This window comes from Halomonas sp. HMF6819 (assembly GCF_044335525.1).
Taxonomy (GTDB): domain Bacteria; phylum Pseudomonadota; class Gammaproteobacteria; order Pseudomonadales; family Halomonadaceae; genus Vreelandella.
Map to the genome: position 1 here is coordinate 111,806 of NZ_JBIQVY010000003.1, position 224,518 is coordinate 336,323.

Below are 224,518 nucleotides of genomic sequence, written 5' to 3' on the forward strand. Positions count from 1 at the left end.
GCGGGTGTTCGAGATGATCGATGCGCCGGTGGTCGAAAAGAACCGCTGTATCGAAGTGGCACCGGAGATCATCGGCGTCTAGGTGAGACGAACACTCAGTGGGTGGGAACTACGCTACACTTGCCTGACGTTTACCGTCCAAGAGAGTCTGCCCCATGCCGCATAGCATGACCGCCTTTGCTCGTACCGAACAGGCAGCCGCTTTTGGCACCCTGCAGATCGAAATCCGCTCCGTGAACCAGCGCTATCTCGACCCGCATTTTCGCCTGCCGGAAGCGCTGCGCGAGCTCGAGCCCGCCCTTCGCGAAGCGCTCCGGCAGCGCCTGGCCCGCGGCAAGATCGAGTGCACCCTGCGCTTTGAAAGCCAGGAAGATACCGAGGCGCCCAGCATCAACGTGGCGCGGCTTGTAGAAATCGCCAACGCGCTGGCGACGATTAACGCCCAAGTGCCCGACGCCCGCGCGCCCACCACGCTCGAGCTCTTGAACCACCCCGGCGTCCTGCAAACCCGCCATCTCGATCAGGAAACGATCAAGGCCCGGGCGCTGACGCTGTTCGACCAGGCTCTTACGGAGCTTATCGATACCCGCGCTCGCGAAGGCGAAAAACTCGGAGAGATGATCGCGTCACGGCTCGACGCGGTCAGCGAACAGGTCAATCAGGTACGCGGCTTTCTTCCGCAGATCCTCGAGCGTCAGCGCGCGCTGCTGCTCGAACGCCTGGAGAGCGCCAAAACCGAGCTCGACCCTCAGCGGCTGGAAGCGGAGCTGGTGATGGTGGCGCAAAAGGCCGACGTCGACGAAGAGCTCGACCGCCTCGATACCCACGTCGACGAGGTGCGCCGCCAGCTCACTCAAAAAGGCCCCCAAGGGCGCCGGCTCGACTTTCTCATGCAGGAACTCAACCGCGAAGCCAACACGCTCTCGTCGAAATCCGTGGTCGCCGATACCACGCGGTGTGCGGTGGAGCTGAAGGTGCTGATCGAGCAGATGCGCGAGCAGATTCAGAATATCGAGTAGCGATAGCTCGTGTGCGATGCCGAACCGTATTCATCGATACACTCAGGGCTAGCCCACCACCACCCGGCGGCTCTCTCACCGCCGGGTGGTGCTTTTCTCTCAATCGCTTTTCACCGTACCGGTACGAATCAGGTGCATCACGTCCGGCGTGATCTGATTGTTGGCGCCCAGCTGTTCGATCAGTTGCGCCGGGCGGCTTCCTCGCAGGCCTGCTAGCGTCATTTGCTTATCGCGAACGTAGACGTAGTGGCCGCTCACGGCAAACGCCGTAGTGTAGGCGATATGCTGCTGGATGCCGTTTTCAAGCCGGGTGAAGGCGTCGGACTCAAAAAAGGCGCGGCGCGTGAGGGGCGACTGAAACGCCAGCTCCAGCACCGCCACTAGTTCACGCTCGGGCGGTACCTGGTGGCCAACATCCGGTGCCGGCGGCGCGGGGTCGTCGTTGTCGTAGCGCTCGGGCGTATGCAGCCGCACCTTGAGCAGGGCCGGGTCCTGCGCCATGGCGGGGGCCAGCTCGTCGGACAGAAACCGGCTGAATGCCGAAGCATCGTCGTGCGCTGCGCCAAAGTGAACGTGCATGCGATCCAGCCCGTCATCGCCATTGGTCGCGGGCTCGGCGATTTTGTCCACCAGCGTGGTCGAGCCGTTGGGTAGCGCGTAGGCAATGGTCTCCGCGAACATGTTCTGTTCGTCCGAAAAGAGCAGGTGGCACGCATCCATGAAGGTTTGCTGGTCATCGGCAGAGGCGAAGCCGATTTCCACCCCGCCATCCAGCGCATAGTTTGGAAACGCCTGAACGCCTTCGATCGCCGGCCAAAGATGGTCATCCTGCTCGCGGTGAAAATGGGTCTGGGTATACCAGGCAAGCCCGGGCAGCCGTGAGCAGAGCGGGCCGTGCACATCTCGCCAGTAGGTGGCGAACAGCTCGTGGGGTACGCGCTGGCGACGCAGCACCGTCGTATAGGTATTGATGGCCACGGGAATATCGCGTTCGGAAAAATCCGGCTGATGGGTGGGCGCCTTCATGTAACGTTCCTTGTGAGAAGAGGTGTTGCTATCGAGTTGCCTTGCCTAGCGGGGCGGCATTGATCGAGGCGGGCTTATATCACCATAGACTCAACGCGGGGGATTGGCTCGAGAAACCCGATCATGAACACGGGGTTCGAACGCTCGCGGCCCGCTTCCCTCATGTTGAAAGGCGAGGCGCCCTTTGCGCTATTCTTCGTCGAGCTGCGCACGCATGACTACCAGAGACACCTGTTTAGTGAGGTGCTGACGGGAGACGAGTTAAAGCGGTTTTGGAGAGGACAAGGGATCTCGTCAACCGCTTAATGTTTCACCCGGGCAGCGGGTTTGTTAAGTCAGGCAAAGGGCACACATCATGGGATACGTTCAATGAGTGTTTCGAGCAAGCCAGCGCGTCGCGATCACGTGGCGTTCTTCCATACGCTTTCGGTATGCCGCTAACGAACGCGCTTTTCCAGCGCATCGCGCTGAAGCTTCAACTCCTCTCGTAGTTCACCACTATAAAGTACGGAGGTTTCCATATTTCTATACGGACCTTGTCGCGCGGCGCAGGCCCAGTTGTAAGAGCCTGCACACATGACATGATCGTCGACCATCACAAGTTTGCTATGAACCCGATTGGCCGGTTTTACCGTCACGTTATCCTCGGCAAGTGCTTCACAACACCGTTCAAAGCGGGCTGTCTTTTGGGCATCCTGCTGATCACCGTTAGCCGTGTTGAAGCGATAGTCCGTATAGATCGTTATGGCGATGCCCCTTGCCGCCGCCTTTTGCAGGGCCGCTAGTAACCCGGTTTCGTCCAGACGCTTGTAGGAGATCCAGGGCGAGACCATATCGAGGCGTGAATTGACGACGTCAAGCAGCTCCTTGAGGCAGTCATCGTGCTCTTCGGCGTCGTTGATCAGCCGCGGCTTGCGGCATAGTTCGAGCAGATCAGGGCGTGCTGCGCTTGCTGTAAAGAGCAGTTCGTTCTCTTCATGGCGGAACAGATACCGTCCCAATAGGTGACGAGGCGTTCCTCGCGCAGCCGTATCGATAACGTCCATATCGCCAAACACGATGAAGCTGTCCTTGGCGCGCGATACCGCAACGTTTAAAAGCGAGGGATCACTATCGATGAAACCGCCGTCGTCATGGCGCGAATATACCCCTGAAAACAGCACGACGGGCCGCTCGGCGCCTTGCAACGCATGCACCGTGCCCACCGTCATTTCCGCCTCGCCACTGCCCACCTTGATGTGTTGCGCTCGGCACTCTTGCTCGATCAGATTGGCCTGGGCCTTGAAGGGTGTCACCACGCCAACGATCTGTTCCAGCGGCTTGCCGTGCGCGGTTTCCAGCCGCTCGCGTTGGGTCGCCAGCCATTCGGCCACGGTGATGGCTTCCAGCCGGTTGATGCGACTTCCCGACGGTGGCGTTTCGGCCCGACCATCCACATGCACATAGCCAAAGGGCGGCAGGTCAGCATCGACGGGTGGTTTATCACGCAGCGGCTGCAACAGCCCCTGGTAGCAGAGGTCGTTACAGTAGGCGATGATGTCGTTGAGGCAGCGCCGGTGCTCGCGCAGAAACATGCCCGGCTCGGCCTGTTCGAGGTAGTGGTAGCGGCTGGCCTGTTGGGCAATCCGCATCACGCTGCCATCCACCACCGAGCGGCCGCCTTCGCGTAGTGCTGCGTAGTCCTCGACTGCTGAGAGCAGTCCCTGATGCGCAAGGTTGCCCACATCGACCGTCGGCGACTGCGTGGCCACCGGCTTGATCTGGTGGACGTCGCCAATCGCCAGTACGCGCTTGGCCAGCGCCATGGAAGCACCCGCCACATCCGGTGCGACCTGGCCGGCTTCGTCGATGATCAGAAGATCGATCTCATTGATCAGGTAATCAGGCCGAAACTGGCCTGGTCCTTCGTAGACTTTGTAGATCATATGGGCGGGCAGTGAGTGCAGCGTCGAGACGATACATGGCGTCAGCATCATGCGGCGTCGCCATCGTGGGCGTACCGCGGCAAGCCCCTGCTTCTCTTGACCCTTGGCTTGTTTTGCCAATTCGTCCGCCCGTTCGGCGCAATCCTCCAGCCAGCGCGCCTCCCAGTAGTGCACTGCCAGTTGAAAGAGCTGAAAACGTAGCGTGGTATCCAGCCCCTGATCGAAGGTGTCGAACGCGGCGGGTAGCGCACGAAAGCCCAGCGCTTGGTACGCCGTTTCAAGTTGTATCGTGGCCTGCTCGATCTCTTGCAGGTTGTGCTGGCACTCGGCGACAAAGGTCTTTTTCTGGGCGATGACGTCGCGCTGCTCGCTCAACCAGGCATTCAGCGTGGCATGAATGGCGCTTCCCGAGTCCGCCTGCTCGATCAGTTGCCGGGCGTTAGCGCTGAAATGCTCATCGATGAACAGCTCGCGCCGCAGTCGGCGCTTTTTGGCCACCGGTGGCAGTACGGCCAAGAGCGACAGCCACATGGGTTCGTCGGCGCAAAAGCGCTGCCATGCTTTCAGATCCGCTTTGATGGCATCGTGTTCTGTTTGCAGGCTGGCAAGTACGTTTTGCTCATGGGCCAGCGCCTCCTCGGGGGGATCACCGAGCTTTTCAGCAAGCTGAGCGATCAGTGTGGCCCGAGCCGCCCAGTGCTGCTGAAGTTTTGAAAGCCTTGCCTGGCGCTCTGTCAGCCGCTGATGAAGCTGCTGGCGAACGGCATGGATGCGCGTGAGCGATTCATCCTCCAGCGCTTGCCGGGCACGCTGAAGAAAAACTACCTCGGCACTATCAAGGTACTCCGGCGATTCGACGTGGCGATAGAAAGACGGAGTCTGGTAGGACTTTGACGCCTCGCCTTCTTTGCTGAAAGCGCAGTAGTAGCCGCCGTAGCTGGTCACCTCTGGCAGCCAGCGTCCGCCGATGGCGTCGGGGGGTTCCTCGAAATCCTTGGCAAAGGCTTCGAGCACGTTGGTGACGGCCTGATTGTTGGTCGAAGCGGCGACGATCAATGGCGGCTCGGCCTCATTGAGCGCTGCGTTCACCCACAGCGAGGCAACGGCCGAGAGCACGAAGGTGGTCTTGCCCGTGCCCGGCGGGCCGTTGACCGCCAGTATTTCGCCTTCCTCCATGGCCATGACCTGCGCCAGCGCGTCGCGCTGGGCAATGGCCAGCGGGTACTGCGAATTGGCGTGGCCCAGCCGATGCGCCATGCCGGGCAACGGCTCGACGCAGGGCCGGTGCGTCTCGACTTTCGCCAGCGCGTAGTTTTCCAGCAGCGGCAGCGTCGGCGCGTTTTTCGAGAGCCAGTCGTAAAGGGCAATGATCTTGTCGGCCGCGCCCAACTGCTCATCGACCTTGGCAATGCGCGCCTCGTCGGCGCTGACGAACACGTCTCGCAAAAGGGCTTTGGGATAAAGCTGATCGAACAAGCGGCGCGACAGGTCGTAGTAGACCTGCCAGCGCTCGTCGTGTGTCTGACGTGTTTCATCTTCAAGCAGCGTCTGGGCTTCGCTCTTTGACCACGTTTGCGGCTCGGTCTTGCTCAGGAAGCGGTCCTGTTCGGCAACGCTTGCCAGCGTGAACCGGTCATCGGCCTGGGGTGCCAGCAGGTCGCGGGGTATCACCGGTGGCTCGGCGGGAATCAAGCGGCCGTCGCGGGCGACCCACAAACCACAGATCAACGGCGTGATGATCTCGGGATAGAGCGCGCTTTTTTTCGCGCCGTGTTCCTGCAGCACCTTGTATACAGCCGGTCGCAGTACCACCTGCACAAGCTGAGTCGACGTCTCCTCATTCTCGAAAAGGCGCTTGAGCACCGGGTGCTCCACCGGTATACGCCCTTCCCGGTATACCGTGCTGTCGAGCCGCTCTGTCTTATCCAGATCCTTGTGGCGCAGCGCGCCTTGCCCGCTCTCGGCATCCGCCAGCGAGTTGCGCCAGTAGCGAAGCCAGTTCTGGGCCGTGGGCGGGGTGGTGGCTGCCTGACTCATGGGGTCGCCTTCTTCCTTGTGCGTTTCTTCGGCGCCTGCGCGGCGCGTTCGGCCTTGATGCGCGCCAGAAGCGCCTCGGCGCTGTTGTCGCCGCTGATCAGGTCAACATTATCGGCCCGCCACTGGGTGGTCAGCTCGCCGCGAAACGCCTTGGCGAGGATCGACTGGGTAAGCTGATTGACGCGGGCAAGGGCGCTATTGACTTGGCGTTCGACGGTGTCGGCGTAGGCGAAGAGCTGATCGACCCGGCGGACGATTTCGGTTTGTTCTCTCTTAGGAGGAATTGGATAATTGATGGAAGCAATAATCCTCTGATTAAGAAAAAGTCTTGTGCTTCCTTTGCATAAATCTGCTATTTGCCTTAGAACTACTGGCGAACCTAAAAATAGCATTACAAAAAATCTTGGACTCAAAGACTTATCTAAAAAAGACAGCCTCATAATATTGGTAGAGAATCTTGCTGGCCCTAGATCGCTTGGTACCACACAGATGTCGCCTACTGTACCGGAGCGAGAAATAACCATATCTTCACTTAGAATATCGTAATCTTTAAGCGCTTCAGCTTTTTCTTCCGTTATAAACACTTTCGACTTTTCTATGAATTTCCCGCTAGAAATGTTTTCTATACCAATCACGGGCACTCCACTATTCCTATGCTCGTGTTTTTTCAGCAAGGAACCAAATGGCCCAGTTTTAATCCCTCGACGGGTTATATCTAAAAACGGGTCAATGTAACTATAACTCCAAGAAGTTGGTAAAGAAGTTAAAGGCAAACTGCTTTCTTGGCGCTTTAAAGAAATATCCTTTTTATTTTTTGATGCGAGAATACTCTCGCGTGTACCTCTTAACGCCTTAAGTTCTTCTAAAGCAGATAGATGCGAATTTTTTATTCTCCACTCCTCCGTTAACCGCCCACTCACCGCCGCCGCGAGCACGGATTGACGAAAGCGCTTGAGAATCTCGGGAATGCGCTCGAGGCGGGCTTTGATGCTGTCCACCTGCGCCAGCAGGGTATCAAGCTTGTCGGCGATGACTTTTTGTTCGGCGAGTGGGGGGAGTGGAAAAGGCATCTTCCGCATGTTTGATTGAGTCAGCTTTAATCGCGTGCCACCATTAACAAAACCGTAGTAATCAAATTGATTTAGATAGTACAGTAAAAATCTATTAATCGTTACTCTCGAATAAGCTCTTAAAACATGCGCATGGTTATTAACCCAGGTTTTACCAGAAAGCATATAAGCTTTAGCCTTCCCAGGATCTAAAAAGGGTACTCCGTCTTCACCAAGGGCAACGAGCTCCTCGTCAAACAGATACCCATCTATTTTTCCCACTTCACCTGTTGCGCCAAAATAAGGATAAAGTTGATCGCTCACCTTGTCTTTAATTCTAGCTTGACGCTCCTTGTTATTTACTGGAATACGCTGTGAGTCGAGAATATCAACGCAATTCTCCAAGCATGTTTCTTGCCAATGACTAGGTAGAGAAGAAGAACTCATTCGCTTCCCCCTCCCATCATTTCCTTCACTAACACCCGCTGCCCTTCGGCTCCGTCCTCAGCGCCCAGCTCACGCATCAGTCCATCCAGTTCGCCCAGCGCCTGCACCAGTTCGCTCATCGCTTCTCCCGCCAGCACTTCGGGGGCAGGCAGGTCAGCCGCATCGACGCTGTCCTTGTCCTTGAGCCAGCTGATGTCCAGCGAATCCCCCTTGGTGTCGCGAATCCACTCGCGGGAGAAGCAGCGCCAGCGGGATTTGGCGAGGCGGTCATCGCTTACGCCCTGGTTTTCCTCCGTGGCATCAAGATCGACGGCGATTTCCTCGGCGTTGAACGACCATTCGCCTTCACGGCGGGGGCTTTGGCCGTTGGGGTCGTCGCCGTACACCGCCTCGAACGGGGTCAGGTGCTGTTTGCCGAACGGCGTGCGCTTGCCGAAGCTCGGCATGTTGGTGCGCAGGTCATACACCCAGACGCTGCCGGTGCAGCCGGTGTCCTGATATTTGTCCGCTGCTGCCCCTTTCGTGAAGAACAGTACGTTGGTCTTCACGCCCTGGGCGTAGAAGATGCCGGTGGGCAGGCGCAGGATGGTGTGCAGGTGGCACTTGTTCATCAAGTCGCGGCGCACGTCCGCGCCTACACCGGCCTCGAACAGCACGTTGTCCGGCAGCACCACCGCGGCGCGGCCGCCGGGCTTGAGGTTTCTGTAGATGTGCTGCAGAAAGGCGAGCTGCTTGTTGCTGGTCTTGAACGTCAGGTCGTCGCGGGTAATGCTGGCGTCACCGCCCTTGCTGGTGCCAAACGGCGGGTTGGCGAGAATCACGTCGGCTTTGGCAAGGCTTGCCCCGGCCTGGCCCAGGGCGTTGCCCAGGTGCACCACGCCTTCGTTGTCGCCCTCCATGCCGTGCAGCAGGCAGTTCATCAGCGCCAGCCGCCGGGTGCCGGGCACCAGCTCGATGCCGGTAAAGGCGCGGTTTTTCTGAAACGCCTGCTGCGTGGCGGTGAGATCGAACAGGTCGTCGGTCTGCGCCTTGATGTAGCGGTCGGCGGCGATCAAGAAGCCCGCCGTCCCCGCGGAAGGGTCCTGTACGGTTTCTCCGGCCTGAGGCTTCACGCAGCGCACCATCGAGTCGATCAACTGGCGCGGCGTAAAGTACTGCCCGGCGCCGGACTTGGTTTCGCTGGCGTTTTTCTCCAGAAGGCCCTCATACAGATCGCCCAGGCCATCTTCCTGGATGCTGAACCAGTCGATGCCGTCGAGCGCCTTGATCATCTGCTCCAGATGGCGCGGCTCGCGCAGCCGAGTCTGGGCGTCGGCGTAAATCGCGCTGATCAGCGGGTCGGCATGCACCACGTGACCGTTGCCATCGCGGCCGCTGGAAAGGCTCAGCAGAATGCGCTTGTAGTCATCCAGCAGATTAAGGCCAGATTTGTTGTTCAGGTCCGTCCAGCGGCAGCCTTCGGGCAGCGGGTGGCGCTGCAAGGTGCCCGCTTCGGTGTTCTCGTGAACCATCTTGATGAACAGCAAAAGCACCAGCTCGGTGACGTAGTCCGAGTAGTTGATGCCGTCGTCGCGCAGCACGTCGCAGAGGTTCCAGAGTTTTTGGACGATGTCGTTGTTGGACACGATAAATTCCTGTTGGGTTATCCACGCTCAAGAAAGAGCGCCATAAGGGCGGCATTGATATAAAAGTTACTGCGGCCCACTTTGATTTTTTCCAGCAAGCCGAGGCTGACCAGTTCATCCAGATACTTGGTCGCGGTAATACGGCTAACGGCCAAGTCTTCCATCACGAACTCGATCTTGGTGTAGGGGTGATTGAACAGGTTATTGAGCAGTTCCTGTCGATAGATCTTGGGGCATTCTTCGCGCATGCGATGCTTGGTATGTTGCATCAGCTCTCGGATCTGGCCTATCAATTCGACGGTTTGCTGCGCGGTATGGCTGATGCCTTCCAACATGTATAAAAGCCATGGTTCCCAGTCACCAGTATCGCGGACGGCCTGTAGTTCCTGGTAATAGCGTGATTTGGTCTGTATTAGATAGCGGCTGAGGTAGAGCACCGGTAGGTCGAGTAAGTCCTTGGCCACGAGATAAAGCATGTTGATAATGCGCCCGGTTCGACCGTTGCCATCGTAGAATGGGTGGATACTCTCGAACTGATGATGAATGATCGCCATCTTGACCAGCGGGTCGGCATCACAAAGCTCATCGTCATTGAGGTAAATCACCAGATTTTCCATCAAGCGCTCGATCTCTGGCGCTGCCTGTGGCGGCTCATAAACGACGTCCCCCGTCGCTTGGTTTCTTAGAGTCGTGCCCGGTAGTTTGCGCAGACCCGCCCGGTTTTTTTCAAGCGTCTCCTGTATCGCAAGAATGTCGTTTAGACGAAGTAGCCGACTTTCCCGAACGCTTCTGAAACCGGCTCGCAAAGCCGTTGCATAATCCTGAACCTCTTTGGTTTGGGGGTCGACGCTAGCCTCATCCGCCACCGCGGCACGATATAGATCGTCCTGCGTGGTGATGATGTTCTCGATCTCAGAGCTGTGCCGCGCTTCCTGAAGCGTGAGCGTATTGATCAGAATTTCTTCATTAGGGATGGTGGCGGCGACACCTTTGAGCTCTGCCAGGTACCGATGGGCCTGGGCCGTCTTTTTCAGCACGGCGCGGGTCTCCCACTGCTCGATGTCGTTCAGCGGTAAGGTCGGCAACATGTGTTGGATTTCCTGATCATGTATATAAAATTTAAAAATCTATACATGTCGTCTGGCACATGCAAAGGAAACCCCCATTTTCTTTACACGTGCTGCGTCACTTATACAGATAAACGTAAAATCCATGTATTTACGCCTGCCGCTTGGGCCACATCGCCTCGCTCAGCTCTGCCAATACGCTGTCCAACTGGTCGTCGAGCACCCTGTCCAGCCGCTTGGCGCCGCCTTCCAATGCCGGTAGCTGGTTGACCGTTTCGCGGTCGAGGATGACCTCGTGGGTCAGTTGGCTGGCCAGGCGCTTGAGCCACTTGCGCTGGTTGGCGTTCCAGGCGTGCTGGGTGAGGATCGTGTCCATTGCCTCGGAAACGCGCTGCTCGAACGGTTTGAGCGGCTCGCCCAGGGCGGCGCGGCGGATGTGGCCGATGATGCTCGCGGCGATGTCCTGGTTGGTCTGGTTGCGCACCGCGCTTTGCAGGTTGGCCTCGGAGTAGCCCTGGCCATCGAGCAGCAGCTTGACCTCCTTGAGCTGTTCGCGGGTCAGGTCGCGGGGCGCGTTCACCGCCACGGCCAGCGCGGCGGAGTGGTTGAGCTGCTCGTTGATGAAGGCGTTGAAGCTGTCCAGATAGTCGTCCGGACGTTTGTGCTCGCCGTAGCTTTGGTGGCGTTCGCGGATTTCGTCTTCGTGCCCGGCAATAATCGGCATGTGTTCGCGGCCCAGCAGGCCTTTTACCTCGATAAGCTGGTTGACCAGATTCCCGTGCTCGCGCAAGAACGCGGCGGCCTGGCGTGGGCCCAGCGTCTGCAGATGTTCGTGCAGCTTGCCGGGTTCGACGCCCCACTGGTCGTGCAGCTCGGCAAGTTTCTTCTTGAGCGCGGGCTGTTGCGCCGCCTTGGCGTCCGCCTTGCGCAGCACGCGCATCAGCTTCTGGCTCAACTGGTCGAGCACCGCCTCGGCCTGGTTGCGCCCGGGGGCATCGCCAGGGCTTTGGAGAGCGGTCTCAAGCGTTTGCGGGTCGCTGAGTTCTTCCATCAACTGGGCAAGGCTGATTTGGGGGTCACGCACCAGCGGCTGCATGGTGTTGACCTCGGCAAGGGCCGCGTAGATATCCACCGGGTCGTAGAGGGTGAACACGGTCTTGCCGATGTCGTCACAGCGGCGGGTGGCGCGGCCGATCATCTGCTCGAACAGAATGCGCGAGCGCACCCGGCGCATGAAGACCAGATGGCAGATGCTGGGCACGTCGATGCCGGTGGTTAACAGATCAACGGTGACGGCGATGTTGGGATGGCGCTCGTTCTTATAGCGACGGATGAGCTGGCTGACCTTGTCGCTCTTGCCGGTAATCTTGGCCACGGCGGCCTGGTGGTAGCTCTTTCCGTAACGCGCTTTGAAGGCCTTATCCAGCTCGTTCTTGACCATGTCGGCGTGGAAATCGGTGGCGCAGAAGATCAGCGTTTTCTCGTCGCCAAACGGGTCCAGCTCCCGAGCGAGCTGCTCGCAGATCACGCGGTTGAAGTCGGGGGCGATCACCTGGCGGTTGAAGGCGTCGACCTCGAAGTCGAGCTCGTCGTCGAGCTCGGTGGTGTCCACTTCGCCGGTGCGCGGGTCGATCACCTCGACCGCGCTTCCCTTGTCGAAATGGATGCCCTGCTGGGTCAACAGCGTTTCGTAGCGGATGGGCGGCTCGTGGTCGATCAGCCAGCCGTCGGCCACCGCTTCCCGGTAGGAGTAGGTGTAGACCGGTTTGCCAAAAATCTCGCTGGTGTGCCGCGCCGGGGTGGCGGTCAGTGCGATCTTCACCGCGTCGAAGTGCTCCAGCACGCGGCGGTAGCTGGACAGGTACTGGGCCGGGTCGCGGGTGGCGAGTTCGCCCTCGGTCATCTCCTGGTCAAGGGTGTAGCCGCGGTGGGCTTCGTCGATGATGATGCAGTCGAACTGGTCGATGGGCGGCGGCGCGTCGCTGGCGAACAGGCGTTTCACCATGGCTTGCACGGTGGCCACCTGCACGCGGGTTTCGGCCTCTGGCACCATGTCGCCGAGCCTTGCGACGTTGTAGATGCTCGAGAGCGTATGGTGCTGCTCCAGCGGCGCTTCGTTGAAGGCGTCCGTCGCCTGGTCGCCAAGGGAGGTACGGTCGACGAGAAACAGAATGCGGTGGAAGCGCTCGGTTTTCAGAAAGCGATACATCAGGCCGATGATGGTGCGGGTCTTGCCCGTGCCGGTGGCCATGGCCAGCAGGGCGGTGCGCTTGTCGCGCGCCAGCGCCTGCTCGGTCGCGGCGATGGCTTTCTGCTGATAGTCGCGCAGGTCCAAATAGCCAAAGGGTTCGCTGTGCAGCAGCTTTTCGGCGTTACGCCGGTCGCGTTCGAGCTTGTTTACCAGCCCACCCGGGGTATGAAAGGTGGGCAGAGCGCGGCGCAGATTGCTTGGCTCGCGCACGTCGCGAAACCAGGTGCCCGACTGCTCCTTGAGCTGCGGCACGTAAGGGCGGCCGTTGCAGGAGTAGACGAAAGGCACCTTGTAGTGGGCTTCGTCATCGGTGGGCCAGGCAATGGTGCGCCCGGCAAGCTCCCAGGCACCAACCAGCGGTGGCGCGATGACCAGCCCTTTGCTGTAGCGTTCGGCCTGTTCGATCTTGCCCGCGACGTTGACGTTCTCTTTTTTGGCCTCGACCACGGCCATCGGCGTCAGCCCCACAAACAGCACGTAGTCGGCCTGGTCCTGCTTGCCGGTAGGTTTGCCACTGCTGGGCAGGCAGGGCCACTCGCTGATGGCGCGGTAGGTGCCTTTTTCGGGCCGCGCGCCCTTGGCGTAGGTGAGTTCCTGGCTATCGACTTCCCAACCGGCTTGCTTGAGCTGCTTGTCGATCAGTAGCCGGGTGAGCTCTTCGCTGAGTTCCAGTGACTGGCTGGCGGCCTGGGTCTGGCTGGCGACTTTCTGGCGCTGCTGGCTCTTTTGCTGCTCACTCTGCGCGTCGAGCTTTTGCTGAAGCGCCTGGATTTTCTGCTCGTAGGCCTGGCGTTGAGCCTTCAGCGCCTGTTCGTTTTGCTGGGCCTGCTGGCTTAGCGTCTGCGCTTCCTGGTCCATGGCGTAGGCCAGTGCTTCAAACTCCTGCTTCTCCTGTTCGACCAGCTGGCTGAGCTGCTGGCTGCTGTCCAGCGCCAGGTTGGCGCTTTTCAGCTCGTGGCGGAGCTTTTCAATATCGGCTTGAAGCTGGCGCGACTGCGCGCTCGGGTCGGCGGGCGGCACGAAGGGTCCAGGCTTGAAAGCGGTGCCTGCCTTGCCAAAGGAGCGGTGGAACCAGATGGCCAGTTCGCGGGCAAGCCGCAGGCCGTCCATTGCTTCCTTGTGGCGGGTGCGGAACTGGTGCGTGGCCTTGTTGCCCTCGATGCGCAGGGTGTGAAACAGCTCCTTGACCTGGGGTTCCAGGCGCAGCTCGCGGTTCAAGCGGTAGAGTAGGTCGGCCTGGCTGGTTTGCCGGTCGAACTCCACGCCGGAGGCTGCCGCCATGTGTTGTGCAAGCGCCTCGCCGAGCTGGCGCAGCTTGATCAGCGTGGTGTTGGGGTCGCCCGCGAAAGCACGCTCGGCGGCGGTGGCCAGATCCGCGAGTAACGCATCGTGCTCGGCCAGAAAGCCAAAGTTGGTGGTGGCGTGTTCGGTCGTCATTCCCAGGGCGCTCCGTTCTTGGCTTTTTATTTCTTGGCTTCTGGTATCCAGGCTCTTCATGGTTTGGCCGTACTATACCGGCATACTAATCAAACCCGCCCAATAGGTTAAGACAACGTTAGCCGGTGGCACTAACGGGACCCGGGCTCTCCAGCGGGCTCATCTTGCAACACGTAGATCCGTGTACATCGATCGGAAAAGTAATTTCAGGCGTGGCTGGTTATATTGGGGCGGTTCAAGCATGCCCAGGAGTAACCCATGAAAGCCGTAGTAATCGAGCACTTTGCCATCCCGCTGTCTATTCAGCAGGTGGCCGACCCGGCGCCGGAACCCCACGGCGTGGTGGTCAAGGTGATGGCCAACGGGGTGTGCCGCAGCGACTGGCACGCCTGGATGGGCCACGACTCGGATGTCGTGCTACCCCACGTGCCCGGTCACGAGCTGGCCGGTACCGTCGAGGCGGTGGGCAAGGATGTGACCCGGTGGCGTGTCGGCGACCGGGTGACGGTGCCGTTCGTCGGCGGGTGTGGCCACTGCCCGGAGTGTCATTCGGGCAATCACCAGGTGTGCGATAGCCAATTTCAGCCAGGCTTTACCCACTGGGGGTCGTTTGCCGAGTATGTAAGCATTCACTACGCCGATGTGAATCTGGTGGCGTTACCCGAAACGCTCGATTTCTCCACCGCGGCGAGTTTGGGGTGTCGGTTCGTGACCTCGTTTCGCGCGGTGGTCGACCAGGGCCGCGCGGCGCCGGGCCAGTGGGTGGCGGTGCACGGCTGCGGCGGCGTGGGGCTCTCGGCGGTGATGATCGCCACTGCGCTCGGCGCCAATGTGGTGGCGGTGGATATCTCCGAGGATGCGCTGACGCTGGCCCACAAACTCGGTGCGGTGGCCACCGTGAACGCGGGCGAGGTGGTCAGTGTCGTCGAGGCGGTCAGGGAGATCACCCGGGGCGGTGCCCACGTCTCGCTGGATGCGCTGGGCCACCCCACCACCTGCTTCAACTCGATTGGCAATCTGCGCAAGCGCGGCCGCCATGTTCAGGTGGGCCTGATGCTCGCCGACCACAGCACTCCGGCGATCCCCATGAGTCAGGTAATTGCCAACGAACTCGAGATCTTCGGTAGCCACGGCATGCAGGCGCACCGCTATGGCGACATGATGGCGATGATCGAATCCGGCAAGCTCACCCCGGAGCGGCTGATCGGCCGACGCATTACCCTTGAGCAATCCATCGAGGCACTGGTCAGCATGGACAAGTTCGAAAGCGCCGGAGTGACGGTGGTCACCCAATTCTGAATCCCGTCCGTTACTAAAAGCCAATAGCCTTGGCCACCCTCAAAAATGATAATAAACAACACACTATCAATCTTCATGAAGGGGCGGGCAATGGCAATCACGAAACGGGCGGGGCTCGCCTCGATGGCGCTGGTGGGGGCGCTGGGCGTGGAGTTCACCGCGCAGGCGAGGGTGACGGGCTTTGAGGTGGTCGATACGGGCGATGCCTATGAAAGCCAAGCGTTCGGCGATGCCGGGCGTTATGAGCGCATCGATGCGGTGGCGCATTTCGCCATCGACCCGCAAAGCCCGCGTGCCCGCGCGGTGGTCGACCTCGACAAGGCGGCTGTCGACGAGCGCGGCGAGGTCACGTTCAGCACCGAGGTGTCGATCCTTCGCCCCGTAGACCAGGATTCGATGACACTCTTGTATGACGTGCCCAACCGGGGTCGGAATCTGGCGCTGCCGCTGTTCAACCTTTCCCAGCCCGCCAGCGGGTTCAGCCTTGACGAGCCCGGCGACGGCTTTTTGATGGAGCAGGGCTACACGCTGGTCTGGAGCGGCTGGCAAGTGGGGCTGGATGACGCGTCGATTCGAATCGATCTGCCCATCGCGCAGGGGGTAACGGGACCTTCGCGGGAGGAGTTCATCTTCGATGATGACGAAGCGGTTAGCGTCGCGGCGCTCAGCTATCCTGCCGTCAGCCAGGACCCCAATGATGCGACGCTGACGGTGCGGCCGAGCGCCGGTGAGCCGCGTCGCGCTGTCGAGCCGTCGTCCTATCGCTATCTGGACGATCAGCACATCGAGATTCAGCGCCCCGCCGATATGGACGGGGGCGCCATCTATGAGTTCATCTATACCGCCCGTGAGTCCCGGCCCAGCGGGCTGGGCATGCTCGCCACGAGCGATCTCGTCTCGTTTCTGCGCGGCGCGCCGGGGCACGATGTCACCTCGCCGCTGGAGGGCGTCCAGCATACGCTGGCGCTCGGGGTGTCCCAGTCCGGGCGCTTCTTGCGCGACTTCATCTATCAGGGCTTCAATGCGGACGCCCAAGGCCAGCGCGTTTTCGACGGCGCCATGGCGCATATCGCCGGGTCACGAAAGACGTTTACCAACGCTCGCTTCGCCCAGCCCGGGCGCTACTCGCGCCAGCACGAGGATCACGACGTCACCGGCGATCAATTTCCGTTTAGCTACGTGGAAACCGAGGACCTGGATGGTGAACGTGACAGCGTATTCGCCGCCTGCCGGGCAACCGATACCTGCCCCCAATTGATGCATACGGATACCTCGACCGAGTTCTGGCAGGCGCGCTCGTCGCTGGTGTCCACCGCGCCAAACGGCGAGGCGCTGCGTATGCCCGACGACGTGCGCCTCTACTTCTTCCCCGGTGCCCAGCATTTCAGCCCTTGGGGCGCCACGCCGAAGGCGGTCGACACCTGCCGCTTTCCGAGCAACCCGCTCAGCGTCGCGCCCAGCATGCGCGCGCTGGTCGTCGCCCTTGACGCGTGGGTGTCCGAAGGCCGCGAGCCCCCGGCTAGCCGCTTCCCGGGCCTGGCCGGTGACGAGCCGCTGATCGATCTTGAGGCGCTGACACTGCCGCCGCTACAGGGTGAAACGCTGACGCCCCCGGTCAACGAGCTGGCGGTGATCGACCACGACGTTCTGCCGCCGGTGGCCGGCGAGCGCTATACGGTCAAGGTACCCGCCGTGGACGCGGACGGCATCGACCAGGGCGGTATCCGCCAGCCCTATGTCGCAGCGCCGCTGGGCACTTATCTGGGGTGGAACCTGCGCGACGAAGGCTTCGCCGAAGGGCAGCTTTGCGGCGTGACCGGAAGCTTCATTGCCTTCGATGACGAAGGCGATACCCGGCCATCAGCGACGGCTCGCTACCCGATGGAGCAGGCGTACCAGAGCGCCTTGAGCACCGCTGTCGACGAGCTGGTGGCGGCCGGGTTCATGCTCGAAAGCGATCGCGAGCTGGTGATGGACAGCGCGCCGGCCAGATAAGTACCGCCTTCCGGCCCTACCTGGCCCATGATCGGGCCAGGCAGGGCCGATCGACTTGGGTCGATTTCCTTCAATCACCCTGTGGAAATTATTCGCTCCTCAATCGCGGTGCCGGGTTTTAAGCTGTGGGCATTCTGCACCAAGGAGCACGACATGCCTGCATCGACTTCCCCCTCCGCGCGCCGCGTGATCCAACAGCACCCGGCGCACCGCGACGATATCGGCGATCTCACCACCCGGCGCCCACTGCCGGGGCCCGGGCTCGATCAGCTCGATCCGTTTCTATTTTTGAACCACCACGGCCCGCAGACCTACCCGGCCAACAACCAGGGGCTGCCGTTCGGGCCGCACCCGCACCGCGGCTTCGAGACGGTGACGTTCATTTTGGAAGGCTCGCTTGCCCATGCCGACAGCACCGACCATCAGAGCGTAATCCATGAAGGCGGCGTGCAGTGGATGACCGCGGGTAGCGGCATCGTGCACGCCGAAGTATCGCCGCCGGAATTCAAGCGCGACGGTGGGCCGCTGGAGATCCTGCAGCTTTGGATCAACCTGCCCTCGAAACTCAAGATGAGCGCGCCGCACTACGTCGGCCTGCAGCAGGGTGATATTCCCCGCGTAGCGCTTGCCGGCGGCGGCGAGCTGAATCTGATCGCCGGCGAGTGGGAAGAAACCCAAGGCCCGGTCGAGACGCTAACCGGCGTGTTCATGTCGACGCTGACGCTTCCCGCCGGCAGTCGCGTAACGCTACCCGTCGTGGCTGGCCGCCAGGTGTTTCTCTACGTGGTGAACGGCGATGTCAGCGTGGGCGGCGAGCCGGCCAAGTCACACCACCTGATCGAAGTCGACCGCGACGGCGAGCACCTCGATATTGAAGCGTCCACGGGGGCGCGGCTGCTGTTTGGTCACGCCGAGGTCATCGACGAGCCGGTCTACTCCCACGGCCCCTTCGTGATGACCACCCGCGAGGAGATCGTTCAGGCGGTGGAGGATTACCAGGCGGGCAAGTTTGGTGGCTTGAACGCCTAAAGCGGCTCGCCGCGGTAGTAGTGCCACAGAAAAAGCGCGCCTACGCTTCGCCAGGGCGCCCAGTGTTCGACCATTTGGCGCGCCTGCCTGGGCGTGGGCTTGTCGTCCAGGCGCTTGAGCCGGCCCAGCGCCACGCGCAGGGCCAAGTCGTCCGCCGGAAACACGTCCACTCGCCCGAGCGAAAACATCAGGTAGATTTCCGCGCTCCAGCGCCCGAAACCTCTAAGGGCGGTGATGGCGCTTATTGCCTCTTCATCGCTTAGCCGTTCGAGGCCGTCGGCGCTGAAGGTGCCGGCAAGCTCCGCCTCGGCCAGGCCCTTGGCGTACTCGATCTTGCGCCAGGAGAGCCCGGCATCGCGCAGTGCCTGGCCTTCTACCTCCATCACCGCCTTGGCGTGAAGCGCCGGGAGCAGCGTGTTGACCCGGTTCATGATCGAGCGCGCCGCTTCGACGGAGAGCTGCTGGCTGACGATGGTGGAGAAGAAGGTGGCAAAGCCGCGCTCGCGCTGGCGCGGCGCGGGGGCGCCGACCTGGGGCAGGGCACGGGCGATGTCCGCATCCATCGCGGCCAGCGCGTTCATTGCTTGGGTAATGGTGTCCGGTGTCATGGGTTCGCGGCCGTCACGCGTTGCGAAGTGAATCTCTAACGTAGCAGCAAATCACGCGTACAAGGGGCGGCGCACGACCAACTTTTTGGCCGTCCGTGTTTCTACTTTCGTCTAATCCTGCGATCATTCGCGCCATTCAAAGCGATCGACAGGCGGGCGCCGAGCGTCCGGGGAGCAAGGTGTGCAAGAGTCTTCTCAAGGCCAGGCGCGGAGTCCGCGGCTGGCCGAGTTTGCGTTAGCGCTGGGCGGTTTCGGGATCGGCACCAGCGAGTTCGTCATCATGGGATTGATGAACCGGGTAGCGGGGGATCTCGCGGTCACCGTGCCCCAGGTGGGCTACGCCATTAGCAGCTACGCCCTGGGCGTGGTCGTGGGGGCACCCATCATCTCGGCGCTGGCGGCGCGCATGCCGCGGCGGCTTTTATTGATTCTGCTGATGCTCGTGTTTGCCGTCGGTAACATCGCCAGCGCCATGGCGCCGGAGTTCTGGTCCTTCGTTGCGCTGCGCTTTTTGGCGGGGCTGCCGCACGGCGCCTACTTCGGTGTGGCCGCGTTGGTCGCCGCAGGAGCGGTGCCGGTAGATCAGCGGGCGCGGGCGGTGTCGCGGGTGATGATGGGGCTGACCGTGGCGATTTTGCTCGGCGCGCCGCTGGGTACCTGGGCGGGTAATCAGTTCGGCTGGCAGATCGCGTTTACCGGGGTGGGCGTCATCGCCGTCGTTACGGCGCTGTTGATTCGCCTGTTCGTGCCCGTACAGCCTGTCGATTCGACGGCGAGCCCGGTGAAAGAACTCTCGGCGCTCTTGAAACAGCGCGTGCTGGTGACCATCGCCATCGCCTGTATTGGCTGCGGCGGCATGTTCTCCATCTTTAGCTACGTGATGCCTACGCTGACCCGCCAGGCCGGCATGAGCGAGGCACTCGGCCCGCTGGTGCTGGTGATTTTCGGTATCGGCTCGATCATCGGTAACCTGGTAGGCGGGCGCATGGCGGACAAGAACCTGATGCGCGCAATCCCACGCATTTTGATCTGGTGCGCGGTGATTCAAGGGCTTTACTACTTTGCGGCCAACAGCGTCTGGAGCGGGCTTCTGTTCGTCGGTTTGGTGGGAACCAGCATGGCACTGGCGCCGTCGCTGCAAACGCGCCTGATGGACGTGGCGGAGGACGCCCAGACCATGGCGGCCTCGCTCAATCACGCCGCCTTCAACGGCGCCAACGCTCTGGGCGCCTGGCTTGCCGGGCTTGCCATCAGCGCCGGTTTCACGCCGTCGAGCACGGGCTTTGTGGGCACTGGGCTGGCGCTATGCGGGCTGGTCATCTTCGTTTTTGGGCGGTGGCTGGAAAAACGCACGTACCCGGCCTCTTCGCTAAGTAATAACATGAGTTAAATCGGCGTTTGCGCAATAAAGCTGGCAAAGGCGTACAAAACTTTCTAGGTTATATAGGTGCACCCCATAAGGAGATGACTCATGCATACCCCGATTTTGAAAACCTCGCGCATCGTGACGCTTTCCGCCATTGCCGCGCTGACTATCGGCCTGGCCGGCTGTGGTTCCACCACCGGTGAGCGTACCGCCAGCGGTGCGGGCGTGGGCGCGGCGGTCGGCGCGGGTACCGCGGCGGCCACCGGCGGCAGCGTCGGCGGCGGCGCGATTCTTGGCGCCGGCGCAGGTGCCGCGGCGGGCGCGCTGACCGACGAAGACGACATCAACCTCGAGTGATCGTCTAACGGCATAGCCCGTAGCCGCGCATGCCCATGTGAAAGTGGTCGGCATGCGCGGCGTTGTATTCCGGCCCCAGTACGTTTCCAAAGCTTTTGCAGGCGCCATCTCGCGCCGCTCTGAAGAACTCTCCTACCGCGCCTTCGTTGTCCCAATTATTGATTAGCGTGATGCGCCGGCCGTTTTCAAAACGAAATCCCGTGACATCCAGCGCTTCTGCCGTGGCATGCTCACTGCGACGCCCGGTTGCTCTTCCGTAAACGTTGCGACAGGCGAAGCTTCCCACGTGATCCACTTGGCTAACGCGGCTGCCCATGATCTCGGCGGCGGCGGGCTGAAGTTCGTGGCGCTCGAACATGACCCAGGCCAGTGCCATGGGGCAGGAAGCGACGAAGCTTCGGTTAAAGCGCACGCTGCTCGAATTCATACGCACGATGTTGGAAAGCGGGCAGCTCGTCGTCGGCGAATAGTCCGCCACCGGCGTGTAGTTGAGCTCGCTCGAGGGCACGGTGTCGAGCGCGGCCAGACACCCCTGGCGGTCGCCTTCCAGGCGCTTGAGCTTGAGTTTAGTGACCGGCGTAATCGGGTCGTCGATATGCAGCGGGGCCCAGGGCGCCCACTGGCGGGGAATCTCGATGATGCCTTTTTGCAGCGCCACACCCAAGGCAATCAGCGCCAGAATGAAAACCGTCCCTCGCATGCCGCTCTCCTTGGGTGATTAACGCTTATTGAGCGCGCCCAGGCTTTTACTACAGCCCGCGCGGCAGGTATGCGATACTGCCCGGCTTTAGCGCCACATGCGAGCGGTAAGCGTGGCACGCCAGGGTCAACGACTGTTTTTGAGGGGAGCGTTTCATGTCCCAGGGTACGCTGTTTATCGTGTCGGCGCCGTCGGGCGCGGGGAAAACCAGCCTGGTTCGCGAGCTGATCGAGAGCCTGGACGGCCTCCAGGTATCGGTGTCGCACACCACGCGGGGCCGGCGCGAAGGCGAAGTGGACGGGGTGAACTACCATTTCTGCCCGGTCGCGACGTTTGAAGCAATGATCAATCGCGGCGATTTTTTCGAATACGCCCGCGTGTTCGATAACTATTATGGCACCTCGCGCCACGCCGTGCAGGATCTGCTCACCGCCGGCCAGGATGTGATTCTCGAGATCGATTGGCAGGGCGCCCAGCAGGTGCGCGAGCAGATGAGTGATGCGGTATCGATCTTCATCCTGCCGCCCTCGAGGGCGGAGCTCGAGCGGCGCCTTTCAAACCGCGGCACCGATGAGCACGCGGTGATCGCGCGGCGCATGCGCGATGCGGTCAATGAGATGACCCATTTCGACGAGTACGACTACCTGGTGATCAACGACGATTTCACCACCGCGCTTGGCGAGCTGCAGGCGCTGATCACCAGTCAGCGGCTGACGCGTGCTGCCATGCAGCATCGCCATGCCCCGCTGCTCAAGGCGCTCTTGTCACAGGCGCCGACGGTCGAGTAATCTATCGGGTCCAGTGACCCATTTTTGCCGAGTCGGCGGTCGTTTCAAGCCCAGCCGGCCCGGCGTCGTTTTTTAAAGGAAAGCTCCCATGGCGCGCGTTACCGTCGAAGATTGTCTCGAAAACGTAGAAAACCGCTTCAAGCTGGTGATGATTTCTACCCAGCGGGCCCGCCAGCTCGCCCGCGGCTCCCGCGATGCCCAGCTTGCCTGGGAGAACGACAAACCCACGGTCATGGCGCTGCGTGAAATCGCCGCAGGCCTGGTCGATCATACCGTGCTCGACGAGCCGGTCGAGGCGCCGGTGCGCCAGCGCCCGGCTGCGCCCAGCATTCAGATCGACGACTGAGTCCGGAACCGAAGGGGCGCGTTCCATGTTCACCATCGATGACCTGGCCGACCGGCTCGGCGGCTATCTACCCTCGGACGAGATCCAGCAGGTCAAACGCGCCTTCTACTACGCCGAACAGGCCCACGACGGCCAGCGGCGCCGCTCCGGCGAGCCCTACGTTACCCACCCGCTCGCCGTCGCCAATATCCTCGCCAATATGCACATGGACCATCAAAGCCTGATGGCAGCCATGCTGCACGATGTTATCGAGGATACCGGCGTATCAAAAAAGGCTCTTGGCGAGCAGTTCGGCCAGCCGGTGGCAGAGCTGGTCGACGGCGTCTCGAAGCTCACCCAGATCACCTTCGAGGACAAGGCCGTCGCTCAGGCGGAGAACTTCCAGAAGATGGTGCTGGCGATGTCGCGGGACATCCGCGTCATCATCGTCAAACTCGCCGACCGGCTGCACAACATGCGCACCCTGGGCGCGCTGCGCCCTGACAAGAAGCGGCGCATCGCCCGCGAAACGCTGGAGATCTACGCCCGCGTGGCCGGGCGGCTCGGGATCAATACCATCCGCATCGAGCTCGAGGATCTTTCGTTCCAAGCGATCCATCCGATGCGCGCCGAGCGGATCAAACGCGCGGTGGCCAGCGCCCGCGGCAACCGGCGAAGCGCGATGCGCCAGATTCAGTCGTCGCTACAGCAAAGCCTGGACGACGAAGCGCTCCAGGGCACGGTGATCGGCCGGCAAAAGCATCTGCTTTCCATCTACAAGAAGATGCGCGACCAGCGAAAGCCCTTCGCCGAGATCATGGACGTGTTCGGTTTTCGCATCATCACCGACGACGTGGCGAGCTGCTACCGGATCCTGGGCGTGGTGCATAACCTCTTCAAGCCGGTGCCCGGGCGCTTCAAGGATTACATCGCCATTCCCAAGGCGAACGGCTACCAGAGCCTGCACACCACGCTCTTTGGCCAGCGCGGCATGCCCATCGAGGTGCAGATTCGCACCCGCGAGATGGAAGCGATGGCCAACAACGGCATTGCCGCCCACTGGCTCTACAAGGCCGGCCAGACCGAGCACCCGATCGCCGAGGGCAGCCACGCCCGGGCGCGGGCCTGGGTCAAGGGCTTACTCGAGATGCAGCGCCACGCCGGCGACTCGCTGGAGTTCATCGAGCACGTCAAAAACGATCTGTTCCCCGACGACATCTACGTGTTCACGCCCAAGGGCGACATCATGGAGCTGCCCCAGGGCGCGACGGTGGTCGACTTCGCCTACAGCGTGCACACCGATATCGGCAACAACTGCATCGCCTGTCGCATCGACCGTCACCTGGCGCCGCTCTCCACGCGGCTGGAAAGCGGCCAGACGCTGGAAATCATCACCGCCCCCGGAGCGCGGCCCAACCTGTCGTGGCTCAATTTCGTCTCTACGGCCAAGGCGCGCTCGGCGATTCGCCACGCCCTCAAGCACCAGCAGCAGTCCGAGGCGATCATGCTCGGGCGGCGGCTGCTCAACAAGGCGCTGGCCTCTTATGAGACGAGCCTCGAGGAGCTCGACGAGCGGGTCTTTGCCAAGGCGCTCAAGGAGCTCGACGTCTCCTCGCTTGATACCTTGCTGGAGTCAGTGGGGCTGGGTAATCGTATGGCCTACGTGGCGGCCCGGCGGCTGGCGGATACCGCCCAGGGCGAGAATCGCGAGATCAACCGGCTGGAGAACAGCGATAACGCGGTGGTGATCAGCGGTAGCGAAGGCATGGTGTTGAGCTTTGCCCGCTGCTGCCACCCGCTGCCCGGCGATGCGGTCGTGGGTCATCTATCGGTGGGCAAGGGCATCGTCGTGCATCGCGACGAGTGCCGAAACCTGGTGGATCTGAAAAGCGATCCAGAGAAGCTTTTCACGCTGCAGTGGTCAGAGGATATCGACGAGGATTTCCCGGTGGCGCTGCGTATCGAGATCGAAAGCCGCCGGGGACTGGTGGCCGAGCTCGCGGGCCTGGTCACCGACGCCGATGCCAATATCGAGCGCATCGGCATCGAAGAGCGCGACGCCAAACTTTCGACGGTGAACCTGACGCTTTCGGTCAAGGGCCGCGTGCACCTGGCGCGTATCATGAAGCGTATCCGCAATCTGCCAAGCGTCAGTAAAATAACCCGAACGGCTAACTAGAACCCGCGCATCAGCAACCTCTGGCAGTGCCAGAGGCGGGCCCGCTTTTTTCGATGGCCGCGTGAGCGACGGTTTTAAAGACGGTTTTTAAAGACAGCTCTTAAAAACAGTTTCGACGACAATTTTAACGACAACTTAAACGACGATTTTCAACCATCCCATTTTCGATGACAGGAGCAGCATGTCCATGAGCAATAAAGCCGTTATCAATACCGAAAAGGCCCCGGCCGCCATCGGCCCGTACTCCCAGGCGATCAAGGCGGGCAACACGGTCTATCTCTCTGGCCAGATTCCGCTCGACCCGAGCTCCATGGAGATCGTCTCCGGTGATATCGAAGCTCAGGCCCGCCAAGTCTTCACCAACCTGCAGGCGGTGTGCGAAGAGGCCGCCGGCTCGCTGACCGATATCGTCAAGCTCAACCTCTATCTCGTGGATCTGGATAACTTCGCCATCGTCAATCGCGTGATGGAAGAGTTCTTTAAAGCACCCTTCCCGGCTCGCGCTGCGGTGGGCGTACGCGCGCTGCCCAAGGGCAGCCAGGTCGAAGCCGAAGCAGTCATGGTAATTGGCGACTAAGCGTCTGAATAGGCATAAAAAAGCGAGCCTGAGGGCTCGCTTTTTTCGTCTCAAGGGAGGCGCGAATCAGGCGCTTTTGGACGTCAAAAAGCCGCCTTCCTTGAGAATCTGGGCGTAGCCTTCGCGAAAGCTCGGATAGCGGAATTCGTAGCCGGTTTCGCGCACGCGGCTGTTGTCGCAGCGTTTGCTGGTGCGCCGTCTCAGCGGCGACTGCATGGTCTCGGTCGAGGTGGCCTTGAGCTCTTTCGCCAGCCAGCTCATGACGTTGTGCATGGTGGCGGGCTCGGAGTCGCTGCCAAGGTAGAGCTCGGCCAAGGGCTTGCCGCTTTCCTGACACTGGATCAGATGGGCGAGAATCCCGGCGCAGTCGTCGCGGTGGATGCGGTTGGAGTAGATCGCTGGCGTGATGGCCGCCATGCGCCCACTCTTGACCTGGTGGATCAGCCGGTCGCGGCCGGGGCCGTAGATGCCGGAAAAGCGCACGACGGTGCCCGGTAGCGGGTGATCCAGCAGCGCCTGCTCGGCCGTGCGCATTAGCGTGCCCGAGAAGCTCGTCGAGTCGGTGGGGCTGACCTCGTTGACCACTTCGCCTTCCTGCTGACCGTAAACGCTGGTCGAGGAGACGAAGAAGATACGCCGCGGCGGTGTTTCGTGCTGTTCGAGCACGCCAAGTACGCGTTTCAAGCCGTCCGGATAGGCGCTTTGATAGGCGCTCTCTTCGAAGCGGTCGGCGCTGACGGTGTAGATGACGTAGTCGGCTTGGGGCAGTGCCGAGGCGCTGGCGTCGTCGAGCGTCGCAAGATCGAGCGCCAGGGGCTCGATGCCAGTCCCCTGTAAGGAATCGGTATGGCGGCGCACGCCGACGACGCGATGGCCTTCGCTAACCAGCTCGCGTCCCAGGGTGGTGCCGATATCGCCACAGCCGATGATCAGTACAGTGAGTTTCACCTGCGCACTCCTCATGATAAATATTCCCTATTAGATACAAAGTCCTCTTGAGATATGCCATCGTCAAGAGAATTTGTTTGTCCTTGCCGTCCCGTTCATCGTCACACTGAGTCACGACCTGCTACGAGAGGATGCCATTCGGCACCGTTATGACTTTAACAGAACTTCGCTACATCGTAACCCTTGCACAAGAGCGCCACTTCGGCCGCGCCGCTGAACGCTGCCACGTTTCCCAGCCCACGCTCTCGGTGGCGGTGAAAAAACTCGAGGACGAACTCGACACGCCCCTGTTCGAGCGCTCCAAGTCCACCGTGCAGGTCACCCCGCTGGGCGAGAAAATCGTCGCTCAGGCGCAGCGCGTGCTGGAGCAGTCCAGCCTGATTTTCGAGATGGCCAGCGCCGGCCGTGATCAGTTGGCCAATCCGCTGCGCATCGGCGCCATTTATACCATCGGGCCGTATCTCTACCCGCACCTGGTGCCGGCGCTGGCCGAGGCGGCGCCGCAGATGCCGCTCTACATCGAGGAGGGGCTGACCGGCACGCTCAGGGGCAAGCTCAAAAGCGGCGAGCTCGACGTCATCATCGTTGCGCTCCCGTTCACCGAAACCGACGTGGTCACCAAGGCGATCTACGACGAGGATTTCGAGGTGCTGATGCCCAGCAGCCACCCCTGGACCGAACGGGAGGCGATCGAGAAGGAGGCGCTGCTCGAGGAGCGCCTGTTGCTGCTGGGCGAAGGGCACTGCTTTCGCGACCAGATTCTCGAGGCCTGCCCGGCGATTACTCACAAGCTCAACAGCCCCAGCAATACGCTGATCGCCGAAGGCGGCTCGCTTGAGACCATCCGCCATATGGTGGCCTCGAAGCTTGGCATCACGGTGCTGCCGCAGTCGGCGCTGGGAACGCAGAAGGATGAACGCTCGCTGCTGGCGAGCCGGCCCTTCGTTTCGCCCTCGCCCTCGCGCACCGTGGCCATCGCTTGGCGGGCGAGCTTTCCCAGACCCAAGGCGATCGACGCGCTGGTGCAGGCGATCAACCAGTGCCGGCAGGCCATGCCATGAGTGCGCTCGACGCGCCGGTCACCGAGCTCAAGGGCGTCGGCGAGGCGCTGGCGGCCAAGCTTGCGCGCCTGGGCGTCGAGCGGGTGAGCGATCTGGTCTTTCATCTGCCGCTTCGCTACCAAGACCGTACGCGCCTAACGCCGATCGGGCTTTTACGCGCGGGCAGCGAAGCGGTAGTCGAAGGCGAAGTGACCGCCTGCGACATCGTCAAGGGGCGAAGGCGAAGCCTTCTGGTACGCCTTCGTGACCAAAGCGGCATCCTGAGCCTGCGCTTTTTCCACTTCTCCCCGGCGCAGAGCCAGCAGCTGCGCCCGGGCGTGACGCTGCGCGCCTTTGGTGAGGCCCGCGCCGGTGCTACCGGGCTCGAAATTTATCATCCCGAGTATCGTCCGGTCAGTGAGGCCGAGGCGCCGGTCGAAGAGCACTACACGCCGATCTACCCGACCACCGAAGGGCTCCATCAGACCCGGCTGCGGGCACTGGCGCTGCAGGCACTCGAGCGTCTGGAAGCCGCCCCGGAAGCGCTGCCGGACATGATCCCCCCGGCGCTGGCCGAGCGCTTTGGCCTGCCCGGGCTTCACGCAAGCCTTATGCTGCTGCACCAGCCGCCGCCGGACGTCGACCTCGACACGCTCGCCCAGGGCCTGCACCCGGCGACCCGGCGGCTGGCGCTCGAGGAGCTTCTGGCCCACCAGTTGAGCCTTCGCGAAGTGCGCCTGCGCATTCAGGCCGACGGCGCCCCGCGCCTGCCGGCAGGGCGCAGCCTGCAAACCCGCTTTCTGGCCCAGCTGCCCTTTGCGCTCACCGGCGCTCAGCGCCGGGTGCTCGAGGAGATCGAGCTCGATCTTGTCGAGCCCGCGCCGATGCTGCGGCTGGTGCAGGGCGATGTCGGTTCCGGCAAGACCGTGGTCGCCGCCATGGCCGCGCTGTCGGCGCTGGCCGGCGACTGCCAGGCGGCGATCATGGCGCCCACGGAAATTCTTGCCGAGCAGCACTACCGCTCCTTCAAGGCCTGGTTCGAGCCGCTGGGTATCGAGGTCGCCTGGCTTGCCGGCAAGCTCAAGGGCAAAAGCCGCCTCGATGCCAAGGCAGCGATCGCCGATGGCCGAGCGCGGATGGTGGTCGGCACCCACGCGCTGTTCCAGGAGGACGTTCACTTCAAGTGTTTGGGGCTTGCGATCATCGACGAGCAGCACCGCTTCGGCGTGCACCAGCGCTTGGCGCTGCGCGAGAAAGGCGAGGCGGGCGGGCTCACCCCGCACCAGTTGATCATGACTGCCACGCCGATTCCCCGAACGCTTGCCATGAGCGCCTACGCGGATCTGGACGTCTCGATCATCGACGAGCTGCCGCCGGGGCGCACGCCGGTCAAAACCGTGGTGGTGTCCGACGAGCGCCGCCCGGAAGTGGTCGAGCGCATCCGCCGCGCCTGCAGCGACGGCCGCCAGGCCTACTGGGTCTGCACGCTGATCGACGAGTCCGAGGTGCTGCAGTGCCAGGCCGCCGAGGTCACCCGCGAGGAGCTGACGACAGCGCTACCGGAGCTTGCCATCGGCTTGATCCACGGACGCATGAAGGCGGCGGAAAAGGCCGAGGTGATGGCGGCGTTCAAGGAAGGCGAGCTGGATTTACTGGTGGCCACCACGGTGATCGAGGTCGGCGTGGACGTGCCCAATGCGAGTCTCATGATCATCGAGAACCCGGAGCGCCTCGGGCTTTCCCAGCTTCACCAGCTGCGCGGACGGGTCGGGCGGGGAAGCACCGAGAGCTTCTGCGTACTGCTGTATCACCCGCCGCTGTCAAAAAGTTCAAAAGAGCGTTTGGGCGTGATGCGCGAAACCACCGACGGCTTTCGCATCGCCGAGAAGGACTTGGAGATTCGCGGCCCCGGCGAGGTGCTCGGCACCCGCCAGACCGGCCTTGCCCAGATGAAGATCGCCGATCTAGAGCGTGACGCCGACCTGCTGGAGCGCGTCACGGCGCTGGCGAAAACGCTTCAAAGCGACCGTGAAGCCACCGCCGTGCTGGTACGCCGCTGGCTGGGCGAAGCCGCCGGGCGCTACGGGCAAGTCTAGCGGTCGGCCGGTTTAGGCCGCTGGGTGAGCCGGGCCGCGCTTTGGGCCAGCGGCGTGAGCTGCTCGGCGATCAGTTTGAGCTGGCTCTGAATCGGGCGGTAAAGCGTTACCGCGGTGGTGCGCTCGTCACTGGCCGGCGGGGTGTCGGCCTTTGGCGCATCGCCAAGGGCGGCGAGCAGCGCCTCGGTCTGCTCATCGAGGGCGGTGACGGGCTGGCGCGCGTGTAGCTCCCGGGTCATCGCTTCGAGCAGCTCGCTGATGCGCCGGGCCTGGGGCATCAGCGCGGCGTCGTCTTCGTCGTCGGTTAGCCGGTGGCGGTGGGCGCCGAGTGCCGACAGGTGGCTCAACAGCGTATTGGAGAGCACCAGAAAGCGCAGCCCGCTGTCCGCGTCCTGCTTGCGGTAGTGGCCGGGCTCGTGAAGCATGTTGGTCAACAGTGTCGAGAACGCTGCATCCGCGTTGTGGGCGTTGCGCCGTGCCAGCCGGTAGGCCAGATCGTCCTGTTTACCGGTTTCGTACTGGTGAGTGATTTCATCGAGGTAGCCGCGGTGGCTGGTCAGCACCCGGGCCGCCTCGCGGTAGAGCCGTCGGCCCTGCCAGTCGGGCAGAATGAAGAACACCGCAAGCCCGGCGATGACCGCGCCGATCAGCGTATCGAACAGCCGCGGCCAGATCAGGTTGAAGCCGTCTCCCACCTGGTTGAAGCTGCACAGCACCAGCAGCGTGATCGAGGCGGTGGCGATGACATAGCGGCGCTCGCGGTTGGCGAAAAAGCAGACCCCCGCGGCCACGGCGATCACGCTTTGAACGCCGGGCTGGGGGAAAAGCGAAATCGATGCCCAGCCCACGATCAGCCCAAGCACCGTGCCGAGAATCCGCTGGGAAAGAAAGCGTCGCGTGGTGGCGAAGTTGGGTCGGCACACGAACAGCGTAGTCAGGAGAATCCAGAACCCTTGCTCCGGATCGATCCACTGCAAAAGCGCATAGCCTGCGACCAGCGCCGTCGATAGACGCACGGCGTGGCGAAAGGTGGGCGAGCCCAGCGTCAGATTCAGCCGTACCCGATTCCAGGCCTCCTTGATGCTCGACGGCGAACGGTCGAACAGGGCGCTGTCGCGTCGATCATCGCTACTATCGGGGTTGTGGACGCTGGCGATCTGGGTCTCCAGCGTGGCCAGGTTATCCGCCAGGGCGTTGAGTGGATGAATCAGCGCGCGCCACTCCGGGCGGTCGCGATCACTCAGATTATCGATCGAGGCGCGCAGATCCATCAGCGCCTGCTCGCTGAGCTCGTGATCGAACGGGCGGTTCAATAGCAGGGACTTCGCCAGCTGGCGACAGGCCCGGCCCTGCTGGTCCAGAAGGCGCTGGCAGCGAAACAGCACGTCATGGTGGAAAAACGCTTCGGTCAGCGCGCTGTAAGGGTAGTGGGTGGAGCTCGCCCGCTCGTGGATGTCCTGAGCGATGAAGTAAATGCGCAGGTAGCGGTTGAGCTTTTTGCTTCCGCGCTGGCCCTCCAGGCGGCGAAAGATCATCTCCTTGGCCTGGTTGAGCGCGGCTACTACCTGGCCGTTCTGGTGCGCCAGCGCCACCCGACGCGCCTCGACGTCCACGCCGCGTACCGGCTCGAACAGCGCCGACTTGAGGATCAAAAACTCCCCCAGCGTCTTGTACACCCGCGCCATGCTCTGCTTGACCGGCTGGCGGGAAAAGAGCGCGCACCAGATCACGGAGATGAGGCCGTACCAGGCCGCTCCCGCCAGCAGCAAAAGCTGGCGCGAAGCGACATCGGCATCGACGCCGCCGTGCTGCTCGATGTTGATCATCGAATAGATCGAGAGAATCAGCGTGCCCGAGGCGATGGTGGCGTAGCGCTGGCCGATGGCGCCGAGCATGATCAGCGTAAAGGCCGACACCCCAAGCCCGAGCGCGAATAGCCAAGGCCAGGCAAACAGCCACTGCACCACGAAGGAGGCCAGCGCAAAGCACAAAAGCGTCACGATCAGCGCTTGAAGCCGCCCCTGCCAGCTATCGTCGGTTTCCGAGAGCGCACAGGCGATGATGCCCAGAAACAGCGGAATGACCAGCGCCACGTCGGCCTGAAACACGCTAAACAAAAGCGCCCCGCTAAAGGCGATGAATACCCGCAGGCTGTAGGCGAATTTATCCAGTGTCCAAAGGCGGCGCAGCGGTAGAGCGATCGGCATGGCGTCTCTTCGATGATTCGTTAGACTTTAGTATAACAATGTCGGTGAGCGCCTGGCCACGGCCTTCGCGCTCCTCACGCCATTTTGACGACGTTAGGTATCGACGCCCTTTTAGACGCTTATCTCAGCAAGCCGGGGTCGGACGGCAAAAGCAGGGGGCTTTTAGTAGGAAAGCGAATCATCCGGTCGGATGTGACGCGAAGGGGTGTAACAAAACGGCCCGCCGTAAAAGGCGGGCCGTTGAGCGCTACAGGTGCTTCAAGAGCTTTTGCAGTTTGGTCAGATCGCTGGAGTCGCCGACCAGGCGAACGTCGCCGTTCATCATGCCGTGCAGAAATGCCTGCTGGGTCGGCTTTTTGAGAATCCTGAGCGCCGCGTCCTGATCGCGAAAGCGCAGCTCTAGATTCAGATCGATTGGTAGGCCCTTACCGGTGTCTATGCCCTTGGGCGTCATCCGGTAATAGCGCGCCGTGTCCAGATCTTCGGTAGCGATGCCCCAGTCCAAACCGCGCATCCGCTCGAGCTGCTCCTTGAAGCGCGGCTTACGCCGCAGCGCTCGCTTGAGCAACAAGCCCAGTAGCCACAGCGCAAGCCGGAGTTTCATTAGGAGACGGCGTCCTTGAGCGCTTTACCGGGCTTGAACGCCACGTTCTTGCTGGCTGGAATGTTCAGCGGCTGGCCGGTTTGCGGGTTTTTGCCGGTGCGGGCGGCGCGCTCGCGTACGGTGAATGTACCAAAGCCGATCAGGGCAACGTCTTCGCCTTTCGCCACGCTGTTGGTGATTTCGTCGAGAATGACGTTCAGCACTTGGCCCGCCTTGTCCTTGGACAGGTCGGCGTTATCGGCGATGGCAGCGGCCAGGTCAGGTTTGCGCATAAAAGGGGTCTCCCTGATAGAAAAAATAAGCGTAACGCTTATGAGTGCGATTGAAAACGAACGAGTGTTTTAATTTCTCGGCTCAAGCCCGGTGCCGGGCTCGAGCGCCACTGCGTTGCGATTTAGCCTAGCAGCGCGGGTACTGCTCTGGAAAGCTCCACTTTCCTTTTGACCGCCCCGCCTGTCAACGCAAACCCGACTAATTGACCATCTTTATCATCGGCCAGCGCCGTCAACGTATCGCCTTCGCCCTCGATGCGCCACTGGGCGACCGGGCCGACCGGTGGGTAGGCCACCACGGGCAAAAGCGGCGTTTTCACCACCACCGGCCAGGCGCCGAGGCGCACACGGGTCGGCTGGCCGGTGAGGGTGGCGGCCAGCGCCTTGATGCTGGCCTGAAGGGGCTGGACGTACATGGCGTTGACGCCGTCTATGCATGCCACATCGCCCAAGGCGTAAATGCCGGCGTGGGAGGTCGCCAGCGTACGGTCGACATGAATGCCGCTCTCGCTGACGTCGAGCCCCGCCTCGCGCGCTAGCGCGCTTCGCGGGGCAAGGCCGGTGGCCATCAGCACCGCATCGACGTGTTGGGTGTCGCCGCTGTCAAGCGTTAAGGCAATGTCGTCGTGCTCGGCGGCGGCGGCGGCGGCGCGGCTCACCGTGCGGCCCAACGCCAGTTTGATACCGCCGGCCTCGAAAGCGCGGCCCAAAGCCTGACTCAGCGGTACCGGCAGAAGGCGCGGCAGCGGCGTGGCCTCCGGGGCGATCAGCGTGACCTGGTGGCCGCCGGCGAGCAGGTCGTTGGCGAATTCGCAGCCCACGAGCCCCGCGCCGACAACGGCTACCCGCGCGGGCCCTGACGCCAGGGCGGCGTGAAAGCGGCGGTAGTCGTCCAGGTCGTTGACGCTGAAAAAGCGCTCGGAAAGCCCAGCGGGAATGTCGAAGGCGTTTCGCGGGCCGGCGCCGGTGGCCAGCACCAGCGCCTCGAAGCCCACATGCTCGCCGTCTTCGAGGGTCGCCCGGCGGCGGCCGCTATCGATAGCGACGGCGTGAGTATTCGATAACAGCGTGGCGTCGAGCTCGTCGGCGACGCTGGCGGCGCTTTTTTTGGCAAGCTTCTCCGGTGTCAGGCGCTTGCCAAAGCCCGTCGAGAGCAGCGGCTTGCTGTACTCATCGCCGCTATCACCGCTTACCAGGGTGATTGAGCGGCTGTCACCCAATCTTCGCAGCTCGCGGGCCAGGCCGATACCGGCCATGCCGGTACCGATGATGAGCAGATCCACCGGCGCATCGGTTTGAGAGAAAGAGTCGGCCATGCCTTCACCAGACGTTGGAATTCGAGGGCTCGAGACGCGGATGTTCTCGAGAAAAGCGCGTTGGGCCATCATGTTACACTAGCTTTTATGACTTGACCGCTCTGGAGGTCGCGTGGCGACACACACTCAGCAGGTAGCGCTTTTTCCGTGCTGGCAACCCGTTTCGGCGCTGCGTCCGGCCATGAGCGCGCCCTGGTGGCGGTGGGTCGCCTCCACCGATTCGCTGACCGCACGGCTGATCGCGGCGGGTGCCCCCGGTGCGTTTCGGGTGCGGCTGCTCCGCCAGGGCGTCGGCGTACCCGAGCGCGACGAAGCGCGGGCGCTCGGCCTTGCTCCGCGCCGGCTTGCCTGGTGTCGTGAGGTGGCGCTGTGCGTGAATGGCGCGCCTTGGGTCGTGGCTCGCTCGGTGGCGCCGCTGTCGCAGCTCCAGGGGCTGCACCTCGAGCGTTTGGGCGAGCGCTCGCTGGGTAGCTGGCTGTTTCGCCAGCCGGGCCTTAAGCGCGGCGCGCTTTATGCCACCGGCCAGCGTCCGGCGTTCGCTCATCGCCAGGCGCCGGAGCTTTCGAGCGTCTGGGCGCGGCGTTCGATCTTCTACCACGGCGGGCTGTCGCTTTTGGTGCAGGAAGCGTTTTTATCGACCATGGCGTATGAACCCGATCTGGCTTCGCGCTAAGCTGGGCGCGCGTTTTATCTTCGAGAGGTAAGCATGGACCGTTCTCTGCTGCGCCCGACCGGCTGGTCCCGGGCGGGTGATTTCATCACGCTGATGCGCCTTGATCGGCCCATCGGGACCTGGCTTTTGATGTGGCCCACGCTTTGGGCGCTGTGGATCGCCGCCGAGGGGGTGCCGGGGCGCGGGGTGCTGTTGATCTTTATCGCCGGCGTCTACTCCATGCGCGCGGCCGGGTGCGTGGTGAACGACTACGCCGATCGCCACTTCGACGGCCACGTCAAACGCACCAAAAACCGGCCGCTGGCCACCGGGCGCATCGGCGAAGCCGAAGCCAAGGTACTGTTCATCGCGCTGGTGGCGGTGTCGTTCATTTTGGTGCTGTTGACCAACTGGTTTACCGTGTTGCTGTCGGTGGGCGGGCTTTTGCTTGCCGCCACGTATCCGTTCATGAAGCGCTATACCCACTTTCCCCAAGTGGTGCTCGGTGCGGCGTTCTCCTGGGCGATCCCCATGGCCTTTGGCGCGGTTCTTGGCCACGTGCCGCTCATGGTGTGGGTGCTTTTTCTGGCCAACGTGCTGTGGACCATCGCCTATGACACCCAGTACGCCATGGTGGACCGCGACGACGACTTGAAGATCGGCATCAAATCCACCGCGGTGCTGTTTGGCCAGGCCGACCGGCTCATTATTGGTCTGCTGCAAGCAGCCACGCTGTTACTGCTGGCCTGGGTAGGGTGGGCCGTCAACCTGGGGGGCTTTTTCTGGCTGGGCCTGGTGGCCATGGCGGCCACCTTCGTGCATCAGCAGCGCCTGATCGTTCACCGCGAGCGCGCGGCGTGCTTCCAGGCGTTTTTGAACAATCACTGGTCGGGGCTTTTGCTCTTCGCCGGGCTCGTCTTGAGCTTTTGGCCGGTCACGGGCTAAGGTGGCGACAGTCGGTGTCATAAAACTGTCACTCGCTCATGGTGTGATTGTCACCGATATGTCATCGACCACTTCGCCTGGACACCGTGAGGCCCGACCATGACCGCCAAAACCGTTTTGATCGTCGACGATGAAGCGCCGATTCGCGAGATGATCGCGGTGGCGCTGGAGATGGCGGACTATCGCGTGCTCGAAGCCGATAACGCCCAGGATGCCCACGCGCTGGTCGTCGACAACCAGCCGGATCTGCTGCTGCTCGACTGGATGATGCCCGGTACCAGCGGCATCGAACTGGCCCGCCGCCTCAAGCGCGAAGAGGCCACCGCCGAGCTTCCGATCATCATGCTCACCGCCAAGGGAGAGGAAGACAACAAAATCCAGGGGCTCGAGGCCGGCGCCGACGACTACATTACCAAGCCGTTCTCTCCCAGGGAGCTGGTCGCGCGCCTTAAAGCGGTACTGCGCCGTACGACACCGCGCGGCATGGAAGATCCTGTGGAGATCAACGGCCTGCTGCTCGACCCGGTAAGCCATCGGGTCAGTGCTCACGGCAAGGCGCTCGACATGGGGCCGACCGAGTACCGCCTACTGCAATTTTTCATGACCCACCAGGAGCGCGCCTATACCCGCAGCCAGCTGCTGGATCAGGTATGGGGCGGCAACGTCTACGTCGAAGAGCGCACCGTGGACGTTCACATTCGCCGCCTGCGCAAGGCTTTGGGCGATGCCCATCAGAACCTGATTCAGACGGTGCGCGGCACGGGCTACCGCTTCTCTGCCCGGGGCTAACGCGTGCACCTGTGGAGCCGGGAACTCTGGCGAATCGCCTGGCTTGCCACGCTCGGTATCATCATGGGCTGGCTGTTTGGCGCGCCGGGGTTTGGCCTCGCCGCCGGGCTCGGGGTGTGTCTTTTCTACCACCTGCGCCAGCTACGCGCGCTTTACCTGTGGCTGACGCTGACGCCAAGTGAAGAGCCGCCTGCCGGCCCCGGGCTCTGGGGCGAGCTTCTGGACCGTCTCTACCGCTACCAGAAAAGTCAGCGCATCACCCAGGGCCGCCTCAGAGCTACCCTTGCGCGTATTCAGGAGTCGTCGGAGGCGATGCGCGACAGCGTGGTCATGCTCGACCGTCACGGTGATTTGGAGTGGTGGAACAGCGCCGCCACGCAGATGATGGGGCTTCAAACCGCCCATGACCGCGGCCAGCACATCACCAATTTGCTGCGCGACCCCGCTTTTGTGCGTTACTTCTCATCCCGCGAATATAGTGAGCCCCTAACGCTCACCTCGCCCATCGACGAACGGCGCATTCTCGAGTATCAGATCACGCTTTACGGCGACGATGAGCGGCTTTTGATGGCGCGTGATATCACTCGGCTACACCGGCTGGAGCAGATGCGCCAGGATTTCGTCGCCAACGTCTCCCACGAGCTGCGCACACCCTTGACCGTACTCTCTGGCTATCTGGAAACCTACAGCGATCTGAGCGATCAGTTGCCGCCAAGGCTTGGCCGCAGCGTCGCTCAGATGCAGGCGCAAACCCTGCGCATGCAGAATCTGGTCGACGACTTGCTGCTGCTTTCGCGCCTCGAGATCGATCAGGGCGGCAAGGATCATCAGCCGCTGGCGCTAGGCCCGCTGCTGGAAAGCGTGTGCCAGGACGCTCGGGCGCTTTCTGGCCAGCAGCATGAAACGCCCCAGCAGATCACGCTCGAGATCGAAAGTGACGCGCGGCTGATCGGCAGCGAGCAGGAGCTGCGAAGTGCGGTGTCCAACCTGGTATTCAACGCCGTGCGCTACGCCCCGGGGGGCAGTACGATTACGCTTCGCTACGCCGAGCTCGCCGAAGGTGGGGCCTGTCTCGAGGTCAGCGACGACGGCCACGGCATCGACCCGGTGCATATTCCACGGCTGACCGAGCGTTTTTATCGCGTCGACAAGGGCCGCAGCACGGCCACTGGCGGTACCGGTCTTGGGCTTGCCATCGTCAAGCACGTGCTGCTTCGCCACGACGGGCGGCTTTCGATCGAAAGCCGCCCGGGCCTGGGCGCGACCTTTTGCTGTATTTTTCCCGCCGCTCGCCTGAGCTGACCCTATCTCAAAATAACGCTTGTACAAGTGTGTCAATATGGCATGAAAGAGTGGTACAGCTTCGCGCATGTGCCATTTTTAGTCACTATAGAGGCGTTAATCAGTCTAAATAAATCCCCTTGTACAGGTCTTGTAATATTTTATGTTATTGATTTTAAATGTTTTTAACTTTTAATTTGATTTATGGCACAGGCTCTGCAAAGCTTTAAGCAAGAAAGACAGCTGCTTCAAAGTAGTCCGCCGTAAGGCACTCTTTCTTACTTTAAGCGGTACCACAGCAATTCAGGAGGTGGAATATGATGTCCAAGGAGCTACTCAAGAAAGCTGGTGTCGTAGGTATTGCGTTTGGTCTGTTGGCAAGCCCGATGGCCTTTGCAGATACTACTGATCACCCGTCTATCGATGAGAACCAGGACAGCATGGTCGAGCAGGATGGTACGCAAGATCATGGCGTCAATATGAACACCAACGAGAGCCCTGACTACACACAGGAAGAGCTCACGACCGATCACCATACTCAAGGCCCGAACGACGAAACGATCGGCGAGCCTGATTCCATGGGTACGGCCCCGGATTCAGTAGGCGAGACCGATGAAGGTGCTGAAATGTCACCGGAAGAAGTCGTCGAGAAAAATTCCGAGTCCTAAGCAAACGCTTTAAGTAACATTTGTTTGCAATTTCGGTACAAAGTATTACGCTTACGGAGTGAGCAAAAGAAGGGGCAAGGATGTCCCATTGCACGGATGCTCACCGATTCAAGGAATGAATCAAGCGAAGATCAAAACGTTTGTCAGGGTAGATTCCAAGGTTGGAGACCCGCACAAGGATTGGAAGCTTACGTTACGTATCGAAATCGCTAAACTAGATCCAGACCCCGCCCTTTGCGGGGTCTAATTTTTTGTGGGTACTTTTTTTGTTGAGGGTAATGGCGGGTTTTCATTTTAGGTAGTAGCAAGGCCCCCAGCGCTTGGGAAACCGCAAGGCGTTTGACCGTAAGCCGCTTTTAACGAGCAGGCAGTCTTTCAAGATCACGGTAGTGCGCGTCCCACATCAACACGGCTCCGGCGACCGCCCCTGGCAGCAGGAAAAGATTGGCCAGCGGTATCCAGGTAATCAGCGTGACCAGGCCCCCGTAACTCATGCTGGGCCACCAGCGCGCGCTCAGCCGTCGGCGCATCTCCTTAAAGCTCACCTTGTTGTTATCCATCGGATAGTCCAGATAGGTGATCGCCATCACCCACGCGGAAAACAGCGCCCATAAAAAGGGGGCCGCCAGGTTGAGCCCGGGAATCCAACTGAATACGAACAAAAGCGCGACCCTGGGCAGGATGTAGCGCAGCTTGACGAGCTCGCGGCCCACCGCGTCGAGCGCCGTTTTACCCAAACCGCGATCATCCAGCGGCTCGACGCCGGTCGCGGTGCGCTCCACGCGCGCGGCGAGAAACCCGTAAAACGGCGCGGCGATAAAATGGGTCACCAGCGTGAAGGTGAAAAAGATCGCCACCAGCAGGCTCAAAACGAACAGCGGCCAAAGCAGCCAGTCGAGCCAATCAAGCCAGGTGGGAATGCTTGCCATGGCATGGTCCAGCCAGCCGGAAAAACGCCGTGCGGTGAAGCTTGCAAGGCCGATGTAGACGATCAGATTGATGAGAATGGGGAGAAAGACGTAGCGCCGTTGCCCCTTTTGATACACCAGGCGCAGCCCCTGGCTCAGTGCGGAAACCGCAGTCAGCATGGTTGATCCTTTCGCAATACGCCCGACGAAAAGCGTGGGTTAAGAAGCCGGGCGTATTGCAGAATCAACGCGCTAAAAGGTCAAGGCTTTTTTAGCATCTGCTGGTCGACGCTGTCCGGCGCGCTGTGGCGAATATCGAGCCCCTTGACGAGGTAAACCACGTACTCGGCCAGGTTGTTGGCGTGATCGCCCACGCGCTCCAGCGCCCGCAGCACCCACATGATGCTGAGTACCGGCGTGATCGAGCGCGAATCCTCCATCATGAAGGTCATCAGCGAGCGCATGGCGCTACCGTACTCGTCGTCAACGGATTCGTCCTCGCGCACTACCTGCATGGCAAGCTCGGTATCGAAGCGGGCAAAGGCGGTGAGCGCATCGCGCAGCATCTTGCGCACGTGCTCGCTGATGTGGCGCACCTCGACCAGGCCCCGCACGGTGCTGGCGTTTTCCGAAAGGAGCAGCGCGTTGCGGGCGATTTTGCTCGCTTCGTCGCCGATACGCTCGAGATCCGAGGTGGCACGAATCACCGCCAGCACCAGGCGCAGATCCGATGCCGCCGGCTGACGCCTGGCCAGCACGCGGGTGCACTCCTCGTCGATCTGCAGCTGCAAATCGTTGACCTGGCGGTCGTTGTCGCGCACTTCTTCGGCCAAGTGGCTGTCGTTTTCCAGCAGCGCGTGTACGGCGTTTTGCACCTGTTTTTCGACCAGTCCGCCCATGGCCATCAGGTGGGTTTTTAGCTCCTCGAGCTCCTGATTGAACTGGCGCGAAATATGCTGGCTATGGGTATCGCTTGTAATATCCATCGAGCCCTCCTGAGGGTCGGGTGGGTCAAATGACCCGGCCGGTAATGTAGTTTTCGGTACGCGGTCGTTGGGGGTTGGTGAACACCTGATCGGTCGGGCCGTACTCGACGAGCTCGCCGCTGTGTAGAAAGGCGGTGTAGTCGGATACCCGCGCGGCCTGCTGCATGTTGTGGGTCACCAGAATCAGCGTTAGCTCGTTTTTGAGATTGCGTATCAGCTCCTCGATCTTGAGCGTGGAGATCGGGTCCAGCGCCGAGGCCGGCTCGTCGAGCAGCAGCACTTCCGGCTTGACCGCCAGCGTGCGCGCGATCACCAGTCGCTGCTGCTGGCCGCCGGAGAGCTGCCACGCCGAGCGGTGCAGCTGATCCTTTACTTCGTCCCACAGCGCGGCGGCGCTCAGCGCCCATTCGATGATGTCGTCGCGCTGGCGCTTTGGCAGGCGCCGCTCTAGGCGCAGGCCGAACGCCACGTTCTCGTAGATCGACATCGGGAAAGGGTTGGGGCTTTGAAACACCATGCCGACCCGGCGGCGAAGCTCGCTGACATTGAGATTCGGCGCGTGAATGTCGTCGCCTTCAAGCTGAATACGGCCCTGGTGCACCGCGTTTTCGTTGAGATCGTGTAGCCGGTTGAACGCGCGCAAAAGCGACGACTTGCCACAGCCCGACGGCCCGATGAACGCGGTCACCCGGTGGCGCGGCACCTCAAGGGTGAGCGCCTTGAGCGCCGGCTTGTGGCCGTAGGCCAAGCTAAACGCTTCGACGTTCAGGCAGCGCTGCTCGGCGGGAAAGGTGACCACCGGCGGCGCGGCATTCAGGGGCGCGTTCATGACTCTCCTCGCTGTCGGCGTAAATAATGACGCAGGAATATGGCAGTTAGGTTAAGCACCAGCACGATCAGCACCAGCAACAGCGCCGTGGCGTAGACCAGCGGGATCGCTGCCTCGACGTCGTCGCCGTGAAAGGCGCTGTCAAATAGATGATAGCCAAGGTGCATGAACTTGCGCTCGAGGTGCAGGTAGGGAAACTCCGCGTCCAGCGGCATTTGCGGGGCGAGCTTGGCCACGCCTACCAGCATCAGCGGCGCTACCTCGCCGGCGGCGCGGGCCACCGCGAGGATCACGCCGGTCAGCATAGCCGGGGTCGCCATGGGCAGCACGATGCGGGTGAGCATCTCCAGCCGCGTAGCGCCCAGCGCCACGGCGCCTTCGCGCTGGGCGTCGGGAATGCGCGCAAGCCCCTCTTCGGTCGCCACGATCACCACCGGCAGGGTCAGAAGCGCCAGCGTCAGCGACGCCCATAAAAGCCCGCCGGTACCGAAGGTAGGCGAGGGCAGGGCGTCGTCGAAAAACCACTGATCAAGCGAGCCGCCCACCCCATAAACGAACACCCCCAAGCCAAACACGCCGTAAACGATCGAGGGGACGCCGGCGAGGTTGCGCACGCCGATGCGCACTAGCCGGGTCAAGCGGTTCTGGTGGGCGATCTCGTTGAGATAAACCGCCGCCAGCACGCCAAAGGGGGTCACGATCACCGACATCAGTATCACCATCAACAGCGTGCCGAAAATCGCCGGCCACACGCCGCCGCCGGTATTCGCCGCCCGCGGGCCTTCGCTGAGAAAGCGCCACACGCCCTGGCCCCAAATCGCGGTTTTTTCCCCTATCGAGAGTGCATTCGGCGCCACGAACGTATTCACCCCGGAAAGCGGCTGAACGAGCCCGCGCCCGCTCGGTGAAAGCAGCACCAGTTCGCCCGGGCGCTCGGAAGGTGGCAACGCAAGCAGCTGGCTAATGCGATCAAAAGCCGCGTCGCCGGTGAGGCGCTCGCCGTCGAGCTCCAGCGCGATCAATCGCCCGATGAAGTCCCCCCAGGGGCTGCGCTCCAGGCGAATCACGTCTGCCGGGGTCGCCGCGCTTACGATCTCGTCAACGCCGACCCAGCGCCAGTCGGCGCCGGTCAGTTCCCGATTGCCGGTGAAGTAGAGCCGCTCGGTGGCGCTGCCGGTGGGCATCGGCGCCTCGCGCAGCGGCTGGCCGATCATTTGCTCGCCGGAGCGCAGCGTCAGCTCATCGAGCGTTGCCGGCCAGAAGTGGCCAAGCCCCTTGACGGTTAAAAGCGTCAGTAGCGTGGCCAGCATGAACAGCGACAGCGCCACGCACCCGGCGCAGAGCCAAGCCCAGAGCGCGTCGCCGGGCCACCGGCGGCGGTGAGACGTGCGCGACATCAGGCGCCTCCCAGCCGCTGATAGCGGCGGCGCAGGCGCTGGCGGACGACCTCGGCCAAGGTGTTGACCAAAAAGGTGAAGAGAAACAGTACCAGCGCCGCGAGGATCAAGAGGTGATAGGTCTGACTGTCCGGCGGCGCCTCGGGAAGCTCGATGGCGATCGCCGCGGAAAACGAGCGTAGACCCTCGAAGGGGCTGGCGCTCATCAGCGCGGTGTTGCTGCTCGCCATCAGCACGATCATGGTCTCGCCCACGGCGCGTCCGGCGCCGATCATTACCGCCGAGAAAATGCCCGGCCCGGCCATTGGCAGCGCCACTTTCCAAAGCGCCTGCCAGCGGCTGGCGCCGAGCGCCTGGGCGCCTTCCATCAGCGGTTTGGGAATATCGTAAAGCGCGTCCTCGGCCAGCGAATAGACGCTCGGGATAATCGCAAAGCCCATCGCCAGCCCGACGATCAGCGTGTTGCGAGTGGTGTAGTCGATGCCAAAGCGCCGATCCAGAAACGTGGCCAGGTCGCTACCCAGCCACTGCTGCTCCAAAATCGGCGCCGCCCAAAGCACCAGCGCCGCCGTGGCGGCAATCCAGGGCAGCAGCCAAAGCCCCGCGCTTTCAAGCGCCAGCGCCCGGCGCAGCGCCTTCGGCGCCAGGTGCCATAGAATGCCAGCAAGGCCCGCCGACAGCGGCAGCCACAGTAACAGCGCAAGGGTGCTTGCGAGATGACGCTCGACCCAGGGCGCCAGCACCAGCCCGGCGACGAACCCGATTACCACGCCGGGCACCGCTTCCATCAGCTCGAGACTCGGTTTGATGCGCGCGCGCAGCCGGTCGGTCATGAACAGCGCAGAAAAAATCGCCGCGCCCAGCGCCACCGGCACCGCCAGTACCAGCGCGGCGATGGCCGCCTTGAGCGTACCCCAGGCCAGGGGCGAAAGCTTCTCAAGCGAAAGCGTGTCGAAATGGGTCAGAAGCGGCAGCGTCTCCCACACCAGAAACACGCCGATGGCAAGAATCGCCAGCAGCACGCCGATGCCCGCTGCGGTGATCAAGCCGGTGGCGATTCGATCCTTGAGCGTTCGAAGCGACGAGGGGTCCGGGGAAGGTGGCGTCATAACGACATCATAAAAGGGAGCAAGAGGGTATCGGTATGCCAACGAGGCATCCGCCATTGACTAGCGTAGGTCATTTTCATGTCAGTTTTGTGACACCTCGAGCGCTTCGTCCGCCAAGGGCACGAACCCCGCCGCGCGCACGATCTGCTGGCCCTCATCGGACAGGATCAGTTCGATGAAGGCGCGCTCGGCGGGCGGCAGCGGCGTGCCCGGCGCTGCGTTTACGTACAGGTATAAATTGCGCGCCAGCGGATACTCGCCGCTTTGAATCGTCTCCGGGGTTGGGTCGATGGCCTCGCCTTCGGCGTTGATCAGGGCCAGCGCGCGAACCATCGGTGTCAGGTGATGATAGCCGCTGTAGCCCATGGCATTCGGCGCGCTGCCCACGGCGGCGATGACCGCCGAGGAGCCAGGGTATTCGCTGATGTCTGCGCGAAAGCGCCCGCCACACAGCGCGCGCTGGCGAAACAGATCGAACGTGCCGGAGGCCTGGTTGCGCCCGTGCAGCGCCACGTGACCAAAGGGCCAGTCGAGCGGCGGGGGGAGGTCGTCCCAGCGGCGAATCGGCGCCTCGCCGCCGCAGGCCAGCGTACTGGAGAAAAGGGCGTCCAGGGTTTGCCGCGTGATCGCGCGCAGCGGATTGTGGCGATGCACCACCACCACCAGCGCGTCCCGGGCGACACGAAGCTCCCGGGGCGGGTAACCGTAGCGCTGCTCGAAGCGTTCGCGCTCGGCGCGGCTCAGCGGGCGCGACATCGGCGCCAGGCGCGTGGTACCCGCCACCAGCGCCGCCGCGGCAATGGAGGAGCCGCCGGCCTGTAGCTGCATGGTGATGCCCGGATGGCGCACGGCCAGCGCCTCCCCCCAGCGCAGCACCAGGCTCGCCATGGTGTCCGAGCCGGTCGCGCCCAGGGTGCCGGTGAGCGGCGCCGCCCCGACAGCGGGCGTGGCGAGCCACAAAAGCCCGCCCATAAGAAGCGCTGCGACGATCCTGGCGGGCCTGCTCCTGGGACTCTTCAAACGCACCACCTCTTGTGATTAACTGACGCCGTTGAGTAACACATCATCGTTACCCTTTCCTGTTACAAACATACGTCACCACGATATGTCACGCGACATTCGACAACAACAAGCCCTCGAAGCGACCCGACTATGACACCCCTTGAACACGATCTGGACGACGTGCCCGCCCCGCTTGGGCAGCTCACGTTGAAGCTACTGGCGTCGCGCCAGGATACCAATCTTTATGGCGATATCCCCGGCGGCTGGCTGGTCAATCAAATGGACCAGGCCGCGGAGCTTGCCGCCGGGCGCGAGGCCGGCGGGCGCACCGCGACGGTGGCGATCGAATCGATGGATTTTTTGAGCCCGGTGCGCGTGGGCGCCACCGTCAGCGTTTACACCCAGGTCAAGGAGATCGGCCACAGCTCGATCAAGATCGACGTCGAGGTGTGGGTGCGTCCGCCCCAGGGGCGTACCCTCGAAGAGCGCCAGAAAGTGACCGAGGCGCGCTTCGTAGTCGTCGCCCTCGATGACAACGGCCGCATTCGCGCGGTGCACGGCGACTCGCACGCTTAACGCTGCGGCCACTTCTGGCGGCAAAAACGATGAAAGGGCGCCTGGGCGCCCTTTCGCTTGCATCATCGATAGTGAGAATGACTTCTTGCGCTACGCGCCGATGCTGTCGCGGCCCTTGAAGTAGGCGTACTCGCCGATGTCGCTGAATGGGCGCATCAGCTGCTGGAACGCGGAGTAGGACTCGTAGACGCGGCGCGACTGTTCGTCGTTTTCGGTCTGAGTCTGAATCACCTCGCGGGTGGCGTCATAAAGCGCCTGCATGACATCGTCCGGGAAGGTGCGAAGCTCGACGCCGTGCTCGTCGACCAGCGTTTCCAGCGCCTGAGCGTTGTGGAAGGCGAACTCGGTGAACATGGCCAGATTCGATGCCCGCGCCGCTTCGCGAATGACCGCCTGCAGATCTTCCGGCAGCTCGTTCCAGGCGTCCAGGTTGATGAAGCTCTCGACCAGCGCGCAGGGCTCGTTCCACACCGTGGTGTAGTAGTAGTCCGCCACCTGGTGTAGGCCGAAGGCCAGGTCGTTGTAGGGGCCGACCCAGTCCGCGGCGTCGAGCACGCCGGTTTGCAGTGATGTGAAGATTTCCGAGCCCGGCAGGGTCACGGTGCTCACGCCGATGGCATTCATCGCTTCACCGGCAAGACCTGGCAGGCGCAGGCGGAGGCCCTGCATGTCGTCGAGCGAGTTGATCTCTTTTTTGAACCAGCCGGCCATCTGCGGGCCGGTGTTGCCCACGGCGAAGGGCTTGAGGTTATGGTTGGCATACACCTCGTCCCACAGCTCCTGGCCGCCGCCGTGGTAGATCCAGGCGTTCATTTCGGTGGTGGTCATGCCAAACGGCACGGCGGTGAAAAACTGCGACGCCGCGACCTTGCCGCGCCAGTAGTAGGGCGTGGAGTGGCCCATTTCGGCGGTACCGGCGGAAACCGCGTCGAACACCTCGAGGGCCGGCACCAGCTCGCCGGCGCCGTGCACGCGAATGCGCATGCGACCGTTGGAAAGCTCCTCCACCCGGCGGGCGAAGTCGTTGGCGCCGGTGCCGAGGGCCGGGAAGTTCTTCGGCCAGGAGGTGACCATGTCCCAGGTATAGGTTTCCTGAGCCTGGGCGGTACTCACAAAGGGAGCGGCGGCGACACCGGCGGCCCCGAAGCCGGCGGTCTTGATAAATTGGCGGCGTTGCATGAAAGAGTTACTCCGACATGAATCGTTTTTATAAGTGCACCTAAGCGCAAGCATCATTAGCGAGTATGCGCCAATCCGCTTTTATTGGGCAAGTTAGCCTAAAGGGGGGTGAGCTTGGCAAAGCCCAGCACCAGCCACTTGTCGCCTTCGCCTTCGAAGCTCACCTGCACCCGCGCCCGCGCGCCCTGGCCTTCGGCGTTAAGAATCATGCCTTCGCCGAACACCGGGTGGCTAACGCGCTGGCCGATGTGTAGCTCCGGAAGCTCGCCTTCGGACTCGATGGAGGTTTGGGCGTAGCTGGGGCGCGCTTGCGCGGTCACCGGGCGTGAGACGTGGCCGCGCAGGCGTACCTCTTCCAATAGGTGCGGTGGCAGCTCGCGCAAAAAGCGCGACGGGCGCGGAAACACTTCCTTGCCGTGCAGCCGCCGCGTTTCGGCGTGCGTCAAATAGAGCTTCTGCATGGCGCGGGTCACGCCCACATAGCAAAGCCTGCGTTCTTCTTCCAGGCGCCCCGGTTCTTCGACGGACATCTTGTGCGGGAAAAGCCCCTCTTCGACGCCGGCGATGAACACCACCGGAAACTCCAACCCCTTGGCGGAGTGCAGCGTCATCAGCTGGACGCTATCCTCGAACTCCTCGGCTTCGTGGTCGCCGGCGTTGAGCGCGGCCTCGGACAGAAACGCCTCCAGCGCGGTCATGCCTTCACCGGCTTCCGGGGTCTCGAAGGCGTCGCCCTGGGTGAAGGCTCGCGCCGCGGTGACCAGCTCCTCGAGGTTTTCCACCCGCGCCTGGCCCTTCTCGCCACGCTCGCTCTTGTGATGCTCGATGAGCCCGGTATGGGCGATCACATGATCGATGATCTCGTAGAGCGTAAGACCCGCGGCGTCGTTGTCGAGCTGCTCGATCAGGTTGGTGAAATTTTGCACCGCGTTGCCCGCGCGACCTTTCAGCGTGCCGTCGCCGAGGGCGTCGTGCAGCGCCTGCCAGAGCGACACGCCTTCAAGGCGCGCGCGGTGGCGCACGATTTCGACGGTGCGCGTGCCGATGCCGCGGGTAGGCACGTTGATCACCCGCTCCAGCGAAGCGTCGTCGTCGCGGTTGAGTAAAAGACGCAGGTAGGCCAGGGCGTTTTTGATCTCGAGGCGCTCGTAGAAGCGGTGGCCGCCGTAGATGCGGTACGGCATGCCCTGGCGGATCAGCGTCTCCTCGATCAGCCGCGACTGGGCATTGGAGCGGTACAAAATCGCCACGTCGCGCCGGTTGACGCCCTCATCGACGTGCTCCTTGATGGTATCGACGATGTAGCGCGCCTCTTCCAGGTCGTTGAAGCCGGCGTAGACCGAAATCGGCTCGCCTTCGACGCCGTCGGTCCAGAGGTTTTTACCCATGCGCTCGCTGTTGTGACTGATCAGGGCGTTGGCCGCATCCAGAATCGCGCTGGTAGAGCGGTAGTTCTGCTCCAGACGCACGGTATGGGTTTGCGGAAACTCGTCCTCGAAGCGACGAATGTTCTCGATCTTCGCCCCGCGCCAGCCGTAGATCGACTGGTCGTCGTCGCCCACCGCGGTCATCGGCGTCTGCATGCCGGTCAGAAGCTTGAGCCAGGCGTACTGCAGCGTGTTGGTATCCTGAAACTCGTCGACCAGCACGTGGCCGAAGCGCTCGCGGTAGTGGTTCAAAAGCGCCGGGTTGTCGCGCAGAAGCTCCAGACTTCGAAGCAGAAGCTCGCCGAAATCGACCAGGCCGCCGCGCTCGCAGGTGAACTGGTAACGCTCGTAGAGCTCGACCATCTGGCCGAGATAGCCGTCGCCATCGACGTTGACCTGATGCGGGCGAAGCCCCTCTTCCTTACAGCCGGAAATGAAGCCCTGCACTTGGCGCGGCGGAAAGCGCTCGTCGTCGACGTTGTAATCTTTCAATAGCCGCTTGACCAGGCGCAGCTGGTCGTCGGAATCGATGATCTGAAAGTTTTGGGGGAGCTTGGCATCCTGCCAGTGGGTGCGCAGAAGCCGGTGGGCGATGGAGTGGAAGGTGCCCACCCAGACATGACGCATCGAGATGCCCAACAGCGCCTCGAGGCGGGTGCGCATCTCGCGCGCGGCCTTGTTGGTAAACGTCACGGCGAGCAGCGCGTAGGGCGAGAGGCCTTCGGCCTGCATCAGCCAGGCGATGCGATGCACCAGCACCCGGGTCTTGCCCGAGCCCGCGCCGGCGAGCACCAGAAGGTTGCCCTGGGGGGCGCTGACCGCCTCGCGCTGAGCAGGGTTGAGCTGATCGAGAATCGCCGTTACGTCATCCATGGTCGCCGCTGCCGGTTTGCAAATGGGCGGCTAGTTTAGCACAGCCCCGCCACTGGACGACCATACAGTGGCGCGGGCAGTTTGCTCAGCCCTCTTCCGGGTAGCGCAGGGTGTTCAGGCTCTTCTTCACCGCCTTCAACTGTTCGGCGAGCTTCGGCCCGCGGGTTTTGGCAACGCCGACGGCCAGCACGTCGATCAGCACCAGATGCGCGATGCGCGAGCTCAAGGGCGTGTAGATCTCGGTGTCCTCGTGAACGTCGATGTAAAGCGGCAGGCTCACCTCGTCTGCCAGCGGCGACTCACTCGGGCAGAGCCCGATCACCGTAGCGCCGGCCTCGCGCGCCAGGCGTACGCTCGCCACCAGCGCCCGGGTGCGCCCGGTCTGCGAGATCGCCACCACTACGTCGCCTTCCTGCAAGGTGACCGCGGACATGTTCTGCATGTGCGGATCGGCGTAGGCCGAGGTCGAGATCTGCAGACGAAAGAACTTGTGCTGGGCATCGAACGCCACCGCCCCGGAAGCGCCGAAGCCGTAGAACTCCACCCGGTTGGCCATCGCGAGTGCATTCACTGCCTTACCCAGCGCGTCGTTGTCGAGCCGGTCGCGCACCGACAGAAGCGTTCCCACGGTGGAGTCGAAAATGCTGTGGGAGAACTCCGCCACCGAGTCGCTATCGTTCATCGAGAACTGGGCGAACTGGCTGCCCGAGGCGAGCATCTGCGCCAGTTGAAGCTTGAAGTCCTGAAAGCCGTTGCAGCCCAGCGCCCGGCAAAAGCGCACCACCGTAGGCTCGCTGACGCCCGCTTCGGTGGCGAGATCCACGATGCGCATGTGGATCACTTCGTCAGGGTTTCGCAGCACGAACCGGGCGACCTTTTGCTCGGAGCGGCGAAAGTGCTCCATGCGGCGTCTCATTTCATCGAACAGGGCGCGACTCACGGTGAGCTCCTTGATAGTCAGGGCACGGCCTGGGGCCGTTGGCGTTTGCGACAGTATGCCTGAACCCGGTGCGCTGCGCGCCCCGGCTCATTAGGCTAATTGATAGCGTTTAAAGGCCGTTGGCCTCTTTCTTCCTGAGCCGTCATCATTTTGTCAAGTAGGTTATAGTAATAAGTGTCGTGCCGCACTGCATCATTGCTTTCGCCGTCACGGATGCAGGTGGACAAGTGCTTATTCACCCAAGGGAGCATCGATGATGAAAAACGTCGAACGACTGACGTCGCTTAAAAACGAGCTGCTCGATATATTCATGGGAATGGAAGTCGACGAACACACCAAACGCCGCCAAAGCGCCGCCCAGCGCAACTTGCGCGCCCGACGCGGCATCGAGCTGCATCGCGAATCACAGAAGCTGTCGCGCGCGATCGCCCCGCTGGCGGACGACGAGGAGTTCCCGCCTAGCGCGCTCCATTGAGCCTCGGCCGATCGAAACATCGCCGCGTTAACGCGCGGCCATAAAAAAGGCCCTGCCATTGGCAGGGCCCTGAGCTGGTCAAAACATCGCCGCGGTTTAAATGAAGCCCGCCACGAAGACCACGATCACGCCAGTGGGCGCGACATATTTGGTCAGCAGATTCCACAGGCTGTAGTCGTACACGTCCATACCGAGTTCGCTACGCGACTCCTCCTTGTCCAGGCAAAGCGAGTAGAACACGATCGCCCCTAGCCCGGTCAGCGGCAGCAGAATTTTGCCTGTGAAGGTGTCGAGCAGATCGAAGATGTTAAGCCCGAACAGCAGCACGCCGTCCCATACGTTGAACGATAAAAGTGCGGCCACGCCGACCAGCCAGACCGCCGCGGCGCTGGCAAGCGTAGCGCCCAGTCGGCCAAGGGCGGTGCGCTCCTCGAGTGTTTCCACCACCGGCTCTAACAGAGAAATCGCCGAAGTGAGGGCAGCAAAGGTCAAAAGCAAAAAGAACCCCAACCCCAGCAGGCTACCGCCAAGGATGTTGCCGAAGGCGATGGGCAGCGTCACGAAGATAAGACCGGGGCCGCTGGAGGCGTCCAGGTCGGTCGCGAACACGATCGGGAAGATGGCAAGCCCGGCCAACAGCGCGATGGCGGTGTCCAGAATGATCACTGTACGGGCGGTGCCGAGCAGGTTGACGTCTTCACCCAGGTAGGAGCCGTAGGCCATCATGATGCCCATACCGAGCGACAGGGTGAAAAACGCCTGCCCCATGGCCGCCAGCATGACGCTGCCGTTGAGCGCACTCCAGTCCGGGCTGAACATAAACGCAAACGCCTCGCCGAAGGCGCCGCTCACCGCGCCGTAGCCCACCAGCACCAGCAGCAGCACGACCAGCGCCGGCATCAGCAAGCGCGCTGCCGCTTCCAGCCCCTTGGTCACGCCGCGAGCTACGATACCCACCACCAGCACCATGAACAGCGTGTGCCAAATGAGTAGCGACCCTGGGTTACCCAGTAGCGCATTAAAAGCCGCTTCGCTCGTTTCCGCGTTTTGACCACTGAAGGCGCCGGTCACCGAGTTCAGCGTGTAGTTGAGCGACCAGCCGCCTATCACGCTGTAAAACGACAGGATCAAAAACGCCGCCAGTACACCGCTGACTCCCACCATGGCCCAGCCGCGCGAGCGGCCGTGACGCTTGGCAAGCTCCGCCATGGTGTTGATCGGATTTTTCTGACCGCGCCGGCCGATCATCCACTCCGCCACCAGAATCGGAAGCCCCACCAGCGCAACGCAGGCCAGATAGACCAGTACGAACGCCGCGCCGCCGCTCTCTCCCGTGAGATACGAAAAGCGCCAGATATTCCCAAGACCTACCGCAGACCCCGCGGCGGCCAACACGAAGCCCATCTTCGAGGACCACTGTGCGTGTGCCAGTTTTGCCATACATCACCCAGGTGTTCAGTTTGTAGTATGCGTTTGCGCGCTTCGTCGAGCTCGGCCCTGCCAGGGGCAGACCGAAAGTACGCGCAATTTATAGGAACGCGGCGCGCCATGCCAGCCGCTGAGGCTCAGTTTGATGAGCAAAACAGCATGAAACAACCCATGCTAGAAAAGCGGTGCCTGGGTTTCGCCGGGAAAGGGCGCAAGAGGCGCCAGAGAAGCGTGTTCGTTCAAGGCGTTATAGAGCCGTCGCGCCATCTGCGGCGAGGCGCGATTATCCGCGGTATGCACAAACAAGAAAGGGGTTTTCCCCTGATTTATCCACAGGTTGATTCGCGATATCCAGGGGTCGAAGTAGCGGCTATTGATCGCTTTGTCAATATGTCCAATGAAGCGAATGACCGGCGCATTTCCCGTGGAAAGCACGTGTAGCGGGAGTTTCGGCTTTTCCTGCTGCGCGTGGGCCAAGCCCTCGTGGCCGTTGGGCGGGGTGGAGAACACCGGGCGAACATCCAGCATCACACGGTTGGCACCAAAAGTTATCAACAATTGGTTGAGTGCCTTTTCCGCCTCACCCTTGTGGAAAAACAAGGGGTGGCGCACCTCGACGGCGCAGGGCAAATGCGCCGGCCACCCGGCGAGCAGCGCCTCCAATCGGGGTAGCTCCTCGGGGCCAAAATCTCGCGGAAGCTGAACCATGGTCGGGCCCAGTCGGTCGTGCAGCGGCGTAAAGGCCTCGAGAAAGCGCCATGCCTCGTCCAGCCGCGTCAGGCGCTGTTCGTGGGTGACGCGGGCGGGAAGCTTCAGGCAGAAGCGAAAATCGCTCGGCGCCTGGCGCGCCCAGGAAGCGATGGTCTCCGCCTTCGGCGCGCCGCTATAAAACGTGGTGTTGCCCTCAACGGTCGAAAACACCGCCGCGTAGTCGCTCAACAGCTCGGTTTTCGCGTGGCGCGCATAGAGGCTGCCCTGCCAATCCTGATTGGCCCACATCGGCAAGCCCAGGTAGAACGGGCGCGACGTTTGCGCTGGCGCTCGTCTAATCGCCAAAGCGTGCAAGCTCGGCACAACGTAACAGAAAAGATGCGGATGGCATGGCGGCGCTTAACTCGCAATCGAGGTGCGTATCTGCGCGGCCTTTTGCTGCAACAGCGGCAGGTACTCTTCGAGCAGCGTCGGCATGTCGATGCGCGCCGCGTTGGTGCTAATATTGATCGCGCCGAGCAGCTGACCGCTGGCGTTGAAGGCGGGCACTGCCAGCGAGCGCAGCCCGGAATCCAGCTCCTGGTCGGCGATGGCGTAGCCCTGCTCACGAACGGAGTCGATACGCTGCTTGAGCGCGTGTTTATCCACAACGGTCTTGTCGGTGTGGCGTGAAAGCTCGATACGCTCGAGATATGCTTCCAGCGCCGGCTCGGATAGCTGCGCCAGCAGCACGTGGCCCATCGAGGTATAGGCGGCGGGCAGGCGGGTACCCACGGAAAGCGTGATCGCCATGAGGCGATGCGGGGCGGCAGAGCGCGCCACGTAGATCACCTCGTCGCCGTCGAGCTGACCCAGCGACGAGGACTCGCCGGTCTGCGCGGTGATATCTTCCAGGAACTGCTGGATGACGCTACGATAATTGTTCGCCGAGAGAAACGCATAGCCCAACTGCAGCACCTTCGGGGCCAGCTCGAAATAGCGCTGATGCTTTCGCACGTAGCCAAGCGCGTGCAGCGTGAGCAGAAAGCGGCGCGCCTTGGCCCGGTTCATGCCGGTACGCGCGGCGACCTCGCTCAAGGTCATGCGCGAATGGGCGTCGTCGAAGGCGAGAATGACGTCCAGCCCGCTGGAGAGGGCGGAGACGAAATCACGGCTATTCGGCGTGAGCGTATCTTCCTGTAAAGCGTCTTTCATAATGAATCATTGACCGGTAGGCGCGCAGTTGAAACCCTGAATCTAACACGATGTTCGAATAGCGAACAATTATTCGTTCGTCCTGGACGCTGCACGCGCCGACCGTATCGTCCTGCTTCACTAATGAGGAGCCCTTTTGATGAAACAGAAAAAAATCACCGTGCTACACGGGCCGAACCTCAATCTTTTGGGCACCCGCCAGCCCGAGATCTACGGCGCCGACACTCTGGACGACGTGAACAACCGGCTGCGCGAAGCGGCGCTGCTGGCCGGCTGGGAGGTCGTCTGCTTTCAAAGCAACCACGAAGGCGCCTTGATCGATGCGATTCACGCCGCCCGTCTTGACGGAACGCACGCGATCATCATCAACCCTGCGGCCTACACCCACACGTCCGTTGCCATTCTCGATGCGCTCAACGCGTTTGAGGGCACCGTGTTCGAGGTGCACATCTCCAACGTTCATAAGCGCGAAAGCTTTCGCCACCACTCCTATGTGTCGCTGCGCGCCGACGGCGTCATCGCCGGACTCGGCACGCACGGGTATCGGGCCGCGCTCGACGCCATTATCAAAAGCGAAGACGCCTCTTAGAGCGCCAGCGACGGGGTATGCAGCAGCAGCGCGATGATCAGGCTCAGGGTGACAAACGATGCTACCGTCGCGGTCAGCATGGCCGCTGCGCTCATATCGCCCACACCATAGCGCTGGCCGAACAGCGGATAAATGCTGATCATCGGCGCCGAGGCGAATAAAACGGCGCCGACGATGTATACCGGGTCGATGCCGGGTATCACTAAAAAGGCCGCGAGTACCGCCAGCGGGTGGATCAGCAGCTTGCCGATCACGATCAGGCTGACGTGTCGGGTCTGCCCCTTGAGCCTCAAGCCGAACAGCGCGCCCCCGATCACGAACAGCGCCGCCGGCCCCGCTGCTTCAGCCAGCATGTCGACCGCCTTGGCCAGCGGCGCCGGCAGCAAAAGGCCGGAGCCTGCAAGGCTCAATGCGATCGCAAGCCCAACCAGTACCGGATTTTTGACCAGGTTGAGCGCGGTTTTCTTGAGCGTCGTGGCCAGTCGCCCGCTGCGCTGGCTCGCCATTTCCGCTAGAACGAGCGCGGTGGGAATGATCAGCAGGTTCTCGACCATCATGTTCAGCGCCAACAGCACCGCCGCTGGCGAGCCGATCACCATCGCCGCCACCGGGTAGCCGATGAAGCCGCTGTTGGCCGCCGCCATGCCAAGCGCCTGCATGGCCCCAGCCGCCAGGTTCTCGCGTTCGCGCCTCAAGCTAATCAGAAGCCCCAAACCGAACACCAGCGCCGACGCCAGCCCGTAAGCCACCAAGTAGTTGAGCTGAAGGATGTCGCCCAGCGGCTGCTGATTGAAAGCGCGTATCACCAGCGCCGGCAGCGCCAAGTAGAGCACGAAAATACTCACGCCCTGCATCTGCTCGGCACTCATCAGCCGGCTACGTCTTGCGACATAGCCGGCACAAATCAGCAGGAAAATGGGCGTGGTAATAGCGAGAATGGAGAGCATGGAGGCCTTTTCGGCGCGTGAATACAGAGCACGCACAATGACGAGTCGTTTGATTCAATACTATCGCAACGCCTCGCAAAGCGAGTCAATTATAGGGCTACTCGAATGCGTGACTGGGCGTTGCCTTCGCCCACCAGACCGAGCTTGATCATGCGTGATGTCCTTTCGTGTCATCCATAGGGGCCGGAGGCTCGATGGCGTCGATCTCGGCGTCCAGACGCTGCTGTGCGGTCACGCGCACGAAGGCGTTCGGCGCCCCGAGTCCCTGATAGCCGTCGCGCTGCACCAGCTCGAAGAAGAACGCCTTGCGCTGCGTCTGGGCGTAGAGCTGATGGAAATCGCCGCCGCTGTCCTGGTCGAACAGCACGTCGTGGTCCTGCATCCACGCAAGCGTCTGCGCCGGCAGTTCAAAACGTGCGTTCAGGTCGCGGTAGTAGTTGCCGGGAATCGGCAGGGTCGGCGTGTTCGCCTCGCGCAGCGTGGCCGCGGTCTCGCGCATCGAGCGGGTACGCAGGGCGACGTGATGAATGCCGGAGCCGCCGTACTGGCGCACGAAGCGGTTGCTGGCGGTATCCGGCGAGGCGCTGGCGTTGAGCGCCAGCCGAAAACGCCCGTCGTGGTTCTGCAGCACCTGGCTCTGGATGAGCCCGCGCGGGTCGGTCACGTCGAACGACGGCGTGATCTCAAGCGCAAAGATGGCGCGATACTGCAGCATCAGCGAGAGGTAGTCGTGATAGGAGAGCGCCACGCTGATGTGGTCGATATCGACCAGCGCGTTTTGCGGCACCGGCGCGACATCGACGGTGAATTCGCGATCCCAGGTGCGGCTGAGCTGGGAGTCGTCGATGATGTAGGAAAGGCTACCGTCGACGTTGCGCAGCGCGCTCATGCGATGGCTCGAGCCCACGTCCTCGGGCTCGACGATGTCATAGCCCAGCTTGTCCGCCCGCTTGAACGCCTCGTAGGCGTTATCCACCTTCAGGCCGATGGCGGTGATCGCGGTGGCGTCGCGCCCGGGGACCCGTCCGGTGAAATTCGACTCGGTATTGAGGACCAGGTTCACCTCCCCCGCGGCCCAGCGTTCGGCGTCCAGGGTATGGTGGCGCCCCACGCAGGCGAGCCCCATCGCGCCGAGTTCGTCACGCAGCGGGGCGAGATCCCCGGGCTCGACGGCGATCTCCAGAAAGGCCACCGACGCGATCGGCTGCGGCGCGGGTATGCCGCTGTCGGTCTGCATGCTGCGCAGCAGGTGGTAGGAGCGCACCCCGTCGCGGGCGGTCTGACTGCTGTGCCCCATGCGAAAGACGTCGTTGAAGATCTCGTGGGAGAGCGGGCCGTCGTAGCGGGTCTCCTCGAGCATGGCCATGAACGCATCCATTTGAAGCTCGCCCTGGCCCGGGAAGCAGCGGTAATGACGACTCCAGGAGAGATGATCCATGGAGAGCCTGGGCGCATCGGCGGTCTGGACGAGAAAGATCCGGTCGCCCGGGATGCGGCCGATGGTGCCAAGCTCGGTCTGGCGCGAGAAGATATGGAAGGTGTCCAGCACCAGCCCCACGCTTGGGTGGGCGGCGCGGCGCACCACTTCCCAACTGTCACGGTAGTCATGGATATGGCGCCCCCAGGCCAGCGCCTCGAAGGCGACGCGCAGGTCGCGTTTGGCGGCGCGCTCGCCAAGCTCACGGTAGTCGTCGGCGGCCCGGCTCAGCCCCGGCAGTGAATCCGCACGGGTGGTGCTGCAGGCCATCAACAGATCGGTGCCCAGCTCCTGCATCAGGTCGAACTTGTGCTCGGCGCGATCGAACGCCTGCTGCCGGGCGCGGCCCTCGAGGCCCTCGAAATCGCGAAACGGCTGGAGCGTGACCAGCCTGAGCCCGCGCGAGCGGATCAGCTCGCCGGCCTCCCGGGGAGAGCCGGTGAAGGCGGTGAGATCGTTCTCGAAGAGTTCGAGGCCCTCGAAGCCGGCCTCGGCGATGGCGTCGACCTTCTCTTCGAGCGAGCCACTCAGGCACACCGTGGCGATGGACGAATACATGACAACACGCTCCTTGCGGTCGGAAACCGGCCGTCTGGAAACGGCCATCGAACGAATCAGTAGTCCGCTAAGCTCGGCACAAGACAGCTTCGCGGAGCGTAAATAAAGAATATTTTTTAAAGTGTTTCTACTTCTGGTATTCGTTACGGCGTCGAAAATATTGAGTTGAAGCGCTATTGAAGCAGCTTAATAAATGATCTCGAGCCGTATTATTACTCGAATAAGGGGAGCCGACTTATGCATTTGCTTTTCGCTCTTCCAACGCCTTCAAGTAAATGTCTTGAGTACGCATGATGTGCGTGTACAACACCTTCTCAAAACATTCGATATTACTTTTTTTGAGATGGTCGATCATGGCCAAGTGCTCTTCGAAACTGATTTCTCTAAGCGCAGGCTGAGGTGACGTGATGGAAGCTCTTAAAGCTGAAATTCGGTTGCTGATCAAATTGAACGCATTGAGAAGGTATTTATTGTCACAATATTCGAAAAACATCTGGTGATAGTCGCTATCGAGATTAGAGTACTCGAGAGCATTGTTTCTGCTAACCGATACCTGCATTTTTTGAGCAATCAGCTGTAGCGACTTTATGAACCGTACAGGGCTATTAGAAAAGCTGCGTTTTGCCGCCTGTAGCTCTACCATGAAGCGGAAATCGCAAATGTCGACGACGTCCGTGCTGGTGGGTTCGAAAACGAAGCTTCCGCGCTTTGGTCTGACAGTCACGAGTCCGATGGTTTGAAGTCGAGCGAGTGCATCTCGAATAGGCGTTCTGCTAACACCGAGCTTTGACGAGAGCACCTCTTCGGGAATTTTTTCCCCCAGCAAGAAATCCCCATTGATGATGGCCGTGCGAAGCCGTTCAGTTGCGATATCCGTCAATGATTGAACAGGGCCAATGTGCGATTTTTTTTTCATTATAAGACCTATCAATCGTCGGTTTTTCTAGTTTTTCGAACAAGCCTTAAAATAACAGGTACAAACCATATACAAAGTGTCAAGACACCCAGCGTTGCGGCGATTGGACGAGAGAAAAAATCGAGCATGTTGCCGTCACTCTTGATGAGAGACGTAATCAAGTTGCTTTCAAGCATGGGGCCCATAACCAACCCCAAAATGACCGGCGCAATGGGTAGACCGTTCTCTTCCATAAAGTAAGCCAACAGACCCAGTACCAGCATGATGACGATACCCGTATAGGTATTGTCGATCGCGTAAGAGCCTGCTATCGCAAAGATCAGAATGAAGGGTGCCAGCAGCGTTTTGTCGACCTGAAGTAGACGTCTCGAGGCGAAGATAGCGATCAATCCAAGCGGAATGATCAATAGATTGGCCACCAAAAAGGTAATGAACACTGCGGTGACTTCGACGCCTTTGGTAATGAACACCAGCGGCCCCGGATTGAGTCCTTTGGCGTAAAGCACGCCGATGACGATCGCGGTGATAGAATCCCCTGGAATGCCGAACACCATGGCAGGTACATAAGCGCCCGATAGCGCGGAGTTATTGGCCGAGCAGGCATCCACCAATCCTTCGTCGTGACCTGTACCGTACTTTTCTGGCTGACGAGAGAACTTCTTGGAGACGGCGTAGGAGATCCAGCTACCGATATCGGAACCCGCGCCAGGTAGAATGCCTACGATATTACCGATCAGCGAGCCACGCAGCGCATTGCCCTTGTATCTGTACAAAGTACTTCCCAACCCCGAAAACAGTGAGCGCACCGAGACGTGAGCAGGCGCTTTTTCGGTCGACTCCTTATGCACGAGGGTACGAATAATTTCGGGTATGGCGAACATGCCGATCAAGGCGGGCACGAAAGCGACGCCGGAGATGACGGCGTCGATACCGAAGACGAAGCGAGGGTAGCCCGCTGTCGAATCAAGACCAACGGTGGCAATCAATAGGCCGAGCCCTAATGAAAGCAGGCTTTTCAGAACGGAGCCGGTGCCTAACATGACGGCCGCCGTCAAACCGAGAAGCGCCAGCCAAAAATATTCAGTGGATGTGAAGTTCAGAGAGACTAGCGCAAGCTTTGGCGCGGCGAAGATAAGCACGAGCGATCCGAATACGCCTCCGAACGCCGCGCAGAAGACCGAAATGCCTAGCGCATGCCCCACCTTTCCTTTGACGGCGAGACCGTTCATGTCGTTAACGTAGGCCGCTGAGGCAGCCGTTCCCGGTATGCGCAGCAAGGCAGTAGGAATGTCGGAGGCAAAAATCGCCATGGCTGCGGTCGTAACGATGGCTGCGATGGCGGGAACCGGATCCATGAAAAAGGTGATCGGTACCAGAATAGCGGTGGCCATGGTCGCGGACAGCCCCGGGATTGCGCCGACGAAGAGTCCAAACAACGCACAGGCTAAAATGACGCCGAGCGTCGTGTAATTGAAAACCAGCGGGAGTGCGCCTGCGATGTTGTCGATCATTGTTTGAGACTCTTGAATGAAACGCTTGAACGGCAAGTTCTTGACTAACAGTGCTTGAGTAATGCCGTTGGAAAAATCGTTAAATAAATAGTCCCGTTGGCAGCGGAACGTTGAGCTGTTGTGACAGCAGGTAATAAACCACGACCACGAACAGCGCTGCGAAACCGAGTATCAGCGGCTTGCGATAATTTTCCAGCCACAAGAGCGCTATCGCGAGTATGGCCCCACCAATGACGAAACCGATCTCCTCGATCCATATAGCGAAAACAAGGCTTCCAACGAATAGAAGGGCAAAACTCAAGACTCTTTTAGTCTTGAACCATCCTGAGTTGGCAATCACTAAAGGCGCCCGCTCGCCGGCTAGTAGCTGTTTCAAGATCAGTACCGCGCCGCCTACCGATAAACCGCTTCCAATGAGTGTGGGAAACGTGGAGGGGCCGACCATTTGGCCCGCCATGGATGGGAAAGTGCGCGCCTGAAAAACAGTCAAGAGGCCAAGGAGGATAAACATAGCGCCGATGACGATATCGTTAGCTTTCATGTGCGGTAACCTAAAATAAAAGGATACATCGCAAACGATGTACCCTTTATTCACTATTCCACGATGCCCAAGGACTTGAGGGTTTCGCCGATTCTTTGATCCGAATTCTGCATGAATTCCATGAACTCATCGCCTTCCAGCCACTGTGTTGCGTAGCCCCGGTTCTCCATGAACTCCAGGTAGGCAGGATCGTTTACGATATCGCTCATATGCGCTTGTAGTGTGGTAATGATTTCTTCATCCACACCGGCCGGTGCAACCAGGCCGCGCCAGGAACCAAATGACCAGTCGTTCCCTGTCTCTTCCTCGAAGGTGGGCACCTCTGGCGACGATGTCGAACGCTCAGTATTGAGCAACACTAGAGGCTTGATCAGTCCAGCGTCCATTAGCGCTCGGCCTTCCGGCATTGAGGCGGTCGCGAAATCCACGCCGCCAGCAGCAAGATCCTGAAGGCCGGGCGCTGCCCCCTCAGAGGGAACCCAAGCCACTTTGTCGGCCGCGATATCGGAGGCCAGCAGCATTCCGGCTTCTGCAATGTGATTCACGCCCCCTTGGGCCGAGCCGCTTGCCTTGAGTTCACGGTGTTCGGAGGAGCGAATCGTGCTCAGTAAATCTTCAACGCTGTCATAATCACTTCGCGAAGAAACGAAAACGGCGACAGGATCGGCGTTATAGAGCCCGATGGGCGAGTAATCTTGATAGGTGATCTCTGTTAGGCCTTGGTAATGCATACCGCCGATTTCCAGCGTGGCCACCCCGATCGTATAACCGTCGGGTGAAGCGTTGGCGATCGCTGAGTGGCCTATGACGCCTGAGCCACCGGTGCGGTTAACCACCGGGAAAGGAACGCCGAAGCTCTCTTCGAGCAATGTTGAAAGCATTCTTGCAGTGGCATCGGTGCCGCCACCGGCCCCCCAAGGAACGATCAGTGTCACTGGTTTCTCGGGCCAACTGTCAGCGTGCAGCGGCGAAGAGGTCAGCATTACCAGCGATGCAGCACCCAAAGCGTAACAGCAGCGGCTTTTTATCGAACGAGTCATGGCGGCGAGTCCTGTTTTATTATCGGAAACTTGTTGTATGTAACATATAACACTTCAATTTAAACGATGTGCCGCGTCAAGGAATATTCCCTTCTTACGTATTAGCAAAAAGTATTAATTTAATGTAAGTGTTTGTTAGATTTATATAAAAACTTGTTTTTAATGCGGGTGGGTAATCGGTTTAGCTTTATTCTGCTGATTTTTAGGTTACATACAACGCGGCATTTATTTCGAATAAAACTTTGATAAAAAGGCGATAAGAGCCTTCCAGCCATCTTTTTAGTATTACTTTAGTCTTAATTGATTGCTTAAAGAGCAAGTTTGTCTTGACGCACTCTGGAATCATCGTTGTATGTTGTATGTAACACGTTACAAGAATCAAGACGTTCGATTGTGAGCCTCGGTTCCAGCTGTGGAGGGACGATGTCCAGGATAATTCGCTTAATTTTTCGTGCAGTCGACATGGCACTCGTTTTTTTGCTGCTCGGCATGACGGCGATGGTGTTCACCAACGTCATACTGCGCTACGGATTTGGCTCGGGCATCGATGTTTCGGATGAACTTTCACGCTTTTTTTTCGTATGGCTGATTTTTCTAGGGGCTATCGCCGCCATGCATCGCAACATGCATATCGGTTTCGATTTGGTGCTGTTGCTGGCACCGCCAGCATTGAGACGAGCCATGCTGGTGATCGCTAATGGTTTAGTGGTCGCGGTTTGTGCTCTGCTTGTGACAGGGGCGGTGCAACAATTCGATATCAACGCAACGAATATCGCCCCGGTAACGCGTTTGCCGATGATTTGGGTGTTCGGCGCGGTGATTCCCATGGCCGGCATCATTGGTCTGATCGCTGCATTGAGGATGCTGGGTTATTTGAGCGGACGCCTGAGTTTCGCGCCGCGTGCCGGTGAGGTGGCGTCATGATTTTAGGTATCTTTGTCGCCACTTTGGCAGCCACTCTTGCTATCGGTGTTCCGGTCGCGTTCGCGCTTCTAATCTGTGCCGCCATGATGGGCTGGGCGCTCGACCTGTTTGATCCGCAAATCATTTCACAGCAGTTGGTACTGGGTGCCAATAACTTTTCCTTACTGGCGATCCCGTTCTTTTTACTCGCTGGCGAGCTCATGAATGCCGGCGGTATGTCCAAGCGAATCATTGCGTTCGCGATCGCCTTCGTGGGTCATCTACGGGGTGGGCTGGGCATTGTGGCGATATTCGCCGCTATCATCCTCGCGTCGCTGTCCGGCTCCGCCGCCGCCGATACCGCGGCGTTAATCGCCATCATGCTGCCCATGATGCGGGGCTCGGGCCACGATGAAGCCCGCTCGGTCGGACTCTTGTCGGCAGGCGGTGTCATTGCGCCGATTATTCCGCCCTCTATCGCCTATATCATCTTCGCAGTTGCCACCAACCTGTCGATCACGAAGCTCTTTCTGGCTGGCATCGTTCCGGGCGTGCTGATGGGGCTTGCCGCGATGGCAGCGTGGCTCGTAGTGGCGCGCCGCGACAACGTGAAACCGCTGCCACGTCAGGGATGGAAGGATCGCCTGCGCGAAACCCGGCGCGCGATCTGGTCGCTGGGCATGCCAGTCATCATTCTCGGCGGTATCAGATTCGGCATCGTTACTCCGACGGAAGCGGCGGTCGTCGCCGCCGTTTACGCCATCTTTATCGGGATGGTGATTCACCGGGAGCTAAGAATCGGTGATCTGTTCGAAGTGTTTCGCAATGCAGCGCTCACCACCGCGGTCGTTATGTTGCTAGCTGCCGCGGCGCTGGCAACCGCCTGGTTCATCACTATTGCCGACTTGTCAGGAATGGTGCTGGAGCTGGTCGGCCCGTTAGTGGAGTCACCGCGTTTGCTGCTGATCGTCATCATGCTGATCGTGCTACTGGTAGGGACCATGCTGGACATGGGTCCAACCATTCTCATTCTCGCACCCGTCTTGTTGCCGGTCGTTGTCGAGGCCGGGATTGATCCGATCTATTTCGGCGTCATTTTTGTGGTCAATACCGCCATAGGTCTGGTAACGCCGCCCGTCGGTATCGTGCTCAGCGTGGCCTCTGGGGTATCCGGCGTATCGCTGCACCGGGTGGCCCGTGGAGCAGCGCCTTTCTTGATCGCGCAGGTCATGGTGCTGGTGTTACTGGTCGCTTTTCCGCAAATCGTACTCTGGCCACTGGAGTGGTTGTCTCGATAATGCTCGACACAACCTGGAAGTGGTAACTATTTAGCGTGTTAAAACAAACAATAAGGAATGATTCATCATGAAAAAAATGACCTTCCTCACTGCTACGGCTCTCACAAGTGTAATAGCGCTGACGCCGGCCATGGCACAAGAGTTTGGTAACCATACGTTCCGAGTATCGAACGGCGCGGCGCAAGATCACCCGGTCGCCACAGGTATCGATGCCATGTCGTCATGCCTGGAGGAGGGCTCGAATGGCGCGATGAAGCTGCGCGCTTTCTATTCTGGCCAGCTCGGTGATGACGCTCAGGCAACACAGTCGGTACGTTCGGGCTCCATCGATATGGTCGTGGCCGGGGCTGATGCGCTGGCGGGTATCGAGCCGGCGATGGGCGTCTTCAGCCTGCCCTTTCTGTTCTCCAACTTCGATGAAGTCGACGAGGTCATGACGGGCCCCTACGCCGACGATCTGGCTGAAAAAATGAAAGGGCATCAACTGGTGATGCTATCGATCTGGGAGAACGGCTTCCGGCACGCTACCAACTCGGTGCATCCCATCGAGAGCGTGGCGGATTTCGAGGGGCTGAACATACGTGTGATTCAAAACCCGATCTACCTCGCCACCTTCCGCGCGCTGGGCGCTAACCCCGTGCCCATGTCCTTTGGCGAAGTCTTCACCGCACTGGAAACCGGTGCCGTCGACGGCATGGAAAACCCGCTGCCGCTGATCCAGTCGCAGCGTTTTTACGAAGTTCAGGATTACGTCACGCTGACGCAGCACGCCTATTCCCCGCTACCGGTCTTGATGTCAGAGCGAAAGTGGAACGGACTTAACGAAGCCGAGCAGAACCTGGTGCGCGAATGTGCCGTCGCGGCTCGCGATCCTCAAGTCACGCGCGCCCGTGAAGCTGTAGACGAGGCGCGCACCGCGCTGGAGTCCGAAGGCATGGAGTTTACTGAACTCCGTGAAGAGGCAATGACAGAGCTTCGCGAAACGGTGGCGCCGGTTTACGAAAGCAGTCGTGACGCGCTTGGCGGTGACAACATCGACCGCATGATGGAGCAGCTCGACAGTATCCGCTCAGACAACTGATAAAGAGAGAATCATGTCTCGACCCACTGTACTGATTACTGGCGCGGCGGCAGGCATTGGCCGGGCCATCGCGGTTCGGCTGGTTCAGAGAGGCACGCGCGTTCTTCTGTGGGATGTCTCGGCGCATGCCTTGGAGCAGACACGCAGCGAGCTCGGCGACCTGGCCCGAACGGACGTCGTCGATATCGCCGACGAAAATGCCATTGCATCGGCGGATCTGACCACGTGGCGTCCGACACATCTAGTTAATAACGCCGGTATTCTTGGTCAAAAGCGCAGCTGGCTCAATCTGGAGGCTACTGAGATCGAGCGCTTGCTACGCATCAACGTGACAGGCCCGATGCTGGTCACCAAAGCCTTTCTGAGCGCGCGCACGCCTGAGGTGCCCGGGGCGATCGTCAACATGGCGTCTATTGCGGGTGAAAACGGCGGCGCGCCGGGGTTTGCTGCTTACGGTGCCTCAAAGGGTGCCTTGTTAGCGCTAACGCGCGCGATGGCTCGCGATCTGGCCCCAGAGCTTCGGGTCAACGCCCTGGCGCCCGGCATCATTCAAACCGCCATGCAGACCGGCGCGCCCGGAGGGGCGGCGAGCGCCGAGGCTATCCCGCTCGGCCGGCCGGGTAGCGCCGAGGAAGTGGCCGGTGCCGCTGAATGGCTGCTGCTGGATGCGCCTTATACCTCTGGCGAAGTGCTACGCGTCGCCGGCGGGCGGCGCTAACACCCTCATAACTTACATTACTCAAAGGTGCTCAATGACTGACACACGGCCCACTACCCAAGCCTCTCTTCTCCGATCCCTAATTTCCAAGGGTGGTATCGTCGCCGCCCCCGGTGCACCCGACTCGCTATCGGCACGGCTGGTAGAGCGTGCCGGCTTTCCCGCTATCTACATGACAGGCTTTGGCGCCACCGCCAGTCGGCTAGGCATGCCGGATATTGGGCTCTTATCTCAGACAGAGATGACCGAGCACGCTCGCAACATGGTACGCGCGGTCAATATCCCGGTCATTGCCGATGCCGATACCGGCTACGGTGGTCCCAACAATATCTATCGTACCGTGCAGGAGTACCTGCAGGCCGGCGTTGCCGCGATTCATCTGGAGGATCAGGAAGCCCCCAAGCGTTGCGGTCAGCGTGCTGGAGTTCGCTTGATTGATGCCGAAGCCAACGCTCGTCGTTTGAAAGGTGCCATTGCTGCTCGAGGCAATCAGGACATGCTGATCATCGGACGCACCGATGCGATGCCCGCTGCTGGCCCTGAAGAGGCGATACGCCGCGCCAAAATGTATCAGGATGCTGGCGTCGATCTGGTATTCGTCGATGGTATCAAGACCATCGCTGAAATCGAGGCGGTGGCCAAAGCGGTCGAAGGCCCCAAGGTAGTATCGATCGTCGATGGCAACGAAACCGTCAAGCTCGACCGATCCACGCTGCAGGAGATGGGCTTTTCGGTCGTGTTCTACGCGGTCACGCTGCTCTTTACCGCTAGCAAGGCCATGGAAAATGCGCTGGTTCGTCTTCGCGATGACGGCACACCTGCCCATGTCGGCGACCAGCATAACTACAGCCAGTTCACCGATATCGTCAATCAGGATTTCTTCAATGAGTTTGACGATCAGTATGGAGCGCGTTCATGAGTCCCAAAATCGTCGTCACCGATTTCGAATTTCCCGATCTGGCACCAGAGCGGGCAGTCATCGAAGCTGCGGGTTTCGAGCTAGTAGAAGCCCAGTGCAAGACCGAAGCCGAGGCTATTGCCGCCTGCGCCGATGCGGACGCCATCATTAACCAGTACTGTCAACTTACGGCGAACGTGATCGATAAGCTGGAGCGCTGCCAGGTAATCTCGCGCTATGGAATCGGGCTCAACACCATTGACGTGCCGCGTGCAACCGAGGCCGGCATTTATGTCGCGAATGTACCTGACGGCTCGCTCGAGGAAGTCTCGGATCATGCCATTGCACTGATGATGGCACTAAAAAGAGGCATTGGGCTTTACGACCGCGCTCTCAGAGCGGGCAGTTGGGACTATACCGCCGCAAAGCCGCTGGCGCGTCTTCGTGGCCAAACCCTGGGGTTTTTGAGTTTTGGCCAAATCGCTCAGCGCATGGCACGAAAGATGGCTGGATTCGGTCTACGTATGATCGCCCATGACCCCTATGCTAATGAAGCTGTGGCGAAAGAGGCCGGCGTCGAGCTCGTGTCCTACGAAGCACTGATCGCCGAGTCGGATATCTTATCCGTACACGTGCCGCTGACGGACGAGACCCGGCATATGGTTTCCCATGAGCAGTTTGCAGCCATGAAGTCCACTGCCTTGATTCTCAACACTGCGCGTGGTCCGGTCATTGACGAAGAGGCGCTGATACGGGCATTGAAAGAGGGTCGGATCGCCGGTGCCGGGCTGGATGTATTCGAAGTTGAGCCCATCGGTGCCGACCACCCCTTGCTATCACTACCTAACGTCATCGCAAGCCCTCACTGCGCCTGGTATTCCGAAGGAAGCGAGTTTGAAATTCGCTCGAAAACCGCTCAGAACGTCGTCGATGTTTTGCAGGGCCGTGAACCCACTTATTTGGCCAATCCAGACGTGCGAGATATCAAACGTTAACGATCGGGCTTTTGATAAACGCCGCCGCTGTCGGGTTCGGATAGGCGTTCCACGGCAACAGCCTGGGTTCGGTGAATGTGCGTTTTTAGCACCTTCTCGAACCGGGCCATGTCGTTTTTTTTCAGCGCATCGATGATCTCGCCGTGTTCGTCATAGCTGGCTTCACGTCGCTCTTTCTTTGCTGCTGTTAGCACGGTGCGAATAGTCGCCAGCCGCGCTTCGACCAGCAGATAGGCATCCTGGACAAGCGCGTTGGAGCAGTGTTCGAAAAAGGCCTTGTGAAAGGCCGTATCGAGGGCGGCATAGCGTCGGGTATCGCCGTTTTTGTGAGCGCTGGCCATTTCATCGAACAGCGCCTTTAGCGCTTCGAGCAGTGCCTCGCGACTGCCTCGCATCGCGAGCGTGCAGGCCTCGCGCTCCAGCATTTCGCGATATTCGCAAAGCTGACCTATGTCCAGAATGGTGGGATTGAAGACGAAGCTTCCGCGCTTGGGACGAATCTCGACCAGGCCGGTGAACTGAAGCGCGTTGAGGGCATCGCGTACCGGGGAGCGGCTCACATCGAAGGTTTCGGCAAGCGACTCCTCGGAGATTTTCTCGCCCAGTGTGAACTCCCCGGAAACGATGGCCTCACGAATCCTCTCGGTGACAAGAGTTGCCAGCGACTGGGGACGTTGAATTTTGATCGACCTGGACGACATGGAGATTCCATACAAGGAAAACGAGTTGGATGCACCGAGTATGTAACGTACCACACACAGCCGACCTGCCTATAGCGGTGTCGCTTTAAACGGGTAAGCGTTCCACATGGATATACCAGGTAAAGAACTAACGAACAGGGTAGCCCTTGTCACAGGTGCCGGAGGCGGTATCGGTGAGGCGCTGGCCTGCGAGCTTGGGCGCTGCGGCGCGCGCATCGTATTGGGCGATCTATCCCCGCCCGAAGCATTGGCTGATCGGCTCGAAAAAGGTGGTGTAACGTGTCGTCCCTACGCACTCGATGTGACAAGCGAAGCCTCCATCGCACAGCTGGTCAAAAGCGAGGAGCGGGTCGATATTCTGATCAACAATGCAGGGATCATGCAGCCGTTAATCGCCAGACATCACGAGCAACAGGCCTGCGTATTGGAGCGAATGCTGGACGTACACGTGGGCGGCGCATCGCGAATGGCCGCCGCTTTCTTACCTCAGATGTGTCAGCGTAGCAGCGGTCGTATCATCAACATCGGTTCTGTCATCGGCCATGTCGGGCTTCAGCGGCGTACGGCTTACTCCGTGGCCAAGTCCGCCATAGGTGGGCTGACGCGCGGTTTGGCGCTGGAGTATGGTCGGCAAGGCATTACCGTCAACACCGTATCACCAGGCTACACGCTGACGTCTCCTTTACGTCAAAAAATGAAGGAGGGCACGCTGGATTACACTCTGTTTGCAGAGCGAAGCGCGGTGGGCCGGTGGGCCGACCCGAATGAAATCGCTCGTGTCGTTAGATTCCTGGCTGAGCCGGGGTCCGGTTTCATTACGGGCGCGGACTGGCTGGTAGACGGCGGATATGCCATCAATGGAAATCCCGGAGAGCCGCTTGGACCGCTGGCAGAGCAGGAAGTCTAACGGTTGTTTCCCTGCCTTCAACGACTGGACATCGACGTCACCAGCCGCTCGATATAGTGCTGGCGCAACGAAATGACGTGCGCATCGATACTATCAGCGCTCAGCCGATCCGCGGTAAAGAAGCGGAACGCGTCCACGCCCTGAAAGACGAACAGCTCGACCCCGGACAGGACGTCGGCGCCTGCTTGGGTGGCGGCGTTTAAAAACTCGGTATGTGCGGGCACGTACACGGCGTCGAACACCCACTGGCCCTCGTGAAGACCGGAGGTGTCGATCGGGCAGCCTGGGTGGTTGATATGGCCGATCGGCGAGCAGTTGACCACGCCTTGAAAGCCAGAAAGCTCACGCTCGGCCTGATCAAACGAGAGGCAATCGGCGTTAATGCCCATGGCGTTGAGATCGCGCGTCAGGCTTTCGCCTCGCTCAGCATCGCGCTCCAGCACGTGAACGCAGGTGGCGCCCACCTCGCCCAGCGCGCAGGCCACCGCGCGGCCCACGCCGCCGGCGCCGATCAACAGCACCTCGCCGGCGGGGCGCTCGCCAAATGAGTGGCGGTAAGCGCTGATGAACCCGGTGTAGTCGGTGTTTTCCGCCCGCAGGCCGCCTTCCTCGAACAGCAATGTGTTGGCTGTGCCCACGCGCTTGACGCCTTCACCACGAATATCGGCCAATTTCGCGGCGCGCTCCTTGAACGGGAAGGTGACGTTGGTGCCGCGGTAGCCTTCGCGGCGCAGCGTTTCGATGGCGCCGGGAAAGTCGAAGTTCTCGACGCCGCGGCTATCCACGAGGTCGTAGCGAACCGCCTCATTGAGCGCCGCGCCCAGGCGAACGTGCAAATCCGGCGACTGCGACTGGGCGATGCCTTCGCCCACCAGACCAAGCTTGATCATGCGTGATGTCCTTTCGTGTCATCCATAGAGTCCGGGGGCTCGATGGCGTCGATCTCGGCGTCCAGACGCTGCTGTGCGGTCACGCGCACGAAGGCGTTCGGCGCCCCAAGTCCCTGATAGCCGTCGCGCTGCACCAGCTCGAAGAAGAACGCCTTGCGCTGCGTCTGGGCGTAGAGCTGATGGAAATCGCCGCCGCTGTCCTGGTCGAACAGCACGTCGTGGTCCTGCATCCACGCAAGCGTCTGCGCCGGCAGTTCAAAACGTGCGTTCAGGTCGCGGTAGTAGTTGCCGGGAATCGGCAGGGTCGGCGTGTTCGCCTCGCGCAGCGTGGCCGCGGTCTCGCGCATCGAGCGGGTACGCAGGGCGACGTGATGAATGCCGGAGCCGCCGTACTGGCGCACGAAGCGGTTGCTGGCGGTATCCGGCGAGGCGCTGGCGTTGAGCGCCAGCCGAAAACGCCCGTCGTGGTTCTGCAGCACCTGGCTCTGGATGAGCCCGCGCGGGTCGGTCACGTCGAACGACGGCGTGATCTCAAGCGCAAAGATGGCGCGATACTGCAGCATCAGCGAGAGGTAGTCGTGATAGGAGAGCGCCACGCTGATGTGGTCGATATCGACCAGCGCGTTTTGCGGCACCGGCGCGACATCGACGGTGAATTCGCGATCCCAGGTGCGGCTGAGCTGGGAGTCGTCGATGATGTAGGAAAGGCTACCGTCGACGTTGCGCAGCGCGCTCATGCGATGGCTCGAGCCCACGTCCTCGGGCTCGACGATGTCATAGCCCAGCTTGTCCGCCCGCTTGAACGCCTCGTAGGCGTTATCCACCTTCAGGCCGATGGCGGTGATCGCGGTGGCGTCGCGCCCGGGGACCCGTCCGGTGAAATTCGACTCGGTATTGAGGACCAGGTTCACCTCCCCCGCGGCCCAGCGTTCGGCGTCCAGGGTATGGTGGCGCCCCACGCAGGCGAGCCCCATCGCGCCGAGTTCGTCACGCAGCGGGGCGAGATCCCCGGGCTCGACGGCGATCTCCAGAAAGGCCACCGACGCGATCGGCTGCGGCGCGGGTATGCCGCTGTCGGTCTGCATGCTGCGCAGCAGGTGGTAGGAGCGCACCCCGTCGCGGGCGGTCTGACTGCTGTGCCCCATGCGAAAGACGTCGTTGAAGATCTCGTGGGAGAGCGGGCCGTCGTAGCGGGTCTCCTCGAGCATGGCCATGAACGCATCCATTTGAAGCTCGCCCTGGCCCGGGAAGCAGCGGTAATGACGACTCCAGGAGAGATGATCCATGGAGAGCCTGGGCGCATCGGCGGTCTGGACGAGAAAGATCCGGTCGCCCGGGATGCGGCCGATGGTGCCAAGCTCGGTCTGGCGCGAGAAGATATGGAAGGTGTCCAGCACCAGCCCCACGCTTGGGTGGGCGGCGCGGCGCACCACTTCCCAACTGTCACGGTAGTCATGGATATGGCGCCCCCAGGCCAGCGCCTCGAAGGCGACGCGCAGGTCGCGTTTGGCGGCGCGCTCGCCAAGCTCACGGTAGTCGTCGGCGGCCCGGCTCAGCCCCGGCAGTGAATCCGCACGGGTGGTGCTGCAGGCCATCAACAGATCGGTGCCCAGCTCCTGCATCAGGTCGAACTTGTGCTCGGCGCGATCGAACGCCTGCTGCCGGGCGCGGCCCTCGAGGCCCTCGAAATCGCGAAACGGCTGGAGCGTGACCAGCCTGAGCCCGCGCGAGCGGATCAGCTCGCCGGCTTCCCGGGGGGAGCCGGTGAAGGCGGTGAGGTCGTTCTCGAAGAGTTCGAGGCCCTCGAAGCCGGCCTCGGCGATGGCGTCGACCTTCTCTTCGAGCGAGCCGCTCAGGCACACCGTGGCGATGGACGAATACATGACAACACGCTCCTTGCAGTCGGAAAAACAGCCGTCGAACACTCAGTGGCTAAAGCTCAGTCGTTAAAACCGGGTCGTTAAAACCCGGTCGTTAAAACTCAGTCTTTAAAACTCAGCTATTACAAACTTGGTCGCTGAAAACCCAGCCGCTCATGGATCAATAGCCAAAGAGCCTCGGCAGGAAAGTGACCAGCGTCGGCACGAAGGTGATCAGCAGCAGAATCAAAAACTGCACGAGCAGCATCGGCAGAATGCGCCGGATGATCGCGCCCATGCCGACGCCGGAAACCGAATCGGCGACGAACAGGCAAAGCCCCATGGGCGGCGTGATCAGCCCCATCATCAGGTTGAAGATCACCACGATGCCGAAGTGCAGCGGGTCAATCCCCAGCGCCATGGCGATCGGGTGAAGGATGGGCACCAGCACCAGAATGGCGGCGATCCCTTCCAGGAACAGCCCGACGACCAGCAGCAGCGCGATCACCGCGAGTAGGAAGGTCCACTGGGTGTCGATGCTCATCAGCGCCCACTCGGTGAGCATGTTCGGCACGCGCTCGAAAGTCAGCACCCAGTTGGCGGCGGCGACGGCTCCCATGATCACCATGATGACGGCGCTATCGCGCATGGCGCGGGCGAAAATCGCTGGCAGGTGGGTGAGCTTGATGTTGCGATACAGCACCACACCTAGAATCAGCGCGTAGACCACGGCAAAGGCCGCGGCCTCGGTTGGGGTGACGATGCCGGCAAGAATCGCGCCGACCACGAACACCGGCATCAGCGCCGGCAGCAGACCGTGCAGCAGGGCGTGGCGGCGCGACTGCTGTTGCGTCTTCGAGGCGCCAAGGTCACCGGCAAAGAAGTAGACGTAGATCGAAAGCCCGAGTGCCAGCAAAAAGCCAGGCACGATGCCGGCCAGAAAGAGCCCGGGTACCGAGACGCCGGAGACCGTCAGCGCGTAGATGATGACCGGAATACTCGGCGGAATGATCGGGCCGATGACCGAGGAGGCCGCGGTGAGCGCGGCGGCGAAATCCCGCGGGTAGCCCTCTTTCTCCATCGACGGAATAAAGACCCGCCCCAGCGCGGAGGTATCGGCGATCGCCGAGCCGGAGAGTCCGGCAAAGATCACCGAGGCCCAGATGTTGACGTGGGCAAGCCCGGCCTTGAGCCGGCCGACGATGGCGCTGGCCAGGTTGATGATGCGGTGGGTGATGCCCGCCTCGTTCATCAGCTCGCCGGCGAGAATGAACAGCGGAATCGCCAGCAGCGGAAAGGACTCCATGCCGCCGAAAAACTGCTGCGAGACGATACGAATGTGATAGGGCAGGTCGCCGGTGCTCATCAGCACCGTTAGCGTGCCCAGAATGGCGAAGGCGAACGGTACACCGATCAGCACCAGCGCCAATAGAAGAACGAAAATCATGGCGCCACCTCCTGGTCGGCGGGCGTGGTTAAACGCAGGGCGCCCATGATCAGGGCTGACAGACTCAAGAGCCCGCCGCCGAGCACCATCGAGGCCTGGTAAAGCCACATCGGCATGCCGGTACTCGCCGAGGTACGGCTCCCCCGAGAGTCGATGAACTCGATGGCTGAAACCACCAGGGCGATGCCCACCGCCATCACCACCAGGTCGATCACGATCGCCTGCCAGCGTAGCCAGCGCGCCGGCAGCAGGCGGCGAATGAGGTCGAAGCCGATATGCTTGTCCTGTAGGTACGCCCAGGCCATGCCGAACATCAGCCCATAGATCATCAGGTAAATGGCAGTATCTTCGCCCCAACTGATGGAGCCGCCGTAGGTGTAGCGCGCGAAAGCGTTACCCGCCACGAGCAGAAAGATCAAAATCATGGCAAGGCCGGCCAGGCCGGCGTTGAACAGGATCAGGCCACGTTGCAGTCGAGCGAGAAGATGGGACATGGGAGCACCTTCAAACGGTGGTCAGGCACACGCAACGACGAGCGGGCCGACCCCGGCCCACTCGCGAAACGTCTTGTTTAGATCGGGTTAAAAGCGTGCGGAAGCTTCGTCCACCGCTGAAGAGAGGCGGTCGATCCACTCGGCGTCGTCGCCCAGCTCCTCGCGCAGGTACGCCTGCACCGGCGGCTGCGCTGCTTCCCTGAAGGCTTCCAACTGCTCGGCGGTGGGCTGGGTGACTTCCATACCCTCTTCTTGCAGCTTGGCGATACCCTCGGCGGAGTTGAACTGCTGGATGACGCGACCGGTGTTGCCCGCCACTACGGCGGCGCGTTTCACGGCGGCCTGCTCTTCCTCGGTCAGCGACTGGAAGATCTCATCGTTGATCAAAAGATGATCGACGCCGTATACGTGGCCATCCAGGGTCAGGTAATCCTGAAACTCGTAGAAGTTGTTGCCGTAGATTACCGAAATGGGGTTTTCCTGGCCGTCGACCACGCCGGTGGCCAGCGCCGTCGGCACCTCGCCCCAGGCAATGCCTTGAGGCTCGGCACCCAGCGCGCTCACCATTTCAAGATAAAGCGGAATGGTCTGCACGCGGAACTTCAGCCCGGCCATATCTTCGGGGGTGCTGATCGTACGCACGGAGTTGGTGAAGTGACGAAAGCCGGTTTCGCCGTAGGCCAGGGTGCGAAGGCCGGTCTGCTCAAGGCAGTGCTCGGCGAGTGCATCGCCGAATTCACCATCCATCACCGACCACGCCACCGGGGCGGACGGGAAGGTGTAGGGAATGTCCGTCACGGCCACCGCCGGGCAGAAGTTGGCGTAGGCACCGGACACCATGGCGATGCTGATGGTGCCGTCCTGGGCGCCTTCGATCAGCTCGGTTTCACCGCCAAGCGCGCCCGCCGGGTAGAGCTCGACGGTTAAGTCCGTCTCGGCTTCCACAAGGTTCTTGAAAACCTGGCCGGCCGCACCTTTCTTGGAGGTGGTCCAGTCGTCTGGGTCGACGTGGGCAAAGCGCAGCGTCTGGGCGCTCGCCTGGGCGGTGGCGGCCAGCACGGCGGTAGCGACGGCGGCGGTCAGTGCGTGTTTGAGCAGGGTGTGGTTCAGGCGTGATGACATTGTTATTGTCCTCTATTTTAAGCGGTGAGCGGCCTCGAAAGCCGCATGGCGTGGCGTTTTTAGGCTTTTTCGTAGTGTCTTTCAAAACAATGTACGAAATGGTACGTTCAGTCAAGCTAGGGCATACTAGACAAAAGAACAATCATGACAACAAAAGGCGCCTCTCATGACCGCTTCCGCGAGCCAGAAACCCCCGGCCGGGCCTCGTCGCCGGCGTAAAAACGACCCCGAATCCGTGCGCGCCGATATTTTGGCAGTAGCGACGCGCGAGTTTTCAAAAAACGGACTTTCCGGGGCACGTATCGACGAGATAGCGGCCAAGACCCGCGCTTCCAAGCGAATGATCTATTACTACTTCACGGACAAGGAGTCGCTCTACCGGCACACGCTGGAAGCGGCCTACCAGAAGGTGCGCCTGCAGGAAGCCGAGCTCGACCTGAACCACTTGGCGCCTGTCGAAGCGTTGACCCGGCTGGTGCGGTTCACCTTTACCCACCATGCCAAAAATCCCGATTTCATTCGCCTGGTCATGATCGAGAACATCCATCACGGCCGCTTCGTCGCGCAGTCGACGCTCATTCAGTCGCTCAACGCCGGGGTGATCGATACGCTGTCCGGCGTCTATGGCCGCGGCGTGGAAACCGGCTGCTTTCGCGAGGGGTTGGACCCGCGCGAGCTACACTGGCTGATCAGCGCGCTGTCGTTTTTCAACGTCTCCAATCAGCACACCTTCTCGCGCATCTTCGATTGGGACCAGCGCGCATCCGAGAATCAGCAGAAGCTCGAAGACCACGTCACCGACATGGTACTTCGCTATGTCCGCCCCGACTGAGCGTAGGCGTTTGGGCGGCAAGTACCGGTTGCAACAGTTGCAAGCACCTCGCCCGCTCTTTAGCGTAGGGTTCGAATAACGAACACATGTTCACATGCGCCCTGGTGGCCGCTGATCAAGGAGAGTGACGTCCATGCCCGCCGAATTTCTAAAACACCCTTTCATGAGCGGCCAGGCGCTTGGCGCCTGCGATGAAAATGCCATGGTCGACGCCATGCTGGCCTTCGAGCTGGCGCTGGCCGAGGTTCAGCAAGAAAGCGGCGCGGTGCCCGGCGGCGCGGCCGAGCGGATGCGTGAGCAGCTTCAAAGCGTGACCTTCGACACGGCGGCGATTGCTCAAGGGATCGCCACCGGCGGCAACGCAGCGATTCCCTTCGTCAAGCAAGGGCGCGGTCTGCTCGACGATGACCTCAAACGCTACTGGCATCAGGGCGCGACCAGCCAGGACGTTATCGATTCGGCCCTGATGCTGCTGCTCAAGGCGCGCCTGAAAGCGCTGGACGAGTGGCTTTTGCGCTGCCGCGCGGCGGCCATCGCGCTGATGCAGGCGCACGCCGAAACGCCCATGGTCGGGCGCACGCTGATGCAGCAGGCGCTGCCGATCACCTTCGGCGTCAAAGTGGCTCACTGGGCGGTGGGACTCGAGCAGGCGCGGCGGCGCTTGATGGAAATCGAGCTTCCCATTCAGTTCGGCGGCGCGGTGGGTGTGCATTCCGGGTGGGACGCAGAGGGCCTCGAGTGGATGGACGCGCTGGCAACGCGACTGGGCCTGGCTTCGCCGGTGCTGCCCTGGCATACCGACCGCTATCCGGTGCATGCGCTCGTCACCGCGCTCGATGCCGTGGCCGCCGCGGCCGACAAGATCGCCCTGGATATTTCCCTGATGACTCAGACCGAAATCGGTGAGGTGGCCGAGCCCGCCGCCCCCGGCATGGGCGAATCCTCGTCAATGCCCCACAAGCGCAATCCGGTGCGCTGCGCGCTGATCAGAAGTGCGGCGCGCCAGGTCCACGGTCACGCCGGCGTCGTCATTAACGCTGCCGCCCAGCCGCTGGAGCGGGGGCTGGGCGAGTGGCACGCGGAGTGGGCGCCGATGACCGAGAGCACGCTGCTGGTGGAGGGGGCGCTTGAGCAGACCGCGACGCTGCTTGAAGGGCTCGAGGTGCATACCGAAAGGATGCGTCGCAATCTCTCGGCCACCGGTGGCGGCATCATGGCCGAGCCGGTGGCCAAGCTGCTGGCGCCAGCGCTGGGCGCCGACAAGGCGAAGGCCGTGAGTAGTGATGCCGCCGAGCAGGCCCGGCGTGCGGCGCGCCCCTACGCCGACGTGCTCTTTGAATACCCCGACGTTGCCGACGCTGTGACGCGCGAGGCGCTCGATCAGGCGTGCGATCCCGCTTTATACCTTGGTAGCAGCATTTTACAGGTGACGCGCACCAAAAAGTGGCTCGAAAATTGGTAAGTTATTGAACAGAAAAAGCTAATTTTCAGGTGGCCGTTTCGATTGTGACGACGTGGTCTGCTTCCGAGCAGGGGCGACATTTGACGCTTGTGCCGTGGCGCAGTAATTTGTTCGTACTAAGAATCTATGTTCGCTTTGCGAACATATAGGCAGATGATCCCCACTGTTCGTCAAGAGGCAATGCTATGGCCGAGTTCCTCAGCTTGCATGACGCGGTCGCCCGTTACGTTGAAGACGGCGCGACCGTGGCCATGGAAGGCTTTACCCATCTCATCCCGTTCGCGGCGGGCCACGAAGTCATTCGTCAGCAAAAGCGCGACCTCACCCTGATTCGCATGACGCCGGACATCATCTACGATCAACTGATCGGCGCCGGCTGCGCGAAAAAGGTGATCTTTTCCTGGGGCGGCAACCCGGGCGTGGGCTCGCTGCACCGCCTGCGCGACGCCGTCGAGAAGAGCTGGCCGCATAAGGTCGAGATTCTCGAGCATAGCCACGCCGCCATGGCCTGCGCGTTCGAAGCGGGGGCGGCGGGCCTGCCGCTGGCGGTACTGCGCGGCTACGTGGGTAGCGAGCTGCCCAGCGTCAACGACCAGATCAAGTTCATCGAGTGCCCGTTCACCGGCGAGCGGCTGGCCGCGGTGCCGTCAGTGCGCCCGGACGTCTCGATCATTCACGCTCAGCGCGCGGATCGCCAGGGCAACGTGCTGGTCGAAGGCATCGTCGGCGTGCAGAAGGAAGCCGTGCTGGCGGCCAAACACAGCATCGTCACGGTCGAGGAGATCGTCGATGATCTCGACACTCACCCCAATGCCTGCGTGATTCCCGGCTGGGCGATCAGTGCCATTGCGGTCGCCGAAAAAGGCGCGCTGCCTTCCTATACCCACGGCTATTACGGGCGCAGCAACCGCTTTTACAAGGAGTGGGATGCCATCGCGCGCGACCGCGATACCTTCACCCAGTGGCTTGACGAAAACGTGCATCAAACAGGGGAGAGCGCCTGATGAGTCTCGAATACACGTCTTCTGAAATGATGACCGTCACCGCCGCCCGGGCGCTCGAGAACGGGTCGACCTGCTTTGTGGGCATTGGTCTGCCCTCGGAAGCCGCTAACCTGGCGCGCCTGACCCACGCCCCCGATGTGGTACTGATCTACGAGTCCGGTACGCTGCAGACCAAGCCCAACGTGCTGCCGCTGTCCATTGGCGACGGCGAGCTTGCCGAAACTGCGCTGACCACCGTTGCGGTGCCGGAGATGTTTCGCTACTGGTTGCAAGGCGGCAAGATCGACGTCGGTTTCCTGGGGACCGCGCAGATCGACAAGTACTGCAACCTCAACACTACGCTGATCGGCGACTACCGTGAGCCAAAAGTGCGCCTGCCGGGCGGCGGCGGCGCGCCCGAGATCGCCACCAACGCCGGCGAGGTGTTCATTACGCTCAAGCACTCCCACCGTGCGTTCGTAGAGAAGGTCGATTTCGTCACCACCCTCGGCTTTGGCCGCGATGGCAAGGGTCGCGATAACGTGCCCAACATCGGCAAGGGCCCGACCCGGGTGATTTCTGATCTGTGCGTCATGAAGCCCGACCCGGAGACCAAAGAGCTGGTCGTGGTGTCGCTGCATCCGGGCGTGACCCGCGAGCAGGTACAGGACGCCACCGGCTGGGAGATTCGCTTCGCCGAGCAGTTGGAAAGCACCCCGGAGCCCGACGAGAACGAACTGACTATTCTTCGCGAGCTGAAAGAGCGCACCGATCGCGCCCACGCCGGCCAGTAAGGAGCTGAACATGAGCGATGTCTATCTATGTCACCCCCGCCGCACGGCGGTCGGCCGCTTCGGCGGAACACTTGCACCGGTACGTCCGGACGATATGGCCGCCACGATTTTCAAGGCCGTTCTTGCCGAGGCGCCACAGCTCGATCCGGCGGCCATCGAGGAAGTCTTCATGGGCTGCGCCAACCAGGCCGGCGAAGACAACCGCAACGTGGCGCGCATGTCGTCGCTTTTAGCGGGCCTTCCCACCAGCGTGCCCGGCACCACCATGAACCGCCTGTGCGGGTCGGGCATGGACGCCGTGGGCACCGCGTTTCGCGCCATCAAGGCGGGCGAAATGGCCCTCGCCTTGGCCGGCGGCGTGGAGTCGATGTCCCGCGCGCCTTACGTGATGGGCAAGGCCGACAGCGCCTACTCGCGTGGCCAAAAAATCGAGGACACCACCATCGGCTGGCGCTTCGTCAATCCGATCATGAAAAAGTCCTTCGGCATCGACTCCATGCCGGAAACGGCGGAAAACGTCGCCGAGCAGTTCAACATTTCTCGGGAAGATCAGGACGCCTTCGCGCTGCGCTCGCAGCAAAAAGCCGCCGCTGCGCAAAAGGCCGGGCGCTTTATTCGCGAGATCACTGCCATCGAGATCCCCCGGCGCAAGCAGGAGCCGCTGGTATTCGACACCGACGAGCATCCGCGGGAAACGACGCTCGAGAAGCTCGCCGGGCTTCCCACGCCGTTTCGTGACGGCGGCAGTGTCACCGCCGGCAACGCCTCCGGTGTCAACGACGGCGCCGCCGCCATGCTGGTGGCAAGCGACGAGGCGGTGAAGCGCCACGGCCTTGAGCCGATGGCGAAGATCATCGGTATGGCCACCGCCGGCGTCGAGCCGCGCATCATGGGCTACGGCCCGGTGCCCGCGGTCAAAAAGCTTCTGGAGCGCACCGGCGTGTCGCTCGACGACATTGATGTCTTTGAGTTCAACGAAGCCTTCGCGGCTCAAGCCCTGGCCTGCATGCGCGACCTGGGGCTTGCGGACGACGACCCGCGGGTCAACCCCAACGGCGGTGCGATTGCGCTCGGCCACCCGCTCGGCATGTCCGGCGCGCGGCTGTTGCTCACCGCCGCCCATGAATTACAGCAAAGCGGCAAGCGCTACGCGCTGTGCACCATGTGCGTCGGTGTTGGCCAGGGCATCGCCACGCTGATCGAACGCGCCTGACGGAGGTTATATGGCATATCTGGAGTTCAACGGTCGCAGCGTCGCCTATAGGCTGCTCGGCGCCCAGACCAACCCGCTGGTGGTGCTGGCGCATCCGCTGGGCATGAGCCAAGCGGTATGGGACGACGTCATTCCGGCGCTGCTGCCGCGCTATCGTGTGCTGACCTGGGACCTGCCCGGCCACGGCGCAAGCCAAGCGGTAAGTGGCGAACGCGTCACGCCCGCTGATCTCGCCGACGAGGCGCTGGCGCTAACGGATATCGCGGGTGCTGCACGTTTTCACTTCGTGGGCACGTCCATCGGCGGAGTGATCGGTCAGCGGCTGATCGAGGCGCACGGCGACCGGCTACTGTCGGCCACGCTGACCAACACTGGCGCGGTCATCGGCAACCCGGAGCTATGGAACACCCGCGCCGCGCGAGTGCGTGATGAAGGCCTGGCGGCCATGTCTCAGGAAATCGTGCCGCGCTGGTTCGGCCCTCAAGCGTTTGAAGCAAGCCCTGCGCTCAAAGCCGGGTGGTGCGTGCAGATGGGCCGCGGCGACGATGAATCCTACGCTCAGCTCTGCGAGATGCTGGGCCGCGATACGTTCACCGGGAAGCTCTCCAGCAAAGGCGTCAAGGTGCAGCTGCTCGGCGGCAGCGACGATCTCGCGACCCCGCCCGCGACCCTTGAAGTGCTTTCCGAGGAGCTTGGCGGCGCGCCGCTCGAGGTGTTCGACGGCGTGGGCCACGTGCCATCGGTCGAGGCACCCGCGCGCTTTGCCGAGACGCTCCTGGGCGCCATGGCCAGAGAGCTTGGCGACGTCGCCAACGACGGGGTGGCCTACGCCACCGGCCTTGAAACGCGCAAAGAGGTGCTGGGCGAGGCCCACGTCGAGCGCTCCACCGCCAACGCCAACAGCCTGGACGCGCCCTTCCAGCAGATGATCACGCGCCTGGCTTGGGGCGAGCTCTGGAGCAACGAGGATCTGACCCGGCGCGAACGCAGCATGATCACCACCGGCATTCTCGCCGCACTTGGCCGTGAAGAGCTGACGCTTCATTTGAAGACGGCTCAACGTATCGGTTTGAGCGAGGCCGAGCTTCGCCAAGTGCTGATGCACGTGGCCATCTACGGCGGCGTCCCTGCCGCCAATCACGCCTTTGCACTGGCCAAGGAGCTGGGCTGGGGGGAATAATCGCCGGGATGACGACGCATCACCAACAACAATTCATGCACCCCGCTCGTGCATTCACCGGAGCCATACCATGATCCCAGTTCAGCTCTTAATCGACGGGCAATCGTGCCCTGCCTCAGAGGGCGCCACCTTTGATCGCTGTAATCCGCTCAGCGGTGAGACGGTTTCTCGAACGGCGGCGGCGTCGCCGACCGACGCCGGGCGCGCCGTGGAAGCGGCAGAGTGCGCGTTCCCGGCCTGGTCACAAACGGGCCCTGGCGAGCGGCGTGCCAAACTCAACAAGGCCGCCGACCTGATGGAGGCGCGTCAGCAAGCGTTTATCGACGCCATGGTGGATGAAACCGGGGCGACGCCAGGCTGGGCCGGATTCAACGTAATGGTAGCGGCCAACGTACTGCGCGAGTCGGCGGCGCTGACGACGCAGATCCAGGGGCATGTGATTCCCTCGAACGTGCCCAACAGCATGGCGATGGGTGTGCGCGTCCCCTGCGGTGTGGTGGTCGGCATCGCGCCTTGGAATGCGCCGATCATCCTCGGCACCCGGGCGCTGGCCGGGCCGCTGGCCTGTGGTAATAGCGTCATCCTGAAAGCCTCGGAGATGTGCCCGAACACCCACGCACTGATTGGGGAGGTGCTGCATGAGGCCGGCTTGGGTGACGGTGTGGTCAACGTCATCCACAACGATCCGACACAGGCGGCGGCCGTGGTCAGCGCACTGATCGAGCATCCAGCGGTGCGGCGAGTCAACTTTACCGGCTCCACCCACGTCGGGCGGATTATCGCCGAGCAGGCCGCCAGACATTTGAAGCCCGTGTTGCTGGAGTTGGGCGGAAAAGCGCCGTTTCTGGTGCTCGACGATGCGGACATCGATGCGGCGGTCGAGGCGGCGGCCTTCGGGGCCTTCTTCAATCAGGGGCAGATTTGCATGTCCACCGAGCGCTTGATCGTTGATGAAACGGTCGCCGACGAATTCGCCGAGAAGCTTGCGGCGAAAGCGAAAACGCTGCTGGCCGGGAACCCGCGCGACGAGGGTAATGTTCTGGGCACGCTCATTTCATCGGCCGCCGGCGACAAGCTCAACGAGCTGATCGACGATGCCACTGGTAAGGGCGCACGGCTCGCCTGTGGTGGCAAGGCCGACGGGGTGGTCATGCAGCCGACGCTGCTTGACAACGTCTCCTCGACGATGCGCCTCTACGCTGAGGAGTCCTTTGGTCCGCTGGTAGCGATGATGCGCGTCAAGGGCGAAGAGGAGGCCATCCGCATCGCCAACGACAGCGAGTACGGCCTATCCGGCGCGGTGTTTACTCGTGATAGCGCCCGCGGGCTGCGTGTGGCCGGCCAGATCGTCACCGGCATCTGTCATATCAATGCGCCCACGGTACATGACGAGCCTCAGATGCCGTTTGGCGGCGTCAAAAACAGCGGCTATGGCCGGTTCGGCGGCAAGGCGGTGATCGAGGAGTTCACCGACCTGCGCTGGATGACGCTTCAGACCGGCCCGCGCCACTATCCCATCTGAGGTCGGCAGCTTGACCCACCTTGATTGATGACCCCGAAAGCGGCGCCTGGTGCGCCGCTTTTTTTGGGCCACACCGCGCCAAGGCTACGCTCTACGCTCGCTGCACGGCGGTGACGGCGTCGATCACGGTCGCGCAGAACCATCGCTGTGGCGCCGCGCTGTGGGGTTGGGCGTGCCAGTGTAGCGCCACGTCGAAGCCTGGCACCGCGAAAGGGAGTTCGTGGACCTTGAGCCTGGCATCCGCGAAACGTGCGGCGATCTGCAGCGGCAGGATCGCGATGAGGTCGCTGCCCTGAAGAACCTGAGGAAGCACCGAGAAGTGCGAAAGCGACAGGCTCACCTTGCGCTCGATGCCACGCTGCGTCAGCACCTCCTCGACCAGGCCGTGGCCCGATGAGGAGGCGATCGATACGTGCCTACCATGAATGAATCGCTCGAGGCTCAAGTCGTCGGCTGAGCTGCCTTGCTGGTCGAGCAGGCAGACATAGCGGTCTTCGAGTAGCACGTGCTTGTCGATGCCAGCGCCGCCGAGCGTCCGGCTACAGATCACCGCGTTGACCTTCCCGGTCGTCAGCCACTCTCGCGCCTTATCGATCTCCAGTGGTACGACCTCGAGCTCAGCCTGGGGTGCCTGAGCGTAGAAGGATTTCAAAATGGCAGGCAGTAGTGACATCTCACCCAGGTCGGTCAGCGCCAAGCGAAAACGGAGCTTACAGCGCTCGGGCGTAAAGTGACGGCTGCCGTCGATGGTGTCGTTGATCTGTCGCAAGGCTTCTTTCAGCGACGGATAGAGCTGACGTGCCACCGTGGTGGGCTCCATTCCCCGGGCGGTGCGCACGAACAGCCGGTCGTCGAACAGGTCGCGGAGCCGATTCAAGGCGTAGCTGATCGACGGCTGGGTAACGTGAAGCTGCTCGGCGGCCTGGGTCACGCTGCCGGTTTCATACAGCATCACTAGGGTGCGCATCAGATTCAAATCGACCTGCGCCATTTTATATAAGCCTCATCTATTTTTATAAGAAATAATATTGATTTGATTGATTATAGATAAGCCCGTTAGCGTGAATGAAACAAATTCAATCAGGAGCAGACAATGCCCAGCGTTCATGCGATTACCTATGAACTCTTGCGTCGCCAAGGGATCACCAACATTTTCGGTAATCCAGGATCCAACGAGCTGCCGTTTCTCAAAGATATGCCGGTGGATTTTGAGTACATCCTGGGGCTGCACGAGGGCGTGGTAGCGGGCATGGCAGATGGCTACGCATTGGCAAGCGGCAAGCCTGCCTTCGTCAATTTGCATGCTGCGGCGGGGACCGGCAACGCCATGGGGGCGCTGACCAACGCCTGGTACTCCCACTCGCCACTGGTGCTCACCGCCGGGCAGCAGGCGCGTTCGATGATCGGCGTGGAGTCGATGCTCGCCAACGTCGACGCGCCGCAACTTCCACGGCCGCTGGTCAAGTGGAGTTATGAACCGGCCTGCGCGGAAGATACTCCTCGAGCGTTGAGCCAAGCGATCCACAGCGCGAATGCCCGGCCCCGGGGGCCGGTTTACGTCTCGATTCCCCACGATGACTGGCAGCGTGAGGCCGGCGATGATGCCCTCCACCTGATGGAGCGTGAGGTGCATCATACCGGCGCGCCGCAGGTGGTGCAGGTCGAGCAGTTGGCCCTGCGCCTTCAGTCAGCGAACAACCCGGTGCTGGTACTTGGCCCCGAGGTGGACGCCGAGCAGGCCAATGCGCTTGCCATCGCGTTTGCCGAGCGCCTGAAAATGCCGGTGTGGGTGGCGCCATCTGCCTCGCGCTGTCCGTTCCCCAATCGTCATCCCTGCTTTCGCGGCGTGCTGCCCGCGGCCATTGCCGGGATCAGTGAGCAGCTCGACGGTCATGATTTGATCGTTGTCGTAGGCGCGCCGGTATTTCGCTATCACAAGTACGCGCCAGGGCATTACCTACCGGATGGGGCCCGCCTTATACACGTTACCTCCGATGCGGACGAAGCCGCCCGAGCGCCAGTGGGGGAGGCCTACGTAGGCGGTGTGCACGCGATGCTCGAGGCACTCTTGCCGCATCTCGAGACAAGCAGCCGCGCGATGCCCGTAGCGCTACCGACACCCGGCGTGGTGCAGGATGAAAAGGACCGCATGGCGCCGGCCAACGTATTCGAGGCCGTGAACGCGCTGGCGCCAAAGGATGCCATCTACGTCAAGGAGGCCACCTCGACGGTGGAAATCTTCTGGGAGCGGGTCGAGATGCGTCATCCCGGCAGCTACTTCTTTCCCGCCGCCGGCGGGCTCGGCTTCGGTTTGCCGGCAGCGGTGGGAGCCCAGCTCGCCTGCCCCGAGCGTCAGGTGATCGGGCTCGTCGGCGACGGCTCGGCCAACTACGCCATCACCGCACTTTGGAGTGCCGCCCAGTACCGCGTTCCGGTGATCTTTATCATCCTCAAGAACGGCACCTATGGTGCCTTGCGAGGGTTTGCCAAGCACATGCAGGTGGAGGATGCGCCGGGACTCGACGTGCCCGACATCGACTTCTGCGCGCTGGCAGAAGGCTACGGCGTGGAAGCCGTGTGCGCCACCAATCGGGAGCGCCTGGAGGCCGCGCTGATAAAGGGCCTTGGGATGGAAGCCCCACTACTGATCGAGGTGCCTACACTTCAGACCTGAATGGGCGTCAATACAGTGTCGCAACACACTCGATAATCACCATTGCTTTACAATGACAATAAGAGGATGACCTCATGAAACGCGCCATCTCACAAGGCCTGATCGTTACGTTGGCCGCCACCGCATCGCTTACCGCTCACGGCGAAACGCTGCGCCTGTCTCACTTCTGGCCGTCGGCCTCCGCCGTTCATAAGGAGATATTCGAGGTCTGGGCCGACAGCGTCGAAGAGGCCTCCCAGGGCGAGCTCGACGTTCAGATATTTCCCTCTGGCACGCTGAGCAAGCCGGACCACGCCTATCAGGGAGCGGTCGACGGCATTTCCGACATCGCCGCCTCACTGCAGGGCTACACCTCCGGGCGCTTTCCCCTCTCCGAGATCGTGCAACTGCCGGGCGTCTCCAGTAGCGCCACTCAGGGTTCCTGTATCCTGCAAACGATGTTTGACGAGGGGCTCATCGACAGTGAGTACGAAGACGTTAAGGTGTTATTCCTGTTTACCACGGGCCCGGCATACCTGCATACGCGCAGCACCGAGATCGAGTCGCCGTCGGATCTGGCGGGGCTACGCATCCGCCGCCCAAGCGACGTCGCCGGAGAAATGCTCTCAAGCCTGGGGGCCGACCCGATCGGCATGCCGGCGCCGGATATCTACACCTCGCTTCAGCGCGGCGTGATGGATGGCTTGAGCTTTCCCTGGGAGGCGATGCGTGTGTTCGGTATCAACGAGCTAGTCGACTATCACTTGGAAGTACCCTACTACTCCGGCGCGGTCATGGCGGTGATGAATCGCGATGCGTTTGAAGCGCTCTCAGATGAGGCGCGTGCGGTGATCGATCAGCATAGCGGCATGGAGTGGTCGCAGGTGGCCGGCGAGGTGTATCACCACTTGGACGCGGTGGGGCGCGACGAGGCGCTGGAACAGGGCGATACGATCCATACCGTCGAGGACCCTCTCAGTGACCCGGCGTGGGCGGGCCCGCTGGAGGAGGGCACCGAGCGCTATCTGGCACGGCTCGAGGAGCGCGGATTGGACAACGCCCGCGAGGTTTATGAGCGCGCGCTGAGCCTGCGTGACGAGTGCGGCGAGTAACGTCACGGTTTTCATGCGCGCTTGAATCGGCGAAGGTAGTGCTTTCGTTTCGCGGATAGAGCGCCATGCTGAACGCCCGTATCAAATTGCGCCACCTGACGGCATTTCTCGAAGTCGCCAAGCGACGCAGTTTCGCCCGCGCCGCCGAGGCGCTTTCGATCAGCCAGCCGGGGATCTCCAAGGCGATCCGCGAGCTCGAGGAGATTTTAGAGACGCCGCTGTTCGAACGGGGCGCCCAAGGGATATCGCTCACCCAGGCGGGGCTCACGCTTTTGCGCCACGCCGGGCCCGCTCTGCGCGCGCTCGATGAAGGCGTGGGGGCGATCGGCAGCGGCCATCGCGGCAAGCGCTGGCTGCGGGTGGGGGCGCTCTCCACCGTCGAAAGCCGTTTGCTGCCGCTGGCGATTCAGCGCTTTCATGCCGCGCCGCCTCTGGGCGTCGGGGAGGTGTGCGTGTCGGTGGTGACCGGGGCCAGCGCCTATCTGCTGTCGCGTTTGCGCTTGGGCGAGCTGGATATGGTGGTGGGGCGAATGACCGAGGCGCGGGAGATCGGCGATCTCTACTTTGAGCATCTTTACTATGAGCCGCTGGTGATCGTCGCCCGCCGCGATCATCCATTGGCCCGGGTAGCGCCGGTCGCCGCCGACCAGCTCGTCGACTACCCTTGGGCGCTGCCGCCGCCGCAGACCACGCTGCGCCAGCAGGTGGACAGCTTCTGCGTGCGCCACGCCATTACCTTGCCACCGCTTTTGCTTGAAACGCTGTCGCTGCCGGTCAGCCATCGCTATACGCTGGAGAGTGACGCGCTGTGGATCGCCCCGCGCGAGGCGGTGGCCGGCGAGCTCGAAAGGGGCGAGCTCGTCGAGGTCGCGCTGCCCTTCGAGTCTCAGGGCGGGTCGGTAGGGGTCTGCACCAACGCGAGCATGGAGGCCTCGATGAGCCGCGACGTATTTTGCGAAACGCTGCGCCAGGTCGCGGCAGAGCGCATTCAACCAAGGTCTTAACGCCCATAACCCATGGGTTATGAGCGGCCATGACTCTTCAATTGGCAAAAGTGCGGCAACCCGCCACACTCGGGGCCTGCCGGCGCTCGCCTGGCCGGTGCTCATAACGCCATCAAGAGCCTCTCCCATGACCCATGACTATAACCGCTTCGTGACCCGTGACCGCAACTGGCATCCCCCGGCCTACGCCCCTGGCTACAAGACATCGGTGGCGCGCTCGCCGCAGCAGGCGCTGATGAGTCTGCAGCAGCCTACCGCCTCCGAGCTGACCGGTCCGGATTTTCGCCACCTGCGCATGGGCCGTTTTGACAACGACCTGCTGATGAACTTCACCCAGGGCGAAGGTCTGCCCCAAGGCGAGCGGATCATCATGTACGGCCGCGTGGTCGATCAGTTCGGCAAGCCAATCCCGCATACGCTGGTCGAAATGTGGCAGGCCAACGCCGGCGGGCGCTACCGCCACAAGAAGGACGCCTACCTGGCGCCGCTGGATCCGAACTTCGGCGGGGTGGGGCGTTGCTTGACCGATGATCAGGGCTTTTATCGCTTCCGTACCATCAGGCCCGGCCCCTACCCCTGGCCCAACGATGTGAACAGCTGGCGCCCGGCACATATCCACGTTTCCGTCATGGGGCCTTCGATCTCAACGCGCCTGATCACCCAAATGTATTTCGAGGGCGATCCGCTGATTCCCCTGTGTCCGATCGTACATACCCTGAAAGACCCGGACGCCGTGGAAACCATGATCGGGCGTCTGGACATGGCCCAGAGCCGGCCGATGGACTGCCTCGCGTATCGTTTCGATATCGTGGTGCGCGGTGAGCTGCAAACCTATTTCGAAAACCAGTAAGGCAGGGGAGAAACACATGAAACAGCCTAACACCCAGCCGACCAGTGAGCTGATGCTGCGCGAGACCGCCTCGCAAACCGCCGGGCCCTACGTGCATATCGGTTTGGCCCCCGCCGCTGCAGGTAACCCGGAGCGTGACGAGGAGGTCTGGAACGAGATGGCGGGCCCCAATGCCAAGGGCGAATCCATCGAGATCATCGGCACCGTCATCGACGGCAACGATGACCTGGTTCGCGACGCGTTTTTGGAAGCCTGGCAGGCCGATGCCGACGGTAATTATCAATCAAATTACGATTTACGTAACGATTTTAATAGCTTTGGCAGAACCGCCACGACGGCGGATCAGGGCAGCGAATGGCGCCTGAAAACCGTCAAGCCCGGCGCGGTACTTCATCCAAACGGTGCGCCGATGGCGCCGCACATCAACCTGTCGATCTTCGCTCGCGGCGTGAACATCCACCTGCAGACAAGGCTCTATTTCGATGATGAGGTTGAGGCCAACGCGGCCTGTCCGGTGCTCTCCCGCGTCGAGTCGGATAGCCGCCGCCAGACGCTGATCGCCAAGCGTGAAGAAGCCGATGGCGTGGTGCGCTACCGTTTCGACATTCGCTTGCAGGGCCCGGGTGAGACGGTCTTTTTCGACTTCTGATCTTGTTGGGCCGAAAAAAAGCGCCGGGGCACTGCCCCGGCGCTTTCGTATCCGGCGGCCCTAAAGGACCGCGTGTCTTTTCAATGTTTATCGCGGGTCAGGCGTCGCTCACCGCGCATTCAGCCTTGAGACTCATGGCCGTGTCGTAAACCTCCTGGGCGTTACCACCGACCTCGCTGATGTAACGATCGATAGTTTCCTGCAACACCGGGCCCCAATCGGGGTCGTTGAGCGCGTCGTCGATTTCGACGAAGGTGTGGCCGGCTTCGACGGCCTCCTGGCGGCCTTCCTTGATCAACGTGTCGTAGACCTCGGCGGCGCGCATCGACCACTCCATGCCGCTGTGCTCGTCGATCACTTGGCGAAGTTCCTCCGGCAAGCCATCGTAGTTACGCTGGTTCATGACCGCGAACAGCGACAGGTCATAAAGCGGGACTTCAGTGTGGTAGTTCGCCAGCTCGCTGAGTCGGAAGGTCTTCATCCCCTCCCAATTGAAGCTCAAGCCATCGACGACGCCGCGCTGCATGGCGGTGAAGACGTCCGGCGCGGGCATGCCAACGGCCTGGGCGCCCAGGCGCTCCATCATGTCGCCGACCACCGACGTGGGCCGGCGCAGTCGCAGCCCGGCCAGGTCCTCGGGTTTTTCGATCTGGCGCTCCTTGGTGTGCAAATAGCCCGGGCCGGTGGTGAAGAAAAACAGCGGCCGGGTATCGGCATACTCGTCGTCCAGGTAGCCCTGGTCATAGAGCGACTGCAGAATGCAGGCGCCTTCGCGGGCGCTCGAGGAGACGCCGGGCAGCTCGACAATTTGCGTCAACGGAAAGCGCCCGGACGTATAGCCTTGGGCTGAGGCGCCGATATCGGCAATGCCCCGGGCGGTGCTGTCGTAGGTCTGCGCTGACTTGGCCAGCGTTTGGCTGGGGAAAACTTCCACGTCGAGCTCGCCGTTGGAGGCCTCGCTGACGCTGTCCGCCCACGCCTGGAAGAGCGCGCTGTCAACCATCGACCCACCGGGCCAGACGTGGGCCAGACGCAGCGTGGTCTGGGCCTGAGCGGCGGCGGGTAATAAAACCAGCGCGCTCATCAGCGCGGCACGTGTCACGGTCGTCGGAATTTTTTTCATTATAGTTATCCTTCTATCTTCTTGAGCAGTATCAGGGGGGAGAACTTAAAGGTCCAATACGAGTACGCTGCTTTTAGCACGGGAACAGCACGGCGTGAACTGATCGTTGGCTGCATGCTCGTGCTCCTCGAGATACAAATCGCGATGGTCCGGCTCGCCTTCGAGCACGCGGGTCAGGCAGGTGCCGCATACGCCCTGTTCGCAGGAGACCATCACCTCGATGCCGTTTTCGGCCAGCACCTGATGAACGGTCTTGTCCGCAGGCACGGTAAAGCTTGCCCCGCTGCTGGCGATGCGTACCTCGAAGCTGCCGTCGTCCTCGCTCGAGGTATCGGCGCCGCTAAAGTACTCGGTATGCACCTGATCCTCCGGCCAGCCGCTGGCCTTGCAGGTGGTCATGACTGCATCGATGAAGCCCTTGGGGCCGCACACGTAAACGTGGGTATCGGCGCTGGGCTCGCCGAGCAGCGCGTCGAGGTTCAGGTGCTGGCTGGCGTCGCCGTCGTCGAAGTGAAAGTGCACGCGTTCGGCGAAGCTCGAGTCCTGCAGGCGCTGATAAAACGCCGTACGCTCCTGGGAGCGGGTGCAGTAGTGCAGCTCGAACCCACCGTCGGTATGCGCCAGGCGTTCGGCCATGCATAGAAGCGGCGTGATACCGATGCCGCCGGCCAGCAGCAGGGTGTGCTCGGCGGGCTTGAGCGGAAAGTGATTTTTCGGCGCACTGATTTGGACCAGATCGCCGACCTGGAGCTCATCGTGCATGGCGTGGGAGCCGCCGCGCGAGTTGGCGTCGCGCAGCACACCGATCAGGTAACGGTCGCGATCGTCTGAATGGTTGCAAAGCGAGTACTGGCGCACCAGCCCTTCCTTGACGCGCACATCAACATGCGCGCCAGCGCTGAAGGCCGGGAGCTCCCGGCCGTGGGGGTCGGCAAGTTCGAAGGTGACGATATCGCGCGCCTCGACGTGGCGCGCCTTGACCTCCACGATCATCGAGGGGGCGGAGTGGGTCATGCGCTCTCCTCCGTGCTTGCGGCCTCGCGCTCCTCAGACAGGATGCGGTCGATGATCCGGCGCGCCTGTACGCCGCCGCCGTCGATGTTGAGTTTCAGAAGCTGGCGGTCCGGGTACTTGAGCAGATTACTCTGCTGCGCCTCTAGCATCTCGAGGTCTTCCTCGAAGATCTTGCCCTGGCCTTCGCGGATCTTGTCGGTCAGCGCCTGATCCTCGGGTTTGAAGTTGCGCGCCATGCCCCAGAAGTACCAGATTGAGGTATCCGATTCCGGCGTGATGAAGTCGACCACGATGCTCGAGGCTTTCTTGTCCGCCGGCGCGTTGGCCCCGCCGTTACCGGCGTGAGCGACGCCCACTTCGATTAGTACGTGGCTTGGCGGCGTGAAGCGGCAGATCTGCCAGCGGTCCACCGGCACGTCGTCGGCCAGGCCATTGCCGCGCAGCGCCGCCTGCCAGAACGGCGGGGCGGGAATGTTTTCCATCTCGCGACTGGTCACGACTTCGTCGCCATTTACCCTGGTGTCGGGGGCGGCTTCCTCGATCTCGGGCTGGCCGATGCTGGAGGCGTGAACGTAGGTCTCGTGGGTCAGGTCCATGAGGTTATCGATCATCAGCCGGTATTCGCAGCCAATATGATAGAGTCCGCCGCCGTAGGCCCACTCCGGGTTCTCTGCCCACTCGAGTACCGGAATGAGGCTTGCGTCCGCCTTGTCGGGGTCGCCGGGCCAGATCCAGATAAAGCCGTAGCGCTCCTCGACCGGGTACGACTGCACGCTGGGAAAGCCGCGTACGCGCTGGCCGGGCATGCTGTCACACTTGCCGCTACAGTTCATTTCCAGGCCGTGGTAGCCGCACACCAGTTTGCCGTCGCGCACGAACCCGAGAGAGAGCGGCGCGCCGCGGTGGGGGCAGAAATCGTCCATGGCGGCGACGCGGCCTTCGTCGCCGCGAAAGAATACGAGCTGCTTGTTGCAGATAGTGCGCCCGAGCGGTTTATCTTCCAGCTCGTCAGGCGTGCAGGCAACGTACCAGGTATTCATCGGGTAGGGAGAGTGGTGTCGAGTCACGGCAGGATCCTCTAGAGTATTTTTTGATTTTTTAGTTATTGGATCCAAAGTAAAGAGGGTGATGGTTTTCTTCGTCAACCTATACTTTTGGTTTACCCGACCTCTTGCATGGCGATAAACAATTGATACAGGAGCAATAATGGGGAGTAACGATAAAAGCGTCGCCAGTCGATTGCGCAAGCTGATCGAGGACGGCTTCTATCCCCAGGGTGAGCGACTGGGCGAAGAGGCGGTTGCCGAGCGGTTGGGCGTCTCCAGAACGCCGGTCAGGCTGGCGTTCAGAAGCCTCGAACAGGAAGGGCTGTTGAAGCGTGCGGGTAAACGTGGGTACATGGTGCGCGAATTCACCGACGCCGATATTCACTGCGCGGTGGAAGTGCGCGGCGCGCTGGAAGGGCTAGCGGCCAGGCGCGTGGCCGAGCGGGGAGTGTCCGACGAGCTTCGCCGGGATCTGCTTTTTTGGATCCAAAAGGGGCGGGGTGTGCTTGAAAAGGGACATTTGGAGGACGATGATGTCGAGCGCTGGATCGAGCTCAACTACCGTTTTCATGATTTGATCGTCAGTTCTGCTGGCAGCGCCGTGATTGGCGACGCCATCGCGCGCAACGACCATCTGCCTTTCGCTGCCGCAGCGTCCATCGTAATCGATGACGAAAATCGAGTCGGCGAGTTCAGAAAGCTGCAGCTGGCTCAGTTGCACCACGAACTCATCTTTCAAGCACTCGATAGGGGCGAAGGCGCGCGAGTTGAAATGTTGATGCGCGAGCACGCCTTGATTGGTATTCGCTACCAGGCATTTTTAGGAAGCCAGCACTAGCAGTCATTCTTTTATGAGCGTCTCGAAAGATGCCCATCAACGTAGATACCCTGGACCAAGGTCGATTGGTGCTCGATAGGCAAGTGGATTATGGTATTTCCATAAAACGAACTTATATTCGTTATGCGAACAAGCGTGTTCTACCAACAGAACGGGAGCTCCTCATGAAAGCAGTTTTCGCTCGGTGTGCGCTCGCCGCCACCATCGCTGGTCTCTCCATTGCTTCCGCCCAGGCGGCCACCACGCTTCGTATGGCGCACTTCTGGCCGGGCGCTTCCGCCGTCAACGAAGATATTCTGCAAGCCTGGGCCGATACCATCGCCGAAGAGTCCAATGGCGATTTGAACGTACAGATGTTCCCGTCGGGTACGCTCGCCAAGCCGGACTCCATCTACGAAGCGGCGGCTAACGGCATTACCGATATCGGCGCGACGGCCCAAGGCTACACCGCCGGACGCTTCCCGCTTTCCCAAATTGTCGAGCTTCCGGGCGTGGCGAATTCGGCGACCCAGGGCGCCTGCGTACTGCAGACCCTGTATGACGAAGGCCATCTCGATAGCGAGTACGAGGACACCCGGCCGTTGTTCATGTTTACCACCGGTCCTGGCGGTATCCATACCATCGATACCGACGTGCAGACCCCGGCGGACCTCGAAGGGCTTCGCATTCGCCGCCCGACCGCCGTAGCGGGTGAAATGCTCGAAAACATGGGGGCAAGCCCGGTGGGTATGCCAGCGCCGGATATCTATACCTCCATGCAGCGCGGCGTCATCGACGGCTTGAGCTTTCCCTGGGAGGGGCTTGGCAGCTTTAGCATCAACGAACTGGTGAGCTACCACACCGAGGTGCCGTTTTACACGCTGGTCTTCGTCGCGACCATGAACCAGCGCGCCTATGAGCGTTTGACGCCGGAGCAGCAGGCGGTGATCGACGACAACTCCGGTATGAAGTGGGCCGAGAAGGCTGGCGAGGTTTTCGATCGTCTGGATGTCGAAGGCAAGCAGGAAGCGGTCGACGCCGGGCACACCATTCGCGAAATCGAAAATCCGCTCGAGGACCCGGACTGGCAGGGCCCGCTGGAGGATGGTATCGAAACCTACCTGAGCCAGCTCGAAGAGCGGGGCCTCGATCAGGCACGCGATGTTTATCAAGCCGCGCTGACGGCCAGCGCAGCTTGCGAAAGCGCCCAGGAGTAACCGATGCAGCGTTCTCTGGAAAAGGCTAGCCACTGGCTGGCCTTTTGTTGTCGCGTGGTCGCCGGTGTAGCGCTGGTAGCGCTGCTGATGGTGACCATCGCCGATGTCAGCACCCGCTATCTCTATCGCTTGACCGACGGCGCCTTCGCGCTACGCGTGAGCGGAAGCGTCGAACTTGTGAGCTATCTCATGCTGTGCTCGCTGCTCGCGGCCATGGCGGCCAACGTCGAGAAAAGCCAAGTGGTGGTCGAGGCGTTTTCGCATCGCCTGCCCCAGTGGATGAAAAACCGCCTTCACGGCGTCTATCTGCTGGGCTTTGCCGCGTTGGGACTGGTGCTGTTTACCGGGCTTCTGGATTCGGCGGCGGCGGCCTCGCGTCACGGTGAGGTGACCCAGGATTTGCGCCTGCCCATGGGGCCCATTTACTACGCGGCGGCGGCCATGAGCCTGCTGCTTGGCATTCGTAGCGCCCTGCACGCGCTGCTCTGTGCGCTCTTTGGTGCTGACGTGGAGGTGGCCGATGGGGAGTGAAATGATTGGAGCGCTGGGGCTTGGCCTGCTCTTGGTACTGATGGTGCTCAGAGTGCCCGTCGCGCTGACCATGCTGATCATCGGTGTGGGTGGTTTTGCACAGATCATCAGTTGGGACGCCGCCATCGCGCAGCTCAAGACCGTGCCCATCGAAGTGCTGTCGAACTACAGCTTCAGCGCCGTGCCCATGTTCATTTTAATGGGCGTGCTGGCGGCGCATTCGGGCATGGCAGGCAAGCTTTTTGACGCCACGCGCACGATCTGCGGCGGCTGGAAAGGGGGGCTTGCCATTGCCGCGGTCGGCTCCTGTGGGGTGTTCTCGGCGATTTCCGGCTCGTCGCTGGCCACAGCCAGTACCATGACCCGCGTGGCGCTGCCGGAAATGGAGCGCTACGGCTACAACCGGGGCCTGGCCACCGGAGCGCTGGCCGCTGGCGGCACGCTCGGTATCATGATTCCGCCGAGTATTGCGCTTTTGATCTACGCCATTTTGACCGAGCAGTCGGTCGGCGACATGTTCATGGCGGGGCTGATTCCGGGCCTGATGGGGCTGGTCATGTACGCGCTGACGGTAACGGTCGTCATGCGCCTGCGCCCAGACCTGGCAGTGGCCGGCGAGCGGACGTCCTGGCGGGCGAAGTTTTCCTCGATATCCGGGCTGATACCGTTCTTCGCCGTTTTCCTGGTGATGATTCTGGGGATCTATTTCGGCCTGTTCACCCCCACGGAAGGCGCCAGCGTTGGGGCGTTCGCCACGCTTCTCTACGCGCTTTACAAGGGCATGCGCGGAGCCGGTCTCTGGCGCAGCCTGCAGGAGACGCTGGCGCTGTCGTCGGTGGTGTTTTTCATGCTGGTCGGCGCCGAGACGCTGGGCTACTTCATCTCGGTCTCGCGGATTTCGTTTTCCATCAGCGACTTTCTCTACGGCATGGACCTGGCGCCCATCGCGGTGGTGCTGTGCATCCTTCTGCTCTACTTCGTGCTCGGCATGTTCATGGACTCGATCGCCATGCTGGTGATCACCGTGCCGGTGGTGTATCCGATCATCCAGGCGCTGGGCATTGATCCGGTCTGGTTCGGGATCATCACGGTGCTGACGGTGGAGCTTGGCCTGATCACCCCGCCTGTGGGCATGAACGTGTTCGTCATCAAGGCCATGGCGCCGCACGTGGGCCTGGGCGAGATCTTCAAGGGCGTGGCGCCGTTCATCGTGTCGGACTTCTTGCGACTGGCGCTGCTGATCATTTTCCCGGTGCTAAGCACGTTCTTTTTGCTCTAGCCTTATCTGCTCTCATCCTGACTGGCTCGGGGCCTCGTTGGCGCTGGAAAAATACGGCGCGAGGTGGTCCTTGAGTCGGGCCCGGTCGGCGGGCTCTTCGATGCGGCTGTTGGTCAGCATGTTGTCGAACAGCGCCTGACGCTTTTCCCGCGACGAGGGCAGCGCCTTCACGTGAGTGTCGATCCAAATCAACTGACCGCTTTCGTCGATCATCAGGTTGTCCAGATGCAGGTCGCGGTGGTAGTAGCCCGCCTCGGCCAGCGCCGCCACCTGGAAGGCCAAGGTATCGATGAAGCGGGCGCGGCTGGTGTCATCAAGGTCGGCATAGTAGTCGCTTCCCGCCTGACACCGGCTCATGTGCTCCATGGCATAGAGCGAGCCCAGCGGGTTCAAGAAGTTGAGCGCTACGCCGTAGCAGCGCACGTTAACCGTGCGCTGGCCCAGCTTTTTCAAAATACGCCGGCTCTGGTACTCCTTGTGAGCGTCATAGGAGCCGGTCAAGCGCTTGGAAATGATGTCGCGTCCCAGCCAGCGCCAGAAATCCTCGCGGGGTGAGTATTTATCGTGCACGAGCTTGAACAGCGTGCCGGTCTTCTCCTGCAGAAAAAAGCGGCTGCTGCTCTTGTCATCCAGGTGGGGCATGGGCGTCAAGCCGTGCAGATTCAGCACCGGGTTCATCGGCGCGCGGTTGAGCAGGTACCAGCCAGGCCGTTTTAAAAAAAAGAATCGCTGTAATTTTTTATACATACGCAAGCCTTAAGCTACCGGGTGAGTACCCATAGGGTATCGTGGGAGATCGCGATCCCTGAATTATGGCACTACTCTGCGCGCTCTGAAAATTGGCGCTGTCGAAACGCGCGCGGGGCCAACGACGTGTTGCGTTTGAAGAACCGGGTGAAGTAGGACGGCTCGGAGAAACCAAGGCCATCGGCGATCTCGGCGATGGTCATGTTGGTATAGGTGAGCTGGCGCTTGGCCTCCAGCAGCACCCGCTCGTGGAGTATCTGCAGGGCGCTCAGGCCCTCCTGCTGGCGGCACAAAAGGTTGAGGTGCGCGCGGCTGAGGCCAAGCTCGCCGGCCAGCGCCTCGATGCCGGGCTGCTCCTTGAAGCGCTGCTCGATTAGCGCGTGGAACTGTTCAAGGTGCTGGCGGCCCTTTTCGCGCGGTTTGGGCGCTAAACGCCGGGGCGCGGGTTTGCGCGGCAGTACCAGGCGCTCGAGCTCGATGGCCAGTGCCTGGGCCAGCACCTCCAAAAGCTGTCGCCGTCCCGGCGCCGGGTGGCGATACTCACGGTCGATCTGCTCGACGAGTGTCACGATCTGCGCTCTATTGGCGGCGGTTTCAAGGGTGTAAAACCCTGGCTGCTTGAGCGCTCGGCCATCGTCCAGCGCGACTCCCAGATGGTCCGCCAGCGGTTGAGCCAGGGTCACGATGTACCCCGCCACGTCCGGCGAAAAACAGAATCCGTGAATCGTCATGGCCGGTACCACGATGACCCCCGCATCCCGCTGATAGTGGTGGGCTCCCTCCAGCTCCAGATCCACGCTGCCCTGCGTGACCAACAGTACGTGAACCAGATCGGTATGGCGGTGCGGGCGAATACGCCAGTCGTGCAGCCGGCTACGCTCAGGAATCGATTCGCAGTGCAAAAGATCCGGCGTGGGCCAGCGACTTGTTTCGCCGTAAAGCTTGAATACAGGAACGATGGAAGGCTGTGACATCGAGTGCTCCTGGCGCATTTGACTAAAGTCGATCATTTATACGCCAAAAATCCAGATAATAGGCGATATCCTGCCTTATCCCAGCGCTTCTTTCGATCAAAAATACAACTTATAGATCGTGTGGAACAGATCGTATAGAACACGCTTGGGGAGAACCTTCGATGAAAACACAGGTGGCGATTATCGGTGCCGGGCCGTCCGGTCTACTGCTGGGGCAGCTGTTGCAGCGCCAGGGAATCGACAACGTGATCCTCGAGCGGCGCAGCGGCGAGTACGTGCTGAGCCGTATCCGCGCCGGGGTGCTGGAGCAGGGCACGGTGGACCTTCTGCGTGAAGCCGGCGTCGACCGGCGCATGGATGAAGAGGGTCTGCCCCACGACGGCTTCGAGTTGGCTTTCGACAACCGCCGCGTGCGCGTGGCGCTGGACGAGTTGACTGGCGGCAGTCGGGTGATGGTTTACGGTCAGACCGAGGTGACGCGCGATTTGATGGCGGCTCGCGACGCCGCCGGGGCTACCACGTTCTATGAGGCGGACAACGTTCAGCTCTTCGATCTGGAAAGCGACGCGCCTTATCTAACCTTCGAGCATAACGGCGACACCCTACGGCTCGACTGTGACTACGTGGCCGGCTGCGACGGCTACCACGGCGTCTCGCGCCAGAGCATTCCCGGTGATCGCCTCACTGAGTTCGAAAAGGTTTATCCCTTTGGCTGGCTGGGGCTTTTATCCGACACGCCGCCGGTGTCCGACGAGCTGATCTACGCCCGCCACGCGCGTGGCTTTAGCCTGTGCAGCATGCGCTCCGCTACCCGCAGCCGCTACTACCTGCAGGTGCCGCTGGATGAAAAAGTGGAGGACTGGTCCGATGAGCGCTTTTGGGAAGAGCTCAAGCGCCGCCTGCCCGATGAGGTGGCCAACCAGCTCGTGACCGGGCCTTCCATCGAGAAGAGTATCGCGCCGCTTCGAAGCTTCGTGGTTGAGCCCATGCAGTTTGGCAAACTTTTTTTGGTCGGCGATGCGGCGCACATCGTTCCGCCCACCGGCGCCAAGGGGCTCAATCTCGCCGCCAGCGATGTGAATACGCTCTACCGGCTGATGGTGAAGGTCTACCAGGAAGGCCGCACGGATCTGATCGAGCGCTACTCACCGACCTGCCTGAAACGGATCTGGAAGGCTGAGCGCTTCTCCTGGTGGATGACAACCATGCTGCACAATTTCAACGACGAAGACAGTTTTGACAGCCGACTACGGCTCGCCGAGCTGGATTACGTCACAAGCTCCGAGGCAGGGCTCAAGACGATCGCCGAGAACTATGTCGGTTTGCCCTACGAGCCGCTCGAGTAGTGTTAGGTCATACATTCAAAGCGGGGCTGTCTTCTTTTTTGAGTAGCTAATGCTTGCCGGAGCCGGGCAGCCTTCTCAGGATGCTTGGCAAGCTGCTACTAAAGTTGTGTTTTTTAGCAGTAGAGTAACGCAGTACCCTATTTGTATGGAATGCGAATATATGTACGAATAGCGAACACCTCGGCAGTTACGCATAGGAAGAAGACCATGATGAAAAAGTTTTTAACCGTCAGTTCCTGGGCTGCCTGCGGCAGTGCCATGCTGATTTCCGCCTCCTTTTCGACCGCTGCTGTCGCTGACTGGCCAACGAAGGATGTTAGGCTCGTCGTACCCTACGCGCCGGGCGGAACCACCGATGTACTGTCCCGCCGTGTCGCTGATCTGCTGAGCGATGAACTGGACGCCAACGTCATCGTCGAGAATCGTCCCGGCGCTGGTTCAACGGTCGGTACTGGCCGCTTGGCGCGCGGCGGCCGTGATGCCGATCATACACTTTTGATGGCCTCTCCGGGGCATACGATTGGTGCCGCCATTTATCCCAATCTGTCTTATGACCCTGTCGAAGACTTCACCTTCATTCAGAACGTTATCGACATTCCCAACGTCATGGTGGTGCCGGCGGACAGTCCCTATCACTCGGTCATCGAGTTCATCGAGGCCGCTCAGGATCAGGACATGGCCTTCAGCCACAGCGGTGTAGGCAGCTCCATCCACATGTCCGGTGAGCTGTTCAAAACGCTGACGGGATCTAAAATGACCGCCGTGCCTTTCGCAGGCAGCGGTGCATCGCTCCCCGCCTTGCTGGGCGGCGATGTCGACGTTTCCTTCGAGAACATGCCGACGGTCTACTCGCATATCAAATCGGGCGATTTGCGCGCGCTTGCCGTTACCTCCGAGGAGCGTTCTCCGTACCTACCGGACGTACCCACGCTTTCTGAAATCGGCGAATACAACCTGGATCAGTTCGTGACGACCGCCTGGTTTGGTTTGATTGCGCATAACTCGTTCCCCGAAGAGGGTTATGACACCTTGAAAGCGGCACTGGACGAGGTCATGGAGCGTCAGGAATTCCTCGACTTTGCCGAGCAACTGGGCGCCCAACCGGGGCAGGTCGAAGGTGAAGAGTTCAAGCAGTTTGTCATCGATGACTTGGCACGCTGGCAGGAGGTTGCCGAGCAGGCAGGCATCAGCCAGTAAACGCTTGTTGGTAGAACAAGGGCGAAGGTCGCAACGGCCTTCGCCTTTCTTGCTTACTTTAACGTGTCTCCCTGGGAGGCAGTTATGTCGTTCTCCGGTCCCAATGTCGTGAAAAAGATCAAAGATTCTCTGGATTTTATCACCGGCGTCATACTGCTGGTGATTTCGCTTGTCCTGGCGCTCTATCTCGTACCTAACTATATCGGTGAGCCTCCCATTCTTCAGAACCCAATGATGTCGCCCAGGTGGCTACCCAACATCGTCAGCTGGTTGATGTTTGCTTTCTCCATTCTGCTGATCCTGCAAGGGGTTCTGGTTCACCAGGATGGCGAAAACGATGAGCGAAAACTGGTGAAAGGGCCTCTGCGTCGTTTCATCATCATGCTGGTCGCCGTATTGATCTACATTCTTTTTTTCGAGTCACTGGGGGCGATCGTGACCGGCATTTTGGCGACCGTTCTCCTGTTTCTGGCTCATCCCGTCAGAACCTGGTGGGCGTATGGCTTTGCCATCGCTTTTCCCGTTGGCGTGACGTTGCTCTTTGTCAACGTGATGAATGTTCCTCTTCCGTTGATGCCCCTCTAAAGACGCGACAGCAACGTACGGCTTAGGTGATTTATGGAAAACTTCTCGGAAGTCTTACAGTTATTTTTGAGCATCGATAATTTCATCGCGATTGCGCTGGGTGTCGTCATCGGTGTCACCGTCGGCTCGATTCCCGGTCTCACGGCTACCATGGCGGTGGCGCTGGCTTTGCCTTTCACCTTTTCGATGCAGCCGGTCGCCGCTATTCTGCTGCTCGTGGGTATCTATAAGGGCGGCATGTACGGCGGGTCGATCACGGCCATATTGATTCGAACACCAGGCTCTCCTGCCTCGGCCTGCACTCTGCTTGATGGCTATCCCATGGCGCAGCAGGGGAATGCCAAAAAGGCGCTGAAAACGGCGCTTTTCTCCTCGGTCATCGCCGACTTTATCTCCAATATCGCCCTGATCTTCTTTGCCGCGTACCTGGCCAAAATAGCGCTCAATTTTGGCGCGCCGGAATTCTTCTGGCTGATCTGCTTCTCTCTGACCATCATCATCTCGCTGGCCAGCGGCTCCATGGTGAAAGGGCTGTTGGCTGCCTTAATGGGCATCCTTTTGTCGCTAGTGGGGCTGGATTCAGTCTTCGGTTCGCAGCGTCTTACCTTTGGCAACTACAACCTGATGGATTCGATCTCCTTCATTCCGCTGTTGATCGGTCTGTTTGCCATACCGGAAATACTGGAATTCTATAGAAAGAAGATCGTGCCTCACATCAAGGCCAAGGCGAGCGGTGCGGGCATGACCATGGCAGAGTTGAAGCGCAGCCTGAAAAGCATCATCCGGGGCAGCTTGATCGGTGTACTGATCGGCGCCATCCCTGGCACCGGTGCAACGGCCGCTGCTTTCATATCCTACAGCGATGCTCGGCGGCGCTCGCCCAACAAGGCCAACTTCGGCAAGGGTGAAGTCGAGGGTGTAGCCGCTGCCGAAGCGGGCAACAACGGGGTTGCGGGCGCCACGCTGATTCCTCTGCTGTCGCTGGGGATTCCCGGCGATGTCATTACCGCCATCATTCTGGGCGCCTTCATGGTGCATGGTTTGACTCCCGGGCCCATCATGTTCCAGGAGAACCTCTCGCTGATCTACGCCTTGTTCCTGGGCATCATGTTCAGCTCGCTCATCCTGCTGGTCGTCGGTAATGCGGCCATCAAGTACTTTTCGCTCATTGCTGATATTCCCAAGTCCATCCTGTTCCCAATCGTGTTGATGTTCTGTGTTTATGGCGCCTACGCGGTCAACAATTCGACCTTCGATATCTGGCTCATGCTGGTATTCGGGTTGGTGGGCTATCTCTTCAATCGTTCGGGCATACCTGCCGCGCCTTTTTTGATCGGCTTTATTCTAGGGCCAATGTTCGAGGATAACCTTCGACGTTCGCTGTTGATCAGTCACGGGGATCTATCGGTTTTCGTACGCGGACCTATCACCTGGTTCTTCATCGCGCTGACATTCGGGTCCATCGCCTATGCGCTGTTCAAGTTCTTTCAGGAGCGGCGCGCGGCTGGCAAGGACAGGCAGCTGGAGTCGTGAGCGTTTCAGGATGGCCTTTGGGCCATGATCATCATCAAGCAGGGGAGCGTCCATGGCTGGGCCTTTGAAAGGAGTGCGGGTACTCGACTTGAGCCGGGTGATGGCCGGCCCCTGGTGTACGCAGATACTGGCGGACATGGGCGCCGAGGTGATCAAGATCGAGCGCCCCGTGCTTGGCGACGATACGCGCCACTGGGGGCCACCCTGGTGGCAGGGTGAGGGGCAGTCGCCGCCCCAGTCGGCTTACTATCTTTCGGCCAATCGTGGCAAGCATTCGGTCACGGTCGATATCGCTAGACCGGAAGGCCAGGCCCTGCTCCATGAACTCGCCGAGCAGTGCGATATCGTCGTGGAGAATTTCAAGACGGGTGGGCTTGCGAGCAAGCGGCTCGACTACGCGAGTCTAGCGGCGATCAATCCGGCCATTATTTACTGCTCGGTCACCGGGTTCGGGCAGACCGGCCCTATGGCCAGCATGGCGGGCTACGACTATCTCATCCAGGCGCAGGCGGGGCTTATGAGTATCACCGGTGTGCCGGACGATGAGCCGGGCGCCGGGCCGCAGCGCGTGGGCATGGCGGTAGCGGACCTGACCACGGGCATGAACGCCGTCATTGCCATACTCGGTGCCTTGCATCACCGCCACCAGACCGGCGAAGGCCAGCATATCGACATGGCGCTGCTCGACGTGCAGGTGAGCTGGCTTGCCAACCAGGCGTTGAATTACTTCTGTAGCGGCACGCCCCCGAAACGTACCGGGGAATACCACCCTAATCTGGTTCCCTATCAGCCGTTCCCTACCTCGGGCGGCGAGAAAGTCATTATCGCAATCGGTAACGATGGCCAGTTCCAGCGTTTCTGCAACGCCGTCGGCCTGGCCGAGGTGGCCCATGATCCACGCTTTGCCACTAACCCCATGCGGGTTCAGCATCGCGAAGCGCTGGTGGCCATCATCCGCCAAGTGACGCAGAGCTTTGATAGCGCGGCGTTGACGGAGCTCTTGCAGTCTATCAGTGTCCCCTGCGGCCCCATTCAAGACATCGCGCAGGTCTTCGAGGACGAGCAGGTAAAAGCCAGGGGAATGAAGGTGGATGTGCCGGGCGCCTTTGGAAGCGTGCCCGGCGTTGCCAACCCCATCAAGTACTCCAAAACGTCGCTGAGCTACACCAAGGCACCGCCGGCGCTTGGTGAAGATACGCGGGACGTGTTGGGCCGCCTGCTGGGCAAGAGCGACGAAGCAATTCGCCGCTTACAGGAGAGTGGCGTCGTGTAGGCGGCTTAGCCGACGGTGACACCGCCGCAGACGAAAAGTGTCTGGCCGGTAATGAAGCCGCTGCGCTGGTCACAGAAGAAGCTGACTGCCTGGGCGACCTCTTCGGGCTGGCCCATACGCCGTAGGGGAATGTTATCGATGATGCGCCGCGCGCGCTCGGAGTCACGCGGGTTGTTCTCCCAGAACGCCGTGGTGGCGATCGGCCCCGGTGCGACGCAGTTCACGGTAATGCCATCCTGGGCAAGCTCCAGCGCCCAAGTGCGTGCCATGGCCTGTACGGCGCCCTTGGTGGCGCTGTAGAGGGTTCTGGCTTCCTTGCCCAGCACCACGCGACTGGCGTTGAAGACGATACGGCCTTCCCCGCTTTCTCGCAGCTTGGGCAAGAGCGCCTTGGTACAGACCAGCGCCGCGCGCACGTTCAAGTGCATCAGCTTGTCGAAATCGTCGATGTCGGTATCGTCCAAAAGCGCCGGTGCCACAATGCCGACGTTGTTCACCAGGCAGGTTACGGGGAGATCCTGAGTCACCTTCAACAAAAGTTCCTGGGTCGCGCTGGCGTCTGAAAGGTCGACCTGGTAGGCGTACTCCTTCAGCGACGGGGCGTCGGGTTCGACGATATCGAGCACGATGACGCGGTAGCCATCCTGCTGAAGACGCAGGGCGATCGCCTGACCGATATTGCGGGCGCCGCCTGTCACGACAGCAAAGGGAGTCGTCATACAGTGCTCCTGATCAGTAAGTGAAAAAACAGACAAGACCGCCGTTTAGCGATCATCTTCCCGGATAGAGGAGGGGTGGCGGCACAGCGGCCTCACCGTGATGGCCATGTAAGGGAAAAGCGGTAGTCCGGACAGCAGCTCGTGCAGTTCTGCGTTGCTTTCCACGTCAAAGATACTGACGTTGGCGTAGCTGCCCGCTATGCGCCACAGGTGGCGCCACTTGCCTTGGGTTTGGAGCTGCTGGGCATACGCCTTCTCCCGAGACTTGATCTCGTCGGCCATGTTGGAAGGCATGTCGTTGGGAAGTTCTACCACCATTTCCACGTGAAATAGCATGGGGGGCTCCGTCTTGGGGCTATACCGGGTTTATAGATGACAAATGCCGTTTAGGTAGGCCTTACGCCAGCGACAGATGACGACGCGCTCGAAAAGGCCTGCCTGGCTAAACGGGTCGTCGTCGATGAGGGCTTGGGCCTGCTCGCGCGTTTCGCAGTCGACCAAGTAAAGCCCGCCATCAGCGTGGGCGCCGTCATCGGATAGCTTGGCACCGCATGCCAGCAGGCGTTCCTTGTGGGTTTCGAGGTAGGCCAAGTGGTCATCACGCACCTCGAGGCGCAGCGCATGCTGGCCGGGCTTGTCGAAAGTTTCGATCATGTAGGGCATCGTCACTGCTCCTGTCGTTCGGTGTTTATCAGGCGCCCAGATAACCCCAGAGCCATACCGCGCCCACGAAGATGATGCCCAGGTACATGAGGATCAATACCATGTAGCCCATCACGTCGCGCAGTTTTAGACCCGAAATGGCCAGGACGGGAAGAATCCAGAATGGCTGAACCATGTTGGTCCACTGGTCACCGATCTGTACCGCCAGCGCCGTTGCGGCATGGGACGCGCCAAGCTCGGTGGCCGCTTCGATCATGACTGGGCCCTGCACCGCCCATTGACCGCCGCCGGAAGGCGCGAGGATATTGATGACGCCGCCGCTGACGAACGACCATATGGGCAGGGTGGTCGCGCTTGAAATATCCACGAAGAGGTTGGCAAAGCTCACCATCAGCCCCGAGCCCACCAGAATACCCATGATGCCAGCGTAGAAGGGGTACTGAATGATGATACCCGATACGATGCGTACGCCATCGTTGAGCGCGGCCAGGTACTGGGCGGGTGATGCGAACAGCAGGATACCGAGAAAGACGAAGGTGAAGTTGACCGTATTGAGATTCAGCGATCCGCCATCCAGGCTGTAGAGCACAACGTAAAGCATACCCAGCAGACCGATGCCGATGCCAACGATCCGGCTATGGTTGAGACGTTCGGCAAGCGTCGCGTCTCGGGTGTCGCCCAGTGTCGGTGCTGCCGGTTTCTCGACGGTACCAAGGTCGATCTCGATGATATCCTCAGGGTGCTTAGGGTGCAGCCAGGCGTTGAACAGCGGCAGCGTCACTATGATGAGCGCGCTGGTAATGAGCAGAATCGGCGAGAAGATGGTTTGCGAAAGCGGCACCAGTCCCATCTCGTCTTGCAGGAAATGCCCCTCGGTGGCGATCAGCAGCGGTACGCTGCCGGAAAGCCCGATGCCATAAAGGGCAAAGCCGGAGTAAGCCGCGGCGATAACCAGAGGGTAATGCAGGCCTCTGACCTTCACCGCCAGTTTTTGAGCCACGATACCCCCGATCACTAAGCCAAACCCCCAGTTGAGCCAGCTGCCGACCCCGCCGACCAGGGTGGCCACGACGATGGCGGCAAAGGGCGTGGTGACAAGGCCCGCGATGTGATCGAGAAGGCGATCGACCAGCGGTGTCTTGGCGAGGATGTAGCCCGCCAGCAGAATGACAGTCATCTGCATGCTGAACGCAAGCAGGCCCCAGAAGCCATCGCCCCAGAAGCGCGTAGCGGCGAATACCGACGTTCCCTCCACGAGCATGGCAAGCACGATGGTCACGGCCGTCAAGAGGACGGCAATCACCAGAGGGTCGGGCATATAGCGGCTGACCAGTCGCGTAAAGAAGTTGGCCATAGCCTGCATGGCGATTCTCCGAGTGTTGAGATACTTTAATTGTGCGTATAGCGTACTTGTGTTCGCATGGTGATGATGATTGAGCTTATTAAGCGGGCTAACAATGCGACGTTAGTCGCAAGCTGCTCGCCAGTCAGGCCGTGAGGTTGATTCGGCGAGTTCATGAAAAGCGGACAAGGGCCGGCATCGACGACGCTGGTCAGGCTTTGCACGACATCGACAATGAGGCAGAAGAAATGACGCAATCGGTTGATCGCGTAGTGATCGTGGGCGCCGGTACCATGGGCGTGACGCTTGCCAAGCTGATGCTGGCACATCGTATATCGGTACGGATGATCGACACTCATCACGCCGCTCTCGAGCGTTGTCGCCAGGCAATCGACCTGGCGTTTTCCGATGCTGCCACGCCAGTAGGCAAGCTCGAGGTACAGACGGGCTGGTCCCGAGAGGGCAATGACACCATTGTAATCGAGAGCGTGACGGAAAATCTGGCGATCAAGCGTGTGGTGATTGCCGAGGCCGAAGCGAACTGTGGTACCGGTACGCTGATCGTCACTAACACCTCGGGGCTTTCGATCGACGCGATTGGCCAGGACATGCGTCACCCCGAGAGGCTGGCCGGGGCGCATTTCTTCAATCCGGCGGATCTGATCCCCGCCGTGGAGGTCATTCCCGGCGCCGCCACTACATCGTCTGCGATCCACCGGACCTGTGATTTTCTGACACGCATCGGTAAGCGCCCGGCGGTGCTCAAGCAAAGCGTTCCCGGCTTTGTGGCCAACCGTATTCAGCACGCCATCATGCGTGAGTGTCTTTCCCTGCTGGAAAAGGGAGTGGTGGACGCGAAGGCGCTGGACGAGATCGTCCAGTTCTCCATCGGCGTTCGTTTGGCGCTCAATGGACCTCTCATGCAGCGTGATCTGAACGGGCTCGATACGCATTTAAATATTGCCCGCTATCTCTACGAAGATCTGGAAGATACCCATACCCCGTCCCGGCTGCTGGAAGAGCACGTAGCGAAGGGATGGCTAGGCATCAAGGCGGGACGTGGTTTTTACGAGTGGGATCAGGCGGGTACCCGGCAAACGACGCGTGAAGCGCTGGAGCGTGTGATCTCATTGGCCATGGAACAGAAAGGGGGCGAAGGCAATGAAAATGTCTGAATCGACGGCGCGCTGGCAACAGCGCCCCGAAGGCTCCAACTGGGGCGATTTCGGGCCTGACGATGAATTGGGCCGGGCCAATCTGCTTACCGCGGAGCAGGTACTGAAGGGCGCCAGGGAGATCGTAACCGGAAACGTGTTCACGCTCTCATTACCGCTGGACCTTCCCGGAGGACGTGCGCTGAATCCTCGTCGCTTCCCGCCTAGGCTGTCACCCACTCGGCTAGGGGAGGATCAGTATCTCAACTTTGCACTTTCCAACCTTCGCCCGGGCCTTGTCGATGTCATCAGCGACGATGCGGTGCTGCTGTCGCTTCAGTACTCCTCCCAGTGGGATTCGCTGGCACACGTAGGGGCCCTATTCGACGCCAACGGCGATGGCAAAGCCGAGCGGTGCTACTACAACGGCTATCGTGCCGAAGAGCATATACAGGGCCCTGGTAACGCCGAGGATATGGAGAGCCCATCCCGAGCCAAGCGCCTCGGGGTGGAAAACATGGCGATGCACGGCATGCAGGGGCGAGGCGTGCTCGTGGACCTGGCGCGTGTATTCGGTCCCGGCCGCACGCTGGTGGGGTATCACGAACTCATGCATGCACTGGAAACGCTGGGCGTGACGGTAGAGGCCGGCGATATGCTGGTGATGCGCACGGGCTTCGCCGAAGAAATCGTCAAAATGAACGGCTCACCAGATCTGGACACGCTCAAGCGTACCGGCGCCGTACTGGACGGCAGAGACAAGGCGCTGCTCGAATGGATCAGCGATAGCCAGATATCCGCGCTGTGCGCCGATAACTATGCGGTCGAAAATGCCGATCATGAACTAACCGAGACTGACTGCTGCAAGCTGCCGCTGCACCACCACTGCCTCTTCAAGTTGGGACTGCCGTTGGCCGAGCTTTGGCACTTGGGGCCGCTGGCCGAGTGGCTGCACGCGCACCGGCGTACACGTTTCTTTCTGACCGCGCCGCCCTTGCGGCTACCGGGGGCCATCGGCTCACCAGTAACGCCGGTGGCGACCGTCTGAGGCTAGCGTTGTGGCAGGCGTCCGCGTATTTCTTCGAGCAGGCTCAAGCACAGTCCTTGGCCTGCTGAAAAGGTGCATGAGCCGATCCAGCACTCAATCGAATTCACCTTGATGCCTTCTTTGGAGTCTCCTTGTACTTGTCGAGTATGTCGCGGTCGTTATCGCGCATGGTTCGTATAGCTTGGGTGCTGAACACTTTCTCACAGGAGCAGCACTTCGATATCCATCTGCAACTGGCCGAACTGGTTTACGTTACAAGCTCCTGGGGAGCTTAAGACCATCGCGAAGACCCATATGGGGTTGCTTTATGAGTCGCTCGAGTAGTGTTAAGTCATGCTTGAGCGTTCGCTTGGGTATGGCATGCTGATTTCACTTGCCAGGAAAACCTATGGTGTTAACCACAAATCAGGCGCGTTTATAGTGATGGTCAACACGACCGTACAAGGCGCTATAGGCGTCTTGAAATCCATTAGTCGTAAATAGTACTTGGCAGCGATTCTTTTGAAACATGTTCTGATGGGGGCATCGTTGCGACAACGCCATGCTCGTTAGCTGTTTTTCTAACTAAACTATGTTTTTAACACGCAAATACTGAGATGTTCATCGTGAACTTGCTCAATCGGGTATATAACACTACCTGATAGGTATTGGTTCTCAAGAAAGCCAAGCGCAACAATTGTGAGTGTGAAAATTATCAGGAACCTCGCATGTCGCACTCTCACGTAACGGCCAACGGTGACTCCAGTACCGATATCTCACCTTTCAGGCCTCTGTCACTTTTGCTGGGTGTTGCGGTGAGTTTAGCCATATTTTTCTTGCTACCAGACACCTTGGCATTCAATGCGCGGTTGGTCGCGGCCATCGCCATGTTGATGGCGGTTTGGTGGATGACAGAAGCTATTCCTATTCCAGCGACATCGCTTTTGCCGCTTGTCCTGTTCCCTTTCTTTGGCATTGCCTCTATTTCGGCGACGGCTTCGCCCTACGCGCATAGCATTGTGTTTCTTGTGTTGGGAGGCGTGCTGCTGGGTCTCGCGACACAGCGCTGGAATCTGCACCGTCGCTTTGCCTTGCTGACGGTGCTCACTGTAGGCACTAAGCCTGCGCAAATTGTCTTTGGACTGATGTTCGCCAGCTGGTTTATCACCATGTGGGTGAGCAACACCGCTACTGCGGTGATCATGGTGCCGATCGGTGGCTCGATCATTGCGCTGGTTAAATCGTTGGGCAATGGCGACGATACGCCTAAATTCTCCGCCGCCGTGTTGTTGGGGATCGCCTACGCCATCACCATTGGATCGATGGCAACATTGATCGGCCAACCGCCCATGGCACTAATGCGTGCCTATATGGAAGATACTCACGGAGTCAGTATTGGATTCGGGCACTGGATGCTGCTGGGTGTGCCTTTCTCGACAGCCATGTTGATCGCCGCCTGGTTTGTACTCACCAAGCTAGTGTTTCGCGCTGAAGTCGAGGACATTCAGGGCGGGCGGGCTATGATCGAGGCCCAGCTTAAGGAGATGGGTCGGCTTTCTGTGGAAGAAAAGCGCGTGCTGATGGTATTCGCCGGGGCGGTGTTTTTCTGGGTTTTTGTTCCACTACTCGGCAAGCTTGCAGTCGTGCAATCAGCGCTGCCGTGGCTTGCCAATATCAATGACACCAGCATTGCCATTCTGGCGGCATTACTGATGTTCATCATCCCGGCCACCAAAGGCCAAGGGGCGCTATTAGAGTGGTCGGCAACGCGCGATGTGCCTTGGGGCGTTCTGATTCTGTTTGGCGGTGGTTTGACGCTTTCTGCTCAATTCACCGCAACGGGGCTAAGCGTTTGGATTGGCGAGAGCGTTTCCGGACTCGCTGGCTTGCCGCCGATTTTAATTCTTTCGATAACGGCTCTGGTCATTATTTTGTTAACCGAGCTGACCAGTAATACCGCTACCGCAGCTGCTTTTTTCCCCATTATGGGTGCGATTGCCACGGGGCTGGGCATTGATCCATTTTTGATGACGATAGTCGTCACCTTTGCAGTGAGCTGTGCTTTTATGCTGCCGGTCGCGACACCCTCTAACGCGGTTGCGTTTGCGACGGGGGATTTGCCGATTAAAAACATGATTCGAGCGGGTGTTTGGTTAAATGTAATTGGCTTACTGTTGATTATTGGGGCACTTTATACGTTGATACCCCTTGTTTTTAGCGTCATATAATAAAAGCTAAAAAATAGAATTGTTTGATAAAAGCATCTTCAGAAAGGTGCATCCAGCTCGCCCATGACTCTATTTGGTGCATCTGATGAGCGAAAAGGGTTAAAAAAACCATTTTTCCAAAAATGAATCTCTTTGCATTTAATAATAAACTTATGATTTATCGATGATTTTTGAATTTGGTCTTGATTTTGCAATAAAACGCTTAGCATTTACTTTATTTTTCATGTGATGTTGAATGTTTTTTTGCTTGATGTTACATGTATATCCAGTAAAAAAATAAAATAGAGGTCGTGACCTATGATAAATAAGCCGCTTCAACTACTCAAAAAAACATATAGCCAGCAGTGGAAGCTACGAGTAGGAGTGGGGTGCGCTGGGCTATTGTTTAGCGCTTGCACTATTGCTGAAGAAATAAACTTAAACTATGCGTTTTTCGCGCCAGCGCAGACATTCCCGGCTGTGCAAATGGAACGTTGGGCCACGCTTCTCAACGAGCGAACCGATGGGCAAGTTTCGGTCAATACGTTTCCGGGTGGGACGCTGCTTAGTGCTTCAAACATGTACGACGGTGTTTTGAATGGTGTCGTCGATATCGGACTTTCAGCGACTTCCTATGAGCCCGGTCGTTTTCCGCTCATTAACCTCGTTGGCAGTATAACGGGTATTGAGGTTAATTCACGCGTGGCGAGCCAAGCACTCTTTGATCTGATCGGTGAATTTCCGGCCGAAGAAACAGGGCTTGAGGGGTTCAAGGTTATAACGGCGTTCACGTCCGAACCTGGCTATTTGCATACTCAGGCACCAGTGACATCGCTTGAACAGTTCGAAGCACAAGAGATACGCGTTCCGGGAGATAGTACAGCAGTTGTTCAAGCACTGGGTGGAATACCCGTGGGGCTGACGCAGTCTGAAACGGGTGAGGCGCTTCAGGCTGGTATCGTGAGCGGCTACGTGGGTTCTCGCGAAACCCTAATGGATCTGCAGTATGCACGTAACGTTAGCTATGTTACCGATTACCCTCTCACCAATGTCGTCTTCGTCGCTGTCATGAATCAACAGCGTTGGGATTCCTTGCCCGATAATGTAAAGCAGGAAATCGATGCTTTGGGGGCGGAAATGGCTTCCTTCGCGGGTGGCTATCTGGATGAGCATATTCAGGAGTCGCTCGCTTGGGCGGCAGACAAATATGATGTCGAGCAACTGACACTCGAGGATAGTGAAGCGCAGCGCTGGTCTGATCTATTGCAGCCTCTGAACGAGGACAAGTTGAACGATGTGGCGTCTAAGGGGCTTCCGGCATTCGAGCTATATGATCGTTACCTTGAGCTAATCAACGAATATCAATAATGGTGCAGCTAATGCATTCCGCGACGGCTCGGCACGTGTTTATTGATTATTCGAGGAGGCTCGCATATGGATAGGGTAAATCGGTTGGTTAGTTTGTTGCTGCTTTATATCGCCGGTGCGGCACTGTTGATGATGGTATTTATCGTTGTAGGCAATATCGTCATGCGCCAAATTAGTGCCTCTTTCGGTGGGACTACAGAGGTAGTGGGATGGTTAACCGCTATCGTCGTCGCACTCTCTTTGGCCTATTCCCAACGTGTGAAAGCGCATGTAGAGCTGGACCTACTTGTTGCTCACTTTCCGCTACGTGTTCAAGCCATTTTAACCGTAGTGGTGGCACTGACTAGCTTTCTTTTCTTTACCGTCGTGGCTTGGAAGTTATGGGAGTATGGAGTTAATGCCATGCAGCGGGGCTCTTTGTCACAAACGCTGCGCGTGGCTATCTATCCCTTTGTATATCTGGTCGCGTTGGGTTTTTCAGCCTTCTGCCTTGTGCTGTTCGCTGACTTTATAAGCAGTTTTAAAAAGGTGATAACGCAATGAGTATGACGATGGTAGCCCTGATAGGAATACTTTGTCTGTTTTTGCTCATTCTTTTAAGAATGCCTATCAGCTTTGCCATGTTCTTAGTGGGCTTTTTTGGCATGCTGTATATGACAAGCCCTATTGCGGCTTATAATGTTATTAGCTCGGGAATATGGGAGCAGCTGTCAAGCTACTCTTTAAGTGTCATTCCCCTGTTTATTTTTATGGGTGAGCTACTATTTCGCTCAGGAATTACGGAGAAAATATTTGCCTCGGCCTATGCCTGGATTGGCCACTTGCGCGGCTCCATGGCAACTACCACGATCTTGAGTAGTGCCGGGTTTGCGGCCGTCAGTGGTTCGAACACGGCAACAGCCGCCACGGTCGGCACCATCGCGCTACCGGAGATGAAAAAGTTCGGTTATAACCGCGCGTTGAGTGCCGGAAGCGTGGCGGCAGGCGGCACACTTGGCGTCATTATCCCGCCGAGCTCAGTACTCATCGTCATTGCCTTGCAGGCTGAGCTTGCTATCCGCGATCTCTTTCTCGCCAGCATCGTACCAGGGCTCATTCTGGTAGTGCTGTTCATTGCCATGATCGTACTAATCTGTCGCTTGAAACCTCACATGGGACCTCAGGGAAGCCGTTCTTCCTGGTCCGTGCGGTGGCGCTCATTAAAGGGGGTCATCGAGGTCGCCGTACTGTTCATGCTGGTGCTGGGCGGGCTCTTTGCTGGATGGTTTACCTCGACGGAGGCGGCGGCGGTTGGCTGCGTCGGTGCCATGCTGATCACCTTAGTGCAGGGTAAACTGAGCTGGACCGTTCTTCAGGAGGCCGTGGCCAACGCATTGAAATCCTCCGCCATGATTTTGATGCTGATCGCGGGTGCGGTGATTTTTGGTCGCTTTTTGACCATCACTCGACTGCCCTACATGGTCGGTGAGTGGGCTGCCGCACTACCTTTACCTGCCATATTAGTTATGGCCTTTATTCTGCTTATCTACATTATCGGCGGCGCTCTGATGGATGCGATGGGATTTTTGATTATATCGATTCCCATCTTTTTTCCAGTGGCGATGGCACTTGGATATGACCCGATCTGGTTCGGCGTTGTGGTGTGCATCGTGACCAGTATGGGAGCGATTACGCCGCCAGTGGGCGTGAATGCCTTTATTGTTAAAAGCTTGGACGACGAGTTACGCATGGGCGAAACCTTCCGCGGTGTCGGGTACTTTCTACCGCCTTATATCCTGTGTATTGCTTTATTGCTGGCCGTTCCTCAGTTGGTACTGTTCATCCTTTAACGTTTATTAAGGGTGAGACTGGCAGTCACTAAAAACGGCTTGGTAAGTCGGTTTAGATACTTGAATTTTCATGTGATATGTCTACAGAGGCGATCTAACATGACAGTAATTACTTCAGCCGTAGATTTGGGGCAAGGCGGTAAACGCGTTGTCGTCAAGGATACGATCGATATTGAGGGATTGCCTACGATGGCTGCTTCGGCGGCGCTGGCCGAGATCGCGCCGGCATCCCGACATGCGGATATCGTTGCACGCACCCTTCAGGCGGGCTACCACATTGTCGGTAAAGCCAATTTGCACGAGCTGGCATTTGGCATGACCGGAGTGAACGCTTGGACAGGCACACCGGAAAACCCCGGTTATCCGGATTTGGTTACCGGTGGTTCTTCCAGTGGCTCGGCGGCCGCCGTTGCGGCAGGACTGGCCGATATCGGTATCGGCACCGACACCGGTGGCTCCATTCGCGTACCCGCGGCCTGCTGCGGCGTTTACGGTCTGAAACCTACTTTCGGTCGTCTGAGTCGGGAAGGCATCATGCCCGCGGTGAGCAGCCTCGACTGTGTTGGCCCCTTGACGGCAAATTTGCAGGATTTGATCGACTTCATGGCGGCGGTAGATCCCACCTTCTCGGTGGCGCCAGCCGGGGAGTTAGGCTCGTTGGGGGTTATAGACGTCGATGCCGAATCGTCCATTCTGAATGGGCTTGGGCAGCAGCTCGACCAAGCCGAGGCCAAGCAAGAGAGCGTGGCCTTACCGCTGATGGCCGAAGCCTTTCATGCGGCCATGACGGTCATCAACCGGGAAACCTATCTTGCCTGTGAAGCGCTGCTGGGCAGCGGCAAAATTGGAGACGATGTTGCCAAGCGTTTGAACGCGGCGGCTTCAACGTCTGATACAGAGCTTGCCGAAGCCGAGCGAGTCCGCCATGCCTTCACCGCCGAAGTCGACCGCTTGTTGATGCGTCATGACTATCTGGTTCTGCCGACCCTACCGCATTTTCCGATGAAAGCAAGCGAGGCGTTGGCAGGTCGTCAGGATTTGAACATCTCGCTTTTCGTGCGTCCTTTCAACCTCTCTGGCCATCCCGCTTTATCCATTCCTTTGCCGCCGTATCAGGGGCTTCCCGTTTCCATGCAGGTGATAGGGCGTGGCGGTGACGATGCGGGTGTATGTCGTGCCGGCTGGCAACTGATGCAACAGGGAATGCCACTGGAGGCAACCTTCAAACAAGGAGACAAGCATGCCGCAGTACGTCGATAAAGAACAGTGGGGAGGCAAGGCCCGTTTTGACGCATTGCTTGGTGATATTCGCGCTCGACGTGAGGAGATCGAGGCGCTACGCCACCTTCCCTCGGATATCATCGACCAATTCAAGGCCATTGGCGTCTACCGTGCGATGGTGCCTGCTCGATTCGGTGGTGATGAAAAGTCCCCGGCGGAATTTCTTCGCATGGTTGAAGCGATTTCAACCGCCGATGGATCGGCTGGCTGGGTAGCCAGTTTCGGCATGAGCCCCGCCTATCTTGCCGCCTTGCCTGAAAGCACGCTAGAGGAAGTTTGGCGGGAGAGCCCGGATGTAGTATTTGCCGGGGGTATCTTTCCACCGCAGCCTGCAGAGCGTACCGAGCGCGGCTTCAAGGTGAGCGGTCGCTGGAAGTTTGCCAGCGGTTGTATGGGCGCATCGCTTTGTGGCGTGGGCATTCTACCCGAGGAGCAGGGCGCGCTGCCGCGGATGGCGGTAATGCCTCGCTCTCAAGTCCAGATCGATCCGACCTGGAACATGATCGGAATGGTGGGCACCGGCAGTCATGATCTTGTGGTCGAGAATGTCGAAGTGCCCGAAGAGTGGACCTTCGTTCGGGGAGGTAAACCCACCATCGACGGCCCTTTCTTTCGCTATCCATCGCTTTCGTTTGCCGCCCAAGTGCTCTCGGTCACCACGCTTGGAATGGCTCGAGAGGCGCTCGATATCGTGCGGAATTCGGTGAAGGGGCGAAAATCGATCACCGGGGCGCCTAACCTTGGCGAGCGCGAGTACGCGCAGATTGCGATTGCCAAGGCGGAAGCCCGGGTGCAGTCGGCTCGCCACTTTTTCTATAAGAGCACGGATGATGCTTGGCAAGCCATCGAGCAAGGCGGTGTTCCAGATCGCGATCAGGTCAACCTTTTGCGGTTATCTACCACCCACCTGACGCACGAATGCGCCGACGCTATCCAATCGCTCTATCGCATCAGCGGAATGAGCGGTGCCGACAACGCTCACCCGTTATCGCGCATCCTGCGTGACTCTCAACTATGCACTCAGCATGCCTTCATGGGCGAGGTGACCTGGAAGAATGCGGGCGCCATTTTCTTCGGACACGATCCGTTACCGGGCTATCTGTAGCCAACTTTTGACCCACTCATTACGGAGAACATCATTATGCAACGCGTACTTTTCTGTATCGGTATCAACCAGAACTTCATGAATGCCACCGCCGACGAAGGTAAGCAGGTCTGGCAGGCCTTCAGTCAGATGATGCAAGGCATCGATAATCTGCCCGGCGTCACTATCCTGGGCATCATGGATGATGACCGCATCATGGTCGGCCCTTCCGCTACGGCTCCTTGGACGGCGTACATCATGGCCGATGTACCGGACTACGATACGGTCGTCGAGGCCTGCAACTTCTTCCGTACCACGCCCGTCGGTGATGGCACCTACAAACTCTGGAAATACGCTCGCGTTGAAGCGCGAATTGGTCGCGAACTGGTCGTTCCCGAATAACTGTCGCTTTCCAACGAGCAGGCTTGGCATATAAGGCCGCCAGTTAACGCTATCAGGAGAAGATCGTGAACCAGCTGATTGATATCAAGAATATTACTTTGGACCCGGAGCGGTTGGTCGAGAGCGACAAGGTGGCATCAACGATGTACACCAGCGAAGTGCTTTTCGAGCAGGAGCAGGAGAAGATCTTTCACAAGACCTGGGTGTGGGTCGCCCACGAGAGCGAAGTACCTGACAAGGGATCGTTCAAGCTCTCTACCGTCGGTCGCGAGCCGGTCATCGTCGTGCGTGATCGTAAGCAGAACATCCATGTAATGCTCAATCGCTGCAGGCATCGAGGCGCCACGGTGTGCGAGATCCACAAAGGAAAGACCTCCTCTTTCCAGTGCCCTTACCATGGCTGGGGATACGGGCTTGATGGCAGTCTGCGGGCCATTCCACACCCCGAACAGTACGGAGAGGCGTTTGACAAGGCTCAGCATAGTCTCTTCTCCCTACGCACCGAGACCTATAACGGCATGATCTTCGCCACCTTCAACGATGATATCGAGCCGCTCGAGGAGTTTCTCGGTGCTGCCAAAAAGTGGATCGATCTTTTCATGAAGCAAGGTGGCGGCTATCCGGTGAAAACCATGGGTGAGCACCAGTTCTCGGTCCCCATGAACTGGAAAGTACAGCTCGAGAACACCACCGATGCCTATCACTTTCCCATCGTACACAAATCCTTTTTGCAGTCGCTCGATGCCGAAGCCGAAGACACATTCACCTTTCTAGACGGTGAGGGGTTTGTGGAAGATTTAGGCAACGGGCACTCCGTGATGGTCATGATCCCCGAACTGGTTGACCTTGAGGCGGATCTGGAGCGCAAGATCCCGGAGCGCTTCGAGGAACTGGCTGACGAGCTGCGCGCCGAGGGCTACCCGGACGACCAGGTCCGCCGCATCGTCAGGGCAGTCGGCGGTTCTGGCTTCAACCTCAATCTCTTTCCCAATGTGGCGTGCTCGATGGCGTTTTTCCGAGTGTTAACGCCGGTTGCCGTGGACAAGACCGATATCCGCCATATTGCCTTGGGTATGGAGGGGGGGCCCGACGCGGCCAACCGTCTACGCCTGCGTTTGCACGAGCACTTCCAGGGGCCCATGGGCTTCGGCTCTCCCGACGATGCGGAGGTTTGGGAGCGCATTCAGCGCGGCGTCGAGGGCGGCACCGAACTGCCGATCCTGGTAAACCGCGGGATTGAGAAAGAAGAGCAGGGTGAGGCCGGACCGCGTGGTCATGTATCGGATGAGACGGGCATGCGCGCCGCTTATGGCATGTGGAAACGGATGATGCAGGAGTAAGACATGAACAATGCCGAACACGACAATTTGCTATGGCGAGTCACGCAGTTTCTGTGGAACGAAGCGGCCATGCTCGATGCAAAAGAGTATGACGCTTGGCTGGCGCTATGGCAGCCCAAGGGGCTCTACATCATTCCTATCGAGGAAGCCGAGAACTACGCCGACGTCCTCAACCTCTGTTACGACGACGATAAAATGCGGCGCGACCGTATCAAGCGGTTCCAGGATGGCTTCTCGATTTCATCGGCACCGCCTGCGGTTACCGTGCGGACGTTGTCGCGCTTTGTAATCGAAGCGGTCGACGGTCAAACGGTTACGGTCTCCTGCGCCCAGCATCTGGTAGAAGACAAATTCGGCCGTCAACGCCTTTGGGCCGCCAACGTGCGTTACACCCTGACCATCACTGACTCAGGCTTCACGCTCGAGGAGAAAGTGGTTCGCTTGCTCAACTCGGACGGAGTGCTGAATTCGTTCAGCTATTTATTCTGATGGCTACACCACTACCCGACAAGCTTCAAACCGCCGTCGTGACAGGGGGCGCTCGCGGTCTCGGCGTTCACATCGTGCGCGAGCTCCATCGCGCCGGGTTTCGCGTCGTGATCACCGATATTGACCCCACTCCTGCTGAAGCGCTCGCCACCGAGCTGGATCTGGCGGGGGAAACCGCCGTGACTGCCACGCTGGATGTCGATAAGCCGGAAGACTTCCAATCGGTGCTGGATAAGGTCGTTGCACGATTCGGTAGCTGCGAAGTGCTGGTTAACAACGCCGCGCGCACGGCCGTGCAAGGGGTACTCGATATCTCCCCGTCAGATTTCAACTCGGTCATGGCGACCAACGCCGGCGGTACTTTTGCGGGGTGTCAGGTCTTCGGGCGCCACTTCAAGAAAAACGGCTACGGTCGCCTTATCAATCTCGCATCGCTCGCGGGTCAGAATGGCGGCACCGCGACCGGTGCACATTACGCCGCATCCAAGGGCGCCATTCTGACGCTCACCAAGATTTTTGCGCGCGATCTCGCCAAGGATGGCGTGACGTGCAACGCCATTGCGCCGGGGCCGCTGGATACGCCCATGGTCCATGACGTGTTGGGTGACAATCTGGACAAGGCGCTTGCCAACATTCCGGTAGGGCAGTTGGGTGCTCCTGAGCTGGTGGCCCAAATGGTCGCTTTTTTGGCGAGCCCCCAAGCGGCCTTTGTTAACGGTGCTTGCTGGGATGCCAACGGCGGCATTTACATGCGCTGAGCAACGGGAGATGAACATGCAAAATGACCTTTTGACACTACGCATCGATCGCCGAGAAATTCAGTCCAGCGACATCGCGGTGATCGACCTTGTCGCCGTGGATGGAAGTGAGCTGCCTCCTTTCGAGGCGGGAGCCCATGTTGATATTCATCTCGGCGAAGGGCTGATTCGCCAGTACTCGTTGAGCAACCACCCTAGCGAGCGGCATCGTTACCGCTTGGGCGTGTTGCTCGACCCTGACTCTCGCGGTGGTTCCCAAGCAGTACACGAGACACTTCACGAGGGCGTCGAACTCAAGGTGAGCGCACCGCGTAACCTGTTCCCGCTGGCGGCCTCGGCCCATACGCTGCTGGCCGGCGGTGGTATTGGGGTGACGCCAATGATTGCCATGGCGTATGAGCTACAGGCGACAGGGCGCTCTTTCGAGCTCCATTACTGCGCCCGGTCGCGAGAAAGAGCCGCTTTCATTGACGAACTTCAGAGTGCATTCGGCGATGCCGTAGTGCTGCACTTTGATGACGGCGATGCCCGTCAGCGCCTGAATATTGACGAGGTCTTGGCCGCTCAGCCCAGCGATACCCATCTTTATGTTTGCGGCCCTACCGGCTTCATGAACTGGGTCATTGAGGCCGCTAAACAGGCAGATTGGCCCAATGCCTGTGTACATTCTGAGTTCTTCACCGCCGAGGTCGACACCACAGGGGGAGCCTTCGAGGTGGAAGCGGCTGCCAGCGGTGTGACCGTTCAGGTAGAAGAAGGCATGTCGATTGCCAACGCCTTGAAGGCTGCTGGTGTGAAGGTCAACGTATCCTGCGAGGAGGGCGTATGCGGTACGTGTATCTGCGACGTGATCGAGGGGACTCCGGACCATCGCGATCAGTTTCTCAGCGATGAAGAAAAGGAGGATAACGACCAGATTGCCGTGTGCTGCTCACGCGCCAAGAGCCCTAGGCTCGTTATCGATATTTGAACTGACTAAGGGAGCGTCGCCATGCAGCCTTTTGGCACACGGCTTTGCGAGCAGATTCTTAACCTCTGCGGTATCGGTTTACTGCTGATCGCCCTGGTCATTGGCCTTGGCGTACTGATGCACTTGATGGGGTGGTCCCAACTGCTTGAGTTTGATGCTTCCTACACGTTGATAGGGCGGAGTATCACGTTCAACACGTTGATGGGGCTCCAAATACTGCTCTTTACCTATGCCATGATGGTGGCGGCCGCTCCCGTTTTATGGCTTGACCGTCACGTCAGAGTCGATGTGTTGCATGCACGTCTTCCCGCTCGCGGCCGGCTCATCATCGACTTGATTGGTCATCTCTTCTTTGGCATTCCCTTCTTGGTACTGCTGCTGCTGCCAGCTTATCGCTTTGCCGAACGGGCGTACATGACGGGCGAGCGCTCAACCGATGGTGGGTTGATCGATATTTATATCATCAAGGCGGCACTCCCCATTGGGATGACGCTGTTCCTGGCCGTGTTGATATTACTGACCGCGCGACATACCTGGTGTTTGATGACCGGTAGGAGGTCGCATGCTGCTTGATATGTGGATGCCGCTGACAATGGTGCTCCTGCTTTTTATCGGTATTTTATCGGGCTATCCGGTAGCGCTGGTACTAGGCGGTGTATCGGCCATTTTTCTTCTATTCTCGGATTTGCCACTGGCCTTCGCCAATCTGATGCTGACCCGAGTTTACGCCAATGCGTTGAATAATTGGCTTTATATCGCGATTCCCATGTTCATTCTAATGGGATTGCTGTTGGAAAGAACCGGGTTGGCGCGGGAGGCCTTCAGGGTCAGTGAGCGCATGCTGCAGCGCCTTCCCGGTCATTTGGCATTAACAGTACTGTTCATTGGCGGGCTCATGGCGGCAACCACGGGAGTCGTCGGCGCATCGGTGGTGTTGCTGGCCGTGCTCGCTTTGCCCCGCATGCTGGATGCCGGTTATTCCGCGCCCTCTGCCTCGGGGTTGATTTCGGCGTCGGGTACGCTGGCCATTTTAATGCCGCCTTCCGTCATGCTGATCATTCTATCTAGTCTGGTAGGTGTTCCTGTCGGTCACCTTTTTCGAGCAGCGCTGGTACCCAGTGCGCTACTGATGCTGCTTTACATGCTCTATTCGCTAGGGCTCGCTTGGTGGGGTAGCGGGCGTAACGCCTTCCCCGCCGAAGAGAGTGAAGCGGTATCGCTCGAACCTCAAGGTATATGGCGCAACGCGCTGGCGCTTTTTCCATTTTTAATACTGATCCCTGCGGTTCTTGGAACCATTGTATTCGGCGTGGCCACCCCTACCGAAGCGAGCGGGGTTGGCGTTTTAGCGGTACTTCTCTTTGCAGGCGTCATGGGCAAGATAGATGGTTCGGCCATCATGACGGCGGCCAGAGAGGCCGTCATCTCTACCGCCATGATCATGATGCTGGTGATTACGGCTACGTGCTTTTCTCTGATTTTCAAAGGTGTCGGGGGAGATAGTTTGATTCGCAGTAGCCTGGAGCTACTGGGAGGTGGAAGCTGGAGCGTACTTTTCTTGATCCTGCTACTGGTCTTCCTGTTGGGATTCTTTTTGGACTGGCTGGAAATCTCTCTAATTTTAATGCCTATCTTCGTTCCCATCGTGACACAGCTTGATCTAGCCAATGGCCTCAACGGCGTGTCGTTATTGGTTTGGTTCGCCATTGTATTTGCCATCAACCTGCAAACCTCCTTTTTGACGCCCCCATTTGGCGTCTCGCTCTTCTATTTGAAAGGAGCTGTGGGTGAGCGTGTTTCTACCCTGGACATCTATAGGGGAGTAATGCCTTTCATCGCTATTCAGCTGTTTGTGTTGCTGATGATCCTGATCTTTCCAGGAATATTGATGCTGTAACGTGCTCAACAAAAACGACAACCTTAAACGGAGTTGAAACCATGACATTTCCTTTAAAGAAAACCCTCATCGGTGCCAGCCTATCGATGCTGGCATCCTCCGCGATGGCCCAAACGCTTACCCTTCAATCGGCTTTTCCATTCAGTCTGGAAGTGATCGATAGCTCGATCCATCGGTTCGTCGAGGATATTGCCACGGCGACCGACGGTGAACTGACATTCACTCCTTACGATGCGGGAGCCTTTTCCCCTCCGTTTGAAATCCTCGAGAACGTAGGTAACGGGAGTCTCGACGCCGGCTGGTCGGCCGCAAGCTACTGGGCGGGGCAGATACCCGCCGCCGCGCTCTTTCAAAGCATCCCCTTCGGCCCCGATGTGCCCAAGTACTTGGCTTGGCTTTATGGCGGAGGTGGTCTGGAGCTTTGGGAAGGGCTTTACGAGCCGCACAACGTTGTGCCTATTCCTTGTGGCAGCATGATTTCCGAGGCGGGCGGCTGGTTCACACAGGAAATCAACAGCGTGGACGATTTACAGGGCATGAGCATGCGCATCAGCGGGCTGGGCGGCCAAGTCGTCAGTCAACTGGGGGTATCGCCCGTCTCCATTCCCGCCGGCGAAACATTCCTGGGGCTGGATACGGGGCGTATTGGGGCTGCGGAACTTAGCTTCCCGGCCATCGATACGAGTGCGGGTTTTTATGAAGTGGCCAAACACTATTACTTTCCCGGCTGGCATCAGCCTGGCAGTTTAAATGAACTACTCATCAACGCGGACGTATGGGCTGGGCTTACCGAAAGCCAACAGGTGTCGGTACGTAATGCCTGTAGTGACCTGAGTATTCATATGTACGCGCACGACATGCAGGCGCAGTCGGCCGTGCTGAATGAGTTTCGTGATGCGGGCGTGTCCGTGGAGCGTTTCCCTGACGATGTCATGAGCGCGCTCCAAGCGGCGTCAGAGACAGTACTGGAAGAGGCCGCTCAGGCAGATGCAGACTTTGCCGAAGTGATCCAGTCGTATAAAGCGTTCAGCGAAAGTTACGACGAGTACCGTGAACTAACGGCTTTCTGATGTTAGCTCCGGGGTACGATTTTAGACCATGGCCCCGGAGTCTTTCATGGTGCAAGACCGATCAGGCGCGTTCGTGCCTGACGCATTACTAACAGGAACTTATAACGAGGATACCAATGCCTACCGTTCACGTTTACATGATGTCGGGTAGAACACAGCAACAAAAAGAGGCGCTCATTAGTGAAGTTACTGATGCCGTCGTTTCTTCCGTGGGCGCTCCCAAAGAGAATGTGCGCGTCATTATCAGCGAAGTTCCTAAAAGCGAGTATGGAATTGGCGGTGTAACAGGCGAAAAGCTGGGGCGCTGACGTTCTATAAATAATAAAAGGTGGATCATGAGTATTGATACAAGAGACTTCAGAAACGCACTGGGCAAGTTTGCTACGGGCGTTACCGTCATCACTACTCAGGATGAGCGGGGCGAGCAGTACGGTGTGACGGCGAGTAGTTTCAATGCCGTTTCCATGACGCCTCCGCTGATTCTCTGGAGTATCGATAAAAGTGCTTACAGTAAGGATATCTACTGTCAGGCCGAGCACTTTGTCGTCAATGTGTTGGCCAGCGATCAGGTGGCGATTTCCAACCGCTTCGCTCAGCGCGGTGAGGATAAGTTCAAGGATATCGAGATTGAAAAAGGGATGGGAGGCAGCGCTCGTATTGTCGGCGCGGCGGCCCATTTCGAATGCAGGACCTGGCAGGTTTACGAGGGAGGGGATCACTTCATCATCGTGGGTGAAGTGCTCGAGTATGACTATCAGGATGGCTGCGGATCGCTGGTATTCCATGGTGGCCGTTACGCGCTGCCGGAGCCGCACCCCATGATGCTGCCCGACATCGATCATTCTACCGGTGACGGTGTGCTGGGCCAGCATTTTCTTTATCTGCTACGCCAATCATTGGCTGCCTATCGCAGGGACTTTTATCCCCGGTTAAGCCATCTGGGCGTGGACGAAAAGGAGTGGCGGATGCTGACACTGCTTCTTGATCGCGGTCCACAGCCGTTCGCTCAGGTTGCCCAAGGCGTCGCTCAACCGCCGGAAGATTGCGAATACACGCTGAACGGTTTAATCCGCCGAGATCTGGTGAACGAGTCTGCGGGCGAGCGCCAACTGGCACTGTCAGCGGCCGGTACTGAGCTTGCGAACAAATTGCTCAAGATGGCGCAAGAGCATGAACAGAAGGTGTTCGATAGCGTCAGCGATGAGGAGCTGAGCCATATGAAGACCGGACTGGTGCATGTCATCGAACAGCTCGGTTCACGTTAAGACAAGAGTGTGAGCAACATTCATCATCACTATAAACCGGGGACGAGAGCGATGAACGAAGTGACTGCCAGCGAATTCAAGGCGCTACTGGAGCGTGTCGATAAACTGGAAGCCGAGGCGGAGATACGCCGCATTCAGGCACGCTATATGTTTCTATGCGATACGCCCCTGCCCGAGTATGGCGTGAGCGGCGATGCCGAACGCATCGATCATATCATGGCGCTCTATTCCGAGGATGCGGTGTGGGAGGGGGTCGGCGAATACTACGATGGGCAGTTTGGGCGTCTCGAAGGGGCGGCCGCCATTCGTGGTCACTTCGAGAAGTTCTGGGGCGAAAAACAGGACCCCGAGTTGCTGCTCAATGTGCACTATCTGACTTCCGAGCAGATTCATGTCGACGGAAACACGGCAACGGGACAGTGGGTGCACTGTCAGCCTTGGATATTTTCGGACGGCAGCTCCCTGCTGCGCTCATCGCGCCTCAACAACGCCTTTGCCAAACAGTCGGATGGGCGCTGGTTGATTACCCGAACACGTACGGAGAACGTGTTCGTGGCGCCGTTGACGGCCGGCTGGGCATCGGATTTCTGCACCACCTCCGTACTACTCAAGCCCTGAGGTTCGTGCCCGATGAACTCTATTGTGTCGCCGCGCATCGCCATCGTCGGCGCAGGTGCCATTGGCATAACATTGGCAGCTCGGTTAGCGAAGGCAGGCCATCGCGTCAGTGTATTGGCAAGGGGAGAGGCGCTTGCGGCCATCGAACATCGGGGTGTCGAGTTAAATGATATGCAGGGCCATCACTCGGCAAGGGTAACGGTGTCCGATCAAAGCGCTGACCTTGGCATTCAGGATATCGTGCTGCTTTGTACCAAGGCGCACGCGGTACCCGAACTCTTACCAGCGCTGTCGCCTCTCTTTGGAGTGCATACCTGGCTTGTCCCGCTGCTGAATGGTACGCCTTGGTGGCTGTTCATGGGGAGTAGCGAAACCGTGGACCATGTTGAGGCGGTCGACCCGGGCGGGCACCTGATCGGGCAACGACCGGCTGAGTGCATTCTGGGATGTGTCGTGTACATCACCGCACGACTCGAAGCGCCGGGACGGGCTGTATCGACGACGCCGCATCGGCTGGTGCTGGGTGAAATCGCATCGCTTTCCCCGGAGCGCCAGCGCCGTCTTGGCGAGGTTGTCGAAGTATTGACATCGTCAGGAGTTGAAACACGCCATACGCCTCGTATTCGCGACGCTGTATGGAGCAAGATCGCAGCGAACCTCAGTTCCAACCCGCTTTCGGTTATCACCCGTACAACGCTTGACACTCTTTATAGCCATCCCTGGTTACAAAAAGTGGTAGAGGCGCTTTACGAAGAGACCCGGCTTACCGCACAGGCCCATGGCAGTCAGTTGGAAATAACCCTGCAAGAACTTCTGGAAATCGGAACCGCCATGCGAGGCGTCAAGACCTCCATGCTTCAGGATTATCAGCGCGAGCGCCCACTTGAGCTCACTGCCATTGTAGAGGGCGTGATCGAGCTGGCAGACAGAAAGGGGATTGCCGTCCCCGTCACCAGGACAATTGTATATCTCACTCACTATTTGGAAAGCGCTGCGCACCGCCAACGCGAACAGACATCCTGACAGGAGAACGTATCAATGAATATTCAGCCCATCGCAATGCCCGCTGGGATCGAAAAACCGAGCCACTGCAGTGATGAAGAGTGGCAGCAGCGGGTCAAACTGGCCTATTGCTATCATCTGGTCGACTTTTTTGGTTGGACGGAGTCCATTTTCAATCATATTTCCGCCCGCGTACCGGATACCGACGGTCACTATCTGGTCAACCCCTTCGGGCTCAATTATACGGAAGTCACTCCGCTCAATTTGCTGAAAGTCGATTTGGATGGCAACAAGGTCGAGGAGTCCGAATATAGCGCCAATCCGGCAGGATTCGCGCTGCACAGTGCTGTGCACGGCGCTCGCGAGGACATCCACTGCATGCTGCATACCCATACCATTCCTATCTCTGCGGTAGTGCAGAAGACAAATGGCTTTGGTCATCATGACTTTTATGGTGCTCAGCTTTATGGACGGATTGGCTATCACGAGTTCGAGGGCATCACGTTATTCGAAGATGAGAAGAAGCGTATGTTGGAGAGTCTTGGTGATAAACACATTCTCGTATTGCGTAATCATGGTATCGCCGTCGGTGAATCCAGCATCGAAAAAGCGATCTTTCTTCTTTGGACTGTTCAGCGAGCCGCCGAGAATCAGTGCGCAGCAGGGGCACTGGGAGGCGATGACGTTGAAATCGACACTGAGATCAGTCAGAAGTGTGCCAACCTCACGGCTCAACTGATTCGCGAAAGTGGCTTTGCCAACGAGTTCTTCACCGCCATGGTCCGTAAGATGAAAACTGAGCGGCCGCTACCGTTCTAACAATATGATGAAAATCGCTATCATTGGAGCCGGTGCCATGGGGTGTCTGTTTGCTGCTCGACTCGCTCTGAGCGGCAACACAGTGCGTTTGATCGATGTCGATTCGGAGACATTGGAGGCCATTCGTACTCGGGGGGTTCGTCTGGACATGGCAGGACAGGTAGATCAGATACGAGTCCCTATTGGTCTGGCTGAGCAACTCCGAGAAGACATCGACCTGATACTGATGCTCACTAAAGGAAGTGCGACACGAGCGGCGATCAGGGCCGCAAGACACCTTATTGCCCCTCAAACACGAGTGCTGACGTTGCAAAATGGGCTGGGGAACGCTGCCTTGATTGCCGAGTACGTCGATACCGCTTACATTTTGCAGGGGATTACGACTATCGCGGCGGATTTGCGGGCGCCTGGCGTGGTGCATGGCAATTCCCAAGGCACCATTCAATGGTGGTGCTGTACGGGAGAAGAGGACCCATGGATGAAAAAGTTACACGAGGTTCTGATCGGCGCCGGTTTAACCAGCTGTCCGGATTCGGCGGTCGAGAGCAGAATCTGGGAGAAAGCGGCATTCAACGCGGCTCTCAATGGCCTTTGCACGTTGCTTGACCGTGCCGTGGGAGCGGTGGGTGAGCATGCACAAGGCAAGGACTTGATCGAGGAAATTGTGAGCGAATGCGGCAGTATCGCCGAGCAAGGCGGTATTGCTTTTGATCGGCCGCGCGTGGTGGCCAGTATCGATCATGCCATTCGCTGTCAGGCAGACCACCTGCCGTCCATGCTGCAGGATCGTCGAGCAGGTCGTGCCACCGAGGTGGAAAGTATTCATGGTGCGCTTGTCAGCACCGCCAGGAAGCACCACCTGCGAGTACCGGTACTCGAAACGCTTTACCGCCTGCTGGCCATGGGAGAGTCCGGCGTTGCCTGACATCGTTCCAACAGCGTCAGAGGCGGTAACTTCTTCTCTACATTCAATTAAAAATTAAATAGAGGGGCTACTATCGTACTGCTCAATGAGCTCTAGCATTCGATCATAAAGCGCCTGGGCAGGGAGCCCTTGTGCATCAATCTGTTCGATATACCGCGCATTGAGAGGATCAAGGCGCGCCGCCCAACGAGCCTGCTCTTCTTCATCCAGCGTGATGACGTTCAAGTCATGGTTTTCCTGTGACCAAGCGAGCGACTCCTGAACATGGTTATCGAGATAGTGCCCTGCAAATCGTGAGGCTTCAGCGCCCAGTTGGTCGATAGCGAGCTGTACATCCGCGGGCAGGGAGTCCCAGCGCTGGCGGCTCATGACGGCCAGCATGATCACGTTGGATAAGGGATAATCGACGATATAGTCAAGGTAGCGCGCGTACTGAAGATCCATCAGCGTTTCCCGTGAAGAGGCAATCCCCTGAACAATGCCGGCCTGTAACGCCTCGCCTGTTTCGGCCTGGGACATGCCAATGGGAACAGCACCCAGCGACCGCATGGTTTCCGACTCCCCGGGTACGCGAATTTCAAGGCCTGTCAGATCCTCGAGGGTGCGAACTTCGTTACGCGTTTGAAGGTATCCCGGCTCAGAGGTAAAGACAGTGATGACCTTGAAGTCCTCCAGGTTGAACTGCTCCTGGGGGAACTCCTGAACGAGTTGGTAGGCCACCTGACTGGCTACTTCGGCATTTATGTCCAGACCGTTGATATCACCAATCATGTTGAGTAGCGGAAAGCGTGCGGGCTCATAGGACGTGGTGGTCAAACCGATATCGGCGACGCCATTGAGTACCCCATCAAGCATGTTACTCGCGGTCAGCAAAGTGCCGCCGGGAAACGTATTAACCGTCACTTGGCCCTCTGTGCGCTTCTCCAGCTCTTCTGCCCAGAACTGCATTTGCATCCCCGGAAACGTTTGAGCTGGTGCGAAAAAGGCATAGTTGAGCTTAATGTCGCTTGCTAATGTAGCGCTGCTTAGCAGCGCGCTCGCCAAAAGAGTACCCAGACGTAATGCAGGCGTACGCAATGAGGAGGCAGGGGTCGAGTAAGTGTCTTCAGTCATGAGCATATTCTCTCGTTTATTATCGGCTGAATGCCATTATTGAAAGCGCAAAAAACATTCAACATCACATGAAAAGTTAAGTAAATAGCCTAGGCAATTCTTTTGCCGGTTATGTTCTTTTAGTTTTGCAAGATAGATTCCTGATCGATATAAATATTTTTGAATCAGTACGATGGATGCCAATTTAAGAGTACTGGGGAAAACAACTCGCTAAATTGGATCGACTGAAGCACTCAAAATGTGCAGAAATTGATACCCGATAGCCTTTATGGTTCATCTCCGGGTTCACTTGTCGATAGACCTGCTCGTCAGCACTCCCTGGTTTTTTCATATCTTTGCGTTTTTTGTATATCGATCGCGCATTCTGGATAGCGGCCGCTCACAGGGTGGCTATACCGTAAAAGCCTCTGATAAATCACAACATCAACGGGAGAAAGCGATGAAGGTTAGCGTGATTGGTGGTGGGCACGGGTGTTACGCCGCGGCTATCGAGATGGTGGAAAAAGGTTTCGATGTCACACTGTGGCGTCGTGATAGCGAGGCTTTAAAAGAGCTGAGTCAACTGGGCTATCTGGATGTCAAGGATGCCCGCGGTGATCGGCAAATTCAGATAGGAAGTGGTCAAGGTGAACTGACGCTGACCAGTGATCTAACGGAGGCGACTCGTCAGGCAAATCTGGTGATTGTTCCACTACCTTCGACGTCTCACGAAGCACTTGCCGAGCAGTTAGGTCCGCTACTTCGCGATGATCAGGTCGTCTTTCTACCGCCGGGAACGTTTGGTTGCTATCTCTTCCATCGCGCAATGAAAAAAGCCGGTAATGCTAGCCGCGTTGCGTTTTGCGAAACCGGTACACTGCCTTATCTGGCGCGCAAGCATGGTCCGAACAAGGTCGTGATCAGCGTCTACGCGACCCGCCTTCCGACGGGTGTTTTTCCCAGTGAGCTGTCGGAGCACGCGTTTTCGGTACTTCGCGAGGCGTACCCCAGCGTTGAACCCATCGAAGATGGTCTGAGTGGAGCGCTCATGAACGCAGGCCCTGTCATCCACCCCCCTCTAATAATCATGAATGCCGGTCCGCTGGAGCACTTCGACGCTTGGGATATTCACAACGAAGGTACGCAACCTGCTATTCGAAGCGTCACGACTGAGCTCGATAACGAGCGGATTGCCGTGCGTGAAGCGCTTGGCTATCAACCTTCTCACTTCCCGCTGGCCAATCACTATGCCAGCGAAGGCGAAGAGTGGATGTATGGACGTGGGGCCCATGGAAAACTGACGGACAGCGGTGATTGGCGAGAGAACATCGAGTTACATAGTCACCGTTACATGATGGAGGATACTCGGCTAGGCCTATCGCTAATTGTGTCGGTTGGCCGTTGGGTGGGGCAGCCGACGCCCGTCGCTGAAGGGTTGTTGAATATCGCTTCCGCCATTACCGGACGAGACTTGTACGCCGAAGGGCGCACACTGGAAAACCTTGGGTTGGAGTCGCTATCGCAGGACGAGATGCGTCAGCTCATGACGCACGGTATCCAGCGCTGAGACTCAACGATGGGAGAGAATAACGTGCAGAATCCGATCATTGTACTGGGTGCAGGACGAATGGGGGAAGGCATCGCGCTTTCGTTCATTCTGGCCGGGCAAGCGGTTGTGCTGGTCGATTTTAAGGTGCGTGAGCCCGGTGAGCGAGCGCGCTACTACGATCAGGCGCGAAGCCGTTTGACGACAGAGCTTACGTATCTTCGAGATCAGCGGTTGGTACAGACCGAGCAGATAGCGTCCATGGTGTCGCGTTTGCAATTTACCGACCATCAAGAGGTGGTGGCCCCGATGAGCGGTCGACTGGTGTTCGAAGCCTTACCAGAGATGCGTGAGCTCAAGCAGAAAGGACTGGTGTGGGCCAGCCAGAAATTGCCGGAGAACGTTGTGATCGCCTCGACGACCTCTACGTTTTTGGTCAGTGAGCTTTCCGATTTTGTAACAAATCCCGCGCGTTTCATGAACGCGCACTGGCTCAACCCTGCCCACTTGATGCCATTAGTCGAGGTCAGCCGCAGTACCAAAACCGAGTCACGCTATATCGACGAGTTATACGGCGTTCTCAAGAGTATTGGTAAGGTACCTGTCTTATGCGAAGCGGCACCGGGCTACATCGTACCGCGTTTACAAGTCCTGCTGATGAACGAAGCTGCTCGTCTCGTCGAGGAAGGCGTCGCTAGTGCTGAGGACATCGATGTGGCCATGAGGGTTGGATTAGGTCTGCGCTACTCAGTGCTTGGCGTGCTGGAGTTTATTGATTGGGGGGGCGGCGACACGCTTTATTATGCCTCAAACTATCTGTGCGAAAACCTCGACGAGCGCTTCAAATCGCCCGATGTCATTGCTCGTAATATGCAAGAGCAGCGGCGCGGTTTTCAGGATGGGCAGGGCTTTTTTGACTATGCAGGTAGTGACTTGGCGCAACATCGCCGCCAGCGTTCGGATGATTTTCTCAAGCGGCTGGCGCTTTTAAAGCTCATGCCAGTTGTCGAAGCTCGCCCGAGGTCATAAGGGCGCCCAAGGGGAGTGGAGTCATGAAAAGCCGTAAGTGGATAGGCAGATTATCGCTGTTGGTCGCTGCTGTCACCTTGGCAGGATGTAGCGATCGTGAAGATGAAAGTTCAGCCAGCACGCGCGACGAGAGTCCAGAGGTGATCAAGCTCAGTTACGCTTTCTTTGCACCCGCCCAGAGCTTTCCGGCAATACAGATGGAGCGCTGGGCGAATGAAATTAGCGAGCGCACCAATGGCCGTGTGGAGGTCGCGCTGTTTCCTGGGGGGACTCTGCTAAGCGCCAATAACATGTACGATGGAGTGCTAAACGGCGTGGCTGACATTGGACTTTCAGCAACCTCCTATGAGCCTGGGCGTTTTCCCTTGATCAATCTGACCGGGAGCCTGACAGGTCAAAACGTTAACTCTGAAATTGCCAGTCGAACGGTCTATCAGCTCATCCAGGAGTATGGCCAACAGATGACAGGATTGGAGGGTTTCAAGGTCATTACGGCCTTTACCTCAGAGCCTGCCTATCTACAAACCATAGAGCCGGTGCGCCACCTGGAGGATGCACAGGGACTGGAGATTAGGATTTCAGGTGATAACTCCAGAGCTCTGGACGCCTTGGGTATGACTGCCGTCGGCATGTCTCAGGCAGAGACCGGCGAGGCATTGCAGGCCGGGATCATTGATGGGTACGCGTCTTCTCGCGAAGTACTAATGGATTTGCAGTTTGCTCGTACTGTCAAATATGTAACCGATTATCCATTGACGAATACCATCTTCGCCGCGGTGATGACGCAGGAAAAATGGGAATCGCTACCTACACAGGTGCAGGAGGTGATGGAAGAACTGGCACCTGAAATGGCCGCGTTCACTGGACAGTATCTGGATGAGCAGATTCAGCGCTCCTTGGAGTGGTCGCAAGCTGAAGAAGGGGTCGAGATCATCTCGCTTTCGGAAGAAGAGGCGGCTCGATGGGGCGAACGATTGGCGCCGGTAAATGACGCGATTCTTGACGGTGCAGAAGCACAAGGTTTGCCAGCTCGCGAGCTTGAGACACGCATGAAGGAGCTCTTTAACACTTATCGTGACGAGCTCCTTTAACATAGAATAAAAGTTAGCTCACGCCGTGTGGTGATCATTGGTGTACAAGGTCTGTACCGGCGTGATGCCATATACTTTTTTATACCGACTAGCGAAATGTCCGGGGTTGTTAATACCATGCTGCAGTACGATATCGGTCACGCGGGTACCAGGGCGTGCATTAACCAGCGTTTCGTGCACGCTTTGCATACGCTGTTGGATAAGGTAAGCCTTGGGTGAAAGCCCCACAAATCGCTGGAAACCATATTGCAGTGTGCGTGTCGAGACTTGAGCATGGTGCGCTAGTGTTTCAAGCGTGATCTCTTGACTCAGATGCTGATCCATATACTGTTTGGCTTTTTTTACATGGCGAGGCAATAACGATGTATCCAGCTGAAGACGTTGACTGTAATTATGTTTGAAGAGCCCAAGTAGACTGTCATAAAGATAATCTTCCATTCGCTTTAACTGCTCCGCTGCGGTGGACGAATGAAGGTGAAAATCCGATAGGCTGGCAAAATATCTGATGGTATTGAGCAAAAAGTCGGTGGCGGGTGAGTAGCTAGGGGCATAGTGCTCAAAGATTAGCGGAAAAGAAATCGGCTGTTGGAGCCGGTGGGCTAGCCGCTGCTCCAGCCGGTGGCGAGGAATACGCATGATAATGTTATGGCAGTGCTGCGTAGTTTGAATCAGGGCCCTTTGGCAGGGTGAGCTCACGGTAACCCCACCGCGCACCATATCGATCTGTTGATCGGGATACACAATCTTCCCTTGGCCTTCAAGCGTCACACGAAATAGGTAAACGTTGGATTCCGCCTCTGGGTCAATTTCGACATCGGCCCCATATTGCAACTCGATAATCGACAGCTGATCGAAGCTGATCGCACTCATCTTGGAGGACAGCGGTTGACCGTCGAACAAGCGCATATGGTGTGGGCACAGGTAGTGGGCAACACGCTCTCTAATGGTATCTTGAGAGTCAGTGTGAAGAACCCCGTGTTTTTGCAGTATAAACGACGTTGTCGCCACGTTTCACCTCTAAGGATTGACCTTGTTGATACATGTGAAAGGTGAGTTGGCGTGCCACCTACAGCGTCGAAGACCAACCCCCTTTCCACGGTCGCCTCCGCTTACACTGTATGGGTTATATGCTAGAATAATCTACTACTTTCTGGGATGGCATATATATGGTGGACAAGGAAGGACTATCCTCTTCGTTTTTTCCTCTTTCCGATGATTTTCGATCACGCGATTTCCCTTTTTATTGGGTTGCACGGTTGAACGCAAAGCATGGAGCAGATGTTGACTCACTGCTAAAACCACATGGGCTGAGTTCATCGAAATGGCGAATCTTGATGATTTTGCATGAGCATGGGCGTCTGAGTATGTCTGATATTTCAGTACATGCTGTTGCCAAGCTATCAACCATTACCAAGACGATTTATCGTATGCAGGAAGCAGGTTTATTGATAACCGAAATTAGCTCTCAGGATGGGCGTGTTACGGAAGTTGATATTACTTCTTTCGGAGAGGAAAAGTTAGATATTGCGAGGCAGGTTACAAGCAGGCTAGTGGAAAAAGCGTTTAGCGATTTTAGCAAGCAAGAAATTATTTATATTAATCAATGCTTGAGTAAAATGTTTCATAATCTTAATGCTATATAGATTGATTGTAAATATATATTTGAGTATGAGTTGTTCGCTTTAGGGGTTGTTTTAGTAGCTTGGGTGTTTTTATAGTTCAATTAACCAGGGCATGTAGTATGCTTTAAAAGTATAAAATGCCTCTTTTGTTCTGGAATAAAGTAGAGTTGCCCATGTCTCGTCCTTGTATTATCTGCGTCGCTATTACCGGCAGTGTGCCCCGTAAAGAGAACAATCCGGCCGTACCCATTACGGTACAAGAGCAGGTGGAAAGCACCCAAGCCGCGTTCGAGGCGGGAGCTGCTATTGCTCATTGCCACGTGCGTAACGATGATCAAACGCCTTCATCTGATCCGGAGAAGTTTGCCCGGCTGATGGAGGGGCTCAAAAAGCATTGTCCCGGCATGATTATACAGCTCTCGACCGGGGGGCGTTCCGGCGCCGGCGAAGCACGCGGCGCGATGCTGTCGCTAAACCCGGATATGGCCAGCCTTTCGGTAGGCTCCAACAATTTCCCTAACCGCGTATACGAGAACTCGCCGCAACTAGTGGACTGGCTAGCCGATGAGATGCTCAAGTATGGTGTTAAGCCTGAGGTCGAAGCCTTTGATTTATCGCATATCCATCAGGCGGTGACGCTCTCCAAACAGGGTAAGCTTAAAACACCACTCTATGTGCAGTTTGTTATGGGCGTGAAGAACGCAATGCCTGCGGACAAGCCCACGTTTGATTTTTATATCGAGACGCTCAAACGTTTGGCACCTGATGCTCAGTGGTGTGGTGCCGGTATTGGCGCTAACCAATATCTTCTGAACGAGTGGTCGATTGCTGCAGGTGGGCATACGCGTACGGGGCTTGAGGACAACGTTCGTTTGGACCGCGATACGCTGGCGTCCTCCAACGCGGCGTTGGTCAAGCGCACCGTTGCGCTATGTACCAAGTACCAGCGACCGGTAGCTAGCTGGCAGCAGGCGCGCGAGATATTGGGGTTATAAAAGGCATGTAACGATATTGAGCGCTGACCAAGCGCTCAGTGACAGCGCCAGACTATCCTTTGGTCGTAATAGATAAATTTTGGTTGTTTAGTTAAAGCTCAAGCCTTTTTATAGGAAAGGCGATTTTTTATTTTAAGTTATTAATATCCAAAAAATAATCTGGAAAAGCTATATTTTAGTAAAGCAGTCGTCAATTTTGCAAAAAGGCTACGCTAATGTGGCGCAACAAATAGTCCAACAGTCATTTTAGGCCAAAAAGATCGTTTTCAGGATTTTTAAAAACCTCAATTTTAGCCACTTATGATGCGCCAACACTATCTATACGCTTGGACTGGATTAGTGTGAGCACACAGTGATACCTCTCCGGTATAGCTAGGCACTCAAACAATATTGGTTTTGGCTGATAGCGCCACTCACACTGCTAGTCAGTGAACTGATCGCATTACGCCGGAGCTTCCATGTCAACCGTCATACAACACATTGAGACGCTACTAGTTGATCTGCCGACTATCCGTCCCCACAAACTCTCCATGACAACAATGGCCTGCCAGACCATGGTTATCGTGCGTATGCGTCACTCCGACGGTATAGAAGGTCTTGGGGAAGGCACCACCATTGGGGGCTTGGCCTACGGCCCGGAGAGCCCGGAAAGCATCAAGCGCAATATTGACACTTACTTGGCTCCCCTGCTGATTGGTCAGCCTTCCCACAATGTTCACGCCCTACGCACGCAGTTAAACCGGCATGCTCGTGGCAATATGATCGCTAAATCTGCACTCGAAACGGCCCTTCTGGACGCCCACGGAAAGCGCTTGGGGCTGAGTGTCTCCGAGCTTCTTGGTGGTCCTCAGCAGGTGCATCTTCCCGTGCTATGGACGCTGGCTAGCGGCGATACCGCCAAGGATATCGACGAAGCGCAGCTGCGCTTGGAGCAGCGCAGGCACTGCGATTTTAAATTAAAAATCGGTGCTAACCCGGTCGACCAGGACGTTCGTCATGTGGCGGCGATTAAGGAGGCGCTCGGGGAGCGTGCCAGTGTGCGCGTCGACGTCAACCAGGCTTGGGACGAATCTACGGCAGTGCGTGGTATTCAGGCCCTTCAAGAGGCGGGTATTGAGCTGATCGAACAGCCCATTCACGCCAGCGAGCAGGCCGGCCTAGTGCGTCTGGCCAACCGCTTCAATGTCCCCATGTTGGCAGACGAAGCAGTTCAGGATGCCCGCGACGGACTAGATCTCGTCTGCCGCGGCTTTAGCGGTGCTTTTGCACTTAAGCTTGCCAAATCAGGGGGTATATATGGTGCCTTGGAGCTGGCACATATCGCCCAAGCTGCCGGTATTGGCTTATATGGCGGCACGCTCTTGGAAGGCACGATTGGCACGGCCGCCTCACTTCATGCTTGGTCCATCCTTCCCGAGATGACTTGGGGAACTGAGATGTTCGGCCCACTCTTACAAAAAGACGATATCGTCGTCGAGCCACTTAATTACACCGAGTTTGGTGTTGATGTACCTAAAGGGCCGGGTCTGGGTGTGATCCTGGATGAGGATAAGTTAGCCCACTATTCACGCCGATAACCGTCGCGCTTAAGTCGTCTGCGCTAAGCGCAACCGGAAAGAGAAAGGAGATACGGATGCTATTTCAAGTAGAGATGACCGTTAAGCTACCCCCTGAGATGCCCGCTGAGCAGGCGGCCAGTATCAAATTAACAGAGAAAGAGTACTCGCAAGAACTACAGCACCAGGGTAAGTGGCGCCACTTATGGCGGGTCGCCGGTAGTTACTCCAATGTCAGTATTTTCGACGTTGAAGACAATACGGAACTGCAAGAGCTCGTTAGCAACCTCCCGTTATTTCCGTACATGGAAATCAGCGTCAAACCCTTGTGCCGTCACCCTTCCTCCATTCGCGAAGACGACAACTGAGACAGCACTAACCAAGCCATCTTGATTAAAAATACAACTCTATAATAATTGAGGATTCTGACATGACCGTAAAAATTTTCGATACGCCAGACGTACAGAACTTTATTAACAAGGTTGCTGGTCTCGATCAGTCCGGCGGCAGCGAGCGCGCCAAGCAAATCGTGCAGCGCTTGGTCGGTGATCTGTTTAAACTGATCGACGATTTCGACATCACCGAAGAAGAGTACTGGGCGGGCGTTAATCTGCTTAACGCGCTGGGTAGTCAGACACAGTTCGGGCTGCTCTCGCCTGGACTTGGGTTCGACCATTTCCTGGATATGCGCCACGACGCTATCGACGCTGAAGCGCACCGTACCGGCGGTACTCCGCGCACCATCGAAGGCCCGCTCTACGTGGCCGGCGCCCCGGAAGCCGAAAGTTTCGCGCGCATGGATGATGAAGGTACTGAGGGCGAAACCATGTGGTTGACTGGCCAAGTGCGCGATGTGGACGGCACGCCGATCGCCGGGGCCAAGGTCGAGATCTGGCACGCCAATGACAAGGGCGGCTACTCGTTCTTTGACCCATCGCAGTCCGAGTACAACCTGCGCCGCACGATTTACACCGACAGCGATGGTCGCTATACCGCCCGCAGCATTATTCCTTCCGGCTATGGGGTGCCCGAAGGCGCGCCCACTGATGTTGTACTCAAGTCGCTCGGCCGCCACGGCGAACGCCCGGCTCACATCCACTACTTCGTTTCCGCTCCGGGACATCAGCATCTGACTACCCAGATCAACTTGGCGGGTGACCCCTATACCTTCGATGACTTTGCCTTCGCTACCCGAGAAGAGCTAGTCATTCCTGCAGAGCATATCGAAGACCCAGCGGAAATTTCTAAGCGCGAACTGGACGGCCCATTTTCTCAAGTGGTGTTTGATGTCGAGCTGACCTCGGCCAAAGATCTCGCGCTTCAAACGCGTCACCCCCGGGCGCGCGCCAAAGAGGACGAGCATGATCTAGCTAGCCAATTAGCGGGTACTGCCAAGGTATAGATATAGTTTTATATCAATAGCTGTGGTTGTCACTTGGAGGTCGCACTAGTCTGGCTGCGGGTCATATGCATACTAGTGCGTAACACTAATGATTAGGGATATCGACCTTTGAGGCGATCATCAACCAGCTTGTTTAAAATAGTAGTCGCTTCCCTCATGAGAGCGGAGGGTTTCTCATGGCGGCGGCGACTACAAAGAACAGGCGAGGTAATGGTTTTATCAGCCAAGGGAATATAAGAAATACCGTCCCGTTGTACACGTTTTACTTCTTCTGGTACCAGAGTTATTCCAATCCCTGAGGCGACTAAACTTAACGCTGTTTGAACCTCGTTCGCCTCTTGCAATACATTTGCTTTTAAACCCTGGCGACGGAAGATACCCAGCACCATATCGGCAAAGCTGGGTCGCGGTTTTGCAGGAAAAAGAATAAGCGAATAATTTGCAAGATCAGCACAGGTAGGGGAGGAACCTTCAAGTGGATGCCCACTAGGAACGGCGGCGATCAGTGGCTCATTAAAAAGTAGTTCCTGCTCAATATCTGGGTCATCAATTCGAAGACGGCCAAAACCGATGTCAATGCGTCCTGACTTGAGCGCGTGCACTTGCTGAACTGTCGTGAGCTCCGCTAATGATATTTCTATGTTATCGATTTGGCGTAAATCTCGTACAAGCATCGGTATCTGGCCATAAAAGATTGAGGGCACAAACCCAATACCAAAAAGAGATCGCTTGCTACGAGCCATGTGGCGCGTGGAATCGATAGTGACGTTTACTTTTTCCAGAATTTCTATAGCGCGTTGTTGAAAAAAGATGCCTGGCTGGGTCAAACGTAATCCTCGAGACCCTCGCTCGAAAAGCTCAGCGCCTACTTCTTGCTCCAGCTGTTTAATCTGGCGGGAAAGCGGCGGCTGAGACATATGAAGCCGCTCGGCGGCACAGGTGAAATTCAACTCCTCCGCCACAACGCAAAAGTACCTCAGGTGGCGTAGCTCCATGATACCTCCCGGGTATGAAGGGGCGCTCAAGATAGACGGTATAATCTGTTGCCGCCATTAAGTGGCTGGGCAGTGGTCCATACCTTATCAGTATTCAAGCAATAGCAAGGGAGGAAGCCGCTTAGACTTTAGTAATACTCGCCAGACGAGTCTATCGATAAGCAAAGAGCGGGATAGGGGCAGCAATACAGCAAGACATGGATTGAAGGGTGAAGCAGCCAACGTGAAACTCCATGGCGGTTGGACCGCCATGGAGCTTGGTAGAAGAAAAGGCGCTCAACACTCGATCGCATTCACCGCCAGGCCTCCCTTGGAGGTCTCCTTGTACTTGTCGAGCATGTCGCGGCCGGTGTCGCGCATGGTGCGGATCACTTTATCGAGCGAGATGAAGTGGGTGCCGTCGCCGTGCAGCGCCATTTGAGCGGCGTTGATCGCCTTGACGGTGGCGATGGCGTTGCGCTCGATGCAGGGCACCTGAACAAGCCCCCCGACCGGGTCGCAGGTCAGCCCCAGGTTGTGCTCCAGGCCGATTTCCGCGGCGTGTTCGACCTGCTCGGGCGTTGCGCCCATCACCTCGGCCAGGCCGGCGGCGGCCATGGCGCAGGCGGAGCCGACCTCGCCCTGGCAGCCCACTTCGGCGCCGGAGATCGAGGCGTTTTTCTTGCACAGGATGCCGATGGCACCCGCGGCGAGCAGGAAGTCGACCACGTTACGCTCGCTGGAGCCTGCCTGGAACTTCATGTAGTAGTGCAGCACCGCCGGGATGATGCCCGCCGCGCCGTTGGTCGGGGCGGTGACCATGCGCCCGCCGGCGGCGTTCTCTTCGTTGACGGCCAGCGCGAAGATGTTGACCCACTCCATCGCGGAGAAGGTGGTCGCGATCAGGCACGGGTTCTGCTCGGCGGCGGACAGGCGCTGATGCAAAAGCTTGGCACGGCGCTTGACGTTGAGCCCGCCGGGCAGCACGCCTTCATGAGTCAGGCCGTTGTCGACGCACTCGCACATCACCCGCCAGATGCGCCACAGCTCGTCGCGCACCTCCTGCTCCGGCCGCCAGGTTTTTTCGTTGGCCATCATCAGCTGGCTGACGCTCATGCCTTCGCGCTTGCAGATCGCCAAAAGCTCCTCGGCGGAGTTGAAGTCGAAGGGGATCTCGGCGCTGTCCATGTCCTCGAGCTTTGCGTCCACCTGGTGTTGGTCGACGACGAAGCCGCCGCCGACCGAGTAGTAGGTGTTGGCGAGCAGGACCTGATCGGCTTCGTCATACGCGCAGAGCTTCATGGCGTTGGGGTGGTGGGGCAGGCTTTCATCGTGAAAGCGCATGTCCCGGTCCCAAACGAAGGTGACGTCCTTCTGGCGGTTAAGCGACAGCGTGTGCGTTTCCTTGAGCGTCGCGATCGCCGGGCCGATGATCGACGGGTCGATCCGATCCGGGCGCTCGCCCATCAGGCCCATAACGGTGGCGTGGTCGGTGCCGTGGCCAACGCCGGTAGCGGAGAGCGAGCCGTAGAGATGCACTTCCAGACGGCTGACCCGGTCGAGTACGCCGGCATCTTCTACCGCCGCGGCGAATTTGAAGGCCGCCATCATGGGGCCGACCGTGTGTGAACTGGACGGGCCGACGCCGATCTTGAAAAGGTCGAAGACACTGATAGGCATGGAAGACCTCTGATGAGAATAGCGCGCCGGCTCACCGGCGACGGGCGAACCCATCGTCCGGCGAGGCGACGTCGTTTGTTGTACTTACTGTAGTCGAGGCGCGAGCGTCAGGGGCGTTCGATCAGTTGCCGAACACCACCGTGCGGCCACCGTGCAAAAACACCCGCCGCTCCAGGTGATAGCCGATCGCCCGGGCGAGCGTCAGACACTCGATATCACGCCCCTTGGCGACCAGATCCTCCGGGTAGTGCGCGTGGTCCACCGGCTCCACGCCCTGGGCGATGATCGGGCCTTCGTCCAGGTCGTTGTTGATGTAGTGCGCGGTGGCACCGACGAGCTTCACGCCCTTGTCGTAGGCCTGGTGGTAGGGCTTGGCACCCTTGAAGCCAGGCAGCAGGGAGTGGTGGATATTGATCGCGCGGCCATCGAGCAGCTGACACATGCGCGGCGAAAGCACCTGCATGTAGCGCGCCAGAATCACCAGCTCCGCGCCGGTTTGCTCGATGATGTCGAGCACCTGGGCTTCCTGCTCGGACTTGGTGTCCGGGGTGATCGGCAGATGGTGATAGGGCAGGTCGTGCCATTCGGCCAGCGGCTGCAGGTCAGGATGGTTGGAGACGATCGCCTTGATATCCAGCGAAAGCTGCCCGGTGCGATAGCGGTAGAGCAGATCGTTCAAGCAGTGGTCCGCTTTGGACACCAGAATGACCGCGCCGGTTCGCTTGGCCGGCGGGGTCAGCTCGAAGCTCATGTCGAACTCGCGGGCGCGGGGGCCAAAGGCCTCCTCGAACGCCTGCTCGCTGAAGTCATCAAGCTCCGGGCGAAACTCGGCACGAATGAAGAAGCGCTCGCCCAGCCGATCATCGAAGGAACTGAGTTCGGTGATGTAGCAGTGCTGCTCTTTTAAAAACCGGGTGAGGACATCGACCGTGCCCAGAATGCTCGGGCACTGGGCGGTGATGATCCAGGTATCCGTTAGTCGGCTCATGGCGCTTCTCTTTCATCGCAGTCAGGGCGGCCGGCGGGTGCCGGCCGTTATGCTTTTATTGTGTATCGATACCGTATTCCGCGGAGGCGTCGAGCAGCCAGCGGTAGCAGTAGTCGGCGAAACTGCGCCGTACCACTAGCTCCCACTCGGTCTCGCTTGCGCGGCGCAGCACCACGGTCGCCTTGGCAAAAATCGTGGTCACGCCCTTGCCGACGGGAAATGCATGGGGGTGAACATCGAACGAGACCGTCTTCATCAGCACTTCGCGGGCGTTGTCGCCGGCAAGCGTCAGCACGGTTTGACCACCGCTGACGTTGACGATGCTGACGTGGGCATCGCCAAGCGTTTCGCGCAGGGAGCGCTCGAGAGCGCACTCCTCGCCGCCGGGAACGATCACCAGCCACTCGTCCGGCGAGATCCACTGGATCGAGCGCTCGCCGGCCTCGTCACGCTCAACGGTGTTGGGCTTGGCCGGCAGGCTGATGCCGAGCACCTGGCGCACTGCTTCGTCGAGCACGATGGCGCCGCCGCGCAGCACCACGTGACCCAGCAGCGCCTTCTCGCGCAGCACCACGCCGGCATTGGCGCTGTTGGCGGTCTTTTGCTGCTGATAACTCCAGCAAAGCGGCGACTCGACCGCCGGGTTACCGGCGGGCACGGTATTGAACTCTTTGGCGCTCACGTTAGACATTTTGGCGCTCTCCTTTCGGGTCGATGAAGACGGGACTGACGATCTCGGCTTCATGCATCGTGCCGTCGGTCATCGGCAGGTAAACGGTTTGGCCCATGCGCTCGCGGCCTTCGACCACCACCGCCAGGGCGAAGCCGTGGCCCAGTGACGGGCTGTAGTAGCTCGAGGTCACGTGGCCCTTCATGGCCATCGGGATGCTCTGCTCCTTGTCGAAGACGATCTGTGCGCCCTCTTCCAGCACCACGCTTGAATCCTTCGGCTTCAAGCCGACGAACTGCTTGCGATTGCCGCGCAGGGTGTCCGGGCGGCTCAGCGCGCGCTTGCCGATCCACGGGAAGGGCTTGTCGTAACCGATCGCCCACTGCATGCCCAGATCTTCCGGGGTGACCGAGCCGTCGGTGTCCTGCCCGACGATGATCAGACCCTTCTCGGCGCGCAGCACGTGCATGGTTTCGGTGCCGTAGGGCGTCAGGTCGTACTTCTCGCCGTGCTCGAAGAGCTTCTTCCAGACGTGCAGCGCGTAGTTGGCCTGCACGTTGATCTCGAAGGCCAGCTCGCCGGTGAACGAGATGCGGAAGATGCGTGCCGGCACCTCGGCCACCGTGGCGTCGCGCCAGTCCATGAACTTGAACGACTCTTTGTCCAGATCCAGGTCGGTGAGCTCGGACAACAGCTTGCGCGCGTCCGGGCCGGTCACGGTCATAGTCGCCCAGTGATCGGTCACCGAGTTGAAGTAGACCTGAAGCTCCGGCCATTCGGTCTGGTGCCAAAGCTCCAGCCACTCGAGTACGCCCGCGGCACCGCCGGTGGTAGTGGTCATCAAAAAGTGGTTATCGGCGAGGCAGCTCGTTGTGCCGTCGTCCATCAGCATGCCGTCGTCTTTACACATCAAGCCGTAACGCACGCGGCCCGGGGCGAGCTGGGCCCACTTGTTGGTGTAGACGCGGCCCAGGAACTCGCGGGCGTCCGGGCCCTGAATGTCGATCTTGCCCAGCGTCGAGGCGTCCAGAATGCCGACTTTTTCACGCACCGCCAGGCACTCGCGGGCGACCGCTTCATGCATGGTCTCTTTTTTGCCGTTGACCGTGCGCGGGAAGTACCAGGGGCGCTTCCACTGGCCCACGTCCTCGAACTCGGCGCCGTTTTCCATGTGCCACTGGTGAAGCGCGGTGTAGCGTTTCGGGTCGAACAGCTCGTCGCAGTGACGGCCGACGATGGCGCCAAAGGTGATCGGCGTGTAGTTGGGGCGGAACACCGTGGTGCCGACGTCCGGAATCGAGCGGTCGAGGCAGCGCGCGGCGATGGCCATGCCGTTGATGTTGCCAAGCTTGCCCTGGTCGGTACCGAAGCCGAGCGCGGTGTAGCGCTTGACGTGCTCGATGGACTCGAAGCCCTCACGAGTGGCGAGCTCGATACCGGCGGCGGTCACGTCGTTTTGCAGGTCGACGAACTGCTTCGGCGCGCGCAGCGCGGTTTTTTCGTGCGGCACCTGATAGAGCGCGCAGGCCTTGCCGTCGCGGCGACCGCGGGTAGCGGGTAGGGTGATCGCCTGCGCGTCTTCAAAACCCGTCAGCTGGGCGGCCTGGCGGCCGGCACGTTCGCCGTCGGCCAGCGTCTCGTCGAGCCCGAAGTGGCCAGCGACGCCGCCGGCGGAGATCATGCCTTTCACCTCGCCGGGCAAGAAGCCGAGCAGCTCCTCGTTCCACTGCGGGCGGGTGCCGGTGTGAGACGACAGATGCACCACCGGGCTGTAGCCGCCGGAGCTTGCGATGGTGTCGCACTCGAGCTCCTCGACCTTACCGGTGACCACGAAGCGCTCGAGATCGATCGCACAGACGCGGGCGCCGGTGACGCGCTGGCCACCGCGGGCTTCGACCACGGAACTTCCGGTGATCACGCGAATGCCGCTGTCGCGGGCCTGGCGAACGAGATCGCCGTCCGGGTTGGCGCGGGCATCGACGATCGCCACGACCTGGCGGCCGGCCTCTTTCCAGTCGAGCGCGGCGCGGTAGGCGTGATCGTTGCTAGTGGAAAGCACCAGCTTTTTGCCCGGCACCACCGCGTAGCGGCGGATATAGGTGGAAACGGCCCCGGCGAGCATGTTGCCCGGAAGGTCGTTGTTGGCGTAGACCAGCGGGCGCTCGTGGGTGCCGCTGGCGAGCACCACTTGGCCTGCGCGCACGCGGTGCAGCCGCGCTCGTGCCTGACCGGCAAAGCCTGCCTCGCTGGCGGTGTCGGCCAGGTGCTCGGTGCGCCGCTCGTGCAGCGTAACGAAGTTGTGATCGTGGTAACCGTTGGCGGTGGTGCGCGGCAGAAGGAGCACGTTTTCAAGGCTTGCGAGCTCCTTGACGGTCTCTTCGACCCAGCGCACGGCGGAAACGCCGTCGAGGGTCTCGCGACTATCGAGCAGCGAACCACCCATCTCTTCCTGCTCGTCGCAAAGGATCACGCGGGCGCCAGCACGGGCTGCCGAAAGCGCCGCGGCCAAACCCGCTGGGCCTGCGCCCACCACCATCACGTCGCAGTGGTGGTGCATGTGGTCGTAGATGTCCGGGTCGGACTCGTGGGGCGCGCGGCCCAGGCCTGCGCCCTTGCGGATGTACTTTTCGTACGTCATCCACATCGAGGCCGGGGCCATGAAAGTCTTGTAGTAGAAGCCCGGCGGCATGAAGCCGCCGCCCAGCCGACCGACCCAGCTCATGACGTCGCGCTGAACGTTCGGCCAGCCGTTGGTGCTGCGCGCGACCAGGCCCTTGTAGAGCGCCTGTTGAGTGGCGCGCACGTTGGGCACTTGGGTCTCTTCCCGAGCGCCGAGCTGGACCACGGCGTTGGGCTCTTCGGCGCCGGCGGCGACGATGCCGCGGGCCCGCGAGTACTTGAAGCTGCGGTTGACGATGTCCACGCCGTTGGCGAGCAGGGCCGAGGCCAGGGTGTCGCCCTTCAGGCCCTTGTAGCTTTGGCCATTGAAGGTGAATTCGAGCGTCTGGGAGCGATCGACACGACCGCCGGCATCGATACGATTGGTCTGCGTCATGACGAGGTCTCCTCGTTCAAGGCCTTGGATTCGGGCTGGGCACCGATGGTCTGCCAGCCGCCGTCGGCGGTTTGTACGCCCTGTTCCTTGCGGACCTTTTCGGTTTCGGCGGTGATGCTCGGCTGCTCGCCCATCCGGTAGGTCTCGAGGATCTCGTAGGTCACCGTGTTACGGGTGATGTTGAAGAACTTGCGGCAGCCCACGGAGTGGACCCACATTTCGTGGTGAACGCCGCGCGGGTTCTTGCGAAAGAACAGGTAGTCGCCCCACTCTTCGTCGGTGGCGTTGTCCGGATCCTTCGGGCGCATCAGGTGAGCCTCGCCGCGCGGATGAAACTCCTCTTCCTCGCGGTACTCCTGACAGTAGGGGCAGTGAATATAGAACATGTCAGCTCTCCTCAGTGCGCAACGCCGGCGGCGCCGTGTTCGTCGATCAGCGCACCGGTGTGGAAACGGTCGATGGAGAACGGCGCGGCGATCGGGTGCATTTCACCCTTGGCCAGGCTCGCCGCGAACACGTGGCCGGAGCCGGGGGTGGCCTTGAAGCCGCCGGTGCCCCAGCCGCAGTTGAAATAAAGACCCTTGACCTTCGTTTTCGAAAGGATCGGGCAGGCGTCCGGGCAGGTGTCGACGATGCCACCCCACTGGCGGTTCATGCGCACCCGCGAGAACATCGGGAACATCTCGACGATCGCCTGCAGGGTGTGCTCGACGGTCGGGTAGCTGCCGCGCTGGCCGTAGCCGAGATAACCGTCGATGCCCGCGCCGATGACCAGGTCGCCCTTGTCGGACTGGCTGACGTAGCCGTGCACGTGGTTCGACATGGTGACGGTGTTGAGCACCGGCTTGAGCGGCTCGGAGACGAGCGCCTGCAGCGGATGAGACTCGAGCGGAAGCTTGATGCCCGCCATGTCCGCCAGTACCCCGGAGTTACCCGCGGCCACGCAGCCCACCGTATTGGCTTCGATGTCGCCGCGGTTGGTGTGAACGCCGAGCACCTTGCCGTCGCGAATCTTGAAGCCGGTGACTTCGGTGTTCTGCAGAAGATCCACACCCAATGCGTCGGCGCCGCGGGCGTAGCCCCAGGCCACCGCGTCGTGGCGGGCCACGCCGGCGCTTTTCTGCCAGGAGGCGCCCATGATCGGGTAGCGCGCGCGGTTGGAGATATCAAGCTCGGGCTCGATCTCCTTGATCTGCTGGGGCGTGACCACTTCGCTATCCACGCCGTTCAAGCGGTTGGCGTGTACGCGGCGCTGAATGTCGCGCATGTCCTGCAGCGTGTGGCCCAGGTTCAATACGCCGCGCTGCGAGAACATGACGTTGTAGTTCAGATCCTGAGACAGCCCCTTCCACAAGTCGAGGGAGTGGTTGTAAAGGCGCGCGGCCTCGTCCCACAGGTAGTTGGAGCGCACGATGGTGGTGTTACGCGCCGTGTTGCCGCCGCCCAGCCAGCCTTTTTCGACCACGGCGACGTTCTTGACGCCAAACTCCTTGGCCAGGTAGTAGGCGGTGGCCAAACCGTGGCCGCCGCCGCCCACGATGATCACATCGTAGCGCTTCTTGGGCTCGGGGTTGCGCCACTGGCGCTCCCAATTCTCGTGATGACCGAGCGCATGTTTAACCAGTCCGAAGCCGGAATAACGTTGCATGAAATCTCTCCTGAATCGACTCCGTGGAGCCCGCGGGCGGCGGTCGTTACGCGACGGTGGCGTCTTCGACCGGCTCTGCCTGAGTTTGGGCCTGACCGTAAACCGGGTAGTGCGCGCACAGATCTGCGACGTGGTCGCGCACCTGGTTTTCGATCTCGGTGGTGTCTTGTTGATCGGCCAGCACGTCGAGAATGTCGCAAATCCAGCCGGCGAGCTGCTCGCAGTCCGCCTCAACCATGCCGCGCGTGGTCACCGCCGGGGTACCGATGCGAAGGCCGGAAGTAACGAACGGGCTCTGCGGGTCGTTGGGCACGCTGTTCTTGTTGACCGTGATGTGGGCGCGGCCGAGGGCGGCATCCGCGTCCTTGCCGGTCACGCCCTGCTTGATTAGCGAAAGCAGGAACAGGTGATCGTCGGTGCCGCCGGAGACGACATCGAAGCCGCGCTCGATGAACACCTTCGCCATGGCGCGGGCGTTTGCGATCACCTGGCGCTGGTAGTTGACGAAGTCCTGGTTCATCGCCTCCTTGAAGGCCACGGCCTTGGCGGCAATGACGTGCATCAGCGGGCCGCCCTGCTGGCCCGGGAATACCGCGCCGTTGAGCTTTTTGTAGAGCGCCTCGTCGCCGTCGGCGGAGAGGATCAGGCCACCGCGCGGGCCGCGCAGCGTTTTGTGGGTAGTGGTGGTGACCACGTGGGCGTAGGGCAGCGGGCTCGGGTAGAGGCCGGCGGCGACCAGACCGGCGACGTGGGCCATGTCGACCATCAGATACGCGCCCACCTCGTCGGCGATGGTGCGAAAACGGCGCCAGTCGATCACCCGCGAGTAGGCGGAGAAGCCGGCGATGATCATTTTCGGCTGGTGCTCGCGGGCCAGACGCTCGACCTCGTCGTAGTCGATCTCGCCGGTGCCTTCGACCAAACCGTACTGAACGGCGTTGTAGTGCTTGCCGGAGAAGTTCGGCGCCGCGCCGTGGGTCAGGTGGCCGCCGTGGGCCAGGCTCATGCCCAGAATGGTGTCGCCGGGCTTGACCAGCGCCATGAACACCGCGGCATTGGCTTGGGCGCCGGAGTGCGGCTGCACGTTGGCGTAGTTGGCGCCGAACAGGCTGCAGGCGCGCTCGATGGCAAGTGTTTCGACCTTGTCGACGAACTCACAGCCGCCGTAGTAGCGCTTGCCCGGGTAGCCTTCGGCGTACTTGTTGGTCAGCTGGCTGCCCTGGGCTTCCATCACCAGTTTGCTGGTGTAGTTTTCCGAGGCGATCAGCTCGATATGGGCTTCCTGGCGCGACGTCTCTTCGGCAATGGCGGAGGCAAGGGCCGTGTCGTAGCTGGCCAGGCGGGCATCGGGAGAAAAATTGTTGTCTGACATCTGGGTCTCCAGGCGAGTCGCGTTGTTTTATTGATCGGTCTGTTAGTCGGTCTGTTAGTCGGTCTGTGTTCGGTCCGGTCGTTTGTTAGCGCCGCGCTGTTGGGATGGGCTTGCGACGCTATCATGCCGCGATAGTATCGCCGGGCCTTGCCCCCAAGATGCTTGCCCACGTCACCGCTCGGCGTATTTGCGACATTTACGACAAAATCGTGACGCGTGCCAAAACAGGTCGTCCATCCGCCGTTCGATGTCGTCTGTGAGTAACTTCCGCGCGCGCGAATGAACCATGCTGGAGCGGCACCTGATGCCGTTTGGCGGATCGTCGGCGCACGCGCGTCGGGATTGCGTCAAACACGCCAGTTTCACTCAAGAATAACGATGCAGCGCGACTCATAATCGCGGCCGCACCCGGAAGAGAGGATTATCCATGTCCAACAATCGCGGTGTTGTCTATGTCGGTGACGGCAAGGTCGAAGTCCAGAACATCGACTACCCGAAGATGGAAACCCCCAACGGCAAGCCCATCGATCACGGCGTCATCCTGAAGGTCGTCTCCACGAACATTTGCGGCTCCGACCAGCACATGGTGCGCGGGCGCACTACCGCCCCGAAAGGCATGGTGCTGGGCCACGAAATCACGGGTGAAGTGATCGAGAAGGGCAAGGGCGTCGAGTTTTTGCAGATCGGCGATATCGTCTCCGTGCCGTTCAACGTCGCCTGCGGTCGCTGCCGCACCTGTAAGGAAGGCCACACCGGCCTTTGCCTGCACGTCAACGACGACCGCGCCGGCGGCGCCTACGGCTACGTCGACATGGGCGGCTGGGTCGGCGGCCAGGCGCACTACGTCATGGTGCCCTACGCCGACTTCAACCTGCTGAAATTCCCGGACCGCGACCAGGCGATGAACCAGATTCGCGATCTGACCATGTTGAGTGACATCCTGCCGACGGGTTTCCACGGCGCTTTGAAAGCCGGTGTCGGCGCGGGCTCAACGGTCTACGTCGCTGGTGCCGGCCCGGTGGGCCTGGCCGCAGCGGCCTCGGCGCGGCTTCTGGGCGCGGCGGTCGTCATGATCGGCGACTTCAACAAGGCGCGTCTCGAGCACGCGCGCAAGATGGGCTTCGTGCCGATCGACCTCTCCCAGCATGATCGTCTGGGCGAAATGATTGCGGCCGTTGTCGGCGAGCCGAGCGTGGACAGCGCCATCGACGCGGTAGGCTTCGAGGCGGTCGGCCATAGCGGCAAGGAGCAGCCGGCGGTGGTGCTCAACCAGATGATGGAAGTGACCCGCGAAGGCGGCTCCATCGGCATTCCCGGCCTTTATGTCACCGAAGACCCGGGTGCCGCGGAAAAAGCGGCGCAAACGGGAAGTCTGAGCCTGCGCTTTGGCCAAGGCTGGGCGAAAGGGCTCTCCTTCCACACCGGCCAGACCCCGGTGGTGCAGTACAACCGCCAGCTAATGCAGGCGATTCTGCACGGGCGCCTGAACATCGCCGAGATCGTCAACGCTCAGGTGATCTCGCTCGAAGAAGCGCCCCAGGGCTACGAGCAGTTCGATCAGGGCGTGGCGAGCAAGTTCGTCCTCGACCCGCACGGGCTGCTTGGCGCCGCCTGATTGCGTTAAGTTAAATAGCGCGGGTAGCCAACGCTCATGGCCTTTGGGTCATGAGCGTTTTTTTATGACGAAAGAGTTGATAATCTTGGATATCGACCTGTAAGAGTGATTTGTTCACGCTTGCAGTCTAAAGCTGTAGACATCAATACTACCTGGGTGAATGGTCATGACTTGCTGCAAAATCAGCGACATCAAGCCTGTGTATAGTGATGGCAACTGGCACCAACAGAGCCGCGCTACCGCTATAAGCGTGATCGGGCCGCAGCCGAGCAGGAAGTCAAGCCCGTTAGTGAGCAGTACGAGTGGACGCGTCCTAGCGAAAAAACTTTGTTAACGCGACGCACAAAGTCTCTGCGCTGATCAACGAGGAGTATCTATAAATGGCGTACGCGGGCCATACATTTATGGTTATAAGTGCGACTGAACTTGGCTATGCGCTAAATCAGGATGAGGGGTAGTGGTTACAGGCTAAATCAGGATGAGGGGTAGTGGTTACAGGCTAAAGTTAGGATGCGGCGCTAATGATTTTTAGATACACTTTTTACCAGCATACCGCTTTTAGATAAATCAGTAATGAACATATTAGGCTTATTAGCATGGATAATTTTGGCTATCGAGGTAAGCAAGTAGAGTTTTGGCAAGTTCAAGGCGAGGTCTTGGATACTGATCGCTACAGCGAAACGCACGTTCAATCTCAGGGCATTAATAACCGTTACTTGCGGGTGAGCCAAAGAAAATACCATGATTTTTGGGTCCGTGATGACGAGGGGAGGGAGCACTCCATTCAGCTTGAAGAGGTTAATGTACCGTTACGCCCTAAGCAGCGTATTACTCTTGTCTGTGCGAAGCGCCAAGATAAAAAGGAAGGGTTGATATGCTCGTTAGTTAATCACTCAACTGGCCAAAAACATGAGATAAGTTCTGGGCGAACAATAGAAAATAGGCTTAATTTAGAACATGTTACAGGTAAGACGTTGGTTCTTGCTTTAGTAGCTTTTGCGTTAGTTGTATATTTTACAAAACCATCAAGCGAGTATTTTGCATATCCATGGCGTATGGTTGAATGGAAGTGGGCATTCGTTGCGAGTGTTTCTATACTTATCTTGGGCGTTTGGCGAAAGTTGTTGCGTAAAGCCCGCGTTGCTGAAAAGATAAAGATGCATGTCAATAATATTGTTACTAGCATTCTTAAATGTTAGACATAATCAGTAGAGTTATAGTTTGATAGTGCCAAGTTATTTTGATGCTTTTAAAAATCAGCGATACTGAGAGAAATGTTACTGTCCCAGCAATGGATAGTCAGTAATAAGACGGCCTGTCAGTCGAAGTATGGATGTTCGCCTTTAATGACAGCCCGAAGACTGGTGTCATGGTCTGCAATGACTCCTGAGGCGAGGTCAGAAGTAATCCGTAGCGATAGGCTTTCGCCATGGATGGCGAAAGTAGCGCCCATGAACGGGTTCACAGCGCCCCGCTTAGGATTACTTCTGGCTGATTACGATTGCGTTAGAAGTCCACCACCAGGCTGCTCTTGGGCCGGCTGCAGCAGGTGAGGATGTAGCCCTCTTCGATGTCCTCGTCGGTGATGCCGCCGTTGTGCTCCATCTCGACCTCGCCGGACTTCAGCGATACCCGGCAGGTGCCGCAGATGCCCATACCGCAGGCCTTGGGAATGTGCAGGCCGAGCTTGGCCGCCGCGGCGTGGACCGTTTCGCCGGGCTGGATACGCACGCTCTTGTTCGACTGGGCGAATTCGACGTTGAGCAGGTCTTCCGGCTCGGTCATCTCGGCTTCCACTTCGGCCTGCTCGGCAAGCTCCAGCACGTCCTCCTTGACGTCCGCCGGGGTCGCGCCGAATACCTCGTCATGGTAGTGATCCATGTTGAAGTTGTTGGCGCGCAGAATCTCCTTGATGGCGTTCATGTAGGGCACGGGGCCGCAGCAGAAGATCTCGCGCTCCAGATAATCCGGCGCCATCATCTCGAGCATCGGCTGGGTCAAAAAGCCCCGATAGCCCGCCCAGGCCTCGCCGATGTCGTCCTTCTTCTCGCAGACGATGTGCAGCTTAAACTCGGGGATCCGCGAGAACATGTGCACCAGCTCGCGGTGGTAGATGACATCGCGCGGGGCGCGGGCGCTGTGGATGAACTCGACGTCGACGTTGGCGTTGGTGTCGAAGAACCAGCGCGTCATCGACATGAGCGGGGTAATGCCCACGCCGCCAGAGAGGAACAGCACCTTCTCGGCGGGGTAGTCAATGGAGTTGAAGTTGCCCACCGGCCCGTGAACCACCAACTCGTCGCCGACCTTCAGGTTGGCGTGCAGCCAGTTGGAGACGTAGCCACCGGGCACCTGCTTGACCGTGATCGAGAAGCTGTAGGGAATCGAAGGCGAGCTCGAGATGGTGTAGGAGCGCATGATTTGCTGGCCGTCGATCTCCAACTCCAGGGTCACGAACTGGCCCGGTTTGAAGAAGAACAGCACGGGCTGTTCGGCCATGAAACAGAACGTGCGAACGTCCCAGGTCTCCTGGATCATTTTTACACAGCGCACGTGGTGGCGGCCGTTGGTCCAGGTCTGGGTCGTGACGGGGTTGTAGAAGTTCATTGTCATCGTTATCTCAATATGGCCGAGCTTGCACGTTGCCTTCACCGGGTCCGTCCTTGCTGGCACGGTCCAGCACCATTCCCCTGCATTCTGGGTACGCGTTTAGGCGGCGGCTTACCTGTTAGCGACACGCACTTGTCTTGCGCCACCCCATGGGCGTTACAAATCGGTTTTCACGTCGTCGGCACGCTTAGCGATGTCGTCGGCAGATAACTCGGACTCGACACCCTGCACCACAATCCACCCCACAATGACGCCATCGCAGCGCCCGTACAACGCCAGATGACGCCACTTAACAACAAGACAACGTAGTTTGGTCAATGACTGTGTCGCCGCCTTCGAGGCCGGCGGGTTTAAAAGGATATCTGGTATGAATAATTCGTCGGACTACACCCAAAACGATCCGCTGGCCGCCATGCGTGAAGAGACGGTCGGGATGCTCGAGTCGCGGGCGCGCACCTACTCCCTGCCGCAGCCGTTTTACAACGACGCGCGGCTGTTCGCGCTCGACATGGAAGAGATCTTCGAGAAAGAGTGGCTGTTCGCGGGCATGAGCTGCGAGATTCCGGCCAAGGGCAACTTCATGACGCTTGAGATCGGCAACAACCCGATCGTCATCGTGCGCGGTGGCGAAGGCCAGATTCACGCCTTTCATAACGTCTGTCGTCACCGCGGCTCCAGGCTTTGCACCACCGACAAGGGCAAGGTCGCCAAGCTCGTTTGCCCCTACCACCAGTGGACCTACGAGCTCGACGGCAGGCTTTTGTTCGCCGGCAGCGAAATGGGCGCCGACTTCGACCTGAACCAGTTCGGCCTGAAGCCGGTGCACGTGCGCACCGCCGGCGGCTTCGTGTTCATCAACCTCTCCGAGAACCCGGCGTCGATCGACGATTTCCTGGTCACGCTCGAGCACTACCTCGAGCCCTACCAGATGGATAACGTCAAGGTGGCGGTGGAGTCCAGCATCGTCGAGCAGGCGAACTGGAAGCTCGTGATCGAGAACAACCGCGAGTGCTACCACTGCAACGGCTCGCACCCGGAGCTTTTGAACTCCTTGATGGAGTTCGACGACACCGAAGACCCGCGCGCCACCGATAAGTACAAGGATCTGGTGACCCGCAAGCAAAACGACTGGAACGGCGAGCAGGTGCCTTGGCAGCTCAAGCGCTTCGGCAGCCGCAACCGCATCACCCGCACGCCGCTGCTCGACGGCGTGGTCTCCATGACCATGGACGGCAAGCCCGCCTGCAACAAGCTGATGGGCCGGCTGACCAGCCCGGACATGGGCTCGCTGCGTATCCTGCACCTGCCCAACTCCTGGAACCACTTCATGGGCGATCACTCGATCGTGTTCCGCGTGCTGCCGCTGGGCCCGCAGCAGACCATGGTCACCACCAAGTGGCTGGTGCACAAGGACGCGGTCGAAGGCGTGGATTACGATCCGGAAAACATGCGCCGCGTGTGGGACGCCACCAACGACCAGGACCGCAAGCTTGCCGAAGAGAACCAGCGCGGCATCAACTCGAAGGCTTACCAGCCGGGTCCGTACTCCGAAACCTATGAGTTCGGTGTCATCGACTTCGTCAACTGGTACGCCGATCGCATGCTGGAGAATCTGGGGAGCGAAGGCGTGCCGCTGACGCTTGCCAAGGCGCAGGGCTAAGCCGTCGAACCGGCCGCCGCATTAGGTGGCCGAAGCACCCAACGGGCCGTGTGATCACTCACACGGCCCGTTTTTTTAGTTTCAATGGACGATCAAGCGGCGTGCCTAAAGGTGCGCCAGGTGGCGCTCGATGGCCTCGCGCACCGCGGGCAGCACAATGTCCTGGCGGCTTGTGAGCTCGTCGACGAGCGCGGGAAGCCCTTCGACGGGGCACTCCTGGTGCGCTTTAGCGGCCAAGCGAGCGCTTTCGTCCGGGTCGGCGTTAGCGGGGAGGTCAACCCCCAGCGCGATGAGCCGCGCGCGAAAATCATCCCCATCGACCAAATCGACAATCATCATGGCTGCACTCCTTTTTTAGTGGGCCGCGAAGGGGCGCGGATCGAGCGTTGAGTGTACGCAAAATCACGCGCCATGGGGGCTGCTGGACGCGGCTTTAGCTATGTCGAGGTCGGTTTTGAATAATCGCCTTTTAGCGTCTCGCTCAAGAATTTAGAAGCCGTGTCCGGCGGTGACGCGCCGCGTCAAATAATAAAGATTAAAACCTGAGGACAACCTATGAACCACGAGGAACCTGTCCTGACCCCTGGTCAGGACAACAAGCAGGTCATGGGGTTGGATTTTCATAACCCCGTCTTTCCCCTCTCGGCACTCGCCATTTTGCTGTTCATTCTCTATGCGCTGGTCTATCCCGAGGCGGCCAATGCGCAGCTCGGGCTTGCCAAGAACTGGTCGATCGAACACTTCGATTGGCTGTTCATGATCGCGGGAAACGTCTTCGTCATCTTCTGCCTGGTGCTGATCTTTTTGCCGCTGGGGCGCATTCGTTTGGGCGGTCAGGAGGCCAGGCCCGAGTACTCGCGCACCTCCTGGTTTGCGATGCTGTTCGCTGCCGGCATGGGCATCGGGCTGATGTTTTGGAGCGTGGCGGAGCCGGTGGCCTACTACACCGACTGGTACGGCACGCCGCTGAACACGCCCGCCAACACGCCGGAAGGCGCGAGCGCGGCGATGGGCGCGACCATGTTCCATTGGGGCCTGCACCCTTGGGCGATCTACGCCGTGGTCGGTCTGTCGCTAGCGTTTTTCGCCTATAACCGCGGTTTGCCGCTGACGCTGCGCTCGGCGTTCTACCCGATTCTGGGCGAGCGTACCCGCGGCTGGGCGGGGCACATCATCGATATCCTCGCAGTGCTGGCAACCATCTTCGGTTTGGCCACCTCGCTTGGTTTCGGCGCTACCCAAGCGGCAGGCGGGCTTGCTTACCTGTTCGACGTACCCAACACTATCGGCACGCAGCTTGCGATTATCGTTCTGGTGACGGTGGTCGCGCTGATGTCAGTCTGGCGCGGGCTCGACGGCGGGGTGAAGCTCTTTTCGAACATCAACATGGTGATTGCCGCCATTCTGCTGATCTTCGTGATCGCCGCTGGCCCGACGCTGGCCATTCTGACCGGCATCGGCACCACGGCGATGGATTACGCCAGCCATTTGCTGCCGCTGTCGAACTGGGTCGGCCGCGACGACGATACCTGGTACCACGGCTGGACCATCTTCTACTGGGCCTGGTGGATCTCCTGGTCACCGTTTGTGGGCATGTTCATCGCGCGGGTCTCGAGAGGCCGTACGGTGCGCGAGTTCCTGATTGCGGTATTGCTGGTGCCGACGCTGGTCACGCTGGTGTGGATGAGCGCCTTCGGCGGCACGGCCCTGTTTCAGGCGGAAAACGGCATCGGGGAGCTTTCCAACGGCATTAGTGATGTGTCGCTGGCCATGTTCCACATGCTCGAGCAACTGCCGCTGACCTCAATCACCTCGACACTCGCCATCGTACTGGTGCTAGTGTTCTTCATCACCTCGTCGGACTCGGGCTCATTGGTGATCGACAGCATCACCGCCGGCGGTAAGACCGACGCGCCGAAGGGCCAGCGGGTGTTCTGGGCCGCGCTCGAAGGCGTGATCGCAGGCGTGTTGCTTTACGGCGGCGGCAGCACCGCGCTCACCGCGCTGCAAGCCGGCGCCGTGGCCACGGGCTTGCCGTTCACACTGGTGCTATTGCTGATGTGCGTAAGCCTGTTCATGGGCTTGCAAAAGGAGTGGCGCGAGCTCAACGCCATGCCGCGCATGGCCAGATAATTCCGTGTGAAGACCAGAAAGGCGCCCCTCGGGGCGCCTTTCTGCATGGGGGCGTGTCGTAATTTCGGCATCCGCTGGCGCGGGTAGCTAAGAGGCAGCTTATAAAGCGCTGCATCCTGCAGGCAGGGAATCGGCAGGCGCTGCCTGCGCATCGATAATATCAACAACTCAACGGCTGCACTCATGATCTACACCGTCGCGATACTGCTGAGCCTGATCGGCTACTTCGTTATCGGCCATTTGGCCGGCCGACGCGTCAAGGGCCTGGACGACTACCTGGTCGCCGGGCGCAACGCGCCGACCTTCTTCATTCTGGGCACGCTGGTGGCAAGCTACCTGAGCACCAGCGCCTTTCTCGGCGAGACGGGCTTTGCCTACCAGGGCTACCCCTTCGTCATGCTGATCTTCGCCGCGATCAGCACCTCCGGGTGCCTGCTGGGCGCGTTGGTATTCGGGCGCTATTTGCGCCGCAGCGGCGCCAACACGGTGCCGGAGTTCTTCGGTAAGCGCTTCGCCTCGCGCAAGGTGCAGGTGATTGCGGGGCTGACCACGATCATCGGGCTGGGCGCGTATCTTTTGGGCGTGATGCAGGGCGCGGGCATCATGTTTTCAGAGCTGACCGGCATGCCCTACTGGGTGGGGCTGGTGCTGGTGTGGGCGACCTACACCGGTTTCATCCTGTACTCCGGCTCGCCCGGCGTCATGCTCACCGATACCATCATGTTCGTGATCTTCTCGCTGGCAGCGCTCGGTGGTTCGCTCTACGTGATCAACGATCTCGGCGGCTGGAGCGGTGTGGTCGAAGGGCTGTTGACTCAGTCCGACAAACCCGGGATCGCGCTGTGGCACGGCGTGCTCGAGGGCCCGGACGCCACGTTCTCCTCGCCCGGCGAGGCGCTGACCTGGGGCGTTACCCTCGGCCTTGTTTGGGCGGCGGTGCTGGCGGCGAGCCCCTGGCAGTCGAGCCGCTACCTGATGGCGCGCAACGAGCACGTGGTGATGCGCTCGGCGATGCTGACCGCGGTGGCGCTGGCCGTTTTCTACGCGCTGATGATGGTGACCGGCGCGGCGATCAATCTTTACGATACTAGCCTGGACCCGGAGCGCTCGATGGTGTGGGTGGCGCTCAATATCCTGCCGACTTGGCTTGGCGTGGTGATACTGACCGGCGTATTCGCCGCCGGGCTCTCGTCGTGCTCGACGTTTTTGTCGATCATCGGCTTTAGTATCTCCAACGATATTCTGAGCGCCTCACAGGACGAGGCCTCGGCGATGCGTAAAAGCCGTTTGGCGGTACTTGCCGCGGGGCTGATCGCGCTGATTCTGGCGCTGTTTCAGCCGCCGGCGGTGATGTCGGTGGTGTGGTTCGCCGCCACGCTCTTTGCCTCTTCCTGGGGGCCGGTGGCGCTTTTGAGCATCTGGAGCAAGCGCATCACCGCCGCCGGTGCGGGCTGGGGGCTGGCGGTCGGTTTTGGCGGCAACGTCGCCATCTCGCTGATGGTGCAGGCCGAGTGGCTGTCGCTTCCGGTCTATCTGCACCCGGTGCTGATCAGCACGCTGATGGCGCTGGTGGCTATCGCCATCGCCTCCCGGATGACCCGCGTAAGCCAGGCCGAGCGCGAGTATCGGGCGTTCTTGCACACCTTCGACGCCCAAAGCGTGAGCGGCTGGGTTTCCGGCACGCGTTTGATCGCGCTGTGCACCATGCTCTCCGGGGTGGCCATCGGGGTATTTTTGTGGCGCCAGTACGCGGTGACTCTCGACGGCTTCGCCGCGCAGTTCGGCCTAAGCGCCGGGGCGGTGCAGGGCGCTTACGGGCTGGCCATTGGCTGCGGCGTCATGTTATTGCTGGCCGGCGGCGTCGGCTTCTGGCTGGTGCGCCCGAAGGGCCGGGGGCACGCGGCGCGTATGGCGGTATCCCAGGGCCGCTAACCTTCGAGGCGCTTGCGCCTTGCCATAACATCCTCAGCGACCGCTCGCCTTTTGGCGGGCGGTTCGTTTTTTTGATCGGGAGTCGATGTCATGCAGACCAGTACCTACCAGCGCGGCCTGATGATCGTCATTCTGGGCGTCGTTTTTCTAAGCTTCGACGGGCTGTTGATCCGCCTGGCCGCGACCGACGGCTTCACCATCGTGTTCTGGCGCGGTTTTTTGATGTTCTGCGTGCTGAGCGCGCTCTGTTTGGCGCGCCGAAAACTCTCGACGCTGCGCGTGCATCCGATGGCCTCGCTGGCCTCAGCCACGCTACTGGGCCTGATCTCGGCGCTGTTCGTGCTGGCGGTGATGAATGCCAATGTGGCCAACGTGGTGGTGATTTTGAGCACCGCGCCGCTGTTCGCCGCGATTTTCTCGCGCTTGTTTCTTGGCGAGCGGGTCGCGCTTCGCACGCTGATCGCCATCGCGCTGTGCATGCTGGGCATGGGGCTGGTGTTTCTCGGCGAGGGGGCGGCGGGGATGCTGCTGGGCAATCTCTTTGCGCTGGCCGCGGCGCTGGCGATCGGCGGCAATCTCACGGTGCTGCGCCGCTACCCCGGCATCGATACGACCACCGTGATCGCCGGCGGCGGGCTCTTGTCGGCGGCGATTGCCTGGCCGATGGCCTCGCCGTTGGCCCTGGAGGCGCCGCAGTTTGGCGTGCTGGCGCTAATGGGGCTCGTGCAGATGCCGCTGGCGACCGTGTTGATCAACAGCGCCACGCGCTATCTGCCCTCTACCGAGGTGGCGCTTTTTTATCTGGTAGAAACCGCGCTCGGCACGCTCTGGGTGTGGTGGCTCTTGGGCGAAGAGCCCACCGCCTCGACGCTTGCCGGCGGGGTGCTGGTGATTACCGTGTTGATGGTGCACGCTGGCATTGGCCTAAGGCGCGAGCGCCAAAGGCTGCGGCTCTATACAGGGATGACCGCAAGATAATCGTCGTTTCGCAGGTCTATCAGACAGTGCCTTGCGCGAAAGGGATACAGCGGCAGGGCTCGCGTAATCCGCTGCGGGGGGGGTTCGCCAGGGATGGCGAAAGTAGCCTACAGGGAGGTATTCATGGCGCCCCGCAGCGGGTTGCGCGAGCCCGGCATTGATGCACGGATGCCAGATCTCCAAAAAAACGACCCGCCGTGAAGGCGGGTCGGGTAACGAGCTCTGCTCTGCGACAAAAATTAGCTAGCGCAGCACGCCTTCCTCTTTCAACAGCTTGAAGATCGCCTCGGCGCCCTGTTCGGGGGTGACGTCGTTGAGCGTCTGCCCGCCGCCGCCGTCCGCCTTGGCGGCGGCGGCCTTGAAGCGGTCCCGCGCCGAAGAGGATTTGACGATCTTAAGGCGTTTCGGGCGCTTGCGCGCCGGGTGGAACTGCCATCCCGCAAGCGTCTCATCAGTTTCGCTTTGTGCCTCGCTTAGCGCAAGTTCCCCGCGCTTGGCCGGGCCAAAGGCGCTTTGGCGCGCCGCCGGGGCGCTGGTGTCGATCGTGGCGATCGCCGGCAGGCGAATGCGCAGGCGCCGGCGCTTGCCGCGGGGCAGGGCCTGGAGCACCACCGCCGTACCCTGCTCGACCTTCTCGACCGCGGCCAGGCTGGTGATGATCGGCCAGCCCAGCGACTCGGCCAGCTGGTAAGGCAGAAGGCCCGAGGCTTCGCCGGTTTCCGCGCGGCTGCCGGTTAGAATCAGCTGCGGGGCATCGTGTCGAAGCGCCTCGACGAGCGCCGGAATCACATCGGCGTTCTCGCCTTGCTCGATTAGCCCGATATGGTCGATGCCCATGCCGAGGTAGCCGCGCAGGGCCTCTTCCTGCTCGCTTTCGTGCTGGCCGGCGTGCAGCAGGCGCACAGAAGCGTTCTCCAGGGTGAGCGCCATTTCCACCGCGCGGGCGTCCTGGTCGGCGCGCCGGGCGCGGGCGGTCAGCGGATGGCGGCCGATCGAGACCAGTACGGCCACGTCGAGTGACGCGCTTTGTTTGGCGGGGGCGTTAGGCGGCATCGCGGTTCTCCTGTTGCTCGGCGCGGTACTGCTCGACCCGCGCTACCAGCGCCGCGAGCACCGCGCTGGCGTCGCCAATCACGGTCAGGTCGGCGCGTTTGGCCATGTCGCAGCCTTCGTCGAGGTTGACGGCAACGACCTTGTCGCAGCTTTGAATACCTTGCAGGTGCTGGATGGCGCCGGAAATGCCGATGGCAACGTAAACCCGGGCGGAAACCCAGGTGCCGGTGGCGCCGACTTGGCGGTCGCGAGGCATGTAGCCGTCGTCCACCGCCACCCTCGAGGCGCCCTTGGTCGCGCCGAGCACGTCGGCGGCGTGGTGGTAGCCGTCCCAATCCTTGACGCCGTTGCCGGCGGAGAGAATGAACTCGGCTTCGGCAAGCGAGACGCTTGCCGGGTCCACCGCGACTTCGCCGAGATCCTCGATGCGCCCGAGCACGTCGGGAAGCCCCTGGCCAAGCGAGATGGGGTCCGCGGCGTGGCGGGTCTCGCTGATCGGGTCGGCGCACTCGGCCAGTGCCAGCACCACCCGGGGCAGCTCGCGGTGAACGTCGTGGCGCCCGGCGCCGGCGCGGGCGGTGGCCCGCCAGCCGGTCGCGCTGTCATTACTGGCTTCGACCTGCCACACCTGAGCGGCGGGGCGCTCGCCAAGCCTGGCGGCCAAGCGTCGGCCAAGCTCGCCGCCGCCCAGGGCGGAGTCGGGCAATAGCCAAAAGCGCGGGCCAAGCTCGCGCTCCACGCTTTGAAGCGTGGCCACCTTGAGCTCCGGCAGGTAGCCCGAGAAGCGCTCGCCGTCCAGGTGCAGCAGCCGGTCGATGCCGGCCTCACCGAAGGCGCTCTCCTTGTGCTCGCCAAAGACCACCGCGAGTACCGCCCCCGGGCTTGCCGGGTCGGCGTCGGCGAGCTGGCGGGCCAGGCCCAGAAGATCGCGATCGTGGGCTGACAGGCGCCCGCCGGCCATGTCCGGCACCACGGCCACGATAAAGGCCGGGGCGTCGATGGTGACGTTCTGACGGGTGTCCTTGGCCGCAGCGCTGTGCGCTGGGGCCTGGGCGGCCTGCTGGGCGCCGCTTCTATCGATGCGGCGTACGCCGTTGGGGCCGATGAAGCCGACCGCACGCGGGTCGCGGCGCATCACGCCGTTGGGGCCCATCCACTCGGTGGGGCGGGCGCCGCCACCGAGTTCGGCCAGCACGCTCTGGTGCTGCGGATGCAGGCGGTTACGGGCGATCCACTCCTTGCGGGGGTCGCGGCGCAGAATGTCGCTCATGAGGTTTCCTCCAGCGCAGGGGCGGGGGCGGCCTTGGCCTGCGCCGCTTTATCGGCGGCGGTGTCGATGATCAATGCATCGGCGACCAGCTCGGCGATGTCCTTGATGCCGGCGCGCGGCTCCACCACGCCTTCGAGCATGGCGGTGCACTGCGGGCAGCCCACGGCGACCAGATCCGCGCCGGTTTCGCGCACGTCTTCCATGCGCATGTCGGGAATCCGCTGCTTGCCGGGAATGTCGGTGATCGGCGCGCCGCCGCCGCCGCCGCAGCAGCGCGAGCGATAGCCGGAGCGGGCCATCTCCTTGATTTCGATGCCAAGCGCCTTGAGTACATCGCGCGGCGCCTCGTACTCGCCGTTGTAGCGGCCGAGATAACACGGGTCGTGGTAGGTGACGCTGCCGCCTTTCCACGCCTTGAAGCTGAGCTTGTTCGCGCTGACCAGCTCGCTGATGAACGTGCTGTGGTGCTGCACGTGATAGCTGGACGGGATGTCCGCGGTGCCCAGCTCGCCGTACTCGTTTTTGAGCACGTGGAAGCTGTGGGGGTCGCAGGTGACGATGCGATCGAAACGGTAGCGGCTCATGGTCTGAATGTTGCGGCGGGCCAGCGTCTGGAAGGTCGCTTCGTCACCCAGGCGGCGCGCCACGTCGCCGCTGTCGCGCTCTTCATTACCCAGCACGGCGAAGTCGACGCCTGCCGCGCGCAGCACGCTGATGAACGCGCGCAGGGTGCGCTGGTTGCGCATGTCGAACACGCCGTCGCCGAGCCACAGGAGAACATCGGCCTCTTTCTTGTCCGCCATCAGCGGCAGGTTCAAATCCGCCGCCCAGTGCAGGCGCGAGTCGGGATCGAAGCCGCCGGGGTTGTCGGTGGCGATCAGGTTATCGAGCACCTCGGCGCCCTTGTTGGGGGTGTTGCCGTGCTCCAGCGTTAGAAAGCGGCGCATGTCGACGATGGCGTCGACGTGCTCGATCATCATCGGGCACTCTTCCACGCAGGCGCGACACGTGGTGCAGGACCAGAGCGTTTCCGGGTCCACCAGTGCGGTGCCTTGGCGGGCGACGATGGGCCCATGGGGGTCGCCCTGGTGCTCGCCGACCGGCTTGCCGGGGTAGGGGGAGCCTGCGTAGTTGGCGTCACTGCCGCCGGCCATACCGACGACCATGTCTTGAATCAGCTTTTTCGGGTTGAGCGGCTGGCCAGCGGCAAAGGCCGGGCAGGCGGCTTCGCAGCGCCCGCACTGCACGCAGGCGTCAAAGCCTAAAAGCTGGTTCCAGGTGAAGTCGGCGGGCTTTTCAACGCCGAGCTTGGCGCTGTCATCGTTGAGTTTCAGCGCTTTCAGGCCGGTGGAGCGGTGTTCGCCGCCGGTCTTATCGGAAAAGCGCTCCGGGCGGCGGTGGTACGCCAGGTGCAGGGCACCGGCGAAGGCGTGCTTCATCGGCCCGCCCCAAGTCATGCCAAAGAACATCTCGCCCAGGCCCCAGACGATGATGGCCGCGAGCACCAGAGCGGCGATCCAGCCAAGGCCTTCCTGGAACACGCCGTCCGGCAGAATGCCGGCGGTGGGCAGCGTGACCACGAACATGCCGATCGAAAACGCCATCAGGCTTTTCGGCAGGCGCATCCAGGGCCCTTTTGATAGCCGTGACGGCGGCGGGCTGCGGCGTTTGGCGACCAGAATGCTGCCAATGAACATGCTGGTGGTGGCGGCCAGCAGCACCCAGGCAAGGATCGCGCTGTCCAGGCCAAAGCCGTGGACGATGATGGCCAGAAGCGCGGCCAGCACGAAGCCGCCGGCGGTGGCGACGTGAGTGTGAGAGATGTACTTGTCGCGCTCGACGACGTGGTGCAGGTCGACCAGGTAGCGCCTGGGAACCTGCATGAGGCCCTTGAGTACGGGCACGGAAGAGGGCCGCCCTTGGCGCCATAGACGAGCGCGGCGAACCGCGCCAATGGCGGCAAGCGCCAGCGCAGAGAACAGCAGGATGGGTAACAGGATATCGAGCATGGCGTCTCTCCTCTCAGAGACACCGTAAGGACTACACCGCGGACCATAAGGCCCGCGGTGGTCGGCTTACAGCGTTATTGTGTCAGAAGTCCTTGCACAGCCGCAGCGCGTCATAAATGGCTGCATGCGTGTTGCGTGGCGCGGTGCAATCCCCCAGGCGGAACAGTGCGAAACCGTCGCCGCTTTGCGAGAGGCTGGGTTGGGGCTTGATCGCATAGAGCGCTTCGATGTCGGTCTGGCCCTTGTTGCGCGACTGGTGCTTGAGCGCGTAGTAGAGCGCCTCGTCCGGACGCACGCCGTTTTCGACCACGACCTGGTCGACCACGCGCTCTTCAAGGGCCCCTGTGTACTCGTTTTCGAGCACAGCAACCAGCGACTCGCCTTCGCGATACACCTTATGCAGGGCGAGATCCGAGGTCATGATGACCTCTTTCTCGTACAGGCTTCTGTAGTAGGTGGGGAAGGTGGTGCCGCCCACCGCCGCACCGGGCTTGATGTCGTCGGTGACGATCTCGACTCGGCAGCCTTTGTCCGCCAGGTAGTCCGCCGCAGAAACGCCGGAAAACTCGCAGATGGTGTCGAAGATCAGCACGTTCTTGCCAGGCTCGACGCGCCCTTCGAGGATGTCCCAGGTACTGACGACCAGACTCTTGTCGGTATCCGCGTCATAGCCCCACTCCGGTACCTGGGAGAGAAACGGCTGGCCGCCGGTGGCGAGAATCACCACGTCTGGGCGCAAGTCTTTAATAGTCGCTTCGTCCGCCTTGGTGCCCAAGCGCTGATCGACACCCAGCCGGTTGAGCTCGAGCTGATACCAGCGGGTGATGCCGGCAATCTGATCGCGCTGCGGTGCTTTTGAGGCAATGGTGATCTGCCCGCCGATTTGATCTTTCGCTTCGAACAGCGTCACATCGTGGCCGCGCTCGGCGCACACGCGCGCCGCTTCCATGCCGCCGGGGCCGCCGCCGACCACCACGACCTTGCGCGTCGGGCCTTCGGTTTTCTCGATGATGTGCGGAAGCCCCATGTACTCCCGCGACGTCGCGGCGTTCTGGATACACAGTACATCGAGGCCCTGGTACTGGCGGTCGATGCAGTAGTTGGCGCCGACGCACTGCTTGATCTGATCGACCTGGTCGTTCTTGATCTTGGCGATGATGTGCGGGTCGGCGATGTGGGCGCGGGTCATGCCGACCATGTCGACGTAGCCGCCTTCGAGAATCCGCTGGGCCTGGTTGGGATCCTTGATGTTCTGGGCGTGGATGACCGGTACGTTGACCACTTCCTTGATGCCCGACGCTAGGTGCAAAAACGGCTCCGGCGGGTAGGACATGTTGGGAATGACGTTGGCGAGCGTGTTGTGGGTATCGCAGCCGGAACCGACCACACCGAAGAAGTCGACCTTGCCGGTAGCGTCGTAGTACGCCGCGATGCGCTTCATTTCCTCGTGATCGAGGCCGTCCGGGTGGAACTCGTCGCCGGTGATGCGCATGCCGACCGTGAAGTCGTCGCCGACCTCGGCACGTACCGCCTTGAGCACTTCCATGCCAAAGCGCATGCGGTTTTCAAAGGTGCCGCCCCAGTCATCGGTACGCTTGTTGACCCGCGGGCTCCAGAACTGGTCGATCAGGTGCTGGTGCACCGCGGAGAGCTCGACGCCGTCGAGACCGCCTTCCTTCGCCCGGCGCGCTGCCTGAGCGAAGTCGCCGATGATGCGCCAGATCTCCTCTTCCTCGATGGTCTTGCAGGTCGAGCGGTGAACCGGCTCGCGGATACCGGACGGCGAGACCAGCGTCGACCAGTCGAAGCCGTCCCAGCGCGAGCGCCGGCCCATGTGGGTAATCTGGATCATGATCTTGCCGCCGTGCTTATGCACGGCATCCGCCAGATTCTGGAAGTGCGGAATGATGCGGTCGGTGGAGAGGTTCACCGAGCTCCACCAGCCCTGGGGGCTGTCGATCGAGACGATCGACGAGCCGCCGCAGATGCAAAGCCCACAGCCGCCTTTGGCCTTCTCTTCGTAGTACTTGACGTAACGATCGGTGGTCATGCCGCCGTCGGTGGCGTGCACCTCGGCGTGAGCGGTACTGACTACGCGGTTACGGATAGTATGCTTGCCGATCTGAATCGGTTTGAACAGTGCATCGAATGCCATGACGTCGACCCTCAGTGCTTGGGCGTTACAACAAACAGGCCGTGGTCACAGCCTTCCTCGGCGCCGCTTTGCGTCTGCTCGGCTACCGTACGAAGGTCGCTTCCCCGCGCCGCCAGAATCTGGTCCATGGCGCCGGCGAACCAGCCGGTGAACATGTACTCGATCTTGCGGTTGACCTTACCCATTTGATACACGAAGGCGCTGTGCTCGAGGCGCACGCGAGCGGTGCCTGCGTCCAGGTCGATCTCCTCGGTCTTGAAAAGGCCCCAGCCGCGCTGGGAAAGGCGCTTCATGTAGTGCTCGAAGACGTCAACGCCTTCAAGGCCGTGCAGCTCGGCCTCCTTTTCGCACCAGTGCCAGGCGCTTTTGTAGCCGGCGTGGTAGAGGATCTCTGCGTATTTCTCCGCGCCCAGGGCCTCTTCGACGGCCATGTGGTTGTTGACGAAGAAGTGGCGCGGTACGTACAGCATCGGCAGCGCGTCGGTCGTCCAGATACCGGTTTCGCTGTCGACGTCGATTGGAAGTTCGGGAGCTGTCTTGGTCACGGTGGTCATCCTTAAAACTTGTACTTGTTCAAACAAGAGAGGGTCATGGGGGCGGCGCTTTTTTGAATCGACTCGCCCCGTTTGAAATCGTTACTCGCCCCAAACGTCTTTCAGCGTGCGCACCCAGTTCTCGCCCATGATCTTGCGCACCTGGTTCTCGCTCAGGCCGCGCTTCAAAAGCGCCTCGGTCAGGTTGGGGAACTCGCCGATGGTACGGATGCCTTCCGGGTTGATGATCTTGCCGAAGTTGGTTAGACGGCGCGCATAGCCCTTGTCGTGGGTCAGCCACTCGAAGAAGTTCTGGTCGTGGCCCTGGGTGAAGTCGGTGCCGATGCCGATAGCGTCTTCGCCGACGATGTTCATGATGTACTCGATCGCTTCGCAGTAGTCGTCGATGGTGGAGTCGACGCCTTTCTTGAGAAACGGTGTGAACATGGTCACGCCGACGAAACCGCCGTGGTCGGCGATGAACTTGAGCTCTTCATCGGACTTGTTGCGCGGGTGCTCCTTGAGCCCGGACGGCAGGCAGTGTGAGTAGCACACCGGTTTTTTGGACTCCAGGATGACTTCCTCGGAGGTCTTCGCGCCGACGTGAGACAGATCGCATAGCATGCCGACGCGGTTCATCTCGGCAACGATTTCGCGCCCGAAGCCGGAAAGCCCGCCGTCGCGCTCGTAACAGCCGGTGCCGACCAAATTCTGGGTGTTGTAGCACATCTGCACGATGCCAACACCGAGCTGCTTGAACACTTCGACGTAGCCGATCTGGTCTTCAAAGGCGTGGGCGTTCTGGAAGCCATAGATGATGCCGGTCTTGCCCTCTTCCTTGGCGCGGGTGATGTCGCGGGTGGTGCGCACCGGGCGAACCAGGTCGCTGCACTCTTCCATCAGCTTGTTGGAGGCAACGATGTTATCGACGGTGGCCTTGAACCCTTCCCACACCGAGACGGTACAGTTGGCCGCCGTCAAGCCCCCACGGCGCATGTCTTCCAACAGCTCACGGTTCCATTTGGCGATGATCAGGCCGTCGATGACGATGGCGTCTTGGTGCAATTCAGAAGGGGTCATAACGAGGCTCCAGGGTTGTCCATGACGGGGAGCATAGCGCTGGGCCGGGGTCGCGCTGCTCCTGGAAACGACGACGAAAATTCCAAAAGCGTCACGCTGCGCCATGAGCGCGTCGCACGCGTAGCAAAGTTCACGATTAAACGGTATGACGTGCTGGCGTCAGAAGGAAAATCGCGGCGCGCAGCCAACGAGCGCGCACAAAAAAGCGGCCGCGCGGGCCGCTCTTGCGACGTTTCGATCGCTTTTTGGTGTGGGTCAGTTCATCAGCGGCACGCTTGCAAACGTCGGCTCGCCCTGGGCGTAGGCCAGCGCCAATAGCGCACTCGAGGTGGGTTCGCTGCCGACGGGCTCCACGCCCCAGTGCTGGATGAGCGGCGCGTTCTTGATCTGCGCCGTTTGGCGCGACTGCGAGCCCAGGCGCTCGTCTCGGGGCGGAATGCCAAAGCATTCGCGGTAGCACTTGGAGAAGTGCGGGGTAGAGACGAAGCCGCATACCGAGGCGATCTCGATGATCGAAAGCGATGTTTGTTTCAACAACTGACGCGCGCGCACCAGTCTAAGCTTCAAGTAGTAACGCGACGGCGAGCAGTGCAGATAGCGCTGGAAAAGCCGCTCGAGCTGGCGCCTGGAGACGTCCACGTAGCTTGCCAGCTCGTTGAGTTCCAAAGGCTCCTCGAGGTTGGACTCCATCAGCGCCACGATATCCAGAAGCTTGGGCTGAGTAGTGCCCAGCACGTGCTTGAGCGGCACGCGCTGCTGGTCCTGCTCGTTGCGCATGTGCTCGTAGATGAACATCTCCGAAATACCCGCTGACAGCGCCTTGCCGTGGTCGTGGGCGATCAGGTTGAGCATCATGTCGAGCGGCGCGGTGCCGCCGGAGGCGGTGAAACGGTCGCGGTCGATGGAGAAAAGCTTGGTAGTCAGCACGATTTTCGGGAAAGCTTCCTGAACCGAGGCCAGACACTCCCAGTGAATACTGGTTTCGTAGTGATCCAAAAGCCCCGCCTTGGCCAGCGCCCAGCTGCCGGTGCAGATCGCGCCCAAGTGCTTTAACTGACGCGCTTGGGTCTGAAGCCAGTGGATGTGCTCGCGGCTGACGCTATGCTGCGGGGCGACGCCGCCGCAGACGATGACCCAGTCGAGCGCCAGCGGCGCCTGCATGGCGGCGTCCGGCGTCACGTTGAGCCCGTCGCTGGCGCGTACCGGGGCGCCGTCTTGGGTCAGCGTATACCAGCGATAAAGCTCGCGGCCGGCCAGCTGGTTGGCCATGCGCAGGGGTTCGATCGCCGAGGCCAGGGAGATCAGAGTGAAGTTGTCCAACAGCAAAAAACCCAGTGTTTGCGGTGCGCTGGGGCGACCTGCGGGGGCGCAGGATGTGATTTGATCGGATGTCATGGTCTGGTACCTCTATCACCGAAACGTCTGGAGTTTTTCTTGTTATAGGTGTGGGTTACTGGCGTGTTGTTATGCTCCCCGAATGAGCTTTTAAGCTATCCACCTGCATAGTGGCACGAATGCCTCTTATACTGACAAAGCAATCTTGTATACGATGCGCGTACTGTCGTAAATGGAATGCTGCGTGTCGCTTTGAAAGCGTAAAAATGCGGTTTTCTCGCATTTGCAGAAAAAATGCAACGCATTTTGAACACCCTATGTCGCTTTTGTAAGTTATTGAACCTACAGGTTTTAGGCTCGAAAAGTTATATGCTCATAAGCCATTAAAAAAGGAATGCTGAAATGTCGGGATTTTTCAAGGAGTTTCGCGAGTTCGCCGTTAAAGGCAACGTGATCGATATGGCAGTGGGGATTATCATCGGTGGCGCGTTTACGCTCATAGTTCAGCGGCTGGTGGCGGATATCATGAATCCGATTATCGGTTTGCTGGTCGGCGGCATCGATTTTTCCAACATCTTTATCGTACTGCGCGAAGGCGCGGTGGCCGGGCCGTATCTGACGCTGGACGCCGCTCAACAGGCGGGGGCGGTGACGCTTAACATCGGGCTGTTTCTCAATGCGGTGATCAGCTTCGCTATCGTCGCCTTCGTGGTCTTCATGCTGGTGCGCACCATCAACCGGCTCAAGCGCGAAGAGATGGACGAGCCCAAAAGCCCGGTAGAGAAGTCCTGCCCCTACTGCTTCATGACCGTGCCGATCAAGGCGAGCCGCTGCGGCCACTGTACGTCTGCGCTGCAAGCCCCAAAGGAGAGCGCCCCCTCCAACCCCCCGTCGGATACATTGAAAGATGTTTGAAAATCGCTAATTTGGCTTCGTTGAATCGTGTGTGTAAGTAGTGCTTTTATGAATGGATTTTAAAATGCGGCCGACGTTTAGAGGTCGGCTCGATGACAAGGAGAGTCGTGTGAAGATGATGTCCAGAGCCGTCGCCGGGCCCTCATGTTATGGTGTGTTACTGATGGGGTTGGCAGCTGCGCTGTTGTGGCCTGCTTCGTCCCGGGCATTAGAGTTTGCGCCGACGCCCGGGGAGGCGCGCCAGTATTTTATTGGCATGCACGGTGCAGAAGACGCTGCCAGCCTGAAGACCTCCATCGAAAGCATAATGCGCTATCGCGTCGATGAACGTAATGACCACGCCACGACCCTAAACGTTGAGCCGCGTTTTCTCCGCATCGTGTCGGGGATCAGCACGGTGCTCTTCGATAGCACCCAAGTGCAAGAGCGTCAGCGCAAAGAGGTGAGCCCGATGGCTGCTGGTTTTGAGCTGGACGTCGCTGACGACGGCGGCGCCGCGCTTTCTCCCGGCAATAGTGAGGCCTTGGAGGTGTTGACGTCCCAGCAAGACGTTTTGACGCCCGCGCTTTTCGGTGAGGTGTTGGGGTTGCCTGGCTTGGTGATATCGCTGCCACCAGTGGTGAGTGAGACGACTACCGTGGCAGAGGAGGGGCTGTTATCTGACGTGACGCTAACGGTAACCGATGTAACCGATGAATGGATTATCGCCACTATCGGTGGCTTTGATCAGAACGAGGCGGAATCCTTGCCGCAGCAGGGCGAGGGCAATGAAAGGCCAAAAGCGTTTGATCAGCTACATGGCCAACTGCGTGTAAGCATTAACTCGGGCCGAATCGAGTCGCTGGTGCTCTTTGCTGAGCAGGGCGCTTCCCATGATCGGCCCTCAATGCCCAGGCATCTGTCTCTCTTCGTGCAGGCGCTTCCCGACGATGCCGCTACTGGCGAAAATGCGTTCGCGATTGAAAGCTTTCAATTCGTCGGTCTTCCCACAATGCAAGAAGATGCGCCTTCCTACCGCGGAACCGAGTATGTTTTTCCGCACGCCGAGGCAAACGCACCCATAGGTGATGCTCGTTCTACGCCTGACGTTAATGCGCTCTTTGCAGACCGTGACGAGGCGGTCTTTAGAATTGATGAGAGCAGCAATAAACTGATACTCACCGTACCTTTACGCATAGCTGAAGATGAGGTTGAAGGCTATGCAAGCCTCAGCGCGCTTACGCTCAATGATGTCGACGGAGAAAAGATCGCGTTGCCACTGTTTGTCACAGATATCTTTCAAGAGATCCGCAATACCGATTCCCAGTCCATCAGGATCGTGCTTCAGCCGCTTGGCTGGGAAGCGGTGGATTGGGGGGCTATTCGAAGTGTATCGGCAACGCTTGCTTATCGTATGAATACGGTGGAAGAGCATCTCTCCATTAAGCTCGATGATGAGCCCCATGAGGTCGTGCGGGGTGAAGCCTTGGCAAGCATCGTACCGCTCGAGGGGGAGGCCGGCGAGTGGCGGTTGGAGCTTACAAACGGCCAGGATCAGTTACGGTTGGATCGCAGCGCAATTGACGAGAACACGAGTGCCTTTTTGACGAATCGCTTTCCCAATCGAACCTTGCCTCTGGGTGCAAGAGGTCTACTGGCGAAGGTTTCCGACCCACTGGCTTGGGTGATGCAATTAAGGCTTGAAGGACGTATCGAGGATTTTCCGCTGGTCTACGTGCACTATGCCGACGAGCCGGAGCAGATCGACGTAACCTTTGCGCCAGGGCTTTCCGCTAGGCGCTTGTGGGAGTGACTCATTCAAGCCTTCACGGGGTTATGATACTAAAGTTGCAAACTCGCCTGAAACGTCCGGCAGTCGCCGGGCGTCTGCCTTTTGAAGCTTCACTTTGCACATTTCAGTGACGTCGGTGGCATTAGTTATCCAACTAATGAGCCGCCTATGTATTAGACTAACTCCCAAAATTAAAAGAAGTCTTATAAACGCTCGCTCATAGTGCGTTTAAAAGCTCTGAAGTTCCGGCCTGTCGACGCAAATAGAGGAGAAATACGTGATTAAAGACCCATCACGCCGTCGCTTTATAAAAGGAGCGCTAACCAGTATACCGGCAGTAACGATCGGCAGCGGCGTGTCGCTAACCGCCTCCGCTGATGAGCCCCCGGAACAGTTAAGTGACTATCAGCCTGTCTTTTTCAATGAAAGCGAGTGGGAGTTCGTCATCGCCGCCTGTGACCGATTGATTCCTGGCGATGGCCCAGGTCCTGGCGCGCTCGAAACCAACGTTCCCATCTTCATTGATCGTCAAATGGAAGGCCGCTTCGGCCACGCCGCCGACTGGTATATGAAAGGCCCGTTTCCGGAAAACGTCCCGGCGCTATTCGGCCATCAGATCGCGCTTACGCCCCGCGACATGTACCGCCAGGCCATTCCCGCGATCAACGACTACTGCCAACGCCAGTACGATCAATCCTTCGCCGCCCTTGATAACGCAACGCGCGACGAGGTGCTCACTGTTCTCTCCCAGGGGGATGTCGAAATGGAAGCGATGCGGGGCAGCTACTTTTTCGACATGCTGCTGCAAAACACTAAAGAGGGCTACTTTGCCGACCCCATCCACGGCGGCAACAAGCACATGGCGTCCTGGAAGTTCATCGGTTTCCCCGGGGCGCGCGCGTCGTATCGCGAATGGGTGGATCAGCACAACGTCGAGTACCCGCTGGGGCCGGTCAGCCTTAACGGGGAGAGGGGATAAGCATGGCACGTACAGAATCACCCGTTGACGTCGTGCTGGTCGGCTTTGGCTGGACCAGCGCGATCATGGGCATGGAATTGACCGACGCAGGCTTGAACGTGCTGGCGCTCGAGCGCGGCGAAGACCGCGACACGGTGCCGGATTTCGCCTACCCGAAGATGGCCGATGAGCTCACCTACGGGGTGCGCTACAAGCTGATGCAGCGCCCGGCGAAAAGCACGCTCACCGTGCGCCACAACGTGGGCGACATGGCGGTGCCTTATCGCCACTTGGGCTCGTTTCTGCCCGGCGACGGCGTCGGCGGTGCCGGCACCCACTGGAACGGCCACACCTGGCGGCCCCAGCCCCAGGAGCTGCGCCTTAAAAGCTACGTCGAGGAGAACTTCGGCGCCGACATCATTCCCGACGAAATGACGATTCAGGACTTCGGCGTCAGCTACGATGAGCTCGAGCCCTTTTTCGACTACTTCGAGAAAGTGGCGGGTATCTCCGGCAAGGCGGGGAACCTCAACGGCGAGATTCAGGAAGGGGGCAACCCGTTCGAGGGCTGGCGCTCTGATGAGTACCCCATGCCGCCGCTGGCGCGAACCTATAACGATACGCTGTTCGCCGATGTCGCCCGAAGCGAAGGCTACCACCCCTTCCCGCTGCCAGCCGCCAATGCCTCTGTTGCCTACACCAACCCTTACGGCATGCAGCTCGGCCCGTGTAACTTCTGCGGCTTCTGCGAGCGCTACGGCTGCTTGAACTACTCCAAGTCGTCGCCGCAGACCTGCATTCTGGGCGCGCTCAAGCGCCGCGAGAATTTCGCCTACCGCACGCAGAGCGAAGTGCTGCGCGTGGAGCTCGATAGCGATGGCGAGCGCGCTATTGGGGTGACCTATATCGACCCGGAAGGCAACGAGGTCTTTCAGCCGGCGGATCTGGTGATCCTGGGCGCCTACTCGCTGCACAACGTGCACCTGATGCTGGTGTCCGGCATCGGCACGCCTTACAACCCGGAAACCGGTGACGGCGTGGTCGGCAAGAACTACGCCTATCAGATGAACGGCGGCTCTTCGCTTTATTTCCGCGATAAGGAGTTCAACCCCTTCATCGGCGCCGGTGGCAATGGCGAAGTGATCAACGACTTCGGCGTCGAGCAGATCGACTTCGCTCAGGAAGGCTTTATCGGCGGCTCCTACATCAACGCCGCGATGACCAACGGCCAGCCGATTCGCAACATGCCGCTGCGTGCCGGCGCGCCAAGCTGGGGCGAGGGGTGGAAGCAGGCGGTGCAGGAGACCTACGGTCACGTCATGTCGATCGGCTCCCACGGCAGCAACATGAGCTATCGCGACTGCTACCTGGATCTCGACCCCAACTACACCGACGACCACGGCCGGCCGTTGATGCGCATGACCTTCGACTGGAAGGCCAACGATGTTCGCATGACCCAGTTCATGAAACAGAAGATCGATACGCTTTCAAAGGCGCTGGGCCCGGACGACTACCGGCTCTCTTTCAAGGACTTCGATACGCGCTACGACGTGCGCCCCTACCAGACCACGCACAACGTGGGCGGGGCGATCATGGGCACCGATCCCTCCTCCAGCGCGCTCAACCGCTACCTGCAGAGCTGGGACGTACACAACGTCTTCGTGATGGGCGCCAGCGCCTTTCCGCAGAACCTGCAGTACAACCCGACGGGGCTGGTCGGCGCACTGGCCTACTGGTCGGCGAAGGCGATTCGCGAGCAGTACCTGCCAAACCCCGGCCCGCTGGTTCAAGCCTAGGAGAGCGACCATGAAGCACACCGTAAAATGGCGCCAGGGGCTGGTCGGCGTTGGCCTTTTGAGCGTTACTACCGCAAGCCTTGCGTTCGATGACGAAGTGATCAGCCGCGGCGAGTATCTGGCCCGCGCCGGCGACTGCGTGGCGTGTCACACCGCCCCCGGCGGCGAGCCCTTCGCCGGCGGTTTGGCCGTGGAGAGCCCCTTTGGGGCTATTTACTCGACCAACATCACGCCAGACTCGGAAACCGGTATCGGTGACTACAGCCGCGACGAGTTCGCCGCCGCGCTCCGCGAGGGCGAGCGCGCCGATGGCAAGCACCTTTATCCGGCCATGCCGTACCCTTCCTATTCGCTGATCACCGATGAGGATATCGACGCGCTCTACGCCTACTTCATGGAAGGCGTGGCACCGGTCGAGAATACCCCAGAGCGCACGGATCTGAGCTTTCCGTTCAACCAGCGCTGGGGCATCGGGCTTTGGGACTGGCTGTTCACCAACGACGAGACGTTCTCGCCGGACCCCGAGCGCAGCGACGAGGAGAACCGCGGCGCCTATCTGGTTCAGGGGCTTGGCCACTGCGGCAGTTGCCACACCGAGCGCGGGCTCTTCTTCCAGGAGAAGGCGCTGGACGACAGCGACGACGCGTTCCTTTCCGGCGAGGTGCTGGAGGGCTGGTACGCGCCGAGCCTGCGCGGCAGCGGCGACGGCGGCAGCGCCATCGAGCGCTGGGACGATCAGGCTATCGTCGATTATCTGGCCACCGGCCGTAACGACGAAAGCGCCGTGGCCGGCGAGATGACGTCGGTGGTGGCGCACAGCACCTCGCACCTCAATGACAGCGATTTGCAGGCGATCGCCGCCTATCTGAACTCGCTGGGAAGCCAGGGCGACCGGCCCCGGATCACCGATACTCAGGTCGGTGAAACCGACGCCATGCTTACGCGGGCGGACGTGGAAAACGATCTCGGCGCGCGGCTCTACCTGGACAACTGCAACGCCTGCCACTTCTCCAACGGCCGCGGCGCCTCCCAGGTGTTTCCGAGCCTGTCGGGAAGCTCGATGGTCAACGCCGACGACCCGACCGGCATGATCCGGGTGATCCTGGCCGGGGCCAAGCTGCCCTCGACCGAGCAGCGCCCGGAAGCGCTGGCCATGCCGGACTTCGCTTGGCGCTTGTCCGACGACGAGGTCGCAAAGCTTGCTACCTTCGTGCGAGGTGCCTGGGGCAACGATGCTGGAGAGGTCAGTGCCAGCGCCGTGGCGGACGTGCGCGACGAGCTGCCGGACGATCGCGTGACCAGCGCGCCGGTCATCGACGACTGACCGGTTTTACCAAGTCATGAAAAGCAAGTCATGAAAAGTAAGCCATGAAAAAGGTGCCCCGTGGGGCACCCTGATCAACGCAAAACCCCACCGATTGGTGGGGTTTTTTGTAACTGAAAACAGTACTTACAAACAGTGCTTACAGGGTGCGCTGAGTGTCGGCGTCCATGGTCTGCTCGCCGGTGGCACCGTTACGCGCCTGCAGCAGGTCCTTGGACAGCGTGGCGTCGTGGCTCTGCTTGACGCTGGTCGCGCTGGTGGCATCCAGGTCGGCGTTGATGGTCTGCTCACCGGTCGCGCCGTTGCGGGCGTGCAGCTGGTCAAGCGAGATCGCGTGGCTGGTGTTGGCGGTGTGAGAGTCGGCGCTGGTGATCGGCAAGCCCATACCGCTGTTCTTGGCAATTACCTGCTCGATGGATGCATTGCGAGACTCGATCTGAGAAACGCTCGAGCTGTTCGGCTGATCGACGCTATTAAGCGTGGCGGAGCCGCGCTCGGCGAAGGCAGAACCGGAAACGAGGGCAAGGGCGATAGCGGCGGTGGCGGTCAGTTTTTTCATGGTGGCGTACCTAATTAATCGATTTGAATGTTTTTTTAGGGCTTGTTGGGCGAGAGCGCCTCAAACCATGCAGGCATCTTAGTATCGAAAAATTAGTAAAAAAAGCGCTTAAAATTCGCTAGACCATTCGATTTGTTTAAATATAAGTGCGACAAGTGCTGTACATTTGTTTGATCAAGTAGAGTTATAGAGGTTATTTGATGCTAAAAACATCGAACGCCGTCGATTTAGACCAAAGTCGTAGAAAAGAGAAGGGCGCCCGAAGGCGCCCTGTCATTGGGTGACAATCGCAAGGCAATAGGTCAACGGCGTTTTTTTCCACCCTTTTGCGGGCCGTCGCTGTCGCTTGCATCGCTTGGCTGGGGCAGGGAGGGCAGTGACTGCGCCATCATTTCCACGCTTTGGCGGTAGTAGAGCTGGCTCTTGTTGTGCTCGCCAAGGCTTGCGTAAAGACGCGCAAGCTCGGCGCACACTTCGCCGCTCGGGCGCTGGCGCTGGCTGGCCTCGAAGTACTCGAGCGCCTTTTCCCATTGGCCGGTACGCAGCGACAGGCGCCCGCAAGCCAGCAGCAGTTCCGGGTCGTTGGGGCGCTCCTGCAGCCATTTTTCCGCGCGGGCGAGCTGGCGCGCCGCGTCGACGCCCAGAAGCCCGAAACGCTTGACCAGCCGCGCGTCCCAGTGGGTATCCAGCGACTGGCTCAAAAGCCGCTCGGCGATCGCCTCTTCATTGGCCTGCAGCAGCGCCTCGACGTAGAGCACGATCAGCTCGGTATTGCCGCGCAGATAGTCCGGCATGTCCGCCCATAGCCCGCGCACCCGCTCGATGTTGGCCGGGTTGGCGGCTTCGAACAGAATCAGCTCACGGTAAGCCTTGAACTCGAGCTGCTCGCGCTCCTGCTGGGTGATCAGCTTTTTGGCCACCAGCCGCGGGACCAGATGGCGAAGCCCCTCCCAGTCGCTGACGCTGAGATAGACCTGCTTCAACAGCTTCAGGACCTGCGGGTGGTTGGGCAGCTTCTGGTCGAGACGGTTGAGAATCGCCAGCGCCTCTTCCGGCTGCTGACGATCGATCATCAGCTGCGCCTGCATCAGGCCTACCGCGGTATCGGCGCCGTCGGTGGAGAGCTGGGCCTGGTTCAGATGCTCCTGGGAACGCTCGTGATGGCCCTGGTAGTGAGCCGCCAGCGCCGCCGACAGATAGTTGACCATCGGCGTGCTGGAGTCGTCCGCCGCGCCTGCCAGCGTGCGCTCGGCGCGCTTAAAGCGGCCTTCGGTCAGCGCGACCAGTCCGCGCACCGTGCGCTTCATGGCGCGGCGATTGCGCGCCCGGGCGTTCCAGGTGCGATAGCGGCCCACCGGGCGAATGATGCCAGAAAGAAGGCGCAGCACGAAGTGCACCACGATGAAAGCGCCGAGCAGCAGCACCAAACCGAACCAGAACGAGGTTTGAACCGAGGTGTCGCCGACGCGAATCAGCCAGTAGCCCGGCACCGACATCATCAGGTGGCCGAACAAAGCGCCGACGGCGAGGCCGGCGACGATTAACAGCAGCAGTTTTCTCATTCGTCACCTCCGCCCTGGCGACGCGCCTGGAAGCGATTGTCGATGAAGTCGGCCATGGCCTGCTGCGAACCGCTGATATCCGGAAGCTCCGGCTCGACCTGGTTTTGTTTGATCTCTTCCAGGCGCGCGATCACGCTCTGCGTCTCGTCGCGCTCGGTGTCGTAGTAGCGGTTGAGCAGATCCAGCGCCTTGTCGAGGCTCGCCTCGAATAGCGGCTGCTCTTCTCTAAGCAGAGCGAGCTGGGCCTGTTCGAGAATCAGGCGCAGGCTCTGGCGCAGGTAGGACTCCTGCTCCGGGGTGATCAACGCCTCCAGCGCCTCATCGTGATGGCGCACCACGACCAGATCGCGCAGCTCGGCGCCGAATTTCGCCAGCTGGCGCTCGAAGGAGCCGCTCGGCGGCTGCTCCATGCCTTCGCTGATTGCCCGCTCTTCGATCTCTTGTGACAGGCGAAGCCCCGCAATCTGCTCTTGCTGAGCGTTCAGCGCCAGGTAGATGCCGGTGCGGTCGACCCGGGGAACGGCGTCAAGGGCAGCAAGTTCATTGGCGATTTCGCGGCGAATCGGCGTCAGCGCCGGGTTATCGGCATCGACCAGGCGGGCGTCGGCGGTGCGCAAAAGGGCAGAAGCGCCTTCGACGTCGCCTTCGAGCTGCAGGCGCTGGTTGGCCAAGCGCAGAAGGTAGGCGGCTTCGGCGTGGAGCCAGTCGCGCTCGTCAGTGTCCTGGGCCTGGGAGAGCTGATCGAGCACGTCAGACACGGTCTCGTCGACGCGCGACTGAACGCTTTCGAGCTCGCCTCGCAGCTCGCTTACGGTGCTGTCGAGCGTCTCGTTACGCTCGGTCTCGCCGCTTTCGATGCGCGACTGAAGGTCGTCGAGATTTTGCTGAGTAGCGCTCGACTGGGTCTGCTGGGCGAGCTCATCGATGCGCGCCTGCTGGGCGTCCGTGCGCTGCCAAAGCTGCCAAGCGATCACGCCGAGTATCAGGGCGACGATCACGACCAGCACGATCGCGACCGCACCGCCCTTGCCACCGCCGGAAGAGGGCGGGGGCGTGTTTGGAGCGGGCGTTTTGGGCGGCGGCGTCGTGGCGCTGGGCTTACTACTGGAGGCAGCGGACTTGTTTGATGTGCTGGCGGCGGATGCTTTGTTCGGGCTGGTGCTTGCGCTATCAGCGCTGGCGTTAGCACCGTTGTCAGTACTGGTATGGGGGCTGGTAGTAGCACCGGCGTCAGTACGGGCATTCGTATCAGCGCCGGTTTTGGCCGGCTGGCTATTACTGCCGTCCTTGTTGCGTCGGCGCGACCGACTGTTCTTCGCCGCGTATGCCTCGGCGTTTTTATCCGCCGCTGGGGTCGAAGGCGAAACGCTCGATGTCGCATCGCTCGGGGGCGTGTCGCTTGCTACCTGGCGGGAGGCGGCATCATCAGGCGTCTTGTTGTCGCCCTGTTGATCAAATGGTTGTTTGCTCATCTGTCGTTAGCCCTTGTTAAGTTCTTTAATCGACATCGGCATCTCCGGGGGAGCTGAGCGCGTTCAACGCCGCTGCCAGCGCGGCCGTCGATGCGCCTGACGCCACCTTGAGGTCGCAAAAACCCAGCGTGCCGGCCAAGGCGGCCAAACGGCGGCTGGAAACGATTAGGGGTTGTTTCAACGCTGCTTGATGGCACCAGTTTGACAGATATTCAAGCAGTTCGCCGCTGGTCACGATCAATGCATGAAAACTGCCCTCGGCCAGACGCCGCTGCAACTCTGGACCGGGCGCGCGATAAACGCGTCGATAGGTCGCCACACGGGTCACGGCGGCGCCGCGCGCGGTGAGCGTCTCGGCTAAAAGCGTTCGCCCACCTTCACCGGCCACTATCAGCACGCGCTGATGCGTAAGGCCTGAAAGCGAATCAAGCGCCAATAGCGCTTCGCTGGTGTCCTCGCCGGCGCTTATCGGGGCGCGCTCTACGCGGACGTCGAGCGCGCCTTCGAGCGCGCCTGCAGTGCCCGCGCCCGGCGCGTAGAACTCGATCCCCACCGGCAGCTGCGGCCAGTAGCGGTCGATTGCCTCGATCAGCTGCAAAGCGGCGAAGGGGCTCGTGACCACGATTTTATGAAAGCGGTCGAGATCGAGCCAGACGCTTCTGAGCGCGGCGTCCTCCTCGAGCGTCTCCAGCGCCATGACCTCGAGCGGCTCGACCCAGGCGCCGTCGGCGGCCAGCGCCGAGGCCAAGGCCTCGCCACGCTCGCCGGGGCGGCCGATCAACACCGGCGCGGCCATTGGTGGGGTCGTGGTCGCCTTCATGGACAGCGCGTGTTCATACGTTGTCGCCGTACACCTCGGCGAGAATATCGCCGGCGCCCTGGTCGAGCAGGTCCTCGGCCACGCGAATGCCCAGCGCTTCGGGCTCGTGGATCGAGCCGCGGCCCTCGGCGCGCAGCACCTCGGTCCCTTCCGGGTTGCCCACCAGCCCACGCAGCCAGATGGTTTCGTTGGCCTTGTCGAGTACTGCGTGGCCGGCGATCGGAACCTGGCAGCCGCCTTCCAAGCGGGTGTTCATGGCGCGTTCGGCGCGCACGCGGGTGGCGGTGTCGTTGTCATCGAGCGGGGCGAGCAGCGCGATCAGCTCCGGGTCGTGCAGCCGGCACTCGATGCCAAGCGCGCCCTGACCGCAAGCGGGCAGGCAGATCTCCGGCGGCAGCTCTTGGGCGATGCGCGCGGCAAGCCCTAGCCGCTTGAGCCCGGAGGTCGCGAGTATAATGGCGTCGAACTCGTCGTCGTCGAGCTTTGCCAGGCGCGTTTGAACGTTGCCGCGCAGGTTCAGAATCTCGAGATCCGGGCGCGCCTCGCGTAGCTGCAGGCCCCGGCGCAGGCTCGCGGTGCCGATACGCGCACCTTCCGGCAGCTCATCGACGCTTTGAAAACGGTTGGAGACGAAGGCGTCGGTAGGCTCGGCGCCTTCCAGAATGACGGAAAGCCCGAGGCCTTCGGGAAAGTGCATTGGCACGTCTTTCATCGAGTGCACGGCGATATCGGCGCGGCCGTCGAGCATTGCCTCCTCGAGTTCCTTGACGAACAATCCCTTGCCGCCGATTTTGGAAAGCGGGGTATCGATGATCTTGTCGCCTTTGGTGGACAGGGCGACCAGCTCGACTTCCAGGCCGCTGTGCGCCGCCATTAGGCGCTCGCGGACGTGCTCTGCTTGCCACAACGCCAGCTGGCTTTTGCGCGTGGCAATGCGTAATTTGGTGATGGATGACACGTTATTCTCCCTTTGCCGCAGACACGGCGTGTCGAACTATGATAAATCTCATCATAAAGCACGCGCTTACGCAGTAAAAACGCTTGCGCCGTAAAATCGATCACTCTTGATTGGCCGACGCTAAATTCTATTGTTACGTGCAGGTAATGCCCATGTCCTCTGCCGATCAACAAGGTGAGCTGGATCAATTTTTTCTGCTCTCGCAGGATATGCTTTGTTGCATCGATTTCCGAGGGACACTGCTCAATGTTAACCCGGCCTTCGAGCATCTGCTGGGCCGCCGCGCCGAAGAAGTCATCGGCCGCCCGTGCGGGGTGATCGTCGAGCCCGACGACCATCCCATTATAGAGAGCGCGCTTGCGCGCATACACCGGGGCGAGCAGGTCGACCCCTTTGACGTGCGCGCCAAAAGTCAGACCAGCGCGCTCACTTGGCTGGAGGTGAGCGCCTTCGCCGACGGCGAAGTGATCTACGTGATCGCCCGCGATATCACCGAGCGCAAGACCTCCGAGCAGAAGCTGATGCTATTGGAGCGCAGCGTAGAGTCGAGTACCAATGGTGTCGTCATCGTCGATGCGCTAGCTGACGATTTGCCCATGGTGTACGTCAACAAGGCCTTCGAGACCATCACCGGTTACGCCCGCAATGACGCGCTGGGACTCAATTGCCGCATTCTGCAGGGCGACGAAACCGACGCCTCGACCGTCAAGCAACTGCGCCGAGGCATACGCGAACAGCGCGATGTGCACGTGATGCTGCGCAACTATCGTCAGGATGGAACGTCTTTTTGGAACGATTTGTACGTCTCGCCGGTGCGCGACGAGCAAGGGCGAGTCACTCATTTCATTGGCGTGCAAAACGACGTTACCGCCCAACGCGAGTACCAGGCGCAGCTCAGGCATAACGCCAACCACGATGCCCTGACCGGCCTGCCCAATCGCCAGCTCTTGAACCAACGCTTGTCCCAGGGGGGCGTGTTGGCCAAGCGCTATCGTCGCCACGTGGCGGTGCTGTTCATCGACTTGGACGACTTCAAGCCAATCAACGATTCGCTGGGTCACGACGTTGGCGATTTTATCCTGATCAGCGTTGCCCGGCGCCTCGAGGAGGAGCTGCGACCCTGGGATACCGTGGCGCGTATTGGCGGTGACGAGTTCATCGTGCTGCTGCCGGATTTGGCGATGGAGCAGGATGTGATCCAGGTGGTGGAGCGTTTGCTCAAGCGGATTGCCGAACCCTACTGGTATCAAGACAAGGCGCTTCACATCACCGCCAGTATCGGTATCGGCACTGACAACGGCAGTATGGCCAAGACCCAAGCGCTGGTGCAGCAGGCGGATCTGGCCATGTACAAGGCCAAGCGTCGCGGACGCAATACCTACCAATGGTACACCGAAGAGCTCAACCATCGGGTGAGCGAGCGGGTGAGCCTGCGCCACGCGCTGCAAACGGCCATCGAACAGGAACAGTTCGAGCTTCACTATCAGCCGCAGATCGACGGTGCGAGCGGCGAGGTGGTTGGAGTCGAGGCGCTCATTCGCTGGCACCACCCAGAGTGCGGCCCGGTCTCGCCGGCGGATTTCATCGGCATGTCGGAAGAGACCGGCCAGATCATCCCCATCAGCGAGTGGGTGCTGAGCCAAGCGTGTCGCGATGCGGTGCGCATCAACGACGGCGCCCAGCGCCCGATCGTCATGGCGGTCAATATTTCGCCCACCCAGTTTCAGCGCCCGGGCTTTGTCGCCTCGATCGAGCGCGTGCTTAAGCACAGCGGGCTGGCCCCGGCGCTTTTGGAGATCGAGATCACTGAAGGCGTGCTGATGGAGAGTCTGGAGAGCGCCATCGAGGCGCTCAAGAAGCTGAGCGCTTTAGGAGTGAATATCGCACTGGACGATTTCGGCACCGGCTTTTCCAGCCTGAGCTACCTAAAGCGCCTGCCGATCAACCGGCTCAAGATCGACCGCTCGTTCATTCGCGACGTCACCCACGACGAGCACGATGCAGCGATCGTGGAAGGGGTGATCACCATGTCCTTGAAGCTGGGGCTCGAGGTGCTGGTCGAAGGCGTCGAAACCGCCGAGCAGTTTCGCTATCTGCATCAGCGTCACTCCACCTTCATGCAGGGCTACTACTTCGCTATGCCCATGCCGCTTGCCGAGCTTGGCGATTATCTGGCGGGGTTTAACTGGTCAAAGGCGCTTCAAGAGGCGGGCGTCGATTCGACCTGAGCGGGCGCGCAAAACCGCGTGCCGCGAACCGGGTCGACTCTGGTACACTCTGGGGCAATGATTCCCTTATGTTGTCACCCTTGTTGCCACCTTCGTTTTGTCAGTAGGAATTCTTGATGAGCCAAGCTACGAATCAGTCCTGGGGCGGACGCTTTAGCGAGCCCACCGACGCCTTTGTTGCCCGCTTTACCGCCTCCGTGAGCTTCGATCAGCGCCTGGCCGCTCAGGACATCCAGGGCTCGATCGCCCACGCTACGATGCTGGCACGCGTCGGCGTGCTGAGCGATGAGGAGCGCGATGCCATCATCGACGGCCTGACCGAAATTCAGGGCGAGATCACACGCGGCGAGTTCGAGTGGTCGGTACCGCTTGAAGACGTGCACATGAACATCGAAGCGCGGCTGACGCAAAAGATCGGCATCACCGGCAAGAAGCTGCACACCGGACGCTCGCGCAACGACCAGATCGCCACCGATATTCGGCTTTTCATGCGCGATGCCATCGACTCGATCGACGCGGAGCTAACGCGGCTGCGTGAAGGCATGATTGGCCTCGCCGAGCGCGAAGCGGACACCATCATGCCGGGCTTCACCCACCTGCAGACCGCCCAGCCGGTCACCTTTGGCCACCACCTGTTGGCCTGGCAGGAGATGCTCGCCCGTGACCACGAGCGCCTTTTTGATACCCGCAAGCGCGTCAACGTCATGCCCTTGGGCGCAGCGGCGCTGGCCGGCACTACCTACCCGATCGACCGCCACGTCACCGCGGAGCTGCTGGGCTTTTCCCTCCCGGCGGAGAACTCGCTGGACGCGGTCTCGGATCGCGATTTCGCCATCGAATTTGCAAGCTTCGCCAGCATTTTGTTGATGCACCTGTCGCGCATGAGCGAGGAGTTGGTGCTTTGGACCAGCGCCCAGTTCGATTTCATCGACTTGCCGGATCGTTTCTGCACCGGCTCGTCGATCATGCCGCAGAAGAAGAACCCGGACGTGCCGGAGCTCGTTCGCGGCAAGACCGGCCGCGTGTACGGTCATCTGATGAGCCTGCTCACGCTGATGAAATCGCAGCCGCTGGCCTACAACAAGGACAACCAGGAGGACAAGGAGCCCTTGTTCGACACCGTCGATACGGTGCTGGATTGCCTCAAGGCCTTCGCCGACATGGTGCCCGCCATCGAGCCGAAAAAAGAGAGCATGTTCGAGGCGGCGCGGCGCGGTTTCTCCACGGCGACGGATCTGGCGGATTACCTGGTGCGCAAGGGCGTGGCCTTCCGCGACGCTCACGAGATCGTCGGCCAGTCGGTGGCCTTTGGCCTGAAGGAGAAAAAGGATCTCTCCGAGATGACCCTTGAAGAGCTCCAGCAGTTTTCCGACACCATCGAGGCGGACGTTTTTGACGTGCTGACACTCGAAGGGTCAGTGGCTGCGCGCAACCATATCGGCGGCACCGCGCCGGATCAGGTCCGTGCCGCGGCCAGCCGCGCGCTCGAGGCGCTCAAGGCGCACCGGGAGGCGCAATGAAGGCGCTCGCCCTGATCGCGCTTGTTACACTCCTGCTCGCCGGCTGCGGCCAGAAGGGCCCGCTCTACCTGCCGGATGACAACGCACCAATCGCCGCCGAGGAGTCCTGATGGATCACTTCAACTACCAGGACGGCGTGCTGTTCGCCGAAGAGGTGCCGCTCACGCGCATTGCTGACGACATCGGTACGCCCTGCTACGTCTACTCGAAGGCCACGTTCGAGCGCCACTTTCGCGCCTATACCGAGGCGCTTGGCGGCCACCCGCACTTGATCTGCTACGCGGTGAAGGCCAACTCGAACCTGGCGGTGCTGGGGCTTCTGGCACGCCTTGGCGCGGGCTTCGATATCGTCTCCGTGGGCGAGCTCGAGCGCGTACTCAAAGCCGGCGGCGACCCGAAGAAGGTCGTCTTTTCCGGCGTGGCCAAGCGCGGCGACGAGATGGCGCGAGCGCTCGAGGTCGGCATCAAGTGCTTCAACGTCGAGTCCGCTCCGGAGCTTGAGCGCCTGAACGCCGTGGCCGGTGAGCTCGGCGTCATCGCGCCGGTGTCGCTTCGCGTCAATCCGGACGTGGATGCGGGCACGCATCCCTATATCTCCACCGGGCTCAAGGACAACAAGTTCGGCATCGCCATCGACGATGCGCTCGAAGTCTACACGCTCGCCCGCGATTTACCGCATCTCGCCATCAAGGGGCTCGATTGCCACATCGGCTCGCAGTTGACTGAGACGGCGCCGTTTCTCGATGCCCTCGAGCGGCTGCTGCTGCTCATGGAGCGGCTTCGCGAGCGTGGTATCGAAATCGAACACCTGGATCTCGGCGGCGGGCTTGGCGTGCCGTATCGCGATGAGACCCCGCCGCAGCCCTTCGACTACGCAAGCCAACTGCTGGCGCGGCTGTCGCGCTGGGAAGGCGGTGAGACGCTCACGCTTCTGTTCGAGCCCGGCCGCTCCATCGCCGCCAATGCCGGCGTCATGCTCACCCAGGTCGAGTTTTTGAAACCCGGCGAGACGAAGAACTTCGCCATCGTCGATGCGGCCATGAACGACCTGATCCGCCCGGCGCTCTACCAGGCCTGGCAGGCGATCGTGCGCGTCGATACCCGTGAAAGCCGTGACACTGCCACGTTCGATGTAGTCGGCCCGGTGTGCGAAACCGGCGATTTTCTCGGCAAGGATCGCGAGCTTGCCATCGCCGCGGGTGATCTGCTGGCGGTGCGCTCGGCGGGCGCCTACGGCTACGTGATGGCCTCGAACTACAACAGCCGGCCACGCCCGGCCGAGGTGATGGTCGACGGCGATTGCGTGCACGTGGTGCGCGCCCGGGAAACGCTGGAAAGCCTGTGGGCCGGCGAGACGCTCTTGCCAAACGAGGCGACTTGATGCTGCTTCACTTCACCAAAATGCACGGGCTAGGCAACGATTTCATGGTGATCGATCTGGTCACCCAGCGTGCCCGGCTCACCGACGAGATGATCGCTCAGTTGGCCGACCGGCGCTTTGGCATCGGCTTCGACCAGCTTCTGGTGGTCGAGCCGCCCCGCGACCCGGACATGGACTTTCGCTACCGGATCTTCAACGCCGACGGCAGCGAAGTCGAAAACTGCGGCAATGGCGCGCGCTGCTTTGCGCGCTTCGTGCGCGAGCAGCGCCTGACCCATAAACACGAGATTTGCGTGGAAACCGCCGGCGGCCCGCTCACGCTGCACGTGCAAAGCAACGGTCAGGTGCGGGTCGACATGGGACGGCCGCGCTTCGCCCCGGAGCAGCTTCCGTTCGATGCGCCGGCGGATGCGGTGCTGCACGCCATCGAAGTCGACGGGCAGCGCCTCGAGATTGGCGCGGTGTCGATGGGCAATCCCCACGCGGTGCTCACCGTGGATAGCGTCGAGCGTGCCCCGGTCGAGCGACTGGGCCCGCTTCTGGAGGCGCATCCGCGCTTTCCCCGGCGGGTCAACGTCGGCTTCATGCAGGTGGTGTCGCCAAACGAGATTCGCCTGCGCGTGTTCGAGCGCGGCAGCGGCGAGACGCTCGCCTGCGGTACCGGTGCCTGCGCGGCGGTGGCCAGCGGCATTCGTCAGGGGCTTTTGCAAAGCCCGGTCACGGTACACTTGCCCGGCGGTCAGCTCACCATCGAGTGGCCGAGCGAAGACGCCGCACTGATCATGATTGGCCCGGCCACGCGGGTGTTCGACGGCCGTGTGACGCTCAACTAATCCAAGGAGAACGGCGATGTCGCAAGCTCCCGAGCCGCGCAAGACGCTCGACCCGGACCAGGTCGCGTTTTGGCTGGCCCGCCACCCGGACTTTTTTGTCGGCCGGGAAGGGCTTTTACAGCAGCTCAAGGTGCCCCATCCGAACATCGATGGCGCCACGTCGCTTCTGGAGCGGCTGGTGATGGATCTTCGCCACCGCGCAGAGAGCGCCGAGGGCCGGCTCGAGCATCTGCTGGAAACCGCGCGGCACAACGAGGCGCAGTACCGGCGCCTGCGCGAAACGCTGTTGGTGCTGATCGATGCCGAGGACCGAGACGCCCTCGCTCAGGCGCTGGCGACCCAGCTTAACGAGCGCTTCGACACGCCGGCGATGGCGCTCTGGTGCCCGTCGAGTGTGAGCGACGAGGAACCGGCGCCGCCCCAGCCGCCGCGCCACGTGCTCGATCAGCACGCTACGTCGCGGCTGACGGCGCTGCTAGACGGTCGCACCAGCCGCTGCGCCAAACTCAGCGTCAGCGACTGGAAGCACTTGTTGCCGCATACCAAAGCGCCGCGCAAGGCGGGGTCGTGTGCGATCACCCGGCTCTCCGCCGGCGAGCCGATGGGCTATCTGCTGCTCGCAAGCCCGGATGCTGAGTGCTACCGGGCGAGCATGGATACGCTGTTTACCGAGTATTTGGGCGATATCGTCGCCAGGCTCTTGCAGCGTTTGGGAAGCGGTGGTTAACGACGCCGTGGCCAGCGCGATGTGGGAGGCGATCGACGCCTATCTTGATCGGCTCGCCGAGCGTGCAAGCCCGGCGACCGTGGCGGGCTACCGGCAGGATCTCACCGCCTTCGCCCGCTTCGCCGAGACCCGCGACGTGGTGCTGGCCGCGCGGCTGGATGCGCCGCTTGCCCGCGCTTTTCTCGGTGCCGAGCGTAGCCGTGGGCTTTCGCCGCGAAGCCTGGCGCGGCGGCGCGCCGCGCTTTCGCGCTTTGCCGACGCGCTGGTAAGCCAGGGTACGCTTGCCGACAACCCAGTTCGGCTCGTGCGCACGCCCAAGCAGCCCGGCCACCTGCCCCGGCCGCTGGACGTGGATATCCTTGCCCGGTTTCTGGATACGCCCCACGACGACTCGCCGCTGGCCCGCCGCGACCAGGCCATGCTGGAGCTTTTCTACTCCAGCGGCCTGCGCCTGGCGGAGCTTGCCGCGCTCGATCTAACCAGCCTTCAGGGCGGCTACGTGCGGGTAGTGGGCAAGGGCGGAAAGCCCCGCCAGGTGCCGGTGGGCCGGCGCGCTCGCGCCGCGCTGACGCAGTGGCTGGCGGTGCGCGGTCTTCTGGCCGCTGACGCAGAGCCTGCGCTGTTCGTCGGGCGCCGCGGCGGGCGCCTTGGCCACCGCGCCATCCAAAAGCGCTTGGCGCACCTGTGCGTCGAGCGCGGGTTGGCCGAGCACCTGCATCCGCACCGGCTGCGCCACTCCTTTGCCAGCCACCTTCTGGAGTCGAGCCAGGATCTGCGCGCCGTGCAGGAGCTTTTGGGCCACGCCAATCTCTCGACCACCCAGGTTTACACCCGCCTTGACTGGCAGCATCTGGCCACGAGTTACGATGCCGCCCACCCCCGTGCCAAACGCCGCCCCCGGAGCGACTCATGACCGAACCCGCAGCCGAGCTAAAAGCCATCACTTTCGATCTCGACGACACGCTCTGGGACAACCACGGCGTGATGTTGAAAACCGAGCAGGGCCACTACCAGTGGCTTTTGAGCGCACTCAACGAATGGCGCTCAAAGCGCGGCGAAGCAGCACTTGCGATCGAGCAGGAGGCGGGACTGGCGGACTATCTCGCCAAGCGCCAGGCGCTGGCCAAGGCAACGCCTGCGCGACGGGGCGATTTCACCTGGCTCCGGCTACGCGCGTTGGAGGCCCAGCTCGAAGAGTCAGGGCTTGATCGCAGCGCCGCGATTTTGTGGGCGGCGGCAGCGATGAACGAGTTCCACCGGCTGCGCGTGCAGGTCACGCCGCACCCGGAGGCTTTTGAGCTGCTCGAAGCGCTGGGCCAGCGCTTTCATCTAGCCGCCATCACCAACGGCAATATCCACTTGAGGCGCCAGCCGCTGGCGGCCTATTTTCCCATCGCCGTGGCCGCCGGCGAGCTTTTCACCCCCAAGCCCGACCCAAGCGCGTTTTTGAACGTGCTCGAACGCCTTAACGTGGCGCCGGAGTGCGCCATGCACGTGGGGGATTCCTGGGAAGAGGACGTGCTGCCGGCAAGCAGGCTCGGCATGCACGCGGTGTGGATCGCCGGTGACGCCGACCGGGAGCTGCCCAGCCGCGTCTACCGGCTGAGCCACGTGCGGGAGTTGCCGGCGCTGATCGCGCGGCTGGAGAACGCGCTCGGCTGAGCCGGGCGCGCCGCCTAATGAAAAGCGTTACGCCGGTTCCGGCGCGTCCAGCCAGCGGTCCAGGGTTTGGCACAGCGTCGTCACCCCGTCGCGTTTGAGCGACGAGAAGAGCTGCACCGTGACCAGATCTTCCCACTCGACCAGCCGCGAGCGGACCTTTTGCAGCGCGGCGCTGGCCGGGCCCTTTTTCAGCTTGTCGGCCTTGGTCAGCAGAATGTGCACTGGCATGCCGCGCTGGTCGGCGACGTCGAGCATGGTCAGGTCGAACTCGGTCAGCGGGTGGCGCACGTCCATCAGCAGCACCACGCCCTTTAGGCTAAAGCGTTCCGTCAGATACTCAGAAAGATGGCGCTGCCACTCGAGCTTCACCGACTCCGGCACCTTGGCGTAGCCGTAGCCGGGCAGGTCCACCATGCGCGTGGCCGGGTTGTTCATCAGGCTGAAGAAGTTGATCAGCTGAGTGCGACCGGGAGTGCGCGAGGTGCGCGCCAGCGCCTTTTGCTGGGTCAGCGCGTTGATCGCACTGGATTTTCCCGCGTTCGAGCGCCCGGCAAAGGCCACCTCGGCGCCGGTATCGTCCGGGCAGAGCGAAAGCTTCGGGGCGCTTGTCATGAACTGGGCCGTGGCGTAGTTGAGGCGCGGGCTTTGGCGGTCTTGAGTCGACATGGAAAAAAATCCTGAACGCTTGAGTCATACGTAAAGGCTACCCGGGCGCCCTCTTCGTCGAGTGCAAAGGGTCGAGGGCAAACGGCCCGGCCAAGCGGCGGCCATTTAAGCCGCTGACGGGATTGGTTACACTCGGTGGGGCAGGTAGGCTTGCTGAAAACGCTAGTGTACCACTGGACGGCGGCGAAAAAGCGGGCAAGTATGCCTTTACGGCGCATCCCTTTACGACGCGGCCTGGTGCGTTGAATGCGCCCGGGAACCGGTCGAACGTTTGATAGTCATAGGCTTCGCTCAACTTTGGAGAATGTCGATAATGTTTAAAGTATTCGTTGCGGCCGTGGCCGGCCTTGCACTCTCGACCGCCGCCAGCGCCCAGACGGTGGTGGAAGGCCAGGACTACACGCTGCTGGAGAACCCGGTCGCAACCGTCGCCGATGACGACCACATCGAAGTCACCGAGGTGTTCTGGTTCGGCTGCCCGCACTGTTACGGTCTTCAGGATACGGTCAACGAGTGGTACGACACCCTCGACGACGACGTCGAAGTCATCAAGATGCCCGCGACCATGGGCGGCAACTGGAATACCCACGCCACCGCCTTCTACGCCGCCCAGTCGCTGGGGATCGAGGAAGAGCTGCACCAGGACTTCTTCGATGCGATTCATCAGGACGGCCAGTCGCTGACCGATGAAGACGACATCGCCGCGTTTTTCGCCAACTACGGCGTGACCGAAGACGAAGCTAAAAAGGCGCTCAACTCTTTCCCGGTACGCAGCGAAACCAATAAAGCCAACAGCCGCATGCGCGAAATGCGCCTGATGGGCGTGCCGGCGCTGGTGGTCGACGGCCGCTTCGTAGTCACCCCGAGCACCGCCGGCGGCGCGGACAACATGCCGGTCGTCGCCGAGGCGCTGATCGAGCAGGTCCGCAGCGAGCGCGCCGAATAATCGTGTCGGGCTTCTCTGCTGGCGACGCCTCGAAAGAAGCGCGAAGCCCGCTTTGGGAGAGCGGTACGCTGAGACTCTTGACCTTCAATTTGCAGGTCGGCATTCAAACCTCGGCGTACCATCACTACCTGACCCGCAGCTGGCAGCACTTTTTGCCCCACCCGCGCCGCGTCAAGCGCCTCGACGTCATGGGCGAGGTGCTGGGCAAGTTCGACGTAGTGGGGCTTCAGGAAGTCGACGGCGGAAGCTTTCGCTCCAGCCGTATCAATCAGGTCGAATACCTGGCCGCGCAGGCCGGGTTTCCGCACCATTTTCAGCAGCTCAACCGTAATCTGGGGCGTATCGCCCAGCACAGTAACGGGCTTTTATCGAAACTCACCCCCAGCCATATCGAAGAGCACCGCCTGCCCGGCACGCGCGGGCGCGGGGCGATTCACGTGCGTTTCGGCAACGGCCCGGACGCGCTGCATATCTTCGTGGCGCACCTGGCGCTGAGCCACCGCGGCCGGGTGCGCCAGCTCAACTATCTAAGCGATATCATCGCCCCGCTTCGCCACGTGGTGGTGATGGGCGATCTCAACTGCACCCCGGAGCAGCTTCACGCTCACGAGCGCTTTAGCGCTTCGCTGCCGCTGCATCCGGTCAAGCCGCTTTTGAGCTACCCCTCCTGGCAGCCGCGTCGGGCGCTGGATCACATTCTGCTGTCGCAGACGCTGGAAGCCGCCGATGTCAGCGTGCTCGACCATCTCTTTTCTGATCACCTGCCGGTGGCGGTGGAATTGCCGCTGCCTGCCGCCTGCCTACGATCACTCGAAGCCGCTCATCACCAGGCGCCGCTGGCCTGACCATCGAGCTTAAAGTCGCTCTTCGGTGGCCCTTGCTCGGTAAATGGTCGTAAAAAGGGGGGCTTGAAGTCGCAGGGGATGACGCAGGGGATAGAATCGGCGATCATTTCGAGTCGTTTTCAGAAGGCAGGACACCTCCATGCGTGCAAATTCTCCTGAGCCGCGGCTTTTACGCTGGCTCGATGGGCTGACCGAAGGCGTTGGGCGAGCGGTCGCCTGGCTGATCATCATCATGATGCTGGTGCAGTTCGCCATCGTGGTGCTGCGCTATGTGATCGGGGCCAACAGCATCGTCATGCAGGAGTCGGTGATGTACATGCACGCCGCGGTGTTCATGCTCGGCGCAGCCTGGACGCTCAAGCACGACGGTCACGTGCGTGTGGACATCTTCTACCGCAAGCTCTCCAGCCGGGCGCGGGCCTGGATCGATCTGCTGGGCACGCTGTTTCTGCTCGTGCCCGTGTCGCTGTTCATCGCCATCGGCAGTTTCCACTACGTGCTGACCAGTTGGGCGATCATGGAGCGCTCCCCCAACGCCGGCATTCCGGCGGTCTATCTGTTGAAGTCGTTGATTCTCGCCATGGTGGCGCTGCTGCTCTTGCAAGCGGTGGCGCAGCTGATTCGCCAAACGCTGATCATTCGCGGCGCGCTCCCCAACCCCACTCATGAGCACGAGGAGGTCGTCTAGTGGCCGTTATACTGGACTTCATGCCGCTGGTGCTCTTCGCTGCCGTGTGCGGCGTGCTAATGCTGGGCTACCCGGTGGCGCTATCGCTGGCCGGCACGGCGCTCGCCTTCGCCGGTATCGGCTACGCGCTCACCTCTTTTGGCGTGGACGTGCCCTTCGAGCCGCATATGATGGGGGCGATGCCCAACCGCCTCTACGGCATCATGACCAACACGACGCTGCTGGCGGTGCCGCTATTCGTGCTGATGGGCGTGCTCTTGGAAAAATCCCGCGTCGCCGAAACGCTGCTCGACGCCATGGCGATGGCCTTTGGCTCGCTGCGCGGCGGGCTCGGGCTTTCGGTAATCATCGTCGGTATGCTGCTGGCCGCGTCTACCGGAATCGTGGGGGCGACCGTGGTCACCATGGGGCTTTTGTCGCTGCCGACCATGCTCAAGCGCGGCTACTCCCCGGCGCTGGCTACCGGCACCATCTGCGCTACCGGTACGCTGGGCCAGATCATTCCGCCGTCGATCGCGCTGGTGCTGCTGGGCGACGTCCTGTCCAACGCCTACCAGCAGGCGCAGCTCTCCATGGGCGTATGGAGCCCGAAGACGCTCTCCATCGGCGATCTGTTCATCGGGGCGCTGGTGCCGGGGCTGATTCTGGTCGTGGCCTACATCGTTTATCTGCTGGTGCTTGCGTGGCTCAAGCCGGCGTCGGCGCCGGCGGTGGATCGTGAGGAGCTCAAGGCGGAGCTCAATCATCAGGGCTCGATCTGGCCGCTGCTGCTCAAGGGGCTGGTGCCGCCCATTTTGCTGATCGTGGCGGTGCTGGGCTCGATTCTCGGCGGCTTCGCCACGCCCACCGAGGCCTCCGCCGTAGGCGCCTTCGGCGCGCTGGTGCTGGCGGCGGCCAACCGGCGCGTGAGCTTCACCATGCTGAAGGAGACGCTCTACTCGACCGCCCAGGTCACCAGCATGGTGTTTCTGATTTTGATCGGCGCGGCGCTGTTCTCACTGGTGTTTCGCGCCTACGGCGGCGAGGAGCTGGTCACGAGCCTGTTCGAGTCCATGCCCGGCGGCGTGGTCGGCGCGACGATCATCGTCATGCTGGTGATCTTTCTGCTCGGCTTCATTCTCGATTTCATCGAGATCACCTTCGTGGTGGTGCCGATCGTCGGTCCGGTACTGCTGGCCATGGGTATCGACCCGATCTGGTTCGGCATCATGATCGCGGTGAACCTGCAGACCTCGTTTTTGACTCCGCCGTTCGGCTTTGCGCTGTTCTACCTGCGCGGTGTCACCCCGCCGAGCGTGCCGACCTCGGCGATCTACAAGGGCGTGATTCCGTTCATCCTGCTGCAGCTGGGTATGCTGCTGGCGCTGTCGCTGTTCCCCGGGATCGCCACCTGGCTCCCTTCCGTGATGTAAGAGGTGATTATGGCTGACATTGCCAAGGTACTGACCATCGCAGGCTCCGACCCCTCGGGCGGCGCCGGGCTGCAGGGGGATCTCAAGACGTTCTCGGCGCTGGGCGTTTATGCGACCAACGTGATCACGGCCGTTATCGCGCAGAACACTCAGGGCGTGGCCCGGGTCGAGCCGGTGTCGCCTTCGATGATTCGCGTGCAGCTCGAGAATCTGCTCGAGGACGTGGCCATCGACGCGGTGAAGATCGGCATGGTTGGCAGCCGCGAGGTCGCCGAGGTGATCGCTGACGTGCTGGGCAAGCATCGCCCGCGCTGGATCGTGCTCGATCCGGTGATGGTCGCGAAAAGCGGCGATATCCTGGTGGATAACGAGGGCATCCACGCGGTGCGCGATATTCTGGTGCCGCTCGCCCACGTGATCACCCCGAATCTGCCCGAGGCCGCAGTGCTGCTCGACACCGCCTCGCCCAAAACGCCGGATGAGATGGAAGCGATGTTGCCGGGGCTCACCGCGCTCGGCGCGCCCTTCGTGGTGCTCAAGGGCGGCCACCTGACCGGCGAAACCTGCCCGGATCTTTTGGCCACGCCCACCGAGCACGCCTGGCTTCCCGCTTCGCGCATCGATACCGAGAACCTGCACGGCACCGGCTGCGCGCTCTCCTCGGCGGTCACCGCGTGCCTGGCCAGGCTCCCATTGGATGCCGATGAGCACGCCCCCGTGGAGGCGATTCGCGAGGCCAAGCAGTGGCTACACGCCGCACTCGAGGCAAGCAATCAACTGCACGTCGGCCACGGGCGCGGCCCGGTCCATCACTTTCATCGCTGGTGGTAGCTTGTGAAAGCACTGATTCAACGAGTGAAGCACGCCTGCGTGGACGTGGACGGCGAGCGCATCGGCGCCATCGACCAGGGGCTGCTGGCGCTGATCGGGGTCGAGCGCGGTGATAGCGAGGCGGATGCGGAAAAAATTCTGCATAAGTTGCTGCATTATCGGGTGTTCAGCGACGCCGAGGGCAAGATGAACGACAACCTGCAGCAGGCCGAAGGCGGACTGTTGCTGGTCTCCCAGTTCACCCTGGCTGCGGATACCCGTAAAGGGCTGCGGCCGGGCTTCTCCAGCGCCGCCGCCCCGGCCGAAGGCGAGCGGCTGTTTAACTACCTCGTCGAGTGCGCTCGGGCGGCCTGGCCTGCGGTCGAAACCGGCCGCTTCGGCGCCGACATGCAGGTGACGCTCACCAACGACGGGCCGGTCACTTTCATGCTCGAAAGCCGCTAGCGCTCGCTTTCGAGGATTTCAGCCTCCATCGCTTCAAGGTCTTCCTCGGCGGCGAGCCACTGCTGCTCGGCGCTGTCTACGCGCTCCTTACAGCGCGCCTGCTCGGCGAGCGCCTCAGTTAGCTCCGCCTTGCGTGCCGGGTCGGTGTAGAGCTCAGGATCAGCAAGCGTCTCTTCCACTTTTTCCAGTGCGGCCTGGGCGGCCTCCATCGCCTTTTCGGCCTGGTCACGCGCTTTTTTCTGCGGCCGCAGCTTTTCTCTGAGCGCCGCGGCGGCCTTGCGTGAGGCCTTACGGTCTACGCTTGGCTGCTGCGCTTGGCGCTCGCTCTTCTCGACGCGCTCCTCGCGGCGGCTCTCTTCCAGACGCGTCTTGAGCCAGGCGCGGTAGTCGTCCAGATCGCCGTCGAAGGGCTCGACCCGGTGATCCGCCACCCGCCAGAACTCGTCGACCGTAGCGCGTAGCAGGTGGCGGTCGTGGGACACCAGAATCACCGTGCCCTCGAAGGCCGAAAGCGCCTGGGTCAGCGCCTCGCGCATCTCCAGATCCAGGTGGTTGGTGGGCTCATCGAGCAGTAACAGGTTCGGCTTTTGCCAGGCCACCAGCGAAAGCGCCAAGCGCGCTTTCTCGCCGCCGGAGAAGTGGGCGACCGTGGCGAAGGCGTCGTCGCCCTTGAAGCCGAAGCCGCCGAGAAAGTTGCGGATCTCCTGGTCGCTGGCGGTGGGGGAGAGGCGCTGCACGTGGACGAAGGGCGTAGCGGTGACGTCGAGCCCCTCGAGCTGGTGCTGGGCGAAGTAGCCGATCGCCAGGTGCTCGCCGGGCACGCGCTTGCCGGCCAGCAGTTCGAGCTCGCCGGTCAGCGTCTTGATCAGCGTCGACTTGCCCGCGCCGTTGGGGCCCAAAAGGCCGATGCGGCTACCGGGCAGCAGCGTCAGGTTGACCTTGTCGAGCTGAACGGTTTCTTCGGTGTCACCGCGATAGCCCAGGCGTGCGTCGTCGAGCACCAGCAGCGGGTGCGAGGTCTTGTCGGCGGCGGGCAGGGTGAAGTGGAACGGCGAGTCGACGTGGGCCACGGCGATCTCTTCCATGCGTTCGAGCATCTTCACCCGGCTCTGTGCCTGGCGCGCCTTGGTCGCCTTGGCCTTGAAGCGGGCGACGAAGCGCTCGATCTCCTCGCGCCTCGCCTGCTGTTTGGCGGCCTGGGCCTGCTGAAGGGCGAGCTTCTCGGCGCGGGTGCGCTCGAAGCGCGAATAGTTGCCGCGGTAGAGCTCAACGTTTTGCTGGTGCATGTGGACGATGTGATCGCACACCGCGTCGAGAAAGTCGCGGTCGTGAGAGATCAGCAGCAGCGTGCCCGGGTAGCGGGTCAGCCAGTTCTCGAGCCAGAGCAGCGCGTCGAGATCCAGGTGGTTGGTCGGCTCGTCGAGCAGCAGCAAATCAGAGGGCATGAACAGCGTACGCGCCAGGTTCACCCGCATGCGCCAGCCGCCGGAAAAGCTCGATAGCGGCTGGGTCAGATTCGCCTGTAAAAAGCCCAGGCCGACCAGCAGCTGGGCGGCGCGGGATTCGGCGGTGTAGCCGTCGAGCGTCTCGATCAGCCCGTGAAGCTCCGCCTCGCGGTGGGCGTCATCGGCGCGCTGGGCATCGCGCAATTCCTGCTGCGCCTGGCGCAGGGCAACGTCACCATCCAGCACGTACTCGATGATCGACCGGTCGAGCGCCTCGACTTCCTGAGCCATGTGGGCCACGCGTTGGCCGCCGCTCATTTCGACATCGCCCTGGTCCGGACCCAGCTCGCCGAGCAGCAGCTTGAAAAGACTCGACTTGCCGGCGCCGTTGGCACCGATAATGCCGGCCTTGACGCCATTGTGTAGCGTCAGATCGGCGCCCTCCAGCAGCGTTTGCGTGCCCCGTTGCAGGGCCACCTGGCGCAGTGCGATCATGCTTTCTCCCGAATGAGGCGAACGTGATGAGTGATTCTAACCGATCAAAGCGCTTGCAGCAGACACCGCTTTGGGATTTCGCCTGCGCTTTCTACGCGCTCGACGACGTGGCGCCGGCGTGTTTGACGCTGCAGGACCAGGCCGGGGTCGACGTCTGCGAGCTGCTGTTCCACGCTTGGCTTTATTGTCAGCGGCTCAAAGCCAAGCCGGTAGCGCTTGCCCGAGAGCGGCTGGCGCGAGTGCGCTGGCAGCGCGAGATCACCCAGCCGCTTCGCGCGCTTCGCCAAACGCTCAAGGGCCAAGCGCAACAAAGTGCCTCGATCGCGGCGCTGCGCGAGACGATCAAGCACGCCGAACTCGCCGCCGAAAAAGAAAACCTGGACGCCTGGCAGGCGTTCGCGCTCGCGCCTCAAAGCGATATTTCAACGCTCGAAGAGCTCGATGAATCATCAAAAAAAGCGAGCGTTTGGCTACGATGCCAGCTCTTTTGCGATGATTTCGCGACCGATAGCCGCGTTTTCGACAAGCCTTGTGTCCAGGTCGAAAACGCTTGGGAGGTGATTGGCACCCGTCTTGACCCGGTCAAATCAGCGCGCTAGCCTCAAATTAAGCTATTTTTGAATAACGCATGGCATTTGAGTCGACCGTGCCCGCTTCAAACTTAGCGGGTAAGGCATCAACGCTGCGCTAGCCGTTATTTAAAAATGGATTTTTGCGCTTTATTTGACGCGCTTACCACTCCAAGGGGAACACTGCATGAAGGCTTACAAGGCTTTATCAACGCGTTCGGTCACGTCCAAACTTCTTACCTCGGCAAGCGTTGGCGCGCTGCTGTTCGGCCTGAGCGCCGCGGCCCAGGCAGATAACTGGCGTTACGCCCACGAAGAGTACGAAGGCGACGTTCAGGACGTGTTTGCCCAAGCGTTCAAGGGGTACATCGAAGAGAACTCCGACCATACCGTCCAGGTGTATCGCTTTGGCGAGCTGGGCGAGTCCGACGACATCATGGAGCAGACCCAGAACGGCATCCTGCAGTTCGTCAACCAGTCGCCCGGCTTTACCGGCGCCTTGATTCCCGAAGCGCAAATCTTCTTCATTCCCTACCTGCTGCCTACCGACGAAGAGACCGTTCTGACGTTCTTCGACGAAAGCGAGGCGATCAACGAGATGTTCCCCGAGCTCTACGCCGAGCAGGGGCTCGAACTTCTTCAGATGTATCCTGAAGGCGAAATGGTCATCACTACCGACGAGCCGATCAGCTCGCCGGAGGATATGGATAACAAGAAAATCCGTACCATGACCAACCCGCTGCTCTCCGAGACCTACAGCGCGTTTGGCGCCACGCCGACGCCGTTGCCCTGGGGCGAGGTGTACGGCGGCCTGCAGACCGGCATCATCGACGGTCAGGAAAACCCGATCTTCTGGATCGAGTCTGGCGGGCTTTATGAAGTGTCACCGCACCTGACCTTTACCGGCCACGGCTGGTTCACCACCGCGATGATGGCCAACCAGGACTTCTACGACGGCCTCTCCGAAGAGGACCAGCAGCTGGTTCAGGACGCCACCGAAGCCGCTTATGAGCAGACCATGGACCACGTCAAGGGGCTGGCCGAGGAGTCACTGGAGAAAATTCAGGAGGCGTCCGACGAAGTCACCGTTACGCGCTTGAACGACGAGCAGATCGAAGCGTTTCGCGAGCGCGCCCCGCAGGTCGAGGAAGCCTTCCTCGAGATGACCGGCGAGCGCGGAAGCGAGCTGCTTGAGCAGTTCAAGGCCGACCTTGAAAACGTTGAAAACGAGTAAGCGCGTTGTCTCCGGTGGGACGATGATCCCACCGGCTTCGCCGCACGCCTATCTCGAGTAACGCAAGGGGCAGCCACGGCTGCCCTTTTTAGTGTTCCTGGAGATGCGTTTTGAATGCACTTTATCCGCGCCTTTTAACCGCAATGCCGCTCGTATTGACGGGCGAAGCGCAGGCGCTGACAGGAGAGTAGCCATGACCGAAGAGGAAGCAGAAGCCAACTATCGCTCGGGGCTTCCCGGCGTTTTGGGGGTGATCGACACCGCAATTAGCAAAGTCGAATCAGTGATTCTGGCGCTGGGGGTTTTGCTAATGGCGCTGAATACGGTCATCAACGTCGTTGCCCGATTCGTGTTCGGCAACAGCATCATGTTCTCCGGCGAGCTCAACCGGATTCTCATCATCATGATTACTTTCGCGGGGATCGGCTACGCCGCCCGCCACGGCCGTCATATCCGTATGTCGGCCATTTACGATGCGCTGCCGGTGGGCGGGCGCCGCGCGCTGATGGTCGTGATTTCGCTGTTCACCTCGCTCGTGATGTTCTTTTTGCTCTACTACTCGGTGATCTACATCCTCGATCTCTACAGCAAGGGGCGGGTGCTGCCGGCGCTCAGCCTGCCGGTGTGGATGATCTACGTGTGGGTGCCGATGGGGTTTTTGATCACCGCCATTCAATACCTGCTGACCGCCATCAAGAACCTGACCAGCCACGACGTCTATCTCTCGACCGGCGTGGTGGATGGGTACAAGGACACGGAAACGGAAGTTTAACAAGGGCCACGCGGGCTTAGGGGAACACGATGACGACGATAATGGTAGTGACCATGATCGCCCTGCTGCTGCTGGGCTTTCCCATGATGGTTCCGCTGATCACCGCCGCGGTGATCGGCTTTTACATGATGTTCAACGGCTTTGGCCAGATGGATACGTTGATTCAGCAGATGATGGCGGGCATCCGGCCAGCCTCATTGATTGCGGTGCCGATGTTCATTCTCGCCGCCGACATCATGACCCGAGGCCAGTCGGCCAACCGCCTGATCGAAATGGTGATGTCTTTCATCGGCCACATCAAGGGTGGGCTTGCGGTCAGCACTGCAGCGTCGTGCACGCTGTTTGGCGCGGTATCCGGCTCGACCCAGGCAACGGTGGTGGCGGTGGGCTCACCGCTTCGTCCAAGGATGCTTAAAGCGGGCTACTCGGACTCGTTTACGCTGGCGCTGATCATCAACGCCAGCGACATTGCGTTTTTGATTCCGCCGAGTATCGGCATGATCATTTACGGCGTTATTTCCGGCACTTCGATCGGCGAGCTCTTCATCGCCGGTATCGGGCCAGGGCTTCTGATTCTTTTCATGTTTTCGGCGTACTGCATCGTTTATGCGATCGTCAAGGACGTCCCCACCGAGCCGCGCGCGAGCTGGAAGACCCGCGCGCTGGCAGTAAAAGATGCGCTCTGGCCGCTGGGCTTTCCGGTCATCATCGTCGGCGGTATCTACGGCGGCGTGTTCAGCCCCACGGAAGCGGCGGCGGCCTGCGTGCTTTACGCGGTGCTTCTGGAGTTCGTGGTGTTTCGCTCGCTGAAAATGACCGATATCTACGCCATCGCAAAATCTACCGGCTTGATCACGGCGGTGGTGTTCATTCTGGTGGCAGTGGGTAACGGCTTCTCCTGGATCATCTCGTTTGCCCAGATTCCTCAGGCCATTCTCGAAGCGGTGGGGGTCAACGACGCTGGGCCGACCGGCGTTTTGATCGCGATCTGCGTGTCGTTTTTCGTTGCCTGCATGTTCGTCGACCCGATTGTAGTGATTCTGGTGCTCACGCCGATCTTCGCGCCTGCGGTGGCGGCCACTGGCCTCGACCCGGTGCTGGTGGGTATTTTGATCACGCTGCAGGTGGCGATCGGCTCGGCGACGCCACCGTTTGGCTGCGATATCTTCACCGCGATCGCTATCTTTAAGCGCCCGTACTGGGACGTGATCAAGGGCACGCCGCCGTTCATCTTCATTTTGATACTCGCCGCAGCGCTTCTGATCATGTTCCCGCAAATTGCGCTGTTTCTACGCGATGTGGCCTTTCGCTAGGTGACCGGATCATAAAAAGGGGAGACACCCATGTTTCATCGTATCCTGGTACCGGTGGATGGCTCGAAGGGCGCGGTCAAGGCGCTCGAGAAAGCGGTGAGCTTGCACCTGTTGACCGGCGCGGAGCTCTACATACTCTGCGTCTTCAAGCATCACAGCCTGCTCGAGGCGTCGCTTTCCATGGTGCGCCCGAGCAAGCTCGACATTCCCGACGACGCACTCAAGGAGTACGCCACGGAAATCGCCGTCTACGCCAAGGCGCTCGCGGTGGAGCTTGGCGCCGACGCCACTCGGGTGCGCGCCTTCGTCAAGGGCGGGCGACCGTCGCGCACGATCGTACGCTTTGCGCGAAAGCGCGAGTGCGATTTGACCGTGATCGGCGCCCAGGGTACCAACGGCGACAAGAATCTGCTGCTCGGCAGCGTGTCACAGCGCGTTGCCGGGGCATCGCACTGCCCCACCCTGGTGGTGTAATCTTAAACCCGCAGTTTTAAACCTTTGGCCCACAAAGGGGTCTTAACCAGACAGGCGTCGCGTATACGCTTTTGCGACCCAGAATTTTCCAGCCGGCGCACAGCGTCTTGAAGAAGGTTTACACATGAAAGCAATGGTCTCTACAACGTTCAAAACCGCGGCTTTGACCGGGCTTCTTTTGGTGGCGCCGTTCGCCGCCGCCGAGCCGGAAACCGACGAACAGCGCTTGGCCTACAGCCTTGGGGTCACGCTTGGCGAAAGCATGAAGGCGGATATCGATGATCTCGATATCGATACCTTCACAAACGGCATGCGCGATGTGTTCGAAGACAACGAGCTGGCGCTTTCCGAAGAAGAAATGATGGAAACCCTGGTCGCCTTCCAGCAGCGCTCCATGCAGGAGCGTGAAGAGCAGGCGGCGGAAATCGCCGAGATGAATCAGCAGGAAGGCGAGGAGTACCTGGCCGAAAACGCCGAGCGTGACGACGTCGAAGTCACCGAGTCGGGCCTGCAGTACGAAGTGCTCGAGTCTGGCGACGGTGAATCCCCCGGCCCCGAGGACACCGTCGAGGTGAACTACGAAGGCATGCTGCTCGATGGCACCGTGTTCGACAGCTCCTTCGAGCGCGGCGAGTCGGTCACCTTCCAGGTCAACCAGGTGATCGAAGGCTGGCAGGAAGCGCTGCAGATGATGAGCGTCGGCGATAAGTGGATGATCTACATCCCCTCCGAGCTCGCCTACGGCGAAAATGGCCAAGGCCCGATCGGTCCCAACGAAATGCTCACCTTCCGCGTCGAGCTGCTGGGTATCGAGTAATCACTTCCCACGCCTTGATCGCACTGCGCCGCCCGAGGGCGGCGCTTTTGTTGCATTGAGCGTCCACGTCAGCGCCGCTGGCTAACCCGTGCCCCGCTCGAGCTCGCGATCCAGTGCCGACACCAACGCTGAGGGCGTGGGTGAATAAAGCACGCGCTCAAGAATTTCTCCCTCCCGATTGACGAGAAAGAGCCCGGCGGTGTGATCCACGGTGTAGGCCATGGGGGAATCCGGCGCCTCCCGGCGCTGCCACACCACGCCGTAGCGCTCGGCCACGTCCGCAAGCTCTCCGGGGGAGCCGACCAGCCCTACGAACTCGCTGCCGAAGGCCTCCATGTACTCGCGCATCCGCGCCAGGGTGTCGCGCTCGAGATCCACCGTGACCATGACCGGGACGATCCGCTCGCGGGTAGCGTCATCGAACTGCTCCAGCGCCTGGCGTTTGACGGCCAGCGTAATCGGGCAGACGTCCGGGCAGTACGTATAGCCGAACGTCACCACCGCGATCTGATCCTCATCAAGGTGGGAAAGCGAAAAGGCGCCGTCGGTCGAGGCCATGGCGATCGGCCCGCCGCGCGGCGCATCGCTTTTTTGCCCGGCGCCGGTCAGCAACAGCGCCAGCGCGCTAAGCCCGCCCAGTACCAAAAGCAGGGCCGCGATCACCTCGCGGCGTTTGAGAAGTGCGTGCATGCTAACTCCGGGTAACCTCAAAATCGAACCAGCTGCCGATTTTACCGCCAGGCGTGGTCACCACCACCCGCGCCCGCCAGGCCATGACCGCCTGAGTGCAGAGCCCGACCTGCCCTTGGCCGTGGAAGTGGCCTGGCGCGGTGGTGATCAGGTCGAAGTGGTGGCGGCCCATTTCCATGTCGCGGCCGATGAATTCAACGCTTGCCTGGCGCGCCGGCACGCCCTTGACGGTCACCTCGAGCGGTAGAACGTTGAGCGCCTCGATGGGCCCATCCACATCCACAGCGAAGCTCAGTACGCCGTTATCTAACGGCGCCGAGCAGGCGCCGGTGTGCAGCGCGCAGCCCGGGTTGGGCGCAAACCAGGTGATTTCGCTGTCGTCGCGCAGCCAGCTGTTCAAGCCGTACGCCAGGCACGCCATCAGCGCCAAGGCGGTGACCAGCATGAGTACGTTGAGCAGTGGAAAAGCGCGAGAATGTCCCAACGGGGTTCGCTTGTTCATGGCAAAAGCGTCACGATACGACCACAGGGCAGAGAAGATACTGCATGGTAGCAGCTAAGCGACGCCGACGAGCAGTCAGGATGTCGCATATCGCGCGTCAATCGAAGGAGCATCGATGAACAGCATTACCGGAGCGCTGGGGCCGCTCTTTATCTTGATTCTACTGGGCGGGGTCATCGGCTACCGGCGCTGGCCGAGCCTTGAGTTCTGGGCGCAGATGGAAAAACTCATCTATTTCGTGCTGTTCCCCGCCATGCTGGTGGCAACGCTTGCCACGGCGGACGTAAGCCAAGTGCCCGTGGCAAGGCTTGCGGCGGTGCTGCTGGGGGCGATCGGGCTCATGACGGGGCTGCTTTGGGGGCTGCGTGAATGGATCCGGCTGGACGCACCGGCGTTCACCTCCGTTTTTCAGGGCGCGATTCGCTTCAACACCTACGTGGGCGTGGCTGGCGCCGGGGCCCTGCACGGAAGCGCCGGGGTGACCACCGCGGCGGTCGCGGTGGCGGTCATGGTGCCGGTGGTCAATATCCTTTGCGTTGCGAGCTTCATCCGGGCCGGCACGCTAGGGCAGGCGAGCCTTGGGCAAAGCGCGCTAACGCTTTTGAAGAACCCGCTGATTCTAGCCTGCCTGGCGGGGATCTTTTTGAACGTAAGCGGCATTGGCCTTCCCGGCTGGAGCGCCAGTGCCGCAGAGCTACTGGGCCGCGCCGCGCTGCCACTGGGGCTGGTGGCGGTAGGCGTGGCGCTTCGCCCGGCGGCGCTTTGGCGGCTGGATCGCGGTACGCTGACTACCAACGTGGCCAAGCTTTTGCTCATGCCGCTGGTCGTGCTGCTGCTCGCTTGGGCGCTGGGGCTCGACCCCTTGAGCCGCGACGTAGCGCTTTTATTCGCCGCGCTGCCCACGGCGACCTCGGCCTATATCCTGGCCCGCCAGCTGGGCGGTGACGCGGAGCTGATGGCCGCGATCATCACAGGACAAACGCTTTTAGCCATGCTGACGCTGCCGCTGTGGCTCAAACTGGCGGGCGGGTAAAAATAAATAAAAAGTATTCGCATTTGTGTTGACGCGGTAAATGAGAATTATTATATTGTCCTTGCTGGCGTTTGATGAGACGTCACAACCAGGGCAGCGGGACTTTTTCTGTCATGGTTTCTCCCTCTCATTGCTAGTCACGGTCTTTTGCCACTCCTCTGGAGTGGCTTTCTTTTTTTGTGCCCTCCAAAATTTTACGCTCTTACTGCCCCGGCGGCGGGGACAACCTGTCTAGACTGAGGCGACATTCCGTACGCGAGCCGCCCCCATGGCCCATAAAAAGCCCCACCTTCCGACCAAAATCTGCCCCGTCTGCCAAAAGCCCTTCGCCTGGCGCAAGAAGTGGGCACGCGACTGGGACAACGTCGTCTACTGCTCCGAGCGCTGCCGGCGCCAGGGCGTTTAAACCCTTCCCGCCTCGATACCCGCGGTTTTTTTAAAGTGGTGCGCTCACTCAAGAGCTATCTATCCATCAAACACTTGCGTGCTCGTGGCGTTTTTAGGGCGCCTTGGGCTCAGGCGGCTACGGCGATATCGTTTGACGGTGTAAAGTGATCGTTTTACATTGAGAGTGTGGTTCCATTCAAAGGAGACGCACAATGGACATAATGAGCAAACTCGTTGCCGCCTCGGAAGCGTTGTTCGACCGCCACGGTTTTACCGCCACCGGCATGGATAAGTTGACCAAAAGTGCAGGTATTTCGAGCCGCACGCTCTATAAACACGCGGGCAGCAAGAATGCGTTGATTGCCAGTGTGCTTGGCGAACGTGACAAGCGTTTTGCCCGTCGGCTGGAGGTCGATAGCATCGATGCGCTGTTCAAGGCGCTGGAGGATTGGGTGCGGGTGGAAGGAGTGCGCGGCTGCCTTTTCCTGCGCGCTTATGGAGAGACCGGCGGCGACTCCCCGGAAATCGTCGAGGCCGTGCTGGCTCATAAAGCCCGCGTGGCAGACAAGATCGCCGAGCTGGTCATCGTGGAAACGCGCCAAGGCGACAACGCTGATCTAGTCGAGCAGATCATCGTGCTTTTTGAGGGGGCGACGGCCGCTGCGATCTATCGCGGTGAGCAATCGGTAGTCGCCGCGCGGATGGCGGCCGCTACGCTGCTCGAGCGTCACCGCTTGTGAGCCCGGCACTGACGCTCGGCGCATGCGGCTTTGCCCTGATTGCGGTGTGCTACGGCTTTGCGCGCTTTGCTTTCGGGCTTTTTCTTCCGCAAATCGATGCCGAGCTTTCCCTTTCCACGAGCCTCAGCGGATTCATTTCCGGCGGCTCCTTTCTTGGCTACTGTGTCGCCATCGTCGCGTCTGCCTACTTGACCGAGCGGCTGGGGCCTCGGCTTGTGGCCATCGGTGCAGCGCTGGTGGCAGGGATTGGCATGCTAGGAATTGTCATGGCGACGTCGGCCTGGTGGTTAGCCCTGGCGGTGATGCTGGCGGGCTCGAGTACCGGGCTTGCCTCGCCGCCTATGGCCGCGGCGGTGGACAAGGTCGTGGCGCCCAAACGTCAAAGCCTGACCAATACCGTGATCAACGCCGGCACCGGGGCGGGCGTAGTCCTGTCAGGCTCGATGGCACTGTGGATGGAGGATTGGCGTCTGGCCTTCGCGGGATTTGCCGCGACGGCGCTTCTGCTTTCGGTGGCGGTCGCGTTCAGCGTACCCGGTGGCAAGCACAAGGCCGGTGCGAAGGCGGGGAAGGTGTCGCTCAATGCGCTGCTAATCCGCTTGATCATGGCATCGTTTTTGATGGGAGCCGCTAGTACCGCGGTGTGGTCGTTCGGCGGCCAGCTTTTAGCGCTACGCCTCGATTGGGGCCATACCGGCAGCGGACTCTTGTGGATTGCGATCGGCGGTGCGGGAATGGCAGGCGCCTTTGCGGGGGCGCTGATCACCCGATTCGGTATCAACCCGATACACCGGGTCTTTCTGGCGGCGCTTGCGCTGGGAGTGCTTATGGTGGGGATGTTCAACACGACGCCGGCGATGGCGCTCATCGGCGGGCTGCTCTTCGGCATGGCTTATATCATGCTGACCGGCGTCTATCTGGTATGGGGCATTAACGCGCTGCCCGAGCGCCCTGCCACTGGGCTGATGGTCGGTTTTCTGACCATCGCGGTCGGGCAAACGGCGGGCGCGCCGGTGTTCGGGATGATGATGGATCAACTGGGCGCCACCCCCGCCGTTGTGGCATTTGCAGGTCTTACGCTGACCGCGGCTTGGGCGCGACCCTAACGTTCAGGCCGCAGGCCCCGGTCACTCACTTTTGGTTCAAGACGTTTTTCGGTAAATCAGATCCCACACGCCGTGGCCGAGCTTCTCGCCGCGCGCTTCGAACTTGGTCAGCGGGCGGAAAGTGGGGCGCGGCACGAAAGGCGCGGTATCGGCGTCGGCGGTATTGGCATAGCCGGGCGCGGCTTCCATCACCTCGGCCATCCACTCGGCGTAGGCTTCCCAGTCCGTCGCCATGTGGAAAAAGCCGTTCGGCTCCAGCCGGGTGCGGATCAGCTCCACAAACGCGGGCTGAACGATGCGCCGCTTGTGGTGCTTCTTCTTCGGCCAGGGGTCGGGGAAGAAGAGCTGCACGGTATTGATCGACCCCGCCGGCAGGCACTCTTCCAGCACGCGCAGCGCATCCTCGCGGTAGACGAGCAGGTTGGTGAGCCCAAGTTTGTCGGCTTCATCGAGTAGTTTGCCCACGCCCGGCGCGTGCACCTCGATACCGATGAAGTCGGTATCCGGGTGGGTTTTGGCCTGTTCGATCAGAGAGTTACCCATGCCAAAACCAATTTCGACCACGCAAGGCGCTTTACGCCCAAACAGCGCGTATAGATCCTGCGGCCCGTCTTCCAGCGCGAGGCCAAGGCGCGGCCAGACGTCTTCGAGGCCGCGGGTCTGTGCCGGCGTCATGCGCCCGGCGCGAATCACGTAGCTTTTGATGCCGCGGCGGTGAAGCGGCGCGTCCTGGCTTTCGGGCCCGGTGGCGCCGGCGTTATCGGACGGGGTGGCGTTGTTCTCGGTCATGGGATCTCGGCAAGGGTTCTCGACTAAAGCGTCAAAATGGTTCTTTGAAACAGGCTTTAAAACAGGCCTTTGAAATAAGGCGTCGAATCAGCCGTTGATACGGCCGGCAAAGGGCGTGGACGCCTCGGCGGTGTCCCGGCGCGCCATGCGACCGGCCAAAAAGGCGTCGCGGCCGGCCTCGACGGCCCGCTTCATGGCGCGGGCCATGCGCAGCGGCTCGCGAGCGTGGGCGATGGCGGAGTTGAGCAGCACACCGTCGCAGCCGAGCTCCATGGCGATCGCTGCCTCAGAGGCGGTACCTATGCCCGCATCTACCAGTACCGGTACGTTCGACTGCTCGACGATCAGGCGAACGTTGTAAGGGTTCTGGATGCCGTGGCCGGAGCCGATCAGAGAACCCAGCGGCATGATCGCGCAACAGCCGATCGCCTCGAGCTCACGGGCAACGATCGGATCGTCGCTGGTATAGACCATGACGTCGAAGCCGTCGTCGATCAGCGTTCTGGCGGCAGAGAGCGTTTCCACCACGTTGGGGTAGAGCGTGGCGTCGTCACCGAGCACCTCGAGCTTGACCAGGTTGTGGCCGTCGAGCAGCTCGCGGGCGAGTCGGCAGGTGCGCACCGCGTCCTTGGCGTTGTAGCAGCCGGCGGTGTTGGGCAAGAGCGTATAGTGGCTTGGTGGAATCACGTCCAAAAGATTCGGCGCGTCGGCGTCCTGGCCCAGGTTGGTGCGGCGAACCGCAAAGGTGACGATCTCGGCGCCGCTTTCAGCCACGGCCTGGCCGGTTTCCGCCATGTCCTTGTACTTGCCGGTGCCGACCAGAAGGCGCGAGCCAAAGGTGCGGCCGGCAACGGTAAAGGGCGTATCGTGGTGTGCAGTCATGCGTAATCCTTAAGCGCGAAGGGGGCTAGCCGCCGCCGATGGCGTGGACGACTTCGATCTGGTCGCCTTCGTTGAGCGCGGTGGCGTCGAGCTGGCTTTTGGGAACGATCTGCTCGTTGATCTCGACGGCGATGCGCCGCCCGGTCAAACCCAGCTGAGCGATCAGATCCGCCGCCGTCTGCCCTTGATTGATGGCGTAAGGTTCGCCGTTGAGCCTAAGCTCTATGGGTGCGTTAGGGGTAGACATGAACGATGAGTATCCCTTGATAAGCCAAACATCCCCTATTGTAGCGGTTTAGCGCCGTGCAAGGTATGTCACCTGTGATATGAATGGGGTCGAACCGACAACGGTAAGGAGCGTTACGTGCAGCAAGCCGATAAAGCATGGTGGTGTTGGGTCGCGATCTCCGGTTCGGTGATGGTGGCGCTCGGCGCCTACGCCGCCCACGGGCTGCCCGCGCGGGTCGGAAGCGACATGGTCAGCGCCGTGGAAACCGGCGTGCGCTATCAGGCCTGGCATACGCTGGCGATGCTGGCGCTTTTGGTATGGCGCGCCCAGCGCCCGCGTGCGGGCCAGCGGCTGGTGCTCACGCTCTGGCTGCTGGGCACGCTCGGTTTTTGCGGGTCGCTCTACGCCATGGCGCTTTTCGGGCTCAGCGTGGGGATCGTCACGCCCATCGGCGGAGTGGCGCTGATCGGCGGGTGGCTTTCGCTTTTGCTGGTGGTGGCGATCGCGCGGGATTAGCGCGTGGAGAATGGCTTTTCAAGCGCCTCTGGAGTATCGATATCCCACTGAATGCCCCGGTCGTTCACCGGACACACGCGATGATGCGCCGCGTTGGCCTGCAGCACGGCCTTCGCGCCGTCACCGCCGGAGAGCCGGGCCAGCGCCGGCCAGAAGTCGCGACCGAACAGCACCGGGTGGCCCGGTCTCTCCTCAATGCTGGGAGAGACGATGATGTTTGGGGCGCTCATGTCCATCAGCGCGGTAAAGGTGCCGCGCTGGATGTAGGGCATATCGCCGAGCAGCACGGCGGCGGCTTGAATGTCCGAGACGGACGTATCCTCGAGCAGCGTGCCGAACGCCTCGCCGATACTGGCCCCCAGCCCGTGTCGGGCGCCTTTCACGCGAATCAGCGCGCACTCCTCGATCCCGGTGGGCGCATCCTCCTTGCGCACCACCACCCGCAGGCTCGAAAACGTGCCTCGGGCGTTGGCCAAGCTTGCGATCAGCAGCGAGCGGCCGTCACCGAGCACCGCTTCGCGTTTGTCCGCCGCGCCGAAGCGCCGCGAATAGCCCGCCGCCATCACCAGCGCAATGATCTTGTCTCGCTGCACGTTAAGGCTCCTTAATCAAAGCGCATCAATGGCTTTCCCGTGCTGCACGCGCACGATATCCGCCATCACCGCCAGCGCGATCTCGGCAGGCGTCTTGCTGCCAAGCGCCAGCCCAATGGGCATGTGGATACGCGCGATCTGTGCGTCGCTCAAACCGCCGGAGCGCGCCAGCCGCTCGGCGCGGGCCTGAGAAGTGCGCTGTGATCCCATCACGCCGATGTAGAACGCTTGGGTGCGCACCGCTTCCATCATCGCCAAGTCGTCGATGCGCGGGTCGTGGGTGAGCGCCACCACCGCGGTGGCACCGTGGCAGGTCTGGCTCGAGATGTAGGCCGAGGGCAGGGTGGTTTTGACTTCGGCGCCGGGCACGTTGAGGGCCTGGCAGGCGGCGTCATTCGGGTCGCAGACGATCACTTCGAAACCCAGCGTGACGGCGAACGCCGCGCACGGCGCGGTAATCGGCGAGATACCCGCGATCACCAGCCGGTGCGCCGGCGAGACGCGCAGGTGGATGATCTCGCCCTCAATCTCGACCCGCGGCCCGACCGGCGGGGCCGGGCAGAACGTGCGTTCACCGCGCTGGATATCGACCCGGCGAATTAGCGGCTCGTGGCCCTCGAGCGCCTCCAGCAGCCTGATCAAGTGCGCGCGGGTGTCAGGCGTTGGCGGCAGGCGCTCGATGAGCACGTCCAGCGCCCCGCCACAGGGCAGCGCCACGTTGGGCACGGCGCCCGCGCCATCGCCGTAGCGGGTCAGGGTGATGGGCGCCTCGAATGCGCCGCGGGCCAGGCGCTCGAGAAAATCCTCTTCCACGCAGCCACCGGAAAGCGAGCCCACGTGCTCGCCGCGCCCGTTTGCGCAAAGCCAGGACCCCGGCGCCCGGGGGGAAGAGCCGAAGGTGTCGAGTACCGTGCAAAGCCATATCGTCTCGCCTTCATCGCACCACGCAAGCGTTTGCTCGATGACCTTCAGATCCAGATGTTGCATGAAATAACGCGTTCCTCGTGAAGCGGCGCCGGGCCGCGCGGGTGGGAGTCGTCAGTGTAGCGTAGACCAGTCGACGAGCCTTGATATGGGTTATCGGATGCGTTGGGCCGAGCGCGCCGATTGTGACTATGCTTAACCGGTCATGACCGTGACCCGGCATCGGAACATAATTAAAGGCAATGAAAAATGACCTCTACGACGACGTTCGAGAAGCCACGCGCGAGCGCTCAAACGCGCTCAAACGTTGCTTTGAGCATCAACGGCCAGCGCCACGAGCTAACGCTTGATAATCGCACCACGCTGCTGGACACCCTGCGCGAGCATTTGAACCTCACCGGCTCCAAGAAAGGCTGCGACCACGGCCAGTGCGGCGCGTGTACGGTGAGCATCAACGGCGAGCGGGTGAACGCCTGCTTGACGCTCGCCGTCATGCATGAAGATGACGAGATTACCACCATCGAAGGCGTCGGCGACGTCGAACATCTGGACCCGATGCAGCAGGCGTTCATCGACAACGACGCCTTCCAGTGCGGCTACTGCACGCCGGGCCAGATCTGCTCGGCGAAGGCCACACTCGACGAAATTCGTGCCGGGATTCCGAGCCATGTAACCCAGCAGCTGACCGGTCCGATCGAGGTGAGCGACGAGGAGATTCGCGAGCGCATGTCCGGCAACCTCTGCCGCTGCGGCGCCTACGCCAACATTCTCAAGGCCATCAAACAGGTAGCGGAGGAGCGCGCATGAAAGCCTTTTCCTTCGAGCGCATCGACGATGCCGCAAAGGCCGCGGCGCGCGCTTTCGAGCTGCCGGGCAGCAAGTTCATCGCAGGCGGCACCAACCTGCTGGATCTGATGAAGCACGAAATCGAAGTGCCGCCGCACCTGATCGACATCACCCACGCGGGCCTCGATGAGATCACCGCCACCGACGAGGGTGGGCTTAGAATCGGTGCGATGGTGAGCAACACCGCCCTCGGCGCGGACGAGCGTATCAAGCGCGACTATCCGGTACTTAGCCGCGCGCTCTTCGCCGGCGCCTCCAGCCAGCTGCGTAACAAGGCCTCGACCGGCGGCAACCTTCTGCAGCGCACGCGCTGCCCGTATTTTTTCGACACAAAGATGCCCTGCAACAAGCGCGAGCCCGGGGCCGGCTGCGCCGCCCTGGATGAAGGGGCCGATACTCGCCAGCTCGGCGTGATCGGCACCTCGGATCACTGCATTGCCACCCACCCGTCGGATATGGCGGTGGCGCTTCGCGTGCTCGACGCCGAGGTGGAAACCATCGACCCCGAGGGCCAGACCCGGCGGCTCGCTCTGGACGAGTTCTATCAACTGCCCGGCGAAACGCCGGAGGTGGAGAACGCGCTCACACCCGGCGAGATCATCACCGGCGTGGTGCTGCCGGCCCCGGTCGGCGGCAAGCAGCGCTACTTCAAGGTACGCGACCGCGCGTCTTATGCTTTCGCGCTGGTTTCGGTGGCGCTGATCGAGCAGGAAAACGGCGAAGGGCGCGTGGCGCTCGGCGGCGTGGCGCCCAAACCCTGGCGGCGCGCTGAAGCCGACGCCGAGCTTGCCAACGGTGCGAGCGCAGTGATGGAGAAGCTTTTAGACGGCGCCCGCCCCACCGACGATAACGCCTACAAATTGACGCTTGCCGAACGCACGCTGGCGGCTCTACTGGCCAAGGAGTGATGTATGGATTTTAACCAGTCAGTCGACGATAACCTGTTCGACCGTGCGCGCATCATCGGCAAGCCCCATAAGCGTATCGACGGCGCGCTGAAAGTCACCGGCACTGCGCCCTACGCCTACGAGCGCAACGACGTGGTGGAGAACCACTTGGTGGGCTACCCCCTGGGCGCGAGTATCGCCAAGGGGCGCATTACCCGCATGGACGCCACGGCGGCGCGTAACGCCGAAGGGGTGGCGGCGGTGATCACTGCGCTCGACATCGACGAGCTGCCCCGCCCGGCCAGCAACGACGCCAAGCTGTTCGGCGGCGATATCGTCGAGCACTACCACCAGGCGATCGCCGTGGTGGTGGCGGATACCCTCGAGCAGGCCCGGGCGGCGACCTCGCTGATCGAGGTGGAGTACGAAGCGATCCCGGGCACCTTCGACCTGGATGACGCTTGGAAGCGGCTTCAGGATCGTGACGTGATCTCGGAAGTGGGCGATGTGGACGCCGCGTTCGAGCGCGCGGAGGTCACGATGGACGAAACCTACCACACCGCCTCGCAGAGCCACGCGATGATGGAGCCTCACGCGACCATCGCCGATTGGTGTGACGGCAAGAACCTGACGCTCTGGACCTCGAACCAGATGATCGAGTGGTCCCGTCAGGGGCTGTCTAAAGTCTTCGGCATCGATGCCGACACCATTCGCCTGGAGAGCCCTTTCGTCGGCGGCGGCTTCGGCGGCAAGCTCTGGGTGCGCGCCGACGCGGTGCTGGCCGCGCTCGCCTCGCGGGAGACCAAACGCCCGGTGAAGGTAGCGCTGCCGCGCCCGTTCATTTTCAACAACGCCACCCATCGCTCCGGTACCGTCCAGCGCCTGCGCATCGCCGCGAACAAGGATGGCCGCATCACCGCCTTCGATCACTCGGCGATCTCCCACACCCTGCCCGGCGGCAGCGGCGAGGACGCGGTGAACCAAACGCGCTGCTTTTACGCCGGCGAAAGCCGCCGCACCGCGCACCACGCCATCGACATGAACCTGCCGGAATCCGCCGACATGCGCGCCCCCGGCGAGGCCTCGGGGCTGGCCGCCTTGGAAATCGCCATGGACGAGATGGCCGATAAGCTCGGCATCGACCCGGTAGAATTTCGCATTCTCAACGACACCCAGGTCAATCCGGAAGAGCCGCAAAAGCGCTATAGCGACCGCCACTTCGTCGAGTGCCTGCAAAAAGGCGCCGAGGCGTTTGGCTGGAGCGAACGCAACCAGACGCCGGGTAGCCGGCGCGAAGGGCAGTGGCTGATCGGCCAGGGCGTGGCCGGTGCCTACCGCGGTGCGATCACCATGGACTCCGGCGCCCGGGTGCGCCTAAGCCAGGGCAAACTGATCGTCGAAACCGACATGACCGATATCGGTACCGGCTCCTACACCATCCTCGCGCAAACCGTGGCGGAAACCATGGGCGTCACGATGGATGAAGTAGAGGTACGCCTGGGCAACAGCGCTTACCCGGTGTCGTCCGGCTCCGGCGGCCAGTTCGGCGCGGCCAGTTCCACGGCGGGCGTCTACGCGGCGTGCCTGGCGCTTCAGACCGAAATCGGCAAGCGTTTGAGCGTCGAGTCACCGCGTTTCGAGAACGGCCGCGTGCTGGCAGGCGACCAGGACGTTGGGCTTTTCGAGATCGATGGCGACGAGCTCGTTGGCGAGGACACGCTGCACTTTGGCGACTTCCAGGACGAGATGGAGCTGGGTACCTTCGGCGCGCATTTCGTCGAGGTGGCGGTGCACGCCTACACCGGCGAGACACGTCTTCGCCGCATGCTGTCGGTATGTGACGCCGGGCGCATTCTCAACCCGACCACCGCGCGCAGCCAGGTGCTCGGCGGCATGACCATGTCGATCGGTGCGGCGCTTTCGGAAAGCCTCAATATCGACACGAGCCGCGGCTTTTTCACCAACCACGACCTGGCGGGCTACGAGATCGCGGTACACGCGGATATCCCGGAACAGGAGGTGATCTTCCTTGATACGCTGGACGGCGCCGCGACGCCGCTCAAGGCCAAAGGGGTGGGCGAACTCGGCATCTGTGGCGGCGCGGCGGCGGTGGCGAATGCAATGTACAACGCCACCGGTATCCGCCTGCGCGACTATCCGCTGACGCTGGATCGCATGCTCGACCGGCTGCCCGCGATCTAATCCTTGATCGGTAGGGCATAACTTGCGACGACGTGTGCCACCGGGCGCGCGTCGTCGCTTGCTGAATACACCTGCACTTCTCCCACGCCCATGCGTCGGCCGATTTTGATCAGCCGGGCATGGGCCACGATGTCGTGCTCGCCGGAGGCGGCGCGTAAAAAGTGGCAGTTCAGATCGCTGGTCACCGCCATCGGCTCCGGGCCGATCTGGCCCAGGATCGCCACGTACAGCGCCACGTCGGCAAAGCCCATCATCGTCGGCCCGCTCACCCGAGGGCCGGGGCGCAGATGCTCGTTGCGTATCTCCAAGCGCATCGTCGCGCACATCTCGCCGACGCTCTCTACCCGGCCCATGCGCTGCGGAAACACCTCGTCCAGAAAGCGCTCGATCTCTTCGACGGTCATGACGGTCATTGTTGTTGTCTCCGTTGCTGGGTGCAGGATGCGTTCAAAGATGCCACAAAAAAGCCCCGGGCACTTGCCCGAGGCTCTCATCACTTATGCCACTAAAGGCACGATTTACGTCGTCTAGTGCGCTTTTTTCTTATGCACCTGGCGCCACTCGTGCAGCAGCGGCTCAGTATAGCCCGACGGCTGTTCGCGGCCCTTGAAGATCAGATCCGAGGCCGCCTTGAAGGCAGTGGAGTCGTCGAAGTGGCTGCTCATGGCGGTGTAGCTCGGGTCGCCTGCGTTCTGCTCGTCGACCACTTTCGCCATGCGCTCGAGGGTCTCTTTCACCCGCGCCTCGTCGACAATGCCGTGGTGCAGCCAGTTGGCGATGTGCTGGCTGGAGATACGCAGCGTCGCGCGGTCTTCCATCAGGCCGACATCGTGAATGTCCGGCACCTTGGAGCAGCCCACGCCGTGCTCGACCCAGCGCACCACGTAACCGAGGATGCCCTGGCAGTTGTTGTCGAGCTCTTGCTGGATCTCCTCATCGGACCAGTTGGTGTTTTCGGCGACCGGCACGGTGAGCAGATCCCCCAGCAGATCGGATTCGCCGGCGCTTTGCATCTCGCGCTGAACGTCGGCCACCTTCACCTGATGGTAGTGCAGCGCGTGCAGCGTGGCAGCCGTGGGCGAGGGCACCCAAGCGGTGTTGGCGCCGGCTTTCGGATGGCCGATTTTCTGCTCGAGCATGGCGTGCATCAGATCCGGCATGGCCCACATGCCCTTGCCGATCTGGGCGCGGCCGCGCAGGCCACACGCCAGGCCCACCTGTACGTTATTTTTCTCGTAGGCGGTGATCCACTTGGCGGCTTTCATGTCGCCCTTGCGCACCATCGGGCCCGCTTCCATGGCGGTATGCATCTCGTCGCCGGTGCGGTCGAGAAAACCAGTGTTGATGAACACCACGCGCGAGGTCGCCTCATTGATGCACGCTTTCAGGTTGACCGTCGTGCGGCGCTCTTCGTCCATGATGCCCATTTTCAGGGTATCGCGGCTCATACCGAGAATATCTTCGACGCGGGTGAAGAGTTCGTTGGCAAATGCCACTTCTTTGGGGCCGTGCATCTTCGGCTTGACGATGTAAACGGAGCCGGCGCGGGAGTTGCGCGGCTGGTCGGCGTCCTTTTTCAGGTCATACAGCGCGATCAGCGAGGTCATCACAGCGTCGAGGATGCCTTCCGGCAGCTCATTGCCATTTTCGTCGAGAATTGCCGGCGTGGTCATCAGGTGGCCCACGTTGCGCACGAACATCAGCGAACGGCCGGGCACGCTGACGCTGCCACCTTCGGTGGTTTTCCAGGTGCGGTCGGCGTTGAGTTTGCGCGTAGTGGTCTTGCCACCTTTCTCGATCTTCTCTTCCAGATCGCCGCGCATCAGGCCCAGCCAGTTGCCGTAGACGCCCACTTTATCCTCGGCGTCCACCGCAGCCACGGAGTCTTCGCAGTCCATGATGGTGGTCAGCGCCGCCTCGACGACGACATCCTTCACACCCGCCGGATCGCGCTTGCCGATGGCGTCGTTGGCGTTGATCTGGATCTCGAGGTGCAGGTCGTTATTGGAGAGCAGAATCGAGCTCGGCGCACTTTCGTCGCCATCGAAGCCAATCAGCTTACCCGGGTCTTTTAGTCCGGTTTCGCGACCGCCGGCCAAGCGCACCACCAGGTGGCCGTCGCGCAGGGTGTAGCTTTCGGCATCCGCGTGAGAGCCAGTGGCCAAGGGTGCGGCGCGGTCCAGCACGCCGCGGGCGTAGGCCACGACCTTGTCGCCGCGCTTGGGGTTGAAGCTCGTGCCTTTTTCGGCGCCGTCCTCTTCGGAGATGACGTCGGTGCCGTAGAGCGCGTCATAAAGGCTGCCCCAGCGGGCGTTGGCGGCGTTGAGCGCGTAGCGGGCGTTGCTGACCGGTACCACGAGCTGTGGGCCTGCCTGAACGGCGACTTCACGGTCGACGTTGGCCGTTGTCACGTTGACCGTGGCCGGCGCGTCGACCAGGTAGCCTTGCTCTTTCAAAAAGCGCTGGTAGGCGGCCATGTCGGTCACCGCACCCGGGTGCTCCTTGTGCCAGCCGTCGAGGGCTTGTTGAAGCGTTTCGCGCTCTTCAAGCAGGCGCTGGTTTTTCGGAGTAAGATCATGGAACAGGGCATCGACGCCGGACCAGAAAGCATCTTCATCGACACCGGACCCCGGCAGAGCCTGTTCGGTGATGAAGCGGTCCAGTTCAGCCGCCACTTGTAAACGGTGACGCGTAATACGTTCGCTCATGGGGTCTCTCCTTTGAAAGTGCCCGTGGGGATGAAAGATGGCCACGGCCAGTATCGACATAACGTCAGGTCAATAATTTCAGAACCAAATAGTTCAAGAACGATAATGTCAGGGCAATGATTTCAAGACAGCTATTTATGGAAAATAGTTCCATAAACGCTTTGGCATGTAAACAGCGTAGACGCGAAAGCGCGGCCGTGCTCGACTAAATGATAATAAGGCGCGCGCCGGTCATGGCGGCATCATGATCGCTCAGGGAGAAAGGCCATGCATGAGTTCGACCAGCTATCCGCGGTGTTCCACCAGGTACCTGGCGCTCCGGCGCTTCACTACCTGGCCTTTGGCTCACCGCTGACCCGCGCGGTCCAGGACTACTTTCATCACTACCGTTTGAACGAGCTTTTCGAGAGTACGCCGTCGGTCTACGCTGGGTTCATCGATACCGGCCGCTTCAATCTCTGGTGTCAGGTGTGGAGCCCCATGGCGCCAAGGGGCACGGTCTTCGTGGTGCACGGCTATTTCGATCACCTGGGGCTTTATCGTCACCTGCTCGAAAGCCTTTTGGCGAACGGCTGGCTGGTCGTGCTGTGGGATCTGCCCGGCCATGGGCTGTCCAGCGGCCCCCGGGCAGAGATCGACGAGTTCGACGACTACCAGCACTGTTTTAGCCACGTCAAACAGACCCTGGACGCAGCGGATTTGGCCCCGGCGCCCTGGATCGGCATCGGTCAGAGCACCGGCGCGGCGATTCTGGCCACCGACGCGCTGGAGCACCGCGAGGCGGCGCGCTGGGCGGCCATCGTACTGCTGGCGCCACTGGTGCGCCCTTGGCGCTGGGGCCAGGCCAGCTGGATGCACCTCATCGCCAGCCCCTTCGTCAAGGAGCTGCCGCGCAAGTACCGGCCGAACTCGACCGACGAAGCCTTCACTACCTTTTTGCGCGAGCACGACCCGCTGCAGCCCGAACGCCTGAGCGTGGTCTGGGTGTCCGCCATGCGCCGCTGGATTCCTAAAGTGCTGGCCTTCGAGCCGCTCGCCTTGCCCACGCTGATTCTGCAGGGCGAGCAGGACACCACGGTAGATTGGGAGCGCAACCTCGATATATTGACTGAGAAGCTGCCCGAGGCGACGGTGTTTCGCCACTCGGAGGCGAAACACCACCTGGTGAATGAGTCCGTCGCCATTCGCAAGGCGCTTTTCGAACGGCTCGAAGCGTTTCTCGACGAGGTGGAGGCCGGACCTGACAGCGTCGACGAGACCGCCGCGGCGCCCCACGCGCTGACGCCATCGACTGGCTTGTAAGCAGAGGCGCCGCCCACGGCGCTTCACGGCCAACACTTCATCCATCGTCGCGTGAGGAGGCTGCGGGTGGCACAACGACCCTTTTCGTATCCGCCGAGCATACTGGCCCGCCGGCCGGTCGCCGTCATCGCGCTGGCGCAGCTGCTGGGCACCTCGCTCTGGTTTAGCGCCAACAGCGCGTTTGAAGAACTCACCCGCGTCTGGAACGTCAGCGCAGCCGAGATCGGCTGGCTGACCGGGGCGGTGCAGAGCGGCTTCATTCTCGGCACGCTGATACTTGCACTGACCGGGCTTGCCGACCGCTTTCGCGCCAGCCACCTGTTCGTGGCAAGCGCTCTATTGGGGGCTCTGTTCAACGCGCTATTTGCCTGGAGCGCCCAAGGGCTGACCGAGGCGCTGCTCTGGCGCTTTTTGGTCGGGCTGAGCCTGGCCGGTATCTACCCGGTAGGCATGAAACTGGTGGTCAGCTGGGCCCCGGAACGCACCGGCCAGGCGCTCGCCCAGTTGGTGGCGATGCTGACCCTGGGCACCGCGTTGCCCCACGGGCTCCAGGAGCTGGGCGCCGATCTATCCTGGCAGGTCGTGATCAGCGCGTCATCGATGTTGGCGCTGGCGGGCGCGGGGCTGATTTTCCTGCTGGGTGATGGAGCGCACCTGCCGGCGCGCCAGGCGGGTTCGGGTTCAGGCTCGCCGCTGCGAGTCAGCGAGGCGTTCAAGGAACCCCTCTTTCGCGCGGCGGCATGGGGCTATTTTGGCCACATGTGGGAGCTTTACGCCTTCTGGACGGTGGTACCGCTGCTGGTAGCGAGCTCGGTGCTGGTCAGTGAAACGTCTAGCATTGGCGTATCGGGCATGGCCTTTGGCGTGATTGGCATCGGGGCGCTGGGGTGTCTTATCGGCGGGGCGCTGTCACGCCGATTTGGCAGCGCCGCCGTGGCGCTTTCGGCGCTTGCGCTTTCGTGTCTTTGCGCCGTGCTGTTCGCGCTGTTCTGGCGCTCGCTGCCGCCGGTGGGGTTGGGCCTTTTGCTGCTCGTCTGGGGGGCTTCGGTGGTGGCCGACTCGCCGCAGTTCTCGGCGCTGGCGGCGAAGGCCTGCCCACCGGCGATCATCGGGGCATCGCTTGCCATTTTGAACGCCATCGGCTTTGCCATCACCGTGGTCTCCATCGCTGCGGTCACCGCGCTGTTCGAGCGTGTCCAACTGGACGCGGCCTGGCTGTTGGTACCGGGGCCGGTGGCAGGGCTGCTGGGCTACGGTTTGACGCGAAAGCGTGCCGCCAGCCGTTTGAAAAGCAAGGGTGCGCCCTAACGTCTACACTAATAGATAGCACGCTTAACAGTTTTAGCGAGGTAAACGATGACAACGACCACACGCAGTATCGCCCGGGTCTATCGCATGAACATGACCAAACACCGCTGCCCCTTCGGCGTGAAAACGGTGGATCTGCTCAAGCGCAAGGGTTTCGAGGTCGAGGATCACTGGCTGACCTCCCGCGAGGAGATCGACGCCTTCAAAGCGCGGGAAAACGTCAAGACCACGCCCCAAACCTATATCGGCGATGAGCGCATCGGCGGTTACGAGGAGGTGCGCAAGCACTTGGGTCTTCGCGTGCGCGACCCCAACGCCACGACGTATCGCCCGGTACTGGCCATTTTTGCCGTGGCGCTTTTGATTGGCCTAGCGGTGAGTTGGGCCGCCGAGGGCACGCTGTTGGCCCCGCGCCTGCCGGAGTACGCTATCGCCACCGCCATGGTGCTACTGGGCCTGCAAAAGCTGCAGGACGTACAAAGCTTTAGCACCATGTTCATCAATTACGACCTGCTTGCCCAGCGCTACGTGCCCTACGCCTACGCGTATCCCTTCATCGAAACCCTGGCCGGGCTTTTGATGCTGGCAGGCGCCTTGATCTGGCTCGCCGCGCCGCTGGCGCTGCTCGCCGGCGGCGTGGGCGCGGTCTCGGTGTTCAAGGCGGTTTACATCGACAAACGTGAGCTCAAGTGCGCCTGCGTGGGCGGCGGCAAGAACGTGCCGCTGGGCTTCGTGTCGCTGACCGAGAACCTGGTGATGATCGGTATGGGGCTCTGGATGGGGCTGCGTCTGCTGGCCGGCTAAGCTTTCGACACGTCAAGGATCGGCGCGGTGGTATAGCCACAGCACCAGCAGTGACGCGGTGAAGTGAACGCTTCCTATCAGCCAAAGCGCCCCCGCCCAGCCCCAGCGGCTGAAGCAGGCCGCCGCCAGCACCGCGCCCAGCGCGCCGCCGGCGTAGTAACAGCAAAGGTATAGGCCGCTGGCAAACGAGGCGGGCACACGCTCGGCTTTGCTCACAAGCCGGGTGGTCAGGGTTTGCAGCAGGTAGGTGGAAAGCGAAAATCCGGCTACGCTTGCAAGAATCGACGCATAGCTTGGCTTGGCCAGCGCAAGGGAGGCCCATAGCAGCCCGATAAAGGGTAAAAAGAAGGGCGCCTCGCGACGGTTGCGATAAAGCTTGGGGCTGGCGATCACCGCAATGATCGCGGGCAGGCTCATCAGGTAGACCAACCCGATCTGCGCAGCGCTTTGGTGAAACGGCGCCTCGGCCAGCCGGAGCCCGAGCACGGTGAACACCGCGCTTTGGGTGAACAGCAGCGTGAAGCCGATACAAAACGCTACCGTGAGCTTTTGCTCGGCGAGAGCGGCCTTCAATAGCACAGTGAAGGGCGGTGCTGCCGTTGGGCGTACGACCGGAAGTGTCCGCCGCTGCGACTGCCAGGTAATCAACAGCCACGCCAGCGTCAGAAGGCCCGCCGCGCTTAAAAAGCCGCCGGGCCAGCCCAGAGACTCCACCGCCCAGGCCGGATAGAAGCGGCTCAGCGTGCTGCCCAGCACCGTGCCGGCAACGAAGTAACCCACCCAAACCGTACGCTGGCGCTCGCTTTGAACTCCGGCCAGTAGTGCCACGCAGGCGGTCAGCACGCAGGGCAGCGCCACGCCCTGGGCCAGGCGTATGAGCCAAACCGTGGCCAGGCTGGCGCTGACGGCCAGCAGGGCGTTCAGCATGATCAACACGGTCAGTCCCACCAGGATGGCGCGAGTGGGGGGCAGTCGGCGGGTTAGCCGGCTGGCGAACGGGGCGGTTAGCATCATGCCCAGCAGGGTGGCCATGTTGAGCCAGCCCGCTTGGGTGAGCGTTGCCTCAAACCGCGCGGCGAGCCACGGGTAGAGCGCCTGTAGCTGGTAGAGGTTGAAAAAAGCGCTGGTCGAGGCGATGAGAATCAAAAGGCGCACGGTGAGGTCCTGGGCTGAGCGTGCCGTTCAGGGTATGTTGAACGCTCGCCCTGCGGAATGTCCGCTTTCCTCTCACCGTGAGTCGCTAAGCCATGTACGACATAAGGCAACTGCGCTACTTCGTGGCCGTCGCCGAAGAGCGCAACTTTCGCCGCGCCGCGAAGCGGCTACACATCACGCAGCCGCCGCTTAGCCAGGCCATTCGTCAGCTCGAAGCCGCGCTCGGTGTGACGCTTTTTTCGCGCAACACCCACGGCGTTCGGCTCACCCGCGCCGGCGAGGTGTTTCTGGCCGAAGCGACTCGCCTGTTGGAGAGCATTGAGCAGAGCGCGCGGCGGGCGCGCCAGGCCGAGGCCGGTGAGATCGGGCGGCTGCGGCTGGGCTACTCCGCCAGTGCGCTCTACTCGCAAACGTTGACCAGGGCGTTGGCGGCACTGATCGCGCAGCGCCCACAGATCACACTCACGCTCTGCGCCGGTAACGCGCTGGATCACCTGAATGCGCTGCGCGATGGGCAGTTGGAGGCGGCGGTGGTGCGCGCCGACCTCGCCGAAGCGTCGTCCAACGGGCTCACGCTTACCCGGCTGGGAGACGAGCCGCTTTATGCGCTGCTCGAAGGCGCCCATCCGCTGGCCAGCAGAGACACCCTACGGCTGGCAGACCTGGCCGGCGAGCGCCTGCTGCTGCAACCCGCGGCGGATCGCACCTTTTTACGCCGCCAGATCGAAGGGCTGGCCGAGCGTGCCGGGGTCTCGCTGACCGGCGCGCTGGAAGTGGCGGATCTGGCGGCGATGACCGGTTTCGCCGTCGCCGGCCTCGGGGTCGCGCTGATGCCGAAAAGCGTCACTATGATCGCCTTAGGCGGGGTGGCAATACCGCTGGATGACGAAGGCGCCTCGAGTCCGCTTTCGTTGGTCTATTTGGCGGAGGATGCCGCCGCGCGGGCGCTCGATGCGCTGATCGCTCCTATTATATGAGCGCTTCTCGATCAGGATCCGCTGTCACTTACAACTTCCAGGAGTCTCATTATGTCCGACATTCTCATCGGTGCTCTCGAACTCAGCCAGCGTTTGGAGCGGCCCGACCCACCGACGCTACTGGACGCCTCGCTGCCCAATAGCCCCGTGGCGCCCTACGTGGCTGAAGATGGCCAAACCCTGCCCGGCGCGCTCGAATTCGATATCGAGCGGGTCTTCTCTGACCAGAGTGCCCCCTTCCCGCACACGTTGCCGGCGCTCGACGCCTTGCAAGAGGCGTGCAGCAAGCTCGGCCTCTCGATCGACGACGACATCGTCGTGTTCGACAATCGCGGCGTTTTCTCCGCCCCACGCGCTTACTGGCTGCTGACCCAGGCGGGCTTCACCCACGTGCGGCTGCTCGATGGCGGCCTGCCCGGGTGGGTGGCGCAGTCGCTTCCGGTGCAGCAGGGCTACAGCGAGCCAACACCGCTCTCGACGCCCCCGGTACTCAAAGCCAACCCGAGCGTGGTCAGCGTGGACGACGTTCAGGCCAACATCGCGACCCCCCGCTTCACGCTGGTGGACGCCAGAAGCGCCGGGCGCTTTTCCGGGCAGGCGCCAGAGCCGCGTCCGGAATTCCCGAGCGGCCATGTACCCGGCGCCTGCAATCTGCCGTTTGGTGACGTGCTGGAAAACGGCCACTTAAAAAGCCGTGAGGAGATTGCGCGACTGCTGATTGACAGGGGGTTGTCGCCAGAGGATCACGTGGCGTTTAGCTGCGGCTCCGGCATTACCGCGTGCATCCTGTGGGTGGCCGCCGAGCTTGCCGGCTTTGAGCGGCTTTCGCTGTTCGATGGTTCATGGACGGCGTGGGTAATGAGCGGACGCCATCAAGGGTGAGGTGTGGCTCAGCCCTTTCCCAGCAGCCGGTCCAGCTGCCGATACCCGATCGCCTCGATCAGGTGCGCCTGGCCCGGTTTGGGTTCGCCCTGCAAATCCGAAAGCGTGAGCGCCACGCGCAGCACGCGATGATAGGCCCGCGCCGAGAGCTTGAGTTTTTCCAGCACGCCGGCAAGCCAGGTGCGCTCTTCGTCGCTTAAATCGCAGGCGGCTTCCAGCGCCTTGCCGCTTAGCTGGCTGTTGAGCGCGCCTCTTTCCATCTGGCGCGCTCTTGCGGCCATCACGCGCTTGCGCACCGCCTCGGACGATTCCCCCTGGGTCTGGGCGGTGAGCTGCTCCGGCGGCAGCGCCGGGACTTCCACCTGAAGGTCGATACGATCCAAAAGCGGGCCGGAGAGCCGCGCCTGATAGCGCTGGATTTGGCTGGCCGTGCATTGACAGCGGCTTCGCGGGTCGCCCAGATGCCCGCAGGGGCAGGGGTTCATGGCCGCTACCAGCTGAAAACGGGCGGGGTAGCGGCGCTCGTGGCTCGCGCGGGACAAATGAATCTCGCCGGTTTCAAGGGGTTGGCGCAGAACCTCCAGCACGCTTCTGGAAAACTCCGGCAGCTCGTCGAGAAACAGCACCCCCATGTGGGCGAGCGAAATTTCGCCGGGTTTGGGTTTCGAGCCGCCGCCAACGAGCGCGGCGGCGCTGGCGCTGTGGTGCGGTTGTCGAAACGGGCGCTGGCCCCAGTCCGCCTCGAGCGCCAGCCCGCACACCGAGCGCACCGCGGCGACCTGCAGCGCGTCGTCCTCGTTAAGCGGCGGCAGAATGCCGGGCAGTCGGCTGGCCAGCATGGTCTTACCGGTGCCCGGCGGGCCGGCCAGCAAGAGGTTATGCCCACCGGCGGCGGCGACTTCCAACGCCCGGCGCGCCTGGTGCTGGCCGCGCACGTCGGCCAAATCGGGGGCCGGGTTGTGCGCCTTCGGCGGGGCGGGCAATACGTGGGGGGCGATGCGGGTCTGGTCGAGCAGGTGCGCCACCACGTCCCAAAGCGTGGCGGCGGGCAGCACCGTAAGGCCGTTGCCAGCCAGCGCCGCCTCGTCGGCGCAGGCGGTGGGAACGATCAGCACTCGCCCGGCGGCCTTGGTGGCCAGCGCGAAGGGCAGCATGCCGGGCACGGCGCGAAGCGTGCCGTCCAGCGCCAGTTCGCCCGCGCACTCGATGTGTTCGAGCGCCTCCACCGGCAGCTGGCCGGAGGCGGCGAGAATGCCCAGCGCAATGGGCAGATCGAAGCGCCCGCCCTCCTTGGGCAGATCCGCCGGGGCGAGGTTCAGGGTAATGCGCCGGGTGTTGGGAAAATCAAAGCCCGCGTTGACCAGCGCACTGCGCACGCGCTCGCGGCTCTCCTTCACGGCGGCTTCCGGGAGCCCGACCAGCGTGAGCCCCGGCAGGCCGTTGGCCAAGTGCACCTCGACCTGCACCGCCGGGGCGTCGAGCCCCACGCCGGCGCGCGTGTTCACGATGGCAAGCGTCATC

The 224,518-nt window shown here is 60.7% G+C and carries 207 protein-coding genes (1 of these 207 only partly in view); 123 read left to right on the forward strand and 84 right to left on the reverse strand.

Annotated features, from left to right (window positions below; translation table 11 throughout):
- Together ACGLWX_RS10615 and ACGLWX_RS10620 are read left to right on the forward strand one after the other, a co-directional pair.
- On the forward strand, window positions 1–82 hold the final stretch of the coding sequence (locus tag ACGLWX_RS10615) for a substrate-binding domain-containing protein (RefSeq protein WP_252107930.1). Its footprint begins 932 nt before the window's first position; only the last 82 of its 1,014 coding nucleotides appear in the window; the start codon falls outside the window, past its left edge; the stop codon is at window positions 80–82.
- 73 nt (window positions 83–155) lie between these two features.
- Window positions 156–1,019 (forward strand): YicC/YloC family endoribonuclease, encoded by an 864-nt coding sequence (locus tag ACGLWX_RS10620; protein ID WP_396239613.1) that lies wholly within the window; start codon window positions 156–158, stop codon window positions 1,017–1,019.
- 99 nt (window positions 1,020–1,118) lie between these two features.
- Here the strand turns inward: ACGLWX_RS10620 and ACGLWX_RS10625 are convergent, their stop codons facing one another.
- From ACGLWX_RS10625 to hsdR, 6 genes are all read right to left on the reverse strand, one after another.
- Window positions 1,119–2,045, reverse strand: coding sequence for an EthD domain-containing protein (locus ACGLWX_RS10625; protein ID WP_396239615.1), 927 nt, complete (start codon window positions 2,043–2,045; stop codon window positions 1,119–1,121).
- 437 nt (window positions 2,046–2,482) lie between these two features.
- Entirely contained in the window at window positions 2,483–6,007 is a 3,525-nt protein-coding gene (locus ACGLWX_RS10630; RefSeq protein WP_396239617.1) for an AAA domain-containing protein, read from the reverse strand.
- Entirely contained in the window at window positions 6,004–7,503 is a 1,500-nt protein-coding gene (locus tag ACGLWX_RS10635; RefSeq protein WP_396239619.1) for a restriction endonuclease subunit S, read from the reverse strand. Before ACGLWX_RS10635 ends, ACGLWX_RS10630 begins: the two co-directional genes overlap by 4 nt.
- Entirely contained in the window at window positions 7,500–9,128 is a 1,629-nt protein-coding gene (locus ACGLWX_RS10640) for an N-6 DNA methylase (protein ID WP_396239621.1), read from the reverse strand. The genes ACGLWX_RS10635 and ACGLWX_RS10640 overlap by 4 nt, the downstream gene beginning before the upstream one ends.
- A gap of 17 nt (window positions 9,129–9,145) precedes the next feature.
- Window positions 9,146–10,216, reverse strand: coding sequence for a Fic family protein (locus ACGLWX_RS10645; RefSeq protein ID WP_396239623.1), 1,071 nt, complete (start codon window positions 10,214–10,216; stop codon window positions 9,146–9,148).
- A 130-nt stretch (window positions 10,217–10,346) separates the two neighbouring features.
- Window positions 10,347–13,883 carry a type I restriction-modification system endonuclease gene (gene hsdR, locus ACGLWX_RS10650; RefSeq protein ID WP_396239625.1) on the reverse strand — a complete coding sequence of 1,179 codons (3,537 nt, stop codon included), beginning with the start codon at window positions 13,881–13,883 and terminating at the stop codon, window positions 10,347–10,349.
- A gap of 258 nt (window positions 13,884–14,141) precedes the next feature.
- Between hsdR and ACGLWX_RS10655 the strand changes: the two genes are divergently transcribed.
- The 3 genes from ACGLWX_RS10655 to ACGLWX_RS10665 all read left to right on the forward strand — a co-directional run bounded on the left by ACGLWX_RS10655 (window position 14,142) and on the right by ACGLWX_RS10665 (window position 18,206).
- Window positions 14,142–15,182: a zinc-dependent alcohol dehydrogenase family protein gene (locus ACGLWX_RS10655; protein WP_396239627.1), complete on the forward strand. Its 1,041-nt coding sequence runs from the start codon at window positions 14,142–14,144 to the stop codon at window positions 15,180–15,182.
- A gap of 90 nt (window positions 15,183–15,272) precedes the next feature.
- Window positions 15,273–17,177, forward strand: a complete 1,905-nt coding sequence (locus ACGLWX_RS10660) for an alpha/beta hydrolase domain-containing protein (RefSeq protein ID WP_396239629.1) — start codon at window positions 15,273–15,275, stop codon at window positions 17,175–17,177.
- A 153-nt stretch (window positions 17,178–17,330) separates the two neighbouring features.
- Window positions 17,331–18,206 carry a pirin family protein gene (locus ACGLWX_RS10665; RefSeq protein WP_396239630.1) on the forward strand — a complete coding sequence of 292 codons (876 nt, stop codon included), beginning with the start codon at window positions 17,331–17,333 and terminating at the stop codon, window positions 18,204–18,206.
- On the opposite strand, the gene ACGLWX_RS10670 is transcribed toward ACGLWX_RS10665, so the two are convergent.
- Complete coding sequence (locus ACGLWX_RS10670; RefSeq protein WP_252107978.1) at window positions 18,203–18,814, reverse strand: DNA-3-methyladenine glycosylase; 612 nt, start codon at window positions 18,812–18,814, stop codon at window positions 18,203–18,205. The genes ACGLWX_RS10665 and ACGLWX_RS10670 overlap by 4 nt on opposite strands.
- 181 nt (window positions 18,815–18,995) lie before the next feature.
- On the opposite strand from ACGLWX_RS10670, the gene ACGLWX_RS10675 reads away from it, so the two are divergent.
- Both ACGLWX_RS10675 and ACGLWX_RS10680 read left to right on the forward strand, forming a co-directional pair.
- Entirely contained in the window at window positions 18,996–20,204 is a 1,209-nt protein-coding gene (locus ACGLWX_RS10675; RefSeq protein ID WP_396239632.1) for an MFS transporter, read from the forward strand.
- Window positions 20,205–20,285: 81 nt separating this feature from the next.
- Window positions 20,286–20,537: a hypothetical protein gene (locus ACGLWX_RS10680; RefSeq protein ID WP_252107980.1), complete on the forward strand. Its 252-nt coding sequence runs from the start codon at window positions 20,286–20,288 to the stop codon at window positions 20,535–20,537.
- A gap of 4 nt (window positions 20,538–20,541) precedes the next feature.
- Here ACGLWX_RS10680 and ACGLWX_RS10685 read toward each other — a convergent pair whose 3' ends face one another.
- Window positions 20,542–21,237 (reverse strand): extensin family protein, encoded by a 696-nt coding sequence (locus tag ACGLWX_RS10685; RefSeq protein ID WP_252107981.1) that lies wholly within the window; start codon window positions 21,235–21,237, stop codon window positions 20,542–20,544.
- 155 nt (window positions 21,238–21,392) lie between these two features.
- Here ACGLWX_RS10685 and gmk point away from each other — a divergent pair, with 155 nt between their 5' ends.
- The 4 genes from gmk (at window position 21,393) to ACGLWX_RS10705 (ending at window position 25,106) form a co-directional block, all read left to right on the forward strand.
- Window positions 21,393–22,025 (forward strand): guanylate kinase, encoded by a 633-nt coding sequence (gene gmk, locus ACGLWX_RS10690; protein ID WP_396239634.1) that lies wholly within the window; start codon window positions 21,393–21,395, stop codon window positions 22,023–22,025.
- Window positions 22,026–22,113: 88 nt separating this feature from the next.
- Complete coding sequence (gene rpoZ / locus ACGLWX_RS10695; protein ID WP_252107983.1) at window positions 22,114–22,371, forward strand: DNA-directed RNA polymerase subunit omega; 258 nt, start codon at window positions 22,114–22,116, stop codon at window positions 22,369–22,371.
- A 25-nt stretch (window positions 22,372–22,396) separates the two neighbouring features.
- Entirely contained in the window at window positions 22,397–24,529 is a 2,133-nt protein-coding gene (locus ACGLWX_RS10700; protein WP_252107984.1) for a bifunctional (p)ppGpp synthetase/guanosine-3',5'-bis(diphosphate) 3'-pyrophosphohydrolase, read from the forward strand.
- 187 nt (window positions 24,530–24,716) lie between these two features.
- Entirely contained in the window at window positions 24,717–25,106 is a 390-nt protein-coding gene (locus ACGLWX_RS10705) for a RidA family protein (protein ID WP_252107985.1), read from the forward strand.
- Between the two features lie 66 nt (window positions 25,107–25,172).
- Here the strand turns inward: ACGLWX_RS10705 and ACGLWX_RS10710 are convergent, their stop codons facing one another.
- Window positions 25,173–26,054, reverse strand: coding sequence for an SDR family oxidoreductase (locus tag ACGLWX_RS10710; protein WP_252107986.1), 882 nt, complete (start codon window positions 26,052–26,054; stop codon window positions 25,173–25,175).
- A gap of 149 nt (window positions 26,055–26,203) precedes the next feature.
- Here ACGLWX_RS10710 and ACGLWX_RS10715 point away from each other — a divergent pair, with 149 nt between their 5' ends.
- Both ACGLWX_RS10715 and recG read left to right on the forward strand, forming a co-directional pair.
- Window positions 26,204–27,115 carry a hydrogen peroxide-inducible genes activator gene (locus tag ACGLWX_RS10715; RefSeq protein WP_252107987.1) on the forward strand — a complete coding sequence of 304 codons (912 nt, stop codon included), beginning with the start codon at window positions 26,204–26,206 and terminating at the stop codon, window positions 27,113–27,115.
- Window positions 27,112–29,190, forward strand: a complete 2,079-nt coding sequence (recG, locus tag ACGLWX_RS10720; protein WP_396239636.1) for an ATP-dependent DNA helicase RecG — start codon at window positions 27,112–27,114, stop codon at window positions 29,188–29,190. The genes ACGLWX_RS10715 and recG overlap by 4 nt, the downstream gene beginning before the upstream one ends.
- Here recG and yccS read toward each other — a convergent pair.
- The 4 genes from yccS to ACGLWX_RS10740 form a co-directional block, all read right to left on the reverse strand.
- A complete protein-coding gene (yccS, locus tag ACGLWX_RS10725) occupies window positions 29,187–31,397 on the reverse strand; it encodes a YccS family putative transporter (protein ID WP_396239638.1) in 2,211 nt (736 codons plus the stop codon). The genes recG and yccS overlap by 4 nt on opposite strands.
- A 247-nt stretch (window positions 31,398–31,644) precedes the next feature.
- Window positions 31,645–32,001, reverse strand: coding sequence for a hypothetical protein (locus ACGLWX_RS10730; RefSeq protein ID WP_396239640.1), 357 nt, complete (start codon window positions 31,999–32,001; stop codon window positions 31,645–31,647).
- Window positions 32,001–32,273, reverse strand: coding sequence for an HU family DNA-binding protein (locus ACGLWX_RS10735; RefSeq protein ID WP_252107991.1), 273 nt, complete (start codon window positions 32,271–32,273; stop codon window positions 32,001–32,003). Before ACGLWX_RS10735 ends, ACGLWX_RS10730 begins: the two co-directional genes overlap by 1 nt.
- A gap of 122 nt (window positions 32,274–32,395) precedes the next feature.
- The gene (locus tag ACGLWX_RS10740; protein ID WP_396240039.1) at window positions 32,396–33,589 is read right to left on the reverse strand and encodes an NAD(P)/FAD-dependent oxidoreductase; all 1,194 of its coding nucleotides are present in this window, start codon (window positions 33,587–33,589) and stop codon (window positions 32,396–32,398) included.
- A 112-nt stretch (window positions 33,590–33,701) separates the two neighbouring features.
- Here ACGLWX_RS10740 and ACGLWX_RS10745 point away from each other — a divergent pair, with 112 nt between their 5' ends.
- The 5 genes from ACGLWX_RS10745 to ACGLWX_RS10765 all read left to right on the forward strand — a co-directional run bounded on the left by ACGLWX_RS10745 (window position 33,702) and on the right by ACGLWX_RS10765 (window position 37,924).
- Window positions 33,702–34,262: a chorismate--pyruvate lyase family protein gene (locus ACGLWX_RS10745; protein WP_396239642.1), complete on the forward strand. Its 561-nt coding sequence runs from the start codon at window positions 33,702–33,704 to the stop codon at window positions 34,260–34,262.
- Between the two features lie 33 nt (window positions 34,263–34,295).
- Complete coding sequence (gene ubiA, locus ACGLWX_RS10750; protein ID WP_396239644.1) at window positions 34,296–35,186, forward strand: 4-hydroxybenzoate octaprenyltransferase; 891 nt, start codon at window positions 34,296–34,298, stop codon at window positions 35,184–35,186.
- Window positions 35,187–35,285: 99 nt separating this feature from the next.
- Window positions 35,286–35,975 carry a phosphate regulon transcriptional regulator PhoB gene (gene phoB / locus ACGLWX_RS10755; protein WP_252107994.1) on the forward strand — a complete coding sequence of 230 codons (690 nt, stop codon included), beginning with the start codon at window positions 35,286–35,288 and terminating at the stop codon, window positions 35,973–35,975.
- 3 nt (window positions 35,976–35,978) lie between these two features.
- Entirely contained in the window at window positions 35,979–37,277 is a 1,299-nt protein-coding gene (gene phoR / locus ACGLWX_RS10760) for a phosphate regulon sensor histidine kinase PhoR (protein ID WP_252107995.1), read from the forward strand.
- Between the two features lie 296 nt (window positions 37,278–37,573).
- Window positions 37,574–37,924, forward strand: coding sequence for a hypothetical protein (locus ACGLWX_RS10765; protein ID WP_252107996.1), 351 nt, complete (start codon window positions 37,574–37,576; stop codon window positions 37,922–37,924).
- Between the two features lie 356 nt (window positions 37,925–38,280).
- Here ACGLWX_RS10765 and cysZ read toward each other — a convergent pair whose 3' ends face one another.
- The 6 genes from cysZ to ACGLWX_RS10795 form a co-directional block, all read right to left on the reverse strand.
- Window positions 38,281–39,012 carry a sulfate transporter CysZ gene (gene cysZ / locus ACGLWX_RS10770; RefSeq protein ID WP_396239646.1) on the reverse strand — a complete coding sequence of 244 codons (732 nt, stop codon included), beginning with the start codon at window positions 39,010–39,012 and terminating at the stop codon, window positions 38,281–38,283.
- Between the two features lie 80 nt (window positions 39,013–39,092).
- Window positions 39,093–39,818, reverse strand: a complete 726-nt coding sequence (gene phoU, locus ACGLWX_RS10775; protein WP_252107998.1) for a phosphate signaling complex protein PhoU — start codon at window positions 39,816–39,818, stop codon at window positions 39,093–39,095.
- 25 nt (window positions 39,819–39,843) lie between these two features.
- Window positions 39,844–40,647 carry a phosphate ABC transporter ATP-binding protein PstB gene (gene pstB / locus ACGLWX_RS10780; RefSeq protein ID WP_252107999.1) on the reverse strand — a complete coding sequence of 268 codons (804 nt, stop codon included), beginning with the start codon at window positions 40,645–40,647 and terminating at the stop codon, window positions 39,844–39,846.
- Window positions 40,644–42,044: a phosphate ABC transporter permease PstA gene (gene pstA / locus ACGLWX_RS10785; RefSeq protein WP_396239648.1), complete on the reverse strand. Its 1,401-nt coding sequence runs from the start codon at window positions 42,042–42,044 to the stop codon at window positions 40,644–40,646. The genes pstB and pstA overlap by 4 nt, the downstream gene beginning before the upstream one ends.
- Window positions 42,044–43,153, reverse strand: coding sequence for an ABC transporter permease subunit (locus ACGLWX_RS10790; RefSeq protein ID WP_396239650.1), 1,110 nt, complete (start codon window positions 43,151–43,153; stop codon window positions 42,044–42,046). The genes pstA and ACGLWX_RS10790 overlap by 1 nt, the downstream gene beginning before the upstream one ends.
- Window positions 43,154–43,234: 81 nt before the next feature.
- Window positions 43,235–44,179, reverse strand: coding sequence for a PstS family phosphate ABC transporter substrate-binding protein (locus ACGLWX_RS10795; RefSeq protein ID WP_396239652.1), 945 nt, complete (start codon window positions 44,177–44,179; stop codon window positions 43,235–43,237).
- A gap of 126 nt (window positions 44,180–44,305) precedes the next feature.
- Between ACGLWX_RS10795 and ACGLWX_RS10800 the strand changes: the two genes are divergently transcribed.
- Window positions 44,306–44,731, forward strand: coding sequence for an acyl-CoA thioesterase (locus ACGLWX_RS10800; RefSeq protein ID WP_252108002.1), 426 nt, complete (start codon window positions 44,306–44,308; stop codon window positions 44,729–44,731).
- Window positions 44,732–44,821: 90 nt separating this feature from the next.
- On the opposite strand, the gene ACGLWX_RS10805 is transcribed toward ACGLWX_RS10800, so the two are convergent.
- From ACGLWX_RS10805 to hexR, 3 genes are all read right to left on the reverse strand, one after another.
- The gene (locus ACGLWX_RS10805) at window positions 44,822–45,910 is read right to left on the reverse strand and encodes a TRAP transporter substrate-binding protein (RefSeq protein ID WP_396239654.1); all 1,089 of its coding nucleotides are present in this window, start codon (window positions 45,908–45,910) and stop codon (window positions 44,822–44,824) included.
- A gap of 98 nt (window positions 45,911–46,008) precedes the next feature.
- On the reverse strand, window positions 46,009–48,210 hold the full coding sequence (gene uvrD, locus ACGLWX_RS10810; protein WP_396239656.1) for a DNA helicase II: 2,202 nt from the start codon (window positions 48,208–48,210) through the stop codon (window positions 46,009–46,011).
- Window positions 48,211–48,295: 85 nt separating this feature from the next.
- On the reverse strand, window positions 48,296–49,150 hold the full coding sequence (gene hexR / locus ACGLWX_RS10815) for a transcriptional regulator HexR (protein WP_252108005.1): 855 nt from the start codon (window positions 49,148–49,150) through the stop codon (window positions 48,296–48,298).
- A 256-nt stretch (window positions 49,151–49,406) separates the two neighbouring features.
- Between hexR and ACGLWX_RS10820 the strand changes: the two genes are divergently transcribed.
- Complete coding sequence (locus ACGLWX_RS10820; protein ID WP_252108006.1) at window positions 49,407–49,625, forward strand: PA3496 family putative envelope integrity protein; 219 nt, start codon at window positions 49,407–49,409, stop codon at window positions 49,623–49,625.
- A gap of 96 nt (window positions 49,626–49,721) precedes the next feature.
- Here ACGLWX_RS10820 and ACGLWX_RS10825 read toward each other — a convergent pair whose 3' ends face one another.
- From ACGLWX_RS10825 to ACGLWX_RS10835, 3 genes are all read right to left on the reverse strand, one after another.
- Complete coding sequence (locus tag ACGLWX_RS10825) at window positions 49,722–51,065, reverse strand: sodium-dependent transporter (RefSeq protein ID WP_396239658.1); 1,344 nt, start codon at window positions 51,063–51,065, stop codon at window positions 49,722–49,724.
- Window positions 51,066–51,227: 162 nt separating this feature from the next.
- Window positions 51,228–52,052, reverse strand: a complete 825-nt coding sequence (locus ACGLWX_RS10830) for a DUF72 domain-containing protein (RefSeq protein ID WP_396240041.1) — start codon at window positions 52,050–52,052, stop codon at window positions 51,228–51,230.
- Between the two features lie 111 nt (window positions 52,053–52,163).
- Window positions 52,164–52,958: an IclR family transcriptional regulator C-terminal domain-containing protein gene (locus ACGLWX_RS10835; RefSeq protein ID WP_396239660.1), complete on the reverse strand. Its 795-nt coding sequence runs from the start codon at window positions 52,956–52,958 to the stop codon at window positions 52,164–52,166.
- Window positions 52,959–53,097: 139 nt separating this feature from the next.
- On the opposite strand from ACGLWX_RS10835, the gene aroQ reads away from it, so the two are divergent.
- Window positions 53,098–53,547 carry a type II 3-dehydroquinate dehydratase gene (gene aroQ / locus ACGLWX_RS10840; RefSeq protein ID WP_396239662.1) on the forward strand — a complete coding sequence of 150 codons (450 nt, stop codon included), beginning with the start codon at window positions 53,098–53,100 and terminating at the stop codon, window positions 53,545–53,547.
- On the opposite strand, the gene ACGLWX_RS10845 is transcribed toward aroQ, so the two are convergent.
- The 6 genes from ACGLWX_RS10845 to ACGLWX_RS10870 all read right to left on the reverse strand — a co-directional run bounded on the left by ACGLWX_RS10845 (window position 53,544) and on the right by ACGLWX_RS10870 (window position 60,537).
- Window positions 53,544–54,530 carry an AEC family transporter gene (locus tag ACGLWX_RS10845; RefSeq protein WP_396239664.1) on the reverse strand — a complete coding sequence of 329 codons (987 nt, stop codon included), beginning with the start codon at window positions 54,528–54,530 and terminating at the stop codon, window positions 53,544–53,546. The two genes, aroQ and ACGLWX_RS10845, sit on opposite strands and share 4 nt — an antisense overlap.
- Window positions 54,531–54,642: 112 nt before the next feature.
- The gene (locus tag ACGLWX_RS10850; RefSeq protein WP_396239666.1) at window positions 54,643–56,529 is read right to left on the reverse strand and encodes a bifunctional sugar phosphate isomerase/epimerase/4-hydroxyphenylpyruvate dioxygenase family protein; all 1,887 of its coding nucleotides are present in this window, start codon (window positions 56,527–56,529) and stop codon (window positions 54,643–54,645) included.
- Between the two features lie 235 nt (window positions 56,530–56,764).
- Window positions 56,765–57,445 carry a GntR family transcriptional regulator gene (locus ACGLWX_RS10855; protein ID WP_252108012.1) on the reverse strand — a complete coding sequence of 227 codons (681 nt, stop codon included), beginning with the start codon at window positions 57,443–57,445 and terminating at the stop codon, window positions 56,765–56,767.
- 11 nt (window positions 57,446–57,456) lie between these two features.
- Complete coding sequence (locus tag ACGLWX_RS10860; protein ID WP_252108013.1) at window positions 57,457–58,956, reverse strand: tripartite tricarboxylate transporter permease; 1,500 nt, start codon at window positions 58,954–58,956, stop codon at window positions 57,457–57,459.
- Window positions 58,957–59,035: 79 nt separating this feature from the next.
- Window positions 59,036–59,497, reverse strand: coding sequence for a tripartite tricarboxylate transporter TctB family protein (locus ACGLWX_RS10865; RefSeq protein WP_252108014.1), 462 nt, complete (start codon window positions 59,495–59,497; stop codon window positions 59,036–59,038).
- A gap of 53 nt (window positions 59,498–59,550) precedes the next feature.
- Window positions 59,551–60,537: a Bug family tripartite tricarboxylate transporter substrate binding protein gene (locus tag ACGLWX_RS10870; RefSeq protein WP_396239668.1), complete on the reverse strand. Its 987-nt coding sequence runs from the start codon at window positions 60,535–60,537 to the stop codon at window positions 59,551–59,553.
- Between the two features lie 423 nt (window positions 60,538–60,960).
- Between ACGLWX_RS10870 and ACGLWX_RS10875 the strand changes: the two genes are divergently transcribed.
- The 6 genes from ACGLWX_RS10875 to ACGLWX_RS10900 all read left to right on the forward strand — a co-directional run bounded on the left by ACGLWX_RS10875 (window position 60,961) and on the right by ACGLWX_RS10900 (window position 66,430).
- Complete coding sequence (locus ACGLWX_RS10875) at window positions 60,961–61,461, forward strand: TRAP transporter small permease (protein WP_252108016.1); 501 nt, start codon at window positions 60,961–60,963, stop codon at window positions 61,459–61,461.
- The gene (locus ACGLWX_RS10880; protein WP_252108017.1) at window positions 61,458–62,738 is read left to right on the forward strand and encodes a TRAP transporter large permease; all 1,281 of its coding nucleotides are present in this window, start codon (window positions 61,458–61,460) and stop codon (window positions 62,736–62,738) included. The genes ACGLWX_RS10875 and ACGLWX_RS10880 overlap by 4 nt, the downstream gene beginning before the upstream one ends.
- Before the next feature lie 67 nt (window positions 62,739–62,805).
- Complete coding sequence (locus ACGLWX_RS10885) at window positions 62,806–63,819, forward strand: DctP family TRAP transporter solute-binding subunit (protein WP_396239670.1); 1,014 nt, start codon at window positions 62,806–62,808, stop codon at window positions 63,817–63,819.
- A gap of 13 nt (window positions 63,820–63,832) precedes the next feature.
- Window positions 63,833–64,537 carry an SDR family NAD(P)-dependent oxidoreductase gene (locus tag ACGLWX_RS10890; protein ID WP_396239672.1) on the forward strand — a complete coding sequence of 235 codons (705 nt, stop codon included), beginning with the start codon at window positions 63,833–63,835 and terminating at the stop codon, window positions 64,535–64,537.
- Window positions 64,538–64,571: 34 nt separating this feature from the next.
- A complete protein-coding gene (locus ACGLWX_RS10895; protein ID WP_396239674.1) occupies window positions 64,572–65,456 on the forward strand; it encodes an oxaloacetate decarboxylase in 885 nt (294 codons plus the stop codon).
- Window positions 65,453–66,430, forward strand: a complete 978-nt coding sequence (locus tag ACGLWX_RS10900) for a C-terminal binding protein (protein WP_396239676.1) — start codon at window positions 65,453–65,455, stop codon at window positions 66,428–66,430. The genes ACGLWX_RS10895 and ACGLWX_RS10900 overlap by 4 nt, the downstream gene beginning before the upstream one ends.
- Here the strand turns inward: ACGLWX_RS10900 and ACGLWX_RS10905 are convergent.
- On the reverse strand, window positions 66,427–67,131 hold the full coding sequence (locus tag ACGLWX_RS10905) for a GntR family transcriptional regulator (protein ID WP_396239678.1): 705 nt from the start codon (window positions 67,129–67,131) through the stop codon (window positions 66,427–66,429). The genes ACGLWX_RS10900 and ACGLWX_RS10905 overlap by 4 nt on opposite strands.
- 106 nt (window positions 67,132–67,237) lie before the next feature.
- Between ACGLWX_RS10905 and ACGLWX_RS10910 the strand changes: the two genes are divergently transcribed.
- Window positions 67,238–68,038 (forward strand): SDR family NAD(P)-dependent oxidoreductase, encoded by an 801-nt coding sequence (locus ACGLWX_RS10910; RefSeq protein ID WP_396239680.1) that lies wholly within the window; start codon window positions 67,238–67,240, stop codon window positions 68,036–68,038.
- A 17-nt stretch (window positions 68,039–68,055) separates the two neighbouring features.
- Here ACGLWX_RS10910 and ACGLWX_RS10915 read toward each other — a convergent pair whose 3' ends face one another.
- The 5 genes from ACGLWX_RS10915 to ACGLWX_RS10935 form a co-directional block, all read right to left on the reverse strand.
- Complete coding sequence (locus tag ACGLWX_RS10915; protein ID WP_396239682.1) at window positions 68,056–68,928, reverse strand: shikimate dehydrogenase family protein; 873 nt, start codon at window positions 68,926–68,928, stop codon at window positions 68,056–68,058.
- Complete coding sequence (locus ACGLWX_RS10920; protein WP_396239684.1) at window positions 68,925–70,811, reverse strand: bifunctional sugar phosphate isomerase/epimerase/4-hydroxyphenylpyruvate dioxygenase family protein; 1,887 nt, start codon at window positions 70,809–70,811, stop codon at window positions 68,925–68,927. The genes ACGLWX_RS10915 and ACGLWX_RS10920 overlap by 4 nt, the downstream gene beginning before the upstream one ends.
- A 157-nt stretch (window positions 70,812–70,968) precedes the next feature.
- Window positions 70,969–72,234, reverse strand: coding sequence for a TRAP transporter large permease (locus tag ACGLWX_RS10925; RefSeq protein WP_252108025.1), 1,266 nt, complete (start codon window positions 72,232–72,234; stop codon window positions 70,969–70,971).
- The gene (locus ACGLWX_RS10930; RefSeq protein ID WP_396239686.1) at window positions 72,231–72,728 is read right to left on the reverse strand and encodes a TRAP transporter small permease; all 498 of its coding nucleotides are present in this window, start codon (window positions 72,726–72,728) and stop codon (window positions 72,231–72,233) included. The genes ACGLWX_RS10925 and ACGLWX_RS10930 overlap by 4 nt, the downstream gene beginning before the upstream one ends.
- Before the next feature lie 87 nt (window positions 72,729–72,815).
- On the reverse strand, window positions 72,816–73,850 hold the full coding sequence (locus ACGLWX_RS10935) for a DctP family TRAP transporter solute-binding subunit (protein ID WP_396239688.1): 1,035 nt from the start codon (window positions 73,848–73,850) through the stop codon (window positions 72,816–72,818).
- 166 nt (window positions 73,851–74,016) lie between these two features.
- On the opposite strand from ACGLWX_RS10935, the gene ACGLWX_RS10940 reads away from it, so the two are divergent.
- From ACGLWX_RS10940 to ACGLWX_RS10970, 7 genes are all read left to right on the forward strand, one after another.
- On the forward strand, window positions 74,017–74,682 hold the full coding sequence (locus ACGLWX_RS10940; protein ID WP_252108028.1) for a TetR/AcrR family transcriptional regulator: 666 nt from the start codon (window positions 74,017–74,019) through the stop codon (window positions 74,680–74,682).
- Between the two features lie 133 nt (window positions 74,683–74,815).
- On the forward strand, window positions 74,816–76,144 hold the full coding sequence (locus tag ACGLWX_RS10945) for an adenylosuccinate lyase family protein (protein ID WP_396239690.1): 1,329 nt from the start codon (window positions 74,816–74,818) through the stop codon (window positions 76,142–76,144).
- 185 nt (window positions 76,145–76,329) lie between these two features.
- Window positions 76,330–77,148 carry a CoA transferase subunit A gene (locus ACGLWX_RS10950; RefSeq protein ID WP_396239692.1) on the forward strand — a complete coding sequence of 273 codons (819 nt, stop codon included), beginning with the start codon at window positions 76,330–76,332 and terminating at the stop codon, window positions 77,146–77,148.
- Complete coding sequence (locus ACGLWX_RS10955) at window positions 77,148–77,921, forward strand: CoA-transferase subunit beta (protein WP_252108031.1); 774 nt, start codon at window positions 77,148–77,150, stop codon at window positions 77,919–77,921. The genes ACGLWX_RS10950 and ACGLWX_RS10955 overlap by 1 nt, the downstream gene beginning before the upstream one ends.
- A gap of 10 nt (window positions 77,922–77,931) precedes the next feature.
- Entirely contained in the window at window positions 77,932–79,134 is a 1,203-nt protein-coding gene (gene pcaF, locus ACGLWX_RS10960; RefSeq protein WP_396239694.1) for a 3-oxoadipyl-CoA thiolase, read from the forward strand.
- A gap of 10 nt (window positions 79,135–79,144) precedes the next feature.
- A complete protein-coding gene (locus tag ACGLWX_RS10965; protein ID WP_396239696.1) occupies window positions 79,145–80,314 on the forward strand; it encodes an alpha/beta fold hydrolase in 1,170 nt (389 codons plus the stop codon).
- Between the two features lie 70 nt (window positions 80,315–80,384).
- A complete protein-coding gene (locus ACGLWX_RS10970) occupies window positions 80,385–81,836 on the forward strand; it encodes an aldehyde dehydrogenase (RefSeq protein WP_396239698.1) in 1,452 nt (483 codons plus the stop codon).
- 91 nt (window positions 81,837–81,927) lie between these two features.
- On the opposite strand, the gene ACGLWX_RS10975 is transcribed toward ACGLWX_RS10970, so the two are convergent.
- A complete protein-coding gene (locus ACGLWX_RS10975; protein ID WP_396239700.1) occupies window positions 81,928–82,827 on the reverse strand; it encodes a LysR family transcriptional regulator in 900 nt (299 codons plus the stop codon).
- A 102-nt stretch (window positions 82,828–82,929) separates the two neighbouring features.
- Here ACGLWX_RS10975 and mdlC point away from each other — a divergent pair, with 102 nt between their 5' ends.
- The 5 genes from mdlC to pcaG all read left to right on the forward strand — a co-directional run bounded on the left by mdlC (window position 82,930) and on the right by pcaG (window position 88,104).
- Window positions 82,930–84,510, forward strand: coding sequence for a benzoylformate decarboxylase (mdlC, locus tag ACGLWX_RS10980; protein WP_396239702.1), 1,581 nt, complete (start codon window positions 82,930–82,932; stop codon window positions 84,508–84,510).
- A gap of 74 nt (window positions 84,511–84,584) precedes the next feature.
- Complete coding sequence (locus ACGLWX_RS10985) at window positions 84,585–85,601, forward strand: TRAP transporter substrate-binding protein (protein WP_396239704.1); 1,017 nt, start codon at window positions 84,585–84,587, stop codon at window positions 85,599–85,601.
- A gap of 65 nt (window positions 85,602–85,666) precedes the next feature.
- Window positions 85,667–86,605, forward strand: coding sequence for a pca operon transcription factor PcaQ (gene pcaQ / locus ACGLWX_RS10990; protein ID WP_396239706.1), 939 nt, complete (start codon window positions 85,667–85,669; stop codon window positions 86,603–86,605).
- A gap of 127 nt (window positions 86,606–86,732) precedes the next feature.
- Window positions 86,733–87,455, forward strand: a complete 723-nt coding sequence (pcaH, locus tag ACGLWX_RS10995; protein ID WP_252108039.1) for a protocatechuate 3,4-dioxygenase subunit beta — start codon at window positions 86,733–86,735, stop codon at window positions 87,453–87,455.
- A gap of 16 nt (window positions 87,456–87,471) precedes the next feature.
- On the forward strand, window positions 87,472–88,104 hold the full coding sequence (gene pcaG, locus ACGLWX_RS11000; RefSeq protein WP_396239708.1) for a protocatechuate 3,4-dioxygenase subunit alpha: 633 nt from the start codon (window positions 87,472–87,474) through the stop codon (window positions 88,102–88,104).
- A gap of 97 nt (window positions 88,105–88,201) precedes the next feature.
- Here the strand turns inward: pcaG and ACGLWX_RS11005 are convergent, their stop codons facing one another.
- The 3 genes from ACGLWX_RS11005 to ACGLWX_RS11015 are packed head-to-tail and all read right to left on the reverse strand — an operon-like array spanning window position 88,202 to window position 91,281.
- Window positions 88,202–89,227, reverse strand: coding sequence for a TRAP transporter substrate-binding protein (locus ACGLWX_RS11005; RefSeq protein WP_252108041.1), 1,026 nt, complete (start codon window positions 89,225–89,227; stop codon window positions 88,202–88,204).
- 45 nt (window positions 89,228–89,272) lie between these two features.
- Window positions 89,273–90,241, reverse strand: coding sequence for a PDR/VanB family oxidoreductase (locus tag ACGLWX_RS11010; RefSeq protein ID WP_396239710.1), 969 nt, complete (start codon window positions 90,239–90,241; stop codon window positions 89,273–89,275).
- The gene (locus ACGLWX_RS11015; protein WP_396240043.1) at window positions 90,238–91,281 is read right to left on the reverse strand and encodes a Rieske 2Fe-2S domain-containing protein; all 1,044 of its coding nucleotides are present in this window, start codon (window positions 91,279–91,281) and stop codon (window positions 90,238–90,240) included. Before ACGLWX_RS11015 ends, ACGLWX_RS11010 begins: the two co-directional genes overlap by 4 nt.
- 166 nt (window positions 91,282–91,447) lie before the next feature.
- On the opposite strand from ACGLWX_RS11015, the gene ACGLWX_RS11020 reads away from it, so the two are divergent.
- From ACGLWX_RS11020 to ACGLWX_RS11035, 4 genes are all read left to right on the forward strand, one after another.
- Window positions 91,448–92,125: a GntR family transcriptional regulator gene (locus tag ACGLWX_RS11020; RefSeq protein WP_396239712.1), complete on the forward strand. Its 678-nt coding sequence runs from the start codon at window positions 91,448–91,450 to the stop codon at window positions 92,123–92,125.
- Between the two features lie 164 nt (window positions 92,126–92,289).
- A complete protein-coding gene (locus ACGLWX_RS11025; protein ID WP_396239714.1) occupies window positions 92,290–93,321 on the forward strand; it encodes a TRAP transporter substrate-binding protein in 1,032 nt (343 codons plus the stop codon).
- A gap of 3 nt (window positions 93,322–93,324) precedes the next feature.
- Window positions 93,325–93,852 (forward strand): TRAP transporter small permease, encoded by a 528-nt coding sequence (locus ACGLWX_RS11030; protein WP_252108045.1) that lies wholly within the window; start codon window positions 93,325–93,327, stop codon window positions 93,850–93,852.
- Window positions 93,842–95,131 (forward strand): TRAP transporter large permease, encoded by a 1,290-nt coding sequence (locus tag ACGLWX_RS11035; protein ID WP_396239716.1) that lies wholly within the window; start codon window positions 93,842–93,844, stop codon window positions 95,129–95,131. The genes ACGLWX_RS11030 and ACGLWX_RS11035 overlap by 11 nt, the downstream gene beginning before the upstream one ends.
- A 12-nt stretch (window positions 95,132–95,143) precedes the next feature.
- On the opposite strand, the gene ACGLWX_RS11040 is transcribed toward ACGLWX_RS11035, so the two are convergent.
- The gene (locus ACGLWX_RS11040; RefSeq protein ID WP_252108047.1) at window positions 95,144–95,878 is read right to left on the reverse strand and encodes a hypothetical protein; all 735 of its coding nucleotides are present in this window, start codon (window positions 95,876–95,878) and stop codon (window positions 95,144–95,146) included.
- Between the two features lie 71 nt (window positions 95,879–95,949).
- Window positions 95,950–96,852, reverse strand: a complete 903-nt coding sequence (locus ACGLWX_RS11045) for a helix-turn-helix domain-containing protein (protein WP_252108048.1) — start codon at window positions 96,850–96,852, stop codon at window positions 95,950–95,952.
- A gap of 161 nt (window positions 96,853–97,013) precedes the next feature.
- On the opposite strand from ACGLWX_RS11045, the gene pobA reads away from it, so the two are divergent.
- The 5 genes from pobA (at window position 97,014) to ACGLWX_RS11070 (ending at window position 102,786) form a co-directional block, all read left to right on the forward strand.
- Window positions 97,014–98,198, forward strand: coding sequence for a 4-hydroxybenzoate 3-monooxygenase (gene pobA, locus ACGLWX_RS11050; protein ID WP_396239718.1), 1,185 nt, complete (start codon window positions 97,014–97,016; stop codon window positions 98,196–98,198).
- Window positions 98,199–98,408: 210 nt separating this feature from the next.
- Entirely contained in the window at window positions 98,409–99,395 is a 987-nt protein-coding gene (locus ACGLWX_RS11055) for a Bug family tripartite tricarboxylate transporter substrate binding protein (protein WP_396240045.1), read from the forward strand.
- Window positions 99,396–99,479: 84 nt separating this feature from the next.
- Window positions 99,480–99,980, forward strand: coding sequence for a tripartite tricarboxylate transporter TctB family protein (locus ACGLWX_RS11060; protein WP_396239720.1), 501 nt, complete (start codon window positions 99,480–99,482; stop codon window positions 99,978–99,980).
- Between the two features lie 33 nt (window positions 99,981–100,013).
- On the forward strand, window positions 100,014–101,513 hold the full coding sequence (locus tag ACGLWX_RS11065) for a tripartite tricarboxylate transporter permease (RefSeq protein WP_396239722.1): 1,500 nt from the start codon (window positions 100,014–100,016) through the stop codon (window positions 101,511–101,513).
- Between the two features lie 52 nt (window positions 101,514–101,565).
- Window positions 101,566–102,786: a CaiB/BaiF CoA transferase family protein gene (locus ACGLWX_RS11070; RefSeq protein ID WP_396239724.1), complete on the forward strand. Its 1,221-nt coding sequence runs from the start codon at window positions 101,566–101,568 to the stop codon at window positions 102,784–102,786.
- Between the two features lie 5 nt (window positions 102,787–102,791).
- Here ACGLWX_RS11070 and ACGLWX_RS11075 read toward each other — a convergent pair whose 3' ends face one another.
- Genes ACGLWX_RS11075 through ACGLWX_RS11090 form a run of 4 tightly spaced genes read right to left on the reverse strand, consistent with a single transcriptional unit; the run spans window position 102,792 to window position 105,531 of the window.
- Window positions 102,792–103,505 carry an SDR family NAD(P)-dependent oxidoreductase gene (locus ACGLWX_RS11075; RefSeq protein ID WP_252108054.1) on the reverse strand — a complete coding sequence of 238 codons (714 nt, stop codon included), beginning with the start codon at window positions 103,503–103,505 and terminating at the stop codon, window positions 102,792–102,794.
- Window positions 103,506–103,550: 45 nt separating this feature from the next.
- Window positions 103,551–103,841 carry a muconolactone Delta-isomerase gene (catC, locus tag ACGLWX_RS11080; protein ID WP_252108055.1) on the reverse strand — a complete coding sequence of 97 codons (291 nt, stop codon included), beginning with the start codon at window positions 103,839–103,841 and terminating at the stop codon, window positions 103,551–103,553.
- A gap of 30 nt (window positions 103,842–103,871) precedes the next feature.
- The gene (locus ACGLWX_RS11085) at window positions 103,872–104,168 is read right to left on the reverse strand and encodes a YciI family protein (protein ID WP_396239726.1); all 297 of its coding nucleotides are present in this window, start codon (window positions 104,166–104,168) and stop codon (window positions 103,872–103,874) included.
- A 28-nt stretch (window positions 104,169–104,196) separates the two neighbouring features.
- Window positions 104,197–105,531, reverse strand: coding sequence for a short-chain fatty acid transporter (locus ACGLWX_RS11090; protein WP_396239728.1), 1,335 nt, complete (start codon window positions 105,529–105,531; stop codon window positions 104,197–104,199).
- Between the two features lie 227 nt (window positions 105,532–105,758).
- Between ACGLWX_RS11090 and ACGLWX_RS11095 the strand changes: the two genes are divergently transcribed.
- From ACGLWX_RS11095 to ACGLWX_RS11200, 22 genes are all read left to right on the forward strand, one after another.
- Window positions 105,759–106,685, forward strand: a complete 927-nt coding sequence (locus ACGLWX_RS11095; protein WP_396239730.1) for a 3-hydroxyacyl-CoA dehydrogenase NAD-binding domain-containing protein — start codon at window positions 105,759–105,761, stop codon at window positions 106,683–106,685.
- Window positions 106,678–107,712 (forward strand): cyclase family protein, encoded by a 1,035-nt coding sequence (locus ACGLWX_RS11100; RefSeq protein WP_396239732.1) that lies wholly within the window; start codon window positions 106,678–106,680, stop codon window positions 107,710–107,712. The genes ACGLWX_RS11095 and ACGLWX_RS11100 overlap by 8 nt, the downstream gene beginning before the upstream one ends.
- Window positions 107,713–108,419: 707 nt before the next feature.
- Entirely contained in the window at window positions 108,420–109,919 is a 1,500-nt protein-coding gene (locus ACGLWX_RS11105; RefSeq protein WP_252108060.1) for a DASS family sodium-coupled anion symporter, read from the forward strand.
- Window positions 109,920–110,216: 297 nt separating this feature from the next.
- On the forward strand, window positions 110,217–111,266 hold the full coding sequence (locus ACGLWX_RS11110) for a TRAP transporter substrate-binding protein (protein WP_396239734.1): 1,050 nt from the start codon (window positions 110,217–110,219) through the stop codon (window positions 111,264–111,266).
- A 66-nt stretch (window positions 111,267–111,332) separates the two neighbouring features.
- Window positions 111,333–111,809 carry a TRAP transporter small permease gene (locus ACGLWX_RS11115; protein WP_396239736.1) on the forward strand — a complete coding sequence of 159 codons (477 nt, stop codon included), beginning with the start codon at window positions 111,333–111,335 and terminating at the stop codon, window positions 111,807–111,809.
- Window positions 111,806–113,095, forward strand: coding sequence for a TRAP transporter large permease (locus tag ACGLWX_RS11120; RefSeq protein WP_252108063.1), 1,290 nt, complete (start codon window positions 111,806–111,808; stop codon window positions 113,093–113,095). Before ACGLWX_RS11115 ends, ACGLWX_RS11120 begins: the two co-directional genes overlap by 4 nt.
- Window positions 113,096–113,194: 99 nt before the next feature.
- Window positions 113,195–114,355, forward strand: a complete 1,161-nt coding sequence (locus tag ACGLWX_RS11125; RefSeq protein WP_396239738.1) for an amidase — start codon at window positions 113,195–113,197, stop codon at window positions 114,353–114,355.
- Window positions 114,336–115,481: an acyl-CoA dehydrogenase family protein gene (locus tag ACGLWX_RS11130; RefSeq protein WP_252108065.1), complete on the forward strand. Its 1,146-nt coding sequence runs from the start codon at window positions 114,336–114,338 to the stop codon at window positions 115,479–115,481. The genes ACGLWX_RS11125 and ACGLWX_RS11130 overlap by 20 nt, the downstream gene beginning before the upstream one ends.
- 36 nt (window positions 115,482–115,517) lie before the next feature.
- A complete protein-coding gene (locus ACGLWX_RS11135) occupies window positions 115,518–115,862 on the forward strand; it encodes an IacB protein (protein ID WP_252108066.1) in 345 nt (114 codons plus the stop codon).
- Between the two features lie 65 nt (window positions 115,863–115,927).
- Window positions 115,928–117,202 carry a Rieske 2Fe-2S domain-containing protein gene (locus ACGLWX_RS11140; RefSeq protein ID WP_396239740.1) on the forward strand — a complete coding sequence of 425 codons (1,275 nt, stop codon included), beginning with the start codon at window positions 115,928–115,930 and terminating at the stop codon, window positions 117,200–117,202.
- 3 nt (window positions 117,203–117,205) lie between these two features.
- Window positions 117,206–117,691, forward strand: a complete 486-nt coding sequence (locus ACGLWX_RS11145) for an aromatic-ring-hydroxylating dioxygenase subunit beta (RefSeq protein WP_252108068.1) — start codon at window positions 117,206–117,208, stop codon at window positions 117,689–117,691.
- On the forward strand, window positions 117,691–118,449 hold the full coding sequence (locus ACGLWX_RS11150; RefSeq protein WP_252108069.1) for an SDR family NAD(P)-dependent oxidoreductase: 759 nt from the start codon (window positions 117,691–117,693) through the stop codon (window positions 118,447–118,449). The genes ACGLWX_RS11145 and ACGLWX_RS11150 overlap by 1 nt, the downstream gene beginning before the upstream one ends.
- A 16-nt stretch (window positions 118,450–118,465) precedes the next feature.
- Window positions 118,466–119,419: a PDR/VanB family oxidoreductase gene (locus tag ACGLWX_RS11155; protein WP_396239742.1), complete on the forward strand. Its 954-nt coding sequence runs from the start codon at window positions 118,466–118,468 to the stop codon at window positions 119,417–119,419.
- Between the two features lie 21 nt (window positions 119,420–119,440).
- Window positions 119,441–119,992, forward strand: coding sequence for a TRAP transporter small permease subunit (locus ACGLWX_RS11160; protein WP_396239744.1), 552 nt, complete (start codon window positions 119,441–119,443; stop codon window positions 119,990–119,992).
- Window positions 119,982–121,316 (forward strand): TRAP transporter large permease subunit, encoded by a 1,335-nt coding sequence (locus tag ACGLWX_RS11165; protein WP_252108072.1) that lies wholly within the window; start codon window positions 119,982–119,984, stop codon window positions 121,314–121,316. The genes ACGLWX_RS11160 and ACGLWX_RS11165 overlap by 11 nt, the downstream gene beginning before the upstream one ends.
- Before the next feature lie 41 nt (window positions 121,317–121,357).
- On the forward strand, window positions 121,358–122,386 hold the full coding sequence (locus ACGLWX_RS11170; RefSeq protein WP_252108073.1) for a TRAP transporter substrate-binding protein: 1,029 nt from the start codon (window positions 121,358–121,360) through the stop codon (window positions 122,384–122,386).
- 116 nt (window positions 122,387–122,502) lie between these two features.
- Window positions 122,503–122,694 carry a 2-hydroxymuconate tautomerase gene (locus tag ACGLWX_RS11175; RefSeq protein ID WP_252108074.1) on the forward strand — a complete coding sequence of 64 codons (192 nt, stop codon included), beginning with the start codon at window positions 122,503–122,505 and terminating at the stop codon, window positions 122,692–122,694.
- Between the two features lie 27 nt (window positions 122,695–122,721).
- Window positions 122,722–123,651, forward strand: coding sequence for a flavin reductase family protein (locus ACGLWX_RS11180; RefSeq protein ID WP_252108075.1), 930 nt, complete (start codon window positions 122,722–122,724; stop codon window positions 123,649–123,651).
- Between the two features lie 51 nt (window positions 123,652–123,702).
- Window positions 123,703–124,269, forward strand: a complete 567-nt coding sequence (locus ACGLWX_RS11185) for a nuclear transport factor 2 family protein (RefSeq protein ID WP_252108076.1) — start codon at window positions 123,703–123,705, stop codon at window positions 124,267–124,269.
- Between the two features lie 12 nt (window positions 124,270–124,281).
- Window positions 124,282–125,292 (forward strand): ketopantoate reductase family protein, encoded by a 1,011-nt coding sequence (locus tag ACGLWX_RS11190; RefSeq protein WP_396239746.1) that lies wholly within the window; start codon window positions 124,282–124,284, stop codon window positions 125,290–125,292.
- Between the two features lie 15 nt (window positions 125,293–125,307).
- Entirely contained in the window at window positions 125,308–126,090 is a 783-nt protein-coding gene (locus ACGLWX_RS11195) for a class II aldolase/adducin family protein (protein WP_252108078.1), read from the forward strand.
- A 7-nt stretch (window positions 126,091–126,097) separates the two neighbouring features.
- Window positions 126,098–127,015, forward strand: a complete 918-nt coding sequence (locus ACGLWX_RS11200; RefSeq protein WP_396240047.1) for a ketopantoate reductase family protein — start codon at window positions 126,098–126,100, stop codon at window positions 127,013–127,015.
- 54 nt (window positions 127,016–127,069) lie between these two features.
- Here the strand turns inward: ACGLWX_RS11200 and ACGLWX_RS11205 are convergent, their stop codons facing one another.
- A complete protein-coding gene (locus ACGLWX_RS11205; RefSeq protein WP_396239748.1) occupies window positions 127,070–128,134 on the reverse strand; it encodes a TRAP transporter substrate-binding protein in 1,065 nt (354 codons plus the stop codon).
- 283 nt (window positions 128,135–128,417) lie between these two features.
- On the opposite strand from ACGLWX_RS11205, the gene ACGLWX_RS11210 reads away from it, so the two are divergent.
- The 3 genes from ACGLWX_RS11210 to ACGLWX_RS11220 are packed head-to-tail and all read left to right on the forward strand — an operon-like array spanning window position 128,418 to window position 131,773.
- Window positions 128,418–129,674, forward strand: coding sequence for an NAD/NADP-dependent octopine/nopaline dehydrogenase family protein (locus ACGLWX_RS11210; protein ID WP_252108081.1), 1,257 nt, complete (start codon window positions 128,418–128,420; stop codon window positions 129,672–129,674).
- A 24-nt stretch (window positions 129,675–129,698) separates the two neighbouring features.
- A complete protein-coding gene (locus tag ACGLWX_RS11215; RefSeq protein ID WP_396239750.1) occupies window positions 129,699–130,682 on the forward strand; it encodes a 3-hydroxyacyl-CoA dehydrogenase NAD-binding domain-containing protein in 984 nt (327 codons plus the stop codon).
- Window positions 130,683–130,705: 23 nt separating this feature from the next.
- On the forward strand, window positions 130,706–131,773 hold the full coding sequence (locus tag ACGLWX_RS11220; RefSeq protein ID WP_252108083.1) for a TRAP transporter substrate-binding protein: 1,068 nt from the start codon (window positions 130,706–130,708) through the stop codon (window positions 131,771–131,773).
- A gap of 18 nt (window positions 131,774–131,791) precedes the next feature.
- On the opposite strand, the gene ACGLWX_RS11225 is transcribed toward ACGLWX_RS11220, so the two are convergent.
- Window positions 131,792–132,781, reverse strand: a complete 990-nt coding sequence (locus ACGLWX_RS11225; protein ID WP_396239752.1) for an AraC family transcriptional regulator — start codon at window positions 132,779–132,781, stop codon at window positions 131,792–131,794.
- A 158-nt stretch (window positions 132,782–132,939) separates the two neighbouring features.
- Here ACGLWX_RS11225 and ACGLWX_RS11230 point away from each other — a divergent pair, with 158 nt between their 5' ends.
- The 5 genes from ACGLWX_RS11230 to catA all read left to right on the forward strand — a co-directional run bounded on the left by ACGLWX_RS11230 (window position 132,940) and on the right by catA (window position 137,348).
- On the forward strand, window positions 132,940–133,416 hold the full coding sequence (locus ACGLWX_RS11230; RefSeq protein WP_252108085.1) for a MarR family winged helix-turn-helix transcriptional regulator: 477 nt from the start codon (window positions 132,940–132,942) through the stop codon (window positions 133,414–133,416).
- Between the two features lie 116 nt (window positions 133,417–133,532).
- A complete protein-coding gene (locus tag ACGLWX_RS11235) occupies window positions 133,533–134,390 on the forward strand; it encodes a 3-keto-5-aminohexanoate cleavage protein (protein WP_396239754.1) in 858 nt (285 codons plus the stop codon).
- A gap of 458 nt (window positions 134,391–134,848) precedes the next feature.
- On the forward strand, window positions 134,849–135,967 hold the full coding sequence (locus tag ACGLWX_RS11240; protein ID WP_252108087.1) for a muconate/chloromuconate family cycloisomerase: 1,119 nt from the start codon (window positions 134,849–134,851) through the stop codon (window positions 135,965–135,967).
- Window positions 135,968–136,023: 56 nt separating this feature from the next.
- A complete protein-coding gene (gene catC / locus ACGLWX_RS11245; protein ID WP_252108088.1) occupies window positions 136,024–136,314 on the forward strand; it encodes a muconolactone Delta-isomerase in 291 nt (96 codons plus the stop codon).
- Between the two features lie 62 nt (window positions 136,315–136,376).
- A complete protein-coding gene (catA, locus tag ACGLWX_RS11250; protein WP_252108089.1) occupies window positions 136,377–137,348 on the forward strand; it encodes a catechol 1,2-dioxygenase in 972 nt (323 codons plus the stop codon).
- 92 nt (window positions 137,349–137,440) lie between these two features.
- Here the strand turns inward: catA and ACGLWX_RS11255 are convergent, their stop codons facing one another.
- The 8 genes from ACGLWX_RS11255 to glyA all read right to left on the reverse strand — a co-directional run bounded on the left by ACGLWX_RS11255 (window position 137,441) and on the right by glyA (window position 147,735).
- A complete protein-coding gene (locus ACGLWX_RS11255) occupies window positions 137,441–138,343 on the reverse strand; it encodes a LysR family transcriptional regulator (protein ID WP_396239756.1) in 903 nt (300 codons plus the stop codon).
- Between the two features lie 276 nt (window positions 138,344–138,619).
- Window positions 138,620–140,002, reverse strand: a complete 1,383-nt coding sequence (locus ACGLWX_RS11260; protein WP_252108091.1) for an L-serine ammonia-lyase — start codon at window positions 140,000–140,002, stop codon at window positions 138,620–138,622.
- A gap of 121 nt (window positions 140,003–140,123) precedes the next feature.
- On the reverse strand, window positions 140,124–140,990 hold the full coding sequence (purU, locus tag ACGLWX_RS11265) for a formyltetrahydrofolate deformylase (RefSeq protein WP_252108092.1): 867 nt from the start codon (window positions 140,988–140,990) through the stop codon (window positions 140,124–140,126).
- A gap of 55 nt (window positions 140,991–141,045) precedes the next feature.
- Window positions 141,046–141,681, reverse strand: coding sequence for a sarcosine oxidase subunit gamma (locus ACGLWX_RS11270; RefSeq protein ID WP_396239758.1), 636 nt, complete (start codon window positions 141,679–141,681; stop codon window positions 141,046–141,048).
- Window positions 141,674–144,715, reverse strand: a complete 3,042-nt coding sequence (locus tag ACGLWX_RS11275) for a sarcosine oxidase subunit alpha family protein (RefSeq protein ID WP_396239760.1) — start codon at window positions 144,713–144,715, stop codon at window positions 141,674–141,676. The genes ACGLWX_RS11270 and ACGLWX_RS11275 overlap by 8 nt, the downstream gene beginning before the upstream one ends.
- Window positions 144,712–145,101, reverse strand: a complete 390-nt coding sequence (locus ACGLWX_RS11280) for a sarcosine oxidase subunit delta (protein WP_396239762.1) — start codon at window positions 145,099–145,101, stop codon at window positions 144,712–144,714. The genes ACGLWX_RS11275 and ACGLWX_RS11280 overlap by 4 nt, the downstream gene beginning before the upstream one ends.
- A gap of 11 nt (window positions 145,102–145,112) precedes the next feature.
- Window positions 145,113–146,363, reverse strand: coding sequence for a sarcosine oxidase subunit beta family protein (locus ACGLWX_RS11285; protein ID WP_252108096.1), 1,251 nt, complete (start codon window positions 146,361–146,363; stop codon window positions 145,113–145,115).
- Between the two features lie 46 nt (window positions 146,364–146,409).
- Window positions 146,410–147,735 (reverse strand): serine hydroxymethyltransferase, encoded by a 1,326-nt coding sequence (gene glyA, locus ACGLWX_RS11290; protein ID WP_396239764.1) that lies wholly within the window; start codon window positions 147,733–147,735, stop codon window positions 146,410–146,412.
- 427 nt (window positions 147,736–148,162) lie between these two features.
- On the opposite strand from glyA, the gene fdhA reads away from it, so the two are divergent.
- Together fdhA and ACGLWX_RS11300 are read left to right on the forward strand one after the other, a co-directional pair.
- Window positions 148,163–149,350: a formaldehyde dehydrogenase, glutathione-independent gene (gene fdhA, locus ACGLWX_RS11295; protein ID WP_252108098.1), complete on the forward strand. Its 1,188-nt coding sequence runs from the start codon at window positions 148,163–148,165 to the stop codon at window positions 149,348–149,350.
- 596 nt (window positions 149,351–149,946) lie between these two features.
- Window positions 149,947–150,549 (forward strand): hypothetical protein, encoded by a 603-nt coding sequence (locus ACGLWX_RS11300; RefSeq protein ID WP_396239766.1) that lies wholly within the window; start codon window positions 149,947–149,949, stop codon window positions 150,547–150,549.
- A 307-nt stretch (window positions 150,550–150,856) separates the two neighbouring features.
- Here ACGLWX_RS11300 and ACGLWX_RS11305 read toward each other — a convergent pair whose 3' ends face one another.
- Window positions 150,857–151,963: a hybrid-cluster NAD(P)-dependent oxidoreductase gene (locus ACGLWX_RS11305; RefSeq protein ID WP_252108100.1), complete on the reverse strand. Its 1,107-nt coding sequence runs from the start codon at window positions 151,961–151,963 to the stop codon at window positions 150,857–150,859.
- A gap of 364 nt (window positions 151,964–152,327) precedes the next feature.
- Here ACGLWX_RS11305 and ACGLWX_RS11310 point away from each other — a divergent pair, with 364 nt between their 5' ends.
- Window positions 152,328–153,620 (forward strand): aromatic ring-hydroxylating dioxygenase subunit alpha, encoded by a 1,293-nt coding sequence (locus tag ACGLWX_RS11310; RefSeq protein ID WP_396239768.1) that lies wholly within the window; start codon window positions 152,328–152,330, stop codon window positions 153,618–153,620.
- A 105-nt stretch (window positions 153,621–153,725) separates the two neighbouring features.
- Here ACGLWX_RS11310 and ACGLWX_RS11315 read toward each other — a convergent pair whose 3' ends face one another.
- The gene (locus ACGLWX_RS11315) at window positions 153,726–153,959 is read right to left on the reverse strand and encodes a hypothetical protein (RefSeq protein ID WP_396239770.1); all 234 of its coding nucleotides are present in this window, start codon (window positions 153,957–153,959) and stop codon (window positions 153,726–153,728) included.
- 216 nt (window positions 153,960–154,175) lie between these two features.
- Here ACGLWX_RS11315 and ACGLWX_RS11320 point away from each other — a divergent pair, with 216 nt between their 5' ends.
- The 3 genes from ACGLWX_RS11320 (at window position 154,176) to ACGLWX_RS11330 (ending at window position 158,663) form a co-directional block, all read left to right on the forward strand.
- Window positions 154,176–155,753 (forward strand): BCCT family transporter, encoded by a 1,578-nt coding sequence (locus ACGLWX_RS11320; RefSeq protein ID WP_396239772.1) that lies wholly within the window; start codon window positions 154,176–154,178, stop codon window positions 155,751–155,753.
- Window positions 155,754–155,936: 183 nt separating this feature from the next.
- Entirely contained in the window at window positions 155,937–157,685 is a 1,749-nt protein-coding gene (locus ACGLWX_RS11325; protein ID WP_396239774.1) for a sodium:solute symporter, read from the forward strand.
- Window positions 157,686–157,775: 90 nt separating this feature from the next.
- Window positions 157,776–158,663 (forward strand): DMT family transporter, encoded by an 888-nt coding sequence (locus ACGLWX_RS11330; protein WP_396239776.1) that lies wholly within the window; start codon window positions 157,776–157,778, stop codon window positions 158,661–158,663.
- Window positions 158,664–158,906: 243 nt separating this feature from the next.
- On the opposite strand, the gene ACGLWX_RS11335 is transcribed toward ACGLWX_RS11330, so the two are convergent.
- The 7 genes from ACGLWX_RS11335 to ACGLWX_RS11365 form a co-directional block, all read right to left on the reverse strand.
- Window positions 158,907–159,716 carry an electron transfer flavoprotein subunit beta gene (locus tag ACGLWX_RS11335; RefSeq protein ID WP_396239778.1) on the reverse strand — a complete coding sequence of 270 codons (810 nt, stop codon included), beginning with the start codon at window positions 159,714–159,716 and terminating at the stop codon, window positions 158,907–158,909.
- Window positions 159,706–160,986, reverse strand: a complete 1,281-nt coding sequence (locus ACGLWX_RS11340; RefSeq protein WP_396239780.1) for an electron transfer flavoprotein subunit alpha/FixB family protein — start codon at window positions 160,984–160,986, stop codon at window positions 159,706–159,708. The genes ACGLWX_RS11335 and ACGLWX_RS11340 overlap by 11 nt, the downstream gene beginning before the upstream one ends.
- Window positions 160,983–162,995: a (Fe-S)-binding protein gene (locus ACGLWX_RS11345; protein WP_396239782.1), complete on the reverse strand. Its 2,013-nt coding sequence runs from the start codon at window positions 162,993–162,995 to the stop codon at window positions 160,983–160,985. The genes ACGLWX_RS11340 and ACGLWX_RS11345 overlap by 4 nt, the downstream gene beginning before the upstream one ends.
- Window positions 162,996–163,077: 82 nt before the next feature.
- Complete coding sequence (gene dgcA, locus ACGLWX_RS11350; RefSeq protein ID WP_396239784.1) at window positions 163,078–165,150, reverse strand: dimethylglycine demethylation protein DgcA; 2,073 nt, start codon at window positions 165,148–165,150, stop codon at window positions 163,078–163,080.
- An 11-nt stretch (window positions 165,151–165,161) separates the two neighbouring features.
- Window positions 165,162–165,695 carry a 4-vinyl reductase gene (locus ACGLWX_RS11355; RefSeq protein WP_252108110.1) on the reverse strand — a complete coding sequence of 178 codons (534 nt, stop codon included), beginning with the start codon at window positions 165,693–165,695 and terminating at the stop codon, window positions 165,162–165,164.
- Between the two features lie 90 nt (window positions 165,696–165,785).
- Window positions 165,786–166,763 carry a dipeptidase gene (locus tag ACGLWX_RS11360; RefSeq protein ID WP_252108111.1) on the reverse strand — a complete coding sequence of 326 codons (978 nt, stop codon included), beginning with the start codon at window positions 166,761–166,763 and terminating at the stop codon, window positions 165,786–165,788.
- 255 nt (window positions 166,764–167,018) lie between these two features.
- Window positions 167,019–168,158: a GlxA family transcriptional regulator gene (locus tag ACGLWX_RS11365; protein ID WP_396239786.1), complete on the reverse strand. Its 1,140-nt coding sequence runs from the start codon at window positions 168,156–168,158 to the stop codon at window positions 167,019–167,021.
- A gap of 342 nt (window positions 168,159–168,500) precedes the next feature.
- Here ACGLWX_RS11365 and mscL point away from each other — a divergent pair, with 342 nt between their 5' ends.
- The 5 genes from mscL to ACGLWX_RS11390 all read left to right on the forward strand — a co-directional run bounded on the left by mscL (window position 168,501) and on the right by ACGLWX_RS11390 (window position 174,862).
- Window positions 168,501–169,013: a large conductance mechanosensitive channel protein MscL gene (gene mscL, locus ACGLWX_RS11370; protein WP_396239788.1), complete on the forward strand. Its 513-nt coding sequence runs from the start codon at window positions 168,501–168,503 to the stop codon at window positions 169,011–169,013.
- A gap of 109 nt (window positions 169,014–169,122) precedes the next feature.
- On the forward strand, window positions 169,123–170,805 hold the full coding sequence (locus ACGLWX_RS11375; RefSeq protein ID WP_396239790.1) for a hypothetical protein: 1,683 nt from the start codon (window positions 169,123–169,125) through the stop codon (window positions 170,803–170,805).
- Between the two features lie 256 nt (window positions 170,806–171,061).
- A complete protein-coding gene (locus tag ACGLWX_RS11380; RefSeq protein ID WP_396239792.1) occupies window positions 171,062–171,763 on the forward strand; it encodes a gluconate 2-dehydrogenase subunit 3 family protein in 702 nt (233 codons plus the stop codon).
- A 2-nt stretch (window positions 171,764–171,765) separates the two neighbouring features.
- Entirely contained in the window at window positions 171,766–173,538 is a 1,773-nt protein-coding gene (locus ACGLWX_RS11385; RefSeq protein ID WP_396239794.1) for a GMC family oxidoreductase, read from the forward strand.
- 10 nt (window positions 173,539–173,548) lie between these two features.
- Entirely contained in the window at window positions 173,549–174,862 is a 1,314-nt protein-coding gene (locus tag ACGLWX_RS11390) for a c-type cytochrome (RefSeq protein WP_396239796.1), read from the forward strand.
- Window positions 174,863–175,001: 139 nt separating this feature from the next.
- On the opposite strand, the gene ACGLWX_RS11395 is transcribed toward ACGLWX_RS11390, so the two are convergent.
- The 5 genes from ACGLWX_RS11395 to hemC all read right to left on the reverse strand — a co-directional run bounded on the left by ACGLWX_RS11395 (window position 175,002) and on the right by hemC (window position 180,233).
- Window positions 175,002–175,421, reverse strand: coding sequence for a hypothetical protein (locus ACGLWX_RS11395; RefSeq protein ID WP_396239798.1), 420 nt, complete (start codon window positions 175,419–175,421; stop codon window positions 175,002–175,004).
- Between the two features lie 302 nt (window positions 175,422–175,723).
- Window positions 175,724–176,983 carry a heme biosynthesis HemY N-terminal domain-containing protein gene (locus ACGLWX_RS11400; protein WP_252108119.1) on the reverse strand — a complete coding sequence of 420 codons (1,260 nt, stop codon included), beginning with the start codon at window positions 176,981–176,983 and terminating at the stop codon, window positions 175,724–175,726.
- A complete protein-coding gene (locus ACGLWX_RS11405; RefSeq protein WP_396239800.1) occupies window positions 176,980–178,455 on the reverse strand; it encodes a uroporphyrinogen-III C-methyltransferase in 1,476 nt (491 codons plus the stop codon). The genes ACGLWX_RS11400 and ACGLWX_RS11405 overlap by 4 nt, the downstream gene beginning before the upstream one ends.
- 25 nt (window positions 178,456–178,480) lie before the next feature.
- Window positions 178,481–179,251, reverse strand: coding sequence for a uroporphyrinogen-III synthase (locus tag ACGLWX_RS11410; protein ID WP_396240049.1), 771 nt, complete (start codon window positions 179,249–179,251; stop codon window positions 178,481–178,483).
- Window positions 179,252–179,288: 37 nt separating this feature from the next.
- Complete coding sequence (gene hemC / locus ACGLWX_RS11415; RefSeq protein WP_252108121.1) at window positions 179,289–180,233, reverse strand: hydroxymethylbilane synthase; 945 nt, start codon at window positions 180,231–180,233, stop codon at window positions 179,289–179,291.
- A 152-nt stretch (window positions 180,234–180,385) separates the two neighbouring features.
- Here hemC and ACGLWX_RS11420 point away from each other — a divergent pair, with 152 nt between their 5' ends.
- From ACGLWX_RS11420 to ACGLWX_RS11455, 8 genes are all read left to right on the forward strand, one after another.
- Entirely contained in the window at window positions 180,386–182,461 is a 2,076-nt protein-coding gene (locus tag ACGLWX_RS11420) for a putative bifunctional diguanylate cyclase/phosphodiesterase (protein ID WP_396239802.1), read from the forward strand.
- Between the two features lie 116 nt (window positions 182,462–182,577).
- Complete coding sequence (argH, locus tag ACGLWX_RS11425) at window positions 182,578–183,981, forward strand: argininosuccinate lyase (RefSeq protein ID WP_396239804.1); 1,404 nt, start codon at window positions 182,578–182,580, stop codon at window positions 183,979–183,981.
- Window positions 183,978–184,091: a lipoprotein gene (locus ACGLWX_RS11430; protein WP_252108124.1), complete on the forward strand. Its 114-nt coding sequence runs from the start codon at window positions 183,978–183,980 to the stop codon at window positions 184,089–184,091. Before argH ends, ACGLWX_RS11430 begins: the two co-directional genes overlap by 4 nt.
- Entirely contained in the window at window positions 184,091–185,362 is a 1,272-nt protein-coding gene (lysA, locus tag ACGLWX_RS11435) for a diaminopimelate decarboxylase (protein ID WP_396239806.1), read from the forward strand. Before ACGLWX_RS11430 ends, lysA begins: the two co-directional genes overlap by 1 nt.
- Window positions 185,362–186,195: a diaminopimelate epimerase gene (dapF, locus tag ACGLWX_RS11440; protein ID WP_396239808.1), complete on the forward strand. Its 834-nt coding sequence runs from the start codon at window positions 185,362–185,364 to the stop codon at window positions 186,193–186,195. Before lysA ends, dapF begins: the two co-directional genes overlap by 1 nt.
- A gap of 16 nt (window positions 186,196–186,211) precedes the next feature.
- Window positions 186,212–186,922, forward strand: a complete 711-nt coding sequence (locus tag ACGLWX_RS11445; protein ID WP_396239810.1) for a DUF484 family protein — start codon at window positions 186,212–186,214, stop codon at window positions 186,920–186,922.
- A 19-nt stretch (window positions 186,923–186,941) separates the two neighbouring features.
- On the forward strand, window positions 186,942–187,835 hold the full coding sequence (locus ACGLWX_RS11450; protein ID WP_396240051.1) for a tyrosine recombinase XerC: 894 nt from the start codon (window positions 186,942–186,944) through the stop codon (window positions 187,833–187,835).
- A complete protein-coding gene (locus ACGLWX_RS11455) occupies window positions 187,832–188,584 on the forward strand; it encodes an HAD family hydrolase (protein WP_396239812.1) in 753 nt (250 codons plus the stop codon). Before ACGLWX_RS11450 ends, ACGLWX_RS11455 begins: the two co-directional genes overlap by 4 nt.
- Window positions 188,585–188,611: 27 nt before the next feature.
- On the opposite strand, the gene yihA is transcribed toward ACGLWX_RS11455, so the two are convergent.
- Window positions 188,612–189,250: a ribosome biogenesis GTP-binding protein YihA/YsxC gene (gene yihA / locus ACGLWX_RS11460; protein ID WP_396239814.1), complete on the reverse strand. Its 639-nt coding sequence runs from the start codon at window positions 189,248–189,250 to the stop codon at window positions 188,612–188,614.
- Between the two features lie 313 nt (window positions 189,251–189,563).
- On the opposite strand from yihA, the gene ACGLWX_RS11465 reads away from it, so the two are divergent.
- From ACGLWX_RS11465 to dtd, 6 genes are all read left to right on the forward strand, one after another.
- Window positions 189,564–190,196 carry a thiol:disulfide interchange protein DsbA/DsbL gene (locus ACGLWX_RS11465; protein ID WP_396239816.1) on the forward strand — a complete coding sequence of 211 codons (633 nt, stop codon included), beginning with the start codon at window positions 189,564–189,566 and terminating at the stop codon, window positions 190,194–190,196.
- Between the two features lie 2 nt (window positions 190,197–190,198).
- Window positions 190,199–191,041: an endonuclease/exonuclease/phosphatase family protein gene (locus tag ACGLWX_RS11470; RefSeq protein ID WP_396239818.1), complete on the forward strand. Its 843-nt coding sequence runs from the start codon at window positions 190,199–190,201 to the stop codon at window positions 191,039–191,041.
- A 139-nt stretch (window positions 191,042–191,180) separates the two neighbouring features.
- Window positions 191,181–191,729, forward strand: a complete 549-nt coding sequence (locus ACGLWX_RS11475) for a TRAP transporter small permease subunit (RefSeq protein ID WP_396239820.1) — start codon at window positions 191,181–191,183, stop codon at window positions 191,727–191,729.
- Between the two features lie 8 nt (window positions 191,730–191,737).
- A complete protein-coding gene (locus tag ACGLWX_RS11480) occupies window positions 191,738–193,141 on the forward strand; it encodes a TRAP transporter large permease subunit (protein ID WP_252108486.1) in 1,404 nt (467 codons plus the stop codon).
- A 9-nt stretch (window positions 193,142–193,150) separates the two neighbouring features.
- On the forward strand, window positions 193,151–193,972 hold the full coding sequence (gene thiD / locus ACGLWX_RS11485; RefSeq protein WP_396239822.1) for a bifunctional hydroxymethylpyrimidine kinase/phosphomethylpyrimidine kinase: 822 nt from the start codon (window positions 193,151–193,153) through the stop codon (window positions 193,970–193,972).
- Between the two features lie 3 nt (window positions 193,973–193,975).
- Window positions 193,976–194,416 (forward strand): D-aminoacyl-tRNA deacylase, encoded by a 441-nt coding sequence (dtd, locus tag ACGLWX_RS11490; RefSeq protein ID WP_252108133.1) that lies wholly within the window; start codon window positions 193,976–193,978, stop codon window positions 194,414–194,416.
- Here dtd and ACGLWX_RS11495 read toward each other — a convergent pair.
- Entirely contained in the window at window positions 194,413–196,356 is a 1,944-nt protein-coding gene (locus ACGLWX_RS11495; RefSeq protein WP_252108134.1) for an ABC-F family ATP-binding cassette domain-containing protein, read from the reverse strand. The two genes, dtd and ACGLWX_RS11495, sit on opposite strands and share 4 nt — an antisense overlap.
- A gap of 26 nt (window positions 196,357–196,382) precedes the next feature.
- Between ACGLWX_RS11495 and ACGLWX_RS11500 the strand changes: the two genes are divergently transcribed.
- From ACGLWX_RS11500 to ACGLWX_RS11525, 6 genes are all read left to right on the forward strand, one after another.
- Entirely contained in the window at window positions 196,383–196,955 is a 573-nt protein-coding gene (locus tag ACGLWX_RS11500; RefSeq protein WP_396239824.1) for a TIGR02444 family protein, read from the forward strand.
- A gap of 157 nt (window positions 196,956–197,112) precedes the next feature.
- Window positions 197,113–198,159 carry a TRAP transporter substrate-binding protein DctP gene (gene dctP, locus ACGLWX_RS11505; protein ID WP_252108136.1) on the forward strand — a complete coding sequence of 349 codons (1,047 nt, stop codon included), beginning with the start codon at window positions 197,113–197,115 and terminating at the stop codon, window positions 198,157–198,159.
- 193 nt (window positions 198,160–198,352) lie between these two features.
- On the forward strand, window positions 198,353–198,931 hold the full coding sequence (locus ACGLWX_RS11510) for a TRAP transporter small permease (RefSeq protein WP_252108137.1): 579 nt from the start codon (window positions 198,353–198,355) through the stop codon (window positions 198,929–198,931).
- 29 nt (window positions 198,932–198,960) lie between these two features.
- The gene (locus ACGLWX_RS11515) at window positions 198,961–200,244 is read left to right on the forward strand and encodes a TRAP transporter large permease (RefSeq protein WP_252108138.1); all 1,284 of its coding nucleotides are present in this window, start codon (window positions 198,961–198,963) and stop codon (window positions 200,242–200,244) included.
- Window positions 200,245–200,274: 30 nt separating this feature from the next.
- The gene (locus ACGLWX_RS11520; protein WP_396239826.1) at window positions 200,275–200,718 is read left to right on the forward strand and encodes a universal stress protein; all 444 of its coding nucleotides are present in this window, start codon (window positions 200,275–200,277) and stop codon (window positions 200,716–200,718) included.
- A 124-nt stretch (window positions 200,719–200,842) separates the two neighbouring features.
- The gene (locus ACGLWX_RS11525; protein ID WP_396239828.1) at window positions 200,843–201,535 is read left to right on the forward strand and encodes an FKBP-type peptidyl-prolyl cis-trans isomerase; all 693 of its coding nucleotides are present in this window, start codon (window positions 200,843–200,845) and stop codon (window positions 201,533–201,535) included.
- Between the two features lie 81 nt (window positions 201,536–201,616).
- Here the strand turns inward: ACGLWX_RS11525 and ACGLWX_RS11530 are convergent, their stop codons facing one another.
- A complete protein-coding gene (locus ACGLWX_RS11530; protein ID WP_396239830.1) occupies window positions 201,617–202,225 on the reverse strand; it encodes an SCO family protein in 609 nt (202 codons plus the stop codon).
- A 1-nt stretch (window position 202,226) separates the two neighbouring features.
- Window positions 202,227–202,727, reverse strand: a complete 501-nt coding sequence (locus tag ACGLWX_RS11535) for a hypothetical protein (RefSeq protein ID WP_396239832.1) — start codon at window positions 202,725–202,727, stop codon at window positions 202,227–202,229.
- Between the two features lie 115 nt (window positions 202,728–202,842).
- On the opposite strand from ACGLWX_RS11535, the gene ACGLWX_RS11540 reads away from it, so the two are divergent.
- The 4 genes from ACGLWX_RS11540 (at window position 202,843) to ACGLWX_RS11555 (ending at window position 205,993) form a co-directional block, all read left to right on the forward strand.
- Entirely contained in the window at window positions 202,843–203,760 is a 918-nt protein-coding gene (locus tag ACGLWX_RS11540) for an AEC family transporter (RefSeq protein ID WP_396239834.1), read from the forward strand.
- A gap of 268 nt (window positions 203,761–204,028) precedes the next feature.
- The gene (locus ACGLWX_RS11545; protein ID WP_396239836.1) at window positions 204,029–204,166 is read left to right on the forward strand and encodes a DUF2256 domain-containing protein; all 138 of its coding nucleotides are present in this window, start codon (window positions 204,029–204,031) and stop codon (window positions 204,164–204,166) included.
- Window positions 204,167–204,359: 193 nt separating this feature from the next.
- On the forward strand, window positions 204,360–204,887 hold the full coding sequence (locus ACGLWX_RS11550; protein ID WP_396239838.1) for a TetR/AcrR family transcriptional regulator: 528 nt from the start codon (window positions 204,360–204,362) through the stop codon (window positions 204,885–204,887).
- On the forward strand, window positions 204,884–205,993 hold the full coding sequence (locus tag ACGLWX_RS11555) for an MFS transporter (RefSeq protein WP_396239840.1): 1,110 nt from the start codon (window positions 204,884–204,886) through the stop codon (window positions 205,991–205,993). The genes ACGLWX_RS11550 and ACGLWX_RS11555 overlap by 4 nt, the downstream gene beginning before the upstream one ends.
- A 36-nt stretch (window positions 205,994–206,029) precedes the next feature.
- Here ACGLWX_RS11555 and trmB read toward each other — a convergent pair whose 3' ends face one another.
- The 3 genes from trmB to thiS form a co-directional block, all read right to left on the reverse strand.
- Window positions 206,030–206,782 carry a tRNA (guanosine(46)-N7)-methyltransferase TrmB gene (gene trmB / locus ACGLWX_RS11560; RefSeq protein WP_396239842.1) on the reverse strand — a complete coding sequence of 251 codons (753 nt, stop codon included), beginning with the start codon at window positions 206,780–206,782 and terminating at the stop codon, window positions 206,030–206,032.
- A gap of 87 nt (window positions 206,783–206,869) precedes the next feature.
- Window positions 206,870–207,664, reverse strand: a complete 795-nt coding sequence (locus tag ACGLWX_RS11565; protein WP_396239844.1) for a thiazole synthase — start codon at window positions 207,662–207,664, stop codon at window positions 206,870–206,872.
- Window positions 207,665–207,689: 25 nt separating this feature from the next.
- Complete coding sequence (gene thiS / locus ACGLWX_RS11570) at window positions 207,690–207,911, reverse strand: sulfur carrier protein ThiS (protein ID WP_252108149.1); 222 nt, start codon at window positions 207,909–207,911, stop codon at window positions 207,690–207,692.
- A 117-nt stretch (window positions 207,912–208,028) separates the two neighbouring features.
- On the opposite strand from thiS, the gene ACGLWX_RS11575 reads away from it, so the two are divergent.
- Window positions 208,029–208,409: a DUF423 domain-containing protein gene (locus ACGLWX_RS11575; protein WP_396239846.1), complete on the forward strand. Its 381-nt coding sequence runs from the start codon at window positions 208,029–208,031 to the stop codon at window positions 208,407–208,409.
- Here ACGLWX_RS11575 and ACGLWX_RS11580 read toward each other — a convergent pair.
- Both ACGLWX_RS11580 and ACGLWX_RS11585 read right to left on the reverse strand, forming a co-directional pair.
- Window positions 208,406–209,002, reverse strand: coding sequence for an NTP transferase domain-containing protein (locus ACGLWX_RS11580; protein ID WP_396239848.1), 597 nt, complete (start codon window positions 209,000–209,002; stop codon window positions 208,406–208,408). The two genes, ACGLWX_RS11575 and ACGLWX_RS11580, sit on opposite strands and share 4 nt — an antisense overlap.
- A gap of 15 nt (window positions 209,003–209,017) precedes the next feature.
- The gene (locus tag ACGLWX_RS11585; RefSeq protein ID WP_396239850.1) at window positions 209,018–209,989 is read right to left on the reverse strand and encodes an XdhC family protein; all 972 of its coding nucleotides are present in this window, start codon (window positions 209,987–209,989) and stop codon (window positions 209,018–209,020) included.
- Between the two features lie 186 nt (window positions 209,990–210,175).
- Between ACGLWX_RS11585 and ACGLWX_RS11590 the strand changes: the two genes are divergently transcribed.
- From ACGLWX_RS11590 to paoC, 3 genes are read left to right on the forward strand one after another with little or no spacing between them, the layout of a single operon-like run.
- Window positions 210,176–210,733, forward strand: a complete 558-nt coding sequence (locus ACGLWX_RS11590; protein WP_396239852.1) for a 2Fe-2S iron-sulfur cluster-binding protein — start codon at window positions 210,176–210,178, stop codon at window positions 210,731–210,733.
- On the forward strand, window positions 210,730–211,680 hold the full coding sequence (locus ACGLWX_RS11595; protein ID WP_396239854.1) for an FAD binding domain-containing protein: 951 nt from the start codon (window positions 210,730–210,732) through the stop codon (window positions 211,678–211,680). The genes ACGLWX_RS11590 and ACGLWX_RS11595 overlap by 4 nt, the downstream gene beginning before the upstream one ends.
- Before the next feature lie 3 nt (window positions 211,681–211,683).
- On the forward strand, window positions 211,684–213,861 hold the full coding sequence (gene paoC, locus ACGLWX_RS11600; RefSeq protein WP_396239856.1) for an aldehyde oxidoreductase molybdenum-binding subunit PaoC: 2,178 nt from the start codon (window positions 211,684–211,686) through the stop codon (window positions 213,859–213,861).
- Here paoC and ACGLWX_RS11605 read toward each other — a convergent pair.
- Window positions 213,858–214,274 carry a PaaI family thioesterase gene (locus tag ACGLWX_RS11605; RefSeq protein ID WP_396239858.1) on the reverse strand — a complete coding sequence of 139 codons (417 nt, stop codon included), beginning with the start codon at window positions 214,272–214,274 and terminating at the stop codon, window positions 213,858–213,860. The two genes, paoC and ACGLWX_RS11605, sit on opposite strands and share 4 nt — an antisense overlap.
- A 114-nt stretch (window positions 214,275–214,388) precedes the next feature.
- Complete coding sequence (locus ACGLWX_RS11610; protein ID WP_396239860.1) at window positions 214,389–216,569, reverse strand: malate synthase G; 2,181 nt, start codon at window positions 216,567–216,569, stop codon at window positions 214,389–214,391.
- Between the two features lie 267 nt (window positions 216,570–216,836).
- Between ACGLWX_RS11610 and ACGLWX_RS11615 the strand changes: the two genes are divergently transcribed.
- The 3 genes from ACGLWX_RS11615 (at window position 216,837) to ACGLWX_RS11625 (ending at window position 219,983) form a co-directional block, all read left to right on the forward strand.
- Window positions 216,837–217,871, forward strand: a complete 1,035-nt coding sequence (locus ACGLWX_RS11615) for an alpha/beta hydrolase (RefSeq protein WP_396239862.1) — start codon at window positions 216,837–216,839, stop codon at window positions 217,869–217,871.
- A gap of 66 nt (window positions 217,872–217,937) precedes the next feature.
- Entirely contained in the window at window positions 217,938–219,179 is a 1,242-nt protein-coding gene (locus ACGLWX_RS11620) for an MFS transporter (RefSeq protein ID WP_396239864.1), read from the forward strand.
- 48 nt (window positions 219,180–219,227) lie between these two features.
- A complete protein-coding gene (locus ACGLWX_RS11625) occupies window positions 219,228–219,983 on the forward strand; it encodes a glutaredoxin family protein (protein WP_396239866.1) in 756 nt (251 codons plus the stop codon).
- Between the two features lie 12 nt (window positions 219,984–219,995).
- Here ACGLWX_RS11625 and ACGLWX_RS11630 read toward each other — a convergent pair whose 3' ends face one another.
- On the reverse strand, window positions 219,996–221,138 hold the full coding sequence (locus ACGLWX_RS11630) for an MFS transporter (RefSeq protein ID WP_396239868.1): 1,143 nt from the start codon (window positions 221,136–221,138) through the stop codon (window positions 219,996–219,998).
- Window positions 221,139–221,230: 92 nt separating this feature from the next.
- On the opposite strand from ACGLWX_RS11630, the gene ACGLWX_RS11635 reads away from it, so the two are divergent.
- Both ACGLWX_RS11635 and ACGLWX_RS11640 read left to right on the forward strand, forming a co-directional pair.
- Window positions 221,231–222,115 (forward strand): LysR family transcriptional regulator, encoded by an 885-nt coding sequence (locus ACGLWX_RS11635; protein ID WP_396239870.1) that lies wholly within the window; start codon window positions 221,231–221,233, stop codon window positions 222,113–222,115.
- A gap of 51 nt (window positions 222,116–222,166) precedes the next feature.
- Complete coding sequence (locus ACGLWX_RS11640) at window positions 222,167–222,997, forward strand: sulfurtransferase (RefSeq protein ID WP_396239872.1); 831 nt, start codon at window positions 222,167–222,169, stop codon at window positions 222,995–222,997.
- Between the two features lie 8 nt (window positions 222,998–223,005).
- Here the strand turns inward: ACGLWX_RS11640 and ACGLWX_RS11645 are convergent, their stop codons facing one another.
- Window positions 223,006–224,517 carry a YifB family Mg chelatase-like AAA ATPase gene (locus tag ACGLWX_RS11645; protein WP_396239874.1) on the reverse strand — a complete coding sequence of 504 codons (1,512 nt, stop codon included), beginning with the start codon at window positions 224,515–224,517 and terminating at the stop codon, window positions 223,006–223,008.
- Window position 224,518 lies beyond the last annotated feature (1 nt).

What these genes read in the sequence shown, in the direction of transcription:
- ACGLWX_RS11025 (WP_396239714.1), top strand. Translation starts at nt 92,290, where the DNA reads ATGAAAGCAGTTTTCGCTCGGTGTGCGCTCGCCGCCACCATCGCTGGT.
- ACGLWX_RS11010 (WP_396239710.1), bottom strand. Translation starts at nt 90,241, where the DNA reads ATGACCCACTCCGCCCCCTCGATGATCGTGGAGGTCAAGGCGCGCCAC.
- ACGLWX_RS11340 (WP_396239780.1), bottom strand. Translation starts at nt 160,986, where the DNA reads ATGAGCGACATTCTGCGCCGCGACCCCCGCAAGGAGTGGATCGCCCGT.
- ACGLWX_RS11035 (WP_396239716.1), top strand. Translation starts at nt 93,842, where the DNA reads ATGGGGAGTGAAATGATTGGAGCGCTGGGGCTTGGCCTGCTCTTGGTA.
- ACGLWX_RS11240 (WP_252108087.1), top strand. Translation starts at nt 134,849, where the DNA reads ATGTCAACCGTCATACAACACATTGAGACGCTACTAGTTGATCTGCCG.
- ACGLWX_RS10855 (WP_252108012.1), bottom strand. Translation starts at nt 57,445, where the DNA reads ATGAAAAAAAAATCGCACATTGGCCCTGTTCAATCATTGACGGATATC.
- ACGLWX_RS10865 (WP_252108014.1), bottom strand. Translation starts at nt 59,497, where the DNA reads ATGAAAGCTAACGATATCGTCATCGGCGCTATGTTTATCCTCCTTGGC.
- ACGLWX_RS11400 (WP_252108119.1), bottom strand. Translation starts at nt 176,983, where the DNA reads ATGAGAAAACTGCTGCTGTTAATCGTCGCCGGCCTCGCCGTCGGCGCT.
- ACGLWX_RS11065 (WP_396239722.1), top strand. Translation starts at nt 100,014, where the DNA reads ATGGAAAACTTCTCGGAAGTCTTACAGTTATTTTTGAGCATCGATAAT.
- ACGLWX_RS11335 (WP_396239778.1), bottom strand. Translation starts at nt 159,716, where the DNA reads ATGCCGCCTAACGCCCCCGCCAAACAAAGCGCGTCACTCGACGTGGCC.
- ACGLWX_RS10925 (WP_252108025.1), bottom strand. Translation starts at nt 72,234, where the DNA reads ATGATTTTCGTTCTTCTATTGGCGCTGGTGCTGATCGGTGTACCGTTC.
- dctP (WP_252108136.1), top strand. Translation starts at nt 197,113, where the DNA reads ATGAAGGCTTACAAGGCTTTATCAACGCGTTCGGTCACGTCCAAACTT.
- ACGLWX_RS11115 (WP_396239736.1), top strand. Translation starts at nt 111,333, where the DNA reads ATGGATAGGGTAAATCGGTTGGTTAGTTTGTTGCTGCTTTATATCGCC.
- ACGLWX_RS11510 (WP_252108137.1), top strand. Translation starts at nt 198,353, where the DNA reads ATGACCGAAGAGGAAGCAGAAGCCAACTATCGCTCGGGGCTTCCCGGC.
- ACGLWX_RS11220 (WP_252108083.1), top strand. Translation starts at nt 130,706, where the DNA reads ATGAAAAGCCGTAAGTGGATAGGCAGATTATCGCTGTTGGTCGCTGCT.
- ACGLWX_RS11005 (WP_252108041.1), bottom strand. Translation starts at nt 89,227, where the DNA reads ATGAAAAAAATTCCGACGACCGTGACACGTGCCGCGCTGATGAGCGCG.
- ACGLWX_RS11640 (WP_396239872.1), top strand. Translation starts at nt 222,167, where the DNA reads ATGTCCGACATTCTCATCGGTGCTCTCGAACTCAGCCAGCGTTTGGAG.
- ACGLWX_RS11135 (WP_252108066.1), top strand. Translation starts at nt 115,518, where the DNA reads ATGCAACGCGTACTTTTCTGTATCGGTATCAACCAGAACTTCATGAAT.
- phoB (WP_252107994.1), top strand. Translation starts at nt 35,286, where the DNA reads ATGACCGCCAAAACCGTTTTGATCGTCGACGATGAAGCGCCGATTCGC.
- ACGLWX_RS11195 (WP_252108078.1), top strand. Translation starts at nt 125,308, where the DNA reads ATGAATATTCAGCCCATCGCAATGCCCGCTGGGATCGAAAAACCGAGC.
- ACGLWX_RS11550 (WP_396239838.1), top strand. Translation starts at nt 204,360, where the DNA reads ATGGACATAATGAGCAAACTCGTTGCCGCCTCGGAAGCGTTGTTCGAC.
- ACGLWX_RS11165 (WP_252108072.1), top strand. Translation starts at nt 119,982, where the DNA reads ATGCTGCTTGATATGTGGATGCCGCTGACAATGGTGCTCCTGCTTTTT.
- ACGLWX_RS10890 (WP_396239672.1), top strand. Translation starts at nt 63,833, where the DNA reads ATGTCTCGACCCACTGTACTGATTACTGGCGCGGCGGCAGGCATTGGC.
- catC (WP_252108088.1), top strand. Translation starts at nt 136,024, where the DNA reads ATGCTATTTCAAGTAGAGATGACCGTTAAGCTACCCCCTGAGATGCCC.
- ACGLWX_RS11610 (WP_396239860.1), bottom strand. Translation starts at nt 216,569, where the DNA reads ATGAGCGAACGTATTACGCGTCACCGTTTACAAGTGGCGGCTGAACTG.
- yihA (WP_396239814.1), bottom strand. Translation starts at nt 189,250, where the DNA reads ATGTCGACTCAAGACCGCCAAAGCCCGCGCCTCAACTACGCCACGGCC.
- ACGLWX_RS10830 (WP_396240041.1), bottom strand. Translation starts at nt 52,052, where the DNA reads ATGTGGGCCAATCAGGATTGGCAGGGCAGCCTCTATGCGCGCCACGCG.
- ACGLWX_RS11230 (WP_252108085.1), top strand. Translation starts at nt 132,940, where the DNA reads ATGGTGGACAAGGAAGGACTATCCTCTTCGTTTTTTCCTCTTTCCGAT.
- ACGLWX_RS11475 (WP_396239820.1), top strand. Translation starts at nt 191,181, where the DNA reads ATGCGTGCAAATTCTCCTGAGCCGCGGCTTTTACGCTGGCTCGATGGG.
- ACGLWX_RS10940 (WP_252108028.1), top strand. Translation starts at nt 74,017, where the DNA reads ATGACCGCTTCCGCGAGCCAGAAACCCCCGGCCGGGCCTCGTCGCCGG.
- ACGLWX_RS10730 (WP_396239640.1), bottom strand. Translation starts at nt 32,001, where the DNA reads ATGAAACTCCGGCTTGCGCTGTGGCTACTGGGCTTGTTGCTCAAGCGA.
- pcaH (WP_252108039.1), top strand. Translation starts at nt 86,733, where the DNA reads ATGACCCATGACTATAACCGCTTCGTGACCCGTGACCGCAACTGGCAT.
- ACGLWX_RS10900 (WP_396239676.1), top strand. Translation starts at nt 65,453, where the DNA reads ATGAGTCCCAAAATCGTCGTCACCGATTTCGAATTTCCCGATCTGGCA.
- ACGLWX_RS11320 (WP_396239772.1), top strand. Translation starts at nt 154,176, where the DNA reads ATGAACCACGAGGAACCTGTCCTGACCCCTGGTCAGGACAACAAGCAG.
- pstB (WP_252107999.1), bottom strand. Translation starts at nt 40,647, where the DNA reads ATGAACGCGCCCCTGAATGCCGCGCCGCCGGTGGTCACCTTTCCCGCC.
- ACGLWX_RS10705 (WP_252107985.1), top strand. Translation starts at nt 24,717, where the DNA reads ATGAGCAATAAAGCCGTTATCAATACCGAAAAGGCCCCGGCCGCCATC.
- ACGLWX_RS11540 (WP_396239834.1), top strand. Translation starts at nt 202,843, where the DNA reads ATGAACAGCATTACCGGAGCGCTGGGGCCGCTCTTTATCTTGATTCTA.
- argH (WP_396239804.1), top strand. Translation starts at nt 182,578, where the DNA reads ATGAGCCAAGCTACGAATCAGTCCTGGGGCGGACGCTTTAGCGAGCCC.
- aroQ (WP_396239662.1), top strand. Translation starts at nt 53,098, where the DNA reads ATGAAACAGAAAAAAATCACCGTGCTACACGGGCCGAACCTCAATCTT.
- ACGLWX_RS11465 (WP_396239816.1), top strand. Translation starts at nt 189,564, where the DNA reads ATGTTTAAAGTATTCGTTGCGGCCGTGGCCGGCCTTGCACTCTCGACC.
- ACGLWX_RS11430 (WP_252108124.1), top strand. Translation starts at nt 183,978, where the DNA reads ATGAAGGCGCTCGCCCTGATCGCGCTTGTTACACTCCTGCTCGCCGGC.
- ACGLWX_RS11325 (WP_396239774.1), top strand. Translation starts at nt 155,937, where the DNA reads ATGATCTACACCGTCGCGATACTGCTGAGCCTGATCGGCTACTTCGTT.
- ACGLWX_RS10910 (WP_396239680.1), top strand. Translation starts at nt 67,238, where the DNA reads ATGGATATACCAGGTAAAGAACTAACGAACAGGGTAGCCCTTGTCACA.
- ACGLWX_RS11190 (WP_396239746.1), top strand. Translation starts at nt 124,282, where the DNA reads ATGAACTCTATTGTGTCGCCGCGCATCGCCATCGTCGGCGCAGGTGCC.
- ACGLWX_RS11455 (WP_396239812.1), top strand. Translation starts at nt 187,832, where the DNA reads ATGACCGAACCCGCAGCCGAGCTAAAAGCCATCACTTTCGATCTCGAC.
- ACGLWX_RS10700 (WP_252107984.1), top strand. Translation starts at nt 22,397, where the DNA reads ATGTTCACCATCGATGACCTGGCCGACCGGCTCGGCGGCTATCTACCC.
- ACGLWX_RS11125 (WP_396239738.1), top strand. Translation starts at nt 113,195, where the DNA reads ATGACAGTAATTACTTCAGCCGTAGATTTGGGGCAAGGCGGTAAACGC.
- ACGLWX_RS11060 (WP_396239720.1), top strand. Translation starts at nt 99,480, where the DNA reads ATGTCGTTCTCCGGTCCCAATGTCGTGAAAAAGATCAAAGATTCTCTG.
- dgcA (WP_396239784.1), bottom strand. Translation starts at nt 165,150, where the DNA reads ATGGCATTCGATGCACTGTTCAAACCGATTCAGATCGGCAAGCATACT.
- ACGLWX_RS11285 (WP_252108096.1), bottom strand. Translation starts at nt 146,363, where the DNA reads ATGCAACGTTATTCCGGCTTCGGACTGGTTAAACATGCGCTCGGTCAT.
- ACGLWX_RS11450 (WP_396240051.1), top strand. Translation starts at nt 186,942, where the DNA reads ATGTGGGAGGCGATCGACGCCTATCTTGATCGGCTCGCCGAGCGTGCA.
- ACGLWX_RS10880 (WP_252108017.1), top strand. Translation starts at nt 61,458, where the DNA reads ATGATTTTAGGTATCTTTGTCGCCACTTTGGCAGCCACTCTTGCTATC.
- hsdR (WP_396239625.1), bottom strand. Translation starts at nt 13,883, where the DNA reads ATGACGACCGAACACGCCACCACCAACTTTGGCTTTCTGGCCGAGCAC.
- ACGLWX_RS10740 (WP_396240039.1), bottom strand. Translation starts at nt 33,589, where the DNA reads ATGGCCGACTCTTTCTCTCAAACCGATGCGCCGGTGGATCTGCTCATC.
- yccS (WP_396239638.1), bottom strand. Translation starts at nt 31,397, where the DNA reads ATGCCGATCGCTCTACCGCTGCGCCGCCTTTGGACACTGGATAAATTC.
- ACGLWX_RS11200 (WP_396240047.1), top strand. Translation starts at nt 126,098, where the DNA reads ATGAAAATCGCTATCATTGGAGCCGGTGCCATGGGGTGTCTGTTTGCT.
- ACGLWX_RS11495 (WP_252108134.1), bottom strand. Translation starts at nt 196,356, where the DNA reads ATGATCGCACTGCGCCAGGTGGCCCTGCAACGGGGCACGCAAACGCTG.
- ACGLWX_RS11110 (WP_396239734.1), top strand. Translation starts at nt 110,217, where the DNA reads ATGATAAATAAGCCGCTTCAACTACTCAAAAAAACATATAGCCAGCAG.
- ACGLWX_RS11030 (WP_252108045.1), top strand. Translation starts at nt 93,325, where the DNA reads ATGCAGCGTTCTCTGGAAAAGGCTAGCCACTGGCTGGCCTTTTGTTGT.
- ACGLWX_RS11160 (WP_396239744.1), top strand. Translation starts at nt 119,441, where the DNA reads ATGCAGCCTTTTGGCACACGGCTTTGCGAGCAGATTCTTAACCTCTGC.
- ACGLWX_RS10950 (WP_396239692.1), top strand. Translation starts at nt 76,330, where the DNA reads ATGGCCGAGTTCCTCAGCTTGCATGACGCGGTCGCCCGTTACGTTGAA.
- ACGLWX_RS11090 (WP_396239728.1), bottom strand. Translation starts at nt 105,531, where the DNA reads ATGCAGGCTATGGCCAACTTCTTTACGCGACTGGTCAGCCGCTATATG.
- ACGLWX_RS11635 (WP_396239870.1), top strand. Translation starts at nt 221,231, where the DNA reads ATGTACGACATAAGGCAACTGCGCTACTTCGTGGCCGTCGCCGAAGAG.
- ACGLWX_RS10790 (WP_396239650.1), bottom strand. Translation starts at nt 43,153, where the DNA reads ATGACGCCACCTTCCCCGGACCCCTCGTCGCTTCGAACGCTCAAGGAT.
- ACGLWX_RS10715 (WP_252107987.1), top strand. Translation starts at nt 26,204, where the DNA reads ATGACTTTAACAGAACTTCGCTACATCGTAACCCTTGCACAAGAGCGC.
- ACGLWX_RS11045 (WP_252108048.1), bottom strand. Translation starts at nt 96,852, where the DNA reads ATGTCACAGCCTTCCATCGTTCCTGTATTCAAGCTTTACGGCGAAACA.
- ACGLWX_RS11645 (WP_396239874.1), bottom strand. Translation starts at nt 224,517, where the DNA reads ATGACGCTTGCCATCGTGAACACGCGCGCCGGCGTGGGGCTCGACGCC.
- ACGLWX_RS10875 (WP_252108016.1), top strand. Translation starts at nt 60,961, where the DNA reads ATGTCCAGGATAATTCGCTTAATTTTTCGTGCAGTCGACATGGCACTC.
- ACGLWX_RS10685 (WP_252107981.1), bottom strand. Translation starts at nt 21,237, where the DNA reads ATGCGAGGGACGGTTTTCATTCTGGCGCTGATTGCCTTGGGTGTGGCG.
- pcaG (WP_396239708.1), top strand. Translation starts at nt 87,472, where the DNA reads ATGAAACAGCCTAACACCCAGCCGACCAGTGAGCTGATGCTGCGCGAG.
- ACGLWX_RS10935 (WP_396239688.1), bottom strand. Translation starts at nt 73,850, where the DNA reads ATGTCATCACGCCTGAACCACACCCTGCTCAAACACGCACTGACCGCC.
- ACGLWX_RS10985 (WP_396239704.1), top strand. Translation starts at nt 84,585, where the DNA reads ATGAAACGCGCCATCTCACAAGGCCTGATCGTTACGTTGGCCGCCACC.
- ACGLWX_RS10920 (WP_396239684.1), bottom strand. Translation starts at nt 70,811, where the DNA reads ATGTATTCGTCCATCGCCACGGTGTGCCTGAGCGGCTCGCTCGAAGAG.
- ACGLWX_RS11395 (WP_396239798.1), bottom strand. Translation starts at nt 175,421, where the DNA reads ATGAAAAAACTGACCGCCACCGCCGCTATCGCCCTTGCCCTCGTTTCC.
- ACGLWX_RS10885 (WP_396239670.1), top strand. Translation starts at nt 62,806, where the DNA reads ATGAAAAAAATGACCTTCCTCACTGCTACGGCTCTCACAAGTGTAATA.
- ACGLWX_RS11520 (WP_396239826.1), top strand. Translation starts at nt 200,275, where the DNA reads ATGTTTCATCGTATCCTGGTACCGGTGGATGGCTCGAAGGGCGCGGTC.
- ACGLWX_RS11105 (WP_252108060.1), top strand. Translation starts at nt 108,420, where the DNA reads ATGTCGCACTCTCACGTAACGGCCAACGGTGACTCCAGTACCGATATC.
- phoU (WP_252107998.1), bottom strand. Translation starts at nt 39,818, where the DNA reads ATGGATATTACAAGCGATACCCATAGCCAGCATATTTCGCGCCAGTTC.
- ACGLWX_RS11310 (WP_396239768.1), top strand. Translation starts at nt 152,328, where the DNA reads ATGAATAATTCGTCGGACTACACCCAAAACGATCCGCTGGCCGCCATG.
- ACGLWX_RS11525 (WP_396239828.1), top strand. Translation starts at nt 200,843, where the DNA reads ATGAAAGCAATGGTCTCTACAACGTTCAAAACCGCGGCTTTGACCGGG.
- ACGLWX_RS11605 (WP_396239858.1), bottom strand. Translation starts at nt 214,274, where the DNA reads ATGACCGTCATGACCGTCGAAGAGATCGAGCGCTTTCTGGACGAGGTG.
- ACGLWX_RS11085 (WP_396239726.1), bottom strand. Translation starts at nt 104,168, where the DNA reads ATGCCCTACATGATCGAAACTTTCGACAAGCCCGGCCAGCATGCGCTG.
- thiD (WP_396239822.1), top strand. Translation starts at nt 193,151, where the DNA reads ATGGCTGACATTGCCAAGGTACTGACCATCGCAGGCTCCGACCCCTCG.
- ACGLWX_RS11420 (WP_396239802.1), top strand. Translation starts at nt 180,386, where the DNA reads ATGTCCTCTGCCGATCAACAAGGTGAGCTGGATCAATTTTTTCTGCTC.
- ACGLWX_RS11625 (WP_396239866.1), top strand. Translation starts at nt 219,228, where the DNA reads ATGACAACGACCACACGCAGTATCGCCCGGGTCTATCGCATGAACATG.
- ACGLWX_RS11270 (WP_396239758.1), bottom strand. Translation starts at nt 141,681, where the DNA reads ATGTCTAACGTGAGCGCCAAAGAGTTCAATACCGTGCCCGCCGGTAAC.
- rpoZ (WP_252107983.1), top strand. Translation starts at nt 22,114, where the DNA reads ATGGCGCGCGTTACCGTCGAAGATTGTCTCGAAAACGTAGAAAACCGC.
- uvrD (WP_396239656.1), bottom strand. Translation starts at nt 48,210, where the DNA reads ATGGATGACGTAACGGCGATTCTCGATCAGCTCAACCCTGCTCAGCGC.
- ACGLWX_RS10870 (WP_396239668.1), bottom strand. Translation starts at nt 60,537, where the DNA reads ATGACTCGTTCGATAAAAAGCCGCTGCTGTTACGCTTTGGGTGCTGCA.
- ACGLWX_RS11615 (WP_396239862.1), top strand. Translation starts at nt 216,837, where the DNA reads ATGCATGAGTTCGACCAGCTATCCGCGGTGTTCCACCAGGTACCTGGC.
- ACGLWX_RS10625 (WP_396239615.1), bottom strand. Translation starts at nt 2,045, where the DNA reads ATGAAGGCGCCCACCCATCAGCCGGATTTTTCCGAACGCGATATTCCC.
- ACGLWX_RS10860 (WP_252108013.1), bottom strand. Translation starts at nt 58,956, where the DNA reads ATGATCGACAACATCGCAGGCGCACTCCCGCTGGTTTTCAATTACACG.
- ACGLWX_RS11585 (WP_396239850.1), bottom strand. Translation starts at nt 209,989, where the DNA reads ATGCAACATCTGGATCTGAAGGTCATCGAGCAAACGCTTGCGTGGTGC.
- ACGLWX_RS11405 (WP_396239800.1), bottom strand. Translation starts at nt 178,455, where the DNA reads ATGAGCAAACAACCATTTGATCAACAGGGCGACAACAAGACGCCTGAT.
- ACGLWX_RS10620 (WP_396239613.1), top strand. Translation starts at nt 156, where the DNA reads ATGCCGCATAGCATGACCGCCTTTGCTCGTACCGAACAGGCAGCCGCT.
- ACGLWX_RS11180 (WP_252108075.1), top strand. Translation starts at nt 122,722, where the DNA reads ATGAGTATTGATACAAGAGACTTCAGAAACGCACTGGGCAAGTTTGCT.
- ACGLWX_RS11040 (WP_252108047.1), bottom strand. Translation starts at nt 95,878, where the DNA reads ATGTATAAAAAATTACAGCGATTCTTTTTTTTAAAACGGCCTGGCTGG.
- ACGLWX_RS11070 (WP_396239724.1), top strand. Translation starts at nt 101,566, where the DNA reads ATGGCTGGGCCTTTGAAAGGAGTGCGGGTACTCGACTTGAGCCGGGTG.
- ACGLWX_RS11015 (WP_396240043.1), bottom strand. Translation starts at nt 91,281, where the DNA reads ATGAATACCTGGTACGTTGCCTGCACGCCTGACGAGCTGGAAGATAAA.
- ACGLWX_RS10930 (WP_396239686.1), bottom strand. Translation starts at nt 72,728, where the DNA reads ATGTCCCATCTTCTCGCTCGACTGCAACGTGGCCTGATCCTGTTCAAC.
- purU (WP_252108092.1), bottom strand. Translation starts at nt 140,990, where the DNA reads ATGAGCCGACTAACGGATACCTGGATCATCACCGCCCAGTGCCCGAGC.
- pobA (WP_396239718.1), top strand. Translation starts at nt 97,014, where the DNA reads ATGAAAACACAGGTGGCGATTATCGGTGCCGGGCCGTCCGGTCTACTG.
- ACGLWX_RS11360 (WP_252108111.1), bottom strand. Translation starts at nt 166,763, where the DNA reads ATGACCCCTTCTGAATTGCACCAAGACGCCATCGTCATCGACGGCCTG.
- ACGLWX_RS11390 (WP_396239796.1), top strand. Translation starts at nt 173,549, where the DNA reads ATGAAGCACACCGTAAAATGGCGCCAGGGGCTGGTCGGCGTTGGCCTT.
- ACGLWX_RS11365 (WP_396239786.1), bottom strand. Translation starts at nt 168,158, where the DNA reads ATGACATCCGATCAAATCACATCCTGCGCCCCCGCAGGTCGCCCCAGC.
- ACGLWX_RS11305 (WP_252108100.1), bottom strand. Translation starts at nt 151,963, where the DNA reads ATGACAATGAACTTCTACAACCCCGTCACGACCCAGACCTGGACCAAC.
- ACGLWX_RS10800 (WP_252108002.1), top strand. Translation starts at nt 44,306, where the DNA reads ATGACACCCCTTGAACACGATCTGGACGACGTGCCCGCCCCGCTTGGG.
- ACGLWX_RS10825 (WP_396239658.1), bottom strand. Translation starts at nt 51,065, where the DNA reads ATGGCAAAACTGGCACACGCACAGTGGTCCTCGAAGATGGGCTTCGTG.
- ACGLWX_RS10630 (WP_396239617.1), bottom strand. Translation starts at nt 6,007, where the DNA reads ATGAGTCAGGCAGCCACCACCCCGCCCACGGCCCAGAACTGGCTTCGC.
- ACGLWX_RS11330 (WP_396239776.1), top strand. Translation starts at nt 157,776, where the DNA reads ATGCAGACCAGTACCTACCAGCGCGGCCTGATGATCGTCATTCTGGGC.
- ACGLWX_RS11120 (WP_252108063.1), top strand. Translation starts at nt 111,806, where the DNA reads ATGAGTATGACGATGGTAGCCCTGATAGGAATACTTTGTCTGTTTTTG.
- ACGLWX_RS11155 (WP_396239742.1), top strand. Translation starts at nt 118,466, where the DNA reads ATGCAAAATGACCTTTTGACACTACGCATCGATCGCCGAGAAATTCAG.
- ACGLWX_RS10975 (WP_396239700.1), bottom strand. Translation starts at nt 82,827, where the DNA reads ATGGCGCAGGTCGATTTGAATCTGATGCGCACCCTAGTGATGCTGTAT.
- pstA (WP_396239648.1), bottom strand. Translation starts at nt 42,044, where the DNA reads ATGTCGCGCACGTCTCACCGCCGCCGGTGGCCCGGCGACGCGCTCTGG.
- ubiA (WP_396239644.1), top strand. Translation starts at nt 34,296, where the DNA reads ATGGACCGTTCTCTGCTGCGCCCGACCGGCTGGTCCCGGGCGGGTGAT.
- pcaF (WP_396239694.1), top strand. Translation starts at nt 77,932, where the DNA reads ATGAGCGATGTCTATCTATGTCACCCCCGCCGCACGGCGGTCGGCCGC.
- ACGLWX_RS10645 (WP_396239623.1), bottom strand. Translation starts at nt 10,216, where the DNA reads ATGTTGCCGACCTTACCGCTGAACGACATCGAGCAGTGGGAGACCCGC.
- ACGLWX_RS11130 (WP_252108065.1), top strand. Translation starts at nt 114,336, where the DNA reads ATGCCGCAGTACGTCGATAAAGAACAGTGGGGAGGCAAGGCCCGTTTT.
- ACGLWX_RS11020 (WP_396239712.1), top strand. Translation starts at nt 91,448, where the DNA reads ATGGGGAGTAACGATAAAAGCGTCGCCAGTCGATTGCGCAAGCTGATC.
- ACGLWX_RS10915 (WP_396239682.1), bottom strand. Translation starts at nt 68,928, where the DNA reads ATGATCAAGCTTGGTCTGGTGGGCGAAGGCATCGCCCAGTCGCAGTCG.
- lysA (WP_396239806.1), top strand. Translation starts at nt 184,091, where the DNA reads ATGGATCACTTCAACTACCAGGACGGCGTGCTGTTCGCCGAAGAGGTG.
- ACGLWX_RS10945 (WP_396239690.1), top strand. Translation starts at nt 74,816, where the DNA reads ATGCCCGCCGAATTTCTAAAACACCCTTTCATGAGCGGCCAGGCGCTT.
- ACGLWX_RS11385 (WP_396239794.1), top strand. Translation starts at nt 171,766, where the DNA reads ATGGCACGTACAGAATCACCCGTTGACGTCGTGCTGGTCGGCTTTGGC.
- ACGLWX_RS11410 (WP_396240049.1), bottom strand. Translation starts at nt 179,251, where the DNA reads ATGGCCGCGCCGGTGTTGATCGGCCGCCCCGGCGAGCGTGGCGAGGCC.
- paoC (WP_396239856.1), top strand. Translation starts at nt 211,684, where the DNA reads ATGGATTTTAACCAGTCAGTCGACGATAACCTGTTCGACCGTGCGCGC.
- ACGLWX_RS11235 (WP_396239754.1), top strand. Translation starts at nt 133,533, where the DNA reads ATGCCTCTTTTGTTCTGGAATAAAGTAGAGTTGCCCATGTCTCGTCCT.
- ACGLWX_RS11500 (WP_396239824.1), top strand. Translation starts at nt 196,383, where the DNA reads ATGAGTGATTCTAACCGATCAAAGCGCTTGCAGCAGACACCGCTTTGG.
- catC (WP_252108055.1), bottom strand. Translation starts at nt 103,841, where the DNA reads ATGCTATTTCACGTGGAAATGGTGGTAGAACTTCCCAACGACATGCCT.
- ACGLWX_RS11275 (WP_396239760.1), bottom strand. Translation starts at nt 144,715, where the DNA reads ATGACGCAGACCAATCGTATCGATGCCGGCGGTCGTGTCGATCGCTCC.
- ACGLWX_RS11185 (WP_252108076.1), top strand. Translation starts at nt 123,703, where the DNA reads ATGAACGAAGTGACTGCCAGCGAATTCAAGGCGCTACTGGAGCGTGTC.
- ACGLWX_RS11280 (WP_396239762.1), bottom strand. Translation starts at nt 145,101, where the DNA reads ATGTTCTATATTCACTGCCCCTACTGTCAGGAGTACCGCGAGGAAGAG.
- ACGLWX_RS10765 (WP_252107996.1), top strand. Translation starts at nt 37,574, where the DNA reads ATGATGTCCAAGGAGCTACTCAAGAAAGCTGGTGTCGTAGGTATTGCG.
- ACGLWX_RS11100 (WP_396239732.1), top strand. Translation starts at nt 106,678, where the DNA reads ATGTCTGAATCGACGGCGCGCTGGCAACAGCGCCCCGAAGGCTCCAAC.
- cysZ (WP_396239646.1), bottom strand. Translation starts at nt 39,012, where the DNA reads ATGCTGACTGCGGTTTCCGCACTGAGCCAGGGGCTGCGCCTGGTGTAT.
- ACGLWX_RS11595 (WP_396239854.1), top strand. Translation starts at nt 210,730, where the DNA reads ATGAAAGCCTTTTCCTTCGAGCGCATCGACGATGCCGCAAAGGCCGCG.
- ACGLWX_RS11590 (WP_396239852.1), top strand. Translation starts at nt 210,176, where the DNA reads ATGACCTCTACGACGACGTTCGAGAAGCCACGCGCGAGCGCTCAAACG.
- ACGLWX_RS11145 (WP_252108068.1), top strand. Translation starts at nt 117,206, where the DNA reads ATGAACAATGCCGAACACGACAATTTGCTATGGCGAGTCACGCAGTTT.
- ACGLWX_RS10835 (WP_396239660.1), bottom strand. Translation starts at nt 52,958, where the DNA reads ATGAAAGACGCTTTACAGGAAGATACGCTCACGCCGAATAGCCGTGAT.
- ACGLWX_RS10660 (WP_396239629.1), top strand. Translation starts at nt 15,273, where the DNA reads ATGGCAATCACGAAACGGGCGGGGCTCGCCTCGATGGCGCTGGTGGGG.
- ACGLWX_RS11260 (WP_252108091.1), bottom strand. Translation starts at nt 140,002, where the DNA reads ATGCCTATCAGTGTCTTCGACCTTTTCAAGATCGGCGTCGGCCCGTCC.
- ACGLWX_RS10895 (WP_396239674.1), top strand. Translation starts at nt 64,572, where the DNA reads ATGACTGACACACGGCCCACTACCCAAGCCTCTCTTCTCCGATCCCTA.
- ACGLWX_RS11515 (WP_252108138.1), top strand. Translation starts at nt 198,961, where the DNA reads ATGACGACGATAATGGTAGTGACCATGATCGCCCTGCTGCTGCTGGGC.
- fdhA (WP_252108098.1), top strand. Translation starts at nt 148,163, where the DNA reads ATGTCCAACAATCGCGGTGTTGTCTATGTCGGTGACGGCAAGGTCGAA.
- ACGLWX_RS11545 (WP_396239836.1), top strand. Translation starts at nt 204,029, where the DNA reads ATGGCCCATAAAAAGCCCCACCTTCCGACCAAAATCTGCCCCGTCTGC.
- mdlC (WP_396239702.1), top strand. Translation starts at nt 82,930, where the DNA reads ATGCCCAGCGTTCATGCGATTACCTATGAACTCTTGCGTCGCCAAGGG.
- ACGLWX_RS11565 (WP_396239844.1), bottom strand. Translation starts at nt 207,664, where the DNA reads ATGACTGCACACCACGATACGCCCTTTACCGTTGCCGGCCGCACCTTT.
- ACGLWX_RS11255 (WP_396239756.1), bottom strand. Translation starts at nt 138,343, where the DNA reads ATGGAGCTACGCCACCTGAGGTACTTTTGCGTTGTGGCGGAGGAGTTG.
- dapF (WP_396239808.1), top strand. Translation starts at nt 185,362, where the DNA reads ATGCTGCTTCACTTCACCAAAATGCACGGGCTAGGCAACGATTTCATG.
- ACGLWX_RS10670 (WP_252107978.1), bottom strand. Translation starts at nt 18,814, where the DNA reads ATGACACCGGACACCATTACCCAAGCAATGAACGCGCTGGCCGCGATG.
- ACGLWX_RS10955 (WP_252108031.1), top strand. Translation starts at nt 77,148, where the DNA reads ATGAGTCTCGAATACACGTCTTCTGAAATGATGACCGTCACCGCCGCC.
- ACGLWX_RS11055 (WP_396240045.1), top strand. Translation starts at nt 98,409, where the DNA reads ATGAAAAAGTTTTTAACCGTCAGTTCCTGGGCTGCCTGCGGCAGTGCC.
- ACGLWX_RS11345 (WP_396239782.1), bottom strand. Translation starts at nt 162,995, where the DNA reads ATGCTCGATATCCTGTTACCCATCCTGCTGTTCTCTGCGCTGGCGCTT.
- pcaQ (WP_396239706.1), top strand. Translation starts at nt 85,667, where the DNA reads ATGCTGAACGCCCGTATCAAATTGCGCCACCTGACGGCATTTCTCGAA.
- ACGLWX_RS10735 (WP_252107991.1), bottom strand. Translation starts at nt 32,273, where the DNA reads ATGCGCAAACCTGACCTGGCCGCTGCCATCGCCGATAACGCCGACCTG.
- mscL (WP_396239788.1), top strand. Translation starts at nt 168,501, where the DNA reads ATGTCGGGATTTTTCAAGGAGTTTCGCGAGTTCGCCGTTAAAGGCAAC.
- ACGLWX_RS10635 (WP_396239619.1), bottom strand. Translation starts at nt 7,503, where the DNA reads ATGAGTTCTTCTTCTCTACCTAGTCATTGGCAAGAAACATGCTTGGAG.
- ACGLWX_RS11075 (WP_252108054.1), bottom strand. Translation starts at nt 103,505, where the DNA reads ATGACGACTCCCTTTGCTGTCGTGACAGGCGGCGCCCGCAATATCGGT.
- ACGLWX_RS10805 (WP_396239654.1), bottom strand. Translation starts at nt 45,910, where the DNA reads ATGCAACGCCGCCAATTTATCAAGACCGCCGGCTTCGGGGCCGCCGGT.
- trmB (WP_396239842.1), bottom strand. Translation starts at nt 206,782, where the DNA reads ATGACCGAGAACAACGCCACCCCGTCCGATAACGCCGGCGCCACCGGG.
- ACGLWX_RS11445 (WP_396239810.1), top strand. Translation starts at nt 186,212, where the DNA reads ATGTCGCAAGCTCCCGAGCCGCGCAAGACGCTCGACCCGGACCAGGTC.
- ACGLWX_RS10655 (WP_396239627.1), top strand. Translation starts at nt 14,142, where the DNA reads ATGAAAGCCGTAGTAATCGAGCACTTTGCCATCCCGCTGTCTATTCAG.
- ACGLWX_RS10665 (WP_396239630.1), top strand. Translation starts at nt 17,331, where the DNA reads ATGCCTGCATCGACTTCCCCCTCCGCGCGCCGCGTGATCCAACAGCAC.
- ACGLWX_RS10970 (WP_396239698.1), top strand. Translation starts at nt 80,385, where the DNA reads ATGATCCCAGTTCAGCTCTTAATCGACGGGCAATCGTGCCCTGCCTCA.
- ACGLWX_RS11170 (WP_252108073.1), top strand. Translation starts at nt 121,358, where the DNA reads ATGACATTTCCTTTAAAGAAAACCCTCATCGGTGCCAGCCTATCGATG.
- ACGLWX_RS11535 (WP_396239832.1), bottom strand. Translation starts at nt 202,727, where the DNA reads ATGAACAAGCGAACCCCGTTGGGACATTCTCGCGCTTTTCCACTGCTC.
- ACGLWX_RS11095 (WP_396239730.1), top strand. Translation starts at nt 105,759, where the DNA reads ATGACGCAATCGGTTGATCGCGTAGTGATCGTGGGCGCCGGTACCATG.
- recG (WP_396239636.1), top strand. Translation starts at nt 27,112, where the DNA reads ATGAGTGCGCTCGACGCGCCGGTCACCGAGCTCAAGGGCGTCGGCGAG.
- ACGLWX_RS11205 (WP_396239748.1), bottom strand. Translation starts at nt 128,134, where the DNA reads ATGCTCATGACTGAAGACACTTACTCGACCCCTGCCTCCTCATTGCGT.
- ACGLWX_RS11175 (WP_252108074.1), top strand. Translation starts at nt 122,503, where the DNA reads ATGCCTACCGTTCACGTTTACATGATGTCGGGTAGAACACAGCAACAA.
- thiS (WP_252108149.1), bottom strand. Translation starts at nt 207,911, where the DNA reads ATGTCTACCCCTAACGCACCCATAGAGCTTAGGCTCAACGGCGAACCT.
- ACGLWX_RS10850 (WP_396239666.1), bottom strand. Translation starts at nt 56,529, where the DNA reads ATGTATTCGTCCATCGCCACGGTGTGCCTGAGTGGCTCGCTCGAAGAG.
- ACGLWX_RS11530 (WP_396239830.1), bottom strand. Translation starts at nt 202,225, where the DNA reads ATGCACGCACTTCTCAAACGCCGCGAGGTGATCGCGGCCCTGCTTTTG.
- ACGLWX_RS10680 (WP_252107980.1), top strand. Translation starts at nt 20,286, where the DNA reads ATGCATACCCCGATTTTGAAAACCTCGCGCATCGTGACGCTTTCCGCC.
- ACGLWX_RS11300 (WP_396239766.1), top strand. Translation starts at nt 149,947, where the DNA reads ATGGATAATTTTGGCTATCGAGGTAAGCAAGTAGAGTTTTGGCAAGTT.
- ACGLWX_RS10820 (WP_252108006.1), top strand. Translation starts at nt 49,407, where the DNA reads ATGAAAAACGTCGAACGACTGACGTCGCTTAAAAACGAGCTGCTCGAT.
- catA (WP_252108089.1), top strand. Translation starts at nt 136,377, where the DNA reads ATGACCGTAAAAATTTTCGATACGCCAGACGTACAGAACTTTATTAAC.
- ACGLWX_RS10905 (WP_396239678.1), bottom strand. Translation starts at nt 67,131, where the DNA reads ATGTCGTCCAGGTCGATCAAAATTCAACGTCCCCAGTCGCTGGCAACT.
- ACGLWX_RS11150 (WP_252108069.1), top strand. Translation starts at nt 117,691, where the DNA reads ATGGCTACACCACTACCCGACAAGCTTCAAACCGCCGTCGTGACAGGG.
- ACGLWX_RS11315 (WP_396239770.1), bottom strand. Translation starts at nt 153,959, where the DNA reads ATGATGATTGTCGATTTGGTCGATGGGGATGATTTTCGCGCGCGGCTC.
- ACGLWX_RS10965 (WP_396239696.1), top strand. Translation starts at nt 79,145, where the DNA reads ATGGCATATCTGGAGTTCAACGGTCGCAGCGTCGCCTATAGGCTGCTC.
- gmk (WP_396239634.1), top strand. Translation starts at nt 21,393, where the DNA reads ATGTCCCAGGGTACGCTGTTTATCGTGTCGGCGCCGTCGGGCGCGGGG.
- glyA (WP_396239764.1), bottom strand. Translation starts at nt 147,735, where the DNA reads ATGTCAGACAACAATTTTTCTCCCGATGCCCGCCTGGCCAGCTACGAC.